The organism is Actinocrispum wychmicini (assembly GCF_004345645.1).
GTDB classification, from domain to species: domain Bacteria; phylum Actinomycetota; class Actinomycetes; order Mycobacteriales; family Pseudonocardiaceae; genus Kibdelosporangium; species Kibdelosporangium wychmicini.
In genome coordinates, this window is the sequence record NZ_SLWS01000003.1 from 742,793 (window position 1) to 936,754 (window position 193,962).

At 67.5% G+C, this 193,962-nt stretch carries 168 protein-coding genes, 1 tRNA gene and 3 pseudogenes (1 of these 172 running past the window's edge); 70 read left to right on the forward strand and 102 right to left on the reverse strand.

Translation table 11 applies throughout. The features are described from left to right. Positions 1 to 240, reverse strand: partial view of an MFS transporter gene (locus EV192_RS17370; RefSeq protein WP_132116419.1) — the 5' end (the start) only. It extends 969 nt beyond the left edge of the window; 240 of the gene's 1,209 nt are visible here — the first part of the coding sequence; its start codon is at positions 238 to 240; the stop codon falls past the left edge of the window. A 66-nt stretch (positions 241 to 306) separates the two neighbouring features. On the opposite strand from EV192_RS17370, the gene pdxR reads away from it, so the two are divergent. Together pdxR and EV192_RS17380 are read left to right on the forward strand one after the other, a co-directional pair. Next, entirely contained in the window at positions 307 to 1,698 is a 1,392-nt protein-coding gene (gene pdxR, locus EV192_RS17375) for a MocR-like pyridoxine biosynthesis transcription factor PdxR (RefSeq protein ID WP_132116421.1), read from the forward strand. 48 nt (positions 1,699 to 1,746) lie between these two features. Further along, the gene (locus EV192_RS17380; RefSeq protein WP_132116423.1) at positions 1,747 to 2,580 is read left to right on the forward strand and encodes a PhzF family phenazine biosynthesis protein; all 834 of its coding nucleotides are present in this window, start codon (positions 1,747 to 1,749) and stop codon (positions 2,578 to 2,580) included. On the opposite strand, the gene EV192_RS17385 is transcribed toward EV192_RS17380, so the two are convergent. The 5 genes from EV192_RS17385 to EV192_RS17405 form a co-directional block, all read right to left on the reverse strand. Continuing rightward, positions 2,544 to 3,272 (reverse strand): SWIM zinc finger family protein, encoded by a 729-nt coding sequence (locus tag EV192_RS17385; protein ID WP_132116425.1) that lies wholly within the window; start codon positions 3,270 to 3,272, stop codon positions 2,544 to 2,546. The genes EV192_RS17380 and EV192_RS17385 overlap by 37 nt on opposite strands. Continuing rightward, a complete protein-coding gene (locus EV192_RS17390; RefSeq protein WP_243726894.1) occupies positions 3,269 to 5,572 on the reverse strand; it encodes a DEAD/DEAH box helicase in 2,304 nt (767 codons plus the stop codon). Before EV192_RS17390 ends, EV192_RS17385 begins: the two co-directional genes overlap by 4 nt. Continuing rightward, on the reverse strand, positions 5,569 to 6,351 hold the full coding sequence (locus EV192_RS17395; protein ID WP_132116427.1) for an ABC transporter permease: 783 nt from the start codon (positions 6,349 to 6,351) through the stop codon (positions 5,569 to 5,571). The genes EV192_RS17390 and EV192_RS17395 overlap by 4 nt, the downstream gene beginning before the upstream one ends. Further along, a complete protein-coding gene (locus EV192_RS17400) occupies positions 6,348 to 7,316 on the reverse strand; it encodes an ATP-binding cassette domain-containing protein (RefSeq protein WP_132116429.1) in 969 nt (322 codons plus the stop codon). Before EV192_RS17400 ends, EV192_RS17395 begins: the two co-directional genes overlap by 4 nt. 81 nt (positions 7,317 to 7,397) lie before the next feature. Then, positions 7,398 to 7,991, reverse strand: coding sequence for a PadR family transcriptional regulator (locus EV192_RS17405; protein ID WP_132116431.1), 594 nt, complete (start codon positions 7,989 to 7,991; stop codon positions 7,398 to 7,400). Between the two features lie 228 nt (positions 7,992 to 8,219). Here EV192_RS17405 and EV192_RS17410 point away from each other — a divergent pair, with 228 nt between their 5' ends. Both EV192_RS17410 and EV192_RS17415 read left to right on the forward strand, forming a co-directional pair. Next, positions 8,220 to 9,509 (forward strand): glycoside hydrolase family 18 protein, encoded by a 1,290-nt coding sequence (locus EV192_RS17410; RefSeq protein ID WP_132116433.1) that lies wholly within the window; start codon positions 8,220 to 8,222, stop codon positions 9,507 to 9,509. An 86-nt stretch (positions 9,510 to 9,595) separates the two neighbouring features. Continuing rightward, a complete protein-coding gene (locus EV192_RS17415) occupies positions 9,596 to 10,237 on the forward strand; it encodes an SRPBCC family protein (RefSeq protein WP_132116435.1) in 642 nt (213 codons plus the stop codon). On the opposite strand, the gene EV192_RS17420 is transcribed toward EV192_RS17415, so the two are convergent. After that, positions 10,234 to 10,725, reverse strand: a complete 492-nt coding sequence (locus EV192_RS17420; protein WP_132116437.1) for an FBP domain-containing protein — start codon at positions 10,723 to 10,725, stop codon at positions 10,234 to 10,236. The two genes, EV192_RS17415 and EV192_RS17420, sit on opposite strands and share 4 nt — an antisense overlap. A gap of 62 nt (positions 10,726 to 10,787) precedes the next feature. Between EV192_RS17420 and EV192_RS17425 the strand changes: the two genes are divergently transcribed. Together EV192_RS17425 and EV192_RS17430 are read left to right on the forward strand one after the other, a co-directional pair. Next, positions 10,788 to 11,369 carry a TetR/AcrR family transcriptional regulator gene (locus tag EV192_RS17425; RefSeq protein ID WP_132116439.1) on the forward strand — a complete coding sequence of 194 codons (582 nt, stop codon included), beginning with the start codon at positions 10,788 to 10,790 and terminating at the stop codon, positions 11,367 to 11,369. A 13-nt stretch (positions 11,370 to 11,382) separates the two neighbouring features. After that, positions 11,383 to 12,570 (forward strand): winged helix DNA-binding domain-containing protein, encoded by a 1,188-nt coding sequence (locus EV192_RS17430; RefSeq protein ID WP_132116441.1) that lies wholly within the window; start codon positions 11,383 to 11,385, stop codon positions 12,568 to 12,570. Between the two features lie 471 nt (positions 12,571 to 13,041). Here EV192_RS17430 and EV192_RS17435 read toward each other — a convergent pair whose 3' ends face one another. Both EV192_RS17435 and EV192_RS17440 read right to left on the reverse strand, forming a co-directional pair. Beyond that, positions 13,042 to 13,893 carry an NmrA family NAD(P)-binding protein gene (locus EV192_RS17435; protein ID WP_132116443.1) on the reverse strand — a complete coding sequence of 284 codons (852 nt, stop codon included), beginning with the start codon at positions 13,891 to 13,893 and terminating at the stop codon, positions 13,042 to 13,044. Further along, complete coding sequence (locus tag EV192_RS17440; protein WP_132116445.1) at positions 13,890 to 15,260, reverse strand: MFS transporter; 1,371 nt, start codon at positions 15,258 to 15,260, stop codon at positions 13,890 to 13,892. The genes EV192_RS17435 and EV192_RS17440 overlap by 4 nt, the downstream gene beginning before the upstream one ends. A gap of 140 nt (positions 15,261 to 15,400) precedes the next feature. Here EV192_RS17440 and EV192_RS17445 point away from each other — a divergent pair, with 140 nt between their 5' ends. Together EV192_RS17445 and EV192_RS17450 are read left to right on the forward strand one after the other, a co-directional pair. Further along, positions 15,401 to 15,988, forward strand: a complete 588-nt coding sequence (locus tag EV192_RS17445; RefSeq protein ID WP_132116447.1) for a TetR/AcrR family transcriptional regulator — start codon at positions 15,401 to 15,403, stop codon at positions 15,986 to 15,988. Between the two features lie 55 nt (positions 15,989 to 16,043). Further along, positions 16,044 to 17,183, forward strand: a complete 1,140-nt coding sequence (locus EV192_RS17450) for a tyrosine-type recombinase/integrase (RefSeq protein WP_132116449.1) — start codon at positions 16,044 to 16,046, stop codon at positions 17,181 to 17,183. Here the strand turns inward: EV192_RS17450 and EV192_RS17455 are convergent. Further along, on the reverse strand, positions 17,161 to 17,805 hold the full coding sequence (locus EV192_RS17455) for a class I SAM-dependent methyltransferase (RefSeq protein ID WP_132116451.1): 645 nt from the start codon (positions 17,803 to 17,805) through the stop codon (positions 17,161 to 17,163). The two genes, EV192_RS17450 and EV192_RS17455, sit on opposite strands and share 23 nt — an antisense overlap. Before the next feature lie 268 nt (positions 17,806 to 18,073). Beyond that, positions 18,074 to 19,006 (reverse strand): oxidoreductase, encoded by a 933-nt coding sequence (locus EV192_RS17460; protein WP_132116453.1) that lies wholly within the window; start codon positions 19,004 to 19,006, stop codon positions 18,074 to 18,076. An 86-nt stretch (positions 19,007 to 19,092) separates the two neighbouring features. Between EV192_RS17460 and EV192_RS17465 the strand changes: the two genes are divergently transcribed. From EV192_RS17465 to EV192_RS17475, 3 genes are all read left to right on the forward strand, one after another. Further along, positions 19,093 to 19,671, forward strand: coding sequence for a TetR/AcrR family transcriptional regulator (locus tag EV192_RS17465; RefSeq protein ID WP_132116455.1), 579 nt, complete (start codon positions 19,093 to 19,095; stop codon positions 19,669 to 19,671). Between the two features lie 130 nt (positions 19,672 to 19,801). Further along, on the forward strand, positions 19,802 to 24,106 hold the full coding sequence (locus tag EV192_RS17470; protein WP_132116457.1) for a GH92 family glycosyl hydrolase: 4,305 nt from the start codon (positions 19,802 to 19,804) through the stop codon (positions 24,104 to 24,106). A gap of 53 nt (positions 24,107 to 24,159) precedes the next feature. Beyond that, positions 24,160 to 25,152 carry an LLM class flavin-dependent oxidoreductase gene (locus EV192_RS17475; RefSeq protein ID WP_132116459.1) on the forward strand — a complete coding sequence of 331 codons (993 nt, stop codon included), beginning with the start codon at positions 24,160 to 24,162 and terminating at the stop codon, positions 25,150 to 25,152. On the opposite strand, the gene EV192_RS17480 is transcribed toward EV192_RS17475, so the two are convergent. Together EV192_RS17480 and EV192_RS17485 are read right to left on the reverse strand one after the other, a co-directional pair. After that, positions 25,130 to 25,729, reverse strand: coding sequence for a Uma2 family endonuclease (locus EV192_RS17480; protein WP_132116844.1), 600 nt, complete (start codon positions 25,727 to 25,729; stop codon positions 25,130 to 25,132). The two genes, EV192_RS17475 and EV192_RS17480, sit on opposite strands and share 23 nt — an antisense overlap. Positions 25,730 to 25,831: 102 nt before the next feature. Then, on the reverse strand, positions 25,832 to 26,539 hold the full coding sequence (locus tag EV192_RS17485; RefSeq protein ID WP_243726895.1) for a TetR/AcrR family transcriptional regulator C-terminal domain-containing protein: 708 nt from the start codon (positions 26,537 to 26,539) through the stop codon (positions 25,832 to 25,834). 69 nt (positions 26,540 to 26,608) lie between these two features. Here EV192_RS17485 and EV192_RS17490 point away from each other — a divergent pair, with 69 nt between their 5' ends. The 3 genes from EV192_RS17490 (at position 26,609) to EV192_RS53855 (ending at position 28,595) form a co-directional block, all read left to right on the forward strand. Continuing rightward, the gene (locus EV192_RS17490) at positions 26,609 to 27,859 is read left to right on the forward strand and encodes an FAD-dependent oxidoreductase (RefSeq protein WP_132116461.1); all 1,251 of its coding nucleotides are present in this window, start codon (positions 26,609 to 26,611) and stop codon (positions 27,857 to 27,859) included. A gap of 13 nt (positions 27,860 to 27,872) precedes the next feature. Next, entirely contained in the window at positions 27,873 to 28,244 is a 372-nt protein-coding gene (locus EV192_RS17495) for a DUF4186 domain-containing protein (RefSeq protein WP_132116463.1), read from the forward strand. A 204-nt stretch (positions 28,245 to 28,448) separates the two neighbouring features. Then, on the forward strand, positions 28,449 to 28,595 hold the full coding sequence (locus tag EV192_RS53855) for a hypothetical protein (protein ID WP_165960429.1): 147 nt from the start codon (positions 28,449 to 28,451) through the stop codon (positions 28,593 to 28,595). A gap of 137 nt (positions 28,596 to 28,732) precedes the next feature. On the opposite strand, the gene EV192_RS17500 is transcribed toward EV192_RS53855, so the two are convergent. After that, on the reverse strand, positions 28,733 to 29,638 hold the full coding sequence (locus tag EV192_RS17500; RefSeq protein ID WP_132116465.1) for a LysR family transcriptional regulator: 906 nt from the start codon (positions 29,636 to 29,638) through the stop codon (positions 28,733 to 28,735). 109 nt (positions 29,639 to 29,747) lie between these two features. On the opposite strand from EV192_RS17500, the gene EV192_RS17505 reads away from it, so the two are divergent. The 3 genes from EV192_RS17505 (at position 29,748) to EV192_RS17515 (ending at position 31,727) form a co-directional block, all read left to right on the forward strand. Continuing rightward, the gene (locus EV192_RS17505) at positions 29,748 to 30,212 is read left to right on the forward strand and encodes a hypothetical protein (protein WP_207926095.1); all 465 of its coding nucleotides are present in this window, start codon (positions 29,748 to 29,750) and stop codon (positions 30,210 to 30,212) included. Beyond that, positions 30,209 to 31,081 carry an NmrA family NAD(P)-binding protein gene (locus tag EV192_RS17510; protein WP_132116467.1) on the forward strand — a complete coding sequence of 291 codons (873 nt, stop codon included), beginning with the start codon at positions 30,209 to 30,211 and terminating at the stop codon, positions 31,079 to 31,081. The genes EV192_RS17505 and EV192_RS17510 overlap by 4 nt, the downstream gene beginning before the upstream one ends. Before the next feature lie 124 nt (positions 31,082 to 31,205). Continuing rightward, entirely contained in the window at positions 31,206 to 31,727 is a 522-nt protein-coding gene (locus EV192_RS17515; protein WP_132116469.1) for a hypothetical protein, read from the forward strand. Here EV192_RS17515 and EV192_RS17520 read toward each other — a convergent pair. After that, positions 31,712 to 33,094, reverse strand: a complete 1,383-nt coding sequence (locus tag EV192_RS17520) for a M14 family zinc carboxypeptidase (RefSeq protein WP_132116471.1) — start codon at positions 33,092 to 33,094, stop codon at positions 31,712 to 31,714. The two genes, EV192_RS17515 and EV192_RS17520, sit on opposite strands and share 16 nt — an antisense overlap. A gap of 132 nt (positions 33,095 to 33,226) precedes the next feature. Here EV192_RS17520 and EV192_RS17525 point away from each other — a divergent pair, with 132 nt between their 5' ends. Together EV192_RS17525 and EV192_RS17530 are read left to right on the forward strand one after the other, a co-directional pair. Beyond that, complete coding sequence (locus tag EV192_RS17525; protein WP_132116473.1) at positions 33,227 to 33,799, forward strand: TetR/AcrR family transcriptional regulator; 573 nt, start codon at positions 33,227 to 33,229, stop codon at positions 33,797 to 33,799. Between the two features lie 73 nt (positions 33,800 to 33,872). Continuing rightward, entirely contained in the window at positions 33,873 to 34,436 is a 564-nt protein-coding gene (locus EV192_RS17530; RefSeq protein ID WP_132116475.1) for a permease, read from the forward strand. A 37-nt stretch (positions 34,437 to 34,473) separates the two neighbouring features. Here EV192_RS17530 and EV192_RS17535 read toward each other — a convergent pair whose 3' ends face one another. Next, positions 34,474 to 35,169, reverse strand: coding sequence for a histidine phosphatase family protein (locus EV192_RS17535; RefSeq protein ID WP_132116477.1), 696 nt, complete (start codon positions 35,167 to 35,169; stop codon positions 34,474 to 34,476). 15 nt (positions 35,170 to 35,184) lie between these two features. After that, the gene (locus tag EV192_RS17540) at positions 35,185 to 36,012 is read right to left on the reverse strand and encodes an undecaprenyl-diphosphate phosphatase (RefSeq protein ID WP_132116479.1); all 828 of its coding nucleotides are present in this window, start codon (positions 36,010 to 36,012) and stop codon (positions 35,185 to 35,187) included. A 115-nt stretch (positions 36,013 to 36,127) separates the two neighbouring features. Here EV192_RS17540 and EV192_RS17545 point away from each other — a divergent pair, with 115 nt between their 5' ends. The 4 genes from EV192_RS17545 to EV192_RS17560 all read left to right on the forward strand — a co-directional run bounded on the left by EV192_RS17545 (position 36,128) and on the right by EV192_RS17560 (position 39,031). Next, complete coding sequence (locus EV192_RS17545; RefSeq protein WP_165960430.1) at positions 36,128 to 37,093, forward strand: aldo/keto reductase; 966 nt, start codon at positions 36,128 to 36,130, stop codon at positions 37,091 to 37,093. 99 nt (positions 37,094 to 37,192) lie between these two features. Continuing rightward, positions 37,193 to 38,188, forward strand: coding sequence for a YncE family protein (locus EV192_RS17550; protein WP_243726896.1), 996 nt, complete (start codon positions 37,193 to 37,195; stop codon positions 38,186 to 38,188). Continuing rightward, positions 38,185 to 38,397 (forward strand): DUF5703 family protein, encoded by a 213-nt coding sequence (locus EV192_RS17555; protein ID WP_132116481.1) that lies wholly within the window; start codon positions 38,185 to 38,187, stop codon positions 38,395 to 38,397. Before EV192_RS17550 ends, EV192_RS17555 begins: the two co-directional genes overlap by 4 nt. Positions 38,398 to 38,464: 67 nt before the next feature. Continuing rightward, complete coding sequence (locus EV192_RS17560) at positions 38,465 to 39,031, forward strand: superoxide dismutase family protein (protein WP_132116483.1); 567 nt, start codon at positions 38,465 to 38,467, stop codon at positions 39,029 to 39,031. Here EV192_RS17560 and EV192_RS17565 read toward each other — a convergent pair. Then, positions 39,028 to 40,356 (reverse strand): M20/M25/M40 family metallo-hydrolase, encoded by a 1,329-nt coding sequence (locus tag EV192_RS17565; protein WP_243726897.1) that lies wholly within the window; start codon positions 40,354 to 40,356, stop codon positions 39,028 to 39,030. The two genes, EV192_RS17560 and EV192_RS17565, sit on opposite strands and share 4 nt — an antisense overlap. Before the next feature lie 44 nt (positions 40,357 to 40,400). After that, entirely contained in the window at positions 40,401 to 40,853 is a 453-nt protein-coding gene (locus EV192_RS17570; protein ID WP_207926096.1) for a winged helix-turn-helix transcriptional regulator, read from the reverse strand. Between the two features lie 78 nt (positions 40,854 to 40,931). Here EV192_RS17570 and EV192_RS17575 point away from each other — a divergent pair, with 78 nt between their 5' ends. Together EV192_RS17575 and EV192_RS17580 are read left to right on the forward strand one after the other, a co-directional pair. Further along, complete coding sequence (locus tag EV192_RS17575) at positions 40,932 to 42,095, forward strand: MFS transporter (protein WP_207926097.1); 1,164 nt, start codon at positions 40,932 to 40,934, stop codon at positions 42,093 to 42,095. Beyond that, on the forward strand, positions 42,092 to 45,190 hold the full coding sequence (locus EV192_RS17580) for an ATP-binding protein (RefSeq protein ID WP_132116487.1): 3,099 nt from the start codon (positions 42,092 to 42,094) through the stop codon (positions 45,188 to 45,190). The genes EV192_RS17575 and EV192_RS17580 overlap by 4 nt, the downstream gene beginning before the upstream one ends. On the opposite strand, the gene EV192_RS17585 is transcribed toward EV192_RS17580, so the two are convergent. The 3 genes from EV192_RS17585 to EV192_RS17595 form a co-directional block, all read right to left on the reverse strand. Beyond that, positions 45,169 to 45,945: an ABC transporter permease gene (locus EV192_RS17585; protein WP_132116489.1), complete on the reverse strand. Its 777-nt coding sequence runs from the start codon at positions 45,943 to 45,945 to the stop codon at positions 45,169 to 45,171. The two genes, EV192_RS17580 and EV192_RS17585, sit on opposite strands and share 22 nt — an antisense overlap. Continuing rightward, a complete protein-coding gene (locus EV192_RS17590; RefSeq protein ID WP_132116491.1) occupies positions 45,942 to 46,898 on the reverse strand; it encodes an ATP-binding cassette domain-containing protein in 957 nt (318 codons plus the stop codon). The genes EV192_RS17585 and EV192_RS17590 overlap by 4 nt, the downstream gene beginning before the upstream one ends. 95 nt (positions 46,899 to 46,993) lie before the next feature. Continuing rightward, positions 46,994 to 47,212 (reverse strand): putative signal transducing protein, encoded by a 219-nt coding sequence (locus EV192_RS17595; protein WP_132116493.1) that lies wholly within the window; start codon positions 47,210 to 47,212, stop codon positions 46,994 to 46,996. A gap of 238 nt (positions 47,213 to 47,450) precedes the next feature. Here EV192_RS17595 and EV192_RS17600 point away from each other — a divergent pair, with 238 nt between their 5' ends. Beyond that, positions 47,451 to 49,073: a GMC oxidoreductase gene (locus EV192_RS17600; protein ID WP_132116495.1), complete on the forward strand. Its 1,623-nt coding sequence runs from the start codon at positions 47,451 to 47,453 to the stop codon at positions 49,071 to 49,073. Positions 49,074 to 49,097: 24 nt separating this feature from the next. On the opposite strand, the gene EV192_RS17605 is transcribed toward EV192_RS17600, so the two are convergent. From EV192_RS17605 to EV192_RS17625, 5 genes are all read right to left on the reverse strand, one after another. Further along, positions 49,098 to 49,577, reverse strand: a complete 480-nt coding sequence (locus tag EV192_RS17605; protein ID WP_132116497.1) for a carboxymuconolactone decarboxylase family protein — start codon at positions 49,575 to 49,577, stop codon at positions 49,098 to 49,100. Continuing rightward, on the reverse strand, positions 49,574 to 50,653 hold the full coding sequence (locus EV192_RS17610; RefSeq protein ID WP_132116498.1) for an NAD(P)H-dependent amine dehydrogenase family protein: 1,080 nt from the start codon (positions 50,651 to 50,653) through the stop codon (positions 49,574 to 49,576). The genes EV192_RS17605 and EV192_RS17610 overlap by 4 nt, the downstream gene beginning before the upstream one ends. Positions 50,654 to 50,716: 63 nt before the next feature. Beyond that, positions 50,717 to 51,637 carry an aldehyde dehydrogenase family protein gene (locus EV192_RS17615; RefSeq protein WP_132116499.1) on the reverse strand — a complete coding sequence of 307 codons (921 nt, stop codon included), beginning with the start codon at positions 51,635 to 51,637 and terminating at the stop codon, positions 50,717 to 50,719. Continuing rightward, positions 51,622 to 52,398: a dioxygenase family protein gene (locus EV192_RS17620; RefSeq protein WP_132116501.1), complete on the reverse strand. Its 777-nt coding sequence runs from the start codon at positions 52,396 to 52,398 to the stop codon at positions 51,622 to 51,624. Before EV192_RS17620 ends, EV192_RS17615 begins: the two co-directional genes overlap by 16 nt. 82 nt (positions 52,399 to 52,480) lie before the next feature. Beyond that, on the reverse strand, positions 52,481 to 53,356 hold the full coding sequence (locus tag EV192_RS17625; RefSeq protein ID WP_341770868.1) for a helix-turn-helix transcriptional regulator: 876 nt from the start codon (positions 53,354 to 53,356) through the stop codon (positions 52,481 to 52,483). Between the two features lie 203 nt (positions 53,357 to 53,559). On the opposite strand from EV192_RS17625, the gene EV192_RS17630 reads away from it, so the two are divergent. Further along, a tRNA-Leu gene (locus EV192_RS17630) sits at positions 53,560 to 53,643 on the forward strand. Here the strand turns inward: EV192_RS17630 and EV192_RS17635 are convergent. The 5 genes from EV192_RS17635 to EV192_RS17655 all read right to left on the reverse strand — a co-directional run bounded on the left by EV192_RS17635 (position 53,625) and on the right by EV192_RS17655 (position 58,901). Then, positions 53,625 to 55,382, reverse strand: coding sequence for a recombinase family protein (locus tag EV192_RS17635; protein ID WP_132116505.1), 1,758 nt, complete (start codon positions 55,380 to 55,382; stop codon positions 53,625 to 53,627). The two genes, EV192_RS17630 and EV192_RS17635, sit on opposite strands and share 19 nt — an antisense overlap. Before the next feature lie 150 nt (positions 55,383 to 55,532). Next, the gene (locus tag EV192_RS17640; RefSeq protein WP_424923362.1) at positions 55,533 to 57,362 is read right to left on the reverse strand and encodes a cell division protein FtsK; all 1,830 of its coding nucleotides are present in this window, start codon (positions 57,360 to 57,362) and stop codon (positions 55,533 to 55,535) included. A gap of 254 nt (positions 57,363 to 57,616) precedes the next feature. Further along, the gene (locus EV192_RS17645; protein WP_132116507.1) at positions 57,617 to 58,234 is read right to left on the reverse strand and encodes a hypothetical protein; all 618 of its coding nucleotides are present in this window, start codon (positions 58,232 to 58,234) and stop codon (positions 57,617 to 57,619) included. Next, the gene (locus EV192_RS17650; protein ID WP_132116509.1) at positions 58,231 to 58,560 is read right to left on the reverse strand and encodes a hypothetical protein; all 330 of its coding nucleotides are present in this window, start codon (positions 58,558 to 58,560) and stop codon (positions 58,231 to 58,233) included. The genes EV192_RS17645 and EV192_RS17650 overlap by 4 nt, the downstream gene beginning before the upstream one ends. Continuing rightward, the gene (locus EV192_RS17655) at positions 58,557 to 58,901 is read right to left on the reverse strand and encodes a WhiB family transcriptional regulator (RefSeq protein ID WP_243726899.1); all 345 of its coding nucleotides are present in this window, start codon (positions 58,899 to 58,901) and stop codon (positions 58,557 to 58,559) included. Before EV192_RS17655 ends, EV192_RS17650 begins: the two co-directional genes overlap by 4 nt. A gap of 367 nt (positions 58,902 to 59,268) precedes the next feature. Between EV192_RS17655 and EV192_RS17665 the strand changes: the two genes are divergently transcribed. From EV192_RS17665 to EV192_RS17675, 3 genes are all read left to right on the forward strand, one after another. Next, complete coding sequence (locus tag EV192_RS17665; protein ID WP_132116513.1) at positions 59,269 to 59,652, forward strand: helix-turn-helix domain-containing protein; 384 nt, start codon at positions 59,269 to 59,271, stop codon at positions 59,650 to 59,652. 132 nt (positions 59,653 to 59,784) lie between these two features. Then, the gene (locus EV192_RS17670; RefSeq protein WP_132116515.1) at positions 59,785 to 61,341 is read left to right on the forward strand and encodes a transcriptional regulator; all 1,557 of its coding nucleotides are present in this window, start codon (positions 59,785 to 59,787) and stop codon (positions 61,339 to 61,341) included. Continuing rightward, entirely contained in the window at positions 61,326 to 61,691 is a 366-nt protein-coding gene (locus tag EV192_RS17675; protein WP_424923363.1) for a signal peptidase I, read from the forward strand. The genes EV192_RS17670 and EV192_RS17675 overlap by 16 nt, the downstream gene beginning before the upstream one ends. Here EV192_RS17675 and EV192_RS17680 read toward each other — a convergent pair. Continuing rightward, positions 61,663 to 63,078, reverse strand: a complete 1,416-nt coding sequence (locus EV192_RS17680) for a transcriptional regulator (RefSeq protein WP_132116517.1) — start codon at positions 63,076 to 63,078, stop codon at positions 61,663 to 61,665. The genes EV192_RS17675 and EV192_RS17680 overlap by 29 nt on opposite strands. A gap of 1,048 nt (positions 63,079 to 64,126) precedes the next feature. Here EV192_RS17680 and EV192_RS17685 point away from each other — a divergent pair. Continuing rightward, entirely contained in the window at positions 64,127 to 64,618 is a 492-nt protein-coding gene (locus tag EV192_RS17685) for a hypothetical protein (RefSeq protein ID WP_132116519.1), read from the forward strand. A 118-nt stretch (positions 64,619 to 64,736) separates the two neighbouring features. Here the strand turns inward: EV192_RS17685 and EV192_RS17690 are convergent, their stop codons facing one another. Then, on the reverse strand, positions 64,737 to 67,736 hold the full coding sequence (locus EV192_RS17690; RefSeq protein ID WP_132116521.1) for an NACHT domain-containing protein: 3,000 nt from the start codon (positions 67,734 to 67,736) through the stop codon (positions 64,737 to 64,739). Positions 67,737 to 68,229: 493 nt separating this feature from the next. Between EV192_RS17690 and EV192_RS17695 the strand changes: the two genes are divergently transcribed. The 5 genes from EV192_RS17695 to EV192_RS17715 all read left to right on the forward strand — a co-directional run bounded on the left by EV192_RS17695 (position 68,230) and on the right by EV192_RS17715 (position 71,609). Further along, positions 68,230 to 68,706 carry an AbrB/MazE/SpoVT family DNA-binding domain-containing protein gene (locus EV192_RS17695; protein WP_132116523.1) on the forward strand — a complete coding sequence of 159 codons (477 nt, stop codon included), beginning with the start codon at positions 68,230 to 68,232 and terminating at the stop codon, positions 68,704 to 68,706. Next, positions 68,703 to 69,767 carry a tyrosine-type recombinase/integrase gene (locus EV192_RS17700; protein WP_132116525.1) on the forward strand — a complete coding sequence of 355 codons (1,065 nt, stop codon included), beginning with the start codon at positions 68,703 to 68,705 and terminating at the stop codon, positions 69,765 to 69,767. The genes EV192_RS17695 and EV192_RS17700 overlap by 4 nt, the downstream gene beginning before the upstream one ends. Next, the gene (locus EV192_RS17705) at positions 69,751 to 70,743 is read left to right on the forward strand and encodes a DUF2637 domain-containing protein (protein ID WP_132116527.1); all 993 of its coding nucleotides are present in this window, start codon (positions 69,751 to 69,753) and stop codon (positions 70,741 to 70,743) included. Before EV192_RS17700 ends, EV192_RS17705 begins: the two co-directional genes overlap by 17 nt. Before the next feature lie 102 nt (positions 70,744 to 70,845). Continuing rightward, on the forward strand, positions 70,846 to 71,367 hold the full coding sequence (locus EV192_RS17710) for a hypothetical protein (protein ID WP_132116529.1): 522 nt from the start codon (positions 70,846 to 70,848) through the stop codon (positions 71,365 to 71,367). Beyond that, positions 71,364 to 71,609: a hypothetical protein gene (locus EV192_RS17715; RefSeq protein ID WP_132116531.1), complete on the forward strand. Its 246-nt coding sequence runs from the start codon at positions 71,364 to 71,366 to the stop codon at positions 71,607 to 71,609. Before EV192_RS17710 ends, EV192_RS17715 begins: the two co-directional genes overlap by 4 nt. 833 nt (positions 71,610 to 72,442) lie before the next feature. On the opposite strand, the gene EV192_RS53860 is transcribed toward EV192_RS17715, so the two are convergent. Beyond that, positions 72,443 to 72,613, reverse strand: a complete 171-nt coding sequence (locus EV192_RS53860) for a hypothetical protein (RefSeq protein ID WP_165960431.1) — start codon at positions 72,611 to 72,613, stop codon at positions 72,443 to 72,445. Positions 72,614 to 72,887: 274 nt separating this feature from the next. On the opposite strand from EV192_RS53860, the gene EV192_RS17720 reads away from it, so the two are divergent. After that, positions 72,888 to 73,397, forward strand: coding sequence for an NUDIX domain-containing protein (locus EV192_RS17720; protein WP_243726900.1), 510 nt, complete (start codon positions 72,888 to 72,890; stop codon positions 73,395 to 73,397). Positions 73,398 to 73,433: 36 nt separating this feature from the next. On the opposite strand, the gene EV192_RS17725 is transcribed toward EV192_RS17720, so the two are convergent. Both EV192_RS17725 and EV192_RS17730 read right to left on the reverse strand, forming a co-directional pair. Next, positions 73,434 to 74,660 (reverse strand): acyl-CoA dehydrogenase family protein, encoded by a 1,227-nt coding sequence (locus tag EV192_RS17725; protein ID WP_132116533.1) that lies wholly within the window; start codon positions 74,658 to 74,660, stop codon positions 73,434 to 73,436. Continuing rightward, positions 74,657 to 75,517: an LbetaH domain-containing protein gene (locus EV192_RS17730; RefSeq protein ID WP_132116535.1), complete on the reverse strand. Its 861-nt coding sequence runs from the start codon at positions 75,515 to 75,517 to the stop codon at positions 74,657 to 74,659. The genes EV192_RS17725 and EV192_RS17730 overlap by 4 nt, the downstream gene beginning before the upstream one ends. Before the next feature lie 137 nt (positions 75,518 to 75,654). Between EV192_RS17730 and EV192_RS17735 the strand changes: the two genes are divergently transcribed. Further along, positions 75,655 to 77,067, forward strand: a complete 1,413-nt coding sequence (locus EV192_RS17735; RefSeq protein ID WP_132116537.1) for a helix-turn-helix domain-containing protein — start codon at positions 75,655 to 75,657, stop codon at positions 77,065 to 77,067. Positions 77,068 to 77,478: 411 nt separating this feature from the next. Here the strand turns inward: EV192_RS17735 and EV192_RS17745 are convergent, their stop codons facing one another. Together EV192_RS17745 and EV192_RS57670 are read right to left on the reverse strand one after the other, a co-directional pair. After that, positions 77,479 to 77,724, reverse strand: coding sequence for a helix-turn-helix domain-containing protein (locus EV192_RS17745; RefSeq protein ID WP_279493572.1), 246 nt, complete (start codon positions 77,722 to 77,724; stop codon positions 77,479 to 77,481). Beyond that, positions 77,701 to 77,796: pseudogene (locus tag EV192_RS57670) on the reverse strand (recombinase family protein); the annotation flags it as partial. The gene EV192_RS17745 and the pseudogene EV192_RS57670, both read right to left, overlap by 24 nt. Before the next feature lie 815 nt (positions 77,797 to 78,611). Here EV192_RS57670 and EV192_RS17750 point away from each other — a divergent pair. After that, the gene (locus tag EV192_RS17750) at positions 78,612 to 79,565 is read left to right on the forward strand and encodes a calcium-binding protein (protein WP_132116543.1); all 954 of its coding nucleotides are present in this window, start codon (positions 78,612 to 78,614) and stop codon (positions 79,563 to 79,565) included. Between the two features lie 685 nt (positions 79,566 to 80,250). Here the strand turns inward: EV192_RS17750 and EV192_RS56830 are convergent. Next, on the reverse strand, positions 80,251 to 80,379 hold the full coding sequence (locus EV192_RS56830; protein ID WP_424923364.1) for an Lsr2 family DNA-binding protein: 129 nt from the start codon (positions 80,377 to 80,379) through the stop codon (positions 80,251 to 80,253). A 1,044-nt stretch (positions 80,380 to 81,423) separates the two neighbouring features. After that, complete coding sequence (locus EV192_RS17760; protein WP_132116545.1) at positions 81,424 to 82,758, reverse strand: hypothetical protein; 1,335 nt, start codon at positions 82,756 to 82,758, stop codon at positions 81,424 to 81,426. Between the two features lie 206 nt (positions 82,759 to 82,964). Between EV192_RS17760 and EV192_RS57675 the strand changes: the two are divergent. Together EV192_RS57675 and EV192_RS57680 are read left to right on the forward strand one after the other, a co-directional pair. Then, positions 82,965 to 83,138 (forward strand): annotated as a pseudogene (locus EV192_RS57675) (WYL domain-containing protein); the annotation flags it as partial. An 18-nt stretch (positions 83,139 to 83,156) separates the two neighbouring features. Further along, positions 83,157 to 83,510, forward strand: a complete 354-nt coding sequence (locus EV192_RS57680; protein WP_481729072.1) for a WCX domain-containing protein — start codon at positions 83,157 to 83,159, stop codon at positions 83,508 to 83,510. Between the two features lie 127 nt (positions 83,511 to 83,637). Here the strand turns inward: EV192_RS57680 and EV192_RS17770 are convergent, their stop codons facing one another. From EV192_RS17770 to EV192_RS17780, 3 genes are read right to left on the reverse strand one after another with little or no spacing between them, the layout of a single operon-like run. Beyond that, a complete protein-coding gene (locus EV192_RS17770; RefSeq protein WP_132116549.1) occupies positions 83,638 to 86,181 on the reverse strand; it encodes an AfsR/SARP family transcriptional regulator in 2,544 nt (847 codons plus the stop codon). 18 nt (positions 86,182 to 86,199) lie between these two features. Further along, positions 86,200 to 86,430 (reverse strand): hypothetical protein, encoded by a 231-nt coding sequence (locus EV192_RS17775; RefSeq protein ID WP_132116551.1) that lies wholly within the window; start codon positions 86,428 to 86,430, stop codon positions 86,200 to 86,202. Then, complete coding sequence (locus EV192_RS17780; RefSeq protein WP_132116553.1) at positions 86,427 to 86,843, reverse strand: hypothetical protein; 417 nt, start codon at positions 86,841 to 86,843, stop codon at positions 86,427 to 86,429. Before EV192_RS17780 ends, EV192_RS17775 begins: the two co-directional genes overlap by 4 nt. A gap of 155 nt (positions 86,844 to 86,998) precedes the next feature. On the opposite strand from EV192_RS17780, the gene EV192_RS17785 reads away from it, so the two are divergent. Then, positions 86,999 to 87,367, forward strand: coding sequence for a DUF3459 domain-containing protein (locus EV192_RS17785; protein WP_132116555.1), 369 nt, complete (start codon positions 86,999 to 87,001; stop codon positions 87,365 to 87,367). 630 nt (positions 87,368 to 87,997) lie between these two features. On the opposite strand, the gene EV192_RS17790 is transcribed toward EV192_RS17785, so the two are convergent. After that, complete coding sequence (locus tag EV192_RS17790; protein ID WP_132116557.1) at positions 87,998 to 88,309, reverse strand: hypothetical protein; 312 nt, start codon at positions 88,307 to 88,309, stop codon at positions 87,998 to 88,000. A 714-nt stretch (positions 88,310 to 89,023) separates the two neighbouring features. Between EV192_RS17790 and EV192_RS17795 the strand changes: the two genes are divergently transcribed. Further along, positions 89,024 to 89,245 carry a polyketide synthase dehydratase domain-containing protein gene (locus EV192_RS17795; protein ID WP_165960432.1) on the forward strand — a complete coding sequence of 74 codons (222 nt, stop codon included), beginning with the start codon at positions 89,024 to 89,026 and terminating at the stop codon, positions 89,243 to 89,245. 823 nt (positions 89,246 to 90,068) lie between these two features. Continuing rightward, positions 90,069 to 91,577: a PxKF domain-containing protein gene (locus EV192_RS56835; protein ID WP_132116561.1), complete on the forward strand. Its 1,509-nt coding sequence runs from the start codon at positions 90,069 to 90,071 to the stop codon at positions 91,575 to 91,577. A 183-nt stretch (positions 91,578 to 91,760) separates the two neighbouring features. On the opposite strand, the gene EV192_RS53875 is transcribed toward EV192_RS56835, so the two are convergent. The 8 genes from EV192_RS53875 to pepN form a co-directional block, all read right to left on the reverse strand. Next, on the reverse strand, positions 91,761 to 92,258 hold the full coding sequence (locus tag EV192_RS53875) for an oligopeptide/dipeptide ABC transporter ATP-binding protein (protein ID WP_165960433.1): 498 nt from the start codon (positions 92,256 to 92,258) through the stop codon (positions 91,761 to 91,763). Then, the gene (locus EV192_RS55805) at positions 92,143 to 92,652 is read right to left on the reverse strand and encodes an ATP-binding cassette domain-containing protein (RefSeq protein ID WP_279493539.1); all 510 of its coding nucleotides are present in this window, start codon (positions 92,650 to 92,652) and stop codon (positions 92,143 to 92,145) included. The genes EV192_RS53875 and EV192_RS55805 overlap by 116 nt, the downstream gene beginning before the upstream one ends. Before the next feature lie 91 nt (positions 92,653 to 92,743). Next, positions 92,744 to 93,736 (reverse strand): ABC transporter ATP-binding protein, encoded by a 993-nt coding sequence (locus EV192_RS17810; RefSeq protein ID WP_132116563.1) that lies wholly within the window; start codon positions 93,734 to 93,736, stop codon positions 92,744 to 92,746. Then, on the reverse strand, positions 93,733 to 94,686 hold the full coding sequence (locus EV192_RS17815; RefSeq protein ID WP_132116565.1) for an ABC transporter permease: 954 nt from the start codon (positions 94,684 to 94,686) through the stop codon (positions 93,733 to 93,735). Before EV192_RS17815 ends, EV192_RS17810 begins: the two co-directional genes overlap by 4 nt. A 7-nt stretch (positions 94,687 to 94,693) precedes the next feature. Further along, positions 94,694 to 95,704: an ABC transporter permease gene (locus EV192_RS17820; protein WP_132116567.1), complete on the reverse strand. Its 1,011-nt coding sequence runs from the start codon at positions 95,702 to 95,704 to the stop codon at positions 94,694 to 94,696. Positions 95,705 to 95,835: 131 nt separating this feature from the next. Then, positions 95,836 to 97,611, reverse strand: coding sequence for an ABC transporter substrate-binding protein (locus tag EV192_RS17825; RefSeq protein WP_243726918.1), 1,776 nt, complete (start codon positions 97,609 to 97,611; stop codon positions 95,836 to 95,838). A 227-nt stretch (positions 97,612 to 97,838) separates the two neighbouring features. Next, a complete protein-coding gene (locus EV192_RS17830) occupies positions 97,839 to 98,480 on the reverse strand; it encodes a helix-turn-helix domain-containing protein (protein WP_132116571.1) in 642 nt (213 codons plus the stop codon). A gap of 21 nt (positions 98,481 to 98,501) precedes the next feature. Beyond that, on the reverse strand, positions 98,502 to 101,078 hold the full coding sequence (gene pepN / locus EV192_RS17835) for an aminopeptidase N (RefSeq protein WP_132116573.1): 2,577 nt from the start codon (positions 101,076 to 101,078) through the stop codon (positions 98,502 to 98,504). An 86-nt stretch (positions 101,079 to 101,164) separates the two neighbouring features. Between pepN and EV192_RS17840 the strand changes: the two genes are divergently transcribed. Then, entirely contained in the window at positions 101,165 to 101,911 is a 747-nt protein-coding gene (locus tag EV192_RS17840) for an SDR family NAD(P)-dependent oxidoreductase (RefSeq protein ID WP_132116575.1), read from the forward strand. A gap of 5 nt (positions 101,912 to 101,916) precedes the next feature. Here the strand turns inward: EV192_RS17840 and hisC are convergent, their stop codons facing one another. From hisC to EV192_RS17865, 5 genes are read right to left on the reverse strand one after another with little or no spacing between them, the layout of a single operon-like run. Next, a complete protein-coding gene (hisC, locus tag EV192_RS17845; protein ID WP_165960435.1) occupies positions 101,917 to 102,969 on the reverse strand; it encodes a histidinol-phosphate transaminase in 1,053 nt (350 codons plus the stop codon). Between the two features lie 30 nt (positions 102,970 to 102,999). Continuing rightward, the gene (locus EV192_RS17850; RefSeq protein WP_132116579.1) at positions 103,000 to 104,487 is read right to left on the reverse strand and encodes an aldehyde dehydrogenase family protein; all 1,488 of its coding nucleotides are present in this window, start codon (positions 104,485 to 104,487) and stop codon (positions 103,000 to 103,002) included. Then, positions 104,472 to 104,747: a hypothetical protein gene (locus EV192_RS17855; protein WP_132116581.1), complete on the reverse strand. Its 276-nt coding sequence runs from the start codon at positions 104,745 to 104,747 to the stop codon at positions 104,472 to 104,474. The genes EV192_RS17850 and EV192_RS17855 overlap by 16 nt, the downstream gene beginning before the upstream one ends. 6 nt (positions 104,748 to 104,753) lie before the next feature. Further along, positions 104,754 to 105,905, reverse strand: coding sequence for a nitrilase-related carbon-nitrogen hydrolase (locus EV192_RS17860; protein WP_132116583.1), 1,152 nt, complete (start codon positions 105,903 to 105,905; stop codon positions 104,754 to 104,756). 5 nt (positions 105,906 to 105,910) lie between these two features. After that, positions 105,911 to 107,482, reverse strand: coding sequence for a phytoene desaturase family protein (locus EV192_RS17865; RefSeq protein ID WP_132116585.1), 1,572 nt, complete (start codon positions 107,480 to 107,482; stop codon positions 105,911 to 105,913). A 285-nt stretch (positions 107,483 to 107,767) separates the two neighbouring features. On the opposite strand from EV192_RS17865, the gene EV192_RS17870 reads away from it, so the two are divergent. From EV192_RS17870 to EV192_RS17890, 5 genes are all read left to right on the forward strand, one after another. After that, positions 107,768 to 109,402, forward strand: coding sequence for a thiamine pyrophosphate-binding protein (locus EV192_RS17870; protein WP_132116587.1), 1,635 nt, complete (start codon positions 107,768 to 107,770; stop codon positions 109,400 to 109,402). A 16-nt stretch (positions 109,403 to 109,418) separates the two neighbouring features. Then, positions 109,419 to 110,210, forward strand: a complete 792-nt coding sequence (locus tag EV192_RS17875) for an IclR family transcriptional regulator (RefSeq protein WP_132116589.1) — start codon at positions 109,419 to 109,421, stop codon at positions 110,208 to 110,210. Beyond that, a complete protein-coding gene (gene larE, locus EV192_RS17880) occupies positions 110,207 to 111,028 on the forward strand; it encodes an ATP-dependent sacrificial sulfur transferase LarE (RefSeq protein ID WP_132116591.1) in 822 nt (273 codons plus the stop codon). The genes EV192_RS17875 and larE overlap by 4 nt, the downstream gene beginning before the upstream one ends. Next, positions 111,025 to 111,699, forward strand: a complete 675-nt coding sequence (larB, locus tag EV192_RS17885) for a nickel pincer cofactor biosynthesis protein LarB (RefSeq protein ID WP_132116593.1) — start codon at positions 111,025 to 111,027, stop codon at positions 111,697 to 111,699. The genes larE and larB overlap by 4 nt, the downstream gene beginning before the upstream one ends. A 299-nt stretch (positions 111,700 to 111,998) precedes the next feature. Further along, on the forward strand, positions 111,999 to 112,952 hold the full coding sequence (locus EV192_RS17890) for a hypothetical protein (RefSeq protein WP_132116595.1): 954 nt from the start codon (positions 111,999 to 112,001) through the stop codon (positions 112,950 to 112,952). A gap of 54 nt (positions 112,953 to 113,006) precedes the next feature. On the opposite strand, the gene larC is transcribed toward EV192_RS17890, so the two are convergent. Continuing rightward, a complete protein-coding gene (gene larC / locus EV192_RS17895) occupies positions 113,007 to 114,215 on the reverse strand; it encodes a nickel pincer cofactor biosynthesis protein LarC (RefSeq protein WP_132116597.1) in 1,209 nt (402 codons plus the stop codon). A 117-nt stretch (positions 114,216 to 114,332) separates the two neighbouring features. Between larC and EV192_RS17900 the strand changes: the two genes are divergently transcribed. Next, a complete protein-coding gene (locus EV192_RS17900) occupies positions 114,333 to 115,319 on the forward strand; it encodes an NAD(P)/FAD-dependent oxidoreductase (RefSeq protein WP_132116599.1) in 987 nt (328 codons plus the stop codon). 15 nt (positions 115,320 to 115,334) lie between these two features. Then, positions 115,335 to 115,646, forward strand: a complete 312-nt coding sequence (locus EV192_RS17905; protein ID WP_132116601.1) for an indolepyruvate ferredoxin oxidoreductase subunit alpha — start codon at positions 115,335 to 115,337, stop codon at positions 115,644 to 115,646. A 12-nt stretch (positions 115,647 to 115,658) separates the two neighbouring features. On the opposite strand, the gene EV192_RS17910 is transcribed toward EV192_RS17905, so the two are convergent. From EV192_RS17910 to EV192_RS17955, 10 genes are all read right to left on the reverse strand, one after another. Continuing rightward, a complete protein-coding gene (locus EV192_RS17910) occupies positions 115,659 to 116,903 on the reverse strand; it encodes a phenylacetate--CoA ligase family protein (protein WP_132116603.1) in 1,245 nt (414 codons plus the stop codon). Continuing rightward, complete coding sequence (locus EV192_RS17915; protein ID WP_165960436.1) at positions 116,900 to 117,514, reverse strand: acetate--CoA ligase family protein; 615 nt, start codon at positions 117,512 to 117,514, stop codon at positions 116,900 to 116,902. The genes EV192_RS17910 and EV192_RS17915 overlap by 4 nt, the downstream gene beginning before the upstream one ends. After that, positions 117,511 to 118,857, reverse strand: a complete 1,347-nt coding sequence (locus EV192_RS17920) for an acetate--CoA ligase family protein (RefSeq protein ID WP_165960437.1) — start codon at positions 118,855 to 118,857, stop codon at positions 117,511 to 117,513. The genes EV192_RS17915 and EV192_RS17920 overlap by 4 nt, the downstream gene beginning before the upstream one ends. Then, positions 118,854 to 120,083 (reverse strand): cytochrome P450, encoded by a 1,230-nt coding sequence (locus tag EV192_RS17925; protein ID WP_132116609.1) that lies wholly within the window; start codon positions 120,081 to 120,083, stop codon positions 118,854 to 118,856. Before EV192_RS17925 ends, EV192_RS17920 begins: the two co-directional genes overlap by 4 nt. A 62-nt stretch (positions 120,084 to 120,145) precedes the next feature. Continuing rightward, the gene (locus tag EV192_RS17930; protein ID WP_207926099.1) at positions 120,146 to 121,405 is read right to left on the reverse strand and encodes a lactate racemase domain-containing protein; all 1,260 of its coding nucleotides are present in this window, start codon (positions 121,403 to 121,405) and stop codon (positions 120,146 to 120,148) included. Further along, positions 121,402 to 122,196: an alpha/beta fold hydrolase gene (locus tag EV192_RS17935; protein WP_207926100.1), complete on the reverse strand. Its 795-nt coding sequence runs from the start codon at positions 122,194 to 122,196 to the stop codon at positions 121,402 to 121,404. Before EV192_RS17935 ends, EV192_RS17930 begins: the two co-directional genes overlap by 4 nt. Then, positions 122,193 to 123,059 carry an alpha/beta fold hydrolase gene (locus tag EV192_RS17940; RefSeq protein ID WP_132116611.1) on the reverse strand — a complete coding sequence of 289 codons (867 nt, stop codon included), beginning with the start codon at positions 123,057 to 123,059 and terminating at the stop codon, positions 122,193 to 122,195. Before EV192_RS17940 ends, EV192_RS17935 begins: the two co-directional genes overlap by 4 nt. Then, positions 123,056 to 124,000, reverse strand: a complete 945-nt coding sequence (locus EV192_RS17945) for a DODA-type extradiol aromatic ring-opening family dioxygenase (RefSeq protein ID WP_132116613.1) — start codon at positions 123,998 to 124,000, stop codon at positions 123,056 to 123,058. Before EV192_RS17945 ends, EV192_RS17940 begins: the two co-directional genes overlap by 4 nt. Then, positions 123,993 to 125,312 carry a M20 family metallopeptidase gene (locus EV192_RS17950; protein WP_132116615.1) on the reverse strand — a complete coding sequence of 440 codons (1,320 nt, stop codon included), beginning with the start codon at positions 125,310 to 125,312 and terminating at the stop codon, positions 123,993 to 123,995. The genes EV192_RS17945 and EV192_RS17950 overlap by 8 nt, the downstream gene beginning before the upstream one ends. Positions 125,313 to 125,418: 106 nt before the next feature. After that, positions 125,419 to 126,600, reverse strand: coding sequence for a Rieske 2Fe-2S domain-containing protein (locus tag EV192_RS17955; protein WP_132116617.1), 1,182 nt, complete (start codon positions 126,598 to 126,600; stop codon positions 125,419 to 125,421). 135 nt (positions 126,601 to 126,735) lie between these two features. On the opposite strand from EV192_RS17955, the gene EV192_RS17960 reads away from it, so the two are divergent. From EV192_RS17960 to EV192_RS17980, 5 genes are all read left to right on the forward strand, one after another. Further along, complete coding sequence (locus EV192_RS17960) at positions 126,736 to 127,602, forward strand: alpha/beta fold hydrolase (protein ID WP_132116619.1); 867 nt, start codon at positions 126,736 to 126,738, stop codon at positions 127,600 to 127,602. Between the two features lie 4 nt (positions 127,603 to 127,606). Further along, positions 127,607 to 128,923 carry a gluconokinase, GntK/IdnK-type gene (locus EV192_RS17965; RefSeq protein WP_243726902.1) on the forward strand — a complete coding sequence of 439 codons (1,317 nt, stop codon included), beginning with the start codon at positions 127,607 to 127,609 and terminating at the stop codon, positions 128,921 to 128,923. Beyond that, entirely contained in the window at positions 128,920 to 129,870 is a 951-nt protein-coding gene (locus tag EV192_RS17970; RefSeq protein WP_132116621.1) for an acetaldehyde dehydrogenase (acetylating), read from the forward strand. The genes EV192_RS17965 and EV192_RS17970 overlap by 4 nt, the downstream gene beginning before the upstream one ends. After that, positions 129,867 to 130,889 carry a 4-hydroxy-2-oxovalerate aldolase gene (gene dmpG, locus EV192_RS17975; protein ID WP_132116623.1) on the forward strand — a complete coding sequence of 341 codons (1,023 nt, stop codon included), beginning with the start codon at positions 129,867 to 129,869 and terminating at the stop codon, positions 130,887 to 130,889. Before EV192_RS17970 ends, dmpG (EV192_RS17975) begins: the two co-directional genes overlap by 4 nt. Before the next feature lie 142 nt (positions 130,890 to 131,031). Continuing rightward, positions 131,032 to 132,288 carry a glycoside hydrolase family 27 protein gene (locus tag EV192_RS17980; RefSeq protein ID WP_207926101.1) on the forward strand — a complete coding sequence of 419 codons (1,257 nt, stop codon included), beginning with the start codon at positions 131,032 to 131,034 and terminating at the stop codon, positions 132,286 to 132,288. Between the two features lie 239 nt (positions 132,289 to 132,527). On the opposite strand, the gene EV192_RS17985 is transcribed toward EV192_RS17980, so the two are convergent. Next, positions 132,528 to 132,914, reverse strand: a complete 387-nt coding sequence (locus tag EV192_RS17985; protein WP_132116627.1) for a hypothetical protein — start codon at positions 132,912 to 132,914, stop codon at positions 132,528 to 132,530. After that, positions 132,911 to 134,491, reverse strand: a complete 1,581-nt coding sequence (locus EV192_RS17990) for an ISL3 family transposase (RefSeq protein WP_207926102.1) — start codon at positions 134,489 to 134,491, stop codon at positions 132,911 to 132,913. Before EV192_RS17990 ends, EV192_RS17985 begins: the two co-directional genes overlap by 4 nt. Positions 134,492 to 134,751: 260 nt before the next feature. Between EV192_RS17990 and EV192_RS55810 the strand changes: the two genes are divergently transcribed. Further along, on the forward strand, positions 134,752 to 135,009 hold the full coding sequence (locus EV192_RS55810; protein ID WP_243726904.1) for a terminase gpP N-terminus-related DNA-binding protein: 258 nt from the start codon (positions 134,752 to 134,754) through the stop codon (positions 135,007 to 135,009). On the opposite strand, the pseudogene EV192_RS55815 reads toward EV192_RS55810, so the two are convergent. Continuing rightward, positions 134,920 to 135,589 (reverse strand): annotated as a pseudogene (locus tag EV192_RS55815) (transposase); the annotation flags it as partial. The gene EV192_RS55810 and the pseudogene EV192_RS55815 sit on opposite strands and share 90 nt — an antisense overlap. A gap of 699 nt (positions 135,590 to 136,288) precedes the next feature. Here EV192_RS55815 and EV192_RS18005 point away from each other — a divergent pair. Then, positions 136,289 to 137,233 carry a cyclic nucleotide-binding domain-containing protein gene (locus tag EV192_RS18005; protein ID WP_132116631.1) on the forward strand — a complete coding sequence of 315 codons (945 nt, stop codon included), beginning with the start codon at positions 136,289 to 136,291 and terminating at the stop codon, positions 137,231 to 137,233. Positions 137,234 to 137,270: 37 nt separating this feature from the next. Here the strand turns inward: EV192_RS18005 and EV192_RS18010 are convergent, their stop codons facing one another. The 5 genes from EV192_RS18010 to EV192_RS18030 all read right to left on the reverse strand — a co-directional run bounded on the left by EV192_RS18010 (position 137,271) and on the right by EV192_RS18030 (position 144,121). After that, entirely contained in the window at positions 137,271 to 138,341 is a 1,071-nt protein-coding gene (locus tag EV192_RS18010; RefSeq protein WP_132116633.1) for a phosphotransferase, read from the reverse strand. Between the two features lie 3 nt (positions 138,342 to 138,344). Next, entirely contained in the window at positions 138,345 to 139,337 is a 993-nt protein-coding gene (locus EV192_RS18015) for a UDP-glucuronic acid decarboxylase family protein (protein WP_132116635.1), read from the reverse strand. Positions 139,338 to 139,351: 14 nt separating this feature from the next. Continuing rightward, positions 139,352 to 141,373 carry an aminotransferase class I/II-fold pyridoxal phosphate-dependent enzyme gene (locus EV192_RS18020; RefSeq protein ID WP_165960439.1) on the reverse strand — a complete coding sequence of 674 codons (2,022 nt, stop codon included), beginning with the start codon at positions 141,371 to 141,373 and terminating at the stop codon, positions 139,352 to 139,354. 36 nt (positions 141,374 to 141,409) lie between these two features. Next, positions 141,410 to 142,582: an SPASM domain-containing protein gene (locus tag EV192_RS18025; RefSeq protein ID WP_207926103.1), complete on the reverse strand. Its 1,173-nt coding sequence runs from the start codon at positions 142,580 to 142,582 to the stop codon at positions 141,410 to 141,412. 120 nt (positions 142,583 to 142,702) lie between these two features. Continuing rightward, positions 142,703 to 144,121 (reverse strand): glycosyltransferase family 2 protein, encoded by a 1,419-nt coding sequence (locus tag EV192_RS18030; RefSeq protein ID WP_132116641.1) that lies wholly within the window; start codon positions 144,119 to 144,121, stop codon positions 142,703 to 142,705. A gap of 202 nt (positions 144,122 to 144,323) precedes the next feature. On the opposite strand from EV192_RS18030, the gene EV192_RS18035 reads away from it, so the two are divergent. The 4 genes from EV192_RS18035 to EV192_RS18050 are packed head-to-tail and all read left to right on the forward strand — an operon-like array spanning position 144,324 to position 149,289. Then, positions 144,324 to 145,481, forward strand: a complete 1,158-nt coding sequence (locus tag EV192_RS18035; RefSeq protein WP_132116643.1) for a DegT/DnrJ/EryC1/StrS family aminotransferase — start codon at positions 144,324 to 144,326, stop codon at positions 145,479 to 145,481. Beyond that, positions 145,478 to 146,815, forward strand: a complete 1,338-nt coding sequence (locus EV192_RS18040) for a glycosyltransferase family 2 protein (RefSeq protein WP_132116645.1) — start codon at positions 145,478 to 145,480, stop codon at positions 146,813 to 146,815. The genes EV192_RS18035 and EV192_RS18040 overlap by 4 nt, the downstream gene beginning before the upstream one ends. Beyond that, positions 146,718 to 147,761: an aldo/keto reductase gene (locus EV192_RS18045; RefSeq protein WP_132116647.1), complete on the forward strand. Its 1,044-nt coding sequence runs from the start codon at positions 146,718 to 146,720 to the stop codon at positions 147,759 to 147,761. Before EV192_RS18040 ends, EV192_RS18045 begins: the two co-directional genes overlap by 98 nt. Next, on the forward strand, positions 147,730 to 149,289 hold the full coding sequence (locus EV192_RS18050; RefSeq protein ID WP_132116649.1) for a carbamoyltransferase C-terminal domain-containing protein: 1,560 nt from the start codon (positions 147,730 to 147,732) through the stop codon (positions 149,287 to 149,289). Before EV192_RS18045 ends, EV192_RS18050 begins: the two co-directional genes overlap by 32 nt. A gap of 549 nt (positions 149,290 to 149,838) precedes the next feature. On the opposite strand, the gene EV192_RS18055 is transcribed toward EV192_RS18050, so the two are convergent. The 8 genes from EV192_RS18055 to EV192_RS18090 form a co-directional block, all read right to left on the reverse strand. Then, entirely contained in the window at positions 149,839 to 150,573 is a 735-nt protein-coding gene (locus tag EV192_RS18055) for an SMI1/KNR4 family protein (RefSeq protein WP_132116651.1), read from the reverse strand. A 128-nt stretch (positions 150,574 to 150,701) separates the two neighbouring features. After that, entirely contained in the window at positions 150,702 to 151,286 is a 585-nt protein-coding gene (locus EV192_RS18060; RefSeq protein ID WP_207926104.1) for a class I SAM-dependent methyltransferase, read from the reverse strand. A gap of 178 nt (positions 151,287 to 151,464) precedes the next feature. Continuing rightward, the gene (locus tag EV192_RS18065) at positions 151,465 to 152,718 is read right to left on the reverse strand and encodes a (R)-citramalate synthase (RefSeq protein ID WP_132116653.1); all 1,254 of its coding nucleotides are present in this window, start codon (positions 152,716 to 152,718) and stop codon (positions 151,465 to 151,467) included. Further along, complete coding sequence (locus EV192_RS18070; RefSeq protein ID WP_207926105.1) at positions 152,718 to 154,007, reverse strand: aminotransferase class III-fold pyridoxal phosphate-dependent enzyme; 1,290 nt, start codon at positions 154,005 to 154,007, stop codon at positions 152,718 to 152,720. The genes EV192_RS18065 and EV192_RS18070 overlap by 1 nt, the downstream gene beginning before the upstream one ends. Then, positions 154,004 to 156,163 (reverse strand): LamG domain-containing protein, encoded by a 2,160-nt coding sequence (locus EV192_RS18075; protein WP_132116655.1) that lies wholly within the window; start codon positions 156,161 to 156,163, stop codon positions 154,004 to 154,006. Before EV192_RS18075 ends, EV192_RS18070 begins: the two co-directional genes overlap by 4 nt. Then, a complete protein-coding gene (locus EV192_RS18080) occupies positions 156,160 to 157,071 on the reverse strand; it encodes an LLM class flavin-dependent oxidoreductase (protein WP_132116657.1) in 912 nt (303 codons plus the stop codon). Before EV192_RS18080 ends, EV192_RS18075 begins: the two co-directional genes overlap by 4 nt. A gap of 15 nt (positions 157,072 to 157,086) precedes the next feature. Further along, positions 157,087 to 157,398 carry a hypothetical protein gene (locus tag EV192_RS53885; protein ID WP_165960441.1) on the reverse strand — a complete coding sequence of 104 codons (312 nt, stop codon included), beginning with the start codon at positions 157,396 to 157,398 and terminating at the stop codon, positions 157,087 to 157,089. A gap of 89 nt (positions 157,399 to 157,487) precedes the next feature. Then, complete coding sequence (locus EV192_RS18090) at positions 157,488 to 157,982, reverse strand: GNAT family N-acetyltransferase (RefSeq protein ID WP_132116659.1); 495 nt, start codon at positions 157,980 to 157,982, stop codon at positions 157,488 to 157,490. A gap of 88 nt (positions 157,983 to 158,070) precedes the next feature. On the opposite strand from EV192_RS18090, the gene EV192_RS18095 reads away from it, so the two are divergent. Genes EV192_RS18095 through EV192_RS18110 form a run of 4 tightly spaced genes read left to right on the forward strand, consistent with a single transcriptional unit; the run spans position 158,071 to position 163,290 of the window. Beyond that, positions 158,071 to 159,048 (forward strand): ABC transporter permease, encoded by a 978-nt coding sequence (locus tag EV192_RS18095; RefSeq protein WP_243726905.1) that lies wholly within the window; start codon positions 158,071 to 158,073, stop codon positions 159,046 to 159,048. Further along, positions 159,045 to 159,884: an ABC transporter permease gene (locus EV192_RS18100; RefSeq protein WP_132116661.1), complete on the forward strand. Its 840-nt coding sequence runs from the start codon at positions 159,045 to 159,047 to the stop codon at positions 159,882 to 159,884. Before EV192_RS18095 ends, EV192_RS18100 begins: the two co-directional genes overlap by 4 nt. Beyond that, entirely contained in the window at positions 159,884 to 161,686 is a 1,803-nt protein-coding gene (locus tag EV192_RS18105; protein WP_132116663.1) for an ABC transporter ATP-binding protein, read from the forward strand. The genes EV192_RS18100 and EV192_RS18105 overlap by 1 nt, the downstream gene beginning before the upstream one ends. After that, complete coding sequence (locus EV192_RS18110) at positions 161,683 to 163,290, forward strand: ABC transporter substrate-binding protein (RefSeq protein WP_132116879.1); 1,608 nt, start codon at positions 161,683 to 161,685, stop codon at positions 163,288 to 163,290. The genes EV192_RS18105 and EV192_RS18110 overlap by 4 nt, the downstream gene beginning before the upstream one ends. Positions 163,291 to 163,347: 57 nt before the next feature. Here EV192_RS18110 and EV192_RS18115 read toward each other — a convergent pair whose 3' ends face one another. The 13 genes from EV192_RS18115 to EV192_RS18175 are packed head-to-tail and all read right to left on the reverse strand — an operon-like array spanning position 163,348 to position 181,839. Further along, positions 163,348 to 164,292 carry a TauD/TfdA family dioxygenase gene (locus EV192_RS18115; protein WP_132116665.1) on the reverse strand — a complete coding sequence of 315 codons (945 nt, stop codon included), beginning with the start codon at positions 164,290 to 164,292 and terminating at the stop codon, positions 163,348 to 163,350. An 11-nt stretch (positions 164,293 to 164,303) separates the two neighbouring features. Beyond that, a complete protein-coding gene (locus tag EV192_RS18120; protein ID WP_165960443.1) occupies positions 164,304 to 164,978 on the reverse strand; it encodes an aspartate/glutamate racemase family protein in 675 nt (224 codons plus the stop codon). Further along, a complete protein-coding gene (locus EV192_RS18125) occupies positions 164,971 to 166,854 on the reverse strand; it encodes a methylaspartate mutase subunit E (RefSeq protein ID WP_165960444.1) in 1,884 nt (627 codons plus the stop codon). Before EV192_RS18125 ends, EV192_RS18120 begins: the two co-directional genes overlap by 8 nt. Before the next feature lie 45 nt (positions 166,855 to 166,899). Continuing rightward, positions 166,900 to 167,700 (reverse strand): 2-keto-4-pentenoate hydratase, encoded by an 801-nt coding sequence (locus EV192_RS18130; protein WP_165960445.1) that lies wholly within the window; start codon positions 167,698 to 167,700, stop codon positions 166,900 to 166,902. After that, positions 167,697 to 168,683, reverse strand: coding sequence for a class I SAM-dependent methyltransferase (locus EV192_RS18135; protein ID WP_132116673.1), 987 nt, complete (start codon positions 168,681 to 168,683; stop codon positions 167,697 to 167,699). The genes EV192_RS18130 and EV192_RS18135 overlap by 4 nt, the downstream gene beginning before the upstream one ends. A gap of 13 nt (positions 168,684 to 168,696) precedes the next feature. After that, positions 168,697 to 169,722 carry a 4-hydroxy-2-oxovalerate aldolase gene (gene dmpG / locus EV192_RS18140; RefSeq protein WP_132116675.1) on the reverse strand — a complete coding sequence of 342 codons (1,026 nt, stop codon included), beginning with the start codon at positions 169,720 to 169,722 and terminating at the stop codon, positions 168,697 to 168,699. Between the two features lie 2 nt (positions 169,723 to 169,724). Further along, on the reverse strand, positions 169,725 to 170,612 hold the full coding sequence (locus tag EV192_RS18145) for an acetaldehyde dehydrogenase (acetylating) (protein ID WP_132116677.1): 888 nt from the start codon (positions 170,610 to 170,612) through the stop codon (positions 169,725 to 169,727). Between the two features lie 25 nt (positions 170,613 to 170,637). Next, positions 170,638 to 173,643 (reverse strand): AMP-binding protein, encoded by a 3,006-nt coding sequence (locus EV192_RS18150; protein ID WP_132116679.1) that lies wholly within the window; start codon positions 173,641 to 173,643, stop codon positions 170,638 to 170,640. After that, on the reverse strand, positions 173,636 to 175,903 hold the full coding sequence (locus EV192_RS18155) for an amino acid adenylation domain-containing protein (RefSeq protein WP_165960446.1): 2,268 nt from the start codon (positions 175,901 to 175,903) through the stop codon (positions 173,636 to 173,638). The genes EV192_RS18150 and EV192_RS18155 overlap by 8 nt, the downstream gene beginning before the upstream one ends. Before the next feature lie 16 nt (positions 175,904 to 175,919). Then, complete coding sequence (locus EV192_RS18160; RefSeq protein WP_132116683.1) at positions 175,920 to 176,900, reverse strand: ornithine cyclodeaminase family protein; 981 nt, start codon at positions 176,898 to 176,900, stop codon at positions 175,920 to 175,922. A gap of 10 nt (positions 176,901 to 176,910) precedes the next feature. Next, positions 176,911 to 178,065, reverse strand: coding sequence for an acyl-CoA dehydrogenase family protein (locus EV192_RS18165; RefSeq protein ID WP_243726906.1), 1,155 nt, complete (start codon positions 178,063 to 178,065; stop codon positions 176,911 to 176,913). Further along, a complete protein-coding gene (locus EV192_RS18170) occupies positions 178,059 to 180,002 on the reverse strand; it encodes a B12-binding domain-containing radical SAM protein (protein WP_132116685.1) in 1,944 nt (647 codons plus the stop codon). The genes EV192_RS18165 and EV192_RS18170 overlap by 7 nt, the downstream gene beginning before the upstream one ends. Then, positions 179,992 to 181,839: a non-ribosomal peptide synthetase gene (locus EV192_RS18175; RefSeq protein WP_132116687.1), complete on the reverse strand. Its 1,848-nt coding sequence runs from the start codon at positions 181,837 to 181,839 to the stop codon at positions 179,992 to 179,994. Before EV192_RS18175 ends, EV192_RS18170 begins: the two co-directional genes overlap by 11 nt. A gap of 314 nt (positions 181,840 to 182,153) precedes the next feature. Between EV192_RS18175 and EV192_RS18180 the strand changes: the two genes are divergently transcribed. The 3 genes from EV192_RS18180 to EV192_RS18190 are packed head-to-tail and all read left to right on the forward strand — an operon-like array spanning position 182,154 to position 184,962. Beyond that, positions 182,154 to 182,420, forward strand: coding sequence for a phosphopantetheine-binding protein (locus EV192_RS18180; RefSeq protein ID WP_132116689.1), 267 nt, complete (start codon positions 182,154 to 182,156; stop codon positions 182,418 to 182,420). Further along, the gene (locus EV192_RS18185; RefSeq protein WP_132116691.1) at positions 182,417 to 183,640 is read left to right on the forward strand and encodes a cytochrome P450; all 1,224 of its coding nucleotides are present in this window, start codon (positions 182,417 to 182,419) and stop codon (positions 183,638 to 183,640) included. The genes EV192_RS18180 and EV192_RS18185 overlap by 4 nt, the downstream gene beginning before the upstream one ends. Then, positions 183,637 to 184,962, forward strand: coding sequence for a condensation domain-containing protein (locus tag EV192_RS18190; RefSeq protein WP_132116693.1), 1,326 nt, complete (start codon positions 183,637 to 183,639; stop codon positions 184,960 to 184,962). Before EV192_RS18185 ends, EV192_RS18190 begins: the two co-directional genes overlap by 4 nt. Before the next feature lie 23 nt (positions 184,963 to 184,985). Here EV192_RS18190 and EV192_RS18195 read toward each other — a convergent pair whose 3' ends face one another. From EV192_RS18195 to EV192_RS18210, 4 genes are read right to left on the reverse strand one after another with little or no spacing between them, the layout of a single operon-like run. Next, a complete protein-coding gene (locus EV192_RS18195) occupies positions 184,986 to 186,740 on the reverse strand; it encodes an ATP-binding cassette domain-containing protein (protein ID WP_132116695.1) in 1,755 nt (584 codons plus the stop codon). Next, positions 186,737 to 188,551 (reverse strand): ABC transporter ATP-binding protein, encoded by a 1,815-nt coding sequence (locus tag EV192_RS18200; RefSeq protein ID WP_165960447.1) that lies wholly within the window; start codon positions 188,549 to 188,551, stop codon positions 186,737 to 186,739. The genes EV192_RS18195 and EV192_RS18200 overlap by 4 nt, the downstream gene beginning before the upstream one ends. After that, positions 188,548 to 189,228: an alpha/beta fold hydrolase gene (locus tag EV192_RS18205; protein WP_132116699.1), complete on the reverse strand. Its 681-nt coding sequence runs from the start codon at positions 189,226 to 189,228 to the stop codon at positions 188,548 to 188,550. The genes EV192_RS18200 and EV192_RS18205 overlap by 4 nt, the downstream gene beginning before the upstream one ends. Further along, positions 189,225 to 193,958, reverse strand: a complete 4,734-nt coding sequence (locus EV192_RS18210) for an amino acid adenylation domain-containing protein (RefSeq protein WP_341770869.1) — start codon at positions 193,956 to 193,958, stop codon at positions 189,225 to 189,227. Before EV192_RS18210 ends, EV192_RS18205 begins: the two co-directional genes overlap by 4 nt. Positions 193,959 to 193,962 lie beyond the last annotated feature (4 nt).

A 193,962-nucleotide genomic window follows, 5' to 3' on the forward strand; every position in this document is an offset into this window, starting at 1 on the left:
GGTGATCGCGCCGGCGGTGGTCAGCGCCAGCAGCAGGGCCAGCCGGCGCGGGCCGTACCGGTCGGCGAGGTGGCCGAGGGGCACGCCGGCGGTGAAGCCGACCGCCCAGGCGATGGTCAGGCCGAGCCCGACCTGTGTCGCGGACAACCCGACCACCCGGGTGAAGTAGAGCGCGGAGGTCACGTAGAACGCGCCGTCACCGATCGAGTTGGCCAGCTGGGCTGCTGCGAGTCTGCGCATGGCCAGTACGGTATGCGCTACATTGGTCGGTTGTTACAGCCAATTCCTGCCAAGTGAAACAGACCAATGGACATTCATGTCAGCCTCGCCGGCCGCGGTGACCTGTCCGCGCGGATCTACCGGTCGCTGCTGGACGCGATTCTGGATGGCCGGCTGCGACCGGGTGAGCGGCTGCCGCCCACCCGTGAGCTGGCGAAGCGGCTGGAGGTGTCCCGCACCACGGTCACTGACGCGTACGACCGGTTGACCGCCGAGGGCTTCCTGGTCGGCAAGGTCGGCGCGGGCACGTTCGTCAGCACGCAACCGGTCAAACGCGCCGAGCGGCGGGCCGCGCACGGGGAGGCCAAGCCGCGTGCGTTGTGGGACGCGATCCCGGCACCGGTCCGTTCACCCCGGCACGAGTTCGACTTCCGGCTCGGCGTCCCGGACGGGCGGCTGTTCCCGCTGGAGACGTGGCGGCGGTTGGTCGCGCGGGAACTGCGGTCGACGGTTGTCCGGGACGCGGGCTATGTCGACCCAGCGGGGCACGTGCGGCTGCGCGCGGCGATCGCGCGGTATGTGGGTGTGTCGCGTTCGGTGCAGGCGGGCGCGGACGACGTGATCGTCACGCAGGGCGCGCAGCAGGCGTTGGACGTCATCGGCCGGGTCCTGGTGGAGCCCGGTGACTGTGTGGCGATCGAGGAGCCGGGGTACGTGCCCGCGCGGGGGCTGTTCACGTCGTTGGGCGCGCGTGTGGTCGGTGTGCCGGTGGACGGCGAGGGCTTGGATGTGGCGTCGTTGCCGAGCGACGCGCGGCTGGTGTACACGACGCCGTCGCACCAGTTCCCGTTGGGCACGCCGATGTCCCTCGCGCGGCGCACGGCGTTGCTGTCGTGGGCGCACCGGCATGACGCGGTCGTGGTGGAGGACGACTACGACAGCGAGTACCGGTTCTCCGATCGTCCGTTGCAGCCGTTGCAGAGCATCGACCGCGGCGGGCGGGTGGTGTACGTCGGGTCGTTCTCCAAGACGCTGTTGCCGATGCTGCGGACGGGTTTCCTGGTCGCGCCCGCGTCGTTGCTGCCGGCGTTGCGGACCGCGAAGCAGCTCACCGACTGGCACGGCGACGTGATCACGCAGGGCGCGTTGGCGCAGTTCCTGGACGAGGGCCTGCTCGCGCGGCACATCCGCAAGGCCACCCGGGAGTACGCCGCCCGGCACGCGTTGATCGTCTCGACGTTGCGGCGGGATTTCCCGTGGCTGGAGCTGGTGCCGTCGGCCGCCGGCCTGCACCTGTGCGCTCGGTCCACTGTGGACGTCAGGCCGGTGGTCGAGCGGGCCGCCGCGGCCGGGGTCGGGGTGCAGGCGCTGGCGGACTTCTGTGCCGGGCCGCCGCAGCAGGGCCTGGTGATCGGGTACGGCGCGATCCCGGGCGCGAAGATCACCGAGGGGCTCCGCCGGTTACGGGAGACCAATTAGCGCCGATTGGCCTTCGACGAGCAGGGCCGGGGCGTTTACCGTCGCGGTATGCGTATCCGGATCATCGACGCGTTCACCGACCAGCCGTTCCGGGGCAACCCGGCCGCGGTGTGCCTGCTGGACGGCGACACCTGGCCCGACGTGGAGTGGATGCAGCGGCTCGCGGTGGAGATGAACCTGTCCGAAACGGTGTTCGCGCTGCCGAACGTGGACGGCGCGGACTACGGCATCCGGTGGTTCACGCCGGTGCGTGAGGTCACGATGTGCGGGCATGCCACCTTGGCCACCGCGCACGCCCTGCACGTCGACCGTGGCACGCCCGCGACGGTGACGTTCAGCAGCCTCAGCGGGATCCTCACTGTGCAGACCGCCGCGGACGGCACGCTCACGATGGACTTCCCGGCCTCCCCCACCACCGAGATCCCGGTCTACAACGGCCTGGGCGAAGCGTTGGGCTGCGAGATCACCGCCGCGTACACCACCGGCGCCCTGGGTGACCTGCTGACCGTGGCGTCGGACGAGCGGACCGTACGTTCGTTGGCGCCCGATTTCGGCGCGGTGGCGCGGATCGGCCGTGAGCACGATGTCCGGGGGTTCATCGTCACGGCACAGGCTGCCGAGTACGACTTCGTGTCCCGGTTCTTCGCCCCGAACGACGGCATCCCGGAGGACCCGGTGACCGGCAGCGCGCACACCGCGCTGGCGCCGTTCTGGGCGGAGCGGCTCAGCCGCACGACCTTGGTGGGCCTACAGGCCTCCGCGCGCACGGGCGTGGTGCGCACGGAGGTCCGGGGCGACCGGGTGCTGCTCACCGGGACCGCGGTGGTGGTGCTGGACGGCCAGCTTCAGGGCAGTTCCCGGCCGGTGGCCGCGGTGAGGTGAGCGCGCAGCTCGGGATAGGTCTCCGCCCACCTCGCCGCGTCCTGGTCCTCGGTCAACTCCGGTAGCTCCTCCCCGGCGAGCAGCGCGCGGGCGCGGGCGGCGGCGTCGATGACGAGGTAGCGCATCATCGACTCGGGCGGGCCGTTGCGGACTTCCAGGTCGTCGAGCAGTTCCTGTTCGCCGCGGCCGCGGATGAGCAGCAGCACGAACGGGTCCTCGTCGAGCAGCCACGCGACCTGATAGGACAGTGCGGCGGCGTGCCGGCACGGCAGTTCCCAGCCGTCGCAGTCGCATGTCGGTTCCAGGTCGGTCATCGCCGGCAGCAGGGACACGTCCGCGCTCGCCAGTTCGCGCGGCATGTCCCGGTCGAGCAGGGCGGCGATGTACCCGGCCTTGATGGCTATCCAGTCAAGGAGCCGGGCCCAGTCGGCGTCGGTCAACTGTGCGATGTGGACGGTCGTGGTGTGCGGGGTGCGGTCGGCGCCGTACACCGTGGCCGCGATCCGGCCGGGGCTGACCGTGATCGGCCCGACCTGCCCGGCGGTGGCGTACTTGCGGCCGATCCGCAACTGCTGTTCGTCCAGGGCCGCGTCCTCGATCGCGGTGATCCACTCGTTGCCCCACCAGGACCGGGCGAACCTGGCCCGCCGGGTGCTTTTGCCGAACGCGGGGAATCCGCGTGCCTGGGTCATCCTGTCCCCCGCAGTTCGATCAGGTCGGCCAGTTCGGCGTCGGACAGTTCGGTCAGTGCCGTCTCGCTGGTGCCGAGCACGGTGTCGGCGAGGTGTTTCTTGGCGCGCAGCATGTCGGCGATCCGGTCCTCCAGGGTGCCTTCGGCGATCAGCCGGTGCACCTGGACCGGCCGGGTCTGGCCGATCCGGTAGGCGCGGTCGGTGGCCTGGTCCTCCACGGCCGGGTTCCACCAGCGGTCGTAGTGCACGACGTGGTCGGCGCGGGTGAGGTTCAGGCCGGTGCCGGCGGCCTTGAGCGACAGCAGGAACACGGGTGTCGCGCCGTCCTGGAACCGGCGGACCATGTCCTCTCGGGTGGCCACCGGGGTGCCGCCGTGCAGGAGTTGGGTGGGGAGCTCGCGGGTGGCGAGGTGGCGTTGCAGCAACCGGGCCATGGTGACGTACTGGGTGAACACGAGCACCGAGCCGTCCTCGGCGAGGATCGTGTCGAGCAGTTCGTCGAGCAGTTCCAGTTTCCCGGACCGGCCGGCCAGGGTGGGGTTGGCTTCCTTGAGGTACTGGGCGGGGTGGTTGCAGACCTGTTTGAGGCCGGTGAGCAGGGTCATGATCAGGCCGCGGCGGGCCATGCCGCTGCTGGCGCGGATCTCGGCCATGGTCTCCCGGACAAGCGCCGCGTACAGGCCGGTTTGTTCGCGGGTGAGGTCGACCGGGTGGTCGGTCTCGGTCTTCGGCGGCAGTTCGGGGGCGATCCCGGGGTCGGATTTGCGGCGTCGGAGCAGGAACGGCCGGACCAGCGGGCCGAGTTCCGCCGGCGTGTCCGACCAGCGGGTCAGGAATCCGGCCAGCGGGCCGAGCAGGCCGGGGGTGGTCCAGTCCAGGATCGCCCACAGCTCGGCCAGGGAGTTCTCCACCGGGGTGCCGGTCAACGCCACTCGCGCGGTGGACGGGATCGTCCGCAGCGCCCTGGCCGTGCTGGACTGGGGGTTTTTCACGTGTTGGGCCTCGTCGGCGACGACGAGATCCCAGGGCTGCTCGGCCAGCGTGTCCGCGTCGACGCGCATGGTGCCGTACGTGGTGAGCACGAAGCCGTCCAGATCGGCCAGGTCCCGGGCGGTGCCGTGGAAGCGCCGGACCGGGACGCCGGGGGCGAACCGGGTGATCTCGCGTTCCCAGTTGCCCAGCAGCGACGCCGGGCAGACCACGAGGGTCGGGCCACCGCGGCGCAGGTGCAACGCGATGAGGGTGATCGTCTTGCCGAGGCCCATGTCGTCGGCGAGGCAGCCGCCGAGACCCAGTGACGTCATCCGGTCCAGCCAGCGCAGGCCGCGCAGCTGGTAGTCGCGCAGGGTCGCGGCGAGCGCCTCGGGCTGCTCGACGTCCTCTCCGTCGTCCGGGTTCGCGATGCGTTCTTTGAGCGCCGCCAGCCACCCGGTGGACCGGACGGCCACGTAGTCGCCGTCGACCTCGGTGGTTCCGGTCAGCGCCGCGCTGATCGCGTCCATCGTGGACAGTGGTTTGAGGACACGGTCGCGGGCCTTGCGGGCCAGCGCGGGGTCCACCAGGACCCATTGGTCGCGGATCCGCACGAGCGGCCGGTGGGCTTCGGCGAGCAGGTCCAGTTCGGTGTCCGACAGGCGCCGGTCGTTCAGGTCGAACTGCCAGCCCAGGTCGAACGAGGTGGGTTCGCCGCTGATCCGGGCGGTCGCGGTCAGCTCGCGGGCGATCTCGCTCGGCCATGCCACTGGCATCCCGGCCTCGGCCAGCCGGGTCACCGCGCCGCCCAGCAGTTCGGCGATCTCGCCGTCGGACAGGACGAGTTCGCCGGGCACGGCCATGTCCAGGAACCGTTCCAGCGCGGGCCACACCATCGCCGCTCGCCGGACCGCGAGGAACGCGTCGGCATTCCACTCGTCGGTCACGATCCGGGCCTGGAACCGCATCTGTTCGAGGTCCACGGTCACCCGCAACGACACCTGGTCGCGCGGCATGAGCTGCGGCTCCTGCGCCGCGTAGGCTGCGCCGCCGATGACCAGGTGCGCGGCGGGTGTGCGGGGCAGGGTGTCGGCGATGGCGTCGTAGAACTCGCCGGGCAGCCCGTCGACGCGCCACATGTCATAGCCGGCGGGTGAGATCGCCGGCACGAGCTTGCCGTCCGCGATGAGTTCCAGCGCGCGCCGGGTCCGGTCGCGCCACTGTTCGGCACGCAGCAGCGCCGGCAGCGCCCGGGTCACCGAGACCCGGGCGCCGTCGACGAGAAACGTGCTCGAACGCGGCGGATCGGCCGGTTCGAAATCGATCAACTGCTCAACCTCCAGTAGCGGCGAACGGCGAGCGGGAAGAAGATCGCGAGGATCACCACCGGCCACACGAACGCCATCAGCACCGCGTGCTGTGTCACCCAGGAGTCGCCGCCCCAGCCCGGGTTGCCGAACAGTTCCCGGATGGCGGCTACCGTGGACGACAACGGGTTCCAGTCGGCGATGGTTCCCAGCCAGGCCGGCATTGTGCTGGGCGCCACGAACACATTGGCCAGGAACCCGACCGGGAACTCCAGGGTCTGCACCACGGTCGGCGTCTTCACCACCAGGCCCAGGTAGATGCCCAGCCAGACGAACGCGTACCGCACCAGCAACAGCAGCGCGAACGCCAGCGCGGTCTCGCCGACGCTGTTGTTGGGCCGCCACCCGATCGCCAGCCCGCAGCCGACCAGCGCCAGCAGCACGAGTGTCGAGTTGAGCATGTCGGCGAGGCTGCGGCCGAGCAGGACCGCGGAGTTGGACATGGGCATGGACCGGAACCGGTCGGTGACGCCCCGGTCGATGTCCTTGCGCACCGCCTCCATGGTCGCGCCGATCCCGAACAGCATGTTCATCCCGAACATGCCGGGCACCAGGAACTCCCGGTAGTTCCCGCCGCCGGGCACGATCATGGCGCCGCCGAACAGGTAGGCGAACATCAGCGCGATCATGATGGTGAACAGCACCCCGAAGATCACCTGGGTGGGGTCGCGCACCCAGTGGATCAGGTCGCGGCGGGTGATCGTCCACCCGTCGGCGATCGCCCAGCGCAGCGACGTCATGCCGGCACCTCCGTCTTGTCGGTCTTGTCGGCGCTGTCGGCCTTCTCGGTGAGGTGCAGGAAGACCTCGTCCAGGGTGGGCCGGCGCAGCGCGAGGTCGGCCATGTCGACGTGGCCGTCGCGCAGGGCCTGGGCGATCTCGGTGAGCGCCGCGACCCGGTCGGTGACGGGCACGCTGATCAGCAGTTTCTCCTTGTCGATGTCAGCGTGCCGGCCGATGATCCCGCTGGCCCGGTCCAGGTCGGCACTGGTGGACACGAGCACGTCGATCCGGTCCCCGCCGAGCTTGGCCTTCAGCTGGTCCGGGGTGCCCTCGGCGATCACCCGGCCGGCGTCGATCACCGAGATCCGGTCGGCCAACTGGTCGGCCTCGTCCAGGTACTGCGTGGTCAGCAGCACGGACGTGCCCGCGCCGACCATGGCCCGCACGGCGTCCCACACCTCGCTGCGGCCGCGTGGGTCCAGCCCGGTGGTGGGCTCGTCCAGGAACAGCACGGCCGGGGCGAGGATCATCGACGCCGCGATGTCCAGGCGGCGACGCATTCCGCCGGAGTACGTGCGGGCCGCGCGCCCGCCGGCGTCGGTGAGCCCGAACTGGTCGAGTAGTTCGTCCGCGCGGCGCCGGGCGTCGCGCGTGCTCAGGTGGAACAGCCGGCCGAACATCTCCAGGTTCTGGCGGCCGGTCAGGATCTCGTCCACCGCGGTCTGCTGGCCGACCAGGCCGATCTTGCGTTTGACCTGGACCGCCTGGCGGGCCACGTCGAAGCCGGCGACCTCGGCGCGGCCACCGTCGAACCGCAGCAAGGTGGCCAGGATCCGGACCGCGGTGGTCTTGCCCGCGCCGTTCGGGCCGAGCAGCCCGCAGACCGTGCCTTCCGCCACGGTCAGGTCGAACCCGTCGAGAGCCTGGTGGTCGCCGTACCGCTTGCGCAGCCCCTCAGCGGCGACCGCAAGCCTGTTGTGCATCCGTACCCCACTCTGTATTAAAACTTGAATGCCGGATCCGCAGTATGCCCGACTTGTCCGGCCATATGCAAACTTGAATAGCTACCGGTCGAGCTCGGCCCGCAACGCGCCCCAGCTCCCGGGCTTGCCGGGCGACCCGGGTTCGCCGGCCATCGGGTACGCGCCCGAGGTGAGCCGGTCGATCACGCCCTGTGTCCAGGCCAACCCGGATTCCGCCGTGTGCTCCCACAGCGAGAACAGCTCCCACACGTGCGGGGGCCGATCCGGGGAACGGCGCAGCTGCGCGCGGGCGTTGTCCTGGTCGGCCAGCAGCGCCTCACGGCGCTTCTCCAGCAGTTCGATCGCGTCCGCCCGGGACAGCGCCGGCAGCAGGGCCAGGCCGGCGCCGAGCATGTCCGGCCGGGGCTCGGGCCGGCTGATCGCGGTCCGCAGCAGCTTCTGGAACTCCTGCTCGCCCAGTTCGGTGAGCTCGTAGTCGGTGCGGCCGGGCGCGACCCAGTCGTCACGCAGGTGCCCGCTCTTGGTGAGCTGCTTGAGGGCGTGGTAAATCGAGCCCCACTTGACGTTCGCCCACTCGTCGGCGCCCCACGCGAGCAGGTCGCTCCCGATGAGGTACCCGTGGGCGCGCCCGTACCCCCGCACCAGACCGAGCACCAGCAGCCGTGTCGCCGACATACCTGTCGAGCTTAGTGATCGCCCGCGACACGCCTGGTCACCACCCACGTCCGGCCCGGAACAACGTTTCGCGCCGGCTCGGGAGAATAGTGGGCGAAACATCACCGACAACAATGACGTCCGGCCAGGTTCCGCCATTTCCGGGTGTTAAGCCGTTCGGCTGTAGATATGGTCTAGACCGCAAATCTACGGTGGTCTGGACCATGCGTCGCCGGCTGGAGGAGAACCATGTCGAGGAAGAGATGGGGTGCTTCGGTCTTGCTGGCCGGCGCCTTGTCGCTCGTTGCGGGGGCGGTCGCGCCGCCCGCGCAGGCGCACCAGTTCGACCGTGCGCGAACCGTCGGTTATTACACACAGTGGAGCATTTACGCCCGCAATGTTCCGTTGCGTAATCTGGTGGTCAGCGGGGCCGCGGCCAAGCTGACCACGTTGAACTACGCGTTCGGTTTCCTGGACGCGCAGGGCAACTGTGTCAGCGCGGACCCGTGGGCGGACTTCCAGCGTCCGTTCCCCGCCGCGGACAGCGTCAACGGCCAGGCCGACCAGCCCGGCCAGCCGCTGGCCGGCAACCTCAACCAGCTCAGGCTGCTCAAGCAGAAGTTCCCGAAGCTGCGGATCAACATCTCGATCGGCGGCTGGACCGGGTCGAAGTACTTCTCCGACGCCGCGCTCACCCCGCAGTCGCGGGCGGCCAGCGTCAAGTCGTGTCTGGACCAGTGGCTCAAGGGTGACATCGCCGGTCCCGGCGTGGCCGCGGGCATCTTCGACGGGATCGACATCGACTGGGAGTGGCCGGGCAGCGAGGGCAACACCGGCAACGTGATCCGGCCGCAGGACAAGCAGAACTTCACCAAGCTGCTGCTGGAGTACCGCATCCAGCTGTTCCGGCTGGGGCTGCGGACGCACCGGTCCTACGACCTGACCGCGTTCCTGCCGGCCAACCCGGTCAAGCTGGACGCGGGCTTCGAGACGGCCAAGGTGTTCTCGCTGCTGACGTTCGGCACGATCCAGGGCTACGACTTCCACGGCACGTGGGAGCCGACCACCAACCAGCAGTCGGCGCTGCGCTCCCCCGCGGCCGACCCGACCAAGTTGAACTTCAGCGACCAGACCGCGATCGACGCGGTGCTGTCCCGGGGCGCCCCGCGCGACAAGGTCGTGATGGGCGTGCCGTTCTACAGCCACGGCTGGACCGGCGTGACCAACAAGAACGCCGGGCTGTTCCAGCCGTCGACCGGACCGGCCCCGGCCACGTTCGAGGCCGGCACCGAGGACTACAAGGCGTTGAAGGACCTGGTCACGGCCGGGAAGTTCAAGGTGTACCGGGACGAGCGGTCCGGGCACGCGTGGATCTTCGACGGGTCGACGTTCTGGACCTACGACGACCCGGTGGAGATGAAGCGCAAGGCCCGGTTCATCACCGACCGCCGGCTGGGCGGGGCGATGATCTGGTCGCTGGACGGCGACACCGCCAACGGTGAGCTGATCTCCGCTCTGCACAACGGTTTGCGGCACTGATCTGACCAGGAGCCGGGGCGGGTCGGGTCCGCCCCGGTCTCATTATCGACATTGACTTATATAAGCGCGGTCTGTAGCTTGGCCGCATGATCGATGTGACCCAGCAGATCAGCGCCGTGCGCCGGCACGTCGGCACGCGCGTCCTTGAGGCGGGCGAGGCCCGTGTGCTGACTCTCAGCCAGTCCTACGACACCGACATCAAGGACCTGTGGGACGCGTGCACGAACGTCGACCGCATTCCCCGTTGGTTCCTGCCGGTGACTGGTGAGCTGCGCGTCGGCGGCCAGTACCAGCTCACGGGCAACGCGGGCGGCACGGTCGAACGATGCGACCCACCGAAGAGCTTCGCCGCGACCTGGGAGTACGGCGGCGAGGTGTCCTGGATCGAGGTGCGGCTGTCGGCCGATCCGGATGGCCGGGCCCGGTTCGAACTGGAACACGTGGCGCACGTGGACGACAAGCGCTGGGCGGAGTTCGGTCCGGGCGCGGTCGGCGTCGGCTGGGACGGGATGCTGATGGGCCTCACCCTGCACCTGACCAGCGGCGGCGAGCGGGTGGACCCGCAGGAGGTCATCGCGTTCATGATGTCCCCGGAGGGCCTGGGGTTCGTCACGTCGAGCAGCGAGCTGTGGCGTGACGAGAGCATCGCGGCCGGCACCCCCGCCGACGAGGCCAACGCGGCGGCCGACCGGGTCACCGCGTTCTACACGACACCGCCGGAGAGCTAGCCGGTGACCGTGCGGAGGAATCCGGCGAGGTTGGCCAGGGTGCGGTCGACCTGCTCGGCCAGGGTGAGCGACTCGGGCAGCCGGGCGCCGGGTTCGACGTCCTTCTTCCCGCGCAGGTAGAGCGAGCAGGCCAGGTCGGTGCACATGTACGACCCGACCGAGTTGCCCTGCTGTCCGTCGCGGCCGGCCTTGCGCGCGGTCATCAATGAGACGCCGCCTGCCGTGTGCGTGGTCAGGCACAGCGCGCACATGCCTCGCCGCACCCGCCCCGACTGCGCGGCTCGGCGCAGCGCAACTCCCACGAACCCGTCGCCGTCCTCGGCGACAATGTAGGCGCGTTCCGGCGCGGCCGGGTCCTGCCAGCCGAGGAAGTCCAGGTCGTCCCACGGCCGGCCGGCCAGGTCCCGGGGGACGGTCAGCCGTTTCGCCTCTCCTTTGGTGCAGTTGACGAACGAGGCACGGATGTCGCGCTCGGTGACTGGTCTCATGACTCCGAAGCTAACTCGCCTAGAGGTATTAGGCAAATGCTTAATACCTCTAGGATGGGGTTATGGCACGCACTGGGGTGACCGTGGAGCGCCTGACCCAGGCGGCGGCGGACCTGGCCGACGAGGTCGGCTTCGACAACGTGACCGTCTCGGCGCTCGCGCGCGGGTTCGGCGTCAAGGACGCCAGCCTGTACTCCCACATCAAGAACGCCCGGGACCTGCGGGTCCGAGTGGCGGTGCTGGCCCTGGAGGAACTGGCCGACCGGGTGGCCGAGGCGTTGGCCGGCCGGTCGGGTAAGGACGCGTTGGTGGCGTTCGCGAACGCCTACCGGGACTACGCGAAGCGGCATCCAGGCAGGTACACGGCCGCGCGGAGGGAGCTTGACCCGGAGTCCGCGGTGGCCGCCGCCGCTGTCCGGCACGCGGAGATGACGCGGGCGATCCTGCGCGGCTATCGGCTGGCCGAGCCGGCTGAGACGGACGCGGTGCGGTTGCTGCACAGCGTGTTCCACGGGTATGTGAGCCTGGAGACGGCGGGCGGATTCGTCCGGGGGCGCGCCGCGGAGGCCTCGTGGACCAGGGCGCTGGACGCGCTGGATGCCGTGTTACGGAACTGGCCACCGGAAACTGTCGGTGCCGGCTGATAAAAAGACGACCATGCGGATCGATGTGCGACAGCGCCGCGCCCGGCTGGGCGTGCGGCACCTGCTCGCGGCCAAGGCGCAGGCCGTCGAGCCGGTTGCCGCTGTTGAGTCGATAGCTGACGGGTTGGTCGCGTTGCATGCCACCGATCCGGCGACTGTGCACTTGTCGGTCGCGGCGAGGTCGCGCGTGCCGGACGTGACCGGGGTGGAGCGGGCGCTGTACGAGGATCGCGTGCTGGTGCGGATGCTCGGGATGCGCCGGACGATGTTCGTGGTGCGGTCCGGGTTGGTGCCGGTCGTGCAGGAGGCGTGCACCAGGGATGTCGCGGCCCGGGAGCGACGAGGGCTGGTGCAGGCGTTGGCCGAGGCGGGCCGGACCGCGGCCTGGCTGTCCGATGTGGAGGATGCCGTGGTGGCGGCGTTGGCCACGCGCGGTGCGGCGACCGCGGCGGAGTTGGCGGCCGACGAACCACGGTTGCGTACCGAACTGGTGTACGCGCCGGGCAAAAGCTACGGCGGGACTGCCTACATCACCTCGCGGGTGTTGGGGTTGTTGGCGGCGGACGGGCGGATCGTGCGGGGCCGGCCGCGCGGGTCGTGGCTCAGCGGCCAGTATTCGTGGTCCACGTTGGACACATGGTTACCCGGTCGCCCGGAGGTGTGGTCGGCGGAGTCCGCGCGGGTCGAGTTGGCGCGGCGGTGGCTGCGCGCCTTCGGCCCGGCACCGGTCGCGGACCTGCGATGGTGGGCCGGCTGGACAGTGGGGCAGACCAAGAAGGCACTGGCCGAACTCGGGCCGGTCGAGGTCGACCTGGACGGTGTCGACGGCATCGCCTTGGCCGACGACCTCGCCCCAGTGGCCGAGCCGGCGCCGTGGGTGGCGTTGCTGCCCGGTCTGGATCCGACACCGATGGGCTGGCAGTCCCGCGACTGGTTCCTGGGCGGCCACGCCCGGGCCCTGTTCGACCGGTCCGGCAACATCGGCCCGACAGTGTGGTGCGACGGCCGAACAGTGGGCGGCTGGGCGCAGCACCCATCGGGCGAGATCGCGGTGCGCCTGCTTGAGGACGTCGGAGCCGACACCACAGCCACGATCGCGGCCGAAGCGGAGCGGCTGCGCCTGTGGCTGGGCGACGTGCGGATCACACCACGGTTCCGTACACCCTTGGAACGAGAGCTGTCCTCAAGTTCCGACCGGTAGCCCTCGGCCCGGCAAATGTCGCGCCTGTGGTGGTTCTGCGCGCGCCCGGGTGCTCGCGGAAGGTCGGGCCGACGTGTCGACCTGTGGCACGCGTGGGCAGGGGGCTCGGTCCTCTCCAACGTTCTGGAATGCGACCTGCGACGGGCGCACCGGCAGTTTGCTGTAGTCACCGGCAGCCCGCCGCCGCTACCACCGCTCGTCGGCGGTGGCAGCGGCGGCGGGGTTTGAGCGCCGGCTGGCGGAGAGGTCCGGACTGGTGTGGGTTGCCGGCCGAGCCGGGGGCTCATCTCGCTGTCACGCACGGGTCGGCGGCGGGCCAGTGGTGCTGTGTCAGGACGGCAGCGGGCGAGCAGGGGGAGGTTCCCGTCGACCCGCTGTTGTCTCCTGAGTAGGTCCAGGCCTGCCGCCGACTCGTGCGTGTCCGGTCACCCCGCGAGTGGGCCACCGATCAGCTGCTGGGCGTGCTTCGGTTCAGGAGGTGAGTCGGGTGTCGAAGTGGGCTTTGCCGGTGTGGGTGAGCCAGGCGTCGAAGTCCATCAGGTCCGGGTGCAGTGCCCGCAGGGCGGGGATGTCGGCCTGCCAGCCGTCGGCGAGGAACTCGACCACGGCGCGGATGTTCGCGATGGGGTATCCGTTGCGGGTGGCGAACTCGTCGGGGTTCTCGTGCACGTAGGTGATGTCCCGGCCGGTGGACGCGCGGGCGGCGGCGATCATCCGCTCGTGGGTGAGTTCGTCGCCGGCGAGCTCCCAGGCGTGGCCGGCGTAGGTGTCCGGGTCGGCGAACGCGGCCGCGGCGAACCAGCCGATGTCGTGCACGGCGATCATCTGTACCTGCTGGTCTGGTGCCCAGAGGTCGCGGAGCTGTCCGGTGTGGACGTCCACTGTGTTCGGCAGGTTCTCCATGAACCGTACCGGTCGCAGCATGGTGGCGGGCAGGCCGAGGGCTCGGATGTGTTCCTCGATCTGCCACTTGACGCCCCAGCCGTCGGCGTTCGCGATGCGGTCGGCGCCGGCCATCGAGGTGTGCACGATGTGCTCGACGCCGGCCGCGGCCGCGGCGTCGGCGAGGGTGATGGCGCACTGGGCTTCGTTCTCGGCGCGGGCCTGGACGCTGAACACTCCGTCCACTCCGGACAGTGCGGTGTCCACGGACGCCCGGTCGGCCAGGTCGCCGACGGCTAACGCCACCCCCGCGTCGGCCAGGGCCCGGGCGGCCGGGGTGTGCGGGTCGCGGACGAGCGCGCGGACGGACTCGCCGCGGGCCAGCAGGGCGTGGGCGGTCGCACCGCCTTGCTTGCCGGTCGCTCCGGTGACCAGGATCATGCTGTCCTCCTTGGGAAAAGAAACGTGCTGAACAGTGCGGCCGCGGCGAAGAGCGCGCTGACCACGAACGTGCCGCCGAGGCTGGCGCCGCCGGCCGCGACCGTCACCAGGACGGCGAGGCCGACCGCTCCCCCGGTCTGTTGGAGTGCCTGCATCGCGCCGGACGCGGCGCCGGCGTCGGCCGGGCCGGCGCCGTTGAGGATGGTGAGGCTGGTCGGCGGGAAGGCGGTCCCGACGCCGACCCCCAGCAGCAGCATCGGGACCAGCAGGCCGGTGAGGTACTGGCTGTCCGGGCCGAGCCGCGACAGCCACAGGTCAGCGGCCAGAACGAGGCCGATTCCGGTGATCACCATCGGTTTCGGCCCGTAGCGGGGCAGCAGGCGGGGCACCAGCCGGACGACGACGATCATGACCGCCGGCAGCGGGAGCAGCCCCAGCCCGGCCTGCAGCGGCGTGAACCGCAGTTGGTGCTGCAGGAACTGGGTGAGGAAGAAGAACGCGCCGAACATCGCCGCGGGCAGCAGCGTCATGATCAGGTACGCGGCGGCGCGGGACCGTTCGGTGAACAGCCGCAGCGGCGCGATCGGCTGGGCCACCCGGGCCTCGGTCGCGATGAAGCCGGCGAGCAGCCCTGCGGCGAGCACCAACGCGGCGATCGTGCCCGGGTCGCCCCAGCCGGCGTCGGCGGCACGGATGAACCCGTACACCAGGCTGGCCATGCCGAGGGTCGAGGTGAGCGCGCCGGCGAGGTCGAAGCGGCCGGGTCGGCGTTCGGTCTCGCGGATCACCAGCGGCGCGGCCGCGGCGATCGCCAGGCCGATGGGCACGTTGATGAACAGTGCCCATCGCCAGGATCCGACCGACGTGATCAGCCCGCCGAGCAGCATGCCGATCGCCGCGCCCGATCCGGACACAGTCGAGTAGATGCCGACCGCGCGGGTGCGCGCCGGGCCTTCGGCGAACGTCGTGTTGATCAGCGCCAGCGCGCCGGGCGCGGCCAAGGCGCCGCCGACGCCTTGCACGACACGAGCGGTGAGCAGCCACGCGGGGCTCTGGGCGAGGCCGCCGGCCAGTGAGGCGGCGGTGAACAGCAGGATGCCGGTGACGTACACCTGGCGGCGGCCGAGGATGTCGCCGGCGCGGCCGCCGAGCAGCAGCAGCCCACCGAACGCGAGCATGTAGGCGTTCTGCACCCAGGACAGCCCGGCGGCGGAGAAGCCGAGGCCGGCCTGGATGCGCGGTAGGGCGATGACCATGACGGTCGCGTCCAGCACGATCATCAGCTGGCAGGTGACGATGATCGCCAGGGTGACGGCCGGATTCGCGGCGCGGATCCGGGAGGTGCCCGGGGCGGTGGAGGTGGACATGGGTGTACCGCGCTCCTTGCGGGACAATGGGCGTCAGGAAGAGTCCGGCGTTGGACACGTCGACGCTAAGCGGGGACAATCTCCGGTTACCTGGTCCAACATACGGAGACAGTCCCCGTTTGACAAGGGGTGGTGATCGAATGACAGGTACGGTGGGTCCCGCACGCCCGATGCGCGCGGACGCCCGACGCAACTACGACCGGCTGCTGGACGCGGCCAAGGCGGCGTTCGCCGAGCACGGCACCGACGCGCCCCTCGACGACATCGCCAAACGCGCGGGGGTCGGCTCCGGCACGCTCTACCGGCACTTCCCCACCCGGACGGACCTGATCGAGGCCGTGTTCGTCCAGCGGATCAGCCTCATGGTCGCGGTCGCCGCCGAACTGGCGGAGGGCACCGACCCGGAGGAGTCCCTGCGGACGTTCATGCGGCAGGTCGTCGAGCAGTCGATCACCTACCGTGGCCTGGCCGGCGCGCTGGTGGTCGCGCTGCACGAACAGGGCTCGGAAGTCGCCCGCAGCTGTCACACGATGGTGCTCGAAGCGGCCGACCGGCTGGGCGACCGGGCCAAGCAGGCGGGCGTGATCCGCGCCGACGTCAACATGCGTGACCTGCTCAAACTGGTGAACGGAATCGCGATGGCCGCCGAGAAGGACGCCGGCGCCGACCCCGCCCTGGTCGACCGGCTGATCGCGTTGATCCTCAACGGGTTGCGCCCAACACCGTGATCACCCCGCGGCAACGCCGGAGCTGTGGTCGAGTCTTCGGCGTGGGCACCGTGAAATGACCGCTGTGTGGTGGTCGTTATGGGATGATCACGGGGTGTCCGGCGACCTGATCCGCCAGTTGCCCAAGCTTGTCATCCCCGCCAGCGTTGAACCGGCCATGTTGCGGGCCATGTTGGCGCAGGCCGTGGCGTCGCTGCCGGCGTTGCCGCCCGCGGACCCCGCTGAGCGGTATGGGATCCGCGCGTTGACTGTGTTGTGGCTTGAGGCGGACAAGACCGAGCACACGCGTCGCGCGTATTTCGCGGATGTGGCCGCGTGGTTGGACTGGTGTGACCGCACCGGGTTGGATCCGTTGGCGGCGCGGCGGGCCGATGTGGACGGGTGGAAGGCCACGATCACGGTTGTCGGCAAGGACGGGTCGGTTCGGCCGGCGTCATCGTCCACTGTGGCCCGCCGGCTGGCCGCGGTGTCCAGTTGGTACCAGTATCTGGAGGACAACGAGGTCGCCGACCGCAATCCGGTGTCGGCGGTGAAACGGCCCAAGGTGGACCGCCAGTCCCCGTTTCCGGCGTTGGGCGAGGCCGAGACGGCGACGCTGCTGGACCACGTGGCCCGGCGCGCGGCGCGCCTGGGCACCGAGGCCGCCCACCGTGACTCGGCGCTGCTGTCGCTGATGTTCCACACCGGACTACGCGTGTCCGGGGTGACCGCGGCCCAGGTGGACGACCTCGGTCACGACCGCGGCCACCGGATCCTGTGGTACACCAAGAAAGGCCAGACCCGCGACTTCGTGCCGCTCGCGCCCCCGGTGCTGGCGGCGCTCGACGCGTATCTGGCGTTGCGCGCCGAACGTGCGGGCACGATGACCGGCCCGCTGCTGGTCACGACCCCGCATCCGCATGATCCCGCCCGGCCGGGTGGCCGTCCGTTGACCCAACGGGACGTGTGGCTGGCGATGCGCCGGTACGCCCGCGACGCCGGGCTGGCCGCCGCCGACAGCATCACCCCGCACACCTCACGGCGGACCGTGGCCACCACCCTGCTGGCCAACGGCGTCCCGATCGAGAAGGTGCAGGACCTGTTGTCCCACAACGACATTCGCGTCACCCGCGGCTACGACGCGGCCCGTCACAAGCTGGACTCCTCGCCGGTGTACACGCTCGCGTCGGTGATCAGCCGCCATCAGCCGGAGTGAACACGATCGTGGTCTTCACCTCGGAGTCCTCCAGTGCCCGGGGCACCGGGACGTCGTAGCGGACCAGTTCGGTGAACCGCTCCCTCGGCAGGTGCGCCCGACCCGGGTCGCCGACCAAGACGGTCGCGCCGCGCCGCCGCAGCCGCTGGATGAACGGCATCATCCGCGCGGTCATCGCCTTGTCGTAGAAGATGTCGCCGGCCAGCAGCACTTCGGCGCCGTCGGCGTCCCCGTCGACCAGGTCACCGAGCTCGGTCTCGATGGTGACGTCGTTGGCGTCGGCGTTCAGCAGGATGGCGTCGATGGCGAACGGGTCGATCTCGTTGGCCACCACCCGCGCGGCGCCCGCCTTGGCCGCGGCGATCGCCACCACCCCACAGCCGGAGGCGAGGTCGAGAACGTGTTTGCCGGCCACGATCCCCGGATGGTCGAGCACGTACCGCGCCAGTGCCTGCCCGCCCGCCCACGCGAACGCCCAGAACGGCGGCGCGAGCCCCGCCTGCCCCACTTCCGCCTCCACCCGCTCCCACAGGTCGAACGCGTCCTCCGCCAGGTACAACGCGATCTCGGGAACGTGCGGGGCGTGCGACAGCCGCGTGTGGGCCCGGACGAATGCGGTCATCCGGCCATGGTCCCACCCAGCCACGGCGCCAAGGCTGCCGAGTCCGGCCGGTGATCCTGGACGTCGACTGGTCCAGATGCAGACCGAGGTGACGCGACGCACCCGGCTCGAACCAGTCACGACTGTTTTCGCGGAACAGCCGGATGACGACCTAGCCGGGTGTGAACGGCATCCAGGCGGTATTCAGTCGATGCCCCGGTCGCGCAGTCAATCGAGCAGGGCCGCCGTCAGCCGGGGACGTTCGCGTAACCGACCACCGGCACCCAGTTCACGATGTCGATGACGGCACGGGGAATCGCACGTCGGTGAGCTCCTCGGACACCTCCCACAGGCGACGGGCCACGTCCTGGTCGTAGGCCGGTTTGGCGGCGTGCACCACGCCTGGGTGGCCGCGCTGCTCGAACAACCCCTTCGGGCCGACGAAGCTGGCGCCGGGCAGATCCGGGTACGTGGCCGCGTACAGGCTAGGCAACGCTCCCATATCCTGCGGCTGCGCGAACAACGCGTTGCCCACGGTCATGACCAACCTGTCGAGCGTTCTGCCGGACGCCTTCGCGCTCGTGGACTGCAGGTTCGTCGCGGCGTAGCCGGGGTGTGCGGCGTAGCTACGCACCGAGTCCGAACGACGGTCCAGTTCGAACGCGAACAACAAGTTCGCCAGCTTCGACTGGCCGTACGCGCCCCACTTGCGATACCCGTGGGCGCCTTGCAGGTCGTCGAAGTCGATCCGGCCCATCCGGTGCAGGCCGCTGGACACGGTCACCACCCGCGAGTTCGGCCGGGCGGCCAGCATTTCGAACAGCCGGCCGGTCAACGCGAAGTGCCCCAGGTGGTTGGTGCCGAACTGGGCCTCGAAGCCGTCCACGGTCTCCCGGCGCGGCAACGCCATCACACCCGCGTTGTTCACCAGCAGGTCCAGCCCGTCGTACTCCTTGCCGATCAGTTCGGCGAACTCCCGCACCGACACCAACGACGCCAGGTCCAGCCGCTGTGGCGTGATCTTTCCGGCCGGCGCCACCGCACGGACCGCGGCCGCGGCGTCCGCGCCGCGTTTCGGATCCCGGCAGGCGAGCACGACCTCGGCCCCGGCGCGGGCCAGCTCTCTGGCCGTGACCAGGCCGAGGCCACTGTTGGCCCCGGTGACGACGGCAACCCGGCCGGTCTGGTCCGGGATGTCCGCCGCGGTCCACTTGGTACTCATCGAACTCCTTTCGCGACGCAACGGTGCGTTGCGTTTCACGGTACCCGGGTGGGAACCACAACGCAACGTCGCGTAGTGTTAACGGCGTGTTCCGGGCGAAACGACGAGGAAAAGGGCCGCGCGACGCGGCCGCGATCTACAGCGCCACCGTGGACCTGCTCGTCCTGAACGGCTACGAAGGCCTGACGATCGAAGGCGTCGCGGCCCACTCCAAGGTGAACAAGACCACCATCTACCGCTGGTGGCCCTCCAAGGACGCGCTGCTGGCCGCTACCTTGGAACAGTCCCACATCCTCGAACTGACCGTGGCCGACACCGGCAGCCTCCGCGGCGACCTGATCGGTGTGGTCGACCAGGTGGTCCGAATGCTGACCATCGAGCCGGGCGGCCGGATCGCCCGCGCCGCACTCGGCGGCCTCGACCGCCCCGGCCTGTCGTTCTTCGTCCGGATGTTCTGCGAGAAACGCGCCAAACAGGAAGCGCCCATCTTCGAACGCGCCAAGCAGCGCGGCGAACTGGCCGAGGACGTCGACCCGACCATGGTCGTGGACCTGCTGGCCGGGGCGATCTGGTTCCGCTTGCTGGTGCGTCAGGCACCGATGCCCGACGGCTACACCGAAGCGATAGTGGACGCCGTTCTGACCGGTCTCCGCCAGTCGTCGTAGGCCAGGTGTCTTAGCCACCGGACAGTATCGGTGTCAGCTCTTGACAACGATGTCAGCACTGCGTTGGGCTGTGGCGCGCCCCTCGGGTCACCGCAGGGGCCGGTTCCCCCTCGACGCGGAGGCGACACCCATGCGGCACCGGCGCAGCGGCTGGCCCAGACCACTGATCACCCGACTGGCGGCCGCGACCGCCGGCGTGGCACTCTGCCTCACGGCACTGGCCGTCCCCGCTACCGCCGCCCCGGAGGGGACCACGGACTTCGCCTCCTCGTTCGAACCCGGCGACCCCCAGCCGGCCTGGACCGACACCGCCGAGACCCTCCCGTCCGGCGCCCCGAAAGCGGCCGGCGTGACCAGCGACGACCCGACCCGCATCCCGGGCGACATCACCGACCAGGTCACCGAGGTCACCGCCAACGGCGAGAACACCGGCTCCGGCGAGGTCAAGGAGAACCTGGTCGACCACGACCCGGCCACCAAGTGGCTGGTGTTCCAGTCGACCGGCTGGGTGCGGTTCACGTTCGCCGAACCCGTCGACGTCGTCCGCTACGCCCTCACCTCGGCCAACGACTTCCCCGGCCGCGACCCGCGCGACTGGACCCTCAGCGGCTCCACGGACGGCCAGACCTGGACCGTGATCGACACCCGCACCGGCCAGACCTTCGCCAACCGGTTCCAGACCAACGAGTACAAGTTCACCAACACCACCAAGTACCGGTACTACCAGCTGGACTTCACCAAGAACAACGGCGACCCGATCCTGCAGCTGGCCGAAGCCCAGTTCTCCGAGACCACCCCGGCCGCCGAAGCCCGCATCGCCGTCGCCCCGAACATGTCCACCACCGTCGGCAACGGCCCCACCAGCGCCTACACCGCCAAAACCAAAGTCGGGTTCACCGGCCACAAAGCGTTCCGGTACGTCGGCACCCACACCGCCACCGGCCGCGCCTACTCGTACAACAAGGTGTTCGACGTCAACGTTGTCGTCACCCCGCAGACCCAGCTGTCCTACACGATCTTCCCCGAGTTCCTCCTCGACGACCTCACCTACCCCAGCACGTACGCAGCCCTGGACCTCGCGTTCGACGACGGCACGTACCTCAGCGACCTCGGCGCGGCCGACCAACGCGGATTCGGCCTCACCCCACAGGCCCAAGGCGCCTCGAAAGCCCTCTACACCAACCAGTGGAACCACATCGCCGCCACCATCGGCACGGTCGCGGCCGGCAAGACGATCAAACGCGTCCTGCTCGCCTACGACAACCCCCAGGGCCCGACCGGGTTCAAAGGCTGGATCGACGACGTCAAGATCACCGGACACCCCACCGCCAAACCCTCCGCGCACCTGTCCGACCACGTCCTGACCACCCGCGGCACCAACGCCACCCGGAACTTCTCCCGCGGCAACAACTACCCCGCCACCGCCGTCCCGCACGGGTTCAACTTCTGGACCCCGATGACCGACGCCGGCAGCATGAACTGGCTCTACGAGTACGCCAGAGCCAACAACGCCGACAACAAACCCACCCTCCAGGCGTTCGAGGCCAGCCACGAACCCAGCCCCTGGATGGGCGACCGGCAGACCTTCCAGGTCATGCCCGCCAGCGCCGACGGCGTCCCCAACGCCGACCGCGACGCCCGCGCCCTGCCGTTCACCCACGACAACGAGACCGCCCAAGCCCACTACTACAGCGTCCAGTTCGACAACGGCGTCCGCACCGAGATCACCCCCACCGACCACGCCGCGATGTTCCGCTTCGGCTTCCCCGGCGCCGCCAACCTGATCTTCGACAACGTCACCAACGACGGCGGCCTCACCCTCGACCCCGCCAACCGCACCATCAGCGGCTACTCCGACGTCCGAAGCGACCTCTCCGCCGGCGCCGGCCGTCTGTTCGTGTACGCCACCTTCGACAAGCCCGTCACCGCCGGCGGCATGCTCCCCGGCGGCGCCGGCCCCAACGTCACCGGATACCTCAAGTTCGACACCGGCGACACCAAGACCGTCACCATGAAGATCGCCACCTCCCTGATCAGCGTCGACCAGGCCCGCAAGAACCTCACCACCGAGATCACCGCGAACGACACCTTTGACACCGTCCGCGACCGCGCCCAACGCGCCTGGGACGACCAGCTCAAAGTCATCCAGGTCGAAGGCGCCACCACCGACCAGCTCACCACCCTCTACTCCAACCTGTACCGCCTGTTCCTCTACCCCAACTCCGGATTCGAGAACACCGGCACCCCACAGACGCCGAAATACCAGTACGCCAGCGCCTGGTCGGCCATGACCGGCCAGAACACCCCGACCCGCACCGGCGCCAAGATCGTCGACGGCAAGGTCTACGTCAACAACGGCTTCTGGGACACCTACCGCACCACCTGGCCCGCCTACGCCCTGCTCACCCCCACCCAAGCCGGCGACATGGTCGACGGGTTCGTCCAGCAGTTCCGCGACGGCGGCTGGATCGCCCGCTGGTCCTCCCCCGGCTACGCCAACCTGATGACCGGCACCAGCTCCGACGTCGCCTTCGCGGACGCCTACGTCAAAGGCATCACCAACTTCGACGTCCAAGGCGCCTACGACGCCGCCATCCGCAACGCCACCGTCACCCCACCCAACGTCACCGACTCCAGCGTCGGCCGCAAAGGCATCGACAAGTCCATCTTCCTCGGCTACACCCCCACCTCCGTCGGCGAAGGCATGTCCTGGGCGATGGAGGGCTACATCAACGACTACGGCATCTCCCAACTCGCCCAAGCCCTGTCCGACAAAGCCGCACCCAACGACCCACGCAAACGGGAGTACCAGGAGAACGCCGAATACTTCCGCAACCGCGCCCAGAACTACGTCAACATGTTCGACCCGAACATCGGGTTCTTCCAGGGCAAGACCGACGACGGCAAATGGCGCCTGCCCAAGGACCAGTACGACCCCCGCGTCTGGGGCGGCGACTACACCGAGACCGACGGCTGGAACATGGCCTTCACCGTCCCCCAGGACGGCCAAGGCCTCGCCAACCTCTACGGCGGCCGCGACAAACTCGCCCAGAAACTCGACCAGTTCTTCACCACCCCGGAAACCGCCCGCTTCCCCGGCTCCTACGGCGGCACCATCCACGAGATGATCGAAGCCCGCGACGTCCGCATGGGCCAGTACGGGCACTCCAACCAACCCTCCCACCACATCCCGTACATGTACGACTTCACCGGCCAGCCCTCGAAAACCCAGGCCAAGGTCCGCGAGATCACCAACCGCCTCTACCTCGGCAGCGAAATCGGCCAGGGCTACCCCGGTGACGAGGACAACGGCGAGATGTCCGCCTGGTACATCTTCTCCGCCCTCGGGTTCTACCCACTGCAGATGGGCAGCCCCACCTACGCCATCGGCTCACCCCTGTTCACCAAAGCCACCATCAACCTGCAGAACGGCCGCCAACTCGTCATCAACGCCCCCAAGAACTCACGGCAGAACGTGTACGTCCAAAACCTCAAGGTCAACGGCAAGCCCTACGACAAGACGTTCCTGCCGCACGACCTGCTCGCCGCCGGCGGCACCCTCGACTTCGACATGGGCCCCAAACCCTCCTCCTGGGGCACCGGCGCCGACGCCGTGTTCCCGTCGCTGACCAAGGACAACACGGTGCCCACGCCACTGCGGGACGTCTCCGGCAACGGCAAAACCGACGGCCCGACAGCGGTATTCGACAACAACTCCGGCACCGAAGCGCCCGTCTCGTCGATCACCTACACCCCGGCCCGCCCCAACGACGTCGTCACGTTCTACACCGTCACCTCCGGCAAGAACACCGGCGCCGACCCCTCCAGATGGGTCCTCAAAGGCTCCTTCGACGGCAAGAACTGGGCCGTGGTGGACGAACGCCGCGACCAGAAGTTCACCTGGCGCCAACAAACCAAGGCCTTCCAGGTCACCGCCCCCAGCCGCTACACCCAGTACCGGCTGGAGTTCACCGGCACCCCGACCGTCGCCGAACTGGAGTTCCTCGCCAAACCCACCCCGGCCTGCACCCAGACCATCACCGGCACCCACAACGGACCACTCCAGGTCACCGGCGTGACCTGCCTGCAGGACGCCACCCAGAACGGACCCGTCCAGATCACCCCCGGCGCCTCCCTCTACGCCTTCGGCGGCACCGTCAACGGACCCGTCACCGGCGTCGGCGCGACCGCGGTCGCCCTGATCGGCACCCAGGTCACCGGACCCGTCTCCCTCACCCGCACCACCGGCGAGCTCAGCGTCGGCGCCGCCACCATCACCGGCCCAGTGTCCCTTGTGGACAACAACGGCCCGGTGATCGGCTCGGCCACCGTCCACGGCCCGCTCAGCTGCACCGGCAACAACCCCGCACCCAGCAACAACGGCCTGACCAACACCGTGCAAGGACCCCGCAGCGGCCAGTGCGCGAACCTGTAGCACCAACCGTGGGCGGGCTGCCCCGGCCCGCCCACGGGTAGAATCACCTGATCATGCAGCCCGACGTCTACCTGCTCATCCTGGGCGACCACCTGCCAGACCCACGAACCGGCCGGACCGTGTCCGAACCGGACCGCCTACGCGCCATGGTCCACCAGGCGATCGTGGCCGAGCAGTCGGGCTTCACCGGCGTCGCCATCGGCGAACACCACTTCACCCGCTACATCGTCTCCGCCCCGGAACTCCTCCTCGCCGCCATCGCCGCCCGAACCACCACCCTGCGCCTGTCCACCGGCGTCACCCTGCTCCCCCACCGCGACCCCGTCCGCGTCGCCGAAGAACTCGCCACCCTCGACGTCCTGTCCAACGGACGAGCCGAACTCGTCGTCGCCCGAGGCGTCTCGAAACAGACCGACATCGCCTTCGGCATCTCCTCCGACGACCTCAGACCCCGCTTCGACGAATACCTACGCCTGCTCCTGCAACTGCTGTGCTCCGAGAACGTCACCTGGCACGGCACCTTCCGCGCCCCACTCACCAACGTCACCACCACCCCCCGCCCGATCCAAACCCCACACCCACCCGTGTGGATCGGCAGCGGATCGGCGATCTCCGCGGACCTCGCGGCCGAACTGGGCATGCCCTTGATGCTCCCGAGCACCCTGCGCTCACCGGACGCGTACCTGGAAATCGTGACCCGATACCGGTCGCTGATGTCCTCACCAGGCCGAGTCGCGTTGCCCAGCCACGTGTTCGTGTCACCGGACAACGCCCGGGAGAAGTGGCGGCCCTACCTGTCGGCCTACGCGACCTTCGCGGATCCACTTCGGGGCGACGGCGAGCCGGTGGACGTGGACCGGCTGATGGAAGGCTCCGCGGTCTGCGGCGACCCGGCAGAGGTGGCGGACAGACTGAACTGCTTACAGAAACTACTGGGCCTGGACGCTCATCTGGTGCTGATCGACGTCGGCGGACTGCCCCAGAACGACGTGCTGGCCACGATCCGGTTGTTCGGTGCGGAGGTCATTCCGCAGCTTGCCGCCTGACCAACTTCGTCAAGTCGACGGTCATCGGGAACGGCTTGGTGGTCGTGAATGTCGACCCGATAATCGGACCGCTGTCGACGTATCCAGAATCCCGAGTGAGTTCACAGGCGAGCAGGGAAAGTCCCTTGTTCACGTCGATAATCCAGTAGTTGGGAATCCCAGCATCGGCGTACTCGGCTCGCTTGACCCTGTTGTCCATCCGTCGGGAACCCGGCGACACGAACTCCACCGCCAGCAGTACATCTGCTGCCCGTATCAGTTTGCCTTGGTCTTCTGCCCGTTCGAAGGCTGCTTCGTCGCCGACGATGAGGTCTGGTTGACGCACGGTCCCCGGCTCGTCTGGTTCATCAAATTCCAGGTCGACATCGATCTCGGCGACTACCCCTAGACCTTCAGGTAGCTGGTCCTCGATCTGCCTGGCGAGCGCCAGCAAGCCCTTCATATGGCGCAGCTTGGGACTCGGCGACATCACGATGATGCCCTCCTGCAGCTCGGTTCGGTATTCGGTCTCGCCGAGCGCCGCATACTCACCAACTGTGTACAGATGCACTTCTGTGTCAGTCGGCAGCTGCTCCATCGCTGTCACGGCTCCTCCTCAACTCTTGCTCCGCCGAGCTTGGCATGAGCATCAAAACCCGATAGAGAGCCTACCGGTTGCCGTCAGTGACCGCGTTTCTGACTATCCAGAATTCACCCGGGTGGCGATGCCGTCGAGGACGTAACCCAGGCCGATGTCGAACAGTGTGTCCGCGTCCGGGTGCGTGGCGTCTTCGACCACTTTGGCCAGGGTGGGGAATTCGCCGGTCGCGATCAGGCGGCTCAGGTAAGGGCCCGCCCAGGTCTGCCACTGTTGCTCGGTCCGGCCCGAGATGCGTTCCACGTGCAGGTCGGTGATCTCCGCTTTCACCGCCCCCACCACGTAGGCGTTCACCGTGCTCGAGACGTGCATGGCCGTGTCGATGTCGCCGAAACTGGCGTACAGCGCGGCCAGGGACGCTTCGACGTACGCCAGGGTGTGCGGGCCGAGGTTGGGGCGGCCGCCGAGGAGGTCGGCGAGCCACTCGTGCCGTAGGACGGCGGTGCGGATGCCGTGGGCGAGGGACGTCAGTGACGCTCGCCAGGGCAGGCCGGGGTCGGTCAGGGGGATCTCGCCGAAGACCGCGTCCACCATCAGGTCGAGCAGTTCGTCCTTGGTGGACATGTAGCCGTAGAGGCGCATGGGGCCCGCGTTCAGGTCGGCCGCGACCTTGCGCAGGGACACCGCTTCCATGCCGTCCGCGTCGGCCAGCCTGATGGCCGCCTGGACGATCATGTCCCGGCTCAACGGGGTCGGCGACGGCCGCTGCGGGGGTTCTGGCCGGTCCCAGACCAGCTTCGATTCGTCCACGAACCGACGATACACCGCCCTGTGCTATACAGTGTATTGAGCGAGACGCCGTATCGAAGGAGAGTGCTCATGACCATCGCCATCATCGGAGCCGGCGTCGGCGGACTCACGCTGGCGCGCGTACTGCACGTCCACGGCATCGACACCGTTGTGTACGAACGCGACACGTCACCCACCGCACGCACCCAGGGCGGCATGATCGACCTGACCGTCGACGGCGGCCAGTACGCCATGCGCGCCGCCGACCTCGAGGACGAACTGCGCGCCATCGCCCGGCCCGAGGGACAGGACCTGCGCCTGGTCGACCACACCGGCACGTTGTTCCTCCAGGAGGACACGCCCGAAGACGCGCCCTTCGACCGGCCCGAAGTGGACCGCCCGGTCCTGCGCAGCACCCTCATCAACGCGCTGCCCGAGGGCACGATCCAGTGGGGTCGCGCCTATCAGAGCGCCACGCGCACCGGCACCGGTTTCGACCTTCACCTCACCGACGGCACCACCGCCCACTGCGACCTGCTCGTCGGCGCCGACGGCGCACGTTCCCGCGTCCGTACCCTGGTCACCGACGCGGAACCCATTCACACCGGTGTCACCTACGTCGAACTGGCCATCCCCGACATCGACCGCGCCCACCCGGACCTCGCCGCCATGATCGGCCGAGGCAACTACTGGGCCATCGGCCCACACCAGAACCTGTCCGCCCAACGCAACGGCGACGGGACCGTCCGCGTGTACCTCAGCTTCCGCGGCACGGACACAGTGGACAAAGCCGGGATCAAAGCCCGGTACGCCGACTGGGCACCCCAGTTCCACGCCCTGATCGACGCGGCCGGGGACACCGTCACCACATTGCCGATCCTGATGCTCCCGGTCGGCCTGACCTGGCCGGCCACACCCCATGTCACCCTGCTCGGCGACGCCGCCCACCTGATGCCCCCGACCGCCGGCGAGGGCGCCAACCAGGCCATGCGGGACGCCGCCGAACTCGCCAACGCCATCGCGGCGAACCCCACCGCGATCCGCGACTACGAGACCGCGATGTTCGACCGGTCCACCCAAGCCGCCCGCCAGTCCCTGGCGAACATGGAGGTCTTCATGTCCGACAAAGGCGCCCAGGGCGTCCTGGACCTGATGCAGACCTGGGGTGCGGCTCCTGGATCATCGAAGATCCCGCCGGAATACACGACACAGGCTGTCGTGATTCGTTGGGAGGCTAATGGAGTGACCCCTCAACTCAACCCGTGTCTCGCTTTCAACGGGAACGCACGACCTGGATGGTCAACATCACCCAGCAGCAGTCCTGAGCGACCACGGAAGTAGCCCCGAACCGGTGATGGACGAGTTGGATGCCAGGCTGCACCAGATCGGGCAGCACCACTTCCGCGCAAAGTTCCGGCTCCGTGGCCGGGACCGTGCGGTGGTCGACCTGCGCGGCATCACAACCGTCCGCAGACACGCCGAGGAGCTGGTCCAGCGCAGGCTGGCCCCGGCCGAACCGCGCAACGACGGCCGTCAGACGCCCTATCGCGGACATCCCGTGTTCGTCGCGCAGCACGCCACCGCGACATGCTGCCGCACCTGCCTGGCACGCTGGCACGACATCCCCGCCGGGCGTGCACTCGACGACGCCGAGCAAGGCTACGTCGTGGAAGCGATCTGCCGATGGATCGTGGGGCAGTACGCCCCCCGCCACCCGCCGCCGTGACCAGATCGAAGCGCCACAACGGGCTGACCACGGTTCGCACCTGGCACGTGCTGCCCAAGTTTCGATCCCGCGCCGACCGCAAACCGATCACCCTGGAGACCCCGAACTCGACATTCGGCATACTGGTGCGGCTCCGTCGACACATCGGGCCGACTGCTCCCTCGGGGGGCCGCCATTTCCTTGGTGGCCAGGAAGGGGAACACTGTGTCCGTCATCGGATCGGCGACCGAGTTCATTCTCGCGGTCACCGGACTGCTGCTCGCAGTACCGCAGGTTCACCAGTGGTGGACCACGCGTCGGCCACCCCACCGCCGGCTGCGTCCACTGCGGCGGCCCAAGCGGCGACGTTGAGCAGGTGCGGGCCGGAAGCCCACGGGCTTCCGGCCCGCACTGCGTACACCAAGACTGGGCCAAGCACGACACCCACAACCACAGAGAAACTCGCGCCAGTTGACTACGCGAGCTCACCAGTCGGCGCCCCTACCTGCTCACCGGGGGAAGTGACCCAGGAGGAAGTCGCGCAGTGCCCGGACCTTCAGCGGTACGTGCGGTGACGCGGGGGACACGAGGTAAAGGGGTTGGCCGTCGGTCCGGTACTCCGGCAGTACTGGGCACAGTTGGCCCTCCTGGACGGCGATCTCGCCGACGAGGCGGGGAAGCAGAGCCACCCCGGCGCCGGCGATCGCGGCGCGACGCACGAACGTGATGTCGTTGGCCGCGAGTGGGCCGCGTACCACCACGTCGACGGCGCTGGCATGGTCGTCGACGCGGTACAGCCGCCACCGGCCGCGGCCACGGTCCGGGCGGAACACCACGCACGCCCGGTCGGCCAACTCCGCGACCGACCCTGGCGCGCCCTCCCGTTCCAGGTAGGACGGCGCCGCGAACAATCCGAAGCCCATGTCCTGCAACTGAACCGCCACCAGCGCCGGCTGGTGTGGCGGGCCGACCTGCAGGCCGACGTCGAGACCGTGCTCCACCAGGTCCGGCGGATCCACGAAGAACGTCACCTCGACCCGCACCTGGGGGTGCTGCTCGACGAATCGGGCGAGCAGGGCCGGCAGCACCTCGGCACCCACGTCCGGTGGTGCCCCGAGCCGCACCGTCCCTCGCGGGATCTCGCGCTCGTCGAACGCCGCGCTCGCCGCGTCGTGCAGCTCGGCCAGCGCCGCTGAGGCGCGGGCGTAGAACGACCGGCCGGCCTCGGTCGGCGTCACCGCGCGGGTGGTCCGGTTCAGCAGACGCGTGCCGAGCCGCCGCTCCAGGCGGGCGACCCGCCGGCTCACCGTCGACTTCGGCAGGTGCAACGTGTCGGCGGCCGCGGTGAATCCGCCGGTGTCGACGACACGGACGAACACGGCGACGTCGTCGAGCTGCAGGTCAGGGACGGCCATGGCGACATCGTTGCACACGGGACAACAATGTGTTCGCCAGCTGACGTCTAGTGCTCCAGAGGCAACATTCGTAGCGTTCCCCGTGTCCCATTCGACATCGGAGGAACCCGTGAACCACGCCAGATCCCGGCCCGGCCGGCTGTCGGCGGCTGTCCGCAGCGCGGTGCCCGCCTACGCTTTCCCGGCCGTCACCGCCTACCTCAACGCCCAGCTCATTCCCGACTCCGACCTCGCGGCTCGGCTTGAAGTGGCCTCGTACAGCACCATCGCCATCCCGTCCGCCGTCGCGGCTGTGCTCGTCACGTTGTGGTTGCACAGTCGCACCCCGCCTGAGGCGCCGAGCCGCGGTCGCGTTGCCCGCACCGTCGCCATCGCCGCTCTCGTGTGCGTCGCGCTGGCCGGCGCGGTGAGCGCGGTACTGATCGGCAACGGACTACAGGACCTCTCGATCCTCCAGTTCACGCTCGGCTCCGCTGCGCTCGGCGGCGGCCTGTCCGCTCGCAAGTGGGTGCGGTCGCGCGCCCGCCGCACCTCGACCCGCGCCACCGCTCGCGCCGAAAGGACCTCGTCATGATCCTCGTCATCGGAGGCACCGGGACCGTCGGTTCCGCGCTGCTGCCCCGCCTCGTCGACCGTCGTGTGCCCGTGACGGCGCTGGTCCGCACCGGGCCGGCCGAGCCCATCGCTGGCGTGCGGTACGTCGTCGGCGACGCGGGTGAGCCCGCCGCGCTGCACGCCGCCCTCACTGGCGTGGACCAGGTGTTCCTCGCGATGGGCAACGGGCCTAGACAGCGCGAGCTGGAGCTGGGCGTCGTCGAGGCCGCCGCGCGGGCGGGCGTCCAGCACCTGGTGAAGCTCTCGGCCCCTGTGGCCGACACAGTGGCCGTGGCGCGCCTCCACCAGGAGGTCGAGCGCGCCGTCGTCGCCGCCGAACTGGAGCACACTTTCCTGCGGCCCTACGCGTTCCAGCAGAACCTGCTGCGCCTCGCGCCGATGATCGGGCACACCGGGATGTTCACCGGTACGACCGGCCACCACCCGCTCAACATGGTCGACGCCCGCGACGTCGCCGACGTGGCCGCCGTCGCGCTCACCAGTCGGCGTACCCGAGGACAAGCGCTCGTCCTCACCGGACCGGAGGCCATCAGCTACCCGCAGGTCGCCGACCTGCTCACCGCACTCGGCCGGCCCACCCGGTACCTGGACCTGCCCCCGGACCGGATGCGCCAGGAACTCGACCACATGGGACAGCCAAGCTGGCTGGTCGAGCACCTGCTGGAGATCCAGGCCCTCACCCGAACGCACCGCGAGACGCCGACCCCCGCCGTCCGGGCCGTGACCGGCCACGAGCCGCGGCGGCTGGTCGACTTCCTCGGTGAGCACCTGCACGCCTTCACGACGCCGGAGGTGGTCAGTTCAGCGGTGTCGTCGGCCAACGACTGACCCATCGACAGCGCCGACCTGGCTCTATGCTGGTGAGGGACTGGGGAGGGTGGGTGTGGTGGGCGAGTCGTTGCGGCACGCGGAGGCCAGGTTTGTGGTGTTCGTCGACCGGCATCGGAGGTGGATGACCGCGCTGGGGATTCTGGTCATCGGCGCGTTGGGCGGCCTGGTGACCGGATCGAAACCAAGCAGTGACGAGCCTCTGGGGGCGGCTGTGGTGGTCTGGCTGATCATCGCCTCGGTGTTGGCCCTGGCCGTCCTCGTTTTCGGCAAGCGGGACGAACACGCCTTTCCCGAGGGGCTCGATACCGATACCTGCGTCGCCGTTCGCCTGGCGGTCCTGCGAGGTGGTCCTGTCGATCCCGTGCTCGCGCCCGCCGTGGCACACCACACCCGCGTGGTGCTGAGCATTCCGTTCCGTCCGGGCTACATGTACGGGATATTGGGGTTGCCGTTGGCTGCGAACTTGATCCGCCTCGGAGTGTCCATCGATGACCACGAGCCGCGTGCCATTGCCTGGCACGCGGTCGTGGCCATCGTGATCATCGGCGTCCTGCTATGTGTGCCGCGTGCCAAGCGGAAGCGGGTTCGTGTTCGGGCGGCGGAGCAGGAGGCGCTTCGGTTGATGGGTCAGGAAGTGGTGTAGGGCGAGGGCGCGTGTTGGGCCGCGTAGACCAGGGCTGGGCGCATCTTCGGCCAGAAGAAGCTGGCCTGGCAGGTGAACCTGGGGGTGAAGCCGCCGCAGCCGCGGCCGGTGTTGTCGCCGACCTCGATGGTGAAGCTGGCCACGCCGAGTTTGTCGTAGGTCCAGTCGTCGGTGCCGCCGGAGGCGTTGTAGAGGATCTCGCCGGCTTGGCCGGACTGGTAGCCGGTGATCGTGCCCATCTGCTTCGCCATGGCGCGCAACGGTTTGTCGTTTCCGGTGTGCACGTTGGCGTTGTACTGCCACGGGAACAGGACCATGCTGGCGTCGCTGTGCATGGAGATCATGACGCCTTTGGTGTCGGCTGGGGCGGGGTCGCTGTTGCCCGTGCCGGTGCGGCGGGCCGGGAACAGGTTGCGGAACAGGCCTTCCAGCGCGGTGTTCTCGATCTCGGAGTCGGCGCGTGGGCCGTCGTAGGTCTGGTCGCAGACGTTGTGCGAGACGCCGGTGGTGTCCCAGTGGGTGTTGGCGTTGCGGTTGAGGTCGACGCCGACCTGGCTGGAGCCGTTGCCCGAGCAGTTGCCGCCGTTGGTGTTGTCGACGTTCTTCCGTTGCAGGATCGGGGTGTTGCCGCCGCGTTGCACGACGTCCACGCCGTCCGGATTCATGATCGGCACGATCCACACCTCGGTGCTGTTGAGCAGTGACGTGACTGTGCTGTCGGTGCCGTAGCCGTTGACGAGGTAGTCGATCCAGCGCCACGACACGTCGCCGGTGGTGATCTCCCGGGCGTGGATCTGGCTCATCAGGAAGAACCGCGGCTTCGCCGAGTTCGGGTTCAGCGCGCAGTCACCGGTCTGCTTCTTGGTGATGCAGATGGCGCGCAGGTCGTAGCCGTTGGCCAGGCCGCGGCTCTTGCGCCACGACTGTCCATAGGTGACGTTCGCGACCAGGTCGGGGTGCTGCTGCGCGACCAGGTCCAGGTGCGAGTAGTGGGCGTTGACGGTGTGGTAGCCGCCGTCGTAGGTCTCGTTGACGTCCTGGACGCCGGCTTCGGCCAGTGGCTGCGGCGCGAAGTCCTGGGCCGGCAGGACCTGGTCGAGGCTGCCGGTGAACCCGGCGGCCTTCAGCCGGGCGCCGTCCTTCTGGGTGCCGAGCACGAACAGGTCGTTGCCGTCGCGTTGTTCGAGTACGTCGAAACCGTCCTTGAACAGGGTCTCCGCGGCGGTGGCCGCGTTGGTGACGCGGTAGACATAGGTCGACGCGTCGGTCGCGGTGGGTTGGACGGTCGTGGATGGGGGCGCGAGCACGAACGCGGCTGCCGCCGCGGCCGCGATCCCGCCCGTGATGAGGGCGCGGTATCGGGACATGTCTTTCCTCCCGCAGGGTAGGAGAACGAGTACCGACGGTAAGCGCGACGAGGCCTGGTCATACACCCGTCATCCGGTGGGACTTGACCGCCGTGGCTAATGGCAGTAGCTTTTCGGCTATGAGAGTTAGCGATGTCGCCTAGGGCAGGGCTCAGCCAGGACGCCGTTGTCGACCTGGCGCTGGCCGTGATCGACGAGGACGGCATGGCCGGGCTGACCCTGGCCAAGGTCGCCGACCGGGCCGGGGTCGCTCCCCCGTCGCTGTACAAGCACGTCGACGGCCTGCCCGCGTTGAAGCGACTGGCCCACATCCGTGTCCTCAACGAGATGAACGAGGTGCTACGCACCGCCGTGCTGGGCCGCTCCGGCGGCGAGGGCGTCTCCGCCCTGCTCGACGCCTATCGCGGCTACCTCCGCCGGTATCCGCATCGGACTCCCGCGTTGGAGATCCCGATGGACGTGACCGACGGGGATGTCGTGAAGGCGTTGCAGAGCACGGCCGAGACCGCGTTCGCCGCGCTGCGCGAGTACGGCTTCGACAGCGACCAGACAGTGCACGCCACCCGGGTGCTGCGCGCCGCGGCGCACGGGTTCGCCGGCCTGGAGGCCGCGGGTGGGTTCGGCCTGCCCCAACAGCTCGACGCGAGCTTCGAGGTGCTCAAGTCGATGCTGATCCACGGATTGTCCGCGTACGCAAGGGAATAGTCATGTCATTCGTACTCGCCGTACTGCTGTTCGTCGTGGTGCTCGGCGTCCTGGACGCCAGAATGGAGTGGAGATGATCGCCGGACACTTCGGCTTCGCCGCGGCGGTGAAAGCCAAGGAGACCAGGATTCCGCTGTGGACGCTGATGCTGGCGACCGCGTGGCTGGACGTGGTGTTCGTGCCGTTGCTGGCGCTCAAGGTGGAGACCATCGAACCCGTGCCGGGCAGCGCCAACGGGTACGGCGAGTCGATCATCCACGCCGACTACACGCATTCGGTGGTGGGCGCGCTGGTGCTGGCGGCGGCGTTCGGCGCGGTCGCCGGGTGGCGATTAGGCCGCCGGGCTGGGCTGGTGCTCGGTGGGGTGGTGTTCTCGCACTGGGTGCTCGACCTGATCGTGCACCGGATGGACCTGCCGATCCTGCCCGGCAACGCCGGTGACCTGCCCCGCCTCGGGTTCGGCCTGTGGCGGCTGCCGGCGGTCTCGGTGACCGTGGAGGTGCTGCTGATGGTCGTCGGGTTCGGTCTCTACTGGCGCGCCGCGGCCCGGATCGACCCGAAACGCGCCCGCCTGCTCGGCGGTGTCGCGGCCGCGTCCGGTCTGATCACCGTGGTGCTCGACCTGCTCGCGGTCTAGGGAATTTCATGGTCCGGGAACGCGCGACACGCGGAATCTAGGCCTTGCCGGTGGTGCCGCCGACGGTCGCGTCCGAGGACTGTTTGCCCTTCTTCGGCTTCGGCGGCACGATGCTCGCCAGTTCGCCGCCGGTGTCGTTGGTTCGCAGCACGAACGGGCGGGTGTCGGTGTAGCGGACAACGGACACCGAGCAGGGGTCGACCACGATCCGTTGGAAGGCGTCCAGGTGTTGGCCGAGCGCGTCGGCCAGAATCGACTTGATCACGTCGCCGTGGCTGCAGGCGATCCAGATCGCGCCCGGGCCGTGCTTCTCGGTGATCCGCGCGTCGTGCGCCCGAATGGCCGCCACCGCCCTGGCCTGGACCGCGGCCAGGCCCTCACCGCCGGGGAACACCGCCGCGGACGGGTGCTGCTGGACGATCTTCCACAGCGGTTCCTTGCCGAGGGTGGAGAGCTTGCGGCCGGTCCACTCGCCGTAGTCCACTTCGGACAGTCGGGTGTCGGTGACCACCGAGAGGCCTTTCGCTGCCGCCACTGGCGCGACCGTCTGCTTGCAGCGCAGCAGCGGCGAGGCGACGATCTCGGCGACCGGGACGTCGGCCAGCCGGTCGGCCAGTTTCCCGGCCTGCTGGACACCGGCGTCCGCGAGGGCGACCCGGGGCGCGCGGCCGGCGAGCACGCCCGATCCGTTCGCGGTCGAGCGTGCGTGCCGTAACAGGATGACGGTGGCCATAACCGGAGCTTATCGTCAGGTCGCCGGGATCGTGTTGGTCGCCAGCAGCACCATCAGGACCGAGCCGAGCACGATCCGGTACCAGACGAAGATCGAGTAGCTGTGCTTGGCGACGTACCGCAGCAGCCAGGCGATGGTCGCGTAGCCCACGGCGAACGCGATCACGGTCGCCACGATCATCTGCGCGGCCGACGGATGCGGCCCGGGACCGGTGGTGTCGCCGATGTCCTTGATGCTGAAGATGCCCGCGCCGAACACTGCGGGCAGGGCCAGCAGGAACGAGTAGTCGGTGGCGGCCTTGCGCTCCAGGTTGAGGAACATGCCCGCGGTGAGCGTGCCACCCGACCGTGAGACCCCCGGGATCAGGGCCAGGGCCTGCGCGCAGCCCATCACGACGCTGTCCTTCAGGGTGAGCTTGGCCCGCAGCTGTTTGCCCACCTCGTCGGACACCGCGAGGATCACCGCGAACACGATCATGACCGTCGCGGTGATCCACAGGTTGCGCAGCGACGTCTTGATCTGGTCCTGGAACAGCACGCCCAGGATGGTGATCGGGACCGAGCCGACGATCACGTACCAGGCGGTCCGGTACTGCTCGGTCCGCCGGGCCTCGGCGCTGACCAGGCCCTTGAACCAGGTGCCGACCAGCGGCCCGATCGTGCGGGCGTAGTAGATCAGCACGGCGAGCTCGGTGCCGATCTGGGTGACCGCGGTGAACGACGCGCCGGCGTCGGTGCCCCAGCCGAGCGTGGACACCACCCGCAGGTGCGCCGAGGAGGAGATCGGGAGGAACTCGGTCAGGCCCTGGACCAGTCCGAGAACAATCGCCTGCAACCAGTCCAAGCCCTTACTCCCATCCGTCTCACGCTCCGACTGTGAATCCTTGCGTACGGCCGCGGAGCGCCTACCAGGGCCCTTGCCCGGCCCCGGTGATCGCCTGCCCTTAGGCTCAGGCGTCGTGGAGTACCGACACCTCGGCCGCAGCGGCCTGCGGGTGTCCCGGATCGCCCTGGGCACGATGACCTGGGGCCGGGACACCGACGCCGACGAAGCCGCCAGCCAACTGGTCTCGTTCGTGGACGCCGGTGGCACGCTCGTGGACACGGCCGACGTGTACGCGGACGGCGAGAGCGAACGGATTCTGGGCTCGTTGCTGGCCGACGTGGTACCGCGGGACGACGTCGTGGTGGCGACCAAGGCGGTCGCGCGCCGGACCGAGGGCCCGTTCGGCGGCGGCGCGTCGCGGGGCGCGCTGCTGACTGCCCTTGAGGGGTCGCTCAAGCGGCTGAATGTGGACCATATCGACCTGTGGCAGCTGCACGCCTGGGACGACTCCGTCCCACTGGATGAGACGCTGGGCGCGGTGGACGCGGCGATCCGGTCCGGCAAGGTCCGGTACTCGGGCGTGTCGAACTACTCGGGCTGGCAGCTCGCGACGGCCGCGACGACACAGCTGACGTCGCCGATCGTGAGCACGCAGGTGGAGTACTCGTTGGCGGAACGCGGCATCGAGCGTGAGGTCGTGCCGGCCGCCGAGCACCACGGGATCGGCATCCTGCCGTGGGCCCCGCTCGGCCGCGGCGTGCTGACGGGCAAGTACCGCACGGGCACACCGGCCGACTCGCGTGGCGCGTCCGCGCACTTCGCGCCGTACGTGGAGCATCACCGGACGGAACGCGCGGCGCGGATCGTGCAGGCGGTGGCGACGGCCGCGGACGGGCTGGGCACGTCTCCGCTGGCTGTGGCGTTGGCATGGGTACGGGACCGGCCAGGGGTGGTCGCGCCGGTGGTCGGCGCCCGCGACACCGGGCAGCTGTCCGGGTCGCTGGCGGCCGAGGACCTCACCCTGCCGGCCGCCATTCGGGCTGCCCTGGACGACGTAAGCGGGATCGAGCTGGGCTATCCGGAGCAGCGACTCGGGTGACAGCTACCCGGGATGCGTGACCTAGGGGTAGAAATCGGGGATGCTGGGTTAACGCGGCGTATAGCGGGCATGTCGTGTGCGAGTTTTCGGAGGTAGCTGTTGCGTCGGCTGGTAGCGACCGTCACCGTGGGGACAGCACTGCTGGCGGGGTGTTCACCGTCGGCAAAGTCCGGTGACGAGCTGCAGGTCAGTGATTCGGTGACGGCCGCGGGCCCGGCCATCTCGCCCGCCACGTCGCACCCGGCCGGCACTGTGGTGCCCGTCGGCGCGAACGTGACCGGGATCGTCGCCGACCCGCGCAGCCGGCTGCTCACGCTCGCCACGGACAAGGCGTCTGTGCTGCTGGTCAGCATGGACACCCCTGGTGCCGAGCCACGGACCGTGCCGCTGCCAGGGCCCGCGACGGCCCTGACCGTTACGCCGACCGGGGTGCTCGCGTCTGTCGGGTCGGCTCGGCAGATCGTGGCGATCGCACTGCCCGCCGGGTCCGTGTCGTCCGTGCCGGTCGACGGCGCGCCCGCGGGCACCAGCCAGGACGGCGACCAGACCCTGGTGACGCTGTCCGATCAGAAGGCGATCGACGTCGTGCGGGACTCCCGGGCGCAGCGCCGGATCTCGGGCGGCCTGTACAGCGCCGACCAGGTCCTGACGGTCGGTTCCAACGCCGTGGTACTCGACCGGCAGCGGACCGCCCTGTTCGACGTGAACGTCAACGAGGGCAGGATCGGCGCGGGCCAGCGGGCCGGCAAGGGCGCGACGAACGCGACCACCGACCGCTACGGCCGGGTCCTCGTGACCGACACCCGCGGCGGCGGGCTCCTGGCGTTCTCCACCGGGCCGGTGATCCTCAAGCAGAACTATCCCGTGCCCGGCGCGCCCTATGGCATCGCGTACGACCCCAAGCGTGACCTGGCGTGGGTCACCCTGACTGAGCGAAACGAGGTGGTCGGGTACTACGTCGCCGGTGGCGAGCCGGCCGAGAGATACCGGTTCCCCACTGTCGTGCAGCCGAATTCGGTGACCGTCGACCCGGACAGCGGGCGGGTGTTCGTCGCGTCCGCGACCGGGGGAGGAGTTCAGGTGATGCAACTGTGAACGATGGGGTGGTTGAAGGGGATTGGGAGTACCGGCCGCTGAAGTTGCCGCCAGGGGTGTCCCGGGTGACCGCGGCGGTCCAGCTGTCGATCCAGGCGGAGTTCTCCGGATGGGAACTCTCCCGGGTCCGTCTGTACTCGGACGGCACCCGCAGAGTGGTGTTGCGTAGGAAACGCACCCGGGCCGGGATGCCCGGTCTGATCATCTAGCCAACAAGACATGCGTGCCACGACGGCTCGGCTAGCGAGCCGTTGATCAGTGGTGCACTCTGCACCCATGCGATTTCGTTCTGTGACGGTCGCGGCCGTCGTGACCCTCACGATGGTCGTCGCAAGCGGCACCGCAGGCGCGTGGGGCGGCGCTGTGCGTGTCGTCACCGCCGCTGCCACCGCCGCGCCCTACCAGCCGGGAGCCGGCGCGGTCACCTACTCCCCCGACCTCGTCCCGGTCGGCGCCCACCTCGGCGCGTTCGGGATCTCGACCAAGATGAACACCTCGGTGATGCTGTCGGTCCAGGGACTGCGCCCCCACCGCGACTACGGCGCACATGTCCATGTCAACGCCTGCGGCCCGAACCCCGCCGACGCCGGACCGCACTTCCAGGACGTGAAGGATCCCGTGCAGCCGTCGGTCGACCCGAAGTACGCCAACCCGCGCAACGAGATCTGGCTCGACTTCAGCACCGATCTCGCGGGCAACGCCTTGGTGTTCGCGCACGTTCCGTGGGGCTTCGGCACCCGGACGGCCGGGTCGGTGGTCGTGCACGACTCGCACACGCACACCGACCCCGGCCACGCGGGCACCGCCGGCGCCCGGTTGGCCTGCCTGAACGTGCCGTTCTAGCAGTCGCGCAGGAACCGGTCCAACACGCGGGTGCCGAACTTCAGCGCGTCGATCGGCACTCGTTCGTCCACGCCGTGGAACAACGCGGAGAAGTCCAGGTCGGCGGGCAGCTTCAGGGGCGCGTAGCCGAAGCAGCGGATGCCCAGCTGGGCGAAGGACTTCGCGTCCGTGCCGCCGGAGAGCATGTACGGCAGGGTCTTCGCGCCCGGGTCCTCGGCGACGATGGCGCGGGTCATGTGGTCGACCAGCGGGCCGTCGAAGGTGGTCTCGACCGCGCGCAGGTTGAGCCATTCGCGTTCGACGTCCGGGCCGAGGATCTCGTCCAGCTCGCGTTCGAACGCCTCCTGGCGGCCGGGCAGGATCCGGCAGTCCACTGTGGCCTCGGCGACCGACGGGATCACGTTGGACTTGTAGCCGGCGTTGAGCATCGTCGGGTTCGCGGTGTCCCGGAGGGTCGCGCCGATCATCCTGGCGATGTTGCCCAGCTTGGCCACCGAGCCTTCCAGGTCGTCTTCGTCGAACTGGATGCCGGTGATCTCGGTGATGCCGGCCAGGAACTCGCGGACCGAGTCGGTGAGCACGAGCGGGAAGCGGTGTCGGCCGAGGCGGGCGACGGCCTCGGTGAGCTTGGTGACGGCGTTGTCCTCGTGGACCATGGAGCCGTGGCCGGCGCGGCCGCGGACCCGGAGGGTCATCCACGCGATGCCTTTCTCGGCCGTCTCGATCAGGTAGGCGCGCACGCCGTCCTTGACCGTGATGGAGAATCCGCCGACCTCGCTGATCGCCTCGGTGGCGCCTTCGAACAGCTCGGGCCGGTTGTCCACCAGCCACTGCGCGCCGTACTGGCCGCCGGCTTCCTCGTCGGCGAGGAACGCGAAGATGATGTCCCGCTTCGGCGTGATCCCGTCGCGCTTGAGCCGCCGCGCCACGGCCAGCGTCATCGCGACCATGTCCTTCATGTCGACGGCACCGCGACCCCACACGTAGTCGTCCTGCACCGCGCCGGAGAACGGGTGCACCGACCACTCGGCGGCGTCCGCGGGCACCACGTCCAGGTGGCCGTGCACCAACAGCGCGCCGCGGCTGGGATCCTGGCCGGCCAGCCGCACGATCACGTTGCCGCGACCCGGTCCGCCGGACTCGACGTAGGTGGTCTCGTACCCCACCTCCGCGAGCTTCTCGGCGACGTACTCCGCGGCGGCCCGCTCCCCCACCAGCGTGTCGGGGTCGCCGGTGTTGGTGGTGTCGATGCGGATCAGCTCACTGGTGAGAGTGACCGCTTCGGACTCGGCAAGGGCTGTGGTGGGTGGCAGCTGCTCAGTCACACGGCCTTCCTATCACTGATCCGGCCGTGGCGTGATGTGCGTTCCTAAGAACCGGAACGCATGACGACGGTCGTGTCCTCGGGACCGAGGAGGCGGCCGTCGGCCGACCGGATCTCGATCTTCGCCACCGGTTCGTGGTGTTCGCTGTCGACGAGCTGGGCGCGGGTCTCGTCGGGGGTGAAGAAGTGCTCCTGGCTCCACTGCCGCAGCGCGACCAGCACCGGGAACAGCCCACGGCCTTTCGCGGTGAGCACGTACTCCTGGTAGGCGCTGCCGTCGCTGGCCGGGACGGTGGTCATCAGGCCGTGCGCGACCAAACTGTGCAGGCGGGCCGACAGGATGTTCTTGGCCAGGCCCAGGCTGCGCTGGAACTCGCCGAACCGGCGCAGGCCCTCCAGCGCGTCCCGGATGATCAGCAGCGACCAGCCGTCGCCGATCGCGTCGAGCGGCCGCGCGACCGTGCAGCTGGCGTCCTTGTGACTGGTCCGTTTGGGCATGCCCACCTCCTGGTTGCATCTTACAACCGTCCTGTGGCAGTGTTGGTGTGGTTGCAAATTGAAACCACAGGGGGTCGTGTGTCACGCCAGGTCGCGCTGCTGTTCTCCGTCGCGTGCGGACTCGCCGTCGCCAACGTCTACTACTTCCAACCGCTGCTGGACGTCATCGCCGCCGACTTCCAGATGGACCACGCCACCGTCGGCGTCATCGGCACGGCCACCCAGGTCGGCTACGGCGCCGGACTGCTGCTGCTCGTCCCCCTCGGCGACCTGGTCAACCGACGCCGGCTCGTCGTCGGACAGACACTCCTGTCGGTACTCGCGCTCATCGCCGTCACCCTCGTACCGACCGCTCCCCTGCTGCTGGCCGCCATGACCGCCGTCGGCGCACTCGCGGTCGTCACCCAAGTCCTCGTCGCCTACTCCGCCCACCTGGCCGACCCCACCGACCGAGGCCGGATGGTAGGCGTCGTCACCAGCGGCATCATCATCGGAATCCTGTTGGCGCGCACGGTCTCCGGCACCATCGCCGACCTCGCCGGCTGGCGTTCCGTGTACGCGGTGTCCGCGGCCGCGACCCTGGTCATGGCCTGGCTCCTGGCCAGAGTCCTCCCCCACGAACCCACGCCCCGCCAACGAATGTCCTACCCACGGCTGATCAAGTCCGTGTTCCGGCTCTTCGCCGAGGAACGCGTCCTACGCACGCGCGCTGTCCTCGCGCTGCTGATCTTCACAGCGTTGACCACGTTCGCGACCCCCATGGTCCTCCCGCTCAGCGCGCCGCCGTACGCCCTGTCCACCACCGAGGTCGGCCTGTTCGGGCTCGCCGGCGTGGCCGGCGCCCTCGGCGCCTCCCGCGCCGGCCGGCTCGCCGACCGCGGACACGCCCAACAGGTCACCGCCGTCGGCCTCACGGCCATGCTCCTCTCGTGGCTCCCCATCGCGCTCCTGCCACAGTCGTTGTGGGCGTTGGCGATCGGACTGGTCATGTTCGACTTCGGACTGCAGTCCACCCACGTGGCCAACCAAAGCCTCATCTTCGAGGTACGGCCCGAGGCGCGCAGCCGCCTCACCGCCGGCTACATGGTCTTCTACTCCATCGGCTCGGCCACCGGCGCGATCGTGTCGACCGTCGTCTACTCGCAGGCCGGATGGACCGGCGTGTGCGTCCTCGGCGCGGCCGTCAGCCTCACCGCGTTGGTGTACTGGGCCGCCAGCCGGCTGACTATCCTCGCCAGGTGACCATCGAGTTGACGTTCCTGCCGGGGGTGGCCTACCAGGGCCGGGACGTCACCGCGCCACGACTGCGTCACCTGCTCGCCCTGCTCGCCGACGACCTCGGCCGCGGGTGCAGCACCGGCATGCTCGTCGACGGGCTGTGGCCGGACGACCAGCCGGACAACCCCACCAAAGCCGTGCAGATCCTCGTCTCCCGCGCACGCACCCTCCTCGGCTCGGACGTCATCGCCAGCACCGCCACCGGCTACCGGCTCACCCTCGCCGAAGACGAGGTCGACGTCGCCGCGGTGCTGCTGAAGGCCTCGTCAAGCTCCAAACACCTGCGCGCCGGCGACTACCCAGCGGCCATCGCGGACGCCGAAGCCGGCCTCACGCTCTACGAAGGCGCCGAAACCAGCGACAGCGACGACCCCGTCGCGACACTCCGCGCCGACCGAGCCAGGACACACCAGTCGCTCATCCGCACCCGTGCGGTCGCGCTGTCCCGGCTAGGGCGACACGCCGACGCGATCGGGCCGCTCACCGAACTGTTCGACGAACGACCACGCGACGAGGAACTCCTCGCCGAACTGCTGCGCAGCGAAGCGGCCACGAACGGCCCCTCGGCAGCGTTGACCCGATACGACACGTACCGCCGCGAACTACGCGACGACCTGGGCACCGACCCCGGCGCCGAACTCCAGGCGCTGCAGCAGCAGTTCCTGCAAAGCGACCGGCCGACTGCCCGGCACGGCGTCGCCCACGAACCCAACCAACTCCTCGGCCGCGCCGACGACATCGCCGCGATCACCGCGCTACTGCGCACATCCCGGGTCGCCTCCATCATCGGGCCCGGCGGACTGGGCAAAACCCGCCTCGCGCACGCCGTCAGCCGTCAAGCGGAGCAGCGCTCCGTTCACTTCGTACCGCTAGCTGGCGTCACCTCCGACGCGGACGTCGCCGCCGAAGTCTCGGCCGCCGTCGGCGCCAGCACCGTCACCCACCCAGGCATGGCCGCGGACACCGTCGCCGGCATCGCCAACGCCCTCGGCACCGCGCTGCTCGTGCTCGACAACTGCGAACACGTCATCCAAGGCGCCGCCGACCTGACCCGGGCACTGGTGTCCATGACCAGGGACGTGCGGATCCTCACCACCAGCCGCGCTCCCCTGGGCCTGTCGTCCGAGTCGATCTACCACCTCCCCGAGCTGACCCTCGCCACCACGGTCGAACTGTTCGAACAACGCGCCCGCGCCGCCCGGCCCGGCGTCGAGCTGCCCACCGACGTCGTCACCGAACTGTGCCGCCACCTCGACGGGCTCCCTCTCGCCGTCGAACTGGCCGCCGCCCGGGTACGAACCATGTCGGTCGCGGAGATCGCCCGCCGGCTCGACGACCGGTTCGCCCTGCTGCGCGGCGGCTCCCGGGACGCCCCACAACGACACCGCACGCTGCACGCGGTCGTCGACTGGAGCTGGAACCTTCTTGACGCACCGGCGCGGACCGCCATGCGCGCACTGGCGATCTTCCCCGGCGGATTCACCGCCCAGGCCGCCGAACACATGGTGGCCGACGCCGTCGACACCATCGAGCACCTGGTCGACCAGTCCCTGCTCAAGGTCACCGAGACACCGGTCGGGACCCGGCTGGCCATGCTCGAGACCGTCCGCGAGTTCTGCCAGGCCAGCGGCGACAACGAGCCCCTCGTCACCGAGTTCCTCGCCTGGGCGAAGGACTTCGGGGTCGCCTACCACCAAGCGGTGTTCGGCCCCGAGCCGTTCGCCGAGGCCATGCGGGTCCGTGCCGACCAGGACAACCTCGTCCACGCGCTACGCCTCGCCCTGGACCGCGACGACCGCCCCACCGTGGCCGCGACAACCGCCGTCCTGGCCGCCCTGTGGACCCTCGACTCCAACTACAGCCGGATCTCCGCCCTGATCAGGGACACCGCCTGGGCCCTCTCGCACTACCGGCCCGAACCTGACCTCGTCGAAGTCACCCGAACCGCACTCACCCTGTCCGGCGGGACCGCGTTCCTGATCCGCGACTCCGGGCCGGTCCGCGCACTCGTCGCCCTGCGCCGCCTCCCGCCGGCACCACCGGACACCTTCGTCCGCGCCGCCGCGATCGTGCTGCAAGCCCGAACACCGCAAGCCATCCTGGCCCTCTCCGACAGCCCCGAACCGCTGATCGCCGGCATCGCCAACGCCCTGGCCAGCTACGGCTGGGAGAAGGAACTCGACCACGGCAACGCCCTCAAGGCCGCCCGCCGGATGCTCGACCTGTTCGAGAACACCACGATCGTGTGGATGCGAGTCCTCGGCCACAGCCGGATCGCCGAGCTGAGCCTGCAACTGGAACTCGGCGAGGACACCCGCGACCACCTGCTGGCCGCCCTGCGCGGGATGAAACCGTGGGCCGACCCGATCGGCATCCACTCCGGCCTCGTCCTGGCCAACCTCCTCCTCGGCGACATCGACGAAGCCGAACGCTGGCTGGCCCGAGCCACCACCGAGGAGTCCGAAGAGGGCTACGGCGTGCGCACGTTCCACTTCGGCGCCCAGGCGGAGATCCTGCTCGCCCGCGGCGACGTCGAAGCCGGGCTGCGGCTGTGGCGGCGGACCAACGAGGTGAAGTTCGGCGAGACCTGGATCTACACCTTCGAACCCCTCGCGTTCGACCCGTGGATGCTGGAGATCGAAGCCACCACGGTGGTCGCCCACGTCCACCACGGCCGTCTGGACCTGATCGAGGACCTCATCGCCGGTGTGTCCGAGAAACTCACGGTCATGCTGACCAACCAGGGCACGCGACTCCCCCTGTCGGTGATGGAACTGCCCGTCTGCGGCGCGTTGCTGCTCGCGCTGGGCCTGGCGGACATCCGCCGCGGTCACACCGCGTTCGGCGTCCGGCTCGTCGCACTCGCGGAAAGATGCCACTACCTGCGCGGATTCCAGCCGACGATGTCGTCCGCACGCGTCCGGCAGGTCGCCACAGACGCCGACAGGTCGGCGTACGACGACGCTGTGTCGTCCTACGCCGACCTGCCCACTTCGGAACTTCGGGACGCGGCTCTGGCTCTGCTCCAGGACCGCGGTCAGTTGACCGCCGTGCGGTGAAACGCGCGCCTCGCCCACGCGTACCCGCCCGCGGCGATCACGACACACCAGACGACCGCGATGATGCCGTGGTTGCCGATCGGGGTCCCCATCAACAGGCCACGCAGGGTCTCGTTGATCGGCGTGAACGGCTGGTACTCGGCGAACCAGCGAATCACGCCGGGCAGTGAGTCGGTGGGCACGAAACCGCTGCCCAGCATCGGCAGGAACGTGAACGGCATCGGCAGGTTGCTCGCCGACTCGATGGTCTTCGCCCCCGCGCCCATCCCCGCCGCCAGCCACGTCAACGCGAGGGTCAGCAGAGCGAGGATACCGAGCGCCGCCAACCAGTCGCCGAAACCCGCGTTCGGGCGGAACCCCATCAGCAACGCGGCCCCGATCACCAGGACAAGAGTCAGCATCGTCTGGATGAAACTGCCGATGACCTGTCCGGTCAGCACCGCGTTCCGGGAGATCGCCATTGTTCGGAACCGGTTGATGATTCCCTCGGTCATGTCGCTGGCCACGCTGACCGCGGTCGCCACGCTCCCCGAAGTCGCCGTGATCAGAAGAATGGCCGGCGCGACATAGTTGATGTAGTCGGTGTGATTGATACCGGCACTCAGCGCGTTGCCGAAAATACCGACGAAGAGCAACAGAATGATGATCGGCATGAGCAACGTGGACAGCGCCAGTGACGGATAGCGCAGCGAGTGCAAAAGGTTCCGCCGCAGCATGGTCATCGAGTCGCGCACGGCATAGGACTGAGTGGTCACTGGATTTCCGCCTTCTGGTTGGTGTTGCCGGTGAGCGCGAAGAACACGTCGTCCAGGTCCGGGGTGTGCACGGACAGGTCCTCGACCTCGATGGTCGCGTCGTCCAACCGGTCGATCAGGGAACGCAGGGCGCGGACACTGCCGTCCGTCGGCACCTGCAAGGTCAGCTTGTCGTCGTCCCGCCGCACGTCACCGAGGGTGTACGCGGCCGACTCCAGGCCACGCGGATCAGCGAACTTCAGCAGGACATGCCCACCGGGAACGAGCCGCTTGAGCTCCTCCGCGGTGCCCTCGGCGACCAGCTTCCCGCCGTCCAGAACGGCGATCCGGTCGGCCAACTGGTCGGCCTCCTCCAGATACTGGGTGGTCAGGAAGATCGTGACGCCGCCGGCGACCAGCTCCCGGATGATCTGCCACATCGTGCGCCGGCTGCGCGGGTCCAGACCCGTGGTCGGCTCGTCCAGGAAGATCACCTTCGGGCTGCCGACCAACGTCATCGCCAGGTCCAGCCGACGCCGCATCCCGCCGGAATAGGTGGCCGGCGTGCGGCGAGCCGCGTCCACCAGATCGAACTGCTCCAGCAACTGCGCCGTCCGCCGCTTTCCGTCCCGCCGGGAAAGGTGGTTCAGGTCGGCCATCAGCATCAGGTTCTCCTCACCGGTGAGCAGTTTGTCCACCGCGGAGAACTGGCCGGTCATCCCGATGACCCGACGGATGTCGTTCGCGTTCCGCGCCAGATCGTGGCCGACGATCCGGGCCTGCCCGGCGTCCGCGCTGATCAGCGTCGAAAGAATGTGCACGGTCGTGGTCTTGCCCGCGCCGTTCGGGCCGAGCATGGAGAAAATCGTGCCGGCCGGAACCGTCACGTCGATTCCGTCGAGAACAACCTTCTTGCCGAAGGATTTCCGCAGACCGGTCGCCACAATCGCCGGTTCTGTCAGGGTGGTGGTCATGCCCCCTCATTTCGTTCGGGTGGTCGGTGATGACCACGCCGATGAGAGTGCACGCCCCCGGCTTTAACCCGGTTTCAAGCCGGCATCAGCCGCGCTCAGGCGGTTTCAACGGCCACGCCCGCCTCGGTGAGCAGCTCGCGGGCATCGTCGTACCGGTCCTCGGCGACCAGGAGCCGGTTGGTCACCGCGCTGATCGACCCGTCGATGACGCTCATGTGCGAGTCGGCCACCGAGTGGGCGATCTTGGCGTCCGTCAGCACGGACGCGGCGAACGAGATCAGGACGGGATCGTTGGAGCGCAGCAGCTCGACCATGGCGCCAGGATAACCGGCCTGGGCCATGGTGCTCGTCGACTCCGCCCCCGGCCGCGCCGACTTTGCCTCTTGCTCGATCCCTGCCGTCCGAAGCGGGGGTATTTTCGTCACTATGTAATTAACTGTCTTCGTAGTCATAAATTCAGTCTCAGTTGTAAGTTACCCTCGGGTACGTAGTGACGTGACTCACCGATGGACGTATAACATGTTCTATTCCCTCAACGGTGAGGACCTTCACATGAGTGAAAACACCCTGCCTAGCAACACTTTCAGCTCGGTGTCCCGCCGGGCATTCATCGCTGGAACTGGTTCTATCCTTGGCGCTCTGGCGCTCCCCGGCCGGGCCGCCGCCACTCCCCCGGCACTCGAGTCCGGCGCCCACGTCCCCGCCCTGGTGATCGGCACCGGATACGGCGGATCAGTCGCCGCGCTCCGGCTCGCCCAGGCGGGTGTCGACGTGCAGATGGTCGAGATGGGCATGGCCTGGGACACGCCGGGCACCGACGGCAAGATCTTCGCCAACACCACCAGCCCGGACTACCGCTCGTACTGGTTGCGCACCAGGACGAAACAGCCGATCAGCAACTTCCTCGGCTTCCCCATCGACAAGGACGTCCCGCGCTACACCGGCATCCTCGACGCCGAGCAGTTCAGCGGCATCATCGTCTACCAGGGACGTGGTGTCGGCGGCGGGTCGCTCGTCAACGGCGGCATGGCCGTCACGCCCAAACGCGAGAACTTCCCCGGCATCCTGCCGACCGTCAATCCAGACGAGATGTATGGCACGTACTACCCGAGGGCCAACGCGGGCCTCGGCGTGAACTTCGTGGACCAGGCCTGGTGGGAGACCGTCGACTGCTACCAGTTCGCCCGGGTCGGCCGCAAACAGGCGCAACGGTCCGGTTTCCCGTTCGTGTTCGTGCCCAACGTGTACGACATGGACTACATGAAACAGGAGTCCGCCGGCACCGTCCCGAAGTCGGCTGTGGCCGGCGAACTGTTGTACGGCAACAACTACGGCAAGAAGTCCCTGCAGAAGACCTATCTGGCGCAGGCGAAGGCGACCGGCCGGGTCACCATCTCCGCCATGCACAAGGTGACCTCGGTCGCGCCGGCGCCCGGCGGCGGCTTCACCGTCCTCATCGACCAGATCACCACCAACGGCGACCCGATCACCACCAAGTCCGTCACCGCGGACAAGGTGTTCTTCGCCGCCGGCAGCGTCGGCACGAGCAAGCTGCTGACCAAGCTGAAGGCCACCGGCGCGTTGCCGAACCTGAACGGCGAGGTCGGCAAAGGCTGGGGCGACAACGGGAACGTGATGTGCGGCCGCGCCAACCACATCTGGGACCCGACCGGCTCGGTCCAGGCGTCCATCCCCACCGCCGGCATCGACAACTGGACCAACGGCGGCGTGTTCGCCGAGGTCGCGCCGCTGCCGACCGGGATCGAGACGTGGGCGTCGTTCTACCTGTCCATCACCAAGACCCCCAACCGCGGCCAGTTCTCCTGGAACGCGAGCACCGGCCAGGTCGACCTGAACTGGCAGACCGCGTGGAAACAGCCGTCGATCGACGCGGCGAAGACGATCTTCGACAAGATCAACGCGAAAGAGGGCACGATCTACCGGACCGATCTCTTCGGCGTGTACAAGGTGTGGGGCGACCACCTGACGTACCACCCGCTCGGCGGCGCGATCCTGGACAGGGCCACCGACAACTATGGCCGCCTGCAAGGGTATTCCGGCCTGTACGTGATCGACGGGTCGCTGATTCCCGGCAGCACCACCGTGAACCCGTTCGTCACCATCACCGCACTGGCCGAACGCAACATCGAGAACATCGTCGCCCGCGACCTGTGAACCGTAGGGCCGGCGCCGCCGGCCCTACATCTTCGGCAACACGCACACGGTGTCCAGGCCGAGAACGTGGTTGAGCCGGCCGAACGACAGCCACGAGCCGACGCACATGGTCAGCTCGACGATCTCCCGTTGGTCGTAGTGCGCCGCCATTCGGGCCCAGAACTCCTCGTCGATGCCGTGGTGGTCCACGGCGTAGCGCTCGGCGTATTCCGCGGCCAAGCGCGTACGGTCGTCGAACGCTTCTGTGGTGCGCCATTCGGTGACGGCGTCGGCGAACCCCTCCTCCACCTTCCGGCCGTCGCGTTCGGTCCGCCAGTCCAGGCAGAACGCGCACCCGTTGATCTGCGCGATCCGCAGCCGGGCCGCCTCGAACTCCCGCAGCCCCAACGTGGTGTGCTGGTACACGGCCAACGAGAGGCTCGCCGCGGCCACGCCGATGCCCGGGACCAGCTCGCCCCAGACGTACCCGATCGGGTCCTTGCCATCCGGGATGTCGATGTTCATCGCGCCCTCCTGCCGAGTCGGCCGACCGCCGGACGCAGCGGGACGTCCAGCGCGTCGTACAGTCCGGGTGGTTCGCCGGCGAGCCAGTCGATCGCGCCCACCAGCCGGCCCACAGCCGTCGCGTTCCCGCCCGCCGAGCGGTTCTCGCCCTCGTCGGTGGCTTCGACCGTGACCTCGATCCGCGGCCGGCCCTCGATGATCACCCGATGCGCCCCGTCACCGCTCGGCGGCGCCGGCCAGTCCGGCGCGCACGATGGGTGGATCCGGGTGACGTGTTCGATCACGATCCGTGGCTCGCCGTCGACGATGCCCTGCACCTCGAACCGGACGGCGCCCTGCGTGCCTCGCTCGAACTCCCCCATCGTCCGAGTGCTGACCGTGGCTTCGAGCGGGCGGCGGTCCATCGTCTCGCGTATGTCCTCGATGTCGACGCCGAGCGCCCTGGCCATCAGCCGGATCTGCCCGCCCCACACCATGGTCGGCACGGCCGGCATCAGCATCGGCGGCTGGTAGTCCATCGGCTGACCCATGCCCACCAGGTAGCGCACCGAATCCGGTTGCTCATAGGTGGAGTAGTCGAAAATCTCCTGGCAGCGGATGGCGTCCACGGTCGTGCCCAGCCCGCTGATCAGCAACGGCAGGACGTCGTTGCCCCAGCCGGGATCCACCCCGGACACGAACAGCGAACCGCCGCCGTCGCGAATGGCCCCGAGCACGGGCTCCCGCAGCTCGGGGGGTGCGTTGCGGTGGTCGTAGAGCGGGTACATCGACGGTGTGACGACCACTGCCCCCGATCGGACCGCCCGGATCACGTCGGCCATCGCCGCGTCGAACCGGACGTCGCCGGATGCCGCGTACACCACGGCCCGTGGACTGGTGGCCAGCACCGCGTCGACGTCGTCGGTGGCCACGATCCCCAGTTCGTGGCCGAGATCGCCCAGGTCACCGGCGTCCCGGCCGACCTTGTCCGGACTGTGGACGATCACTCCGACGAGCTTCAGTGCCGGATGCGCCTCGACAGCGCGGATGGCCGCGCGCCCGACATTGCCCGTGCCCCAGACAACCGTGGCAATCATGACGGCCAGCCTAACAAACGCTTGGTTGTTCCTCGACCGTCCGAGTGGACCATCCGTCGCGGGTCAACGACAACGCTCGCAGGCCAACACCGTCGGCTCGACGAAGTAGCCCGGCCGGTCCGGCCGGCCGCCGCCGGTGACCAGCCGCGCGCCCTGTTTTCGGGCTTCGGCGACGTAGTTCAGCACCTCCTCCCGCTGGGTCGCGTTGATCAACGGCCCCATGGTGGTCCTGGGGTCGAGGGGGTCACCGAGCACCTGCGCGTCCGCCGCGGCGACGAGTTCGTCCAGGACGTCCGCCCGGCACGACCGATGGACCAGGACTCCGTGCGTGAACAGCTCGCCCGGCGCGGCGGAGTGCACGATCGGCGCCGGGGCGGCCGCGATCTCCTCGACCCGGTCGATGCCGGGGTGGCCAAGCCGGTCCACACTGGGGACGACGTTGACCACCCCGGGCGGGAGGCCCGCCTCCTCGACCAGCCAGGCCAGATGCAGGGCCGGCAGCGGAGCGTCCATGGGCGGTTGGACGACCACCGCGCTGCCCGCGGCCAGCGCCGGCGCGATTCGGCGGACAGTGACCAGAGCCGGGGCGGCCGACCCATGGACCGCCCCGACCACCTCCCGCCTGGTGCCCGCGCGCGGATGCCGGAGAACCACCGGGTTGTCCATTGCGGACAGTCTCGCGATCGGCGTGCCGGTGTCCAGGGCCGCCAGCCGGGTGAGCAGCGACGCGTCGCGTTCCACCAGGTCGACGAGGTGTTCCAGGAACCAGATCCGGTCCCCCACGGGCATCCGACCCCACTCACCGTCCACTTGGGACCTCGCGGCGGCGACGGCGTCGTCGACGTCCCGCGGGCCCGCGACGGCGATGTCGGCCAGGGGGCGTTCGGTCGCGGGGCTGACATCGACGATCGTCCCGCCCTGCCCCGCACGCCACTCCCCCGCGACGAACACCTCCGTGGTCAGCGGCGTTACTCGGGTCGCCACAGCGCGGGGACGGCCGGCGGCTCCCAGCCTTGTTGTGCTTGATGGCCCTGCAGGCAGACATACCCGCTGCCGTTGTACTTGACCCGGTCACCTGGCTTGTACGTGGTGCCGGGCGTCCAGGTCGTGCCGCCACCGGGTCCAGGCGGTCCCTGCTGGACGTCGAGGACGAAATCGAACGCCGCTTCCTTGCTGCGTGGCGGCAAGTCGTGGACCGTCATCAGCAGGCGTGGGTCGAAATACGCGTCGGTGTTGTTGCGTGGCTCCCCGGGGAAGTACAGCTGGGTGGTGAGGATCGGCTTGTTCGGGGCCTGGACCTTCACGTGGATGTGCCGCGTCCGGCCCGGGTACAGGCCGGGGACGATGGTGGTCAACGTGAACACGCCCTGGGCGTTGGTGAACTGGTGGCCGCGGAACGTGAAGCCCGAGTTGTCGTAGGCGCCGTTGTCGTCGGCCTGCCAGAAGTCCAGCAGGACGTTGGCCAGGGGCTTGCACGCCAGTCCGAACACGTAACCGGTGAGGGTCAACGGTGTGCCCGGGGTGTTCGACGTCGCCAGCACGGTCCGTAGCGGGGAATTGGGCTTGAAGTAGGGGCCTTCGATCTGCGGCGGGGTCTCGTCGTCGCCGTCGTGGCACGACGGCGTCAGTGTCGGTGCCGCGCCCGCGGTCGCTCGGGCCAGGCCGAGTGCGGACGGCACCACGACCCCGGCGGCCAGGGCGGCGCGCAGCACAGTCTTGCGGCTGACATGTCCGGCGTCATCCATGCCTGCTCCTTGTGGGTGCGTGGAGGATTAACCACGAACCTACGGACGGCGTGACGCAGCGGCGATGGACTCGATGCGGCTTTTATGGTGTATTTCCATTTCCGGCGCGGTCGCCGACCCGCCGGAAGTCGCCCGGACTCAGGCCCGTCTCGCGGCGGAAGAACCGGCAGAAGTACGCCGGGTCGGCGAACCCGGTCCGGTCGGCGACCTGCCGCACAGTCAGGTCGCTGCTCACCAGGAGTCGTTTCGCCTCACGGACACGTGCCTCCCGGATCAGGTGCGACGGCGTCCGTCCAGTGGCGGCCTTGATGGCCTCGGCAAGGTAACCCGGCGTCACCCCCATCCTCGCGGCGCACTCCCGCACGGACCACGACTCGCCCCCTGGCTGCCCAGTGAGCCGCGCGAACTGGTCCACCAACGTCTCCGCCGGCCCCGGCGCTCCCGTGTCCGCCACCCTCGCCATCCGGACAACGAGAACGTGCAGCAAAGCCCGCAGGACCGACTCAACCCCGTCGGCACGCCACCGGTACTCGTCGTAGAGCTCGGTGATGGGACGCAGCAACCCGCCGTCGCATGGCGCCAACGGCCGCCCACTCAACCGCCGCAGCAGATGCCGATCAACCGGGTGGTGCAGGAGAAAGTCATCGGTGAACAGAATGACGAACCCCTCCAACCCCTGCACATCGTCCCACCGGTGAACCTGCCCAGGAGCGACAACGAACACCTGCGGAGGAGCCAACTCCCACCGCGCGACATCGACAACATGCACACCACTACCCGTACTGACATACACGATCTCGTGAAACGTGTGCCGATGCGGAAACTCCGCCCGCGACATCGGACCAATACTGTCGAACGTGCCCACAGTGAACGGCAAACTGTGCGGCAACGGCACCTCCAACCGATGGATAGGCGGCTCCCCACGCCGCGGCCGCAACCCCGGCGTCCCCGCCACCACGGTCGTCCCACGCATCGCCCACCCCACTCACCAGAAGGTCCAGACCAATCCCCACCCTGACACCCCCACCCCAAGATCACCACCACCCAAAGTCGCCCACCCACCACCCCACCCCAAACCCCCAGGTCACCGCCCCACCCAACCCCCGATTTGGGATGATCATCGACCATCGGCTACGCTGTGCGCACTGCGAAAACACACCGGTCCGGGTGGCGGAATGGCAGACGCGCTAGCTTGAGGTGCTAGTGCCCGTAAAGGGCGTGGGGGTTCAAGTCCCCCCTCGGACACACGCACTATTCACCCGTGGAGAGGCCATCACATCGATGGCCTCATTTTCGTTGTCGTACACGATGTCTAGCCGCAGGTCGTCGTAGAGGGTGACCAACTTGTCCGGGTGCTGGTCGGTCAGCGCCAGGGCCACGTCACCGAGCGAATCGATCATGGCCCAGATCTCCGCGTCCGTGGCCGCCGTCGGTGCCGGCGCATTCGCCAGTTCGGCTCTCGCTGCCTCTCGTTGGACCTGAGCCTGGTTCACGACCTCTACCAATGCCGCCGGGTCAATTCCGGCTTCTATGGCCGCCTGGAACCGCCTGAGCTTGGCCTCTGCGTCGTTGACGCGCTTCTGTGCTTGTTCATGAACATTCGATCGAGTGGTTTCCCGCTGCGATTCGATCAGCATCCGTACCGTCCGGTCGACGTTCTCCCGGGCGAACAGACGGCCCAACCACGCATTCACCGCCTCCAAGAGCGGGTCTTCACGGATGTAGACCGTCGGCGGATGTTCAGCCAGCGCCGACGATCCAGGCGCCAACGTCCGTGCCGGGCACCGGTAGTACATGCCGTGCGCGCGTGGACTGGCCTCCATCTTGCGCTTGCACACGCCACACCGAATACGGCCACGGAACAGGTACGTCCGTTTCGTCGTACGCCCAGCCCGTTCCGCCTTCCGGGCGGTCCGCAGGCCACCGGCGCCCTTCGCCCGGCGAAGCAACTGGGCTTGAGTGAAGTCCTCCACCAAGACAATGTCCGGATGTGCCGGACCACGCGAACGCACCACCTTCTCCGGTGTCGCCCGGCGGAACCGGATCACGTGTCCAGCGCTCACGTCATCCGGGTCAAGCAACATCTCCTGCTTGGTCCAGCGACCGAAGATGGCATACCCCGTGTACCGAGGATTCTCCAGAATCGCCCGAACCGTGCTCCCTTGCCAGCCGTCCGCCCGGCGGTGCCGATTCTGCTCCGGCCGCCGCGCCGACGGGCACACGATCCCGTCCAGGTTCAGGCCCTTCGCGATCGCCCGATCACCCTTGCCGTCCAGATACTCCCGGAAGATCCGCCGCACCACATCAGCCGCAACGTCATCGAGCGCCAAGACCCGAAGTCGGAACCCCTCCGCCGCCTTCCTCGGGTTCGGATGCGGTCCACCGTCCACGACCACGTAGCCGTACGGTGCTCGGCCGCCCTGGTGACGCCCCTCGTTGATCACCTGCGTATCCATGGCCGCTCGAACCCGCGCCTGAACGTGCTGACGCTCGGACTCGCTCATCCCACCAAGGACGCTCATCAGCATCTTGTGTGACGGGTTGCGCGAGTCGTACTTCCCGCCCAGCTCCGGAATCCACAAGTCCACTCCGTATGCCTCGAACCTGGGCGCGATCAGCGAGAACTGATTCCCGAACCAACAGCGGGTCCCTTCCCCGACGACTACGGCGTTCCACCGTCGGTTCGGGTCCTTCAGCGCAGCGAGCAGCCGACTGGACTCCGCGCGTCGCTCCCACGGGACCGAACGCGACTGGCCGACGTCGAAGTAGTCGTCGGTCACCTCACCGCCCACTGGTCCGACGAACTTATGAGCGTTGCCGAGCTGCCAGCCGTAGGAGGTCTCCGGGTCCTGGTTGTCCTCGGTTGAGCAACGGCCGTAGAACGCCATCGACCCGGCGCCATCACCGATCTCGCTGGTAGCCACTTCGATGCCCAGTAGTCCGTCCAGCGTCCCCCACGGGTCCTGGCTGATTTCAGCAGTCACGGCAACCCTCTCCAGACGGCCCATCGAGAACCTCAACCGTCGTCAGCTCGGTCAGGATCTCAAGTAGTATGCGCCATCCTCGCGTGGTCAGCACCGGAAGCTCGACCGGCACGTGCACCGTGACCAAGTCGTTCTTTCGTGCATTGCCGCTCATGACGACCCGCCATCAGTCAGGTCGGTCGAGCCGAAATCATCAACCGCCGTTCGGATGTCGGCCGTGACGTACCCGCGCACACGGCGCGGAGTGCCGTCGTCCCCGGGCACGTATTGCCTGGTCGGTCGACATCCCAACTCGCCCATCTGTTGGGCGAACGCGCCTGGCTCCACGTCCAGCGCCTCTACCAGCTCAGCAGTAGGAACGAACTCTCGATTGCCCAGGTCATCGCCGAGATACTCGACAACTGACGCGAGTGGTTCCGGTAGGTCTGGCGAGTCCTCCTCTGTCCCGGAGCCAATGGCCTTGACCACGGCGGACGGGTCAACAGCCGTCGTCGTATCGTCACCGGCCGCATGCCCGGTCAACGTGCCAGCCGTCTCCCGCAGGGCGCGCCCACGTGCGCAGATCTCGCGCCACTCGGGGTTCGGCATGTAGAACGTCCGCACCGTCACGGCCAACACGTCAGCCCCGGCGGTTTCACCGTCCGGCCGCAGGATGCCGACACCCTTGTGACTCGGCAGCAAGGTAGACGCGTCGTACCCACGCGTGTTCATCTGTTCGCCCAGCACGATGTTCGAGTCACGCCAGTCCATCACCCGCAACGCGAACCGCGACCCCAAGACCGCCCGCAACCGGGACGGGATCGTGTTCGAGTCCGGCCGTTGGGTCGCGAGAATGACCACGATCCCGGCCGCCGGTCCCTTCCGAACGAGGTAGGCGAGTAGCTCAGCGATGTAGGCGCCGAGAGTGGTCTTCTTACCCCCAACCTCTTGCCGCGTAGGGTTTTCGAGGAACACCTGTACCTCATCGATGATCACCGCGGTGATCGGCATCCCCAGGTTCGAGTCCCGTGAGATACCAGGCGTGATCTTCGACTCCGGACACGTCTCGTCGTCCAATGTGGCCATCCGCGCATACCGGCTTTGGACCTCTGCCACGAGTTCAATCAGATGATCTCGGACGGCCTCAATGTGCTCCACCTCATCGCCGCACACGAACCGGTAGGCAACCTGCTCAGCCGCATCCCAGTCCTTGCCGCCCTTCCCGTCGAACACATATAGCTGTGTGTACGGATCGAGAATCAAGCCAGCAGTGGCCAACCGAGTGGCGAATGTCTTGCCCTGACGGGGAATCGCACCCACCAACAAGGACGTCCACACCAGCGGAAGATCAATCCGCCGGTTCCGAGCATCCCGTCCGAACGGCACAGGCCGCCACGCATCCCAACACTCCACATCCAACAGCGGCGTCCGCAACGGTGGACCCGCGTACGGGTCCTCATCCGCCACCCACAGGAACACCCGCCCGGCGTGCCCACCCCGGCCACGAACCCGCTCAACGATGAGCTGCACCTCATCCACGGCCAAGGCCGACGCCAACGCATCCCGATGCTTGATCACGTCGTCGGCCTTGCGCGTCGCGGGCAGGTCAACCGTGATCGACCACCCGTCACCCACCCGCGAAGCACGTTCGACCAGCCGAAGTGACTCGTCCTTGCCGATCAGCTTCGCGTCCCGGAACGCATCCACGAGCACCTGGGGGTCCATGGTCCACGTCAGCGTGCGAGGCCCGGCAAGAACGGCCTTCCGACCAGGCGAACCATCCTTCCGTCGGCCAGCGACAGCCAGGACAACAGCCGCCACGCCTCCCGTGATCCACAGAGCCGCCGCGCCGTACACAAGGTCAGCTACGAGCAGCCCCACCGACGCGACCATGAGCGCGGCACCGGTCACCTTCCAGCGAAAGAGCGTCAACGCGCGAATCTCGACGAACTTGTCGGCAAGCTTCTCCGCGTTCTCCGCCGCCTCGCGGTAGTCGGTCACCCGCACCCACCGTCGCCACGCCCTTAGCCCGACAACCAGGCCCCGACCAACCGCACCCATGACCCGGAAGGGCGACCGCAGCAGCCATGCAACCGCGTCCCTCGCAGCCTGCCGCGACCTGAAAGCCTCCGGTACCCGCCGTGAACGCCTCCACCAGTTCATGAAACGCCCGCGCCGACGCCCCGCGATCGCAGGCACGTCCTCAACCAGCTCCGCGTCATAAACCGGCCCGGTCGGCACCACGTCCCGGGGACTCACGATTCCGCCTTCAGCGCCGCAGCCAACTTCGACGACAAGCCCCGCGAACACCCCGTGACCTCACGAACCCACATCGGCGTGACCGCAACATCGGCCGTTCGCGATTTCCGAGCAACCGCCAGGTACTCCACGAAAGACGTCCGCTGTACCGGGGCCGCAGGTACAACCGCCCTTTCTGGCTCGACAGCAGCCGCCGTGGCCTTCCCGAGCTTGTCCCGCAGGTCGGTCACGGCCTCCGCCGCGACGAACACGATCAGCGGAGGCACGGAGTGCAGCACGACCAGAGCAGGCGAACCGGCCGCGTAGGCCGCCCACGTGTTCATGACGTACGTGGCCGCGAGCGTGAACCACTTCGCCGCCCGCACCCATCCGCCAGTCCGAACACCATGCCGCGCGGTGACCTGCTCAGCCCGGAGAATCGCCAGCAGCACCAGCGACACCATCGGGTCGAGCAGCCACGCGGCACACCAGGGCAGCGACCACGGCCGTGAACCGGCCGCCGCGAACCCTTGAACGTTGGTCATCGTGAACGCCAGCCCGAGCAAGATCCCGGTCCAGCACAGCCGGTCGACTTGAGCGGCAACCTGGGCCACTGACTCCGTCCTGCCGTTCATCTCCGACCACCGCCCCGGCGCCGAGGAGCGTCGTACGTGGTGACCGCCAACGCCCGAATCAACGCGTATGCCGCGAACAGAGCAGGCACGCCCAGCACTGCGAGCAGTACCCAGCCGTTCCCGCCACGAGCGATCACGACCCACTGCACGCCGACGATCAGTCCGGCCGTGAACAGCACTCGCCCAGCGAGCGACATCAGCCGTACCTCGGTCCGAGCAGCGTCGGCCGCCGCCCGCCGAGAGCTGGACCGCCAGACGAACAACAGCACGAGGAGCACGCCGACCCCAGCCATGATCTGAATCGGCGTCAAACTGATCGTGGTCATGGCGTCGGACCTCCTTCGGCCCGTTCGCCACGTTGGCACCAGTGCGAGTACAAGCCCCGACGGTCGTCCTCGGACATCGCTCCCCAGACACCTACCGTGTCCAAGCCCGCTGTCCGCAACTCCAGCTCAAGGCATTCGTCCTGGACCGGGCAGCCCGAGCAGAGACGTGCGGCCAACTCACGATCAATCAGGTAGTCGTCCTGCCAGGCCGGCTCGTCCTCGGCCCACTCCCACATGCATGAACCGTCCTGGCGAACGAGCTGCACCAGGTCAGAACGCGGCACCCATCGAAGCCGGTCTAGCCGCCACGCGACGCCGATCAGCCAGAAGTCAGTGGTCACGGCGTACCTCTGGACTGCTGGCCGTCGTCGACCGGCTCACCGAGCAGGCGAACGAGCACCGACGCGGGAATCACCGGTCGACCGTCCCGGCATGTCGCCTGAAGAGTGCCGACTCGGATCCAACGAGAGATCGTGGACGGCTTCACGCCGAGTATCCAGGCGGCCGTCCGAACGGAATACGAAGAAGACAGAGAAGTGCGCATGATGATGGTCCTTAGAAAGGACTGTTGATTTCAACAGTAAATTGATGATTTCAGCGCCAACGAGAGCGCGTTGAAGGAAAGAAGGCACGAGAAACGTCGTGTCACCCCGCGGAATCACGCGGAAGCGCTAATCTCGGCGCCGAAGGCGGAGCGCGGAGGAATACGTGTCGGAAGACTGGACGGCAGTCTCGAAGGTCATCAACGAGCGAGTGAACGAACTCGGATGGCGCCAACGCGAACTCGCGGAACGCTCGAACGTCTCCCAAGCGATCGTCCGCGAGATCCAACACCATGTGGTCGAACGCCGGCGTAGCCCCCGCACCCTGGAATCCCTGTCCACCGCCCTGGGCCTGCACCCGCAACACCTTGAAGCAGTGCTGCGTGGCCGAAAGCCGCCCGAGGTCGACGAACCAGTCACCCGCAGCGAGACGACGTTGTGGTCCCGTTTGGACAGTCTGGAACGCCGCCTGGACGACATCACCGACCGGTTGGACGACCTGAAATCGGATCTCACGACGGTCGTCGAACACGTTCGGAAGAGCCGGTAGTCCGATGTGGTTTCGCTTGTTTTCCATGCCAGTAATTCCACTGCGAAACCCGCGGGGAATCGATGCATGGCCAGTGCGTAACCAGTGCACAAGCAGTGCAGGTCCGACGCACAACGCGACCGAGGAGACCGAATGAGCCTGGTCGACGGCTGGACCGGCCGCAGCGCGTGCGCACTCCAAGCCGCCTTACGCATGAGCAACGAACTGTTCGCCCAACGCCTGGGAATTGCGGTCCGAACAGTCGCATCGTGGCACCAAAAGCCGTCACTACGACCCAAGTCCGAAATCCAGCAGATTCTTGACACAACGCTTGAGCAGGCGTCGGCAGCCGTCAAAGAGCGATTTGCAGCGCTCACCACCGACTCGCCTTCCGGCGAACAGCCGCGCGCCGATGAACGCCTGGACATCGACCCCAACATCACTGCCGCGCTCGACTGGCTTGACCACCACGCCGACCGGCAGCCCGGAGCAAGCCGACGAGACGTCGCGTCCCGGCTTGCCCAGGTCGACCAGCAGGACATCGACGAGCGAGGCATCAGGCGCACACACGTGAATCAACGCCGGGTCGCCCAAGCTCTCGACGAGTACTACCGCGACCGCGACTCAGGCCACGGGCTGTACGGCGCCTCGTACGGCGACGGACGCAAGGTGACCACCAGCGTTCTCACACGGCCGGACTGGTTGGACCTGGACTGCCCGCTCATTGCAACCCACGACCGGTTGGTGCTTGGCACCACGACCGACCACGCCACGCCCCTGGACAGTGAGGCAGCAGGCCACGCGGCCCAGCGTCTGGCCGAATCCCTGGCCTGCAATGTCCGCCTCACAGACATGCCGCTGTATCGCCTGGTGAACATCGACGTTAGTCACGGCAGGCTTGCCGGGTCGGTCGCCGTGACGCACTTCGTGCGGTACGCACTGACCATGGACCTGCTGGAAGGCGAGTTGATCGACGCTCTCGCGACAGACGTCCCACTGTCCCCGGAATCGTTGCCGCTGCGTGCCCACTACCTTCCCGACGTCACCAGCGTCGTCAACGTCTCCAACCGACTGTGTGCAGGCGGCACGCTGGCCCTGTGCGCGATTGCCCGCCCAGCCGATCCGTATCGAGGCCCGGCGGACTACGTTCTCCTGGTGCAGGAACGCTCGGGCCACGTCGTCAACGCGGCGCGTCGTCTTGCCGTCATCCCGAAGGGCTTCCACCAGCCCCTGACCGACTATCGCTCGGACGCCCAGATAGGCGCCACTCTTCGCCGTGAGATGGAAGAGGAGTTCTTCGGCCGCGAAGACATCGACAACACAATCGGCGACCAGCGCCGCGCAGACCCGATGCACCCGAGTCGCCTGTCAGAGCCGATGAAGTGGCTCATGGGCGCTCCGGAACGTCTCGCCATGGAGTGCACAGGGTTCGGCCTGAACCTGGTCAGCGGCAACTTCGAGTTCGCGAGTCTGATAGTGATCAACGATGACGAGTTCTGGACGCGGTTCGGCGGGGACATCGAGGCAAACTGGGAGGCGTCGACACTCCGCCAGTACTCCAGTTTGGACAGTGAACTACTCTCCGAACTGATCGAAGACGACGCCTGGAGCAACGAAGGACTGTTCGCCCTGTTGCAAGGACTCCGACGCCTGCGACAGATAGGCGGAGACCGAGTCAACGTGCCAACGATCGAATGGGAGATGCGCTAGTGGCGGGCAACTGGACCCACGGGAACGCCGCAGACGACACGGGCGGCACTCGCGGCTGGCTCCTCGGCCACTTCATCGACCCGTCCGAAGGCGTCCGGTCAACCAAGGACGTCGAAGTCAAGTGGGGCGTCCACCCGGCCGGCGACAGGCGCCCGGAGTGGACCGCCGACGACCAGCGGACCACCCTCCTACTGCTGGTCGAAGGCAACTTCCGCCTCCACCTCACCGAAAGCGTCATCGACATGCACCGGCAGGGCGACTACGTCATGTGGGGACCGGGCATCGACCACTCCTGGGAAGCCCTCGAACCGTCTGTGGTGATCACCGTCCGCTGGCCGTCGGCGGGCTGATCAACTCCAGCATCGGAAGATCCACACGACTACCGCCGATGTCGCCCAGCCGTCGAAATCCTTGCAGCAGAGCGAACAGCCCTTCGTTGCTCCACGACTCGTCGTGAATTAGGTGGATCAACAACTCACGGTCCAAACTGGAGTAGAGCCGCATCCCCGACGCCTCCCAGTTCGCCTCGATCTCCCCACCGAACCGCGTCCAGAACTCATCATCGTTGATCACGATCAAGCCCGCGAATTCATAGTTGCCGCTCACCAGGTTCAACCCGAACCCTGTGCACTCCAACTTCATCCGCCCCGGTTCCGCCGTGAGCCAGTGCATCGGCGCCGACAATCGGCCGGGATGCATCGGTGCCGCCGCGCGCCGCTCGGCCGTCGTCAGGTCGACCTCAACCCGGCCGAACAACTCGCCCTCCATCTTCCGCAGCATGGTGGCGGAGACCTGGACGTCAGCCCGCGGTTCCATCAAATGCTGATGAAACCCCTTTGGTACCAACGAGAGTCGACGCGCGGCATTGAGAACGTGGCCTGATCGCTCCTGCACGAGCAAGGCATAGTCGCCACTCTCACGCGCGATCGCGCACAAAGCGACCACTCCACCAACGCACAGACGACTGGTCAGGTTGACCACCGATGCCAAGTCCGGCAGATACCGGTCCCGCAGGTCCATACCGGTCAACGGTCCAGCCGTGACTACGTCGCCCAACTCGCCTTCAAGCAGGTCGAGGCCCAACGCGTACTCAGCGAACGACGCTGTGCCGACCGTCCCACTGATCCGCCCTGGCCGGACATCGACGCTCACGAGCCGATAGACCGGAGCATTCGCCATTCGGACACCCATAGCGGCAGCTTCAACGAGCCGATCTATGGCCGGGCCAGCCTCGAAATCACGGCCGGTAGCGGTCGCCGCCGAATAGTCCAGCGCCAGGCGTTCCGTGTCCGTGGTCAGCGGGCAAGCGAGATCAAGCCACATAGGCCTGGTGAGAATGCTCGTCGTCACGTCCACGTTGTCACACCGCAGCCGGTAGGCGTCGTGGCCCGGGACAGACTCCCCGTAGTAGTCCAACAGTGCCTTTGTCATGTCGCTGCGAAGTGCTTCGGTACTCCTGGCCTGACGCTCACGCAGCTCGCCAGCGTCCACCTCCTCCAGTTGAGAGGCGACCTTTCGCCGACTTGTGCCGAACGCCCATCCAGCACGTTCGTCCAACCATCCAAGGGCTTCATCCAGATCAGCGAACGTACGTGAACCGTCTTTCGGCCGTGTTGGACGCGCAGGCGGCGCCAACAACTGATCGATACCCAGGTCGAAGATTTGCTCAAGCAGCCGCGCGGTAGCCGGCCGCACTGGCCCAAGCGGACGACCATGAGGTCCCCGACCAGCCGCCAACCGCTGTAGGTGCCGCGCACTCAATGTCCCTGGCTCGCCGTGCTCGCGAGCGAACGTCTCGGCGAACTCGGCGAACTCCTCAAGCGTCTGCCGCCGTTCCTTGATCCGCTGTTCGAGCACAGTTCGGAACGCACGCATCGTGACCCTCCCATCCGTGTCTCAGGTCGGCCGGTACCCGACAGCGCTGACCACGCGCTGACTAACTCATGATTTCACTGCCCGCAAGGATTCCTGAACCTGTCCCGCCCGTCCCGCTGATCACGCCGTCGGGACACCTGTCCGGGACGCCACAAATGCCCGTCCGACCTGCGGACCCATCGCCAAACACCTCGACATGGACATCCCACGGATCGTGTCCCGCCCTGTCCCCAGGACTCGGCAAAACCCCGGCCGGGAGACAACACCGTCACCGGTTCGGGTGTCCTGTCCCTCAAGTCGTGGCTGTGCCCTACGCGAGTCCTGTATCGCGACTCGCCCCACTGACAGCCTGAATCCAGTCCGAACACGAAGTGCCCCACGTCTCGGACCGTCCGGCGCTCCGCGCTCATCCCGCCGGACTCCACCGCCGTGGCCGGGACGCAGGGGGCGCGTCCCGGCCACGACACCAAACGCCAGGAGTGTGGTCATGTCCGGGGAACAACCGCCGCCCACCCGCCTGCGACCGGTGTGGATAACAAGCGTCCTCGACAACACCGACCACGCTGTAACCGACGACGAGATGATCGCTGGCATGAAATCCCCAGACGGCGCATACCGCGCGATCTGTGGCGCCTCGGTACTGCCAGCATCCATGACCGAGCCTCCACGCGACCAGTGTTTCGTATGTCGAACCAAACTCCGTGCCTTACGACTCCATCGAGAACGGACGACTCACGCTACTCTAACATCTGCACCTCGAAAATTTGGCGGCCTAGTTCGGGTGTTCCGACACCGTCGGCGACCACTATAGGAACTCTATAACCATCCTCACCATCGACCATTCATTAAGTGAGTGATACCGCGTCAAGTCCGCAACGATACTGCCAATACACGAAGGACGATTCGCTAAATGTTCGACAGCACCGCTGACCCTCTTGACGGCAAACCGTGCGCCGACTGCGGCGTTCCACTACAGAGCTTTGAACTTGCCAGAAGATCTGGCTACGACCCCAACGGGCCACTATGGCAACCCACAATCCTTACTCGCCTGTTCGGGTTCACAACCAGTATTGACATACACGTCTACGATGTGGCTCAAGAGGACACAGATGGACTCGGCGCCGCCATCGCTGCCGGTTACACTAAGAACAATGATCTCCGCGGCCTCATTTTCCTCGCCAAAGATCTCGACTACAACTTGCGAGTTGACATCCTTGCATTCGCATTCGCCATATACATCGCCGACACAACTCGGTTTCTCGCCAGCCCCCTTAGTTACATCGCCGTTGGGCGAGAACGCAGCAAACCTGCTCGTCAAGGTCCGGGGCATCTCGCCTGGCACATACTCTGGTCCTGTGGTCGCAAGACATCATCAGCTACTTTTGATCTGGAGTTTTTCTAGGCGGTGCATGGAAGTCAACTGGTTACAGGCTGGCGGCGCTCAACAAAGCCAACTGAAATGACTCAACGTGCAAGGTCAGCACGCCGATGAGCGACAGCGCAAGAGGCATCGTGAGCTACTAAACGTTGGGCTGGTTATCTTCGACTGTTAGCGAAGCGCCTTCCAATGCCCACGAAGTTGCCCACGACCCAAAACGGCTAAGAATATTCCCAATAACAGTTCTATGAGCCGGCCTTATTTTCCCTGTTTCAACACCACTACTCCTGTCATAAGCGTGGAGCACCAACTTCAAATTGTCGAACCCAACGACTCCGTCGAGCCTCTGGTGGACACTTCTGGTTTTGAATTCACCAGCCTCATACGTTACAAGCATGACCCAGAGCAGGAATTCCCACAGTGGTGTCACGTCTCCCAATTTGTCCGCAATTTCCGAAGCGGAGAGTTGCGGCCAATAATTAACAGCCTCATCCAACACAACGTTAAACGCGCTCGCGTCACGCAGCAACATTCTGTGCTGCGCCACGTGATCCATATGCCATGCAGTTGCGTGAATTGCATGGCTAGCCACCGTACTTGCACCCGAGTAGAGAGCATCGTAGAGGGTATCTATAAGGCTCCCAGGCGACGCAATAGAAAACGATGGAACATACAATCGTGGATAAAGACCCGCGCGAACATTAAAATGGCGCTTTTCGATCCGCCCTGTAGATATCAGGTAATCTGCCAAAGTGCTATCTATTGCCTCATCGTCAGACCTTACAAGGCCTCGACGAGCGCTGTCGTTATCTTTTCGAAGCTGTTGCTCATCACCCACTATTCGCCGAGCATAAACAATTGCGATATCGTCGAATACCGGCGAAAGCGCTTCAAACCATTCGATCTCAAAGTAGGAACCGACCCTAAGGGCTTCGAATCGCGCCCATCTCTTGCAGACTTCTGTCGCGAATAGTTTATCGAGACTAGATATCGACGAAGAGGTCGTGCTTTCCACTGCTTCAATCGATCGATGGGCTGCATCTATCATTCGAGCTCTCGGATCACGATACAACTCAAAGAACGCAACAGACGATTCGTGAGACTTATCCACACTTTTATACGTTACTTGCCAGTACCCCAGAATCTTCTCTGGCAGTGAGTTCGACACAGAGCGGGACATGGGTGAACTGTTTACAATTCGCAAACATAGCGATAGATACTTGTCGCGATGACTACCAGAAAATGCTCGCCCCGACCCTAGGAGCTTCTTTAATACTTGCTCGGCGCCACGATCATATTTGTCGTCTATCGCCTGAACCATCACATCTGGTACTACCGAGCTAGGGTCTGCGTCGAATGCAGCTATAATTGCATTTGTGACCTCATCCACACTTTGCGCCAGACGGACTAGACACTCCGCTGCATAAAACTCCATGAATGTTCGATGGGTAAATGCAAACAGCCTGTTTCCTCTGCTGTTGTACCCCTTTGCGGAGAGCAGCCAAGCACGGTCCGCGCAAAAGTCAACGAATTGCGCCGCTCGTACGCGATCTTCAGGTGGGTCGATAGATGCAGTATCTCTAAAGAAGATTGCAATAATTTGAACTAGTTGTTGTTCTTCAAGTCCGCCTTGCGCAGATTGGCTGGTATAGAAGAATCTTGCCAGCTCTTGCATGAGGCGATGCCCGTATTGCCGATGATCGAACGGCTGATCGATTTGACGCATAGCGTCCCAGCGTTGAAACAGCAGTTCGGAACACTCCCGATAAACCTGTCTCCGGTTCCGTGGGATATAACCTCGCGCCCTGTAAAGAGTACACAGCAGTGACAACATGAGCGGATTACGGCGAATATCGAAAATCGACGCTGTCTCCCGCAGAAATGCGTCGCCTTCAGCGGTATCTCGACGTGTAATGTCGAACCACCTTTGAACGTACTCAAAAACCTGCTCGTCAGAGAACTCGTCGAGTTCAAATACTTGAAAACTTTGATCGTCGAATTTCGCTCTTGCATATCCGACTCGACGGGCAGTCGCTAACATTGGAGCATACGGAAATCTCCGACTAAACGCCTCGATCTGGCGAATAAATTGCCGTCGACGAGATAGATCGATAATTTCGTCTACGCCATCAAAGATGACGTAGACTGACCCTACAGTCAATGCGTCAATTATTGTTGATTCTTCTATCTGGATCGACTCGGCAACCTCAAGGCCATCCACTATGTACGATGTGAGCGGCACTCCCCATGAGTTCGCCGCATAGTTGCGACATTGCACCAAGATCGGGACCGTTTCCGACTCTGTCGACTCAATTAGTCTGTGCGCTGTATGCTGCACCAGAGTACTTTTCCCTGCGCCAGGATCTCCAATGACGACAATACGCGGTATGCTCTTGCTGGCAGACAAGAGAAAGTCGGACTGAAAGTACTGCTCTTCGCTTCGGTGACGCTTTAACGCCCGATCTACATACAAATGGTCGACGTCAACGCGGTATTCGTCGTGCGCATGTGCGAGAGTCAGCTCTCGATAGGAGTCCTCAGCAGCATTTCGTATGTCAGATACGGCGTTTCTACATATAGACAATCGAGATACAGATCCAAAAAGATCAACTAGATCGCGGATATACCTCGGCGCCGGCCGCTTTCCTCCTTGAAGTATATGAGCCCCTGGGGAGAAACGAGAGAAATAGGCTGCCATCTCTTCCGAATCTATATGGCTCTTTACCATCGGCACAGCTGCCAGAATAAATTGAGTAACTAGACTCCAAAGGTCACCAGCTATCGTATTCCAGGGATTCTCATAACCTCCGCATCGCGCAGTGGCTAGGTCTACAAATGCTTCCTGAATGCATTGCAGGGGCGCTTCGAGATCTTCGTACTCGCGACCGGCTACCTTTAGCACCGCCCACGATTGTATCAGCGAGCCGACTTCTTTGGACTCAAGAAATGCTTCAATATCGGAACACTGCTCGTCTGATACGATCGCAAGAGTGTTGCCCTGCTCGTCTTCTATGGAGTGATAGGCGTTCTCTATAACGTTGTCAACGAGCGAGGGATTCTCCGGTCCGAGCAGTGCATTAATCGCCCTTGAGGCCACCCGTCCTGCGAATGCCCCAATCGTAATCTGAATCGGATCGATCAATTTCGCCCGTTCCTTGAACGATTACCTCGTTTGTACGTCGCCGTCAGCTTACCATCTGCCTTCAGAGGAGCGAATTGGTGGCGCCTAGACGTGTCAGGTATTGGGGTCGACACTACCTTCCGTGGTGTGACGGACGACCCTGCGCGGTACGACTTCGCATCTGCTACGTCTCGCCAGCCAAGGTCCACCGTGGGATCGAGAAGGACTACACGGTCAACGACGCCCACGACGAGAGCCGAACGCCGCATTGAGCGAGACCCCAACCGACTCGACTACTGAACCCAGAAGGTGCGTCCTCGCATAGTTGACGTACCCCAACTCAGGTCAACTCCTGCACATCGCGCCCAGTCTAACGCCCGAGGTAGAGGCGGGTGAATAGTGTGCAAGATCGTCCTCGGACACCATCGCAGGTGAGGTTTCCCCTACAGCGACAGTCACTTGACCACGCTCGACGTGGACTTTTTCAAGTCGTCCCCATGTGTGGGGGGCGGTCATGACTGGACTCGTGATCGCTCCGGTTATCCCCTCGTCGACCAGTGCCGCGCGTACCCGCTCCCAGAAGTCGTCCGCGCGCCGGGTGTTGCCGTTAGTCACCGTCGCTACGCCGCCGGCCGCTCCGGCGGACGTCATCTACGGCATGGGCCGCATGGATGCCTCCGGTCGGATCGCTGACCGAACCGTCACCCACGCGTTGGGCTGGCACGCCGGCGATCGGCTCACCCTGACCGGCACCCCAGGTGGAGTGATCGCACGCCGTGCCCCTGACGGCATGGTCACCCTCACGACCCGGCCCTACATCACGATCCCCGCAGCGCTGCGCCGCCGCTGTGGCCTGCAACCCGGCGACCGGGTGCTGTTGGCCGCGAAACTCGGCGACAACCTGATGACGGTGTACCCGCTGGCGGTGGTGGACCAGGCCATCCGCGAGCACCGCCGATCTACCGACCACCTGGGCGGTGACCGGTCATGACCACGCAACCAAGCCCGCGGTCCCGTGCGGTGCGCCAAGAAGACCTGGACGCCGCCCTGCTGTTGCTGGACCGGATGGGCCTGACCGCGGCCGACCTAGCAACCGTCCCGGTAGACCGGCCACCAGCACCCACGTTCGCCGAATACATCCCGACCGTGTCCGCCGCCGTCACCGCAGGCACCCGCCGGGTCTACAGCACCTACTGGAACCGCATCCTGGCCCACTGGGCCGACTGGCCCCTGACCAAACCCGACGCCTCCGACGTGCGCACGTTGGCCGAACACGTCAAAACCCACGTAGTGCGGCGGAGCAACGCCCGCGGTGGGCGCAGCGCTGTAGAACACCTCATCTCCGCGTTGCGGTGCGTCTACCGCTACGCGGTGGACGACGGCTTGATCGACGAGGCGGACAACCCAGCCCGCAAGGTCGACAAACCCCGCCGACTGCCCACCACCCGCCGCGCCATCGCCGACCGCCGACTGGTCGAGATCAACCGCGTCGCGACCACCACCGGCGACGACCCAGAGTTGGACACCCTGCTGCTGCGGCTGCACACCGAAACCGCCTGCCGCCGCGGCGGCGCCCTCGCACTACGTCCACAAGACCTGGACCCGACCCAATGCCTGATCCTGCTGCGGGAAAAAGGCGAAACCGTCCGCTGGCAACCCGTCTCCCCCACCCTCATGACCCATCTCCAACGACACGCCCAGGAGCGCAACGCACCCCAGGCCGGACAGCTGCTGCGCTACCTCGCCGGCCGCCCGATCACTCGACGCCGCTACGACTACCTCTGGGAACGGATCCGAGAACACTTGCCGTGGGCGGCCACCCAAGGAGTGTCCACACACTGGCTACGACACACCACACTCACGTGGGTCGAACGCAACTTCAGCTACGCCATCGCCCGCGCCTACGCCGGCCACAACGACAACGGCGGCAAAGATCCCGGCACCACCGCCACCTACGTCCAAGCCGACATCGACGAAATCGCCACCGCACTGGCCGCACTCACCGGCGAACCCCACCCACTAGCCATCGTGGACGGTGACGACCGTGTCTAACCCGGCCACCCACGAACCCGCTCCGGCATCAAATCCGGCCACCATTCCGGACGGTACCGGCACTGCCGACGCCACACCGCGACGCAAGCGCAGGCGCAGGCGCAATATGGTGCGCGGCACAACGGTATTCGCCGTCAGCGTGGTGGCCGCCGTCGCGGCCGCGGTGTCGTTCATGCACATGCAGGAACTAGCCGCCCGCGCTGGCGAAGGTTGGCGCTCCTGGCTCATCCCCTTGGCCATCGACGGTCTCGTGGTCGCGGCCAGCATGACCATGGTCGTGCGCCGCCGAGCCGGCCGGAAAACCGGCTGGCTGGCCTGGACCAGCATCACCCTCGGCATCACCGCATCATTGGCCGCCAACATCGCCGCCGCCGAACCCACCCTGATCGGCCGAGCCGTCGCCGCCTGGCCACCCGTAGCGCTGCTGTTGGCCTACGAACTGCTGATGGGCCAAATCCAGGTCACCAACAACCTCACGGCCTCCACACAAGACATCCCGCGGCCGGAACACCAACCGGACGCCACACCGACGGTCGCCACGGCGTCTTCACAACCGTCCACGACGGACGACTCCACCGCCATGCCGGCCACCACGAACGACGCTTCGTCAACGACGGCGGCGCCGAAGGGTACAGCGACCACAGCCCTCGCGGTGAGTAGCAACCTCGTCGACGGCACGGTCAGCCGACCGGCACTCACGCCGATCCTGATGGCAGTGCCGGATGTCGACGAGAACACCGACGAGAACGTCCGGCGCGCGGCGCGCGCGTACTACCTGAAAACACTCGCCCACGGACTGCCCTGCACCGGCCGAGAACTCGCCGACATGTACGACCGATGCGAACGCTGGGGCCGCTACCAAATCCGCGCCGCCCGCCGCACCCACACCACCACCCGTACGGCACACCACGCGACTGGCTCCACCTCACCGCCAGCAACGGGGCACAGCACGCCCAGCGCACAGCCCACCAGCTGACCAACCGCTCACGTCCCTCGGCAGCACGCTGCCCGCGCGGTGACGCCCTGATGGCCGAACGACCCGCGTCCTGCCGACCAACCACCTGTGGGAGAAGACCCGATGTTCGACATCACCGACGGAGCCACGAACGCCCTTGCCTACGACGGCGCCAAACGCGTGATCCACGACGTACTCCGCGCCCAGCACGGCCAGGACGCCGTGATCCGTCGACCGATCAGCGCACAGATCACCATCCCCAGCTGGCAGCCAGCCAGCTACGTCGCCGGTATCGCCGCGGCCCGCACACTGGCCGCGTTCGCCCACCAGTTGATGCGTGACTATGCACGCAAAGCCCGCGGCGAGGGCAGCACCTGGGCCGAACTCGCCGCACCACTGGGCATCACACCCGACCACAACGGCACCACCGACCCGGCCGAAGCCGCATTCCTGGCCGTCGCAGGGAAGTCACCCCGACGGTTCGACACCCCCACCGTGTCATGGACCTGCACCAGTTGCGACCGCACCATCACCGACCGCGGCCCGTACAACGGCCACCCCGCCGACAACGAAACCGGCCACACCACCAGCTGCGGCCGCCACAACACCGAGATCACCCACTACATGGCGGAGTTGGACGCATGAACGCACACGAATTGCCGACCTGGAACGTCATGGTCCTCAACACGCGGGAAAGCCTGGACACCGCACGCAACGCCGCCACCGACGCCCGCGACTGGATCATGTCCGACTGGCAACCGGTCGGCAGCACCCTCACCAACGAAGCCGCCGAGGCCCGCACCGAGATACTCAAAATCGTCCACGAGATCAAAGCCCTGGTCGACCAAGGAAAAGACGCCCTGCGACGGGCACAGAACGGTACCTGAGGCTCCCGCCGAAGACGTTCAGGCGCTGACTGCGGATCCGACGCTGCGTCCACGTCGAAATGGCGCACGACTGGTCATCCACAACGACGTAAGCCCTGTCGACTCGTTCGAGTCGACAGGGCCTTTCCTGTAGTGACACGCACGGAAGCGCGGGTCAGGACAGGCGGCGTGAGTGTCGATCGCAGGCGGGTGCCGGGCAATAATGATCTCTACAAATGCTCTACTTGGCTTACAATCACGAAGCACTGGCATTCACAACGGTCAAACTCCGGCCTGCACGATCTGCGGTTTCGACTCAATGTTCACTTCCGACTGTTTTGAGACGCCCGGCGCCTCAACCCTGGGGCGTCCCTCCGCGAAGAGGTACAAGAACCAGGCTACCAGCAGCCTTTGAGTACCCGGTTCCAGACGAGATTTCCCAGGTGCAGGTACTGGTCAGTCCACAATAGTCCAGCGTGCTGAGAACCCACTCTTGGAGAGTCTCGCTGCGCGTTTGGCCACTCATTCAATCGCTAGGTCTTGCCATCGCACTTCCCCAGCCCGGCCTGGTCCTTGGCGTGGTCGGCCCGTCCTGCCCGGCAGATCTCGGCGCCACGCCTCGATCTCAGGTAGCCGGCTGGCGTACCAGCCTGACACAACCCGCTCGGCGGATTCCTCATCGGCGATCGGTTCACCGTGGTCGTCAATCTCGTACGCCCCGATCCGCACGTCAGGTTCGGGGAACGGATGCGTCGAGCCTTTCGGGTAACGCTCCAACCACTTGCTGACCGCATGACGAGAGACCGGACTTGACAGAGCCCGGCCCACTCCCGTCATGTCCAAAAGGTGTTTGGTCACGCGCCGAGCACCCCCTGATTGTCGATCTCGTGCCGCGGGATCAACTCCCATCCCTCCGGCATCACCGGACCGACGACCACAGCCGGCACGTCGTCGACGGGCTCGTCGAGCACCAATTGACCATGCCGTTGTGCGATCAAGTCCACGGTGTTGAACAGTGCGAGCATCGCAACCCCTTAAGTTGTCTCTAATAGCGACAACTTAACACCTCCACTGATGACACGTCTACATCCGAGACAACTTTCTGTTTGCATGCAATGGGCTCGCATCTGCTGAGAGGAATGCGTGCCGTGGCAGCACAAACACTCGCGCCTGTAGTGCGCCTCTCCCTTCTTGTTGTTCCTCCCCAAGGAAGGCAGACGCATGTCTATGGCTCTCGCCGGTCCCGGTCGGCCGACCCCGTCCCGCTGGTCCGTGAGCCTGGTGGCTAGGGTGCCGCAGGTGACCACATCGGAATCCGCCCCCACTGCTGTGCTGCCCGTGGCGCAGTACGTGGCGGGCTTGGCCCGTAAGCGTATGGCCGCCGGAGTGCTATTCCGCGACGAGCAGGGCCGGGTGTTGTTGGTCGAGCCGTCCTACAAGCCGAACTGGGAGATCCCCGGCGGGGCGGTGGAGGCTGACGAGTCCCCGTGGGCGACGGCATCCCGCGAACTGGCCGAGGAGTTGGGGTTGGGCCACCCGGTGGGGCGGCTGCTGGTAGTGGACTACGTCCGTCCGCAGGACTCGCGGCCTGAGGGCGTGGTGATGGTGTTCGACGGCGGTGTGCTGAACGAGACCGACGTGGTGGGAATGGTGTTCCCGGACGCGGAAATCCTGTCTGCCGGGTTCCACACACTGGCGGACGCCAGGGACAAGGTAAAGCCCCTGCTGGCGGACCGCCTTGCTGCGGCGCTGGAGGCCGTGGAGCAGGGCGTGACCGTGTTGTGTGAGCAGGGACAGCGTATCGCCTGACCAGGCAGCGATACGCTGTCCCTGCCACGGTCGCGGTTACGCGGTCATTGGGACGGACATGAGCTTGCTGCGTGTCGCGGTGTGCTCACCAGCCGCGTCTCGCTCGGTAGTGTGGTGTTTGCCCGCCGTCCGGTACAGGCTGTCGTAGATGCCGTCGGCGTAGAGAAGCCCGTTGAGGTCGCGTCGTGTCTTGGCGGTTTGGCAGTCGGCGCGGAACCCGGCCGCGCCCAGCAGTAGCGCCAGTTCGGCGGCGGTGGAGTTGGCGGTATCGATGCCATGTGCCTTCATCGCCGCTCCCCACAGTTCGGCGTCGTAGTGTCCGGTGTCGGCCAAGTGGGCGGCAACAACGGCGCCGAGCAATGCGGTGACGAGCTGGGCGTGCGCGCGGCCGAGGGTGACCAGCGCGGAGTCCCGCAGCCGTGGCAGATCCCCGCTGGCCTGCCGGGCACTGAGCCCGGCGGTGACGGTGTCGAAGATCGCCGCGGCGCCGCCCAACGCCGTCGCGGTGACCAGCGGCCGATAGCTGGCGAAGTGCTTGCGCAGCAAGGCCATCCCATGCCCCTGCAGGACATCCTCAGGTCGGATCGGCACGGCGTCGAGGTCGAGAACGCCCCAAGTCCATCCCGCCAACCCTGCCGGCGGGATGGACTGGCGACGCAGACCCGGCTCGGTGCCGTCCACCGCGGCGGCGGTCAGGCGGCCGTCAGGGGCGCGGAAGAACACCACGAACACCGCGGCCTCGGTCAGGCGGCTGATCCAGGTCTTGCACCCAGTGACCAGCCACATGCCCGCCGGTCCAGGGACCGCACGTGTGCGGGTTTCCGCCGGGCGGGACCCGCCATGAGGTTCAGTGACGGCAATCCCGGCCAACTCTCCGGCCACCAAACGAGGGATCCACCGCTGCTGGGCCTGCGGGCTGCCGTAGTGAGCGATGAGGCGGCCATGTCCGAGTCCGGTGGTGTCGCGCAGGTCAATGTCGCGGTAGCCACACACGAACTGCGCCAGCACCTGAAATGGCGCCGGCTCGCCCGTGGTGTCGATGTGGCCACGCCGGCCCAGCTCATGCCGGATCACCCGCAGCCGGCGACTTCGCTCAGCCCCGGCAGGCAGATCCGAACTCACCGGGTGGTCAGCCAGGGCTTGGTCCAGCGCGGTGGTCAGCGCGGTCAGCCGTGTCCAGTCGACCCGGTCTCCAGGGTCGAGCACAGCTCGCAGTGGTTGCAGCCAGGTCGTGATGGCCTCACCGTGCCCGGTCGGGTTCACCGGGCTGTCCCCTGCACGCGGGCCGGGTGGCCGTAGGCCAGTGCGCCCGGCGGGATGTCGTGGGTGACCAGCGAGGCGGCCCCGATCAGGGCGTGCTCGCCGATCGTCACTCCGGCCAGCACCACCGAGCCGCTGCCGATCTTGGCGCCGGTGTCGAACCGTGGGGCTGCCAACCTCGGCTGGCGGTGTGGGTCGCGCCAGGTCAGCGTCTTGTCGTTGATCGTGCGAACGCCTGCGCCGAGGAACACTCGGTCGGCCAGCACGGTGGAGCTGGTGATGTGCGAGCCGGGTGAGCAACGCACGTCGCGGCCGATGCGGGTGGCGCGCTCCACCGTGATGTGGTGGCCGAGCTGGCTGTCCGCGCCGATCTGGACGGCGGTACGCAGGAGCGTATGGTGCCCAATCAGCGTGTTGACCCCGGCCTGCACGTCGGCGTAGACGACCGCGCCCGCGCGGACCACCACGCCCGCGCCGATCACTGTCCCGCCGCCAGCGCCGGGGCGGATCCGCCCGACGGCGTAGCCGAGTTCGGGCTTGCCGAGCACGGCGTGCTCCTCGACGCGGGCCTGCTCGCCGATCGTGGTACCGCCGTGGATGATTGCGAACGGGCCGAGCACCGCGCCGGAGTGGACCACGACCGGGCGCGGTGTGCCCAGCTCGTCGGCAGGCACGAACACCGTGAACCGACTGATCACCGCGTTCTGGTCGGCGTGCAGCAGCCCCGCGCGGTCCAGGTCGGCCGCGGACAGTTCCCGCCCACGACCGAAGAACTCGGCGCCGACGGAGTTGGGAGAATGGTCATCGTGTCCCTCCGCGCGCGGCAGGGACGGGTGGGCTGCCGCGGCAGCGTCCAGCACACGACCGTGGCCATCCCGGTGACCAGCGGTGTTGCAGAGGTAGGCAGACGGTTTGCGAGGTATGCAAATCGGCTGGCACGGACGGTGAGCGGTTGGCTACGCTGACAGGCCCCGGCCTGAGCAAGGAGCGCAGGCGAATGGTTTCGACCCGCGCAATCTGGCAGACCGATACTGTGCGCGCCGCCCTCGCATCCGGTGATCTCGGCACGATCGTGCGCAGCGTCCGCCGCGCAAACCACCTCACCCTCGCCGAACTCGCCCAGCGATGCGGCTACTCCGCCTCAACACTGTCGCGAATGGAACGTGGCAAGCAGCCGCTGCGCGATGTGGGGGTGCTACGCAGCCTGACCGAGGCGCTACGAATTCCCCCTTTCCTGTTCGGGCTGGTCGACACTCCACCGCGTTCCGTGCGGACGGCACGGCCTGTCGCTAGGGTCGGCGTAATCCTAGTGCCGGACGAGGAGACCGATCCCATGCGTCGTCGCACGCTTCTGGCGGGACTGACCGGCTTGGCCGGCACTACAGTGCTCGGCACTGCCTCACAGTCTTGGGCCACCGCCACGCCGGCCGAGGCGAGCCCGGTGGGCACCCTGGAGCGCGTCCTGCTCGCTCCTCCCGCGACCGGTGGGATCCCGGTGGCAGTGCAGCGCCTGCGGGAGCAGGTGGCAGAGGCGCGTTCGGTGTTCCAACTCGGCCGCTACACCGACGTCGCCGGCCGACTGCCTGACCTGTTGTCCGCTGCGATGGCCACCCGCGCCGACGGTGCCACCAGCGAGCACATCGCCGACGCGAGCGGACTGCTCGCCGAGCTGCACACGCTAGCTTCCGAACTGATGGTCAAATTCGGCAACGACCAGCTCGCCTGGACCACCGCCGACCGGGCACTGCAGGCCGCCTACGGCGCCAACGACATCCTCACCCAAGCCAGCGCACACCGAGCGTGGGCGATCGTGCTACGCCGCGCCGGCCACGCCGAGACTGCTCAGCGGCTGGTCGTCGACACCGCCGCCGACCTGCAACCCGACTTGCACCGTGGGCCGGAATACCTGTCGGTGTACGGATCACTGCTGTCCACCGCCGCCTACACCGCTGCAGTGGACGGGGACCGCGACACCGCACGCACGCTCATCGGCGAAGCCGTCGACGCCGCCACCCGGCTCGGCGCCGACGCCAACCACCGGTTCACCGCGTTCGGACCCACCGGCGTCGGCCTGTACCGGATCAGCATCGCCCGCGTCCTCGGTGACTACGGCACCGCCATCGAAGCCGCGCAACGGATCAATCCGATCGGCATCCCGCTGGTGGAACGCCGCGCCCGCTACTGGTCTGACATCGCCCGCTCGTTCCACGCCTGGGGCAAGCCCGAACAGTGCTATCGCGCACTGCTGGCCGCCGAACGTGCGTCCGCGGACGAAGTCCGCTACCGCAAACCAATCCAACAGATCACCACCAGTCTGCTTCAGCATCCGACCGCGCATACCTTGCCTGGCCTGCACGCATTCGCCGCACGCACCGGCACAATCACAGGCCGGGATCTTCCGTCCACATAGTCCTGAGCACGGCATGGAACTCCGTGATGAATGAGTGCCGCCGTGCCGGCAATCTCGGCACGGTGGCACGGCAGGTGCTGGAATGCGGCTTGCACTCGCGAACTCCCCGCTGCGGACGGCAACGATCAGCCGAGCAGCGGCAAGACAGCGGACACTACGGTCCTTGACGGGGCAGGACGGCCCGCGCTGGGACCAGTTGGTCAGTGACGCGAACCGTCGCACGTCGACCGTCGGCATAGGCGATGTCATAGCCGACCACGGCCAGCCAGTCCCCCTTCGCCGATCGGAACCACCCGCTCAACTGCCCCTTGACCTGCCCCTCCATATCCAACCCATCGGCAACCGTGTGCAACGGCGCACCAGGGTCACGGCCGAAGAGCAGATCGAGGTTCACCCAGACCGACTTGACCATCACGTGACGGCCATGCAGGCGCGGGTGTTGCGATAGACGACCAAGGCGCAGGCGCCGCCAGCGCCGTAGGCATGCAGCTGCCGGTAGAGGGTGGTGCGCCCGACGTGGAAGGTCTCGGCGATCTCCTCGACGGTGTGCTTGCCGGAGTCGTACATCTGTTGTGCGGTGTCCAGTTGCCGTTGCGACAATGCCGATGGCCGGCCACCGACGCGGCCGCGGGCGCTCGCGGCGGCCAGGCCGTCCATGGTGCCCTCGACGATCATCTCCCGGTCGTACTCGGCCAGCGCCGCCAGGAAGTGGAACACCAGCCGCCCGCCGGGGGTGGAGAGGCGTTCCCGGAGTTCCTGTCATGCCCGGTGGAGGCCACTCGCGCCGTCGCGGCGCACCCGGCCAGGCTGTGACCGGCGACCGATAGCACGCTCCGCCGCCCGACCCGGCCCGCTCCTCCTCAACCCGGCGAGCCGCACGGTGTGACCAGCGGACGACTTTGTGACCGCGGGCGGCGGAGCACGCACCACGCTTCCTAATGTGATGCAGGTCACGGGTGAATGTTGTTTGCGGTCACGATCCGTGACCAGCGGGCCGCACATGTCCAGTGTGGACGCACCATGTGGGGGTCGCCCTATCGTGGCTGGTCAACGGAGGTGATTGGGTGTGCGGCCGTCAGGTTGGGTGGCGTGGTGACGCGCCCGGGCGCATCATTCCAGTATCTCGTTGGTTACTCGCCGTGCGCGTCCGGTGTGCGGTGAGTCCCCCTCGTGCGGGAGGTCGTCATGATTGCTCCTCAACGCCTTTCTCGGATCGCGGCGGCGACGGTGCTGGTCGGCGGCAGGCAATCGGGGTTCGGCAGCGGACTGGCGGGCAGTGGCCCGGACGGCGGCGCGGGCAGCTTCGGCAACCTTCTGACCGGCGCCCGGGCCGCGGGCGGCTCGGGCTCCGGAACCCTCTCATCAACGGCGTCGCCTTGCCCGGCCTCGGCGGGGTTGTCACCACCTGCATCGGCCTCGGCGCCAAACCCGGGGCCGCCCATCTCAAGACACCGGCCAGTGCATACAGGTCGCACGTGCCCCGGGCCTGCGAAATCCGCCGCAGCTGCTGGGAGGGCATTCTTCACGAAAGGAGTCCGGTCCAGATGAAACACTATCGGAGTGCGGCGGCAGTCGTGGTGACCCTCGTTGTCGGGTACCTGCTTGCCGGGACGGGAACCGCGGCGTACGCCCAGAGTTTCTGCAACGGCCTTCCAGCGACTATCGTAAGTAATGCCGAACCCATCATCGGCACGGCAGGCGACGACGTCATCGTCGGCGGGCCGACTGGACAGGTCATCTGGGCTGGGGGCGGTAATGACACCATCTGTGGCGGTGGTGGAGACGACGTCCTTTACGGTGAGAGCGGCAACGACACTATTATGGCAGACCCCGATGATAAGGTAAACGGCGATTCAGGGGACGACACGATCAATATCGCCGATGGACCGGCCCCGGCATTCCAGGAGACTTTCAAGGGAGGCCCTGGCAACGACACCATCAACGGCTCAAATGGTACCGACCGCATCAGTGGCGGCCCTGGCAACGACACCATCAACGGCGGGGGCGGCGGCGACCTGTTGAACGGCGAACAATCGGAGTATCTCGCGACGGGCGACGACGTCATCAACGGCGGAGACGGCAACGACACCATCGACGGCAACAACGGCAACGACATCATCGACGGTGGCGCGGGAGAGGACACGATTTCGGGCGGCAATGGCGACGACACCATCCATGGTGGTGACGACGGGGACACGATCCACGGCGGCCGGGGGGATGACGTGGTGTACGGCGACGCCGGCGACGACCGGATCTGCGGAGATTCCAACGCGCCCCCGTTCGGACCCTGTGTCGAAACCGTGGTGGTGAGCACGCTCGTGACCGACAACTATGGCGGCGGGGATGAGCTGTACGGCGGCGACGGCGACGACTCGCTCGACGGCGGTGACACCGTCTCTCTTCTCGCCGGTGAACCTGACGACGTCTACGAAGACACCGCTGACGGCGGCGCGGGCGATAACTCGTGCGGCAACGTCGACACTGAAACCAACTGCTGACCGACACCCAGGTGCGCGACGCGCGACCCCGATGCGGGCCGCGCGTCGTCCCGCATGAACTCGTGGTCCTTGTACAGAGCACCGAGGAGATGGCACATCACGCTAGCCCGACCAGCGGGACGCGTCGCCAGAAAACGCTTCGCCGTGATCCACTCCGCGGCCGGTCGTGGTGACGATGCCGGGCCGCTCCTACCGCGTCACCGGCGCGGTGTCTATCGTGGACGGCGAATAACCGCCCGGTCTGTGTCGGTTCGGGCTCCTTGGTCACCGCGAAGGACCCCGTACTCACTGTGTCGGACTCACAGGCGGGCTCAGCTGTGTCTTCCGGTCGGTGCCCGCCTGTCTGGGCGAGGGCGTGCTGCGCTGGACCCAGCCCGACGCTGTATCGCGCTCACCACGCCTCCCTGTGCTTTCGCCAACTGCTTGCGAAGGTCCTCGATGGCACCTGGTCGTTCAGTCGGGAGTCCTGGGCCGTCTCCCGCAGCAGGCCCGGCGGCGCCGCGCCAATTGCCCAACCGAGGAGAACCTGCAACGCCGCGAGGGCTGGCCAGATCCGGCCGACGCCCGAACTCGATCACCGAACCCTATGACTGGGTTCGATCGGGGTGCGGTGGCGAATAGCGCATAGCCGGAACATCGCACCTCCACCAGTTCATCGAGCACCCGGCCGACTGTCGGTGTCCGGTCAGCGGTGAGCGTCCTCGTATTCGGCGCGGATATGTCCTGGAATCCGACCACGGTTGGCGACCCGGTGCCCCTGAGCGCGTGCCCACCGTCGAATCACGTCGTTGCTTGTCCTACTGCCTGCTGCCACCGAGGGTGCGGCAGGTGGTGCCCCGTGAAGTCGGGCTGGTGCTGCGCGGGACCGGATGGGCCGCGCCGTTCACCCCGATCCCGCCGACACCAAGCACACGCCTGACAGCGGCTGAGCAGCAGCGCCAGGCGGCCAGCGCGGGGATCCGTCGCGGTGAACACGATCAGCGCGCTGCTGGCCGAATGCGCGGCCAGCCCGGTGCCGTGCCGCAAGACCGCCGCCGGCGGCGTCGGTGTCACCGAGACGCGCCGGCTGGCTGGACTGCTGGACTGCCCGGTCGAGCGCGTCGGCTGGTGGCTGGTGGCTGGAGTTGGCGGTGGCCGCCGGCCTCCTGCGGGTGACCGACCCCGCGCAGTCCCGGTATCAGCGCGGCGCGCTCGCCTGGACGGTGACAACCGCCCCGCAGGCCCGCGACTGGGAGCGCGCCGAGCCGGCCGCCCGATGGCGCTGTCTGCTGCGGGCCTGGCGGGAACTGACGCAGTTCCCACTGGCCACCGACGACCCCCACGGCCCGGAGGGCGACCAGCAGCATCCGGCGGCGCCGCTGCAAGAACGGCCCGCAGTCACCCAGGCACCGATGGCCCGGCGGGTGCTGCTCGACGCCGTGGCCGCTCCGCCCGCCGGCACCGGGTTCGATGTCACCGCCGCAGCCGGGGTGCTGCAGTGGCACTGCCCACGCCTGTTCCTGGATCCGGCCGGGGACCGGGTGGATCGTCTCCACGGCTGGCGGCTGGACGCCGATGTGGCCGGTCCGGCGGTGCTGGCCGAGACCGCGCTGCTCGGCATCACCGCCGACGACGGTGTTGTCACCCCGGTGGGCCGCGCGCTGGCCGCGAGCGACCCGGCCGAGTTGGCCGAGGCGCTGTTGCCCGTGGCCCGGCGGGTCCGGGTGCAGGCCGACTACACCGTCATCGCCACCGGGCTTCCCACCGTGGAGGTCGACACGCTGCTGGACAGCTGCGCCCGGCCCGAAACTGACGGGTTCGCCCGAACCTGGCGGATTGTCGGCGGCCGTGCTGGTCCCTCATGGATTCGACGCCTGATTCAGCCACGGGGTGGGTTGTTGGCTGGAGCTTGCGCGCCGAACACGAACGGCAACAGGACGGGAACCGGGACCTGGTTCTCGGAATACACTTGCAGCACGCTGTCGAAGGTATCCCTTGGGAACACGCATGGTGGATCGCCGCAGACTTCCACGATGTCCTTACTGCGCGGATAGATGTACGTCAATTCGAGGACAGCGGGCAACCCCGACTCTATGGTGAACGGCGTTGGGGAGCATTTGACCTTCGGCCACTCCGCGTTCCCGAACTTTTCCATCGTCGTAACGCATTGTTCCGGCTCCGGGAACAGGCCCTTTTGGTAGACGGTCATCGTGACAGCCGGCGGGTCGGGCAGCTCATTGGAGCCGCCAAATATGTACACCGGGGGGAATGAGTTCCTGTATTCGGTGACGAGGTAGGTGACCGGTTGACGGTCGTGGTTCTCTGGAGTCCATGTCGAATCGAGGAGCAGTGTCTGCCTGCCGACGACGTGCTCACCTTCCACGGAGAAGACCAGGTCGGCCGTTTCGTCGCCGATCTTACGCTGGTCCCATTTGATGTCAGCGCCGGACTCGAAGAGCTCCTGCGGGTTCGCTGGAGGCTGCTGGATCCAGTCCCGGGGCCGCCCCCGGAAGAAGTCCCAGATCAACTTGCCGAGCGAGTAGATGGCCAGACCGGCGGCGATGATCCCGCCAGCTGGTGGAAACGCCAGGGCGACGGCGGTGGCGGTGAGGCTGACCACAGCGACGATGCCGCTCTCGATGTCGCCGTTGGCGATGGAGTCGGCCAGCGAGAGTATGTCGCCGACCGGTGGCACGAAGCTCGCCGCCAGCGAGACCACTCCCTTGGCGTAGTCCAGGGCGGTGTTCTCCGACAGCGCACCGCCCCCGGTCTCCAACCGGCCTTCCAGGTCGGCGAACTGGCCGGTCTTGTCACCGAGTTTCTGCACCGCCGGGTTCTTGCTGGACCGGGCGATCTTGGACAGAACGTTCGCGATGTTCCGCACGCTGCGGTCCGTACGCAGCGTCTGCGCTTCCGGAACTGTCTCAGCCAGGTCGTGCAGCTCCCGCTCAGTACCCTGAAGGTCGCTCTGGAATCTCTGAACCTCGACCGCCGTCATGCCGCAGTCAGCAGTGCCTGCCTCGATACAGTGAATTTCCTCGGTCTGGTTCAGTTCCTGATCGCTGGCGCCGAGGGACGCGATGAAATTCTGCACCACCCACTCGGGTGACGGGTGGTCGTCCCGGAGCGGGACGGCGTGGGCCGGTATCGCTGGTAGGAGCGGGGCCACCAAGGTCAGCACCGCGACGACGACGGGAAGTTTCCACCGTCGCATCCTCACGATATTACCTCGCATATTAGGCGATGCTAGCGACCGGATTTCGAGAAATACATCACACGATCGGGTATTCCGCTCAAGCTGGGAGAAACTGCACTGGTGGATCGCCCGCGCATTCCAGGCGTTCTACGGCCTGTGTATCACCATCACGGTCACTGACTGGACCACGAACCTCCTGATCGGCGTCCTCGCCGGGCTGGCCTATGTCCCGCTCGCGCCGTTCGCAGAATTCCTCGCGTCCCGGCTCGGTACCTCCCTGTACCGGCCAGGCACGGCCGAGGCTCACGCTGGAACCGCACGACCTCGTCGTGTGGGCGGCACGATGGTCCCTCGTCGCGTTCGAACCGCAAGCGGACCGATGGCGCGCGATGCGAATCGACCGCCTCGAACCATGCATGCCCACGGGGAGAGCCTTCGACCGCCGCGACGTCCCGCACGGCGATCCGGTCGCGTTCGTGATGAGCACGCACGACCGCGACGACACCCCGGCGGAATGGCCATGCCGCGGGTCGGCCCTCGTCGCGTTACCCGCGCCCGTCGTCGCCCGGTTCGCCCCCGGCGGATCGACGGTCGAGCACGACACCGACTCCAGCTGCCGACTCACACTCGGCGCATGGTCATGGGCAGGGCTGGCCGGACTCCTCCTGACTTTCGACGCTGACATCACGGGCATCGAACCGGCCGAGCTCAGGCAGGCGCTGCGCTCCTTGCGCACCCGTATCGACGAAGGACTCATGCGCACTATGTGAGTTCACCGGGGATGTGTCGGGGCTGGGACTGCTGCACGGATTGGTGACAGCGCCACGGTTCACAACAAGCTCAGGCTGTCGCGTACGCGTAGCAATCGGTGGCGCTGAGATGGGCGAACTCCAGAATTCACGGTTGTGAAGACCAAGCAGCACGTGGCATGTGGCCGGTCGCGGCATTGCTGCTGCGGGTTGTCCGCTGGAGGGCGCGGGTGGTGTCGGGCGAGGGTTCGCAGTCGATGTCGGCGAGTCGGGTGCGTAGCCGGTGGTAGGCCGATCGTGCGAGGTCGTGGTGTCCGGTGTTGAGGTGGATGTGAATGAGGTGTTGGTAGAGCTGTTCGGCGTATGGGTCGAGTGTGATCCCCACAGTGAGAGCGTCAATCGCCGCTTCGACGTCGGAGGTGTTGACCAACGTGGCGAAGGCAAGCAATGCGTCGAGCGCCTGTTGGCGGAGGGTTTCGCGGGTGTCTTCTGCCCAGTCGAAGGTGACCTCGTCGAGCGGTGTGCCGGATCGACAGAGGTCGACAACACGGCGCAGAGCCTTGATGCGGCCTTCGTCGGTAGGTTCGGTACGGGCGGTGGTGATGGCGGTATCGAGGTCCCGGATGTCGCTGGCGATGAGGTCGATGTCGAGTTGGTAGCGGCCGGCGCTGAGGTTGATGAAGCGGGTGTTGATTCGGCCAGTGGCCTTCCGGAGGGCGGTGCGGGTGTGGCTGACGGCGGTGTGGATCTGGGCGCGGCTGGCCTCCGGTGAGACGTCCGGAAGGAACACTCTTGCGAGCGTCTCCGCGCCGGCGCCCTCAGGGTTGACGGCGAGGTAGGCGAGGATCTCACGGCCGAGGCTACGCAAGCCGGTGCTCAGTTCCGTGCCGCCCACTTCGACCGTGACCGGCCCGAAAAGGCGAAGTCGGACAAGTGCCGAGTCTGGGCGAGACGGTGCGAGAGGGGTCTCGTTCTCGCTCTCGGTGGTGTCTCGTTGTGGGACGGAGTCGGGTCCGCCGCGGGCGGCGGCGAGGGTGGTCAGGATGTCGTGGGCGTCGGTGGTGCTGAGGGTTTCGAGACGGGCCCCGAGAATGTCTCGGCCGATGTCTCCCTGTGTCTCGATGATGGTGCCGTCGGCGGAGACAGTGATCGTGTTCTGCCACGGGTCGAGGAGGATACCGACCATGCCGACGGTGCGACCGAGTTCCAATACGGCTCGCAATCGCGCCGTCGTGGTCGTGTGCGGGGTGGCGAGGATCAGATAGGTCGGCAGGGCTTCAGTGGGGTCCGCGTCGCGGTAGGAGCTGAACACCTCCGACCGGGTGTGTTGGTGGGGATGGCCAGGTTGGCTTGTGAGGTGCATCCGGCGGGCGAGTTCGGTCTCGGCAAGGTTCAGGGCCTCGTCGACGTCGTCGATGCGAGTGACGCCGGGGACGGTCGTCAAGATGTTCGAGGTGGAGAGCCAGTGGGCGGTGGTGTCGCCGATGATGAGTAGCTCAGCGGACGGGCTGGTGTCGGCCACGACCAGGAGTTCAGCCGGGTAGAGGGCGTCGTCGGCGAGTACGGCGGCGATAGCCGCCCGGACGCACTGCGGTGACCCGTCGCCGGTGATGCCGATTCCGGCGAGGCTGGTGAGGTCGATCTCGGCGCTCGTGCCGTCCGTGGCGTGGACGGTGAGATGTGGTGTCGATGGTGGCCAACGCGTTGAACGTGGCGCGGTCGGCGGGGAGGTGGCAGCGGCAGCACGTTCGAGTTGTCGCACGACCGGTGGGATCGGCGGCACTGACTGGCGGTGGTGGAGGGTTCCGGTGAGTCGGCGTTGCCTGCGGCGACGTAGCCGGAAGGTGGTGGCCGCGGCGGCGATCAGCACGGCGAAAGCAATGCCGACAAGGGCGCCTGACGGCAAGTGGACCACGGTGGGTGGCGAACTGGTGTGTTGGTTGACTGTTGGAGGTGGCACAGGCTGTGACTGGGGTGGGTTCTCGGTCACGACCGGCGCGGGCGGCGGCGCCGGATTGCGGTTGACGACTGGTGGGGCTACGTGCGGGACGCAGCCGTCGTCGTCGGTGATCCACAGTGTCCAGCCGGGCAGGAGTGTGTCAGGGTGTGTCCAGGCCCGGCCGTCGGGTTGGGTGCGGTATTTGTTGGTGTGCCAGAGTTTCAGCCATGCGTTGGGGTCGCCGCATTCTCGCGCGGCGATGATGGAGGCGGTGTCTCCAGGCTGGACATCTACTGTCCGACCGGATGGCTGAGTCGCCGGGAGGCCGGTGGCGTCTGGCGGGAGCAGCAGGACGTCGCCGGGATACAGCTGGGCTGGGTTGGGGATGCGGTCCTTGTTGAGGTCTTCGATTCCCTTGTGGCGTGCGCCGTCGCCGAGGTGGGCTTGGGCGATGCCCCACATGGTGAAGCCATGGGCGACGGTCAGCCGTGGGCAGTCCGGCCGCACTGAGGGGTCTATCCACGTCCGGCTGGACGTGGGAGCGGTGTTGGTCGGCCGGGGCGGGTGGGGTTGAGCAACTGCGACCCGTGAGGGCGTGACCGTCGCCGCCGACGCAGTACCGGACAACAGAAACACCAGAACGGCACTTACAAGCCCAGCAATCCAGTACCGCGGGTTACCGACGGAGAACCGATGCTGCGCGACCAGTACGGCGCCGTGCCGGACCTGGATGACGACTTCGACGAACACCATCCACGCCAGGGCCAGCCACTAAGACCACAGGACAAGTAGAACTGCGACCCGGAACAATGACCCGTCATAGTAGGCGAAGCGGATTACCTGCCAGACCTGTGCTGGCCAGTGGCTGATTTCGGATACCTGGGGCCACTGGCTGGGGATCAGTTGGCGTGGGTCGGCGCCGAGGCTGAGCATGCCGATCGGCATGCCGATGACCAACGCCAGCAGGAGCAGGCCGGCGAGGAGTCCTCGGCGGGTCGTCACGGCAGACCTCCGGTGTCGCGGGTGCCGACGCCGAGTTGCGCGGTCGCGGTACCAGTAACGTGGTAGCGAGCGTGAAGAAGTCCAATCCGTGCTGGTTCGTCAAATGTGACAGTCACATGGACGGTTCGGGTTCCGTCGATGTCGACGCTGCCGGGCGTCCTCGCTTGGGCGAGATAGTCTCGCGCGGCAGCGACTGCGGCGCGCGCGTCGACGGTGATGCTGCCGCCACGGGTATCCACCGCGGACACTGCGGCGCGTGCCGCCTCGGCCGCGATCGCGTCTGCTCGCGAGATCGCCCGCATCCTGCCAGTGCCGTCAACCACTACGGCAAGGACCAACAGTGCCGCACTGAAGAAAATTGCGGCCATCACACTGATCGACCCACGATCGTCCAGCCCGTGTCCGGTGTTCATTGCCGACCCCGGTATAGGTCGAGTGGGCTGACGAACGAGTCAGACAAGGTCGGGAATCCGGGCAGAGCGCAGGTCACGTGGACGCGGACCGAGGCCGGTTGGCCGACGGGCACGTTGAACCCGGATGTGTCTATCGTGACGGTGGTTTGATCCCGATGCCCTGGTCTGGTGACGCAGCGCCGTTCGGCTTCACACACGAGCCAACCCGCACGTGGTTGCCGCAGCCCAACTGGTCGGCGCTCACTGTCGAGACACAGTCGGCCAAGCCGGACTCGATGCTCAATCTCTACCGCGAGGCATTGAGACTGCGACACGGGCATCCCGCGCTCGGCGACGGCGACCTGGAGTGGCTCGACCAAGGCGACGACGTCCTCGTGTTTCGGAGGGAGCCGGACTTCCTGTTCGCGTTGAACCTCGGCGACGAGACCGTTTCCCTGCCACCGGGGTACCGTATCCTGCTCGCCAGCGGACCCGTGCCCGACGGTTCGCTGCCCACCGACACCGCCGTCTGGCTCACCTCTTGACCCGCAACTCCAGGCAGTCCGCGATCCAGTCCAGGCCATAGACACCCGCACTTGCCGGGACCACGTCCCTTACCCTGCCCACGTCCGCTTCTGCCCCTTATCGGTCGTTCGTGAACGCGGCGTTTGCCAATCGCCAGCGCGATAACTTGTTCCAGTTCTACACTGCTGTCGGTGCCCCACGACTGGCCACGTGGCGATCCCACGACGGTGGCAGGCGACACCCAACGATCCCGACGGCCATACATCATGACCAGGCCTCGCCACGAACGTCGCGACCGACAAGATGTCCCTGAGCTTCGCGAATCGCCACGCGACGACGGTCGAATCCCGGATGACAGGCGATCTCGGACACGGGACCATAGCCACATGACCGACTCGGAGTCCACACCGCACAGACAACGAGACCGACAGGCGATTGAGCACGTCACTGGCCAGCCACTTCCCACGCAGTGACCGGCTGACGCCCTCGCCCCCGGCAGCCGAGTCACGGTCATTCGCGACCCGCACTGAGACAGATCACCTCACGCCGAGCGTGGGCACCCAGCAACACCATCAGTGCCTGATGTACAGGGCTGTCCACTTCGACTGGGCCACCGGCCTCCGGTAGCCACACCTGCACTCCCAGTGCGTTCAGCCGGGCCACCACCTTCCGGAACTGATCACCATGGAAGGCGCGCTCGTACTCCCCCACCACGACCACCGACGTGACCAGCCCTCGTCGAAGAATTCGACCACCACCTCGCCGAAGCCCTCGACCAGTTCGTCTGACACCGCCCGCTGCCACGCCCGCGACATCCGCGGATCCTGATACTCGCTGGTGAACATCCGCCCGTAGAACGCAAACCGCACACCTCCACCAGCCGCTTGACCAGACCGTTGCGTCGATCGGTGCCGGCGGGCCGCGACGGCCTCCACGAACCGCAGGCCAGTCAACCCCGCCATCTCAAACTCCTTCCACCTGTGCAGAGCCGAGACCGCCGTAGACCGATCCTGGTGACGGCAGCAGGTCAAGCACCACCCGAACACACAAGCCCTGACCGCACTACCGACTTTGAAGCATCGAGGTTCACAGGGGTATGGGCGGTTGCCAGGTAAGGAAGGCGTCTATGAACTCGGGTGCGTAGGACGGGAGTGGTCGACCCGTAACCATGTCCGGGTGGCGATGAGCCTGCGCATGACCGCGGAGGTGTGGCCGCCGAGGTTTGTCCCAGATCGGCGCCATCGGTCCGCGCAGTTGCTGCGCCCCTGGTCGGGGTTGGTAGCAGGTCATGACCGCGATCAAGATCCGGCCCGAACCCTTACCCGTCACCTGGATCACGGGTGTATGTCCACTCGAAGCCCAGGCACGGGCCTGGGCTGGTCTCAACGTTCCGGCCACCGCAGCGTCATCGCGTTCCACCACGCGAAGGACGGGCACCTGGGGAACTGATTCAGCTTGGCCTTCGGACACAGGCGGCCCTTCCGAGGCCAACGCCTCGAACTGTGCCGCTGTGCTGGCTGGTCGAGCAGATCACCATCGCCTTGAGCGCGCCCCTCCGTCCGCCTGGGATGCGAGTGAGCAGGGCGTGGACGCTGGGGTAGCGAGCATGCGACAGCTCTGTCAGCCGGGCGGTGGTCACCGCACCGGAGCCGGTACGGTCCAGCAGCCGTTCGGTGGTGCGCAGGTCGCTCCACGCCCGGGCACCGGACGAGGTCACCTCGGCCGAGCACTACACACGATGTGACCGGCTGGGACTGCACTACGGCCACGCCTTCCAGGTGCTGCGACACATCCGGGTCGGCGCGGGCGAGGTCCTGGCCGAGTACCGGCTGCCACTCCGCCGGTTGTGGATTCACGTGTTGTTGTTTCCGCACAAGAATGACATGTTCCGGCGGTAAATGATTATATACTTTGACAGTTCTGGCAGATATGACGGAAAGAGTGGCTCCTCGCTCGCCACCGTGCCTCGTTCTCAGTCCGGGTTGAGTGTTCGGACGAATCTGGTTTCCGTGGCGGACTTTCCGAGCACATTGGGGACAGCGGCCCTACTACCGAGATCCTTACGTGCCCGGCACGCAGTCGCTTGGGCACGGCGTTCAGAGGGCGCTCCCGGTTGTCCGGCGTATGCAGTGAACGTGGCGGGGAAGGTGATGCCACCCCGCGTTCTGGACCATCCACCCTGTCGGCTGAGGTTATCACTGCCGAGTCTCGACGTGCGATTGTTGTCACTCGGCCAGCCCCGGAGTCTGTCGACTGGCCTCGGGCGGGTTCAGGTTGTCAACGGCCTGGAGCTGTTCGTTATAGGTTTTGGTGCACACGGTCCGGTTCCTGGAAACAGTTCTCTACTGCTTTGGGGTGCATCTCTACCGGCTTGGGTTGCGACATCCGTATGACAATTTCGACTACCTGACATCACCCACACGTGTGTTTGCGGGAGAAATTTCTGCGGAACGTTGACAGCGGCTTTGCGCCGGAGGAGTGTGGTGCACCGGTCGACCCCGAACCAGCGCGCCGATTGGGGACATCAAGAAACAGCCGAACCGGTTTTGATTGCCAGCGAGGAAACTGGTGAATCATCCGACCGGCGTCCCCGAAGTGTCATGCCGCGTTGCGCCGACCGTCCCGCGGGCCACGGGCCCGAGAGGGCAAACCGAGCGTCCTGTCGCGTCGATTGCGGCTTCAGCCAAGAAGACCGCCGATGGGCCGCCGAGGAGGAAACCCATGATGGTGCAACAGGTTCAGGGCGGGCACAAAGCCCACGCGGACCGGCCGGGCCGGCGTTGGTCGCCACGGCGACTGGCGACGCTCGCAGCCGGTAGTGCGCTGGCCGCAGTGGTGTCGGTGGTGGCGGCCGTGCCCGCCCAGGCGGCATTCCCCGGCGACAACGGCAAGATCTACTTCGTGGAGTCCAGCACGATATTCTCGATGAATCCGGACGGTTCCGGGGTCACCACAGTCACCAGGGGGCTGAATTCCAGCGCCCCCCGGGTGTCCGCGGACGGGACCAAGGTCGCGTTCCTGAAGTACGCCGGAGGCCCCAACTTCCAGGTCCACACCATGAACCCGGACGGCACCGGCGTCACCCAGCTCACGTCCGGCGCCGGGGCCGACGGTCGGTCGCTGGCCTGGTCCCCGGACGGCACCAAACTCGTCTACCGGCCCGGCGGGACGCTGACGGTCATCAACGCCGACGGCACCAACCCGGTCTCGCTGGGCGTGAACGGCTCCGAGCCCAACTGGTCCCCGGACGGCACCAAGATCGTCTACAACGCGTCGGGCGCGATCAACACCATCAACCCCGACGGCACCGGGCAGACCACACTGGCCAGCACCCCAGGCGTGACCTACTTCGCCCCGAACTGGTCCCCGGACAGCACCAAGATCACCTTCACGGCGTTCAGCTTCGACCCGTTGGGCAACCACGTGTTCACGATGAACGCCGACGGGAGCAACCAGACCAACATCAGCACCGAAAACAACGACAGGGCGTCCGTGTGGTCCCCAGACGGCACCAAGATCCTCTTCGGGGACAACGACGGGCTGCTGGTGATGGACCCCGACGGCACCAACCGCACGCGGATCCACACCAACACCATCGCCCCCGCCCAGAACGGTGACTGGGCCGCCATCCCGGCCCCGACACCCACAGTCACCGCCGTGAACCCGGCCTCCGGCCCGACAACCGGCGGCACGATTGTGACGATCACCGGCACCAAGTTCACCGGCGCCACCGCCGTCGCCTTCGGCACCACAGCGGCGACGTCGTTCACGGTCAACAGTGACACCAGCATCACCGCCACCGCACCCGCCGCCACGGCCGGACCGGTGGACGTCACCGTCACCACCTCCAGCGGAACCAGCGCCACCAACCCCGCCGATCGCTACACCTACACCTACGCCTTCACCGGGTTCTTCCCGCCGGTGGACAACCCGCCGGCGGTCAACACCCGCAACGCCGGCAGCACCGTCCCGGTCAAGTTCAGCCTCGGCGGCAACCAAGGACCAAGCATCTTCCCGCCCGGATCCCCGGCATCGCAGCAGTACGACTGCACCACCGGGACTCCGATCGGCGCGCCGCAGGCCACCACCGGATCCCTGAACTACGACACCGGCAGTGGCCGCTACCAGTACACCTGGCGCACCGACGCGGCCTGGGCAGACACCTGCCGCCACCTGCAGGTCACCCTCACCGACGGCACCACCCACACCGCCGACTTCAAGTTCCACTAACCACACAAGCACCAGCCCGCGGCGGCACCCACTCGACCAACGAGAAGGTGCCGCCGCACCGCCGGCATCGCGTCATGCGGTTCGGCGGGGCGGATGTGGGTGTGTACGTCGATCAGGCCGAAACAATCGGAGTGGTCGCGGGTCCCCTGGACGGCAGTGATGTGACCGTCGCGGATTGCCAACTCAGGAATGGGCCACGCTCTGCTGTTCATATTGAAAGCACGCCGCCTGCTGATCGTCGGCGCCAATTTGGACCAGTTTCGGCATGGTCGTCGTGCAGATGTCCATTCGGTACGGGCAACGCGCTGTGAAGGGGCAACCAACGGGCGCGGAATGTCCGCTCGCGGCGTTGTCCGGCAGCGTGATGGTGCCTTCCCATTTCATGTCGATCCGCGGGATCGATGCGACGAGCTGTTGCACGTAGGGGTGACGTGGCTGGGTGAGCACAGATGTACCCACGCCATGCTCGACGGTGTGGCCCTGGTACATCAGGAACGTCTCGTCGCTGATCTGATGCGCGGTGGCCAGGTCATGGGTGATGTAGAGGAAGGAGATACCGTGCTCGTCACGCATTGTTCGCATGATCTGCAAGATCATCGAGCGGAGCGAGGCGTCGACCATGGAGACTGGCTCGTCGGCGACGATCAGTTCCGGTTTGAGTAGGTAGGCGCGGGCCATCATGATCCGCTGCCGCTGCCCGCCGCTGAGCTGATGGGGATACTTTGTGCAGCACCTCCTCGCCGCTCAGCGACACGACCGCCAGTGCCTCCTCGACCAGCTCCGACCTGGCCGCCGATCCTTTCGCCAACCGGAAGTTGCGCAGCACGGTGTCGAACGTGTGACTCACCCGGTAGTACGGGTTGAAGGTTCCGTACGGGTCTTGGAACACCGCCTGGACCTGCCGGCGAAACTGCTTGCGATCGGCGCGGCTCAGGCGTGCGATGTCGTGCCCCTTGAAGGTGACGGTGCCTTCGGTCAGCGGCAGGAGTCCCAGAACCGCTGCGGCCAATGTGGACTTCCCGCTGCCGCTCTCGCCGGCGATCGTGACGATACGCGGCCGCCCGGCTGGGATCACGAGGGTGAAGTCCTTCAGTGCGGTGAGTTCGTCGCCGGAGCTCGACCGCCTCGGGTACCGCTTGGTCGCCCCCGCGATGTCAAGGAGGGGATCAGCCATCGTGAACCTCCTCCAGTGGTTCGTTGAAGTGGCAGTGCGAGAGATGGTCGTCGCCGATGTGTACGGCCACAGGCGGCGTGTCCCGGCACAGGTCGGTCACCTCGGGGCAGCGGCCCTGGAAGATGCAACCGTTGGGCGGGTTGCGCAGATCGGGCATCCGGCCCTCACCGGTGATGGTCGTCGTCGACCTGCCCAGAGCCGGGACAGCCTCGATCAGCTGCCGCGTATAGGGGTGCCCGGGGCGGGCGAAGACCTCCGTGGTCGGTCCGAACTCGACGATCCGGCCGGCGTACATCACCGCGACCCGATCGGCGAGTTGGGCCATCAGCCCGATGTCGTGTCCGATGAGGACGATCGACACGCCAAGCTCTTCCTTGATACGCAGGAGAGTCTGCGCGACGACCCGCTGGACGATGACATCGAGAGCGCTCGTCGGCTCGTCCGCGATGATCAGTTGCGGACGCAGCGACACCGCCATGGCGATACACACCCGTTGCTTCATACCACCGCTGAGCTGGTGCGGGTACAAACCAAGGACCTCGGACGAAAGACCGACCGACGTCAGACACTCGCGCGTGCGTTCCGCCAGTTCACTCTTGGCGATTCTGGTGCGGCTGTGGGCGCGGATCACGTCGACGAGTTGGGCGCCAACCCGCATCACCGGGTTCAGCGAGTTCTGTGCTCCCTGCGGGATGAACGCGACCGTCGACCACCTGGCGCGCCGCAGTTGCTCGCCGCTCAACGCGAGGAGGTCGACCCCGTCGAGCAGTGCCGTGCCGGCGTGCACCCGACCAGGGGGCTGCACCAACCGCAGCAGTGCCATGGCCGTCGTCGTCTTGCCACAGCCAGACTCGCCGATGAGCCCCACCAACTCGCCTGGCCGTACATCGAAGTCGATGCCACTGACCGCTTGTACGGACCCGCGGGCGGTGTGGTAGCGGACATCCAGGCTCCGCACCTGCAGGCGCGGCGCGACGGGGCTCATGAAGCCCTCCGCAGTCGCGGGTTGGCGACCCGGTCGAGGCCGAGCATCACCGCGAGCAGCGCCAGGAAGATCACCATCAGCGTGACGACCGGCGTTCCCCACCACCACCACATGCCCCGGAAGATGCCCGACCCCTGCAGCGCGTTGGAGATCATCGACCCAAGGCTTGGGTACCGGGACGACGCGAGCCCGAGTGCCTCCAGCCCGGTCACCGCCAGAATGACGCCCGACACCGTCTGGGCGAAGGTGGCCGCGATGTAGGGCAGCATGTTCGGCAGCATTTCCCGGAACATGATGCCGATCGAGGACGTGCCGGACAGCCGCGCCAGCGACACGTATCCCCGTTCCCGCAACGTGAGTACCTGGGCTCGCAACACCCGAGTCGGGATCGGCCACGCGAACAGGGCCATGACCAGTCCCAGGCCGAGCACACCGAGGTTGGTCACGTAGCTGGCGACCACGACGAGCACGGCCAGCCCGGGGATCGAAATACCGACATCTGTGATCGTCCCGATCACCGTGTCCACCCAGCCACGCAGCAACCCCGCGGTGAAGCCGAGCACGATGCCCAGCGCCACCCCTATGCCGGCACCGATCAGGCCGACGTCGAGCGTGCGCGGGACGCCGACGACGATGCTGGCGAGGATGTCGCGTCCCTGCCCGTCCGTGCCCAGTGGATGCCCTCCGGAATTGGCTGTGAACCCCTGCACGGCGTCCGCCGTCATGCCTGTGGGCACCATGCCGACCGGTGCCGCACCGACCAGCGCGTCCTCCGGGTTCACCAGAAGCGGCCCGAACCACTGCATCAGGAACAGCACCACGAGCACGCCAAGGCCGATGAGCAGCGCGCGGTTCAGCCACGGATTGTCCCCACGCGGCCGTCGACCCGGCTCGACGCGCGGCGCGGCGGCCGGATCGAGCGCCGGTCCGCCCGAGGTGGATGCCACCATCGTCTTCTCACTTTCGCGTGTAGGAGATGCGCGGGTCGAGGAAGGGATAGACAAGGTCCAGCACGAAGGTGGACATCGCAACCCCGAGGATCAGCAGGTAGGCGATTCCCTCGATGAGCGAGTAGTCGTTGGCGAGAACCGCCTGGAACAACATGTTCCCCAGGCCGGGATAGGCGAACACGGTCTCCACGACCACCACACCGGCGGCCACTGTGCCCAGCGCCAAGCCGAGCGACGTCGCCTGGGGCAGGATCGCGGCGCGAACACCGTAGTGGAGGAAGATCGACCGGGAACGCAGGCCCTTCGCCTCCGCGAGCACCATGTGGTCCTCGGCCGCGGTGGTGATCATCATGCCCCGCATCCCGAACGCCCACCCGCCCATCTGGACCAACACGACGGACAGCAGGGGCAGCACGGAGTGGCGGAGCACGCTGCCGATGAACGGCATGTTGAATCCGGCCACGACATCGGAATCGTAGGCTCCGGCGAACGGGAGAACCGGCCACAGTTGCGCGAAGAAGAACAGCAGAACGATGCCCACCATGAACGACGGCAGCGAGGAGAAGACCAGGAAGGAGCCCAGCACCCGGCGAACCCAACGTGGTGTCCGCGCCCAGCCGAGCAGCGCGCCGATCGTGGTCCCCAGGACGAACGAGATCAGAGTGGCGGCGATGACCAGGCCGAACGTCCATGGGGCCGCAGTGGAGACCATGCTGCCGACCGTCGTCGGAAATTGCGACAACGATCTCCCGAAGTCAAAGGTGATCGAGTTTCGCAGATAGTCGAGGTACTGGACCAGGACCGGCTTGTGGAGGCCGAACCGCTCGGCGTAGCTGTTGGCGATCGCGGCGACGTCCGCGCCACCACCGCCGCTGGTCAGCAGACGTCCGAGGATTGCCTCTGTCGGGCTGCTCGCGCCAAGCCTGGGTATGGCGAACATGAGGGTCAGGCTGATCCACACGGTGAGTACGAGCCGCACGGCGCGGCCGCCCACATACCTAGCGCTCAACCGCGGCATCGTGGCTCCTCGGACCTTTCTGGCGCAACCCGTCGCAACAGGGGTGGCTCCGGTGTGGAACAAGACGACAGAGTGTTACCCGCGCGGCGGGAAGGCGCATCTCGCCCGCCCGCCGCGGGGTGTCGGTCCCGTCAGTGGGCGGGCTTCAGGCGGTGCAGGACCAGCTGCAGCGACGGGTCCAGGTAGTAGCCCCAGTTGTAGAAGTCGTCGGACAACGGCCAGCCGGTCCAGTGCTTCGTACTCACCGGGTTGATCTGGTAGTTGTACAGCAGCGGCACCGACGGCAGGTCCTGGTAGAAATACGGGATCGCCTCCTGGAACAGCTCGTCGACTTTCGGGTCGTCGGGCGAAAGCTGGGCGATCTGGTCGACATAGCCACCGTATTTCTTGGCATTCTCGGTATTCCAGCGGAACGGGTTGGAATAGAACGAGGCGACATTCTTCCCCGCTGGCGCGTCATGGCTGACGTTCAGCGAGTCAAGCGATGGCAAAATCCCGACGACAGTTCCGCATGTCCCAAAGAACAGGTTGGCCTTGAAGTCACCGGAAAGCTCGGCGCGAACGAAGTTCGAGACCGTCTTCTTGTCCTGGCTGGCATCGATACCAGCCCGCCGGAGCTGCTCGACCACAGCGGCGGTCACCGCGTTCTTCGGCGCGGAGTCGAAATTGGTGACGACCAGCGACAGTGGTGTCCCGTTCTTCTGATAGATACCGTCGCCGTTCTTCTGGTAACCCGCGGCCTGGAACATCTCGGCCGCCTTCCGCTGGTCGAAGGTGGCGACCTGCTGGGCCAGCGCGGCGCCTTGACCCTTGAGCCCGTCGATCGCCTTGTTGGGAATGGGGTAATCCGAGAAGATCGACGAGTTGATCTTCGATGCGCCCTGGAAGGCAGTGTCGATCAGGCCCTTGCGGTCGATCGCGTAGCTGACCGCCCAGCGCAGCGCCGGATCGTTCCACGGCGCCGTGGTCGTGTTGAAATCCAGCGAGTATCCACACACGTCGGGTGCCCCGTATGGAGCCGTGTCCTGCCATGCGTGGATCTGCGGGTCGCGAGCGCGCAGGGACAGGAAGGTGCCCGTGGAGATCTGCTCGGCTTGGTCGAGTTCACCGTTCGCCAAGGCGGCGGCACGGTTGGACTCGGTGCCCAGAGCGGTCCATTTCAACGTCGTGGGAGCAGGCAGCGACATGAAGCCGGCGTTGACGCCCCACCAGTTGTCCAGCCGGGTGTAGGTGAAGGTGTTCGGCGTGACGCCGCTGAGCTTGTACGGTCCGGTACCGACCGGCCAGCCCTTGCCCAGGTCGAAGTTGTTGAAGGTCTTCGGATCAGCCTGCTGCGCCCAGATGTGCTTGGGCAGGATGATGACCGCCTGACCAGCCACCGCCGTCCCGAACAGGTTCGCGTCCAGGCGCGGGTCGGGATGAGCCACCTTCAGGCTGACGGTCAGTGGATCGGTGGCTGACACCGCGGCGAGGTTGGACACCGCCGCGACTCCGCTGTCGCCGAGTTTGCCGGCCTTGATCGCGTCAAGGGTGTACACCACGTCGTCGGCGGTGAAGTCCTGACCGTCGGACCATTTGACCCCGGGATGCAGCTTGAGCAGCCAGTCGGTGTAGGTGGGATCACTGGTCATCGACAGGCCCAGCCATGGCTGCAGCTTGCCGGTCCTGACGTCGCTGATGAACAACGGCTCGTAAACCGACTGGATCAGACCATTGTTGCCGTTACGCGAATACGGGCTGAATTGGGTGGTGGATTCAGGCATTCCTGAATCCATGTCGAAGACAACCGTACCGGCGCGTTGGCTGTCCAACGGTCCCGAGCCGGACCCGCCGGTGCATCCGCCGGCGGCAATTGCCGTCACGAGCATAGCGGCGACCAGCCCGCTGATGACCCTTCGTTGTGCCATGGCCAAGTCCTCACTCTATCGGGATTTGTCACCCGGAAGCGTGCCCAGGGTCGCGCCTCGATCGCCGATTTGCCGAACGCCGGAATCTCACCGGCAGCCGGAATACTTTGTGCTCGTGTGACCCAGCACCCGTTCACCAGAATTTTGATGACGGTGAAACTGTCACGATGGACCACCACTGTCAAACATCGAGGTCCGCTCACCGAACCCGGGGCACGCCGACACCGCTACAGTGAGGGTGGCGTGATCGCGGTGACGATGAGGACATCGACATCACCGATGTTGCGACTGCGATGCGGATGCTTGCTCAACTGGTAGATCGCGTCGCCGGGTCCCAGCTCGTAGTACTCCTCCTCCCCCGCGGGACCGACCCACACCCCCACCCGGCCCTGGATCACCAACCCGCACTCCTCACCCTCATGGGACAACGGCTCCGGCCCCGTGTCCTGTCCGACCGGGATGACCACCCACATCATCTGCAACGCCCGGCCGAGATCCGGCGTCAGCAGCTCGTTGTGGATCCCGGAACCGGGATAGATGATCGTCTTCCGCCGGTCGGCCCGCACCACCTCGGCATAGCGGGCACTCTGCTCCAGCCGCCCAGCGGCCCGCCCCCACCCGGAGGACCCAGGATCGCCGTCAGCCAACAGATCCGCCATCGACAACCCGAACGCCTCGGCGAGGTTGTGCAGTGTCCCCACCGACGGCCGAGCCAAATCCCGCTCAAGCTGACTCAGGAAGGACACCGAAATACCACACTGAGCCGCCAACTCGCGCAACGTCAACTTCCGGGCCTTGCGTTCATGCCTGATCCGGGCCCCCACCGAAGGCTCCTTGGGCATCTGATGCTGTCCGCCAGTCACGGTCATGGTGATACCACCTGAGGTTGTTCATTGGTTGCCGCACGTTGTCGGCGCGTCCGAGTCGCCGGCGAGCGCGAGACGATGAGTTCGCGTCGCCCGTCGCAACAAGTCCCAGCGGTCCAGCAGCATCTTGCGGATCCTGGCGGGCACACGGGTGTCGCTGCCCAGGTCCGCGAGACCCTCGACGCAGTCGTCCGCGGCGACGGTGAGCGGGAACGCCACGGCCGCGGCATACAACGCGTCGTACCGTTCCTCGGTGAGCAGCATCCTCATCTGCGCCAGGTACGCGTGCACGTAGGGTGCGAGCAGTTCGCCCTGCAGGGGCTGCCAGAAGGCATCCGACAACCATTCACGCTGCGTGCGGCAGGGCAGGTGCTCGCGGAACATCAATTTCAGCCCGAGGTCCTTGGCGCCTGCCGTACCACGCGCACTTCGCACGATCGAGGCCCGCGCGGGTGCGTCCGGGTCCGGATCGCGCGTCGCTTCGGAATCGAGCTTCTCGTCGCCGATCCAGCACGCACCGACCAGACGCTGGAGACACAGCCACCTCAGCGCGTGATCGTCGGCGTCCCGTGCCAGCAGAGTGGCAACGTGGTCGAGATGATCAGTCCGCACGGCGGCGCGCGTGAACCCATACCGCAGGCTTTGGGTCAGCTGTCGGCTGTGACCCGGCCCGTCCAGCCGGCGCAGGCAAGCGTCCGCGATCCGGCCCAACGATTCCGCGCGTTTCTCCGGCGGAGTCCAGATGGTCGCCGCGTCGTACGCCAGCGACACGACCTGTTCGAGCTGTGCCGGGCTGTCCTCCACATCCACGCAGCCACAAGCAGCGTCGACCACCGCTGAGGCAGGCAGTTGAGCGTCGACCATCATGTCCTCCAGCGTGGTCAACGCCACCGCTCGAGGTAATACGAACGGCAGTCGCCACGGCTGCGCGAGCGACGCCGTGGAATCCTGGTCGACCCGCATCTTGACGAAGTCCCGGTCGTCGTCGTTCGGCAGCAGCAGACTCGCGACTGGCGCGCCTGCCAGTTCCGCGAGCTCCGCACCGTCACCGTTGACTCGCAGCGTCAGCTGCTGCCGCAGCGCAAGGTGGCCGCTGCCGGTGTCGTCGTAGACACCGATCCGCACCTGGTGATCGAGAGGCGGCGAACTAGGGGTACGGTGGCGCACGCTCACCGCCGTATATGTGCCACGTTTGTGTTCCGTATGGACGGTGAGCAGATCGGTGCCGCTGCGTTCGAGCCAGCCGCGCGCCCACGACGCCGCATCCAACCCGGAAACGGCGTGGACCTCGGCGAGCAGGTCCGACAACTCGGTGTTCCGCCACGCGTTCCTGGTGAAGTATCGCCTCAACGCGGCACGGAAGGCCTCCTCGCCGATAGTCGCGGCGAGTTGTCGGAGCACACTGGCGCCCTTCGCATAGGTGATCATGTCGACGCTGGCTTCGGCCGCGTCGATGTCAGGCACCGCGCCGTTGACGGCGTGCGTGGTAGGCGCCTGGTCCGCCCGGTAGCCACCCCGCTTGCGACGGTACAAGAAGCTGGCCCAGCTCTCGCCCTCGCCGATGATCGTGGCCAGAGCGGAGAAGGCGGCCCAATCGGCGAACGACTCGTTCAGCCACAGTCCGTCCCACCAGCGCATCGTCACCAGGTTGCCGAACCACATGTGCGCCATCTCATGCAGCAGCACGGTCGCCCGCATCTGTCGGGTGAGGCTCGACGGCTCGGACCGGAAGATCACCTCGTCCGTCCAGCACACGCAGCCGAAGTTCTCCATCGCCCCGCCGAACTCCGGCAGAAACACGTAGTCGTAGGAGTCTCCCGCGTACGGGACTGCGAACTGCTCCTCGTAGTGCGCGAGTCCTCGCTGTGTCAGCGAGATGATCTCCTCGGCGGACCGGTCGAGTTGCCCGCGCAGCGACTGACGCGAATGCAGGCGAATCGGAATGTCCTGATAGCGGCCCTCCACCTGATGGAACGGCCCGGCGCAGACGGCGAACACGTAGGTTGGCAGGCGTGGCGTACGGCTGAATCGCCACGTGTCCGCACCACGATCAGGCGCGCGGCTGATCCCGTTGCTGACACAGATCCACTCCGACGGCACCGCGACCGTCAGGTGGAACGTCGCCTTCAGATCCGGCTGATCGAAGCACGCGAAGATGCGCCGCGCCTCGAAGGCCTCACACTGGCTCCAGACGTAGACCCGCCCGTCGCTGGGATCCACCGTTCGGGTGAGCCCTCGGCCCGCGGTGGCCCCGGACCCGGCCGAGTGCTCGGCACACACCAGCAGCGTGTTCTCGGCGAGGAGAGGCCCGAGCCTGATCCGTCCGGGCCGCACGACGGCATCACCCTCCAGCGCCACGCCGTTCAGTTCCACATTGGTCACCCGTTCGGCGACCAAATCGATCCAGGTGCTCGCGCCGGGTTCACCGCACGTGAAGCCGACCTTGGTTCTCGACGAGAAGCTCGGACAGTCGGCAAGCCGGGTCAGATCCAGGTGAACCTCGTACTCGCCGACCTCCAGAAGCCTCGCCCGCTCCGCTGCCTCGCGCCGGTCCAGTCCGCCGTCGACGACCGCGCCCGCGCCAACCAATTCGTCATCCATAGACCGTCCTCCTGCGCATGCGAGCGTAGTACTGTTCCATCAAACTTCTTCACCCTCATCAAAATCAAGTCAACGGAGGAGCCAGCATGCCCTGGGCCGTTGTCACCGGAGGTTCGCGCGGTATCGGAGCGGCAGCGTGTCGTGCGCTGGCCGAGGAAGGCTTCGACGTCGCCTTCACGTGGCACACGAACGACGCCGCGGCCTGCGTGACCGCCCAGGCGATCAGGGACGCGGCCCGTCAGTCCAGATGCGACCGCGTCGACATGGGCAGCCTCGACGAAGTCGCGGCGTGGGCCGGCGCGGTGGCGGAGGAGCTCCGACCTCAGGTGCTCGTGGTGAACGCCGCCGAGACGTTCCGGGGCGCGCTCGAGTCCCACACGCCGGATGTGGTGCGCCGCATCCTGGACGTCAATGTCGTGGCGCTCGTCGAGCTCGCCCGGCATATCGCGCCGGCACTCGCGGCGAGCGGGGCTGGTGCGATGGTCACGATCGCGTCGATGAACGCGGTCCGCGGTTCCTCGAACAGCGTCGCCTACAGCGCCAGCAAAGCGGCCGTCCTCGGCCTTACCCGGTCCCTGGCGGTCGAACTCGCGCCGCGGGTGCGGGTCAACGCGGTGGCTCCGGGGATCATCGAGACCGACATGAATGCCGAGCCACTGGCGGACCCGGACACCGTCGCGGCGGTCAAGCGGTCGCTGCCACTCGGTCGCGCGGGTACCCCTGATGAGGTGGGGCGACTGATCGCCTGGCTGGTCGGCCCGGCGGCCAGTTACCTGACCGGTGGCATGATCGCCGCCGACGGTGGCGGGCTCGCCGTGTTTCCCGTGTCCTGATCGGACTACGACCCGCTGAGCCAGTCCGACAGGACAGCGACGACGCGCTCGTTCTGCTCGCGGGTGCCGACGGTGATGCGGAGGCCCCCGTCGAGTCCGAACGACGGCCCGGTCGGTCTGGTGATGACGCCCTGCCGGTTGAGAGCGGCGTCGAGCGACTGGACGTCGTGCAGGCCGACCACGAGCACGTGATTCGCCTGCGAGGGCAGCACCCGAAATCCGAGCGCCGTCAGCCGGCCGGTGAGATAGGCGCGCCCCTCACGGTTCACGCGTTGCGACAGTTCAATGTGGTCGGTGTCCCCCAGAGCTGCCTGTGCGGCGCGTAGTGCGACGCTGCCCACATGGAACGGCGGCTGCGCCGCGCGCAGCGCCCCGGCCAGCGTCGGAGACGCGAGCCCGTATCCGACGCGGAACGCCGCCAAAGCGTAGATCTTGGAGAAGGTTCTGGTGACAACGACTCTGCAACCCTCCCGGAGGAACTCGACTCCGTCCACACGGGACTCCGGATCGACGAACTCGCCGTACGCCTCATCGAGCACGACCACCACCCAGGGCGGCAGCGCGTCGAGCAGCGTGACGATCTCGGTGCGGGACAACGCCAGCCCTGTCGGGTTGTTCGGGTTGGTCAGGAACAGCAGGCGGGTCCGCTCGGTGACCGCGTCGAGGATGCCGTCCTGGTCGAACGCGTAGTCACAATGCGGAACGGATACGACGCGTGCGCCGGCGGCCTCGGCGCCGATCCGGTACATCGCGAAGCTCGGTTCCGGGACGACCGCCTCATCGCCAGGACCGAGCAGTTCGGCCGCGACCGCCAACAGAACGTCACACGACCCGTTCCCGATGACCACCGCGTCGGGACCGAGCCCGACGTGTCGACCGACGGCGGCCGCAAGGTCCGTCAGTTCGATCCCCGGATAGATGTGTCCGGTACGGGCCGCGCGGCCGGCCGCCGCCACCGCCCGTTCCGACGGCCCGATCGGGCTCTCGTTCGAGCCGAGCTTGACCACGGTGTCGACGCCGAGTTCGCGCCGAAGCGCGTCGGCCGTTTTTCCTGCCACGTATGCCACGTCTGTCCCGTTCGGATTGATTCAGTCGTACCAGCGCAGGTGCTGCCCGGGTTCGGCGAGACCCACCACGATGCTCTTCTTGATTGTGAACGCCTCGATGCCGTCGCGACCGAGATCCTTGCCGATGCCGGTCATCTTGTAGCCACCGAACGGGGCCTCGGCGAACGGGATGGCCGGGAGGTTCACGAATATCGACCCGGCCTCGAGCGACGCGGCGACGGTGTGGGCGACCCGGAGGTTGTTGGTGTGAATATTCGCCGACAGCCCGTACATGTTGTCATTCGCCAGGCATACGGCCTGGTCCGCGGTCTCGAATGGAATGACCGCGAGGACGGGGCCGAACACCTCCTCCCGCGCGAGTGTCGAGCCGTTGTCGACACCGTCGAGGATGGTGGGCCGGTAGAACGTGTCCATCAGCCCCGGTACCGCCACCGGCGCCCCTCCGGTGACCAGCTCGGCACCCTCGGCGATCCCCGCCCACACCCGCCCGTGGACGGAGTCCAGGTGGGATCGGGAGATCAGCGCCCCGATCTGGGTGCCCGGGTCGAGTGGGTCCCCCACGCGCAGTTGCTCCGCGCGCCGGACGAGCCGGTCCACGAACTCCGCGCGGATGTCCTCCTGCACCAGCAGCCGCGAACCGGCCGCGCAGACCTCGCCCTGGTTGAGGAAGATCCCGAAGAGGGTGGCCTCGATCGCCTCGTCCAGGTCCGCGTCCGCGAAGACGATGTTCGCCGACTTGCCACCGCACTCGAGGGTCAGCGTCTTCATCGTGTCGGCGGCGCGGGCCATGATCCGGCTGCCGACCGCGGTCGAACCGGTGAAGCTGATCTTCGCGACGCGCCGGTGCCTGACGAGCGCTTCGCCGACTGCGGCGGGTCCCGTGACGACGTTGAACACGCCTGGGGGGAACCCGACCTCCCGCGCGAGTTCGGCAAGCCGCAACATGGACAGCGGTGTCACACCCGCCGGTTTGAGGACGACCGTGTTTCCGGCCGCGAGGGCGGGCGCCACCTTCCAGCTGCCGATGGACAGCGGGCCGTTCCACGGCACGATGGCGCCGACGACGCCCAGCGGTTCGCGGACGGTGTAGTTCAACAGCGGCATCGACGAGTTCGGGATCGTCTCGCCGTAGAGCTTGTCGGTCCACCCGCTGTAGTAGTCGAAGCAGGCCGCCGTGCCCGGGATGTCGAGCTCACGCGTCTCCCGGATGGGTTTGCCGACGTTCCGTGTCTCAAGCTCGGCGAGCTCCTCGGCATGGGCATCGACCGCGGCGGCGAGCGCACGGAGCAGCAGCGCCCGTTCGCGCGGGGTACTGCGCTTCCAGCGAGATTCGTATGCGACTGCCGCGGCGTCGACCCCCCGGTCGACGTCCTCGGCCGTGCTCCGGGCAACGGTTGCCAGCACCGCACCGGTGGCCGGGTCGAGCACCTCTGTGCGGTCGTCGCCCGACGACGCCACGAACTCACCGTCGATGAAGTTGCCCCAGGCCCGCACTATCGCCGCCGCCATCCAGCCCTCCTGTCCGTACTGTGGCTGCCCTGGGCACCCTGCCGCCGTCGCCACAGCAGCAGCGGCAGGCCGAACACGTATCGGATGATGGCCGGACGCAGTGCGACGCGCAGGAAGGCGATGACGTCGCCCGGCTGGATGTAGGCCTTCACCTTCATGGCGCGCTCGTCACCGCCACTGGTGATGACCAGGTCGTCACCTTCGCGGGCGAGCCCGCCGATGGTGAACTCCATCCGGGCGAGCTTGGTCACGACGCGCATACCGGATCAGTCCTTCCGAAGGATGCCGCGATCCTGCGCCCGCCGCACCCTGGAGGCCAGTAGATCGGGCATGTCGTCGGCGGTCAGGCCGGCCGGCGGAGCGAACTGGCCCCGCCCGTACAACACCCGCATCGACTCGCGGGCACCGTTGACCTTCTCGGCCAGATTGCGCGGCGGGGAGCCGTCCGGGAAGAGGTTCGCCGGGTAGATGGGGTCGTCGTACATCTCGCGGAACGGCTCGGTCCGCACGTCGATCCACGTGTTGTGGTTGGCGACGGTACGGTGCTCACGCAGGCCTTCGATGTCGATGGTCGCGGCGATGATCTGCTCATTCGGGTAGGGCGCCTCGCGCAGCACCATGCCGGTGTAGTCGATGATCATCGATCCACCGGGGCAGAACGCCTTGGGGTAGTACGCGTAGTTGACCTGGCCCCAGTTGGAGCCGAGGAGATAGCACATGGTGTCGTGCGCCCTCGCCCGGCGGGTGAACATCCAGAAGTCCCACGGGCGGCTGACCCCTTCGAACTCCTGGATCGCGCCGGGGTGGCAGATCACCTCCGCGCCGTTGAAACCGAGCGCACGCGAGACCTCGGGCGTGCAGCCGTCGTGGCAGGTCATCGTGCCAAGGCGGCCGATCTCGGTGTCGATGACCGGGAACAGGTCCTTGATCGAGTTCCCGTAGGTCTTTCCATAGTCGTCGTAGAGGTCGTGCGGGCTCGACCCCAGGCCGAGCGTGGCCGGGATGTGCCACTTGTGGTACTTGAGCGCGACATCGCCGTTCGGGTCGAGGACGAACGCGGTGTTGAACCAACGGTCCGGGAACTCGGGCGTCACCTCGATGACCCCGCCGCCGGCGATGTAGATGCCGTACTCGCGTGCCTTCGCGGCGAGCACCTCCAGCTCCGGTCCTGGTACCCGGATCGCCTTGTCGAGGAACTGCTTGATGCCGTCCTCGCCCTTGCCCGGCGTGGTCACGCCCTGCATGAAGTACTCGGGCAGCACCACGAGCCGGACCGGAACCTCCCAGAAGTAGCCGACTCCGAAGTCGATCAACTGGGTGATCCGCTCAAGGTTGGCGTGGATGCCCGTGGTGTCGCGGGCGACGGTCACCTCGGGCTGGATGACCAGAGCGGTGTACTTCTCGATGCGACGGGTCATGGTGTTCACAGCTCCCGCTCGCGAAGGCCGAGGTCCTCGAGGATGACGTTGGCGGTGATCGTGCCCGCCCCGGAGATCGCTCCACCGGGGTGGCAGTACGGGCCCGCCATGTAGAGGTTTCGCAGCGGGCCACGGAAGTCCGAGTAGCCGGCGAACGGCCGGAAGACGCCACCCTGCGACTGGCGCATCGCCCCGCCGGTGGTCGTGCCGTTCACCAGGCACGGATTGTCCCGTTCGATGCTCGGGCCGGTTTGGATGAAGCTGCCGAGAATGTTGTCCGTCGTCATGTTGGTCGTGTATTCCCGCAGTTTCGGCAGGATCACGCCCCAGAAGTACTTCTCGCCGACCTCGTCCCAGTCTGATCCGTCCGCGAGTTCGATCGGCACGAAGGTGTCGACGATCAGCGTGTGTTTGCCGTCGGGAGCGCGGGTCGGGTCCTTGCGCGTCCAGCACGCGACCCACAGGAACGGGTTCGTCGGGGCGATTCCGAGTTCGATCTCGGCGTACTGCTTGCGGATGTCCTCCACCGAGCCGGCGATGCGCTGGAACGGCGTCTGGTTCATCTCGTCGCCGTTGCGGTAGTTCGGCGGTTCGTTCAGCGCCAACTGACCGCGCACGATGGTGAAGTCGCCAGGGTTGTAGTTGCTTACCTTGGTGAGAAAATCCTCGTCGAGCACACCGTCGTCGAACATAGGCCCGAAGGACAGCTTCGGGTTGAGCGTGGTCACGACGGCTTTGCTCGCGGTGAAGGTGCGGCCGTCCGCCAGCTCGACACCAGTGACCGCGTCGCCGTTGGTCAGGAACCTGCAGACGGGGGCCTGGGTGAGCACGGTGCCGCCGTAGTTCTCGACCATCCGCGCGAGCGCCTTAGGGAGCTCGATGGTGCCGCCCTGCGGAATCGACTCGCCGAACTCGTGGATCGCCGGGATCATGATGTAGAACAGCTCGCCTCGGCCCTCCTGCCACGGCCGGTTGCCCGGTGCCGTCGCCCAGCTGAGGATGAACGAGCGGACGTGCTCGTTCTCGAAGTTCTCCATAACGAAATCGAGCGGGCTGAGCGTGAAGTTGCGCAGCATCTCGATGCCCTCGGGGGTCGTCTCCAGCATCGACGACATCACGCTCGGCGGGTTCGGCGGCGAGAACATGCCGGTCACGAACCCGTCCCGGATGTTGACGAAGTTGTCGTAGATCTCGCGGTATCGCTGGGCGTCCCGCTCCGAATATCGCGCGATCGAGGCGCAGGTCTTGTCGATGTCGCGGTGGACGACGATCCCGGGCCCGTGCTTCATCGGGTGTCCGGTGATGTGGTCCTCGGCCCAGATGTAGGTCAGCCCGAAGTCGCCCACGAGTTCGGCGATGATCTCCTTGAAGTCCGGGTTGACGTGGATCCACACGTGCGACGAGCCGTACAGGTCGTGCTTGAACCCCGGCAGCGTCACCTCGTCGGTGGTACAGGCGCCGCCGAGGCGGGTGTGCCGCTCGAGGACGATGACCCGCAACCCGTTCTTCGCCAGCACGGCCGCGGTGGACAGCCCGTTGTGGCCCGCACCGACGACGATGACGTCAAAATCCGACATGTACGCGGTTCCCCGCTTCCCGAAAGTCACCGGGCTTAACGCCCGGGCCAGCCATCCCCACTGGACTGAAATTTTGATGGCAGTGAACGTCACACCTACCGCGCGGCGAGTCAACGAGCCGGGTCCGCTCACCGGACCGCCGGCTACCTGGAACACCAGGCCACACGCTCGTGGACCAGCCCCTTCCTGCCGGCGCTCTCACCGGCAAGGCCTTGTGATCGAGAGCACCCCGGGGTACCGTGCTGAAAATTACACTCTCATCGAAATTTGGGAGCCTCTACGTCAATGATCAACGACACGGTCGCGGCCACAATCGTCCGGTACCTCCGTCATTTCGGCATCGACACGGCCTTCGGGATTCCCGGGCTCTACAACATGCCGCTGTTCGACGCGCTGCGTAAGTCGGACATGCACGTGGTGACCGTGCGTCACGAGCAGGGTGCGGCGTTCATGGCCGATGGTTATGCGCGCGCGACCGGCCGTCCCGCGGCGGTCGTGACGCTCCCAGGGTGTGGCGTCCTGAACGCGATGACCGGCCTCAGCGAGGCGTACGCCGATTCCTCGCCAGTGCTGTTGCTCAGCACCCAGGTCGCAAAGGCGCACATCGACAATGACGGTGGGCTGCTGCACGAGCTGACCGGCCAGTTCGACGTCGTCGACGCCGTCATGAAGCACAGTGAGCGGCTCTACGCGGCCGGCGGCACTGTCGCCGTGTGTGAGCGCGCCTTCCAAGCGCTCGCTGCCGGGCGTCCCCGGCCGGTGCAGATCGAACTGCCGCTGGACGTACAGGACGAGCTGGTCACGGCTCCGGAGTCCGGCGGCGTGCGATGGGACGACCGGCCGCGAACGGAGCTGAGCAGCGAGGCGGCCACGGAGCTGGAGCGGGCGCTGAAGGCCGTTGCCGCAGCCGAGCGACCACTGGTCATCGCCGGCGGCGGGGTGGTCACGGCCGCCGCCGCCGCCGAGCTGACCACGTTCGCCGAGCGCCTTGGTGCGCCGGTGCTGACGACCGGTATGGGCGTCGGATCGATCCCGGGCGACCACCCACTCGCATGCGGCGTGTCCTGGATCGCCGCTGCCGACGTCACCGGCCTGGTGGCGACGGCGGACGCGGTCGTCGCGATCGGCACCCGGTTCAACCAGGGCATGACCGCGGAATGGGGGCTCGCCCTACCGGAGACAACGCTCCGGATCGACGTCGACGCCGCCGAGATCGAGCGCAACATCCCCACCCGCTACCGGGTGGTCGGCGACGCCAAGCTCGCCCTTGCCGCGGCCCTCGGGCACCTCAACCGTTCCGGCGTTGACAGGGCCGGGAAACCGGACGAAGCGATGGCCGCCGCCCAGCGCGCCTACGTCGAGGCACAACACCGGCGCGTCGGCTCGACGCGGCCGTGGTTCGACGCGCTGCGCGGCGCACTTCCGGACGACGCGGTCATCGCCGCGGACATGTCGCTGTTCTGGGCCGACATGCTGGGCTCCTTCCCGGTGGCGGCCCCGCGGCAGGTGCTGTTCCCGTGGGGTATGGGCACCCTCGGATTCGGTGTGCCGGCAGCGATCGGCGCGAAGATCGGCGTAGGCGCGCGATCGGTCGTATCGATCGCCGGTGACGGTGCCTTCCAGTTCACCGGCGCCGAACTCGGCACCGCGGTGCAGCAGCGGCTGGCGCTGCCGTTCGTCGTCGCCAACAACAACGCCTACGGAATGATCAAGATGCAGCAGCTCGGCAAGTACGGCGCTGACATCGCGGTCGACCTCCCGGCCCCGGACTTCGTCGCCCTTGCGACGGCGTACGGGGCGCACGGCGTCCGGGTCGAACGGCCTGAGGAGCTCGCCATCGCGCTCAAGGACGCCTTCGTCGCGGATGGACCGACGGTCATCGAGGTGCCATGGGGAACGAGCTTCGCCCGTCCCGAGTGAACGGAAGGAAACGCTGATGTCGCAGGATGCCGCGGTCGACATCGACGTCGACCCGGGCAACTCCGTGCTCGGCAAGCTCACGCTGCTGCTCGACGCCTTCAGCTTCGACCATCCCGAGCTCTCGCTGTCGGAACTGGTGCGGCGCAGCGGCCTGCACAAGCCGACAGTGCACCGGTTGTGCACCGAGCTGATCCACTGGGGTTATCTCGAGCGCCACGGCATCCGCTACCGGCTCGGGATCCGGCTGTTCGAGATCGGGCAGCGAGTCTGCGACCAAGGACTGCTGCGGGACGCGGCGCGCCCGGTGATGGACGAGTTGCAGCGGATGACCGGCGGCGTGGTCCATCTGTCCGTGCGCAGTGGCACGGAGGTGCTCTACGTGGAGAAGATCACCGGCCGGGCGCAGGTACAGCCGAGTCGGATCGCCGGCCGGATGCCGATGCACTGCACCGCGTCCGGCAAGGTGTTGCTCGCCCATGGCAGTCCGGAGTTGGTGAACGCTGTCCTGGCCGGCGGGCTGCGCCGGCTGACGCCGTACACGATCACCGTACCGGCGCAGCTGACCAAGGCGTTGGCTCAGGTGCGTGCGGCGGGCTTCGCGAAGGAGTTCGAGGAGACCAGGCACGGCTACCTGAGCGTCGCCGCGCCAGTCCGCGGTGCGGGGCACGAAGTCGTCGCCGCGCTGTCGTTGACCGTACCTACCGTCCGCGCCGACGTCCCGGCGCTCGCACGGGCCGTGCTGCGAGGCGCAGCGGAGGCGTCGGCGCGCTTCGCCGGCGCGGGACGTCGTGCGGGGGTGACGGCATGACATCGGATGCGGTGTTCGTCGATCGGGTGATGGCCGCACTGCGGCCGTATCAGCGTGTGGGCGTCGCACTCTCGGGTGGCGTCGATTCGTCGGTACTGCTTGCGCTGGCCGCGCGCGCTCTCGGGCCTGAGAACGTCGTGGCGATCACCGGTGTCTCCGCGAGCGTCCCCGCGTCCGAACGGACCGCCGCGCGAGAGGTCGCCAGCCATGTCGGTGTCGCGCTCCTGGAACTGGAGACGCACGAAGCGGCACGGGCCGACTACGTCCGCAACGGCCCCGACCGGTGCTTCCACTGCCGGGACGAGCTGTTCAGCCGCATCTCGGACGAAGTGCTGGAGCGGGAACGGCTGGACGCCGTGGCGTACGGCGAGAACGCCGACGACAGCCGGCGCCTGGACCGGCCGGGTGCTCGCGCGGCGATGGCGCACGGTGTGCTCCGTCCGCTCGCCGAAGCGGGCATGGACAAGGCGGCAGTACGCCGGGTGGCCCGCGTCCTCGCCCTGCCCACGGCGGACCGGCCCGCGTCGCCCTGCCTGGCATCCCGGATTCCGCATTTCGAACCCGTCCTGCCACAGAAGCTGCGCCAAATCGAGGCGGCCGAGAGTGCCCTGCACGCGCTTGGGTTCGCCGACTGCCGCGTCCGGCACCACGGCGACGTGGCGCGGGTCGAACTGCCGATCGAGGACCTGCCGCACGCCCTCAACGCAGCTCGGCTCGCGATGCTGCAGGCCGTCCGAGACGCTGGTTTCCGGTTCGTCACGGTGGACTTGGCGGGGATGCAGTCTGGTGCCTTCACCCTGCCGTTCGTGACGCGATGACGTGGCGCTCACACCCACTGCCGGCCGAGCAGCAGATCGAACTCGACGGAACTCGGCGGGAGCGGCGCGGCTACCCTGAGGCGGTTTACTGCGAGGGCAAAACCGATGCCCAGCTCGTCGAGATCGCCCGCCAGGTCGTGAGAGCGGGCACGCCCACGCTGTTTACACGCATCCGTCCCGAGCAGGTCGACGTGCTCACCGATGCCCTCCCGGACGCGGTCTACGAACCAACGGGCCGGATCGCGGCCTGGCCTGGCGAGGCACCCGCCGCGGTCGGCGGTCTGGTGGCCGTGCTCGCCGCCGGCAGCTCGGACGCCGCGGTCGCGGTCGAGGCGCACTTCACCGCACGGCATCTCGGTCGGCCCAGCGAGCTGGTGATCGACGTGGGAGTGGCGGGGTTGCACCGGGTGCTGGGGAAACTCGACTTGTTGCGCGCCGCCCGCGCGATCGTCGTCGCCGCCGGCATGGACGGCGCGTTGCCAAGCGTGGTCGCTGGCCTGGTGGGTGCGCCCGTCATCGCGGTCCCGACATCGGTGGGATACGGCGCCGCGTTCGGCGGGCTCGCGCCGCTGCTGTCGATGCTCAACGCCTGCACACCGGGTGTCGCGGTCGTCAACATCGACAACGGTTACGGCGCCGGCCACCTGGCCGCGCAGATCGCCGCGCCCTAAGGGCCTGTTTCCGACCCCCTTGGAAGGTGTCTCTGAACTAGGCGTGCGATCACGGGTCGTGACCGGTTGGCGGCTGGTGGGGGTGGATACGGTGCTGGGTGGGGGTGTCGGCGTGAAATCCCCCGACCCGAGGGCGGACGGGCCAACACGTTCCGTGCCGGCGTCCCATCTTCGTGGTGTGCGGCCCGAGGTGGCGGTTGATGGTGAGTGGCGCCGGCGTTCTGGGTGGTGTTGAGCTGCGGCAATGTCCGACGTGCGATCCTGGGTTGCCGAGGTCAGGGCGCGGGCATGCTGTGTAATTGGGGAACACGCTGCTGAAGCTGCGCCAAGCGGGCGGGTGTCCTGGCCGGCCGACCTTGAACCCTGGTTCCGGCGAGCTGGTCGTCGCTGGCCTGGTCGCCGTAGTCGGGTTGCTGCCTGCAACGCGCGGCCGAGCAGCCGCCGCGCGGCGGCACTGCGGACGTGCTCAACTGGAGCGTATGCTCTGCATGGTGCCCACCGAAATAGGCGGATTAGTAGGATGGGACGACCAGTTCCTCGAATCGGTACGACGCAGGACCCGAGAAGCTGAAGATGGTGCTGTACTTGTCAGCTTGGTGTTCAGTCATCCTAAGTCAGTGGTGTTCCGCGACCTCAAGTGCGAATACGCGTACCTGAACACTCGGTCCGGGACGGCGTGGGACCTGCACTTCGTCGGTTACGAGTGCCCCGGCCCCCTGAAGCAACTGCCCCCATCGAAAGCCGGAGTACCGCTCTGGCGGTTCAGGCCGGAGCAGTTTAACGCCATACGTCAAATGGTACAGAACGAGCATCGACGAGAGTTGGGAACCAGCAACAACCCATTCCCACCTACCGATGCGCGGTACTATCGTCATGAGCGGGAAACATTGGGTAAAGACAAGCCAAGGCTTCCTGGATGGCGGTATAGCGGCAGGCCGGAGTTGGTGAGCTTCATGGCCTATCCTAAGGACTACGCCCATGAACTCATTGACTGGTTGTCACTTCGCGCCGTTCAGCTTGTCGACGCCAACGGCAACTATCTCGCGCAGTCACTCAGTGAAGTCGTCGAGATTATGAGCGATTGGCGCCATCATGATAGCGACGCGTTGCGCGGGTTGGCACCAGGTGAATCGCCGGTCGTTGTGTCTGCGCTACCGATCGGAAAAGCCCTACGCGCCACAGTATCCGTGTTGGCGGCAGGGGTTTCAGGCAATGCAGCTTACGATCTGATCAAGTTGGCAATCAATAATTAGGTAAGCAACTCTCGAAGCTGGCCCGAACCGACAATGGCCGTGCCCGGTCTACGGCTAAGGCACCGGCGAGGGCGGCCACGTCGCTCCGGTGACAATGCCCGCTGCAGCAGCCGCTGCGTGGGCTTCACCGAGGACCGTCGCCACCGGCAGACGCCTGCTCTGCGCGAGCGACACGACGTCGTCGAACTCGGGCATCGCGTTGAGCACCCGGCCCCCGTCATGGGCGACCTTGAGCCGTACCTCCACCTCCGCGACGGTCACGGTGATGACCGCACGCGGCAGCGCGCGTTTCGTCGCCCGGGTCTCGCGGACACCGATCGTCGTCGTCAGTGCGAAGATCCGCTGGCGTAATGCGCCGGCGGCGGACGCCGCGCACAGCACCGTGAGCGTATGGCCGGGCCTGCCCTTCTTCATCAGTATCGGAACGAGCCACGCGTCCTTCGCGCCCGCAGTGAGCAGGTCATCGAGCACGGTCGGCCACACCCGCGGATCAAGGTCGTCGACATTGCACTCGATCACCAGCTCGTCTTCCACTGACACGCTCGACGCGCTCGTGGTGCCGAGCACCGCACGGACGACGTTGGCCCTACCGGGCACGTCTCGCGTCCCCGCACCGATACCGACTCGGTCGATCACCATGTCGGGGAGTTCGCCAGGTTCGGTCAGCGCGGCGAGGAGGGCGGCACCGGTGGGTGTCGCGAGTTCACCCTCGCCGCCGGCGAAGACCGGCCGGCCCCGGACCAGCTCCAGCACCGCGGGCGCCGGAACGGGAAGGTCACCGTGCTCGCCGTGCAGCCGACCGGATCCCAGCGCGAGGCGGCCGGCCACCACCCGCTCAACGGTGAGCGTGTCGAGCGCGGCGCACACTCCCACGACGTCCGCCACGGAATCAGCCGCGCCGACCTCGTGGAAGTGCACCTTCTCGACTGGGCAGCCATGCACGACGGCCTCGGCCCGTGCCAGCCGCTCGAACGCACGCAGCGCCCGATCACGCGCCGGCTCCGGAAGAGCCGCGGTGGCAAGCGCCCGTCGCAGGTCTGCCCAGGTCCGTCGCGGCGCGCTGGCTTCCAGCGTCTCGACTCGGAGTCGCCGCGCACGGAGTCCGGCGCGCCCGACCTCCTCGGTGCCCAGCCGCACCGCGCCCGGCAGCACAGCGTCCACCGCGGCCTGCACCGGCTCGAGCTCGACGCCGAGGTCGAGCAGTGCGGCCAGCATCATGTCGCCGGCGACGCCGGCGGACACATCGAGCCACAGCAGCGCCACGTGACTCACCTCCACCGATCGAGCCTGGCAGACCGTGCCGCGTGGCGTCGCGCGAGAGAGTCTGGTGAGCGGACCGATTCCGTTGGGCCACACCGCCGCCGTTCCTACCGTCGACGTGTGAGTGAAACACCAGCCGAGGTCGACGTCCTGATCGTCGGCGCCGGGCCAGTCGGCCTCTATGGCGCGTACTACGCCGGCTTCCGCGGCCTGCGCACCGCGGTGATCGACGTACTGCCCCAACTCGGCGGCCAGGTCATCGCGATGTATCCCGAGAAGCCGATCTTCGATATCGCGGGCTTCCCCCAGGTCACCGGCCGGGTACTGATCGAGAACCTGGTCGCCCAGGCGGCGCCGTTCGAGCCGGTCTACCTACTCGGCCGCCAGGCCGTCACGCTTGGTTACGACGACGGCCTGCCGACGGTCACGACCGCGGACGGCAGCACCATCGGGGCGAAGGCCGTGATCCTGACCGCCGGCCTGGGAACCTTCACACCGCGGCCGCTGCCCGCCGCGACCGGATACGAGGGCCGCGGACTCGCCTACTTCGTGCAGCGGCTGGACGACTACGCCGACAAGGACGTCGTGATCGTCGGCGGGGGCGACAGCGCGTTCGACTGGGCGGCAACGCTCGAGCCGATCGCGCGATCGGTGACGCTGGTGCATCGTCGTGATCGGTTCCGCGCTCACCGGGGCACGGTGGCGGCAGTCCAGCGCGGCACCGTGCGCATGCTGGTCAACAGCGAGGTGACCGAGGTCCGCGGCGCCGACGCGGTCGAGACGATGACAGTGCGCAACACGTCCGACGGAGTCACGCAGGACGTCAAAGCCCAGGCGATCATCGCCGCGCTCGGATTCACCACGCACCTGGGCCCGCTCGCGAAGTGGGGGCTGGACCTGCGCACCCGGCACATCGTCGTCGACACCCGCATGGCGACGAACCTGCCGCGCGTGTACGCGGCCGGTGACATCGCCGAGTACCCCGGCAAGGTGCGGCTCATCGCGGTGGGGTTCGGCGAGGTCGCGCTCGCCGTCAACAACGCCGCCACGGTGATCGACCCCGACGCGCAACTGTTTCCCGGTCACTCGACCGACGCCGCCGCCTGACTTAAGGAGACATCAGTGGCATTCGTGATCACCAGCGCCTGCGTCGACGTGATGGACCGCTCGTGCCTGGAGGAGTGCCCGGTCGACTGCATCTACGAGGGCGGCCGCAAGCTCTACATCCAGCCGAACGAGTGCATCGACTGCGGCGCGTGTGAGATTGCTTGTCCGACGCAGGCGATCGTCCCGGACCGTACGGCCGACCCGGCTGACCGGGAGGACAACCGCGCCTTCTTCGAACTCGTCCTCGACGGCCGGGACGCACCGCTTGGGTCCCCTGGCGGTGCTGCGGCCGTCGGGCCGCTGGGTGTGGACACCCCCGAGGCTTGATCGCCGGAAGGGTCAGTGCTCGCGGTGGTCGAAGACCCGCCGAGTTTTGCGCTCACTGCGCGGCAGCGTCGCAAGTGGCACGAGCTCGACATCGAGCCGGAGCCCGATCCTGGTTCGCAACCGGTGAACGAGTTCCTCGTACAGGCCGGGCCGGTCTTCGGCCTCCACCTTCAAGCTGACCACGTCACGTCCGTCCAGCCCACGGCCGACATGTGCCTGGAACTCCGAGCCGCAGCCGTCGACCTCCGCGAGAACCATGTCCACCTGGGCCGGCAGGAAGATCACGCCGCGGACTTTCACCTGGTCGTCGGAGCGGCCCGCTAGCCGGGCGATGCGCGGGTAGGGACTCCCACACGGGCACGGGTCGGCATACAGGTAGGTGAGGTCGCGGGTGCGGTACCGGATCAGCGGCGTCGCCTGCTTGGTCAGCGTGGTGACGACCACCTCGCCCAGCGTGCCCGGTGGGACGGGTTCGAGGGTCTCGGGGTCGACGATCTCGACGTGGTAGTGATCGCTCCAGACGTGGATGCCGTCGTGCGTCGCGCACTCGATGCCCGCGCCGGGGCCCCACAGTTCGGTCAGGCCGTAGATGTCGTAGGTGGTGATGCCGAGCCGGGACTCGATCGCCGAACGCGTCCGCTCGCCCCACCGTTCAGAGCCGAGGATGCCGGTGCGCAGCGCGAGCTGGTCCTGTAAGCCCTGTGCCTCAACGAGTTCGGCGAGCAGCAGCGCGAACGACGAGGTCGCACCGAGGACCGTGCTGCCCATCGTCCGCAGCATCTCCAGTTGCAGCTCGGTGTTGCCGGGCCCGGTCGGCACTGCGAGTGCGCCGGCGCGCTCCGCACCCCCTTGGAAGCCGGCACCGGCCGTCCACATCCCGTAGCCGACCGCGATCTGCACGCGATCGCCTTTGCCGACGCCCGCGTACGCGTAGCACCGGGCGAACATCTCGGTCCAGTTCTCGATGTCGGTGAGCGTGTAGGCGCAGACCGTGCGGCGACCAGTCGTGCCGGACGACGAGTGGACGCGGGCCACCGCCGCGAGCGGGACCGCCGTGTAGTCGACCAGCGGCGTGTCCCGGATGTCCGCCTTGGTGGTGAACGGTAGCCGGGTGAGGTCGGCGGCGTCGGTGATCGTGCTCGGGCTGATGCCGGCGGCGTCCAGCTTGGCCCGCAGGAACGACGAGCCCGCGTAGCTGCGTTCGACCGATTCGCGTAACGCGGACGGGTTGATCGAGGTGCCCAGGGTCGCGGTCACCGTTTCACCACCAATGCGTCAAGCACGACAGGTTGGCCGTCGCGGATGAGAACCGGGTTGCAGTCGATCTCCACGACGTTCGGATCACGGTCAAGCAGGTCAGCGACGGCCGCGACCACGCGGCCCAGCTGCGCGCGGTCCACGGGTGGGCTGCCCCGGTAGCCGGCGAGCAGTCGAGCGCCGCGCAGGCCGTCGAGCGCGTCTTCCAGCTCGCCTGGACGCGGCGGGGAGAGCAGGACCGCCACGTCGTCGAGTACCTCGGCCGCGACGCCGCCGAATCCCACCGTGACCAGCGGTCCGAAGGTGTCGTCCCGGCGGCCGCCCACGATCAACTCCAGTTCGCCGCTCACCTGCTCGGCGACCAGCACCGTGCCGTCACCGGCCGCGGCGAGCGCCGGCCAGACCGCCCGCAGCGATTCCGGATCGAGACCCAGCCGCACCAGTCCGGCGTCGGACTTGTGCGCGATCCCTGAGGCCTTCGCCACGACAGCGCAGCCCCATCCAGTGGCCAGCCGCGCCGCCTCGTCGACCGTGCCGGTGCGGGCCTCGCGCGGCACCGGCAGCCGCGGCCCGAGGAGTTGCTTGCTCTCCCATTCGGTCAAGGCGGTCACCGGGCGGCTCCTGCGGCGTAGGCGCGTACGGCGGCCTCGGGCGAGGCGAGGCAGGGGATCCCCGCACCGGCGATCACGCTCTGGACCGCGGGGACGTCGAGCAGGAACGCCGTGGTCGGTTTGCCGCTCGCGGTGTGTGCCTCCGCGACACCGATTCCGAACTCACGGATGTCGAGTCCGCAGTTGATGACGATCACACCGTCGACCGACTCCTCCCGGTACACCTCGGCGATGGCTGCCGGGAACTGGTCGGGCCGGCACTGTGGGGTGAGGTCGACCGGGTTGGCGGTCGCGGCGAATTCCGGCGCGTGAGCGCGGATCCGATGTTGCCGCTCGACCGGCAGCTGAGGCAGTTCCAGCCCCGCCCGCTCAGCGGCGTCGGAGGCCAGGACGCCAGGCCCGCCGGAGATGGTGACGATCGCGACGCGACGGCCGTGACGTCGCAGCGTCGGCGTGGCGAAGGCGGTCAGCGTGTCGAAGAACTGCTCCGAGGTCGTCACCGCGGTGACTCCAGCGCGGCGGAACGCCGCGTCGTAGGCGCGGCTGCTGCCCGCCAGAGTGCCGGTGTGGCCGGCGGCAGCCCGCGCACCGGCCTTGCTGCGACCGCCCTTGAGCACCACGACGGGCTTGTGCGGGGTGATGGCGCCAGCGACATCGACGAACGCCCGGCCGTCCCGCAGTCCCTCGGCGAACACCGCGATGACCTCGGTCCGGTCGTCCTCTCCGAACCACTGCAGGGCCTCGGTGATCTCAAGGTCCGCGGAGTTCCCGAGGCTGAGGAATCTGGCGAAACCGAGCTCGCGTTGCCTCACCTCCGCGAGGAACATGCCGCCGAACGCGCCACTCTGGCTCAGGAAGCTCAGTCCGCCTGCGTGGCGCGGAACGGACCAGAAGTACGAGCCGTTCAACCACGAACCGCCGCCGAGATGGCTCACCGCGCCCATGCAGTTCGGGCCGACCAGCCGCGCTCCCCCGCCGCGCGCCATGGCAACCAGCCGATCCTGGACCGCCCGACCTTCGGGACCCGCCTCACCGAACCCGGAGGAGAGGACCACGAGCACCTTCGCCCCTCCCACGACCGCGTCAGCCACAGCGCTCTCGGCCGCGCGCGCCGGGACGGACACCACCGCGAGGTCGACGGGGCGGTCAAGGCTCCGCACCGCGGGCCGGCCACCGATGTGTGCGGCACTCGGGTGGACGCACACAATGTCGAGCGAGCCGTTCCCCTCACTGTCGCTGAGATTGGCCAGAAGCGTGTTGCCGAGCTTGCCAGGGTCGGTGGCCGAGGCGCCGTACACGGCGACCGACTTCGGCTCGAAGAGAGCGTTCGCTTCCCTGTTCACCACACCACCAGCAGCCGGTTCGGCCCGCGGAAGTCCAATGTCGGTTGCCATTCGATCTCGTCCTCGGCGAGTCGGAGGTTCGGGAACCGGTCCAGGATCCGCGGCAACACGATCTGCAGTTCCGCGCGGGCGAGCGCCGCACCGAGGCAGAAGTGCGCACCGTGAGCGAAGGCGACGTGCGGGTTGTCCGAGCGCGTGATGTCGAACTCGTCCGGGTCGGTGAACACGTCGGGATCACGGTTCGCGGCCCCGAGCATGACCACGAGCGGCTCGCCCTGCTTCAGCTCGATGCCGCAGACGGTGCGGTCGCGGTCGGCGATGCGCGCCGCGATCTGCACCGGCCCCTCGAACCGGAGGACTTCCTCCACGGCGTTGTTGAGCAGGGACGGGTCTGCCCGGAGCAACGCGACCTGGTCGGGGTGCCGCAACAGGGTCAGAACCGCGTTGCTGAGCAGGTTCGTCGCCGTCTCATGACCGGCGGTCATGAGGAACAGAGCGTTGGCGTACAGCTCGTCGGTCGTTAGCCGTTCGCCGTCGTCCGACGCGGCGATCATGGCGCTGAGGAGGTCCGGTCCGGGCTCGACACGACGCTGTTCGACCAGTCGCGCCATGAGTTCCCGCATGCGCCGCATGCTGTCGTTGGCGCGCGCCGCGAGCTCAGGGGTGATCTCGCCGGAACCGACGACGAGCACGAGGTCCAAGGCCCACGACTGGAACGCGTCGCGGTCGTCGTCGGGGACGCCGAGCAGGGCTGCGACAACGAGAGCCGGCAGCGGATAGGTGACGCCGCGGTGCAGGTCCACCGGGTCACCGTTGGCGGCGCCCTGCTCCATCCGGTCCAGCAGCCGGTCCACGAACTGCTCGATCAGCGGCCGCGCCCGCGTGACCGTTCGAGGGGTGAAGCTCGACATCAGCAGCTTGCGGAGCCGGCGGTGTTCCGTGCCGTCGCGGAAGACGACGATGTCGCGCATGGTCTGTTCGAGCAGGTCGGCGTCGCGGCGGGGGTCGGCCGGTAGTGGCCGCAGGATGGCGGAGACCCGGTCGGAGCTCAGCTCACGGTCGTACAGCGCCTCGCGGACGTCCGCGTACCGGAACAGGAAGCGACCGGTGCCGGCGCCGGCATCAGCGGCGCTGCGGATCTCGCGGTACACAGCGTAGGGATCGGCCAGTCCGTCGCGTGTCAGCAGCCGTCTGACGACGGCTCTGACCGACCATTCTTGGCTCACAGTGCGACTCTCCAAGTCCGGGCGACGAGGGTCAACGCCACCGGTCCGGGCAGCGGACCGCGCTACGCCAGCCGGTACAGCACTTCGCCGGCGTTGGACACGACGAGAGTTCCCGGTTCGGCAGCCAGCGCGTCGAGGTCGACAGCGTCGGGATCGAGATAGCCGAGGTTCGCGGCCCGGACCGCCGGTTTGGGGATCCGCGTCGCCAACGTGACCTGGACCCGACAGCGCTCGCCGACGACGGGATCCCAGGTTCCCGCGCCGCGCAGGTGCGTGGAGTGCGCGAGCACTCCCCAGGGCAGGCGCTGGAAGCGCTCCCACTGGCCGGTGAAGTACGCGCGGCAGTGGTAGCCGATCTCGTCGATCTCCGGGTGCATCGCGCTGAAGTGCCGTACGTGCGGCGCGACGAGAATCACCTCGCCGCCGTCGGCCACGACCGGCTCGACCTTGTAGAAGCCTTTCGCGGCCGTCCACATGTCGTCGTATTTGGTCGGGACCAGGGAGATGACGCGCCGGACCGGTTCGGGTAGGTATCGCACGTGCGTTCGGGCCGAGACTTCGGCCGCGGCGGCCCACGCGGCTTCCGGTGACCCGAAGGCAGCGGCGTGCACCGCGCCGGTACCGGACTCGACGACCAGGCAGAGCGCGAGCCGGCGTGCGGGAATCAGCTTGGCCGCCTCGTCGATGAGCGCCCGCACCGGCGTGCCGCCGCGGGTGCCGATGATCTCCATACTGCTGATCAGGGCGCCGATCCAGTGGGAGACGTCGATGATCTCCGGGCCGGCCACGCCGGGGAAGAAGTACTTGTTCCCGCCGGAGAAGCCGACCACCTCGTGGGGGAACACGGGCCCGACGACGAGGGCGACGTCGTGCTCGACGACAGCGCGGTTGAGCCGGACGTCGACTTCCTGCGCGAGCAGGCCGTCCGACAGCTCCGCCACCCGTTCGGCCGAGATGTGGCCCAGTGAGCTGAAGGTGTCGGGGTCCCACCAGGCGTGGTTCCTAACCCGCAGCCCCGGGTACGTAGTGTCCAGCTCGCCCGGCCGGTAACCGAGATGCCGTGCGAGTTCGTCCTCGGACATTGGAGCGTGGGTGCCGAGCGCCACGAGCACGGTGACCGAGCGGGCCCGCCCGGCCAGTGCATTGTGGACGGTTGACAGCAGCAGCGGCAGCGGGCAGCTGCGGGTGGCGTCGGGGACGATCACGCACACCGAGGCACCGTCGATGTCCTCGGCGGTCAACGCCGTCTGGACGAAACCGACGAGTTCGTCGTCGGTGAGTGTGCCGGTCGCGCCGCCGCGGGTCCGCAGTTGGCCGGTCACGGCCGTTCTCCGGCGAGGAAATCGAGCACCGCCGCGGCCACGTCGGACGCGCGCTCCTCCATCAACGGCACCATGCCGCCTTCGACCACTGTGATCGTGGCATGGGCGAGGTGCCTGGCAAGCGGTTCCAGCTCGGGGAAGGCGTACGGGTCGGCGGAGGCGCCGAGACAGAGCACCGGACACGTCACGAGTGGCAGCCGCTGCTCCATCCGGTACCGGCCGACCGCCTCGTGCCCGGCCTCGAGTTCGTCTGCCTGGAGCCGCAGCGCGTCACGGACGAAGCGGGTGAGCAAGTCCGGTCGCCCCTCCGGGTAGAAGGAGCGCCGCCGTTCCCAGAGCTCGGCCAGGTGCCGACCGTCCGGCTGCGTCTCGACCAGGTCGATCGGCGGCCGGTGTCGGCGTCGCTCGCGTGCTGCCGCGTCGACGAACGGAGTGGACGACAGCACGAGCCGGCGGACTCGTGCCGGCGCGCACGCGGCAACCTCGATCGCGACAACCCCGCCGGTGTGGTGGCCGAGGAGGTCCACCTGATCGAGGTCGAGTGCGTCCAGCAGCGCCAAGGCTCCGGCCGCGTATGCCTCGATGCTGTGCTCGGGCGGCGCGGCGGACTGCCCGAAGCCCAGGGTGTCCATCGCGATGGCGCGGCGGCGGGCGCCGAGCAGCGGGAGGAGTTCGCGATACTCGTCCCAGGAGCGCGGCGTCTGGTGCAGCAGTAGCATCGGCGCACCGGAGTCGCACTCGGCGAAGTGGATCTGGCCGAGTGGGGTGTCGGCGTAGCCGCGGATGATCACCGCTGGGAAACCACCTCGGCGAGGAAGGACAGGCTCAGCGCGTTGTAGCGCTCGGCCTGCTCGTGCTGCGGCCAGTGCCCGGTGTTCGGGAAGATCTCCAGCCGGGCGCCCGGGATCGCCTCGGCGATGGCGGTGGCCTCCGGGATCTCACCGAACGGGTTCGCCTTGCCCCAGACGACCAGGGTCGGTGCCGCCACCCTGGCCATCCGGTCCGGCCGCAGCAGGTTCCGCTCGCGGGTCTCGACTTCTTGCAGCGCAAGAAGGTTGTGCAGGTTCTTGCCGAATTCCGGTTCGTGGTAGATGGCGTAGCGCACGCTGGTCAGGTCCTCCCCGAGTTCCTCGTCCCACTGTGCCCAAAGCAGCCTGAGCCGGTCGCGGGTGAGCCTGCGGTCGGCCTGGGTGACGGCCGCGGTGGTCGACATCTTCAGCCGCGCCATCACTGTCGGGTTCACCTTGGTGCCGCCCATGCACAGCAGCTGCAGCGACGCGACACGCTCCGGGTACTCGCTGGCGAGCCAGCACGCCACCCAGCCACCCAGCGACTCCCCCACAAGGTGAGCGCGGTCGACGCCGGCCACGTCGAGGTACCCGAGCAGGTGCTCGACGTAGCGCGGGATCTCGTACGGGTAGTCGGGTTTGGCGGTGTACCCGTGGCCGAGCATGTCGATCGCGTGGCAGCGGTAGTGCTGCGCGTGCGCCGGCAGGTTGCGGACGAATGCCTCAAGATGGCCGCTGGTGCCGTGCAGGAACACGACATGCTCGCCCTCGGCCGGTCCGGCTTGCACAGTCCGGGTGCGGATGCCGTTCACGTCGACGTAGGTGTGGCTGTAGGCCAGCCCGGACAGTGCGGTCCAGATGCTCATTCGTGTCCTCTCGCGGGGTCCAACACGGCGACGCCCATTCCAGTCAGCCACTCGGGTAAGGGTTCGTAGCCGAGGATCTCGGCGGGGGCGTGGTCGAGCGCGGCGGCCATGATCAGCCAGGTGCGCAGCTCCTGCGCACCGTTGCCTGCCTTGTCCGCCAGCTGTTCGGTGGTGAAGCCGGTGAGTCGCCCGGCCGTGCCGTGTTCGAGCCAGGACAGGAACTCCCGGTCGAAGTCGGTGTTGATCGCGGCTTCGGCGGCACGGATGATCTGGCGGCGTCGTGCGTCGTACAGCTGCCAGTTGTCCCGGCCGTCGAGCCACGCCCGCGTCAGGAACTCCTCGTCCTCGCCGTGCGGATCGCGCCAGTCCGGCCAGGGCAGCCGGTGCGACAGGCCGCCGGAGCCGATCACCGCGATCCGCGCGTCCCCGGGCGCCGCGAGCAAGGCGCCGCGGAGGGCGGTGCCGAGCCCGGCGCACCGGCCGAGGGTGGGCAGCGGCGGCGCGAAGACGTTCACCACCAGCGGCACGATCGGCACGTCGAGCCCGTCGAGCAGGTACTGGACAGCGTGGGACTGGCCGTGGTCGATCTGCAGCCGGGCGGAGAACGCGATGTCGAAGCCGTCGTCCACCAGCGAGGCGGCAAGCTGACGGGCCAACGGCACGTCCACCCGCTGCGGGCCCTTTGGAGTTCCCGACTCGCCGCTGGCGACGCACTCCCCCACCCCGATCGTGAACGACGGGATCAGGTCGAGCCAGAAGCCGCGGAAATGGTTCGAGCCGACCAAGACCACGGCGTCGGGCCGAGCAGCCGCGAGACGGTCCCGCGCGGCGAAGAGCGCGTCCCGGAACCGCTCGGCTCGGTCGCGATGGATCGTCTGGTCCCAGTGGGTGTTCATGAGCGTGGAATGGGAGGCCCCGACGCCGAGCACGATCTCAGTCATCCGAGAGTCCCACCTCCACTCGCGTCCGGGTGAGCGTGTCGACGGCGACCTCCACCAGCAGCCGGGTGAGCCGTTCCATCTCCCGAAGGTCCACGGTGTTCATGCCGGCCGTGAAGTCGATGGGGAACGGCGCCTCGGTGACCTTCGGCATGCCGACGCGCGCGGTCGGGATGCCGCGGTTGCGCAGGATGTTGGCGTCGGTGGCGCCGCTGGTGCCGAGCGCTGGTTGGTGCTGCTCTCCGGTGACGCGTTCCCAAGCGGCGATCGTGGAGCGCGTGATCCAGTTGTCCGGATCGGTGGTGGCGCCGGGGATCGCGAGCGTCATACGCCAGTCGAGCGCGATGTCGGGATCGGTCGCGCGGATCTGCTCGATGGCCTGTGAGAACTCGCGTTTCGCCTGCATCGGGGTCGTCCTCGGGGAGAGTCTCAAGTCGATACGGAACGTGCAGGAGCCGGCGGTCGCGGCGGCCATGCGGGCCCAGCCTCCGTCGATCGAGGAGACCACGCCCTGCGGGGCGACGAGGCCGTCTGTGTGTGCCTCGGCGTAACGCTCGAACCAGCTCTCCAGCCAGGCGACGACGCGGCCGGCGTCCGCGATGGCATTGCGGTACGGCAGCCGATGTCGCGCGCCGACGTAGGTGTGGGTACCGCGGACGGTGACCTCGAACCAGGCGAGGCCGACCTCTTCCCACGCGACCGACCAGCCCGGCTTGGCGATCACCGCGAAGTCGGCCCAGACACCCTGTTCAAGCAGGTAGGAGCAGCCGACTCCCTGGCCCACATTGCGCCTGTCCGCGCCCGTGTCCGCGTTGGTCGGCATGCCACCCGCGCCGAAGGCGACGACAAGGTCACCGGTTAGTGGAATACCGCTGGAGGCAACGGCTTCGGCGGCGGCGATGACGCAGGCGACGTGCCCTTTCGGGTTCGAGGCGCCGAGGCCGGCGACGAGGTCGCCGTGGACCTCCGCGCGGGACTCCATGTACGGCAGCCAGACCGGGCCGATCCCGGGGACGTCCTGGTCGGGATCCCCGGTGCTGAAGGTGTCGATGGGGGCGTAGAGCATGAGATCCGGGCCGGCACCCGAACCGGGAAGCCGGCCGTACGCGTTCGCCTGCCGGGAATCGATCAGCTGCACCTGCCCGTCGATTCCGGTTTCCCGCAGCGTGGACGCGATGTGCTCGGCCAGGGGCCGCTCGTCACCGGTCGGGCTGGGCATGTCGACGAGGTCGCAGACGAGGTCGCGCAACCTCTCGCGGTCGATGTGCCGGGCGGCCTTCGCGGTGAGGGCTTCGCGTGCAGGCAGCCCGGTCATTGGTTGATCCGGTGCACTTGGGTGTTCGTGTGCCGCCTGAACCACCGCCAGCCCCGCGCCCCGACAACAGTGGCCACCACAACCAACGCGACGGTGCGAAGGCGGCTCACGAGTGACTGTCCTTTGCGTCCGCTGAGGCACGCCGCTCCGTCGTCTCCTGCTCGGCGAGGTTCCGCCAGGCGGTCAGCGAGATGTCGGGCCGGTAGAGCTTCTCCGGTGGCGCATCGGTGACATCCACCATCCACGCGTCCTGTCCGGAGAACTGCCCGTGGAACAACCAGCGGATCACGCCGAGGTACTTCGCGTAGAACCGCGCGGTATGCCAGCCCTTGGTGAAGTTGACCATCATGCCGACATAGCGGTGGTTGTCCGCGTCGACCGGGACGTAGAACTCGTAGTGGATGAACTTCGGGTAGGCGATCCGCAGAACGCCGGGCATCGACAGCGAGGCGAACCCGGGGAACTGCTGCGCCTCGATCGTCGGGTCGACCTTCTTGGCGGCACCGGTGTTGCCGATGTTGAACGTCGTGTCCGGCGGGTTCGCCTTCCACCATCGCTTGTTGGACCAGCGCCCCACACCCGGGAAATCGGCGTCCCAGTGCACCTCGTCCTGCACGCGGTAGATCCAGCGCCCCTTCGCGACGATGCTGGTGATGTTCCAGGCCGGCATCGGCTTGAACAGTCGCCACAGCGCGGTGCGGTGCAGGTACTTGGCGTGGCCCTCGTCAAAGCCGTTCTCGCACGCGAAGCGCCAGTTCCCGGTGCGTGGCTGGATGCGTCCACCCAGGACGAACGGGTTGCTCACGAGCTCCGCGGGCAGTTGCTCGTCGATCGGGTGCGGCTCTTCGTCGCCAATCGCGATGTACACCCACACCAAGCCGAGCCGCTCTTCGACCGGGTAGGTGCGGACGCTGACCTTGCCGCAGATCGGCGATCCAGGGCCGTCGGTGATGACAGCGCACAGCCTGCCGTCGGGCAGGTTGTAGGTCCAGCCGTGGTAGGGGCAGCTCAGCGTGCCGGGAAACTGCTGTTCGCCCAGTGACAGCGGGACACCTCGATGCGGGCAGCGGTCATGCAACGCATACACCGTGCCGTTGTCCCGGATCAGCGCGAGCTTCTCGCCGCAGATGGTGAACGCCGACGGCTTGCCCGTCACGTGGCTGGACCAGGTGACTGGATACCAGTAGCCGGCGAAGCCGCTCGCCGCGGCGTTGTACTGCGGCCAGGTGCTCCAGTCCTGCCGACCGGCGTGGCGCGGCCTCACCTTGCCGTCAGTGGTCTGGCTCATGGACTGGGCCTTTCGTCGAAAGCGCTGTGTGCTGCCCAGCATCGGCACGGCACCGTCACCCGGACCACAAATCCGGTCCGCTGAGCGAACCGATCCGCGCGCGGTGCTCGGGTCGCGAGGCCAGCATCTGCAGGCATGACCATTCAGCCGGCGCCTGTCGGAACCTTCACCGAGGCCGGTGGCGTGCGTTTCCATCACATCGACCTGGGAGAAGGCAGCCCCACACTGTTCCTGCACGGCGGCGGGCCGGGCTGCACGGCATGGTCCGATTTCGGCGCGGTCGCGCCACTGTTCGCTCGCGACCGTCGCTGTCACCTGGTGGACCTGCTGCAGTACGGCAAGTCCGAGAAGTGCCGCATCACCGGGCCGATGTGGGACTTCCACGCCGCCAAGACCGTGGCCCTGCTCGACGCCATCGGCATCGACCGGGCCGACTTCGTCTGCAACTCATGGGGCGGGACGATCGCGCTGAACCTCGCCGCGAAGTATCCGGACCGGGTGCGTTCACTCGTCGTCACGGGGAGCATGCCCGTGTTCTACGGACCGCTCGCGCCGCTCCCCGAGGGCGGCCGACGCGGCCGCAACGCGCGCGACGTGTACTACGGCGGCGAAGGACCCACGCGGGAGAAGATGCGCCAGCTGATGGCGCGGCTCGAGTGGCACGACGCCGATCTCATCCCCGCGGACACGATCACCCTGCGGTACCAACAGAGTCTCGACCCCGAGGAGATGGCGCTGGCCGCCGCGTCGGACAACCCGCGCGGCGACTGGCAGGACCTGTCCGCCGAGCTGCCGAAGATCCAGGCGCCAGTGCTGTTCGCGTGGGGGATGTACGACGACTTCCTCACCCCCGACTACCCGCTCATGCTCGCGCGCATGATCCAGCGCGGGCAGCTCTACGTGATGGACCGGGTCTCGCACCATCTTCAGGAGGAGCGACCCTACGCGTACTACACAGTCGTGACCGGCTTCTTGACGCAACAAGACCCGGAAGCCAGGTGAGATCGTGGCCGGGCAGCGCCTGGTGATCATGGGCGTAGCCGGATGCGGCAAGTCCACCATAGGGCGCGAGTTGGCGTCCTTTCTCGGCTGGAGGTTCGTGGAAGGGGACGACCTTCATCCCGCTGCCAACGTCGCGAAAATGGCCAATGGCGAGCCACTCGGCGACGCGGACCGGCTCCCCTGGCTACACGTGATCAACGCGAATCTGTGTGACCAACCGGATGTTCCGACAATCCTCACCTGTTCGGCGCTCAAAGCGCTCTATCGGGAAGTGCTCCGACAAGCCGGTGACGTCCGCTTCGTCCACCTGCAAGCCAGTGAGGCGACATTGCGGACGCGGATTGCCTCGCGCGTCGACCACTTCATGCAGGCCGACATGCTGACGAGCCAGCTGGCGGACCTCGAACCACTCGGCGCCGGCGAGAAAGGCGCCACGTTCGACGCCGAACGTCCGGTGAGCGAGGTCGTCGCCGAGATCCTTTCCTGGACCGACCGGCAGCAGGTGATCAGCCAGGCCGCGCAGCGGCTGGCGACCGCCGCGCGGACCGGAGTGCCCACGAGCCCGGTGCGCGATCTGCTCGGCCGCACCGACATCGCCCTGGCCTACGAGGTGCAGAACGTGCTCACCGCGGAGCGGCTGGCCGCGGGCGCACGTGTGGTGGGTCGCAAGATCGGCTTGACATCGCCTGCGGTACAGGCACAGCTCGGCGTCGACCAGCCGGATTTCGGCGTGCTGTTCGACGACATGCACATCGGCGACTGCGCCACAGTCGAGTTCACCAGGCTGATCCACCCCAAGGCGGAGGCCGAGATCGCGTTCGTGCTCGCCCACGACCTTGACGGGTTCGCCGCCGGCACGACGCTGGGCTCCCCCGTCAGCGGCGCCGAGCGCGCCGCAGCTGCCGCGGCTGTCGGGCACGCGGTGGGCGCCCTGGAAATCGTCGACAGCCGGATCGTCGACTGGGACATCGCCATCACCGACACGGTTGCCGACAACGCCTCCAGCGGGCTGTTCGTGCTCGGGAACGAGCAGGCGCGGCCGGATCGGTTCGTCCCGGCCGACGTGACGATGACGCTGCGCAAGAACGGCCGGCAGGTCTCCGCCGGAACCGGCGCGGCGTGCCTCGGCGACCCGCTCAACGCGCTGGCCTGGCTGGCGCGCGCCACGGCCGCCTTCGGCGATCCGCTGCGCGCCGGCGACGTCGTGCTCTCCGGCGCGCTCGGGCCGATGGTGCCGGTCGCACCCGGCGACGAACTTATCGCGGAACTGTCCACCCTCGGTCGCGTCCGCGTGACCTTCTCCCAAGAAGAGGAACCATGACGCGAACCAAGGTCGCGGTGATCGGGTCGGGGAATATCGGCACCGATTTGATGATCAAGGTGATGCGGCAGTCGGAACGGTTGGCGATGGCCGCCATGGTGGGCATCGACCCGGCTTCCGACGGGTTGGCCCGCGCCGCCCGGCTGGGCGTGGCCACCACGGCCGACGGGGTGGACGGGCTGATCGGATTGCCCTGCTTCGAGGAGATCCGCGTCGTCTTCGACGCCACGACGGCCAGGGCGCACATCGCCAACGCCGCCAAGCTCGCCGCGTACGGCAAGCGGCTGATCGACCTGACCCCGGCGGCGCTCGGCCCGTTCGTGGTGCCGGCGGTCAACCTCGACGCGCACCTGGACGCCCCGGACATCAACATGGTCACCTGCGGCGGGCAGGCCACCATCCCGATCGTCGCCGCGGTCTCCCGGGTAGCCGACGTCGCCTACGCCGAGATCGTCGCCTCGATCGCCTCGAGGTCCGCCGGGCCGGGCACACGGGCGAACATCGACGAGTTCACCGAGACCACGACGCACGCGATCGAGACCGTCGGTCGCGCCCGCCGTGGCAAGGCGATCATCATTCTCAACCCGGCCGAGCCACCGCTGATCATGCGCGACACGGTGTTCTGCCTCATCGGCGACACCACCGGGCGGGCAATCGACACCGCGGCCGTCGAGGCGTCCATCACCGCCATGGTCGACGAGGTCGCACGCTACGTTCCCGGGTACCGGCTCAAGCAGCGCGTGCAGTTCACTCTGATCGGCGCGGACGAACCGGTGCACACCCTGCTCGCGGCCGACTCACCCCGGCCCGCCGTAAAGGTGTCCGTGTTCCTTGAGGTCGAAGGCGCCGCCCACTACCTGCCCGCCTACGCCGGCAACCTCGACATCATGACGTCCGCCGCCCTGTGCACCGCCGAGCGGCTCGCCTCGCTGGAGCCGATCCTATGACCGACCTGTTCATCCAGGACGTCACCCTGCGCGACGGCATGCACGCTCTGCGGCACCGCATCACCCCGGATCGGGTCCGTGCGATCGTCACCGCGCTCGACGCCGCCGGTGTCGACGGGATCGAAGTCGCCCACGGCGACGGGCTCGCCGGCGGCAGTGTCAACTACGGTCCCGCCAGCCACACCGACTGGGAGTGGATCGAAGCCGCCGCCGACTGCGTCAGTCACGCCCGGCTCACCACCCTGCTGCTCCCCGGCGTCGGCACCGTCGCCGAACTCAAACGCGCCCACCAGCTCGGCGTCCGCTCCGTCCGCGTCGCCACGCACTGCACCGAAGCCGACGTCGCCGCCCAGCACATCGGCACCGCCCGCGAGATCGGCATGGACGTCTCGGGCTTCCTCATGATGAGTCACATGGCACCTGCCGCTGAACTCGCCCGGCAGGCCAAGCTCATGGAGTCCTACGGCGCGCACTGCGTCTACGTCACCGACTCAGGCGGCCGGCTCACCATGGACGGCGTTCGACAACGGTTCCGCGCCTACCGCGACATCCTCGACCCGGCCACCGAACTGGGCATCCATGCCCACGAAAACCTCTCGCTGTCAGTGGCCAACTCCGTCGTCGCGGTCGAAGAAGGTGTCACCCGCGTCGACGCCTCCCTCGCCGGCCACGGCGCCGGCGCCGGCAACACCCCCATCGAAGCCTTCATCGCCGTCGCCAACCTCACCGGCTGGACCCACCAGTGCGACCTGTTCGCGCTCCAGGACGCCGCCGACGACCTCGTCCGCCCGCTCTGGGACCGCCCTGTCCGCGTCGACCGGGAAACCCTCACCCTCGGCTACGCCGGCGTCTACTCCAGCTTCCTCCGCCACGCCGAGACCGCCGCCAACATCTACGGCATCGACGTCCGTGCCCTCTTGCTCGAAGTCGGCCGCCGGCGGCTGGTCGGCGGGCAGGAGGACCTCATCGTCGACATCGCCCTCGACCAGCTGGCACAAGGCGAACGAAACTCATCGTGATGTAAGAAGTTCAAATATGCTCGAAAATGCATCGTTGTTGACAACTTCGAGCACGAGGGCTCTACTTGTGCCCCTCAGCGCCCCACGGGGTGCCCGCACACACTTCGCCGACAGATCACCCTGCAGATCGGAAGGAATCGAAGTGCCCAAAACCCCCTCATCCCGCTCACTACTGGCCGGCTTCACCGTGCTGGCAGCGTCCCTCCTGGGCACAGTGCCCGCCCAGGCCTCGCCCACCGCGACGTCCAACACACCACTCGCCCTGACACCACCCATGGGGTGGAACGACTGGGCGCACTACGGGTGCGATGTCACGGAATCCACGGTTGTCGCCAACGCGGACGCACTCGTCTCAACCGGCCTGGCCGCCAAGGGGTACAACACCGTGACAGTGGACGACTGCTGGATGGCCAGAAGCCGCAGCGCCTCAGGCCATCTGGTCGCCGACCCGGCCAAGTTCCCGCACGGCATGGCTTGGCTGGGATCCTATCTGCACAGCAAGGGCCTGAAGTTCGGTATCTACGAGGACGCCGGCACGCAGACCTGCGGCGGCTACCCCGGCAGCGGGCCCAACCACTTCGCCACCGATGCCCGTGACTTCGCCTCATGGGCGGTGGACTACCTGAAACTCGACGGATGCAACGTCCAGTCCCAGCCCGGGATGAGCACGGAGGCCGTCTACAGGCAGGCCTACCAGGCACAGGCCGCCGCCTTGCGCAGCTCAGGACGTGCCATCATCCACTCCGTCTCCGCACCGGCCTATTTCCAGGGAGGACCGAACTGGCTGTCCGTCATCGGCTGGTCGGGGCAAGTCGGGCAACTCTGGCGTGAAGGCGCCGACATCGCCATGTACGGCAGCGGCTCGCGTTGGGGCAGCGTGATGTACAACTACGGGTACAACAAGGGGCTCACCTCCTTTGCCTCCCCGGGCAACTGGAACGACCCCGACTTCATCATCGCCGGCGACGGCGGACTCAACGCTGACGAGTCCCGAAGCCAGGTGGCCCTGTGGGCGATGATGGCCGCACCCTTGATCCTGTCCTCCGACGTCACCCGGCTCAGTAGTGACAGTCTCGCGGCTATCGGAAACTCAAACCTGATTGCGGTAGACCAGGACCCCGCCGGCCACCAGGCAACAGTCGCGTCGTCCACCTCGACCACCGACGTCCTGGTCAAGCAACTCGCCAACGGCGACCGTGCGGTTGCTGTGCTCAACCGCACCACCAGCGCGCGACCTGCGTCTGTGTCGCTTAGCAGCGTGGGTATGAGTGGCTGTGTCCGCGCAAAGGACTTGTGGACCGGTGCGACCTCGACCACGTCGTCCGCGCTCACCGCGTCGATTCCCGCACATGGCACAGCCGTCTGGCGACTCTCCGCGGCCAACGGGTGCGTCTCCTAGTCCGCAATGGATGGTTGCCCGCCGCGCGAGCGCGACCGTGGACCAGACGTTGAATACATTGTGGACACTTGATCGTCCACCCTTGTAGGCGTTCCGACCGCCCCAGGAACAACCGGTCGACAAACTGGCCGGTTGCCGCGAGCGGTGCGCGAGTTGCCCTGCACGACTTTGCGCACCGCTCGCGCGGATCCGCGCCCGACACAATCGCCGGAGGTGGCGATCACGTCGGGCTGTCAGTACTACCGGACCCAGCCCCTGCTGATGTTCGTGCCGGTGCCCACCTGGGCTGACTTGTAGTTGCCCTGCCCGGTGCAGTTCCCGTACTCGTACTGCGCTCGCGCGGAGCCGCTCCTACCGCCCGCGTCGGTGGAGGTCGGTCCACCGAAGACCACGTTGACCCACTGAAGTTGCGAGCAGTTCGGCGGGCTGCTGTAGTACTCGACGAAGCCGCCCTGACTCGGCCTGAGATTGCCGCTTCCCGAGGGAAGTGCCCAGCTACCGATGTGAGTTGCCTTGCCGCTCAACGTATCGACCACATCGCCGGTCCACGTGGAACCCCAGCCGCGCATCACGGTGATCGCGTAGGTGTGGCCGTAGACGGCGTCGAACTCGTAGCCGCAACTCACGCCGGGACCGCCGTCGGCGCCGACGGAGCAGTTCGGGTCGGTAGTGGTGGTGCCGCCCTGGAAGCTGGAGAAGACACCGCGCAGCCGTTCCCGACCACTTCGACCGCTCCAGAGTTGTGCTCCATCGTGAGCCCGTTGACCACCGCGGCGCGGTCACGGGCGAGCCCAGCGGTGAACGAGTGCAAGTGCGGGAAGTCATCCGCTTCCACTGCGGCGATCCATTCGTCGAGGCGTTCGCCATGCAGACCCGTCATCATCTCCGCGAAGGACGCGACGTGGTAGGCCAATCTCGCCAGGGCCGAGCTGCGGGCCAGGACCTCGTTCAGGCGATCGCGCTCACGGTCGTCGAGATCGTCGGGATGGTGCAGCATCCATCGGGTCACGTCCCGGACCTTCGGCGCGGCAGGTGTGGCAGGCGGCGCGGCACCGACTGCCCGGAAGAGACGAAGGTAACGCTTGAGAGCTGGATAGCTGCCGGTGTACCCCTGCTCGCGGATCTCGGCCAGCAGCAACGTCGCGGTCGTGCATCCCTGGTTCCATCGCTCGCGCAGGTACGGTTTGAACCGCTCCAACGGCCCAGGACGACCATCCCGCTGCTTGACCAGCAACTCCTCAACGCTCCCGGCCCGAGCAAACCGCCGCACGGTTTTCCTATCCAACAGCAGCGACCGGGAGGTCCCGCTGACAGATTCACCCTGCGCCAACAGTTGCTGCACCGCCTGGAAATGCTCACGGATACGGACGACCACAGCGTGCGCCTCGACGCGGTCGACCTCCGCGGCGATCGCGATCTGTTCGACGTCCGGCGAGGCAGCAGAATCTGCGGCGGGCTCGGGGATATCGTGTTCAGGACCGCGCAAGTCGTGGCGATGTTGCCTGATCGTCTTCTCGACATAGCCAGCCAGCCCATGCCACAAGTGCCAGCGGTCGGCCACTTGCCGAGCATCGGGTGCACCCAGGCGCGCGCCTTCGGCATACGCGCCAGCACGATCACGACACACGATGGTCACGCCAGAGTGCGCGCGCAGCCACTCGGCGAGGCTGTCCGCAGTGCGATCGGCGAGCAGATCGATGGGGCGATGGGTGGCCATGTCGAGCAGAATGCTCCCGTAGGTGTTGCGGCGTTTGAACGCGAAGTCATCCACACCCAGCACAGTGACCGGCCCGATCGGCGGGTCAGGGATGGCGCGGACCAGGCGCAGCAACGTGTCCCGGCCGGTGACCAAACCGAGGCGACCGGCCAGTCGAGCTCCGGCGCAAGCGGCCACCGCCAGGCTGATGGATTCCAGCATCCCCCGTAGCCGCGGGCTGCGTCGCGCGTGCGCGCTGGTCACACCGTCTACCTGCTCGGCGAACGTCCTGGCCGAACATGTCTCGTTGTCGCAGAAGAACCGGCGCATCCGCAGCCACAGCACCACCGGTACTCCCGCCACCGGCACGTCGGCCACCCGACGGCCATAGCGGCTATGCACTCGGCCTGACTCGACCCCACAAAATGAACAGGCACTCACGCTCGCCTTGGCACATGCCCAGATCCGCACACCGCCCGGAGTCTGCTCGATCTTCTCGACCGTCACTCCAGCCAAGTGCGGCAACAGGTCCGCTAACCACCCATGATCACACCAAGATCATCATCGCAGACCGGTGAGGCGGCGTTCACACCGGATCCAAGGAAGTTGATCACGCAATCAGCGACAGGACCTTGATTCTCCTCAGTGCTGCTACATCAACTTCCCCAGGTGAGTGTCCACTCCGGCGTGTCGTTTGCGCTGGTCAGGGGCCTCTCGGGTGAGAGTTCGCGGTGTTGGTCACCGTGGACCGTCGCTGGAGGGGCCGGATGCTGTCTCTGGAGGAAGACGTGCAGGCGCATGCATTGCGTCAGCAGGGCTGGTCAATCTCGGCGATCGCTCGGCACCTGGGCATTGATCGCAAGACCGTTCGGGCCTACTTGTCCGGAGAACGTAAGCCGGGACGGCCTCGGCGCACGCAGCCCACGCTGATCGAGCCGTTCCTGCTCGGGCAGCTGAGCCAGCGCCAGGTCGAGTGTCTCGATGTGATCCCGTTTGTTCCACGGCGAGGCGTTTCCCGGACGTAACTGGGCGATCAGCGTCTCCCCGGTCCCGTACTGGCCGTGGTCGACGAACGTGCACATCGGCGCGAACCCGAAACCCCGCTTGTGTGTTGGCGAGGCCTGTTCCTTGTCGGAGTGCGCGGCCACCAACGTCGCGTCGATGTCCACGATCACCTGACCACCGTCGCGGCTGCCCGGACTGCCGGCCAGCGGTCGCCGCCGTGCCCACACCGCCGTCCGCGCCTGCGCCCGGGCGGAGCGGATCACCGGCAACACGGCATCGACATCGACGGCAAGCGCACTGACCAGCCGCGACACCGTCGGATCACTGGCCACTGGACCGAAGATCTCCGGCTGCGCCCTGACCACCGCTAGGTCGGCCAAACCGTCACCACCCAGCGCCACCATGGCCGCAACATCACAGACGATCTTGCCCGGATCATGCGTTGCGCGCCGGCCACGCCATGGCGCGAGGGCGACCGACAACGCCCGCTGCACTCCCGAGATCCGGACCGTCTGTCGCAACAACGCCCCCACCCGAGGACGAGACCAGCCACTCGCGCACCGGATCAACAACCAGAGTCGAACCTGAGTTACTCTTCACCAACGGAGTGCCTTCCCACACGGTGTTAGTTATGACTTCGCAATCCCAAGCATGCCGTGCAGGACAGGCACTTCCGTGCTTCTACGGGCAGGTGTCGCCCACTACTTCATGAAATGGCCGTCACTGGCACGCCGGACGCGGTCATAGTCCCGCCGTGACCCGGCTGGCATGTTCAGCCTCGGCCGCAAGTCCTACGTCACCACCCCCGCGGTACTGCGCCACCGCTGCGGCCTCCCGCTCCGGTGACCGGGTGCGACTGGCCGCGGCCAGCAGCACAGCTCCGGCCTCGGTGTCTACCCCTGGGTGGTCGAGCAGAGTCTCGCCCTGTTGGTTCCGCTGGCTCCGTATCCGCTGGGAGATCCGCAACGACATCCACGAAGCCTTCCTTCGCCTTGCATGCGCAATCATCTGCGGGCGACGTCTCCGAAACCTCTCACTCTGTTAGGAGTTCTAAGGCTGAGGCGGCTGCCCGCCTGATCCTGCCGGATGTGAGGCCACAGTTCCGGCACGCTGCCCGCGAACACAAGCAGGCTGATCTCCGTCGCGGTGTGGAAGCTCAGCCCGAGACAGGACGCCGATCGGGTTCACCAGCACGCGCTACAGCTCAGCGCCTGGGAGTCTGTCGACAACGGTCGGCGGCTGCTCCACGCGAGTGACCACCCTGTTCGCAGGCTGGCCGGCTCACCAGCATTGGGGGCCATGGGCGCCCGTGAGTCACTTCAGCAGATCGGTCAGTCACGGTCGTTCACGCGTGGACAACACCTGATACGTCCAGGCGCACCCAGCGACGACGTGCTGCTGATCGAGTCTGGCGCAGTCAAAGTTGTGCTGGGCGCGGCGAACGGGGCGGAGTCGATTCTCGGGTTCTACGGCGCGGGCGAGCTGATCGGCGAGATGGGCGTGATGAGCGGCCAGCCCCGCAGCGCGAGCGTGATCGCGCACGTCGACGGATCCGCCCTTCACGTCCCTGCCAAGGCGTTCCGGCACCTGATGGAGACCGACCGGCAGGTGCTGCTGCTGGTCAACGACACCCTGGAACGCCGGGTGCGGTCCGCGGACCACCGGACGCTCGCGATCGCGTCCCGGGACGTGCGCACCCGAGTGGGCGCCCAATTGATGACATGGGGCCGTACCTGCGGACTCCACACTAAGGACGGTCTGTTGATCCACGCACAGGTACAGATCAAGTACACGACGGAGACACTCGGCTATCCCGTATGGGGTATGTCACCGTCCAGCACCGCTGACGACACCGGAGGCTACGGCGGCTTCGCAGCCGCGGGCCTCGCCTTGCCTGTGGGGCAGCGTCTCGCCCAGTGCTCGACGTGCGCCACCGAGACGACGGCCACCCCGCACGCGTCGTTCCTCGCTCTTTCCGTTCTGCCGCAACAGGCGTACGCGAACATCCAGCGGCTGCGGACACTCTATCCGGACATCTACACCCACGACGGCGGTTTCTACGACGCCGTCAACCCGGTGACCGGGTCGGTCGGCCATCGCCGGCTCGTGCTCGACCAGTCGATGATCATGGCTGCCCTGGACAACGCCCTGAACGACAACGCGCCGCAACGGCACTTCGCCAAGGACGCCACGTCCTGGGCGGCGCACACGTACCTTTCCATGGAGACGATGTCCAGCCACTGACACGCGCGCAGGATCTTACGAGTGGGACAGAGCGGCCCTATCGGCCGGCCAGCTCGGCCAGGCTGGTGAGGAGTTGCGGGGTGGGTAGGCGATTCAGTCCTTGTGTCACCTGCCGGTTGGCGAAGTCCAGGTGTTCGGCGCTGGCGGAGCTCGCTCTTATCGTGTCCGCCCAGACGTGGATGTAGTTGAGTGAGGTCGCCAGATGGGTGCCGAACGAGTGTGTTCCGGTGATGGATGCTTGCCCGCCCGCGGCGCGGTACGCCTTGACCGTGGCCAGTACTGCCGCGTCGTTCGGGCGACCATTGTGGACGTGCCAGGCCATCAGCGCCGACGCCAGCTCGCGCTCCGCCGAGCCGTTGCCGGTGTTGTCCCAGTCGAGCAGGACGAGCTCCTGGTTGTCGTTGAGGAGGACATTCGAGGGGTGCAGGTCGAGGTGGCAGGTGATGAGCTCGTCCGTCGCAACGGGCGTGACCAGGATGGAAAGCTCGTCGACGAGTGGCAGGGCTTGAGCCAGCTGGGGGGCCCAGACTGCCTGTGCGGTGGTGGCGTCACGTGCGAGTTGTCGCCACTCCTGGCTGGATGGGCAGCGGTCGAACCAGTGGTCGTGTGGACCTGTGGCCGGGTAGTGGAGGACGTGCATTTGCGCGAGGGTGCGTCCGACCCAGCTCGCGGCGTTTGACGGGGTCGTGATGGGGTGCCCGTCCACCCAGGTGTACAGCCGTACCAGCACGTTGCCCAGGCGGGTGAGGTAGGAGCCGTCGACATTGGGGATGCTTGCGGGTGACCGGACACCGTTGCGAACGGTGGCGTTGCGGAACGCCACCTCGTGTGGGATGGCTTCTGGGCGCACATCATGTTCCCAGAACAGTTCTTTGACCGCATAACGCGTGTCAGTGGTGTCCAACCGCCAAATCCGTCCGTTGGCGCCGCGTACTGTTGGTGTCAGTCGCGCATGTCGCGTTGGAAAGCCGTATCGCCGACAGAGGTGGTCCACTGTCTCCGCAGTAGCCGTCAGTTCGGCAGAGCACACAGGGATCGACCTCCACAGACCACGGCGAGCACAGTCACTACACGGTAGTGACTGTGCACCACGGCGTCGAAGCCACACGCGCTAGCGGATCGGGTGACCTTGAGCCTGCGGAGTGAATATTGGCGAAGCGGTCGTCGTCGATCGTTGGCGGAACCAGCTGATGGTTCTGTTGAGGGCCTCGTCGATCGGGGTGTCGGGCTGCCAACCCAGCGCGACCTTGGCGCGGGTGATATCGGGTCTCCGTCGACGCGGGTCGTCTTCGGGCAGCGGGATGAACGTGATCGGGGAGGTGGAGTCGGCCAGGTGGCGAATCCTCCTGGCGAGTTCGAGTATGGTCAGCTCGTGGGGATTGCCGAGGTTGACCGGTGTGGCGATGGTGGAGCGCATGTAGCTGAGCACTCCGCTGACCAGATCGTCGACGTAGCAGATTGACCGGGTTTGGGTGCCGTCGCCGGTGACGGTGATGGGCTGACCCGTCACCGCCTGAGCGATGAACGTGGGGATCGCTCGACCGTCGTTCGGGTGCATCCGCGGGCCGAAAGTGTTGAAAATCCGTACGATTCCGCAATCCGTGCCGTAGGTTCGCCGGTAGGCGGTGGTGGCGGCCTCGGCGAACCTTTTGGCTTCGTCGTAGACGCTCCGCGGGCCGATCGGGTTGACGTTGCCCCAGTAGGTCTCCTTCTGCGGATGGACGTGGGGGTCGCCATACACTTCCGAGGTCGAGGCGAGGACGAAGCGCGCCTGGGTGTGGCGGGCCAGCTCGAGAGCCTGAAAAGTGCCTCGTGAGCCCGCCTGCAGTGTCTGGATCGGACAGCGCAGATAATCGGCCGGGGAAGCTGGGGAGGCGAAGTGCAGCACGGCGTCAAGGTGCGGCCTGGCGATGTCCAGTGGCTCGCTGACATCGTGGCGCATGAGGTGGAAGGCAGGATCGTCGACCAGGTGGTCGACGTTGTGCGGCGATCCGGTGAGGAAATTGTCCACGCACCACACGTGGATGCCCTGGGCGAGCAGGCGTTCGCATATGTGCGAGCCGAGGAAGCCGGCACCCCCCGTCACGACGACCGTTTTCGGCATGGTGTTCTCCTTGCCTAACCGGTGGGAATTGTCCGGCTGTGTGCGGGCGTCGTGGCGTATTCCGGTGTGGACATACCGCCGAGACGGTAACGGAGGGTTGGCCGCTCCGTGCAGGCGACGGGCACGCCGAGGGCGATCAACTGCTCGAGCAGGCGATCGTCCTCGCCGACGCGGGCGGCGACCTCGCCGGGGGTTCTGGTGAGCCGCTGTTCGAGCGTCTGCAGAAGTGACCTGTCGAACAGCCATTCGCCGATGTCGACCATGGCAGGGCGATGGGATCCGCGATCCCAGGTCACCCTGTCGCGCACGACCGCGCTGTCGCGTGCCATGATCCCACCTCGGATGAGTTCCTCGAACCGTTCGGTGGCGGCGGGGCCGGGGGCCAGCCATGGGAACCGGTCCACCTTGGTCGGTGTCCCGTCACGGTCCAGCAGCCGGCGCCAGGAGTGCGCTGCGGGGAAGCCTTGTTCCACGTGCCGGAGCAAGGACTCGAGGTGGTCGGTTTCCCATTCGTTGTCGTCGTCGAGGAAAGCCACATAGTCGCCCTCGCACAGTTGCACGGCCAGTTTTCGCAGTGTGGCCAGGCGCTCGAAGGGTGTGGTGGGCAGCAGCGACGCGTCGGTCACCCGGATCGTGCGGGTGTTCAGACCGAACGTCGTGTCGAGGACGGGTAGGTCACCCCCGTCGACCCAGATCGTGACCGTCACCGCGGCGGATGTGTCCTGCCTCGCCACGCTGGCCAAGGCCCCGTCGAGTCCTTCTTGGTCGGTACCGCGCGTGACGATGACGACGTCGACCGTGCGTCGAGAACCAGCTGACGGGCCGTGGTGGACCTGGTGCTGAGCCGCGGGCATCGGGCGAAGCGTGCCGGCGAGCGCGTGCAGCGTGCTCTCGTCGCCGAGGAAGACGTGGTGCGGTACGACGACGGTGTTCTCATGCCAGTACCGGGACTGGGGGAAGTCGCCGTGCTCGGTGTTGGCGAACGCGGCGTACTGCGCGATCGTTCCTGGTCGATATAACGGGCCCTCGGGTACGGGCGGGTATACCTGGTCGAGCACCAGACCGAGTCGCCGCTCAACCTGCTCGATCACCCGTTGCGGTGAACCGGCTCCGTCTGGGATGCGCAACACCAGGCCGTAGAAGCCGCCCGAGTGGATGGCGTGCTGGTCCGCGGCCGTGGTCCACGACGACCCGCTCAGCTCGTTGACCAACGTCTGCGCCCCGTGACTGCGGGTGGCCAACTGGGCGGGCAAGCGCTCGATCTGATCCAGCAACAACGCCGCGCTGAGTTCTGGCAGCGCGTGGTTGGCGCCATGCAGCAACAGCGCGGGCTCCAGTTCGGTCGACGCGGTCGGCGAAACGATGTGGGCTCGACGCCGGGAGTCCATCACCAACGACTCGAGCCGCCCGGCCATGGCGTCATCGTCAGTCAGGACCGCGCCTCCCTCACCGCATGTCAGCACCTTGGTCGCTTGCAAGCTGATGATCGTCAGATCCCCCAGCGTGCCGATTCGGTCTCCGGCCCGCGTCACCCCCTGGTGATTGTGTGACGCGTCCTCGATGATGGGGACGCCGGGAAAGCGTGCCCGGGCGGCGGCGACGTCGAAGTACTGCGCGTACAGGTGAATGGCGAGGATCGCGGCGGGCGGCGCCGCCAGGTCCGGGACCGGGCCGCACGGGGAGTCGGCGGTGGCGTCGAAGTACCTCGGTTCGGCACCAACCCGGAACACCGCCGTGGCGCAACTCACCCAGGTGGTCGCGGGCATCAAGACGACATCACCGGGGCCGATGCCGAGAGCATGGAGCGCCACGACGATGGCGCTGGAGCCGTTCGTGGTGAGCACGGCATGGCGGCGCCCGAGCGCCTGCGCGAGGCAAGCCGCGGCCAAAGCGCCGCGGCTCGGCCACCTGCTCTTCGCTCCGCTGACCGCCAGCCTTCCACTGAGCAGTGCGGACATCACATGCCGGTAGGACTGAATGTCGGTGCTGGGCCAGGCGGGACAGCCACGCGTGCGGTCCGCCGGTGCTCCGGCCATGGGAGGTCTCCTTCTGGTGCCGTCCATCCGACCCCGCTACCCGGCGGACGTGCCGCCGAGTCGTTTCGTGCGTCGATCGAGGGGAAGCATGGGAAGCAGTCGCCGTCCTTGCGGTGCGGACGCCGGGACGTCGTGGGCCCCGACCGCGGGACAGGTCGCCGTGGTCAGCCTGACCACATGCTCGCCATAGGGCGGATAGGTGCGGTCGTCAACGTCGACGTAGCGGTTTCGATAGCACCAGTTGCATTCCTCGAAGCGCGCGCTGAGCTGCTGCTCCCAATGCACGTGTTCGGCCCGCAGGCGCTGGTACGCCGCGCCGTTCCAGATGTCCTGGAACGATGTCGTGGTCAGGTCACCGAGCAGATAGCCGCTGGCCGGACTGCCGATGAGGTGATCGCAGAAGCCCACCTGCCCGCGGTAGTTGATGTAGCAGTACATCCACGGATGGGTGCATCGCTTGGCCGCGTGCGTCTGGTCGGCCCATGACTCGTCCAGTGCCGCGTCGAGCTGGATCGTCACCCCCCGTTCGGCGGCGACCTGTGTCGCGTCTCGAAGGGCGCGGGCCAGCGGCGGGCGATGGCGGGACAGATGATCCGGGGATTCCTCGGCCACCGTCAGTGGGTTCAGTTGGATATGGCTCAGGCCGAGATCGGCGGCAATGCGCACGATGTCCGGGAGCTCCGGGATAGCCTGCGGTTGCACGACGACGTTGAGCCTGATCGTGTCGACGGGCACACCACTGCGACGGGCTTCGTCGACCATGACCTCGAGATTGCGGAGTACGACGGCCAACTTGGCGCCACGACGGAGCGTTGCGAAGGTGTCCGCTCGGGCGGCGTCGAACGAGACCAGGATCAGCGCGTGGTGGCGCACCAGCCTGCGCCAGAGGGCTTCGTTGGGCACGGTGAGGTTGGTGACCAGTCGGATGCGGCAGCCCGCCTCGATCGTCCGGTCGACCGCCTGCGGGAACGTCTTCAGGATGGTGCTTTCGCCCCAGCCGCGGAGATCGACGATCTCCGCCGCTGGAAACAGGTCGGCCACGACCCGGTCGAAGATCTCCTGGCTCATGTTCTTCGACCGGTCGTACGGTCCGGCGGCCCGGCACATCGGGCAGGACAAGTTGCAGTTTTCGGTCAGCTCAAGGAACAACACGCGGGGCATACTGCGCAGCTGGGTGGCACCTGCCTCGAACTCCCGAATGTTCAGCAAGCGATTTGACGCTCGTTTCTCCTGGTGCGGACGAGTTTGAGTGGTGGGGTGAGGTGTCATTCTCGCCGTCCCTTTGAGCCGTCGAGTCGCGCGGCTCGTCGTGTCACATACCGGGGTGAATCAACTCAACACCTCGCTGAAGGGCCGGACAGGCCAGGGAAGGAGGCGGACGTCCAGTGCTCTGTCAGCCATGTGAGCTGCCTGATCGAAGCGCTCGAAGTGGAACTGATGTAGTTCTCGCCGGAGCGGGAAGCTGAATTCCCAGAAGGGCTGGCCCGCATCGTGCAGTACGGCCGCGAGATCCGCCGCGGATGAACCGCGTGCGTGTTCGGCGGGTGAGTCGAGCATGATCGTCCGTCGTCCGCATCGAACTGCTTCGTCGAGTACGCGGCATAGTGTCGGCACCGGAAGTAGCCGCCAGTATTTCGTGATCAGCACGAGGTCGAATGTGTTGTCGTCGAACGGGAGCCGCGTGCCCATCAGTGGCATGTGATCGGGCGAACCAGGATCCGGCTGGACCGGACCGATGATCCGCGCGGGTGGCGGCAGCTCGGTCGGCCAACTTCCGGCCGCCCCGATGACCGCGACCCGCGAGGTTTCCCGCAGCAGGTCACGCACCGCGGGCAGCGACGACAGTTCGGCGCAGTCGATCGTCGCGGGGTCGAGGTTGGCGGCGAAGCGTCGGAGCGCGGGCCACACTGTGCGGGCCTTGCCGATGCCGTAACTGCAGACGGCTTCGACTTCCAGCCGTGGGTGCCGCCGCAGCATAAGGTGGTCGTTGCGGCGGTCGCGGATGAGGTCACCCAGCCGGTCACGGTCATGGGGTTGGTGAAAGGCTTGTGCTTCCGGCAGGAAAACGGTGGGCACGCCGTGGTCGCGCAGGCGAAGCGCGAACTCCATGTCTTCCACGCCCTTGCCGGGGAACTGCTCGCAGAATCCGCCGACACGATGGAAATCATCGCGGCGGACACTGACGTTCTGCGTCCAGAAGAACGCCCAGTCGGTGTCCTCCGGGCGGCCGTTGAGCTCCGTTGCCCGGTCATCGCTGAGGCGCGGATCCGACCGCGCCCGTGCCATCAACTCGACCGGATCGTGCAGCGGCCACGGATCCCCCATCAGAAGCGACCACGCCGACGGGGTCAGTTCCCTGGCGAAGGTGTTGCCGCACGCGGCGACACTGGACTCGTGCTGCGCGGCGAGATGCGCCGCCAACAGATCCGGGGCGGCGACACAGTCGGCGTCGAGGAACACCAGTACCGAACCAATGGCCTGGGCGGCGCCGAGATTGCGGGCCGCTCCGGCCGAGCCACCGGTGCGTCGCCGCAGGGTCGTGCACCGAGGCACCCTGTCGATGACCTCAGCCGATTCCCGCAGTACGTCGTGTGGTGAGGCGTCGTCGACCACGATCACCTCGTACCGATCTGGTTCCACGGTTTGCGAACACAATGCCGAGAGGGTGAAGCGCAGTTGCGGCCCCATGTTGTACACCGGAATGACCACGGACACATCCAGCCGTGAAACCCCCGAATGATGGTCCACAACGAGGTCCTTTCATCAAAGGCCCACGAGCGGCGGCCAACGACCGCTCCACCATCGCATAGTACTGATCAAAACATGCAACGTAATGCGCTGTTGGTGTGACAGGCGCGGGTACCCAAGATGTCGACCGGTCGTTACCCATTTGCATGATTGCCGCTTGCCTGCGGCTTCGCTACGCTAAGGTGAGCCCCGGGGAGAATCGATGGTATCCGTGCGCGCGAAACCTTTTCCCGTATGGCCGCAGCTTGGTCATGAGGAAGCCGCGGCAGCGACCAGGGTCATCCTGGCCAACGAGCTTTCCCAGAATTCCGCCCATCATGTCGCCGAATTCGAATCCACCTTCGCCGCGTATCACGGCGTACCGCACGCGGTTGCCGTCAACACCGGCACCAGCGCTATTCACGTCGCCCTTGCCGCATTGGGTGTAGGGCCGGGCGATGAAGTACTGGTGCCCGCCTATACCTTTGTCGGATCGGCCACTCCGATCACATATCTCGGCGCTCGGCCTGTTTTTGTCGACGTAGATCTCGGCACGTACTGCATGGATCCGGTCGACGCCGAATCGAAGGTCACGAACCGGACGCGCGCGATCATCGCCGTGCACCTCAACGGCCACCCGGCGCCGCTGGTCGAGTTGCGGAAGATGACGCACCGGTTCGATCTCGCGCTGGTCGAAGACGCCGCTCAAGCCCATGGCGCGCGGTGCGACGAGAGACTGGTCGGAACCATCGGTGATGTCGGCTGCTTCAGTTTCTGGCACGACAAGACGATGACCACCGGCGGTGAAGGCGGGATGGTGCTGACGCACAGCGCGGAGCTGAGCCGACGGATGCGGTCGCTGCGTGACCACGGAATGCGGCCGGCTGGACAACCCGGCTTGTACCACCACGCCGAACTGGGCTTCAACTATCGCCTCACCTCGATACAGGCCGCCATCGGCACTGTGCAGGTGGGCAAACTCGACGCCTATGTCGCCGCCCGGCAGGCCAACGCCGACTGGCTCACCCGAGCACTCGCCGAGGTGCCCGACGTCGCCGCCCCGCGAACAGCGTCGAACTGCCGGCCCGCTCCGTGGAAGTACGTGTGCAGGCTGGGTACCGACACGGTCAGCCTCGACGCGGCGGCCTTCGTGACCGCGTTGCGCGACGAAGGAATCCCGGCCCAACGCCGGTACCCGATCCCGCTGACCCACCAGCCGATCTTCGCGAACCCGGCCACGCCGCACTGCCCCCGAGCCGATCTCTGCGCGCGAACCGCGTTCAGCCTGCCGGTCCATCCCGCCGTCAGCCAGGAGGACCTCCAGGACTGCGTCACCGCGATCACCAAGGTTCGCGCGTCCCTTCTGGGGACAGGATCATGACAGCCACACCCGACATCGCGGTGATCGTCCTGTGCCGCGGTGACGAATCCGCCCGCCTGGCCGACACGGTCAACAGCATCGCCTCCCAGAACGTGGCGCCTGGAGAACACGTGGTGGTCCAACCCGACGGCGGTGCACCACCGGGCTGGACAGTCGTCCATGGAAACGGGACGCATCCAGCGGATGCGCTGGACACCGCGTTCAGCGCAACGCGCGCCCCGTGGGCTATCGTCACTCGCGCGGGCCAGGTCCTACCGCCGCAGTATGTTGCCATCACCGCGAACCTGATCCGTACAGCGCCAGACGTTGTCGGCCTGCTACACCACGCCGACTCGGCGTCGGACTATTGGTTGCTGCGAACGGCCAACGACGTCGACCTCTCCACGGCCGTGTGGCGCCGCATCGCCGTTGAGGTCGCGGGCGGCTGGCCACACCGCTGCGCCGAGCTGCTGCACTACGCGCTCGCCCTGGACGTGACGGCTGCCGGATGGCAGGCGGTTCAACACAACGCGCGGCTCAGCACTGGCCCCGGTGATCTCGACCCACGTCACGATCTGTGGCACGCGCGTTCCCTGGGGATCGTGTCCCTTCTTGCCGGACGGCACTCGACGTCAGCGCGGTGGGAGCACTTTTTGCTCAACGCCGAGCTGCCCGCGAAGACCGCCTTGTATGTCGTGGACAACAGCGGCAGCCGGGAGTTCACCGCGCACGTCTACGCCGCCTGCGAGCGCATCGCTGTCGCCCGTGGCCTGAACCATGTCGACGTCGGCGTCACCGGACAGCCCTACCAGATGACACCAGGGCAGTCGTATCTCGACCGCGGTCGCAACGTTCACGTCGCTGGCCTGTACTCGTCGGTGTTCCCGCGCGTCCGTGAGGACCTGGTGCTGACCCTGGAGGACGACATCGCACCGCCCCTGTCAGCGGTACGCCTGCTCGGCGATGAGTTCGCGGACCCGCGTTCACGGCCTCTTGGGGCGATCTCGGCCATCTGGGACCGGGTCGCGAGCGACTACATCTGCGGCGGCCGGGACGACGGCGGATGGGGCTCGCCGATCCGGTGGGACGAGGTGCCGAGGGAGCCGATGGACGTGGGATGCGTGGGCGGCGCCTGCACCATGTGGGCCAATGCCGTCCTGTCACGGCAACCGGTGACCGTCCACTGGGAAACGGAACTCGGCTGGGACGGGGTGCTGTGCACCGCGATGCGACAGCACGGCTATCGAGTGCGGGTTCATGGCGGCGTGCGGTGTGTCCACCACACCGGCGGCAACGCTCGAACGACACGGCAGGCCAGCGAGCCCACGCCCACCGATCACGCACACGAGAGCTGACAAGACCGTGAAGTACGGTTCGATACAAGGAATTCGCCGAGATATCTCCCGCATCGTGCTTGGCACCTCGGGGATGCGCTCGTACGAACAGGCCGCACCGCTGCTGGATTCGTACGCGGCGCAGGGCGGCACATGCTTGGACACCGCGTTCGTATATGGCCAGGGTCTCTGCGAAACCGTTGTGGGACAATGGCTACGAAAGAACTCGTCCGTTCCCGTGCTGGTCGGGAAAGGTGCGCACCCGCCTCGCTGTGACCCGGAGAGCGTGGCTGAGGAACTGTCGGTATCCCTCGACAGGCTCGGCGTCGATCGCATCGACATCTACCTGGTGCACCGCGACAACCCGCAAGTGCCGGTCAGTGAATGGGTCGAGGCCCTCGAGGCCCAAGTCGCGGCAGGCCGAATCAGCGCTTACGGCGGTTCGAACTGGTCAACCACCAGGCTCCGGGCGGTCAACGCGTACGCGCGCGCCGCCGCAGCCGCGGGCTTTGTCGCCCTGAGTAACCACTTCTCGCTCGCCCAGATGGCCGAACCGCTGTACCCGGGATGCGTGGCGTTCGACGAGGACGACGTCGTGACCCTCGGCCAAAGCGGGGTCGCATTGCTGCCCTGGGCGAGCCAGGCACGAGGATTCTTCTCGGACACCGACCCCGGGCTGCTCGATCCGAACATGCGCCGCTGCTGGGATACCGAGCGCAACCGGCAGCGCCGCCGCCGCGCCGAGGCCACCGCGACGGCGACCGGCACCCGGACCATCAACATCGCGCTGGCATTCGTCCTCGCGCAGCCAGCGTCCATGTTCCCGGTGATCGGCCCCCGCACCGAGACAGAACTACGCGTCGCGCTCAAGGCGCTGGACGTCGAACTGTCCCCAGACGTGGTGCGGTGGCTGGTTCGTGACGGAGGAATACACCATGCGCATCTTGGGAATGAAGCCGGACCATGACGGCTCCATCGCGTTCGCCAGGGGAAACGACCTCGTTTTCTCATTGGAAGGCGAAAAGGGATCATTCGAACGGTACCGCGACCTGTCGGCACTGACGCTCGCGGATGCGGCGCTCCTGGCAGACGAGCCGCCCGACGTCCTGGCCGTGGGCGGCTGGGACAAGCATCTTCCCGGCCATTACGGCAAGGCCGCCGCCGGATACTTCGGTCTGGACGCGGTCGAGGTGAGCGAGGCGAAGTTCTTCGGCCGGCCAGTCACGTTCTTCTCCTCGTCCCATGAGCGCTCACACATCTTCATGAGCGCGGCGTTGAGCCCTGAAGCACCCATCGAGGAATGTGTGATACTTGTGTGGGAAGGAGTTCTCGGAGCCTTCTATCACTGGCGGAAGCACGGAAAGAAGATCATCAAGCGGCACGTGTTGACCGAGCCGGGAGCCCGGTACGCGGCACTGTTCGGCCTCGCGGATCCAACGTTTCTCGACCGCAGAGATCCGCGGTTCGAAGACGCCGGCAAACTCATGGCACTGGCCGCGTACGGTGACGCGGCGAAGGTCTCGCGTCCAGCCGCCGCGACCATCGAAGCCTTGTTGACCTGTCGGACGGTGTACCCGTTCGACAAGAAGAACTTCGCGGACTCGCCGCTACACGATTGTGGCCTTGACGACCCGACCCTGCACAACGCGGCACAGTACCTGAGCGACCGGCTGTTCGACATATTCCACCGGGTCGCGGAAGCCGAGTTCTCCCAAGGGTTGCCGCTGCTCGTCTCGGGCGGCTGCGGTCTGAACTGCGAGTGGAACAAGCGCTGGGTCGACAGCGGCCTGTTCTCGTCCGTCTTCGTGCCGCCCTGTACCAACGACTCGGGCTCCGCCATCGGCACGGTCGCGGATGCCATGTCCCACCTCGGCAACCCGTGCAAGCTCGACTGGTCGGTGTACGCGGGAACGCCGTTCCGCCACGACAGCATCCCCGACCCGACTCGGTGGGCGGCGCAACCGGTCGATCTGACCGCGGTGGCGCGGCTACTGGCCCACAACGAAGTCCTGGCCTGGGTCCAGGGACGTTACGAGATCGGCCCACGCGCCCTGGGGCACCGATCCCTTCTCGCCTCTCCCCTGGCGGCGCGAAGCCGGACAACCTTGAACACCATCAAAGAGCGCGAACCGTACCGCCCCATCGCCCCGTGCTGCCTCAGCGACGAACTCGACAAATGGTTCGACGACGCGATCGCGGACCCCTACATGCTCTACTTCTCGCGGGTGACGACCGATGCGCTGCCCGCGATCACCCACGTCGACCAGACCGCGCGTGTCCAAACAGTGTTCCCGGACGACGAGTCCTCACTCGCCCCGCTGCTGTCCGCGTTCCGCAAGCAAACCGGCTACGGCGTCCTGTGCAACACATCCTTGAACTTCAAAGGCCACGGATTCATCAACGACATGTCCGACCTACTCGCATACTGCGAGCTCAAGAAAATCAACAACGCCGTCCTGGACGACACCTGGTACACCCGTGTCAGTTACAAGTGAAATCGCGGCCATGACAGGCGCCGTGACAGCGCGATCCACCGCGGCGGCCACCACAACCAGCGCGACGCCGCCGACCAACCACGGCATCGAGGGCACCGCGATCGCCGGACTGCTCATCATGGCCACCATTTCCGCCGCACAGCCGACAGCGGTACTAATCTGCCGCCTCTGGGGAGCGCGAACAAGCCCACGTGGTGTGGCGGGAGGCGATCGAGTCGTATCGGCAGCAAGGCCGTGATCAAGACGCCGACCGGGTACAGCGACAACTCGACAACCTCGACGCGCACAACGACGACAACCACCCACCACCAGCCGCCGCATCCGCCAAGTAGGCCCGGACAAACCCGCCCGCCGCCGTCCGGACCCATTTGGCGGACCGCAGGTCGGCAGCCCGCACCTCCACCATCTTCGAACCGGATGTCGTTCGCTGTCCACACATGGTCGCTGTAGTCATCCATTGCGACGCCGCCCACGTCGAGCAAGGACAGGACCAGACCGCGTAGCTGCTCGCCGCGACGGGCGGCCGCTGTGCGAGGATCCCCACCCCAGCTACTCGCCGACTGTGAAGGCGGTCAGTTGGGGATCGAGAGTGCCGGTCAGGTCGGCGACGAGCAGTTCGGTGAGGGTCCCGTTGAAGGTGTGCCTGTCGAATTCCACGTCCCAGAGGATCGGCCAACGGTCGGGGTCCGGGTTCGACGTGTCCCACCACAGGATGTCGCGGCCCTCGGTGCTCGCGCACAGCAGCAAGCCATCAGGTTCCGGGTGGATCGGCCGTGCCCCTTCAGGTTCGTCAGCGAACCAATCACGGAGGTCATTGGCCAGTCGTTCGTGTTCGGCCAGGAAATCATCCGGGGAGACGATGAAGATTCCACCCACGACCAGACTGCCGTAGCCGTCCATGAGCCGTTTGTAATCCGCGGGAAGCCCGACACCAACACTATTCTCGATAGCCGCCCAGTCGTAGGCACGACTGGATGGGTCGTACACCAGGCCGGACATTTCGTAGGCGAGGCCGGCGGGGAAGGAGGCCAACACCGTCCGCAACCGCGCGAGCGGCTCAAGATCCATGCGCTCGATCCTCCCAGACTCATCACAACACGAGCGCGGCGAACACCGCTGTTGGACACCTGTCCGGCTGAACTTGTCGGCGTCCTGACCTACCTGTCGGTGACGCTGTCGGTGTCCGGCCGAAGCCATCAACGTCCTCTTCTGTTGTAGTTGAACCGTTGACGGCACATGCCGACGAGAGCCGGCCATAGAGTGGATCACCAGCGTGCGCGACACGATCGTCGCATACGCTGCCTGGACCGGAGCCTGGAAGGTGCCCCATCGTAAAGGTTCCCGTCGTATCGGTGCGGCGGCTGATCCCCTCAGTCGCTCCTGGCTGATCCGCTTCACCCCATACCTCATCATCAAGGGCTTCCGGCCTTCGCCGTTACGTCCATCCGGCGGGCGACGATCGCGTATCCAGATCCCTCCCGCGTGAGGTCGGTGACGGACCACCCGGTGCCGTGGACCATCTCCTCAAGTTCAGTGGACGACAGGAACAGGTAGTCGAACCATTCCGTGGCCATCTGTTGGTAACGTAGGCGCAGTCGCATCTGGCCGCTCATTCGGCCACTGTCCCGGTTGGCCGCGAGATAGTGCTTGTGATGGTCGCCTTCCAGCAGATAGGGATCGACGCAGGTGCCGACTATCCGGGCCCCTGGGTTGGCGATTTCGGCGAGCCTGGTCAGGAGACGTGGGCCTTGCTCGCGGCTCTCCAACAACCCGAGGTTCTTGCCCAACAGGAGAAACGAGTCGAATCGTTCACTGCCGCCGAGGCTGTCGATGCCTCCCAGGACGGCCGACCGAAGAGTACGCCGCAGGCATACATCCACCGCGCCTGGCGACACGTCCAGCCCTACGACGTCGACGCCGGTTCGTTGCAGGGGAAGCGAGAACCGTGCCGCGCCGACACCAATGTCGAGCACGCGACCGGCGATCCGGTCGTACACCCATCGGTCCAGTGCGGATCAATGGTCCGGTTCACCGAAGAAGCCGATGGCGTCGTAGCCGCTGATGAAACCATCCAACTGTCACTGACCCGCTGGCCAGGACGCTGGAACGCGCCGGGAAGCGGTGAACCGGCTCGCTGTTGATGTCAACAACACACATATCATCCAGCGGTGCGGATCATTTCAGGTCGCGTACGACGGCACGGATCTCGTCGTCGGTGAGCAACCGCCCTCGTCTCGCCAACTCCGCGTGACAGCGTTCCACGACAGCGGGCAGGATGACCTGGTCCACGTCGATGCCGAGGCGGCGCAGGGTAGCCGCTGTCGCGCGCGGGCCGCTCTGCGGTGTCAACGGAACTCGACGCTCGTTACCGACCAGGCCCGGCTCGACGCAGTTGTGCAGCAAATGGTCCACTTCGGACTCGACAACGACCCAGTCACCGCCGCCCCAGCAGAAGGCGTCCCGGCCGGTGAGCGGTTGGTTCGATGCCAGTGGGTGACCGGTCAGCTCGGCACCGGCACGGCTGAGACCGGTCAACGTGGACAGCCGAATGCCTGTACGTACCCCGTACAGCGCCTCGAACGCGGTCGCCGTCGCGGCGAGATCCGCGTTTCCAGGGCCACCACAGTAGCCGTTCACCGACGACTCCACCACCGCGGCACCAGCGCGTGCGGCAGCCACGGCACACGCGACCCCGAGCCCGAAGGTGTTGTGCGGATGGATCCCGACCTCGATACCCGGTGCGGCCGACCTGACCGCGTGGACCAGCTGCCCGAACGCCTCCGGCCCGACCGCGCCCGGCCCGTCGAACAACGCGATCTCGTCCGTGCCGGCCATCGCCGCCACCGTTCCGGCCAGCACTTCCGCCGTCAGGTACGACACCATCGTCAACGCGGCCGCGACCCGCAGCGGCTGTCCGTGCGCGTGCTGGACGACCGTGGCCGCCCGCTGGACGACCTCGTCCCGCGACGCGGGGACCGGCGGGCCGTAGATCCCGGACGCCGGACCGAATCCGGGTACCGAGACCTGCACGCCGTCATACCCGAGGTCCAGTGCCCGGTCTATATCCTCCACAGTGGACACAAACGGGCACCACACCACGCAGCCAGGATGCTCCTGCCGGATCACCGCCAGTTCGGCCGTGACCTCGGCGGGCGCACGGCCGCCCGGCGAGGCGGTCACGATCTCCGGCACTCCCGACCGGGCCAGCAGCCGCAGGAAGGCGATCTTCGCCTCATGGGTCGCCATCACTCCGGGCATCGACTCGATCGCGCGCATCGACGTGTCGCGCAGCCGGATACATTCGGGCAGGACACCGGTCACGGTCGTGTCCCGGTTCGCCGGCGCCACCGACCAGCGGCCGGGCTCGTACGCGCCCGGTGTCCTCGACCGGTTGACGTCCGCGCGGAACTCCTCGAAACGGTCGTCCATCAGCAGGTCAGCTCGTCGATCACAGACGCGAACAACTCGCCGTGCCGCTCCACATCGGACTCGTCGGTCATCGGCGACATCAACGCCGCGCCGCTCATGCCGTTGAGCACGATCCCCCGGTTTGCCAGGTAAAGCCACAACGCGTCACGTGCCGCGGCGCCGACACGCGGGTACAGCTGCCCGGCATTGCGCGGCGGCGTCGGTGTGAACGCGTACGACACACGTCCGCCGAGCCGTCCGACATGCCATGGCAGGCCGTGCTGGGCGATCACCGCCGCGACTTCACGTTCGTAACGTTCAGCCAGGCGGTTCATGTGCGCGTAGGTCTCATCGGTCATCACCTCGGTGAGCACCGCGCGCATGGCGCGTACGGCCAACGGCCCACTCGCCAGCGTGCTGCCGAGACCGCCGTCGCCGTCCTTGGTGTAGAGCTCTGCCGCGGCGGCCACCTCGTCGGACATCCCGTACACGCCGGCCGGGATGCCGCCCGCGACGCACTTTCCCATCGTGATCAGGTCGGGTTCCAGGCCGAGTTCACGCACACAGCCGCCGGGACCCGCCGGAATGGTCTGCGTCTCGTCGATGACCAGGAGCGTGCCCGTGCGCCGGGTGAGGTCACGCAGTCCGGTGTGGAACCCCGGATCCGGGTGGATCACCGCTCCCCCGTTGGTCATCACCGGCTCGGCGAGCACCGCGGCGACATCACCTGGCGCGACCGCCCGCTCAAGGGCGTCCAGGTCGTTGAACTCCACGACCTTGGTGGATTCCGGGTATTCCAGCGAGCCGTGGTACGCGTAGTTGAACACCAGGATCCGCTCACGTCCGGTGGCCACCCTGGCCAGCAGCAGCGCGAACCGGTTGGCGTCCGTGGCCGACACGGTGAACTGCCAGTACGGCAGGCCGAACCGGCGCTGGAGTTCCTCCGTCACCGTCACGTGGTCCTCAGTCGCCCAGAGGGTGACGCTGCCGCGGTCAAGCTGGTCACGCAGCGCCGCGACAACCGCGGGGTGGTTGTGCCCCCAGAGCGCGGCTGTCGCGGCCAGCCCGAAGTCGGCGTACTCGTGCCCGTCGATGTCGTACAGGCGTGCCCCGACCGCACGATCCACGACCAGCGGCACCGGTGGCGGAAACTGGCTGATCCAGTGCTGCGGAGTGCCGTGCAGCTGGGTGCGGCGCGCCCGTTCGCGCAGCGCGGCGGTCCGCGGTCGGGCGTCCGTCCACATGGCACGCTCGCGGTCCAGCAGCGCGGCCAGCTTGTCCGGGTCGATCCCCGGCGGCACATTGTTCACCACGGCTCCTGGTCCAGTGGGGTCGGGTCGAGGAAACGGCGCAGCACGTTGCCGGTCACCCGCGCCACCGGGTTGGCGTACGAGTCCACACCGAGCGCCGTACACCAGGCGATCGAGCCGGTGCTGAACACGCCGCCGCCGTTGGGGTACTCGAAGAACACCAGGTCAGCGCGGACGCGTGGCTCGACGGTGCCGCCCTGCTTCGAGTTGGACGTCAGCACGTCCTCGATCGCGAGCTGGAAGAAGTCGCTGAACCCGTCGGCCGTGGCCAGCACGACCGCGTGCGGTGGCGTGCCGAGGGCGGGGTCGGCCCGGTCGATCTCCATCCCCGCGGCGGCGTGACTGACCAGACCGTCGACCGAGATCAGACCGTCCACTCCGGACAACGCGAACAGTCCCCGCTCAGCGTCCGCGAGTGGCTTGTACGGGCGGCCGTCGCCGCGCCCGCCCTGCGCGGCGAACCCGACGCCGACATGTCGTTGCGGCGCCCGGCCCCGATGCCGCCAGAGACCGCCGGGTTCGCCCGTGGTGCTCAGGTGCGTCTCGCCCGGCGGGACCTCCCAGCCTCTGGTCCCGGTGTGCCCACGGCGGATCTCGATCACGTACGGCTGGTCCGGCGACACCCCGGTCACCCAGTAGTAGCCGTTGCCGCCCAGGTACATGACCCGCCCGCCGCCGGCCAGGTACGCCTCGTGTGCCGCAAGCATCGGTGCCGTGTAGTACTCCGGATGCGAGCCCGTGAGCACGACGTCGTACCCGGCGAGCGCGGCGACGCCCTCGGTGTGCAGGTCGTCGTCGCACACCACGTCATGGCCGATGCCCTCGTGCTCGAGCCAGTCGATCAGGCACAGGTCGGCACTGAGGTTCCACAGCCCGAACGGGCCGGCGTAGTCCGGGGTGAGCGTGGTGAGCGGCCGGCGGCGCGAGGCGTAGTAGCATCCGGTGCCGTCGCGGTGCAGGTCGTAGAGGCTGCACACCTTGTGTCGGGCCGCCCACCGGTGTTGCTCGGTCGTCGCGAACCCCGGCCCGGCCTTCTCCAGGGTCAGGTGCGAGTTGGCGTAGGCGAGATAGGTGAAGGTCGGGATCAGCACCGCCACCCGCGTGCTGGTCGTGCCGCTCGGTGGGCGTACGAAGAAAGGGACGCTCAGCTGCTCCCGCCCGGCTCGCAGCCGGAAGGCGTAGACCCCGCTGCGCAGGTCGTCCGGCAGGCGCAGGGTCACCTGTGGCTCCCAACGGGCGTCCGTCAGGTCGTCGTCGTGGAAGTGGATCGCGTCGTACTCGTCCGGGGCGAGCCGGAAGTCGATCTCCCGCCCGGTCCAGTTCGCGCCCGGCACGCCACGGGCGGGCGTGTTCACAGCCTCGGCAGTGAGCGCGTGCGGGCCGTCGTCCACCACGGTCACGCCCTGCGTGCCCCGGCCGGGCCGCCATCGGGCCAGCACCGGCAGGTCAAGCATGTCCGGGGCGCCGGCCAGCACGGACTCGTCGGCTGCTCCGGCGTAGATCGCCGGCCGGTCGATCCGGCCGGTGAAGCCCGCCGTCGCCATCCCGTCGGACCACCATGCCGCGACCAGCGGCCGGATCCCGGCCGAGGCGGTGCCGATCGCACCGGCACCGGTGGCGGACGCCCGCCATGACCCGACCGGCCACTCCGGGACCGGGACCTGGACCACGGTCACGCCTCGGGGGCTGAACGTCGCCGCCACGAAAGTCCAGCGGCCCACCGGAACCGGCGTGTCCGTGCTGATCAGGGGCTGGTCAGCCGCACCTGCCCAGGCCGCGAGCCGATGGTCACCGGTGAGACCGAGCGCCCAGCCACGCTGGTTCTCCCGGCGGGCGATGATCGCCCGCGGCCCGCCGGTCATCGTGGGCATGATCCACGCGGTCACGGTGAACTCGTCGACATCGAGCGCCGGATGCGCGGGCGCGGACAAATAGGATCCGGACGCCAACGGCTGCACACCCGCGGGCCTGGACTCGATCGGGAGGTCGACGACGACTTCGCGGACTCCCGGTCCTCTGGGGTCGGCGCTGCCGTGCACGAGACGCAGCAACTCGACGTCGTAACCGGTGGTCGCGCTCACCATCAGCCGGATCTCGGCACCCGCCGCGACACTGAGCGGGTCGACGTAGCCGAGGAGCGCGGGTCCGCCGGTCATCTGTCCACCAAGTCCCCGAACGCTTCGAGCTGATCCATCCGGTCGTACATCGGGTAGAGGACCAGCTCGTCCACACCGGCGTCGAACAGGTCGCGCAACTGCCGCGCGCAGTGCACCGGCGGGCCGAACACAGCGACCCGGTCGGCCATGCCCGTCGCGTCGTACACCGGACTCGCTCCGAAGGCACGGTCGAACGCGGGGATCAGGCGCTCCCGCGCTTTGTCCACTGTGTCCTCCACGGCGACGTAGACACTCTTGGAGATGGTGAACGTCGCCGGATCGCGGCCCTGGTCGGCCAGCGCTCGCCGCACGATGGCGAGCTGCGCCAGGAAGTCCTTGGTGGCGACCGGAGCGGCGCCGGTCCATCCGTCAGCGATCCGGACGGCTCGCCGCAACGCGGGTTCGGCGCGTGCCCCGATCCAGATGGGCGGTCCCGGCCGCTGCACCGGGGGCGGCTGCGAACGCACACCGGAGAACGAGTACAGCTCGCCGTCAAAGCCGGTCTCGCTCCACAGCGCCCGCATCACCTCAATGCCCTCGACCAGCCGGCGGACCGGCCGGTCGGCCGGAATACCCAGCGCGGTGAGGGTCGCCCGGTGGTAGTCGTTGCCGACGCCCAGCCCGACCGTGAGCCGCCCGTGCGAGAGCTGGTCGACAGTGGCCAGCTCCCGCGCCTGCACAGCCGGGTTACGCCGCCCGGAGTACAGCACGCCGATCCCCAACCGCAGCCGTTCGGTGACAGCGGCCAGGTAGGACAGCACGTGCAGCCCGTCGAGCGAGAAGTTCTCGGCGCTGACCGTGTCCTGCGTCCAGATCCCGGCGAACCCGAGCGCCTCCGCGCGCCGCGCGAACGGGATCAGCAAGTCCGGGTCGGTCGGCGCGCCGACCGAGAGCGTGCGGCCGCCCACGTCATACCACCCTGGTCAGTCGATCTCGGCACCGAACACGGTGACCGCCGACTCCCGGTCGGCCATCTTCCGGAAGCCGGCCACCACGTCGGCCATCTCCGGCGTGGACAGGCACGCGTTCCACGCCTCCCACGACTCGACTTCGATGTCCTCGACCACGTCCCACGGCGCCGCGCCGTCCCGCGTTCCCGCGAGCTGGAACACGCGGAACCGCTGCACGCAGGGCTGGCGCCGGGTGATCGCCTGGTCCACGGTTTTCGACCACTCGACGTACTCCTCGGCCGTCACACCGGGCTTCAACTTGTACAGGCAGTAGACCTTCTGCACGCGCGCTCTCCATTCGCCTCGGCCACCGAGGACACCGTCCCTTTCGGAGTGGCTCCGAGTATTCGACGCTCTGTTGTCATTGTCAACACTTAGCCGCTGAGCTGTTTTTCGAACAGCACGGCCGTTCCGCCACTGGCGAACCGCCCGCGCCCGGCCGGGCGGAACCCCTGGTCGACGTAGTAGCGACGAAGTCGATGGTTGTGTTCGACGCAGTACAGGCGCAGCGCGGTCGCCCCCGCTTCCCGCGCCAGATCCCCCGCCCAGGCGAGCAGCCGCGAGCCAAGCCCGCCGCCGGCGTGACTCCGGTCGATCACCAACCCGTTCACATAGCCGGCGTCCACACCGTCCCCGGGCCACACCGGTTCACCCGACCAGAGCAACCGGAACGCCCCACACACCGCGTCATCGTTCCGCGCCACCAACCATTCTCCCTGGCCGACCTGCACGCTCACCACATCCGCCGGCACACCGGCCCTGGGCCACTGCTCGATCCCCATGCCGGCCAGCCAGTCCTCGGCGGCCCGCCGGACGCGCAGGATCTCCGGCACATCGCCGGCCACCGCCCGCTCCATCACGATGTCCACCAGCCTGACGGTATCGCGCGGCTACGTGTTGACACTAACAACACCGGAGAGCATCCTTCCGGACTACCAGGCACAACGAGGTGATCAAGTGGGCGGACGTTCCTCCGGCACACGGCGGCTGTGGCTGCCGCGGCGATTATTGCTCGGCGTGGTCGTGGTCCTGCTGGTGTCGGTGCTCGTGTTCCTCGCGACGCAGGTACTGCCGGGCGATCCGGCCCGCGCGGTGCTCGGGCACGAAGCGACACCGGAACGGGTGGCCGCCCTTCGCGCCGAACTCGGCCTCGACCGGCCGCTGCTCGACCAGTACTTCGCCTGGCTGGGCGGCATTCTCGGCGGCGACCTCGGTCACTCCCTGGTCACCCAGGAACCGGTCGGCGGGCTGATCGGCGACCGCGCGGTCAACTCCGCGGTACTCGTGCTGATCTCGGCGGCCATCGTGCTCCCGCTGTCGGTGTTCGTCGGAGCGCTGACCGGCCGCCACCACGACCGCCCGGTCGACCGGGTGATGCTCGTCGTCACCCTCGGACTCACGGCCTTGCCCGAGTTCATCATCGCGCTGCTGCTCGTGATCCTGCTGTCCACTTCGGTGTTCCCGCTGCTGCCCGGGACCGTGCTGCTCGCGCCCGGCCAGAGTCCGCTGAGCAACGTCTCCCAACTCGTTCTTCCCGTGATCGCGTTGGTACTGGGCGTGTTGCCGTACCTGGCGCGCCTGGTCCGCGGCTCGGTGATCGACGTGTACGAGTCCGAATACGTACGCACGGCACGGCTCAAGGGCGTGCCTGAGCGCATCGTGTTGCGCCGCCACGTCCTGCGAAACGCGCTTGTCCCCGCGATCCAGGGAACCGCGCTGGCCCTGGCCTACCTGACCGGCGGGACCGTCGTGATCGAGCAGGTGTTCAACTATCCCGGACTCGGCAGTGCGCTGGTCGACGCGGTGAACAACCGGGACTTCCCGGTGATCCAGCTGATCTGCCTGATCTTCGCCGCCTGCTACGTGATCTTCAACCTGCTCGGGGACGTGCTGACCGTGTACGTCACGCCCCGCCTGCGAACGGCCAGCGAATGAGAACCGAACTGTTGCGCCGCTGCATGCGTGAGCCGCGGATGCGAGTGGGACTGGTGCTGACCGGGCTCATCCTCCTGGTCGTTGTCGTCGGCCCGCTTCTCGCACCGCACGCACACAGTGACATCGTCGGCGCGCCGTACGCGAAACCGACCGCCACCGCCCTGCTCGGTACCGACTACCTCGGTGAGGATGTGCTGTCCCGGGTGTTGACGGGCGGCCAGAGCATCGTCTGGATCTCGTTCGTCGGCACACTGGTCGGGGTCACCGTCGGCGCGGCCATCGGCATGACCGCTGCCTACAGCGGTGGCCTGCTGGACGAACTGCTCATGCGCGCGATGGACGTGCTGCGCGCCTTTCCCCCGCTCGTCCTCATCCTGCTGCTGGTCGCGATGGCCAGGGCCGAGACGGCGATGATGCCCCTGATCGTCGCGGTCGCCTGGGTTCCCCAGGTCGCCAGGGTCGCGTACGGCGCCGCGCGGGAAGTGACCACCCGCGAGTTCGTCGAGTCAGCGGAGACCCTGGGCGCGCCGAGGCTGCGCATCGTGCGTCGAGAGATCCTGCCCAACATCATGACCCCGCTGATGGTCGAGTTCGGACTCCGACTCACCTGGTCCATCGGCGTGGTGACCGCGATGAGCTTCCTCGGTGTCGGCCTGCAGCCGCCCGCGGCCGACTGGGGCCTGATGATCAAGGAGAACTACCAGGGACTGGCCCTGCAGCCCTGGGGCGTGGTGGTGCCGGTGCTGTGCGTCGCGGTGTTCACGTTCGGCACCAACCTGATCACCGAAGGCTTCGCTCGGACGGTGGCCCGGGTTTCGCCTCAGGAGGGGCAGTGATGGCCGCGGTACTGGTGCAGGGTCTGCGGGTCAGTCTGGACGGCCGCGACGTCGACGTGGTCGACTGCGTCGACTTCGCCATCAAGGAGGGCGAGGTGCTCGGCCTGGTCGGCGAGTCCGGCTCGGGAAAGACCACAGTCGGTCTGGCGTTGCTCGGTGACGCCCGGCGTGGTGCGCGCATCGTCGGTGGCAGTGTGGTGATCGACGGCCAGGACATCGTGAGCCTCACCCCGGCCAGGCTCACCGCCCTGCGCGGCAGCACGGTCGCCTACGTGCCACAGGATCCGTCGATGGCGCTGAACCCGGCGCTGCGGATCGGCCGGCAACTGACGGAACTGTTCGAATTCCACCAGCCAGACATGCCCACCGCGGCACGGGACGAGCGGATCAGGACCACCCTGCACGAGGTGGGACTGGACGCCGACGACAGGTTCCTGGCCCGATTTCCGCACCAGCTGTCCGGCGGCCAGCAGCAGCGTGTCACGCTGGCGCTCGCCTTCGTGCTGCGGCCCAAGGTGATCGTACTCGACGAGCCGACCACGGGACTCGATGTCACCACTCAGGCCCGTGTCCTGAGCACTGTACGCGAACTGTGCGCGACGCACCGGGTCGCGGCCCTGTACGTCACCCACGACATGGCGGTGGTTGCCGCGCTGGCACACCGGATCCTGGTGATGTACGCGGGACGGGTCGTGGAGTCCGGATCGAGCGCGCAGATCTTCGGCCGGGCAGCCCATCCGTACACCCAAGCACTGCTCGCCGCGGTACCCGTGGTGTCACAGCGCCATGAGCTGGTCACGATTCCGGGTGACACCCCCTCGCCGGGACGGCGGCCCGGCGGTTGCCCGTTCCACCCCCGCTGCGCCGATGCCGTGCCGGAGTGCGCGGTGACCACCCCGGAGCCGGTCGAGGTCGGCGCCGAGCACACCGTCCGCTGCATCCGCGCCGCCGAACTCGCGGCCGGTACGGCCCGCACAGCACCCCGGATCGCCGCGGCCCCTGCCGGCCGCCAGGACGAAGTGCTGCTTCGAGTGTCGCATTTGGACGCTTTTCATGGCACCCGGCAGATCCTGCACGATGTGTCCTTCGAACTGGCCCGTAAGGAATGCCTCGCACTGGTGGGCGAGTCCGGCTGCGGCAAGACCACACTGGCCCGCAGCATCATCGGCCTGCACCGCAAACACAGCGGTGGAATCTCGTTCCGGGACAACGAGATGGCCAAGCATGCCCGCGACCGGTCCCTCGAACTGCGGCGCGCGGTGCAGTACATCTTCCAGAGCCCCTACAACGCGCTGAACCCGCGCCGGTCCATCGGCGAGACCTTGCGTGAACCGCTGCGAGTGCTGTTCGGCGTGCCGTCGGCCAAAGCCAGAACCATGGTCGCCGAGGCGCTCGAACGTGTCTCGCTGTCGCCGAGCCTGGCATCGTCGTACCCGAGCCAGCTCTCCGGCGGCGAACGGCAACGGGTCGCCATCGCACGAGCCCTGGTGTGCCGGCCGGAAGTGCTGGTGTGCGACGAGATCACCTCCGCGCTGGACGTCTCCGTGCAGGCGTCGATCGTGCGCCTGCTGCGCGGGCTCCAAGACGAGGAAGGTCTGGCGCTGTTGTTCGTCACGCACAACCTGGCGCTGGTCCGCACCGTCGCGGATCGCGTCATCGCCATGCGCGACGGACGGCTCGTCGAGACCGGGCACGTCGACGACGTTCTCGACCAACCCCAAGACCCCTTCACGCGCAAGCTCATCGCGGCGACCCCCGAGTTCGGTGCCGCACCCGTACTGTCGCGAGAGGACCGGACATGACCACGCAACCATCACACGGCCTGAGTCGGCGGGGATTCCTCGGCTCCGCGGCCGCACTCGGCCTGCTCGCGGCCTGCGGCGGAAACACCACGCAGCAGCCCGGCTCGACCCCGCGCCGGGGCGGCCGGCTCACCGTGGCGACCGGCGGCGCCAAGGGATCGGACACAGTGGACCCGATGCTGCTCAACAGCGTTCCGGTCAGCTTCATGGCCCGCGTCCTCTACGACCAGCTCGCCGACTACAGCAACCAGATGCGGTACCAGTTGGCCATGGCCGAGCTGATCGAGTCCAACGCCACAGGTGACGAGTGGACGATCCGGGTCAGACAGGGCATCGAGTTCCACAACGGCAAGACCCTCGACGCCGACGACGTGCTGTTCACCTTCCAGCGCACGTTCTCCCTGCCCGGCGCGGTGACGGTCGGGAAGTTCAAGGCGTTCGTCGACCTGAACGGCATCACCAAACTCGACCAGCGCACACTCCGGTTGAAGCTGCTCCGGCCGGCCGCCACGTTCCAGTCCGCGCTCGCCAGCCCGTTCAAGATCGTGCCGGTCGGCTTCGACCCGCGCAACCCGGTCGGCACCGGCCCCTTCAAGTACAAGAGCTTCACCCCGAACCGGCAGTGGACCTGCGAACGCTTCGCCAACTACTGGAACGCCACCGGCGAGTCACAACCCAGCGACGCACCCGCCCCGGCCGGCCTCGGCCCGAAGCCGTATCTGGACGAACTGGTCGTCAACGTGATCAACGACGACTCGGCCAGGATCAACGCGCTGGTGACCGGCCAGGTCGACGCCATCAACCAGCTGCAGTTCGCCCAGATCCCCACCATCGAGCAACACCGTGAGTTGAAACTCCTGGAGTCGAAGACCGGGGCGTGGACCGGGATCTACATGAACATGCAGCAGGCACCGTTCAACGACGTCCGGGTCCGCCAGGCGCTGCGGCTGGCGATCGACCGCGACCAGGCGCTCACCGCCTGCCTGTCCGGCCATGGCACGGTGGCCAACGACCTGCCTGAACCGTTCGCGCCTGGCTATCCCGCGTCGCTGGTGCGCAAGCGGGACGTCGAGAAGGCCCGGCAACTGCTCAAGGACGCCGGCCACGAAGGCGTCACGGTCGAACTGGTCACCGGACCGGTCTCGACCGAGGCCGTGTCCATGTGCACCGTGTTGGCCAACAACGCGGCCGACATAGGCATGACCATCAAAGTCCGGCAGGTGGACACCGCGACCCTGTTCGGCCCCAACTTCCACAACTGGCAGTTCTCCGTGGACAAATGGCCGGCGCAGGGCAACTATCCGATGCTCACGGCGTTGACCGACCTCAGTGGCGCAACCGACCTCACCCACATGGCCGACCCCGACCTCCGCGAACTTCGATCCCTCTACGAGCAGGCACAGGCGACCACCGACCAGACCAGGCAGAACGACCTCACCCAACGGATGTACCAGCTCGAATACGACCGGGGCGGGTGGATCATCCCCTTCTTCGCCAACGTCGAGAACGCGTACAACGTCAAGACCGCCGGATGGCCCAAGGACGACTTCGCCGGCCGCACCTTCGGCAACGCCCGCTTCGAACAGGTCTACCTGACCAGCTAGCTGCGGAGGTGGAGGGGGCTCTTAGCAGAGACAGGAGGCAGGCCCGCCGGCTGCCGACTAACCACCCCGCTTGTCCACCGAGAGACCGTCGGCTACTTCGTCCGCCGGCAGGTGAACGTGAACTACCTCGACGTCAACGTTCACAGTCCTGGCCGCGACGAACTTTCCGTACATCCGGCGCAGCCGACGGCGGGATGTCCCTTCGGTGAAGGCGCGGCGGCCGTGGAGCATTCGCAGATTGTTCCAGAGCAGGATGACACCGCGGCGGAGGAGAACGGGGGTCTGATTGGTTTCGTCCGCCGAGATTCGGTCGAAGGCGTCCATCGCCGCCCTGAGGTCGTCCGGGAGTCGCTCGCCGACGGTTTCGTATCCATCCTCGATGTAGCGACGAAGATACCGGAGCTGGAACGAGTTGTCGCCACCCCACTGGGCGATGGGTTGTTTCCTGGTGGTCAGGCCGGGGATCTGGCCCATGACGTCAAAGTGGTGCGGTCGGGCGAACGTGGCCTGGTGGGCCGGGTCGAGTTGGGACCACAGCGCCGGGCCGGACATGGTGATGGTCTCGCCGCCGGTGTCCGCGGCCGACAGGCCCAGGAGTGCGGCGATCTCCGGCGGGTCCGGCAACAGGGTTCCGTCCGTGTGGTGTCCGCCTGAACGGCTCGACCCGGAGTAGTGACTCACGGTGGGGACGTCACTCGCGATCTCGACCATGCACATCAGCTCGCCGGTCCGGTACTGCGGCACCGGTGCGCACAAGCTGGTGAACAGGTTCCAAGCGGCGGTGCAGAGTTCGTGGTCGTCGAGGCCGTCCGGATCGATCTGGACGACCGCCAGTCCAGGCACCTGGCGGACATCGGCCAGAATCCCTTCGGCCACGGCACGAGCCTGCGAGGTGACCGAGGGGGCGTCGGTCGGCCACTTGTCGGCGGCTACGTCCGTGGGCACCGACCGGGCTAGGAAGGCGCTGAGAACAGAGCCGTTGACGAGGAATGTGGGCTCCACGGGATTCTCCTTCACAGTTGGCGGGCCGCGATCGAGCGGGCCGTGACGTCGAACGGGTCGATCACGTCGAACGAGTGGGCACGCGCCAGCACGTGGATCTCACTGCAACCGACGATGGCCGAGGAGACCTCATACTCGCGCATGCCGTCGTCCAGCCAGCGCACGGCGGCGTCGGTACCGCGGTTCTCCTTGATCTCCTGGATAGCCTGCTGCAAAGTGACATTGTCCGCTTCGGACGGCCACACCACCGACGACGCGATGTCCGTCCATTTCGGATGCTCCTGGAGCAGGTGCATCCGCCACGTGTCGATGGAGCACATCATCAGCCGGCGCACCGGTGGTGCGGCCGCGACGGCGTCCACCAGGACGTCGACGGTCGAGACCACCCGGTCACGCAGGCGTGCGGGAAGGAAGGGCAGAATCCTGTGCAACGTCATACAACACATGACGATCTTGTCGCAGCCCTGGTCGGCCAGGAGCTGCAATCCCCTTGTCACCTGGGCTTCGATCCGGACGTCGCGGCCGGCGACAAGTGTCCCCCGCGCGGCGATACCCGGGTCGGAATACAGCAGCACGGCCGGGAAGTCCTGTTCGGCCACGCCGTCGCAGTGCGCGTAGATCGTCCGGACGAACTCCGCGGACGCCACCGGACCGACCCCGCCGAACACCCCGATCATCTCACCCATCGAGCGGCCACCTTTCGTACTCACCCGCCTGGATCTGAAGCACGTCGTGCTGGACGGTCGCCCACTCGCTGCGCCGCCTCCGATCGGCCATCGCGGACCGGTGGAACTCGCGAACCTCATCGGAGAACTGGAGGTTGCCCACTGACAGGAACCGGACCGCGCCGCTGGGATCGCGGGCGGTCACCACGTCGCCGCGGTTCTCCAGGCTCGGTGCGAACGGGATGTCCAGCAGGCCCTTGTGGAAGCTGTTGACGACACCGACGGTGAGACTGCCGCCACCGGCGACGAACACGCTTTCCAGCAGCTGCTCGACTTCCAGCCGTAGGACACGCTCCTCGCGGGCCACGGCGGCCTCGTCGACGGTCGTTCGCTGGGCCATCTCGAGCCCGAACCGGCTCAACGTGACGCCTTCACGGTTGTCCGCGGCCGAAGGGATACGAGTCGCCTCCACCGGCGTCTTGGTGAGCATCCGGGTCGCCCCGGACAGTCCAGCCGTGGTAGCCGACGCCACGATCAGCTCACCGGCGCGCCTGGTGTCCTGTGGAAAAGCCGCCATGTACTGGTGAAAGACGGTGTTGACCCGTACGTTGTGGTAGCCGAGATTGACCAGCGTACGGGTGGCGAACTCCCGCAACACCCGGATCGCGGCGATGTCCTGTGCGCGGTTGCCTTGTTCGGCGCATCCCAGGGAGACGGACCGGACACCCTGACCCACCGCCAGCAGGGTCTCGATCACGGTGACAGTGATGGCGAGGCACGGCGGGATCAGGACCGCGGTGAGCGTCCCGAAGAACTCCCGGTCGATGATGACACCGAACTGGTCCGAGTACAGCCCGGCCAGTCGATCGACGTACTGCCAGCGCGCCAGCGATTCGGCCAGCGGGTAGTCCTTGAAGTACGGGATGTTGTAACAGATGGCCCCGCCTTCGTATCCCGTCACGCCACCGGCACAGGAGATCTCGGCGAGCAGCCGCGGATCCCGGGTGCTGTGCCGTGTCTGCAGCGGCGTCCGGACGTGGGAGATGATCCGCCGCAACGGTTCGACGCCATGGTTCACCATCGGGAATCCGTTGAGGACGGACTCGCACAGCGACCGGCTTTCGGCGATCGACTGCTCCGCGATGTCGTACGCGTTGCTCCGGGTCAGCGAGTCGATCTGGTAGGAGAGCACGTCTCCGCCAGCGTCGCGAAGCACCTTGAACAACTCCAGCTGGTCCGCGACGAGAGCGACACCCGAGCGAGGCTGTAGGAGCACCCGCCCGGCCGACAGTTGCGCCTGCGCGAACGACGGCTGCCTGATGAGGAACTTGGCATTACCCTCAAGGTCGGCGGCGCCGGCGCCGGTACGCCACGTATCCAGCACCTCCCGTCGGATACGCCGGAAGTCGGCCAACGACATCCGGTCGTCGACCGGAACAGGTAACGGCCGCGTTTTCAGCTCGGGTCGCCGTACCGGAATGACGGCCTGTTTGCGGGGGCGGACGAACAGGTCCTCGACAAGCACGGACAGCACGGTCGGGATGTCGACGTACCCCGGGAACACCCTGCTGAAGCCCTGCGGGGCCAGCTCGGCCAGCAGCCGGTCCGCGTCGTTGACCGACAAGTTGCCGCCGATGTACCAGAGCGTATCGATGTCCGCGAACTCCGTCCGCAGATCCGCGAACTCCGCAAGGTAGGTCCGGGCGTGGCCGTCCATACAGGACAGCATGACCACGTCGGCGCCGCCCGCGACCTCGAAGAACTCGCGCAAGCTGTTCTGTATGCCCAGGAAGTCGACTCGGTATCCCGCCTCAGTGAGCGCGCGCCGAAGGATCGACAGCCCCACGGAATGCGCGTCCGCCCCCAAGCCGCCCAGCACAACGAGCCCCTCTGTCACCCTTTCCCCTTCGCTGTTCGGCCGAAAGGCCAGCACGACATCGAGTCAGGCGTCCCGCTCCTTGGTCACACTGAGCGACACTGTTCCCAACGAGTCGAAAGACGCCCGTACGGTGCCGCCAGGTAACAGGTCGACGGCAGCTGCCCACGAGCCAGCGAGCACGATGTCACCAGCACTCAGCCCTGTGCCGTACGAGGACAGGATCCGGACAAGGCACGCCACGGACTCCGCGGGATGGCCCATGACAGCTGTGCCGTGTCCCGTTTCCTTACGCTCGCCCGCCTGGAACACCATACGTTCGGCGGCGAGGTTCACGTTCTCAACCGGCGTCGGCGAACCCATTACCACCATTGCCGACGAAGCGTTGTCAGCCACGGTGTCCACGAGCTGAATCGCCCAGTTCTCGATTCGACTGTCGAGCACTTCAAGAACAGGAAGTACCACGGAGGCAGCTGCCAGCACGTCCTGGGCGGTCGTGGAGCTGCCGGCAAGATCCGCGGCGATCCGGAAAGCTACCTCCCCTTCGACCTTGGGTGCGATGAACTGGTCGATGTCCAGGCAGGCGCGGTCAGGCAGCAGCATCCTGTCGGTCAGGTAGCCGAAGTCCGGATGGTCTATTCCGAACATCTCCTGGATGGCCACGCTGGTGGCGCCGATCTTGTGCCCCACGAGTACCGCGCCGTCCGCTATGTCCAGTGCGCGCACCTCACGTTGGATCGCATAGGCGTCGGAAAGCGTGAGGTCCGGACAGCGTGCCGACACGGGCGGTACCGGGCGGCGGTCCCGGGCGGACGCCCAGAGTTCGGTCGCGAGCTTGGTGATCTCGGGACGGACCAGCGACTTCATGGGATCGCCACGAAGAGACGTCCGCCCGGCACGACCTGCGGCACACACTCCACCTTCGAGAAGCCAGCGATGTAGAACTTCGTTCGCCATTCCTGCTCAGGCGGCAAGTGCACGTTCATGAAGCTCGCGTGCACATAGGTGAACAGGGCGCTGAACTTCCGCTCCCGGACGTGCTGGGCATAGGAGACCGCGTCGACGACGACCATGAATCCGTTCGGCTTGAGGGCATGACGGCAACTGCTCAACACAGCTTGGGACAGTGCCGCGTCCTGGACGATGTCGTGCATGACGAAAGACGCCAGGATGGCATCGGCGCCGTTGATCTGGCTCGAATCGTCGACCAGTGATTCTATCGAGCGCACGACGACCTCCAGCCGATCGTCCACACCGGCTTGTCGGGCGGCCTCCCGTGCCGCCGCACACGCCGCCGCGCTGATATCCAGGGCTATGCCGGTGCGCGTGGAATCTTGCGAGAGCCATCGGATGAGCAGTCCCCCAGCGCCGGCGCCCAGGTCCACCACCCGCTTGACACCGGCCGCGTTGAGCTTGTCGATGATGTCCGGGTAGAAGCCCCGATCACCGATCCAGCGCGAACTGACGGCGACGCGGCGGCTGTCGCGTCGGTACGCGCGCGCAGCGGAGTCTCGGTCGGCGAGGAACTCGCGAACGTTCTCGATGAACGGGTTGTTCGCCGTCAGCGCCCAACACACGTACCCGGCTTCGTACCGCCGCTCGGGATAGTCCAACGAGACCCGGAACTGACCCGTGACCCCGGTGTCGGTGACCAGACCCGCGGCGAGCAAGGCATTCAGGTACTCGGTGACGCCTTCCAACGGAGCGTCGGCGACCTTGGCCAGGTCCGCGGCACTGAACGTATCCCCCGAGTCCAGTATCCGGTCCACTCCGAGTTCGGTGCCGATCTGCAGCAGCCCCGCAACCGCGGCGATGTCCGCGGCCCGCTCGAGCGACAACTGGTAGTCCATGGTACCTCCGGCATCACTGACTGTCTCGTTCGGACAGGGCCGCCGCCACTTCGATGATGGTGTCCTCCTGGCCGGCCACCACCCGACGGTGTCCGAGCTCCAGCAGAACCGCCCGTGGGTCGACCCGGAACCGCTCGCTCGCCCGGCGGACAGGCGCCGCGAAACCGGAGAACACACCGGCGATCCCGCTCGCGATGGTCACGCTGTCGTTGGTCGGGACGCGTTTGACGAACGTCGCGCTCGCCAGGTCGGCGGCGTCCAGCGCGCCGAACAGCGCTATCCGAGAAGGGATCTTCTCGACATGCAGGTTCGCCGCCACCAGTTCGAGAGGTGCGTTACCCGCACCCGCGCCGAAGCCACGTGCGGTGACGTCCACTATCGTCGCGCCCGCCCTGATAGCGGTCATGCTGTTGGTGACCGCCAGCCCGAGGTTGTTGTGGGCGTGGAAACCCACTTCGATGTCGAGATGCGCGACGAGTGTCCCGACCTTCTCCTGGACGTCCACGGGACGGTACGCGCCCGCGGAGTCCATCAGGACGACCGCCTGGGCGCCGTAGCCTTGCATGAGCCTGGCCTGCTCCAGAAGTTTCTTCGCGGACGCCATGTGGCTCATGAGCAGCATACCCCTGACAGTCACGCCCATCGCCCGGAGCGTGCTGATCTGCTGGCGTGTCACGTCCGCTTCCGTGCAGTGCGAGCCGACTCTGACCTCGTCCACGCCACAGTCCAGAGCGGGCTTGAGGTCTCGCTCGATGCTCGCGAACCCGGGCAACGACAGCACGCCGAGTCGCGCCGCGCTCAGTTCGGCCTTCGCGGTGGTCAGCATCTCGACGTCGCTCAGGGCGGCCAGACCGACCTGGATCGACGACGCGCCGAGGCCGTTGCCGTGTCCGACTTCCACGACATCCACGCCAGCGCGCTCGGCCGCGCCGGCGTACGCGCGAACGTCCTCGCGACCCAACTGGTGGGCGACCGCGTGGCTACCATCCCTGAGCGTCGTGTCGCAGATCGTCAGCTCGCGTTCCTTGCCTGTGCTCATGATCATGCCCTGGCCCATGCCTCGGCCACCGCGACGGCGGCGCACGTGATGATGTCGAGGTTCCCGGCGTAGTGGGGCAACCAGTCGCCGCGGCCTTCCACCTCGACCGTGATCATGATCCGCCCGTCGGCGGCCACTGGTGGTACGAGCACCCGGTAGCCGGGGACGTACGAGCGAATCTGCTTCTCCATGGTTTCGACCAGCCCGCGTAAGGCGTCGAGGTCGACCCGCTCGGACATCAGGACGGCGATGGAGTTGCGCATGACTATGCCGGGTTCCGCCGGGTTGATGATGAGAACCGTCTTGGTCCGCCGCACGTCACAGAACTCGCGGGTGGCCTGCTCGGTAATGCTGACGTACTCGTCGATGTTCGCCCTGGACGCCGGGCCGACGCTGGCCGAGGCGCTGGCCGAGACGATCTCCAGGTAGTCCACACCGTCCGCGGCGTCGCTCACACAACGAGCCATCGGAACCGCGGCCTGGCCACCGCAGGTGACCATGCTGACGTACCGCTCGTGCAGGCACTCGTCGAGGTTGAGCGCCGGCACGCAGAGCTTCCCCAGGTTCGCCGGGGTGAGGTCGACGAACGACGGTCCCAGTGGTTCCAGGATCGCCCAGTGCCGGGTGGCGTCCCTGGCCGAGGTCGCGTCGAAGACCACGTCGACCCGGTCGGCCATGTCGACGACGGCGTCGACGCCCGCGGTGCTCGTCCGTACCCCACGGGTCCTGGCCAGTTCGATGCCCGGGGATTCCGCGCGGCGGCCGGCGAACAGCTCACAGCGCAACATCGGCGAGGCGATGACCTTGAGGAGCAGATCGGTTCCTATGTGGCCGGTGCCGACGATCGCCACGCGAAGCGGATCCGCGCCGGAACCGTCTTGTGCCAGCATGTCGTTCTCCTTCCGGATGATCTGCCTACGACCCACTGCGGACTTCCCGGAAACCCACCCTGGGCATGGCGGCGGCCAGGTGCTTGCGGATCGCTTCCGCCCAGGTCTCGTCCAGGCAACGGCTGTCCCACTCCAGCCGGACGGTGACGGCACCGTCCGCGTCCAGCCAGACCTCCAGCGCCAGCGGGTAGAGTGGCGCGGCCGTCGGCAGGTCGACCGGCTCGGTCGTCCACTCCGGACCGAGGTCCAGCTCCGGCCGTGGGTTCGTCTGGAGCGCGAAGACGGTCTGCAGTGCCCGGTGACGATGGTCCCGTGACATGCCGGCCAGCATCTCCGGCAAAGGCAGCGACCTGTGCTCCAGCGCTGACCGCCAGGTCTCGGCGATCTCCGCGGCGTTGCGGCTCGCGTCAGTCACGGCGGCGACCGGAACGGGAATCAGCTCCACATGACTGCCGATCGCGGCCGCACTCACCTGGTCACGAGCCGCGTAGGCCACCCCGACCACGTACCGTCCCCGACAGGACATCACGGCGAGCGCGGCACCCCACGCGGCCAGGATCCTCGCCTGCACGGCCTCCGCGACCGGCCCACCAGCAAGTTCCGGCCGTGCACTCGAGTCCACGAACCGCGAGCACCACCTGCCGACGACGGACGGTGAGATCCCGGCTGGCACGGTTGGCGCGGCCAGCGGGAGTCGCTCGACGCCAGCGAGCCGGTCGGTCCAGAATTTCCGTGTCTCCAGTTCGGACCTGGCGCGTGTCTGTGCCGGATACTCGTCACCGGCTTCGACGACCGGACCGGGCCACACCGGTTCCCGGCCGTCCGCACGGGCCCGCCAGGCCAACCCGAGGTCGGTCACCAGCAGGCTCTCCGACCAGCCGTCCACCAGCCAGTGGTGCGGGACCAGGGCGACCACGGCCGTTCCGGCCGGTTCGCGGCCGAAGCAGACCCGCCAGGCCGGCGCCCGCTCCAGGTTGAACGGTGCCAGCCAGTGTGGCGGGAGGCCGGATCCGAGGTCGACCGGCTCGTCGTCGGTCTGTAGTGGACAGACACTGGCCTGCGGTAGAAACGTGAGGCGGGGGCCGTCCGGGGTCTGCTCCATGCGGGCCCGTAGTAGATCGTGCCGGTCGGCCAGATCCCGAACCGCGTCCGCCAGCGCTGTTGTCGATGGTCGTCCGCTGGTGATGCGGTACACGCTCGGGGCGAGCGCGGCCGGGTCACCGGGGAGCAACTGCTCCCGCAGCCACCAGTCGAAGTACGTGGGCTTCAGGTCGGCCACGGGTCGCGCGCCGACCGACAATGGCGCCAGCGTTGACAGCCGGTCCGCTGTTGCGGCGAGCGATCCTGCCGTGTACAGGTCGGACACAGTGAACGCCACGGCGAAGTCCCGCGAGACCCGGAAGGCGACCCGCATCGCCGTCAGACTGTCCAACCCGGACTCGACCAGGTTCTCCCGCACGTCCGGGACCCGGCCGGACACCTCGGCCACCAGGCGCTGCAACCGGCCGAGTACCGGGTCCCGCACCAGCAGGCCCGCTGGTGCGGGCAGGTCGGCCAGCGCGCTCAGGTCCACCTTGCCGTTGGCGTTGACCGGAAGCCGGACGTGATGGCGCAGTTCGGTGGGCACCGCGTACGCCGGCAGGGCCGCGACACAACGGGCGCGTACGGCGGCGGATCGTTCCGTCCCGTCCACGGTGGTGTAGTGCCCCACCAGGCTCGCTGTCCCGGCCGCCGAGGTCTGGAGCACCGCGTGCGCCTCCACCACCGCGGGTTCACGGTGCATGGCGGCCTCCACCTCCGGCAGCTCCAGCCGGTTGCCGCGCAGCTTGACCTGCCTGTCCATCCGGCCGACGAAACGCAGCCGGTGGTCGCCGTCGATCCAGCCGAGATCGCCCGTGCGGTAGAGACGTTGGCCGTCGACATGGACGAAACGCGCGGCCGTGAGTTCCTGGTCTCCCACGTACCCGGCTGCCAGTCCCGCGCCGCCCACGCAGATCTCGCCGACCTCTCCGTCGGGCAGGGTGGCCAAGGACGTGTCGCGTACCGTGACGGTCGTTTCCGGCATCGAGAGGCCCAGCGGGACGTCGTCCAGGCCGTCGATCTGGTCCAGGGTCAGCTGCAAGGTCGTGGCGTACAGGGTGGTTTCGGCGGGCCCGTAGATGTGCAGCAGCCTGTTTCCCGGGTATGCCAGCAGAAAGTCCCGGACACCGCGTACGGACGTGCGCTCGGCTCCGGTGAACAACTGCCGGAACCCGCCGAGGGCGCCGATGTCGTCCTGGACGATGCTGCTGAACAACGAGCCGGTCAGGAACATCGTGTTGACACCCTGGTCACGTGCCTGCCGCAGCGTCCGGGGAGTGATCGGGCTGCCGTCGTGCATCAGCACGCGCCCGCCGTTCACCAGCGGCGCCCACATTTCCAGGGTGAACCCGTCCCAGGGCAACGGCGAATTCTGCAACGTGACGGTGTCCTGGTCGAGCCGGGCGTAGTCGACGTCATGGAGCCGAAGGGCCGTGCCGCCGTGCAGAGTGAGCACTCCTTTGGGCTCGCCGGTGCTGCCGGAGGTGAAGATGACGCAGAACGGGTCGTCGCCGCTCACCCGCGGCGCTGAGGCCATCGGCGGCTGTCCGGTGCCCAACTCCTCGACGCAATCCGGTAGGCACAGCGCGTCGGGCAGGTCCGCGCCGGCGGCCGCGCCGACCACCAGGGTCATGCTCGCGTGCCGCGCCACCTGCCTGAGCCTTACCGGCGGCCAGCGGTGGTCGGCCGCGATGTAGGCCCCACCCGCCGTGAGCACACCCAACAGCACGACAGCCAGCGACAGCGAGCGCGGGGCACTCACCAGAACCAGCTGACCGGAGCGAAGTCCCCGTGCGGCAAGCAGAGCTGCCACTCTGCCCGCGGCGGTGTGCAGTTCCCGGTAGGTCAACTCGCCACCGGCGTCCCGCACCGCTATGGCGTCAGGACGCGCCGCCGCCTGCTCGGCGACCAATCCATGCATCGTGGCTCCGCGCGCGTTCCGTTCAGGCATGACCGTCACCTCCCACGAGCGTGGCGAGGGCGTTCCGGTCGACTTTGCCGGTCGCACCGAGGGGAAACTCGGTCACGTTGTGGACTGTCGCCGGGATCATGTACCTGGGCAGCCGGTCCAGCAGGAATCCGCGTAGCTCAGCCGAATCGACGGGTGCGGTGGTCCGCAGGTACGCCATCAGCTGTGGGTCGTCCGCGTTCTCGTCCAGGATGACCACGGCCTCCAGGACGTCGGGGTACGCGCACAACGCCGCCTCCACCTCACCCAGTTCGATCCGGTGGCTGCGCAGCTTGACCATGCCGTCACGGCGGCCGAGGAACCGCAGGACACCCGAGGTTCGTTCGCACTCGTCGCCGGTGCGGTACACCCGCTCCGGCCCGGACGGCAGATCCAGCATGACGAACCGCTCGGCCGTCAGCTCCGGCCGGTTCAAGTACCCACGGGCCAGCCCCGGACCGGCGACGCAGAGTTCGCCACGTCCGTCACCCGACACGATGGCACCGGAGTCGGACAGCAGGATCCCCCGCATGTTGTGCAACATGGTGCCGATGGGCGCCTGGGCGCAGTTGTCCGCGTCCAGTTCGATGAGCGTGGACATCATCGTGTTCTCGGTCGGTCCGTAGGCGTGCACCAGCCGAGTGCCCGCTCCTTCGAACAGGTCGAGCATCAGCCGTACGTGTCGCGAACTGGCGCGTTCGCCGCCGAAGACCAACGAACGCAGCCGCCGGAGCTCCACCAGGTTCTCCTCGGCGAGGAAGTTCAACACGGCCGTGGTCACGAACAGGGTGTCGATGCCGTAGGTGACGATCGCGTCCCGGAGTACGTCGACCTCAAGCAGGTCACGGGTGTTCAGCACGACACACGTGCCGCCGGTGCAGAGCGCGCCCCAGATCTCGAATGTCGACACGTCGAACGCGTCGCTCGCGCAGTGCGCCACCACCCGCTCGGCAGTGAGTTCCAGCCGCGGTTCCGTCACCAGGTTCACCACACCGCCGTGCTCGATGATCACGCCCTTGGGCACACCGGTGGAACCAGACGTGTACATGACGTACAGCGCGGTGTCGCCGCGGGTAAGGCAGTGTGGTGGCACAGGTGCCGAGGCGTCATCGACCAACGCCCCCAGGGACAGCTCAGCCACACCGCCGCCGTGCTGGCCCAGCGGGCCGTCGTCGACCAGCAGCACCGCTGGTGCCGCGTCGCGCAGGATCAGCGTCCGCCGCTGCTCGGGGTCGTCCTGGCTCAGTGGCAGGTACATGGCACCCGTTCGGGCCACACCCAGCATCGCCGCGATCGCGTGGACGCCTCGATCGACCAGGACACCGACGACGTCAGCCTCGCCGACCCCACGGGCCCGCAGATGACCGGCGATCCGGCCGGAGCTCTCCCACAGTTCGGCATACGTGTATCGGATACCTTTGTCGACGACGGCGACCGATTCCGGCTGTGCGCGCACCTGTTCGTGGACCAGACCGTCGACGGACACGGTCCCCAGCGCGTTCCGCACCGCGGCTTCGAGCCCGGACTGCGGGCGACGGAACCAGAAGTGGTCACCGGGCCAGAGCCAGGTCGAGAACCGGCCGGTGGTGAACCGGGACCAGCCGGCGAGGCTTTCCGGTGGCACCGCCGTGTCGTCCTGGCCGCCGAACGCGACCAGTGGGCAGGAGACCGTGGCCGACGGGCCGGCCGCGGTGTACCGCGCGCCCAGGGTGCAGTCGTGGCGTACGAGCGGAAGCATCATGTCCAACAGCTCGGGCTCGTCCGCGATCTCCGCCGGCACGGCCCCGCCTGCGATCAGTGCCTCCAACAGCACGTCGTCCGGCACCTCGGCCAGCGGCCGGTCGCCGTTGAGGATCCCCAGCGGGTTGCCGGTGTCCACGACGGCGCCGGGGGGCAGGGACGACGAGACGATCAGCCCGGCACACGTGACGCCGGCCGATTCCAGGCGGGCCACCGTCTCCATCGCGACGTAGCCGCCCATGCTGTGACCGATCAGCAGTGGACCGGGTCCGCTGGCGGAAAGCGACAGGTACTCCTCGACGACCGCGGTGGCGAGCTGACCGATGGAGGCGGCCTGGCTGTCAGCGAACCGGAACCCACGTCCCGGGTAGAGCACCGCGATGTGGCGGTAGCCGGGCAGCAGCTCCCGGTACTCCCGCAGTGAGTTGAAGTCGCCTCCCGCGAACGGGCACTGGATCGCGGTAGGCGCTGCCGGGCCGGGCGCCGGCGCCAGCTCGTAGAGGTGGGTTGACAGACGTCTCACTGCCGCTCCTCCCAGTTCAGGCGCCAATGGGGATCTCGACCACGGCCGCCCCCGCGCTGCGGGCCAGCGCTTCGACAGCGGCGCCCGACTGCACGTCCTGGATCGCCGCGCCAACCGACTTGAAGAGGGTGATCTCCAGGTCCGACCGGCGGCCGGCGCAGCGGTCGAGCAACAGGTCACCGAGTTCGCCACGGATCCGGTCGAGGTCGAAGTTCCCGTCCGCCGCGGCGAGCACCAGGTCGCCGGCTTCCCGCCGGGCCGCCTCGTGGGAGTCCACGAACACGCTTGCCGCGGCGACCGCGGCACCGGACAGCTCGCGGTGGCTCGGGAAGGACGCACCCACCGCGTTGATGTGGATGCCTGGCCCGAGCATGGCGGCAGTGACGATCGGCTCACTGGACGCCGTCGCCGTGCACAGGATGTCCGCGCCGGCCATGGCCGTCGCGGGGTCAGGAGCCGGCCGGCAGTCCAGGTCGAGTTCCGCGGCGGCCCAGGTGGCCACCTCGGCGGCACGCTCCGGCCGACGGCTCCAGACCCTCGCTGTCGCGATCGGCCTGACCGCCGCCATGGCACGCAGGTGCGCGCGAGCCTGGACGCCGGCACCGAGGACGGCCAGCGTCGTACTGTCCGGTCGGGCGAGCAGGTCGGTGGCGACGGCGGAGGTGGCGGCCGTCCGGATCGCGGTCAGTTCGGCGCCGTCGATGATGGACGTCAACCGCCCGTCGTTGGCGTCGAACATGGTCACGAGCAGACTGTGCGGTGACCGTTGGGCCGCCACGTTGCCGGGAAAGATCGTGACCAGCTTGACGCCGAGCGACTCGCCGATGACCTCGGCCGGCATCAGGGCGAGGGTGTTCTGCCGGCTCAGCGCGGCCATCAGCCGGGGCGGCTGGGTCACCTGGCCCTCGGCCAGGCGGACGAAGGCCAGTCGCATGGCCGCGATGGCGCGGTCCATGGTGTAGAGCGTGCGCACCGTCTCCGCGTCGATGATCAACATGGTGCGGCTCCTAGATGGACTGTCCGATGATTTCCTTCATGACCTCGGTGCTCCCCCCGTAGATCCGCTGCACGCGACTGTCGACGTAGGCACGGCCGATCACCGAGTCCCTCGAGTAGCCCTGTGCGCCGTGCAGTTGCAGGCACCGGTCGGTGACGCGGCCGCACAGCTCGGTGTTCCACCATTTCGCCATCGACGCATCCTCTGTGGACAGAGCACCGTCGTTGTGCCGCATGATGCACTGGTCGGTGAAGGCGCGTGCCACAGTGAGTTCGGTGGACATCTCCGCCAGCGTGAACCGGACGTGCTGCAGGTCGACCAGTGATCCGCCGAACGCCCGCCGGCCACGGGTGTGCGCCACGGTCTCGGCGAAGACGCGTTCCGCCAGCGCGAGCGCCGACACCGAGATCGACAGCCGTTCCCTGGGCAGGTTGTCGAGCAGGTAGAGGAAGCCAAGGCCTTCCTCGCCGAGCCGATGGCCGACCGGCACCCGGACATCACGCAAAAAGACCTCCACCGTGTCGAGCGACCGGACTCCGATCTTGGCCTCCCTCCGGCCAATGACCACCCCGGCCATGGTCGGCCGCACCAGCAGCAGAACCGCCGAGGCCGGTCCGCCGGCCGGCCGGTCATCGTCGGCACCCAGGCGGGCCAGCACCAGGATGTAGTCGGCCACGCTGCCGTGCGTCACGAACGCCTTCTGTCCATTGAGGAGGTAGCAGTCACCGTCGCGCCGGGCCGTGGTCCGGATGGCCGAGACGTCACTGCCAGCCTCCGGCTCGGTGATGGCGATCGTGCCCACACACTCGCCGGTGCAGAAGTCGGGCAGCCACCTGCTTTTCTGCTCAGGGGTGCTGAGCCTGTCCAGAAAGCCGCCCACGACCTCACTGTGCAGGTTGAACGCCGGGCTGAGGGCGCCCGCGTACGCGAGCTCCTCGTTCCACACCACCTGGAACCGGTAGTCGTCGACTCCCCCGCCGCCGTACTCCTTGTCCACGTGCATGCCAAGCAGGCCCACCTTGCCGGCACGGCGCCACAGGTCACGGTCCACCACGCCGGCCTCCTCCCAGTCGGCCAGCCGAGGGAGGATCTCGCGGGCCACGAAGGACCTGGCCGAGGCGCGGAAGAGCTCGTGCTCGGACTCGAAGATCGCGCGGGTCACCATTGCCGCTGCCCGACAGGGTCGAGCCGGCGGCCATCGCCGGTCGTGGTGTGGTCCACCGGGCGGATGACGGGCAGCAGTTGCCGCAAGCGCTGGATCATCACATGGCAGTAGGCGGCGTTGTGCTCCATGTCGCGTTGCCGTGGATGGGGCATCTTGCCGTCCTGCGGGTGCGTGATCCGCAGCCGCTCCCCGGCGCTGGCGACGATGCCCTGGTCGACCAGGAACCGCCAGTCGTCGTCGGCCATCGAGACCTCGAACTCGGTGGCGCCGAGGTGCTCCAGCTTGACGCGGGACAACGGACAACCAGGCGCCCTGATGTTCTCCCGGTAGACATACGGTCGCGCCAGCAGGTCAAGATCCAGCAGCAGCGGCACGTACGGCAGTGACCACCATTCCTGCTCCTGGCAGAAGCCCAGCAGGAGCTCGTCGAACTCCGCCCGCCGCGACTGCAACAGCATGTGAGCCACCTTGCCCACGTTGAGCAGGCTGTAGTTGTCCGCGGTGTCGACCGACTCCGCGAAGAACCGGCTCACCGGGTTCTCCGCGTCCCGTAGGAAGAACGACGCGTCGGTGAAGAACTGCTCGTACGGGATCACACCGGTCCGATCGAGATAGGCCGACAGGTGGTACAGCCCCCGCGCGTTGTACAGGCTGTGCATCGCGTAGTAGCACCATGTGCCTTCGACACACTCCTCACGGGTGACCCACTTCGTCGCGACCACGACGTCCGCCTCCGCCTCGGGCGCCGAAGCGCGCTCGACCTCGAGCCCCATCACCTCTTTCTGGTTGTAGAGCGCGGTGTTGTGCAACAGAAGCTGGGGGTAGATCGTCAACGTGTCCGCGCCAAGCCGGCACAGCTTCGCGATACCCGCCTTGAACGAGTCGAGTGTCTCGCCGGGCAGCGGCCAGATCATCTCGACGAACGAACTGATGTCGCGTTCCCGAAGTGACCGCTGTAGGTCGGTGTACGTCGTCTCCCGGATGTTCGCGCGGTCGATCATCTTCAGCGCGGTCGGGTTCACCGTCTGCAACGAGATGGGCTGACTCGTGACCAGGCCGCCCCGAACCAGGATCTCGGTGATCTCGGCAACCCGTTCCGGGCGGTTCTTCGCCGCGGCGATCACCATCGACGTGGGGAAGCCGTGTTCCTGCTTGGCCGCGACGATGTGTCGGCTGAGTTCCACGTCCCGCGGTGCGTGTCCCCAGTTGGCGTCCGCGATGAAGACACTCGCCACGCCGTGCTCGGCGATCCAGTCGATGTCGGCCTTCACCCGGTCCTCGTCGAACTTGTACACCTTGGACTGTGTGGCGGCGCCCCAGAAGCAGAAGCCGCAGCTGAACGGGCAGCCGCGGTTGGTCTCCAGCACCGTGAACGTGTACTCGCCGTCGTCGAAGATGCCCGCGCCGAACGGCGACGGAATGTCGTCCAGTTGGCCGATCCGGGGCCGCTTGTCCGTCTCGACCGGCTGGCCGTCGGCCGACCAGTAGCTGATACCTGACACCTGCGACAGGTCGGGCTCCGGTGCGCGCAGTTGGCGCAGCAGCTCGTAGAACGTGTGCTCCCCCTCGCCGTGGCACACCACCACCTTGGGCTCACCGACCGGGGCGTACTCAAGGAAGTGGTTGATCACCTGAGGTCCACCCAGGACGTAGTAGGCATCCGGGCACACGGCCATCAGCTCGGGGAGGACCCGGGTGATCAGCCCCATGTTCCAGATGTAGCAACTGAAGGCGTAGGTGTCGCTGCCGCGGCTGCGTAGCGTCTCCACAAGCTCCCGTTGGTCGATCGACAGGCTCGCCGAGAAGATGTCGAACTCGAACGCGTCGCGGACCAGTGGATCCTGCTGCGCGTAGGCCTGTAGGTAGCCGGCGACGAGCGGGACCGTGTTCTCGTAGACGGACAGCTCGATGATGGTGACGCGCTTCTTAGCCGTCATTCTCCGCCCCTTTCGCTGCCTGGCCGCGGTCCACGTGTCGCGCGAGATCGCTGAGCACCGGATGCGTGTACAGGTCCTCGGGAACAAGCTCGATGCCCACTCGCCGGGCCTTGTTGATGAACCGCAGCACTCGCAGCGAGTCGCCGCCAAGGGCGAAGAAGTCGTCGGTGCGCTCGATGGTGGCGACGCGCAACACGTCGCCCCACAGGGCACGTAGCCTCGCCTCCACCGTGTCGGCCGGCTCGCCGTCGGCCTCCGACGGCAGCGGGCGCCGCGACAACTCAGCGCGGTCAAGCTTTCCGTGTGAGGTGACCGAAAGCGCGTCGACGAACACGATGACGTGCGGTGTCATCAGCTTCGGCAGGTACGAGGCCATGTGACCGCGTAGGGCGTGTTCGTCGACGCGCTGGCTCGTGACCACGTAGGCGACCAGGTGGTCGGCGTTGTCCGGAGTTCGGTGCAGCACCACGGCGGCGGCCTGGACGTCCGGATGGCGCAGCAGGACACTCTCCACCTCGCCGGGTTCGATCCGGACGCCGTTGACCTTTATCTGGTTGTCGACGCGGCCCACGAAGTGCAGGTCACCGGCTGCGTTCCGGTGCACCAGGTCGCCGGTCCGGTACATCAGGCCGTCCGGCATGTCGGTGTGCGGATCGGGCACGAAGCCGGGCACGCTCGCGTCGACGTACCCCGCGGCCACCGCCGGGCCGCCCAAGCAGAGTTCACCGGCCTCACTGACGGGACACGGCTGGCTGCCCGGGTCGAGGACGTACGCGCGCACCGACGGGATCGGCCGGCCGATCGGTGGCGGCTCGGCCGAACCGAAGTCCAGCACTTCGGCGCAGGTGGCGACGACCGTACATTCCGTGGGGCCGTAGTTGTTGAACAGCCGGAACGGCGGCTTTTCGGCCGGTGGCCGGGCCAGCCGGTCCCCGCCGGTCAGCATCGCGCGCAGCGCTGGTCCACCGTCGGCCGGGCACGGCCACGGTTCGGCCAGCACCGCCACGGCCAGCGGTGTCGGGAGGAAGCAGACTGTGATCTCGTTGTCCAGCAGCCAGTCGCGGAGTCGTCGCGGCGAGCGGCAAATCTCGGCGGCCGCGACGTACAGGGCCGCTCCGTTGGCCAGGCAGGGCCATACCTCCAGCACCCAGGCGTCGAATGAGGGCGACGCGAGCTGCGTCATCCGGTCGGCCGGAGTGACCTGGTAGTGCTGCGTGTACCAGGCGACGAGGTTCGCCAGGCCGTGGTGCGTGACCCGCACGCCCTTCGGTGAGCCGCTGGAGCCCGAGGTGTAGCAGAGATACGCGAGTTCGCCGCCGACCGTCACCTTCGGCGGCCCGCTCACGTCAGCTGTCGACCTGTCGGCGAGGACGACGGGTATGTCCACACTGGACAGTCGAGCGACCTGCTCCTCGTCCGTCACCACGACACAAGCGGAGGAATCCGTCAGGATGTCGCGCGCCCGCCGGGAGGGCTGCTCGACGTCGATCAGGAGGTACGGCCGGCCAAGCACGATGGCGGCCACGGCAGCGGTCACCTGCGCGTCGCCCCGCGGCAAGTACACAGCGACCACGTCGTCCGCGCGCGGGACCAGGTCGGCGAAACCTACGGCCATACGGCAGGCGCGGTCGTACAACTGACGATAGGTCACCGTGCCGCCGTCGACAACGATCGCGGGCGCGTCCGGCTGCGCCGCCGCGTGCATTCGAATCGCGGACGCGACGAAGCGCTGACTGTCCTGTTTGGGCACTGTTCGCTCGCCGATCCCGTTCACCGCCAGGTCGGATTCCGCGTGTACGACCGCGACCGAATCGTGATAACGAATGGGCCCATCCATAGATCTCCGCCCAATTGGTTTTTGTTCCGTTCAGAACATATTCGAACGCGAGGAGATCAGGCGTTGCGCGACGGCCCATCAGGCAACGTGCCAATCGATCATTCGCACGCCGAGAGTACCCATGGCCGCAGCCGTCCGGCAAGCACGACGAGCCGATGTCGAACAGCGGCCCGAATTGTGAATATCCGTGGAACATGCCGACCGGATCGGGCACGGACGAACATTGACAGCCGGTCTCGAACGACGTGATGATGGCTCATCAAACCCTGGGGAAGGATCGGGTTCGAGGTCTATCGTGAGATGAGGTGCATGCGATGCCAGGACCTGCGCCAAGTCGCGCGGACGAGGTGGAAAGCGTGTTGCTCGCGACGGCCAAGTCATTGCTCGGGGTCAGCGAAATAAAGATGACCGACAATTTCTTCGACCTCGGCGGCCACTCGATCCTCGCCGCCAAGCTGGTCGGCCGAATGGAACAGGTGATCGGGCACCGCGCGTCGTTGCGTCACGTGTTCGAGGCCGAGGACATGCGGGATCTTTCCGCCCGGCTGGGGGCCCTCGCGGAGAAAGGCGATCGTGGATGACGGAGCAGGGTCGAACCGCCGCACGGAAGAGCTACTGGGACTACCCGTACCCGCACTACCGCGAAATTCAGCGGGATACCCCCGTCCACTACGACGAACACCTCTCCGCCTGGCTGGTGACGTCGTACTCGGCGGTCGTCGACGCGCTCCACCATCCCCACCTGTCCTCCGCGTGGCTCGACCACCGCGCCGACCTGCACGGCAAGGACGCGGCCAACGCGCGCTACGTCCGCTCGGTGTTCTCCCGATGGTTCGTCCTCGTCGACGCCCCAGAACACCCCCAGCTCCGCAAAAGTGTGATCCACGCGTTCACGCGACGCGCGATCGCGGACCTGACCCCGTTTGTCGAGCGCCGGGCGGCCGAGTTGTTGGCCGCCGCCATCGCCGCCGGTGGCCCGGTGGACGTGATGGCGGATCTCGCCACCCCGCTGTCGGCGAGTGTGATCGCCCACCTGCTCGGCATGGGTCAGGACGTGGCCGCCGAACTGCCGCGCTGGGGCGCGGTGTTCGCCAAGTACCTGGCGAATGCCGCTCGCACGGACGCCGCGAACGAGACCGCGGCGGCGGTCCGGGAGATCAGCGCGGTGGTGCGCGACCAACTGCCCGACGCGCCGGCAGGATCCCTGGTGTACGAACTCACCAACCCCGTCAGCGGTGAGCCGGCATCGGTCGATGATCTCGTCAGCACGATCTCGCTGCTTCTGTACGCGGGCCTGGAGTCCACCTCCAACCTGATCGGCCTGGGTGTGCTCGCCCTGGCCGAACGTCCGGGGCTGCGGGCGGAACTGGCCGGCGCCTCCGCCGAGACCATGGCGGCCGCCATCGAAGAGCTGCTTCGATACGACACATCGGTGTTGCAGGTGCCCCGCGTCGCAACGGCCGACATGACCCTGGGCGGCCAGCGGATCCACCGGGGCGATCTCGTGGTCGTCATGCTGGGGGCGGCCAACCACGACGAACGACGTTTCCCGGACCCCGACACCTTCGACCTCCGCCGTGACGTCTCCCGGCACGTCGCCTTCGGGTACGGCGTCCACTTCTGCGTTGGCGCGCCTTTGGCCCGGGCCGAGGCCGCGGCCTTCTTCACGGTTCTGCTGCGTACCGCTCCTGAATTCGCGCTGACGGCCCAGCCACGCTGGAGCAGTCGCCACAGCGTGCGGAGCCTGGACGCGCTGCCCGTGCTCCTCTTCCCCGCGCACCAGGGCGTCGTCGCCCAATGATCCCGCCGCTCCGCATCGATGGCGGTTCGTCCGACATGCTGGTCGAGGCGTCCAGTCTCCAGCGCAGCATGTGGCTGGCCGAGCAGCTGGCGCCCACCCGGCACGGCTACGCGATGCCGCTGGTCTGGCGAGTACGCACAGGCAGAATTCAGGCGCACCGACTTCGCGATGCCGTGACGGCGCTGATCGAGAAGCACGAGATCCTGCGGACCGGGTTCGTCGAGCATGACGGCCAACTGTGGCAGCGGATCGGCGAACCGTGGACCGCCCAGGTGGAGCGTGCCGACTTCGCGACGCTGGCAGCGGACCAGCAGGACGCGGCCTGGCAGGCGTGGGTGCGCAGGGTCGCCCGACGTCCGTTCGACCTCGGCTCAGGCCGGCTGTTGCGACCCGGACTGGTCGACCTCGGGCCGGCCGGCCAGATCCTCCTGCTGTGCACGCACCATCTCGTGTCTGACGGCTACTCGATGGATGTGTTGCTACGCGACCTCGATGCGCTCTTCAGTGACAGTGCGATGGCCTCCGCTGGACTTCAGTACCGCGAGTTCGTACGCATGCAGGACGACTGGCAGGAAACCGAGGAAGGGCGTGCAGCCCTTGCCTTCTGGGTGCGGCGCCTGCGCGGTGCGCCTGATCATCTGTCGTTCCAGCCGCCTGACCGGGCCGAACGGGACGGCGCGGTGAGGGTCGCACTCGGCGCGGATCTGCCGGACCGGCTACCCGGCCTGCGCCGGCAGCACGGCGTGTCATGGTTCATGGTGCTGGCGTCGACACTGGCGGCGTTGGTACACAAGTGGAGCGGCTTGTCCGACGTGACCTTCGGCTGCCAGGTGGCCAACCGTACCCGCGAGGTCTTTGAGGACGTCGTGGGGCCTTGTACGAACGCAGTGGTGTTGAGGTCGCGCTGTGACGCCACGACGACCCGGGCCAACCTGGTGGACGCGATGCGTGAGCAGGTGCTGGGAGCGCTTGACCACCAACAGGTTCCGTTCGAGGCGGTCGTCGGCGCGTTGCGACCGGCCCGGCAGCTCGGGCACACCCCGTACCGCGAGGTGGTGCTCGGCACGACGACACTCGCGAGCCGGGTGCGGTTAGGCGACTGCGAACTGGAGTACCTGGCGACGTCTCTCCTCGACGCGGAGACCAAGTTCGGCATGGCCGTCACCGTGTCCGCCGCCGCCAGCGATCCCTGGGTGGTCATGTCATACCAAGGCGAACGCTTCACGGCCACGCAGGTACAGCGGATGGCCGCGGAGTTCGCCGACATGCTGGACTGGATCACCGGTGCCCCGGCCGACGCGCTGCTCGCGGACGTTGTCTGACGGCGAGTCGCACCCGAGGTGCCTCAGCGGTATCCGCTGGCCTGGGTCGTGAACATCTGAGCGTACAGGCCACCTTTGGCCAGTAGTTCGTCGTGCGTGCCCGACTCAACGATCCGGCCGTCGGACAGCACGTGGATGACGTCGGCCAACCGCGCCGCGGACATCCGTTGGGTGATCATCACGACGGCGGTCCGCCCGGTGCCGGTGTGCCGGCGGGCCTCGCTCAGCTGGGTCTCGACCAGTCGCTGCTCGGCGTGCGCGTCGAGGGCGCTCATCGCCTCGTCCAGCACGATCAGCCGGCTCTCGCAGATCGTCCCGCGGCCCAAGGCGAGCCGTTGCCACTGCCCACCGGACAGCTCCAGGCCGGGCCGGGAGGAGTTGCCGACGGCGGTGGCCAGCCCGTCGGGCAGCGTCCGCACCCAGTCGCCCGCGCCGACCGCGGCCAGCGCGGCACACACCCGCTCGTCGGACGCCGCGGCGTCGCCGAACCGAACGCCTTCGCCGACGGTCGTTTCGAGCCGGGCGAAGTCCTGGAACACGGCGGACACCCGGAGGTCGTCGAGCGGTTCCACCCGCCCGTGGTCCGGCCAGCGCAGACCGAGCAACACCCCGGCCAGGGTGGTCTTGCCCGAGCCGTTCTCGCCGACGATCGCGACCAGGCTGCCGGCGTCGACCCTCAGTGAGACGTTGTCGAGAGCCGGGACCGCGGCCGACGGATACCGAACGGTCACATCGTGCAGCGAAACCACCGCGGCGGACTGTTCCGACGGCTCGGCCTGATCCGTCACCCGGTCCGGCTGCCCGGTGGAGACCGAGACCAGGGCCTGGAACTGCCGGTAGACGCCCATGCCGTGGCCCAGCACCGCGAGCACCGGATACGCGGTGCCGCCGATCGCAGTGGCCTGAACCGCCAGCACGAAGGCGAGCACGGCCGTGCCCGCGTCCAGGCCCGGCCTGGTGAGGGTGAAGGTCAGCGTGACGCCGAACAGGCAGACCAGCACCAATTGCGCCGCCCCTACGATCAGCGCGCCGGCGCGCCTTGCCCGGTGCAGTTCGCGGTCCTGGTCGTCCCACACCTGCCGGTAGTCCTCGACCAGGAGGTCGGCGGCGCCGTCGGTGCGGATGTCCTTCGCCGCTCCGGCCCCAGTCAGCAACGCGAACAGGGACCGGGTGATCCGAGTGCTCGCCGCGGTTCGGATCGTGACCTTGTCGACCCGTCGCTGTGCCATCGACGCACCCCAGGCCACGACTGCGAGGCCAAGGAACAGGGGCAGCAAGGACACCGAGACCGACAGGGCCAGCACGAGCAGGGCCACACAGCTGGCTGACAGCGTAAGCGTGGCGTTGCAGCTGGCCGGCAGGCCCGCGACGTTCTCGCGCTGCTCGTCCACAGTGGCGGCCAGCTTCTGCACCTCCTCGGAGTCGAGGTGGTTCATCAGCCTTCGACGCCGCTCCGCGTCCAGCAGGACCACATCGAGATCACGCCCGAGCAGGACGCTCAGCGCGCTCACCGCGCCGTAGTTGAGCCATGTCGCGGACATCAGAACGGCGACGCCCGCGACGACCCACACGGCCGGCGCCACCCAGGTGCCGCCCGAGTCCGGGTAAGCGAGGGCGTTGACCGTGCCGCGTGCGGCGAATCCGAGCGGGGCCAGCACCGCCCCGCTGACCAGGCCGCTGACCGCAGCGCGGATCGCCAGGCCACGGTCGGTGCGGAACAGCAGCGTGAGGACCTCGACCAGGGAACGGGGCTGGGTGCGGGAGACGGATGTGGTCACTGGTGCACCCACCCGGCGGCCTGTGTGTGGAACATGGCCGCGTACAGCCTGGGGGTCGCGATCAGGTCGTCATGCGATCCCGACTCCACGATTCGGCCGTTGTCCATGACGAGAATCCGGTCGGCCGCACGGACCAGGGACAGCCGGTGGCTCACCAACAAGGTGGTGGTGTTCGTGGCCCGTTGCCTGATCACGTTCGACAGTGCCAGTTCGGACGTGGGGTCGAGGTTCGCTGTGGGCTCGTCCAGGACCAGCAGCCTCCCGCCCTTGCGCAGCTTGTACAACGCACGCGCGATCGCGACGCGCTGCCATTGGCCGCCTGACAGGGAGGACTTGATGCCCAGCATCGTTTCGCGGCCGTCGGGAAGGGTGTCGGCCAGGCCGGCGAGGCCCACGTCGGCCAGGCACTCGTCCACCAGGTCGATGTCGGCGTCGCGTTCGGTGGCGACGTTGAACAGCAGCGACCGCGGGTACTGGACGAAGTCCTGGTGGACGGCGGCGATGCCGCGCTGCCAGGCGAACCGGTCGATATCCGTGCTGTCCATCCCGCCGAGGCCGAGGGTCCCCCGGCCGGCCGGGTAGAACCCGCAGACGATCTTCAGCAGGGTTGACTTGCCGGCGCCGTTGGGTCCGACGATGGCCACGTGCTGCCCTGGGCCGATGTCCAGCGTGACGTTCCGGACGACCCGGTCCGCGCCGTTGTTCCACGGGTAGCTGAAGGACAGGTCGACCAGCCGGATGCCGACCGGCGCCACCGGTACCTGCCCGGCACGGTCGACGGCCTGCCGAGCCCGTTCCGCCGAGCGGATCAGCTCCTCGGCCGTAGGCACCGCGCGGGCACCGAGTTCGACGCTCTGGTCGGCGTCCACCACGGTGCGGCTCAGCCCGATCGCCAGCAGGATCATCACCTGGGCGACCAGCACGCCCGACTGCGTGGTCAGGCCGCCCCGCGACCAGCCGACGAAGGCCAGGGCGAAGGCCGCGCCGAAACCGGCCATGAACACGGCGGCCGAGAACAGCACCATCGGCCGGACGGACCCGCGGTGGTACCGATGCCGATCCTCCACTCCGCGCCAGGCGGCGAGAACCTCCTGGCGCAGCCAGCTCCACATGTCGAAGATCCGCAGTTCCCTGGCCGAGGACGGTCGCCAGACCAGGTCGCGCAGATAGTCCACCCGCTGGAACTCGCCGGCGTGTGCGATCAGCTCAAGGGCGTATGCCGCGATGCTCCTGGCGAACATGCGCCGGCACACCAGGATGGTCACCGCGACCACCAGGCCGACCCAGATATCCACAAAGGACAGCGTGACGACGCCGGTGAGGGTCTGCACGGAGAAAAGGCCCCGGGTGGCGGTCCGGACCAGCGCGCCACCCGGGTTGTAGCGGCTCGGTCCCACTCCCAGTGCGGTGTTCAGCCGGGTCCTGGCGGCCGGGTTCTCCACGTCCACCAGGTCAGGGGGTCCGCTGACCGCGTGCATGACCCGGGCCCGGGTGTCGCCGTTGAACTTCCGCCCCAGCCGCCAGCTGTACGTGTACACGAGCGCCCGGGCCACGGCCGCCGTCAGGATCAGCAGGCACATCCCGGCGATCGACGGGAACAGCTGCTCCCAGCTCAGCGCCGTCTCGGCGGTTCGGTCGTCGATGAGCTGGACGATGTGCGCGCTGGGCAGCAGGGTCATCACCTGCGCCGCCCCGCCGACGACCACCAGCAGCCCGAGGAACGCCGTGTTTCCCGGCGCCAGCCGAAAGGCGTTGCGCCACAGCATCCACAGGACCCTGTTGTCCGCACGGTCGTTGGGCGCCGCGGTCACGAGCAGCACTCCCGCAGCAGGTCCCGTACTCCCGCCGCGGAAAGAAGTTCGACGAAGGTGTGCTCGCCGGGAACGACCCGCGTGGTCACTTCGCCTGTCGTGTACCGGTCCCATTCCCGGAGGATCCCCTCGTCGCACGACGAGGAGTCCTCGGCGGCGCCGACGACCGCCATCGGCACCGTCGTCGGTTCGCTCGCCTCGTACTCCTCGATCATCCGGTACTCCTTCTTCCACACGTCGCGCATCAGGGCGAGGAACTCGGCCGACTGGGCCAGCTCCGCCGGGACGGACGCCGTCAGATCGGCCAGTACGGAGGTCCGCTCCAGGTCACGCTGGCTGCACCGGTTCATGGCGTGCGGCGGGTACTGCGCGGCCAGTACCAGGCTGCTTACCAGTTCCGGTGCGTGGGCAGCCGCTTCGTAGGCGATGAGCGCGCCCAAGCTGTGCCCGAGTAGGACGACCTGACTGACCTGATGCCCGCACAACGTTTCGGCGAGTTTGCGGCCGCGCATCCGCACCGACCCCGGTTCGGTGGGTCGCGTCCAGACCGCGGCCGACACGTGCCAGCCAGACGAACGCCAGTTCCGCACAACGTTCGTCCGTCCGCCGACGCCGGCCACGTACACCACTGCGCCGTGCGGAGGTACTTCCGGCCGAAGCACGTAGCGCGCCGTCACCGCTCCTCCTTGCCGAGGGCGACAAGCGCACACAGCGCCGCCTGGTAGGCGTCCGCCAGCTCGGCCACCTGTGCCGGGGCGACCGCGTCCGGGTCGAAGGTCCACCGGGTCGTCAACTTCCCTTCGGACACCGAGGAGACGATCTCCAGCCGGTGTGCCCGCCGGTTTCCCCGATCGACAGAGCCGCTCACCACGTCATGGGTGGTCGACAGCATCCCTTCCCGCTGGGACGAACCGTCGAACTGGCCGAGATAGTTGAAGCAGACGTCGACATCCCGCGCCAGCGCGGAGCCGCCCTCGGCCAGGTACCGCAACACCCCGTAGCCGACGCCGTTGGCGGGGATCGAACGCACCAACCCGTCGATCCGCGGCAGTGCCTCGGCGAGACCGCCGAGCCCGGCACTGAGCCGGACCGGGAAGATCGACGTGAACCACCCTACGGTGCGAGTGAGATCCACGTCGTCGAAAAGCGGTTCCCGCCCGTGGCCCTCCAGGTTGAGGACGAACGTCTCGCGGCCCAGGACGGTCCGGACCGCGTCGGCCAACGCGGTGAGCAGAACTCCGTTGATCCGCACCCCGAACCGGCGCGGCAGGTCCCGCAGCAGCGACGCGGTCCGAACCTGGTCCAGCGCGCCGATGTGGGACCGCGCGTCCCCGGCGAGGTTCCCGCCGGACGACGCGAACAGCGGCTCGAAACCGTCGAACTGGGCCAGCCAGTGCTCTTCCTGCGCGTGTAGTCGCGCCGTTGCACCGAGTTCGACCAACCGGTGCGCCCACTGGCCGAAGGGCGAGGTCCGCGGACCCCACACCGGCGGCCGACCGGCCGCCGTCGCCGAGGCGGCGGTTTCCAGATCCTCGATGAGGATGCGCCAGGACACACCATCCACCACCAGGTGATGGGCGACGATGATCAGTCGCACGTCGTCGGGCTTGCCGAGGTCGACGAACGCCGCCCGGAGCATTGGCCCGTAGTGCAGGTCAAGCCCACGCTGCAGCTTGTTGGCGATGCCGGACAGGTCGGCGAGCCCCGGCGTGCGCCTGGAGAGATCGACGTCCTGGAGCCACTCGTCGTCTTCGACGTCGGACTCCTCGTAGCGCTGCCGGTAGGTGCCGTCGTCCGACAGGTGGAACCGTAGCCGGAACGTGTCGTGCTCCTTGACCACCGCCTTCAGACCGGCCAGCACCGCCTCTTTGTCCCGGCGCCGGAGGCTGACCGACGTCCATTGGTTGTAGTGGTGCGGGTTGGCGAAGTCCTGGTCGAAGAACCACCGCTGTACCGGGGTGAGGGGCACTTCGCCGGACGCTTCCCGGCGCTGGAGCGGCCGCGGCGTGGAAATCGCGTGGGCCGTACGGGCCATCTGGCGAACCGTGGGGCCGTTGAACAGCGACCGTAGGTCTGTCTGGACACCCTCGGACACCAGCAGTGCCACGATCCGGATGCTCAGGATCGAGTCGCCGCCGAGCTCGAAGAAGTTGTCGTCCAGCCCGACGTGGTCCAGCCCAAGCACCCGAGCCCACACGTCGGCGACGACCTCTTCGAGCGGTGTCCTCGGTTCAGCCGCCTCGACCCGGCCGGCTGCCACGACGGGCGCGGGCAGGGCGCCGCGGTCGATCTTGCCGTGCGGCGTCAGCGGAATCTGGTCGAGCGGAACGAAGTGCGCCGGGTGCATGTACGTCGGCAGCAGGTCGGCGAGGAACGCGCGAAGATCGGCCGCGTCGGGCAGACCGTCGGCCGGCCCGGCGACGTAGGCGACGATGCGTGGCCCCGAAGGGAAGGACATCACCCGAACGAACGCGCCTTCGACACCGTCGTGGCTGACCAGGGCGCCTTCGATCTCGGCGAGCTCGATCCGGTAGCCGCGGACCTTGACCTGGTCGTCGATCCGGCCACGGAAGTCGAAGTTGCCGTCCGGCAGCAGCCGGCCGAGGTCACCCGTCCGGTACAGCCGCGCTCCCGGTGTCCGACCGAACGGGTCGGGGACGAAACTCTCGGCCGTACGGCCGGCAAGACCGTTGTAGCCAAGGGCGACACATGTGCCGCCGATGTAGATCTCGCCGATGACACCGGGCGGGCACAGGCGCAGATCGTCGTCCAGGACGTACATCGTGGTGTTGGGGATCGGCACCCCGATCGGGAGCAGGTCGGCGTCCGTGGACACGCCCGTGACGTAGGTCGAGTTGGCGACCGTGGCCTCCGTCGGGCCGTACTCGTTGAGGATGGTGACGTCCGCGTCGAGCGCGCGCCACTCGTTGAGCGTCGAACCGGGGAACGCCTCGGCGCCGACGACCAGCAGGTGGGCGAGGCCACGGGCGCGATCCCGGCCGAGCTGGTGGGCCAGGACGCCGAAGTGGGACGGGGTGAGCTTGAGGAAGCTGTACGGCGCTCCGGCGTGCAACAGGTCACCGAGGGCGTCGCCGTCCAGCGGCTCCGGGAGCAGGGTCACCGACCGTCCGGACACCAGTGGCGGGTAGAGGTTGGGCACCACGGCATCGAACGCGATGGAGGAGAACATCGCCGTGCCTCCCGGGCGATCTCCGGCGTAGCCCGCCAGGCACCAGGAGACGAAGTTGGCCAGCGGGCCGTGTTGGATCATCACACCCTTGGGTTTGCCCGTGGAGCCGGACGTGTAGATGACATACGCGAGCTCGTTGGCACGGACAGGAACACCGGGGTTGTCGCTGCTGACCGTACCCAGTGGGTCGTCCTCGCCGTCCAGCAGGACGACAGTGCCGTGGAACTCGGGCAGGGTGTCCACGATCCGACGACTGGTCACCATGGCTCGCACGTTCGCGTCCCGCAGCACGTAGTCCGAACGTTTCCGGGGGTGTCCCGGCTCCAGCGGGACGTAGTGGGCGCCGGCCTTGAGCACACCCAGCAGGGCGGCCACGAGGTCGAAGCCACGCAGCAGGCACACCCCGACTGCCGTGCCCCGCCGCACGCCGAGGCCGATCAGGTGGTTCGCAAGCCGGTTGGACCGTTCGTCCAGTTCCCGGTAGGTCAGCCGGGCGCCGTCATAGATGAGCGCCACCGCGTCGGGCGTGGTACAGGCCTGACGCGCGAACCACTCGGGCACGGGCAGGTGTTCGCGGTGCACGACCGCTCCCGTGCTGTGCGCGAGCACGGCCGATGTGGCCTTGTCGTCGAGCACGTGCAGGCTGGCGACCTCATCGTCCACGTCGTGGGTTGCCATCCGCTTCAGCAGCCCGACGAACTCGGCGAGGACCTCGGCGAGATCGTGTTCCGTCAGTGCCGTGTTGGCCACGCCGAGCCGGAGTTGGAGCACCGGATCGGGCAGGACGACGAGCGTGGCGCCGTTCGCCGTGTGCTGGTCGGTGCGGATCGGCGAGCCGAACAGTCCACTTCGGCCGACCGCGGCCGCGTCGGGGAAGTTCTCGTACACCAGGGTGGTGGCGAAGAGCGGGTGTTCCCGGTTGGCCCCGACGATCCGTTGGATGTCGGTGAGGGACATCCATTCGTGCTCCTGGCCCGCCAGCCGGGCGTCCTGGATCCGGCGGAGCCACGAGCCGATGGTCGCCTGGCCCGGCACCGGGATCCGCACGGGCACGGTGTTCATGCACAGGCCGACCAGTTGTTGCGCGTCCGGGAGGCCTTCGGGCCGGCCGGAGACCACCGCGCCGAAAACCGCCTCCGGCTTGGCGTCCCAACGGGCGAGCATGACGGCCCAGGCGCCCTGGACAACCGTGTTGAGGGTGACCCGGGCCTGACCGGCGAGGGCGCGGAGCTTCGCGTCCGTCTCCTCGGGCACCCGCTGTGCCGCGTGGCGAGTGGCGGGCTGTGCGGTGGCGGGTCGCACGTCGATCGCGCCCAGTGACCGGGCGCCCACGAACCCGTCCAGCCGCGACCGCCAGAACCCCCTGCCGGCTTCGACGTCCCTGGTCGCGAGCCAGTCGAGAAACACACCGAACTGTGGCGGCGCCGCAGGGCCGGCGGTTGCGTGCTCCTGCCGGCGGTACTCGTCGTCGATCTCGGTGAGCAGGATCGGGATACTCCACCCGTCGAGGATCGCGTGGTGGTGCGTCCACACGAGCAGGGCACTGTCGGCCAGGTCGATCCTGGTCAGCCTCATCAGGGGCGGACGGTCCAGGACGAACCCACGGGTCCGGTCGTCCCGGAGGAAGTCCGTCAGGCTTTCGGCCACGGCCGCGTGGGAGGTCGAGATCCAGTCCACTGTGGTCGAGGGGATGCCGGTCCCGGCGGACACCCACTGGGTCATGCCGCCGCCGTCCGCCCAGCGGAAGCCGGTGCGCAGGATGTCGTGCCGGGCTATGACGCCGTCCCATGCCTTTCGAAGCCGGTCCCAGTCCGCCGTTTCCGGAAGCACCCACACCATCTGCTGGATGTAGGCGCCCTCGTCCGTTTCGAGGAGGGAATGGAAAAGCATTCCCTCCTGCATGGGAGCCAATGGGCGCGCACCGCGTTCGGTGTCGGTCGAAGGCAGTGCGTCGCGGGTTTGGCTGTCCTCCCCGTGGCGGTCCTCAAGTGCTTCGACGATTCGGGCGACCGTCTCGTGTTTGAACATCAAATCCTGGGTAATTTTGATGCCGTGTCGGGCGGCCCGGGCGGCAATCAACATCGCCTGAATAGAATCCCCACCCAACTCAAAGAAATTATCCCCCACCCCTACCCCCTCAACCCCCAAAACCTCACCCCACACCCCCGCCAACACCCGCTCCAACTCCGAACCCACACCCCCACCAGAACCCACCACCTCC

Bases quoted from the DNA above. Each gene is read 5' to 3' on its own strand.
- pdxR (WP_132116421.1), top strand. From the start codon at position 307: ATGGACATTCATGTCAGCCTCGCCGGCCGCGGTGACCTGTCCGCGCGG.
- EV192_RS17380 (WP_132116423.1), top strand. From the start codon at position 1,747: ATGCGTATCCGGATCATCGACGCGTTCACCGACCAGCCGTTCCGGGGC.
- EV192_RS17385 (WP_132116425.1), bottom strand. From the start codon at position 3,272: ATGACCCAGGCACGCGGATTCCCCGCGTTCGGCAAAAGCACCCGGCGG.
- EV192_RS17395 (WP_132116427.1), bottom strand. From the start codon at position 6,351: ATGACGTCGCTGCGCTGGGCGATCGCCGACGGGTGGACGATCACCCGC.
- EV192_RS17400 (WP_132116429.1), bottom strand. From the start codon at position 7,316: ATGCACAACAGGCTTGCGGTCGCCGCTGAGGGGCTGCGCAAGCGGTAC.
- EV192_RS17405 (WP_132116431.1), bottom strand. From the start codon at position 7,991: ATGTCGGCGACACGGCTGCTGGTGCTCGGTCTGGTGCGGGGGTACGGG.
- EV192_RS17410 (WP_132116433.1), top strand. From the start codon at position 8,220: ATGTCGAGGAAGAGATGGGGTGCTTCGGTCTTGCTGGCCGGCGCCTTG.
- EV192_RS17415 (WP_132116435.1), top strand. From the start codon at position 9,596: ATGATCGATGTGACCCAGCAGATCAGCGCCGTGCGCCGGCACGTCGGC.
- EV192_RS17420 (WP_132116437.1), bottom strand. From the start codon at position 10,725: ATGAGACCAGTCACCGAGCGCGACATCCGTGCCTCGTTCGTCAACTGC.
- EV192_RS17425 (WP_132116439.1), top strand. From the start codon at position 10,788: ATGGCACGCACTGGGGTGACCGTGGAGCGCCTGACCCAGGCGGCGGCG.
- EV192_RS17430 (WP_132116441.1), top strand. From the start codon at position 11,383: ATGCGGATCGATGTGCGACAGCGCCGCGCCCGGCTGGGCGTGCGGCAC.
- EV192_RS17435 (WP_132116443.1), bottom strand. From the start codon at position 13,893: ATGATCCTGGTCACCGGAGCGACCGGCAAGCAAGGCGGTGCGACCGCC.
- EV192_RS17440 (WP_132116445.1), bottom strand. From the start codon at position 15,260: ATGTCCACCTCCACCGCCCCGGGCACCTCCCGGATCCGCGCCGCGAAT.
- EV192_RS17445 (WP_132116447.1), top strand. From the start codon at position 15,401: ATGACAGGTACGGTGGGTCCCGCACGCCCGATGCGCGCGGACGCCCGA.
- EV192_RS17450 (WP_132116449.1), top strand. From the start codon at position 16,044: ATGACCGCTGTGTGGTGGTCGTTATGGGATGATCACGGGGTGTCCGGC.
- EV192_RS17455 (WP_132116451.1), bottom strand. From the start codon at position 17,805: ATGACCGCATTCGTCCGGGCCCACACGCGGCTGTCGCACGCCCCGCAC.
- EV192_RS17460 (WP_132116453.1), bottom strand. From the start codon at position 19,006: ATGAGTACCAAGTGGACCGCGGCGGACATCCCGGACCAGACCGGCCGG.
- EV192_RS17470 (WP_132116457.1), top strand. From the start codon at position 19,802: ATGCGGCACCGGCGCAGCGGCTGGCCCAGACCACTGATCACCCGACTG.
- EV192_RS17475 (WP_132116459.1), top strand. From the start codon at position 24,160: ATGCAGCCCGACGTCTACCTGCTCATCCTGGGCGACCACCTGCCAGAC.
- EV192_RS17480 (WP_132116844.1), bottom strand. From the start codon at position 25,729: ATGGAGCAGCTGCCGACTGACACAGAAGTGCATCTGTACACAGTTGGT.
- EV192_RS17490 (WP_132116461.1), top strand. From the start codon at position 26,609: ATGACCATCGCCATCATCGGAGCCGGCGTCGGCGGACTCACGCTGGCG.
- EV192_RS17495 (WP_132116463.1), top strand. From the start codon at position 27,873: ATGGACGAGTTGGATGCCAGGCTGCACCAGATCGGGCAGCACCACTTC.
- EV192_RS17500 (WP_132116465.1), bottom strand. From the start codon at position 29,638: ATGGCCGTCCCTGACCTGCAGCTCGACGACGTCGCCGTGTTCGTCCGT.
- EV192_RS17510 (WP_132116467.1), top strand. From the start codon at position 30,209: ATGATCCTCGTCATCGGAGGCACCGGGACCGTCGGTTCCGCGCTGCTG.
- EV192_RS17515 (WP_132116469.1), top strand. From the start codon at position 31,206: ATGACCGCGCTGGGGATTCTGGTCATCGGCGCGTTGGGCGGCCTGGTG.
- EV192_RS17520 (WP_132116471.1), bottom strand. From the start codon at position 33,094: ATGTCCCGATACCGCGCCCTCATCACGGGCGGGATCGCGGCCGCGGCG.
- EV192_RS17525 (WP_132116473.1), top strand. From the start codon at position 33,227: ATGTCGCCTAGGGCAGGGCTCAGCCAGGACGCCGTTGTCGACCTGGCG.
- EV192_RS17530 (WP_132116475.1), top strand. From the start codon at position 33,873: ATGATCGCCGGACACTTCGGCTTCGCCGCGGCGGTGAAAGCCAAGGAG.
- EV192_RS17535 (WP_132116477.1), bottom strand. From the start codon at position 35,169: ATGGCCACCGTCATCCTGTTACGGCACGCACGCTCGACCGCGAACGGA.
- EV192_RS17560 (WP_132116483.1), top strand. From the start codon at position 38,465: ATGCGATTTCGTTCTGTGACGGTCGCGGCCGTCGTGACCCTCACGATG.
- EV192_RS17570 (WP_207926096.1), bottom strand. From the start codon at position 40,853: ATGCCCAAACGGACCAGTCACAAGGACGCCAGCTGCACGGTCGCGCGG.
- EV192_RS17590 (WP_132116491.1), bottom strand. From the start codon at position 46,898: ATGACCACCACCCTGACAGAACCGGCGATTGTGGCGACCGGTCTGCGG.
- EV192_RS17595 (WP_132116493.1), bottom strand. From the start codon at position 47,212: ATGGTCGAGCTGCTGCGCTCCAACGATCCCGTCCTGATCTCGTTCGCC.
- EV192_RS17600 (WP_132116495.1), top strand. From the start codon at position 47,451: ATGAGTGAAAACACCCTGCCTAGCAACACTTTCAGCTCGGTGTCCCGC.
- EV192_RS17605 (WP_132116497.1), bottom strand. From the start codon at position 49,577: ATGAACATCGACATCCCGGATGGCAAGGACCCGATCGGGTACGTCTGG.
- EV192_RS17610 (WP_132116498.1), bottom strand. From the start codon at position 50,653: ATGATTGCCACGGTTGTCTGGGGCACGGGCAATGTCGGGCGCGCGGCC.
- EV192_RS17620 (WP_132116501.1), bottom strand. From the start codon at position 52,398: ATGGATGACGCCGGACATGTCAGCCGCAAGACTGTGCTGCGCGCCGCC.
- EV192_RS17645 (WP_132116507.1), bottom strand. From the start codon at position 58,234: ATGAACGGCAGGACGGAGTCAGTGGCCCAGGTTGCCGCTCAAGTCGAC.
- EV192_RS17650 (WP_132116509.1), bottom strand. From the start codon at position 58,560: ATGACCACGATCAGTTTGACGCCGATTCAGATCATGGCTGGGGTCGGC.
- EV192_RS17670 (WP_132116515.1), top strand. From the start codon at position 59,785: ATGAGCCTGGTCGACGGCTGGACCGGCCGCAGCGCGTGCGCACTCCAA.
- EV192_RS17675 (WP_424923363.1), top strand. From the start codon at position 61,326: ATGGGAGATGCGCTAGTGGCGGGCAACTGGACCCACGGGAACGCCGCA.
- EV192_RS17685 (WP_132116519.1), top strand. From the start codon at position 64,127: ATGTTCGACAGCACCGCTGACCCTCTTGACGGCAAACCGTGCGCCGAC.
- EV192_RS17695 (WP_132116523.1), top strand. From the start codon at position 68,230: ATGACTGGACTCGTGATCGCTCCGGTTATCCCCTCGTCGACCAGTGCC.
- EV192_RS17700 (WP_132116525.1), top strand. From the start codon at position 68,703: ATGACCACGCAACCAAGCCCGCGGTCCCGTGCGGTGCGCCAAGAAGAC.
- EV192_RS17710 (WP_132116529.1), top strand. From the start codon at position 70,846: ATGTTCGACATCACCGACGGAGCCACGAACGCCCTTGCCTACGACGGC.
- EV192_RS17715 (WP_132116531.1), top strand. From the start codon at position 71,364: ATGAACGCACACGAATTGCCGACCTGGAACGTCATGGTCCTCAACACG.
- EV192_RS53860 (WP_165960431.1), bottom strand. From the start codon at position 72,613: ATGCTCGCACTGTTCAACACCGTGGACTTGATCGCACAACGGCATGGT.
- EV192_RS17735 (WP_132116537.1), top strand. From the start codon at position 75,655: ATGGTTTCGACCCGCGCAATCTGGCAGACCGATACTGTGCGCGCCGCC.
- EV192_RS17745 (WP_279493572.1), bottom strand. From the start codon at position 77,724: ATGGACGGCCTGGCCGCCGCGAGCGCCCGCGGCCGCGTCGGTGGCCGG.
- EV192_RS17750 (WP_132116543.1), top strand. From the start codon at position 78,612: ATGAAACACTATCGGAGTGCGGCGGCAGTCGTGGTGACCCTCGTTGTC.
- EV192_RS17760 (WP_132116545.1), bottom strand. From the start codon at position 82,758: ATGCGACGGTGGAAACTTCCCGTCGTCGTCGCGGTGCTGACCTTGGTG.
- EV192_RS57680 (WP_481729072.1), top strand. From the start codon at position 83,157: ATGCCCACGGGGAGAGCCTTCGACCGCCGCGACGTCCCGCACGGCGAT.
- EV192_RS17770 (WP_132116549.1), bottom strand. From the start codon at position 86,181: ATGGTGTTCGTCGAAGTCGTCATCCAGGTCCGGCACGGCGCCGTACTG.
- EV192_RS17780 (WP_132116553.1), bottom strand. From the start codon at position 86,843: ATGAACACCGGACACGGGCTGGACGATCGTGGGTCGATCAGTGTGATG.
- EV192_RS17785 (WP_132116555.1), top strand. From the start codon at position 86,999: ATGCCCTGGTCTGGTGACGCAGCGCCGTTCGGCTTCACACACGAGCCA.
- EV192_RS17790 (WP_132116557.1), bottom strand. From the start codon at position 88,309: ATGGCGGGGTTGACTGGCCTGCGGTTCGTGGAGGCCGTCGCGGCCCGC.
- EV192_RS56835 (WP_132116561.1), top strand. From the start codon at position 90,069: ATGATGGTGCAACAGGTTCAGGGCGGGCACAAAGCCCACGCGGACCGG.
- EV192_RS53875 (WP_165960433.1), bottom strand. From the start codon at position 92,258: ATGATGGCCCGCGCCTACCTACTCAAACCGGAACTGATCGTCGCCGAC.
- EV192_RS17810 (WP_132116563.1), bottom strand. From the start codon at position 93,736: ATGAGCCCCGTCGCGCCGCGCCTGCAGGTGCGGAGCCTGGATGTCCGC.
- EV192_RS17815 (WP_132116565.1), bottom strand. From the start codon at position 94,686: ATGGTGGCATCCACCTCGGGCGGACCGGCGCTCGATCCGGCCGCCGCG.
- EV192_RS17820 (WP_132116567.1), bottom strand. From the start codon at position 95,704: ATGCCGCGGTTGAGCGCTAGGTATGTGGGCGGCCGCGCCGTGCGGCTC.
- EV192_RS17825 (WP_243726918.1), bottom strand. From the start codon at position 97,611: ATGGCACAACGAAGGGTCATCAGCGGGCTGGTCGCCGCTATGCTCGTG.
- EV192_RS17830 (WP_132116571.1), bottom strand. From the start codon at position 98,480: ATGACCGTGACTGGCGGACAGCATCAGATGCCCAAGGAGCCTTCGGTG.
- pepN (WP_132116573.1), bottom strand. From the start codon at position 101,078: ATGGATGACGAATTGGTTGGCGCGGGCGCGGTCGTCGACGGCGGACTG.
- EV192_RS17840 (WP_132116575.1), top strand. From the start codon at position 101,165: ATGCCCTGGGCCGTTGTCACCGGAGGTTCGCGCGGTATCGGAGCGGCA.
- EV192_RS17850 (WP_132116579.1), bottom strand. From the start codon at position 104,487: ATGGCGGCGGCGATAGTGCGGGCCTGGGGCAACTTCATCGACGGTGAG.
- EV192_RS17855 (WP_132116581.1), bottom strand. From the start codon at position 104,747: ATGCGCGTCGTGACCAAGCTCGCCCGGATGGAGTTCACCATCGGCGGG.
- EV192_RS17860 (WP_132116583.1), bottom strand. From the start codon at position 105,905: ATGACCCGTCGCATCGAGAAGTACACCGCTCTGGTCATCCAGCCCGAG.
- EV192_RS17865 (WP_132116585.1), bottom strand. From the start codon at position 107,482: ATGTCGGATTTTGACGTCATCGTCGTCGGTGCGGGCCACAACGGGCTG.
- EV192_RS17870 (WP_132116587.1), top strand. From the start codon at position 107,768: ATGATCAACGACACGGTCGCGGCCACAATCGTCCGGTACCTCCGTCAT.
- EV192_RS17875 (WP_132116589.1), top strand. From the start codon at position 109,419: ATGTCGCAGGATGCCGCGGTCGACATCGACGTCGACCCGGGCAACTCC.
- larE (WP_132116591.1), top strand. From the start codon at position 110,207: ATGACATCGGATGCGGTGTTCGTCGATCGGGTGATGGCCGCACTGCGG.
- larB (WP_132116593.1), top strand. From the start codon at position 111,025: ATGACGTGGCGCTCACACCCACTGCCGGCCGAGCAGCAGATCGAACTC.
- EV192_RS17940 (WP_132116611.1), bottom strand. From the start codon at position 123,059: ATGAGCATCTGGACCGCACTGTCCGGGCTGGCCTACAGCCACACCTAC.
- EV192_RS17945 (WP_132116613.1), bottom strand. From the start codon at position 124,000: ATGACTGAGATCGTGCTCGGCGTCGGGGCCTCCCATTCCACGCTCATG.
- EV192_RS17950 (WP_132116615.1), bottom strand. From the start codon at position 125,312: ATGACCGGGCTGCCTGCACGCGAAGCCCTCACCGCGAAGGCCGCCCGG.
- EV192_RS17955 (WP_132116617.1), bottom strand. From the start codon at position 126,600: ATGAGCCAGACCACTGACGGCAAGGTGAGGCCGCGCCACGCCGGTCGG.
- EV192_RS17960 (WP_132116619.1), top strand. From the start codon at position 126,736: ATGACCATTCAGCCGGCGCCTGTCGGAACCTTCACCGAGGCCGGTGGC.
- EV192_RS17970 (WP_132116621.1), top strand. From the start codon at position 128,920: ATGACGCGAACCAAGGTCGCGGTGATCGGGTCGGGGAATATCGGCACC.
- dmpG (WP_132116623.1), top strand. From the start codon at position 129,867: ATGACCGACCTGTTCATCCAGGACGTCACCCTGCGCGACGGCATGCAC.
- EV192_RS55810 (WP_243726904.1), top strand. From the start codon at position 134,752: ATGCTGTCTCTGGAGGAAGACGTGCAGGCGCATGCATTGCGTCAGCAG.
- EV192_RS18005 (WP_132116631.1), top strand. From the start codon at position 136,289: ATGGGCGCCCGTGAGTCACTTCAGCAGATCGGTCAGTCACGGTCGTTC.
- EV192_RS18015 (WP_132116635.1), bottom strand. From the start codon at position 139,337: ATGCCGAAAACGGTCGTCGTGACGGGGGGTGCCGGCTTCCTCGGCTCG.
- EV192_RS18020 (WP_165960439.1), bottom strand. From the start codon at position 141,373: ATGGCCGGAGCACCGGCGGACCGCACGCGTGGCTGTCCCGCCTGGCCC.
- EV192_RS18035 (WP_132116643.1), top strand. From the start codon at position 144,324: ATGGTATCCGTGCGCGCGAAACCTTTTCCCGTATGGCCGCAGCTTGGT.
- EV192_RS18040 (WP_132116645.1), top strand. From the start codon at position 145,478: ATGACAGCCACACCCGACATCGCGGTGATCGTCCTGTGCCGCGGTGAC.
- EV192_RS18045 (WP_132116647.1), top strand. From the start codon at position 146,718: ATGGCGGCGTGCGGTGTGTCCACCACACCGGCGGCAACGCTCGAACGA.
- EV192_RS18050 (WP_132116649.1), top strand. From the start codon at position 147,730: ATGCGCATCTTGGGAATGAAGCCGGACCATGACGGCTCCATCGCGTTC.
- EV192_RS18065 (WP_132116653.1), bottom strand. From the start codon at position 152,718: ATGGACGACCGTTTCGAGGAGTTCCGCGCGGACGTCAACCGGTCGAGG.
- EV192_RS18075 (WP_132116655.1), bottom strand. From the start codon at position 156,163: ATGACCGGCGGACCCGCGCTCCTCGGCTACGTCGACCCGCTCAGTGTC.
- EV192_RS18100 (WP_132116661.1), top strand. From the start codon at position 159,045: ATGAGAACCGAACTGTTGCGCCGCTGCATGCGTGAGCCGCGGATGCGA.
- EV192_RS18105 (WP_132116663.1), top strand. From the start codon at position 159,884: ATGGCCGCGGTACTGGTGCAGGGTCTGCGGGTCAGTCTGGACGGCCGC.
- EV192_RS18110 (WP_132116879.1), top strand. From the start codon at position 161,683: ATGACCACGCAACCATCACACGGCCTGAGTCGGCGGGGATTCCTCGGC.
- EV192_RS18120 (WP_165960443.1), bottom strand. From the start codon at position 164,978: ATGGGTGAGATGATCGGGGTGTTCGGCGGGGTCGGTCCGGTGGCGTCC.
- EV192_RS18130 (WP_165960445.1), bottom strand. From the start codon at position 167,700: ATGAAGTCGCTGGTCCGTCCCGAGATCACCAAGCTCGCGACCGAACTC.
- EV192_RS18135 (WP_132116673.1), bottom strand. From the start codon at position 168,683: ATGGACTACCAGTTGTCGCTCGAGCGGGCCGCGGACATCGCCGCGGTT.
- dmpG (WP_132116675.1), bottom strand. From the start codon at position 169,722: ATGAGCACAGGCAAGGAACGCGAGCTGACGATCTGCGACACGACGCTC.
- EV192_RS18145 (WP_132116677.1), bottom strand. From the start codon at position 170,612: ATGCTGGCACAAGACGGTTCCGGCGCGGATCCGCTTCGCGTGGCGATC.
- EV192_RS18150 (WP_132116679.1), bottom strand. From the start codon at position 173,643: ATGCCTGAACGGAACGCGCGCGGAGCCACGATGCATGGATTGGTCGCC.
- EV192_RS18160 (WP_132116683.1), bottom strand. From the start codon at position 176,900: ATGTTGATCATCGACGCGGAGACGGTGCGCACGCTCTACACCATGGAC.
- EV192_RS18165 (WP_243726906.1), bottom strand. From the start codon at position 178,065: ATGGTGACCCGCGCGATCTTCGAGTCCGAGCACGAGCTCTTCCGCGCC.
- EV192_RS18170 (WP_132116685.1), bottom strand. From the start codon at position 180,002: ATGACGGCTAAGAAGCGCGTCACCATCATCGAGCTGTCCGTCTACGAG.
- EV192_RS18175 (WP_132116687.1), bottom strand. From the start codon at position 181,839: ATGGATGGGCCCATTCGTTATCACGATTCGGTCGCGGTCGTACACGCG.
- EV192_RS18180 (WP_132116689.1), top strand. From the start codon at position 182,154: ATGCCAGGACCTGCGCCAAGTCGCGCGGACGAGGTGGAAAGCGTGTTG.
- EV192_RS18185 (WP_132116691.1), top strand. From the start codon at position 182,417: ATGACGGAGCAGGGTCGAACCGCCGCACGGAAGAGCTACTGGGACTAC.
- EV192_RS18190 (WP_132116693.1), top strand. From the start codon at position 183,637: ATGATCCCGCCGCTCCGCATCGATGGCGGTTCGTCCGACATGCTGGTC.